Raw genomic sequence first — 172,808 nt, 5'->3', positions numbered from 1 at the left:
AATTTCTTCAATCCAATAAGGATTACAGGAAAAAAACATGAAGAATAATTTAGTCTTGTTTTAAAATCATAGTTTAGGATTAGACCAATCGGAACTCCCAGACTGACTGCAGATATATTCGAGGAAAAACGAGTTTGCCTGCAGTTTTTTTATTAAAAAAAGTACCAGTTGATTTCAGAAATCCGCTCCTTTTCCGCCGACTGCTTGCTAAGCCTCCTCGCCTAGCGGCTGCGGTGTCTCGGCTAGCCAGTAATTCGGCAGGAGTGTCGCAAATTTCTTCAATCCAATAAGGATTACAGGAAAAAAACATGAAGAATAATTTAGTCTTGTTTTAAAATCATAGTTTAGGATTAGACCAATCGGAACTTCCTTTATTAGACAAAAGGGCTTCTGTCTGAATTTTTCAAACGAAGTTGATTGGAACGGAAGGCACGAGACTCCTGCGGGAAAAGCGAGTCCAGGGGAGACCCCACAGGCGCAGAAATCGCCGAGGAGGCTCCCGGACCGCCCGCGGAAAGAGAGTGTCTGGAGTGGAAATCAAAGTGCAAATTTTACAGTAAAATTATTACCTACAGTCAACCGCTTTGTTTTAAGATTTAGGTAGACCCCATTTTGTCGTCAAACTAAAACCGCTTTATAGCGGTTTTTTTGTTGTGCAAATAAGTTAATTTAACTAGATAAAAAGGTTAGTAAATCCAAATCAGACGGTATACAATCTAGTTAGGAATAATAGTAGAATTGGTTCATGATATAACCTCACCGTTAGCTATTCTTAATCATATTTTTTGGAGTGATTGTATGCACAAACTTATTCAGGCCATATTGCCGGTATTATTACTGTTTATGATTCTGCCAATCTACCAGCCAGATTCTGCTTCTGCAGAAGAAACGCCGCAATCTGATGGTGTCATCGTCAAGTATAAAGAGGAAAACGATGAGCCGATCAACGAGTTGATAGAAAAGGTGGAGGTTCCTAAAGGGGAAACAACCGACAACCTGATCGAGGAACTTGAAGAGCAGAAGAATGTGGAATATGCAGAACCAAACTATCTTTTCAAGAAGATGGAAAGTCCGAACGATCCAGCCTACATAGACCAGTGGCATCATAAAAAGCTTGGTACGAATGCAGCGTGGACAAAATCAATGGGATCAAATGAATTGATCGTGGCCATCATTGACGACGGTATCGATCGCAACCACGAAGATTTAAAAGGGAGAATCGTAAATGCCTATGATACGATACGCAATCGGAAGCATATCGTACCAAAAGGGGCGCATGGAACGCATATCGCAGGCATCATTGCCGGTTCTGCGAACAACGGCATAGGCGGAACGGGTGTTGCCCCGAACGTTAAACTAATGCCGATCAATGTCTTTGATGGGGAGTATGCCGATACTGCCGATATCATTGAGGCGATACATTATGCCGTTCAGCAAAAGGCAAACATCATCAATATGAGTTTAGGAGACACCAGTTATTCGGAGGCCTTGAATAAGGCTGTCCAGGAAGCCTATAAAAAAGGCGTACTGATCGTCGCTGCTGCCGGGAATGAAGGGGATATGGGGAAAAGTGTACAGCGTGTGTACCCAGCCGCATTCAGCCACGTCATTTCCGTTGCTGCCACTGACTCAAGTGACAAGCGTCCCAGTTATTCAAACTACCATTCAACAGTCGATATTGCAGCCCCTGGAGATGATATCCTTTCAACCTTGCCATATGGTAAATACGGCTGGATGAGCGGAACATCGATGGCCACACCGATGGTGGCGGGTGTAGCGGCACTGATTTGGTCCAATGAGCCTAAACTCAATACAAGGGAAGTTGAATACCGCCTTTATGATTCAGCCGTGGACCTAGGTGTAAAAGGGAAAGACATCTACTATGGAAACGGGCGGGTCAATGCCAAAAAAGCACTGGAAATGAAGACGCTGACCAAACCGGCCGTGACCGCAATCTCAGATAAGGACACCAAGATCAATGGGAAAATCCCGACTGATTTTAAAACGGGGACCGTCTCCATTTATACCGATAAAGAACAACTCGCCACAGTGAAGATCAACGGCGAAAAAACGTTTACAGCGACTATCGCAAAACAAACAGCCGGAACGATCATCTCTACAAGGCTCATCGATAAAGCGGGAAATAAAAGTGTACCCGTTTCGTTTAAAGTGGCAGATAAAACGGCTCCTGCAAGACCGTCGGTGAATACGGTAGGTGACAATACCGTCAAAGTTACCGGCAAAGCGGAAGCACGCTCTTCCGTCACTGTCAAAACTGGCAGTACGGTTCTAGGCAAAGCAAATTCAAGCAGTGCAGGGAATTTCACCGTAACGATGTCAAAAAAACAAAAAGCCGGAAAAGTCCTATCCGTTACAGCAACCGATAAAGCAGGAAATATCAGCTCGGTCAAAACCGTGACCGTCGCAGACAAAACTGCACCAAGTAAACCGACGGTCAACACTGTAACTACAAAAACGACCATAGTAACCGGCAAAGCAGAAGCCAACTCCACAGTGTACATCAAAGCATCAGGAAAAGTGATCGGCTCTGCCACAGCAACAACTAAAGGCACATTCTCGGTTAAAATCCCCAAGCAAAAAGCCGGGAAGAACCTATATACCTATGCCAAAGACAAAGCGAAAAACGTAAGCGAATCAAGAAAAGTAACGGTTAAAAAGTGATAGAATTACAAGGACAGCCCCCAATACTCAATTTTGGGGGCTGTTCTTGTCTCAATCTTTATTACCATACATCAATTCCGTGCTTCGGCTGTAAAGCTCAATGATATTGCCGAAAGGATCTTCACAATATATTAAATAATAGAACTTGTTCTCCCATGTATTCCAAAAATTGCTTCGCCTTTTTCCTCCAGAAGCAGCAATATCATCAGCCAGCTTTTCGATATCATCCGATACTAAGCAAATATGAAAAAAGCCCTCATAACCGCGACTCTCACCTTTAGGCATTCTCGGTTCCTCAAACTTAAAAAGCTCAATCCCCACTCCATTATCCGCCATCATATGAGCATTTCGCATCTTTTTAACTTCATCACCAAAAAGATCATTCGTCATATAATGTTCATTTTCCTCGCTTGCATCAAACGAATAGGGACCCGCCAATAACCTGAACCCCAACACTTTCTAATACCACTTAATCGCCGCATCCAAATCAGGTACAGCCAATCCAACATGAGTAATTGCTGTCATATGTATCCCCCCTGATCATTACAAACGGTACCGTTTTTGGACAAAAAAAAGAAGCAATAGCCAATACTGCTTCTTTGATTACATATATCGACTCATGAAATTCATTAAATCTCACCCTCTTCAAGCCTCCTATTATACTCAACTTTACTTATTAACCCTTTTGCATTACAGGTAAGACAATCTGTATAAATATCGTAGGCACCTGTACCTGCACAAACATGGCATTTAACATGAGTTTCCGGTATATCCTTATGCATGAATGAAAAAACTTTTCCAATATACTGTAGAATAATCATTCCCAAAACTCCTTTTTTTTCTATCATACAACGAAAAAGAGAGAAGGAAACTGGAAATACAATAACATTACTTAAAACAAATAAAACCATAACATAGTTTACATGGGGTTAAAAAAAGTGCTGTAACAAATGCGATAAACTGTTAAATACTTCTGTTTTCAGAAAAAAAGAACATCCATAAAGATGTCCTTTAATGTGTAATTACTTCATTTTTCTTAAAATCCATAGGTAAGCCACTATTGAAATCCCCACAGAGACTGCTGCCATTATGTAAATGCTTATATACCCGAAAAGATAGCCGATTTGCCCGAAGAAGATGGCACCGAAACCGATTCCAAGATCAAAGAAGGAATAGAAAGTGGCATTGGCCATGCCTTTTCGATTTCGGGCAGCATGTTCAAGAGACCACGCTTGAAGAGCTGGTTGGACAGCACCGAATCCAATGCCATAAAAAATAGCTGCCATATACAGAATCATGTTACTTGGCATCCAGGCTAGCAACAGCATCGCCGCTACGATAAAAAGAGTAGATGGAATGAAGACAGCTTGATGTCCTTTTTGATCATAGATTTTTCCAGCGAACATACGTGTGAAAATAAGAGCTAAAGCGTAAAGAAAAAAGTATCCTTGAATACCTGTCAGACCTTTTTCGATTGTATAAAGCGGTAAGAAGGTAGCAGTCCCGCCAAAAGTTACCGTAATGAAAAAAACAAGAACGGACGGGGCGACAGCGCTTTTTTCATAAATGTCAAACCTATTAGTTTTAGCTGGGGCAGGAGCATGATCCACTTTTTTATACGTAATGGTTGAAGCCATGATCCAAGCTGCAAGAATTAATAATCCGCAAAATAAAAACAAATGTTGAAAGGTTAAAACATCCGCTAAGAAAAGCCCGAATGAAGGACCAAAAGCCATCGCCAAATTACCCGATAAAGTGAAGTATCCCATTCCCTCACCCCGACGCTTTGCCGGGATAAGATCGGAGGCAATCGTACCTGATGCCGTGGTCGCATATCCCCAGCCAATCCCTTGTACAATCCTTATAGCGCATAGAAGGAAAATACTCATCATAAATCCAAACGAACCAATCGATACAGCCAAAAGGGCTAGACCGAACAAGAAAACAAAACGCCTGCCTTTTGTTTCCAAGGCCTGTCCAGCAAAAGGTCGGACAATCAGGGCAGAAAATAAAAACATCCCAGCAACTAACCCAATATACCGTTCATTGCCGCCAAGCTCCTTTACAAAAAGCGGAAGGGTAGGGGAAGTCATCTGAAAGGATAAAAAAACAAAAAAGTTAGCCAAGAAAATCATAATAAAATCACGCGTCCAGATTTTATTAACAACCGGAAGTTCTTCTTTTAACAAAGGTACACCCATAACAGCCATTCTCCTTAATTGATAGTAATTATCATTCTCATTTTACTAAAGTTATGGAGAACAATCTATAAAAATTAAGTGGTCATCTTAAATCTAAGTAATATTGACTAATAGTTAGCCCGTTTTTAGAAACAAAAATTCGGTATGGAGGTCGCTTTATATCCAGGAAACACAACACACAGGGTCTTATAGCGGATTTACCATTAAATTATGTTCCTGCCTATACAGAAACTTTCTGTAGAGTGGAATTAACTTTGAGTGAAACAACTGTGCAGTTCCAATGGAAATCAGTCAATCAACAAGGGAATTATGGAAAAACTGTCGGATATTTGGGGGAGTTGTTAAGAAATCGTGTCATTATTATGAAATTTTAATTAAAGACCTTTTATTTACCATTTATAAGGTATATTATTTGGGAAATGAGAGATTAAAGGAGTTAATTATGGGTAGATTTACAGAGACTGTAATGGAGAGAGTAGAAGATTCTCTACATAGTAGTAGAAAGAAACCTATGGTTGTTAAACTAAATTCCGAACAACTTGATGATTTTATACAAAAATTCCCTGATGACGGAGAATTTTTTGGTTTAAGTTATCACATTCATGATGATAAGACGGTCACTTTTAACTATAATTCAGATGGTAGACTTCTAGAAGTATTGAATTTGGTTAAATGATTGATACTTTGGTGTATCCAGCAGAAATGCTGGATTTTTTGAATTTAAATAATCTTAATTAGATCTAGTACGTCGAATGATATAGAAGATAAAACAGCCTCTGTGAAACCGACATTAAATGGAGGCGGTACAAAACGACAAAAGTAAATGGCAAAGCGGAATAATCGCGGCTTTTATTCCAGAAACTCAAAAAGCTCAATCCCCACTCCATTATCCGCCATCATATGAGCTTACGCATCTTTTTAACTTCATCACCAAGAAGATCATTCGTCATATTAGGTTCATTCTCCTCACTCGCATCAAACGAATAGGGACCTGCCAATAACCTGAATCCCAACATCTGCTCATACCACTTAATCGCCGCATCCAAATCAGGTACAGCTAATCCAATATGAGTAATTGCTGTCATATGTACCCCCCCTGATCATTAAAATACCCGTTTAAGGTGAGGGACAAACGGTACCGTTTTTGGACAAAAAAAGAAGCAATAGCCAATACTGCTTCTTTGATTACATATATCGACTCATGAAATTCATTAAATCTCACCCTCTTCAAGCCTCCTATTATACTCAACTTTACTTATTAATCCTTTTGCATTACAGGTAAGACAATCTGTATAAATATCGTAGGCACCTGTACCTGCACAAACATGGCATTTAACATGAGTTTCCGGTATATCCTTATGCATGAATGAAAAAACATTTCCAATATACTGCAGAATAATCATTCCCAAAACTCCTTTTTTTTTTATCATACAACGAAAAAGAGAAAAGGAAACTGGAAATACAATAACAATACTTAAAACAAATAAAACCATAACATAGTTTACATGGGGTTAAAAAATTGCAGGGATTCTTGTCTAGTATTAGGATAGTACATTATAGCTTTTCATACTCGCAGAGAAAGCAAAATAAATAGAGCCCTAGGGCTCTAAAATAAACTATTAATGATTAATTTTATCCACCCAATAAAAGAAATCCATAACGGTATGCTCAAAGATGTACCAAACAAAAGTCCTTTAACGAAATTCCCTTCATTTTCACCTACCATATTGAACACACCTCTCGGCTTGGTTTTCTTGTGATAATTATAAATGAAAACGCTTTCTTTGTATATGAGTCATTTGAAGCAATTACTTTTCAATCTAATCCTTAAGGGTAAGAAGAAAGTTTAATTCTTAAGGATTTCTCATGAAAACAATATAATCATAAATAATCTTACCTGATTCTGATGTAATGCTGGACTTTATAGCTTATTTCGAAGTGCGACCAACTGTACCATCTCAACATCTGCTCATACCACTTAATCCAGTATCCAAATCAGGTAGAGCTATCCAATGTGAGTAATTGCACCCAGATAATAAAATACCCCTTTAAAGGCGAAGACGGTATTACAACAATATCGAGAGTTGTCGGAGTTAATTGGAAAAATATTCTTTATTGCTGAAAATCTGATAGTTATAATTAATGAGAGAAAAATAATTGAAAAAAGTGAAGTAGAGTTTATGTAACAGTACTCAAATAAGATTTTACTCTATTTTATATGACTTCCATATCAGTCATTAATGCTCAAATATGGGAGGTAAAGATGAGGAAATATGGATTAATCATTATCGCTGGAATTTGCTTAGCAGTACTGGTTTTTGGCCATCTGCATTGGAAAAACATAAGCCAGGCAGCAGGGGTAGAGGCTAGGGAAGCTGCAGCAAAAGTAAAAGAAAAGGAAAAAGAAGAAAGGGAAGCTTTGATAGAAAGTTTAAAACCAGAAAATAATAAGCAGCAGCCGTTAATAGATTACCTGCATTATAAGTCGCTTACGCAAGAAAGGGTTATTGTTTCCCTTGGGAAGTAACGGTACCTCAGGAACCGGGGCAAGTAAGACTTCCAATAGTTGGGCTGGACGCTTAGAGAAGATTCTGCGAGCAGATCGTGATGATTTAGAAACACTAAGTTTCATTAATCATGGACATGAGGGGTATTCAACAGAGGATTTGATAAAAGGAAAGAATATTGAAGCGGTCATACAAGATGATCCCGATCTGATTATTTTTGAAAATTCGCTGATAAATAATCATTATCAATCATTAAGCTTGGAACAGACGGAAAAAGATTTGGAAAGCATCATGGCAAAGTTACAGAAAGAGCTGCCAAATGCAAAAATTCTAATACTTTCACCAAACCCAATCGCAAATGATAAAACGGAGAATAGTTTAGGGTTGAATTATTTAGAATATATTAAAGCTTCCGAGCAGGTCATCAAAACAAATAAATGGTCTTATTTGAATAGCAAAGAAGAGATAGAAAAGAAACTAAGTAAAAAGAATCTGAGATTGGCTGATATCCTGACTAATGATAACATCCATCCCAATGACCAAGGGCATTACATATGGTTCGAAGTTTTGCAGGAATATTTTTGTAAAAGGGGAAAAAATGGAAATAACCACTTTTTCCTCTTTTTTTGGCTTCTTCAAAAGAAAACGTTATCATAGTTTCTCAATCCTTAAAGACATTACTTTCTATCTAGAATGAATTTGCGTATTTCCTCTTTCGATATTCCTGATCCCATAACATCTTGCATTATTTCAAGCCACTCTTCATCCATGACCTTGTCTGCTTGTTCATTCAACAACAGAGCATCCACTTTAATACAAAGGATTCTAGCGATTTTTTCCAAAACTAAAATAGTAGGGTTTGTTTGAAGGTTTCTTTCTAGTGAGCTTATATAGGATTTGGCAACGCCGGATTTTGCGGAGAGTTCACTTATTGACATTTTCCTTTCTTCCCTAAGCGACTTAACTCGGTAACCTATCATATAGACCACACCTAACCATTAATATGAAAATAAAATATACTAATTTGAACTATCACTTAAGTTTACACATTTTCCTTTCATTTTTAATGATAACTAGGCACTAAAATACTTGTCATTATTATATGTATAAATGGATTTTTCTGTTTTGGTAGGCATTTAGATAGGTTATTTCAAGAAAACACTGTGAATATGATAAATCTTATAAGAAAAATTGGGATTTGGTGTATACTTAGATTTATTAAAATTTAAGTCACAAATATTCTGGAAAATGGGTTATATATATGATTAATGCAATATTTGAAAAATTAGAAACTATTCCCTCTGTATTGCTGTTTTCTTTTTTGTAAAATTACTTTTGCATTTGAAAAGTATTCTTTCATTGTAATTTTCATGTAAATTTCCTTGAAAATACATAATAATAGGTAATATTATGGTATAATGCAATAGGTCATTTTTAATATATCAGGAGGATGAAATGGAAGAAACTATTAGTATTAAAGATATTTTTAAAACATTAAAGAAACGTTGGAAGCTAATCATGCTGCTGACATTAATTGCCGCTTTGATTAGTGGCACGATTTCTTATTTCTTATTAACACCCGTTTACCAATCTTCAACACAGATTCTCGTTAATCAGAAACAATCGGAGAACCAATTGGATTCGATTCAAATACGCTCTAATATCGATATGATCAATACATACAGTGTGATCGTAAAAAGCCCTGCCATTTTGGAGAAGGTCATTGATGAGCTTGAACTAGAGCAAAGCGTTGATCAACTTAGTGAAAAAATCACAATTAACAGCCAAGAAAATTCACAAGTCTTCTCATTAACGGTTCAGGATAGTAATCCGTCAAAGGCAGTAGAAATAGCAAACACGGTTTCTGAAACTTTCCAAAAGGAAATCAAGAATATCATGAACGTCGACAATGTAAGCGTACTAGCTAAGGCAGAAATTAAGGAGAATCCTACACCTGTAAAACCTAATCCACTATTGAATATCGCAATTGCGGTAGTAGTTGGATTGATGGCTGGAATAGGTCTGGCATTCCTACTAGAGTATATGGATAATACAATCAAGGACGAGGATGATATTGAGAGACTCCTAGAATTACCTATACTTGGATCGATTCAAAAGATTACACAAGTACATAATAAAGGATAATTCGGATAAGAAGCAGCATGAAAGGAAGCGGGATTTTTGAGAGGTAAAGATAAAAAACAGGTGAATTTGATTGCACAGACTAATCCTAAGTCACCTATCACTGAACAATATCGATTGATTAGAACGAATATACAATTTTCCTCAGTGGATAAAGACATCCAAACCATTGTGGTAACTTCAGCGGAGCCTAATGATGGGAAATCGACCACAGCTGCAAACCTTGCTATCGTTTTGGCACAGGAGGATAAAAAAGTTGTGCTTGTGGATGCAGACTTAAGGAAACCTTCGGTTCATTATGCTTTTAGTCTTAGTAATATAGAGGGACTTACGAGTGTGCTAACGAAGAAAATGAGTATAGAAAAAGCACTCGTGAAAACGAATGTGCCTAATCTGGAAATTTTGACGAGTGGACCAATACCGCCTAACCCTTCGGAATTATTAAATTCGAAAGCGATAGAAGCAACAATTAATGAATTAAAAGAAATGTATGATTATATCATTTTTGATACACCGCCCGTTCTGGTAGTGCCGGATTCCCAGATTGTAGCTAATAAATGTGATGGTGTGATCATGGTAGTATCGAGCGGAAAGACAAACAAACAAAGCGCAATAAAAGCAAAAGAGCTTTTAGTGAAAGCTAATACATCCCTGCTTGGAGTCGTTTTAAATGGCGTTGAAACGGATAACAGCAATTATTATTACTATCAATCTTAATGAAATAAAACAATTTTCGACAAAATAACACCCTGTTTGATGGCGTTTTTATATGCTATATTAAACAGGGTAATAATTCCTATTTTTAAGGGTTGGGCCTTTTTCCCTATTCGCTTTATAAAGGAAGTGTATGAAATTTGATCGACATACATTGTCACATTCTTCCAGGGGTTGATGATGGATCTGCGGACATGATGGAAAGCATGAATATGGCAAGAAAAGCGGTAGAAGCAGGAATTACCCACATTTTTGCCACGCCACATCACTTAAATGAGAAATATGTAAATATTAAAAGTGACATCATTGACCGTGCAGTTAGGTTAAATGAGAGTTTTCAACTAGAAAATATTCCACTTACCATTCATCTCGGGCAAGAAGTAAGAATACACCGTGACTTATTTTCTTCACTTGAAAAGGAAGAAATTCTAACACTGGACGATAACGGTACGTATTTACTGTTAGAGCTTCCATCGGGAAGGGTTCCTACATACACACAAGAAGTAATATATGAGCTGCTGCTGAAAGGAATAACACCAATTATCGTACATCCGGAGAGAAATAAGGAATTAATAGGGAATCATAAACTATTATTTGAATTGGTACAGGAGGGCGCGTTAACTCAAATTACCTCTGGCAGTATCATCGGGAACTTCGGTAAAAGTATTCAATCATTTTCAAAAAAGATAATCGAACATAATCTGGCCCATTTTATTGCAACAGATGCACATAATATAGGCTCTAGAGGGTTCACGTTACAACTAGCCTATGAAACAATTACAAAAGTATATGGGATAGAACGTACATTTTATTTCAAAGAAAACGCTGAACAGCTTATAAAGGATCAAAGTCCTTCAGTTGAAAAGCCTGTACCGTTTAAAAAGAAAATATTAGGAATCTTTTAGAATGATAGATATTTAGGAAACGCTTTCATCATTATAATATAATTTTTGCCCATGTAAAACTATATATCGTTTTTTTTTTTTGAATAAAAGAGCTAGAAAGGGCTGATATCTAATGAAAAAAATACGTAAAGCGATTATACCAGCAGCAGGGTTAGGAACAAGATTTTTACCAGCTACTAAAGCTATGCCAAAGGAAATGCTTCCTATAGTAGATAAACCGACAATTCAATATATTATTGAAGAGGCTGTAGCATCTGGAATCGAGGATATTATTATTGTAACCGGAAAAGGTAAGCGGGCAATTGAAGATCATTTCGATAACGCGTTTGAGCTGGAAAATAATTTAATGGAAAAAAATAAATTCGAATTACTAGAAAAGGTTCAAGCTCCTTCCAAAGTGGACATTCATTACATAAGACAAAAGGAACCAAAAGGTTTAGGCCACGCAGTTTGGTGTGCAAGGAAATTCATTGGAAATGAACCATTCGCTGTTTTATTAGGTGATGATATCGTCCAAGCGGAAACACCATGCTTAAAACAATTAATAAATGAGTATGATAAAACCTTATCTTCAGTCATTGGTGTACAAACAGTTCCAAAGGAAGAAACCTATCGTTACGGAATTGTTGATCCAAGTAACCAAAATGGGCGACGCTATGAAGTAAATAACTTTGTCGAAAAGCCAGAAAAAGGAACAGCCCCATCCAACTTGGCAATCATGGGTCGATACATTTTTACACCTGAAATATTTATGTTCTTGGAAAAACAAGAACTAGGAGCAGGCGGAGAGATTCAGCTGACAGATGCCATCCAAAAATTGAACGAAATACAACGAGTTTTTGCTTATGATTTTGAAGGGAAACGATACGATGTCGGGGAGAAATTAGGATTTATTCAAACGACGATTGAATTTGCTCTTCAAAATGAGGATCTAAAAGATGAGCTAGTAAAATATTTGAGTGGCATTTTAATTTTAGAAAAATCTTCTTCGGAGGTAATTAAATGAAATCACAGGTAAATAGCGAACTAGTTGAAGTGAAAATTCAAAGTAGCAATAATCAGCTTTATACGTTTAGTAAAAGGTTTTTAGATATTATTGGAGCTTTAGTAGGAATTGTTATTACACTTCCTGTTATTTTAATCTTTTTTTTATTATACAAAATAGGTGATAATAAAGGACCACTGTTTTTTAAGCAAAAAAGAATTGGGAAAAATGGTAAAATTTTTTATATATATAAGTTTAGGTCAATGGTAATTGATGCTGAGAGAAAGCTTAGAGAAAACAAGAAGTTATATCAAAAATATGTTAATAATAATTTTAAATTAGAACAAGATGAAGATCCTAGAATAACTAAGTTTGGTCGGTTTATAAGAAAAACAAGTTTAGATGAGTTACCTCAATTTATTAATGTCTTGAAAGGCGAGATGAGCTTAGTGGGACCACGACCTATAGTGCAAGAGGAGTTAGGCGAGTATAAGAATAATAAAGATGTATTTCTTTCAGTAAAACCAGGCATTACAGGGTATTGGCAAGCAAGTGGAAGAAGTGAAGTAGGGTATCCTGAACGTGTAGATATTGAATTGTATTATGTGTACAATAAGAGTTTCATCTTAGATATATATATTCTTATTAAAACTATAATACAAGTTATTTTTAGAAAAGGAGCATATTAACAAGAGTATAAAAAGTTTAATCAAATCGGTAAACAATAAGGTAAACTGAATTTTGGGGTTGAAATATGGTTGGCGATAATAGAAACAAATTATTGAGTAATTATTAGTAGAAATTCTTTCATTAGAATATCACTTGTTTTCCATCTAACTGGAAATGATTTATAGACAAAACATTAAAAGAATATAATAAGATACTATTTTTAGTACACTAAAAAGTAAGGATAGTTGAAAAGGAGAGAAAAATGGTTACTGATAATAATATCAGAATAGACATTTTATTAGCCACATATAATGGACAAGATTACATTGATGAACAAATTAAATCTTTATTCTTACAAACATATGATAATTGGAGATTAATAATTAGGGATGATGGTTCTACTGATAGCACAATTAATATAATTAATGAATATGTTAAAGAATATCCTGAAAAAATAAGTGTTATTAGAGATCAAGATAGGAATTTAGGACCCGCTCGGAATTTTTCACGATTACTAAATAATTCATTAGCAGACTATATAATGTTTTGTGATCAAGATGATTTCTGGAAACCGAAAAAAATAGAGATGTCATTAGAAAAAATGGGATACCTAGAAAAAAAATATTCGAAAAAGGTACCTATACTTGTTCACACAGATTTAGAAGTAGTTGATGGTAATTTAAATCAATTATCAGAATCAATGTTTAAGTATCAACAATTAAACTCGGAGAATAAAAAGCTTAATCAACTTTTAACTCAAAATAATGTAACTGGGTGCACTTTAATGATAAATAAATCTTTAGCAAATATATGCAAACCTATGCCTGAGGATATTATCATGCATGATTGGTGGTTAGCTCTGAATGCTTCGGCTTTTGGGGAAATTGGTTTTGTAAATTACTCAACCATAAAGTATCGTCAGCATGGAAAAAATGAAGTTGGTGCAAAAGGATATTCAGTAAGTTACTTTGCAAATAAGTTAAAAGATTTAAATAAAGTATGTAAAAGTGTAACAAAAGGTATAAATCAAGCAGAAATCTTTTATAAACTAAATAAAGATAATCTGTCAAATGATCAATTGCATCTCTTAGAAAAATTTATTGAATTACCTCAAAAAAACCGTTTGAGAAGACTTGTTTCTGTTTATAAAAATAAAATTACTAAACAAGGGATAATTAGAAATTTGGGATTCTATTTTATATTAATTGTATTGAAAAGAACAATATAAAAAGTGAAGATTGTCCCACCTAATTATTGAATACAATTATTTTAGAAGTATATTCGATAATATATATTTGATGTTAGCCTTTTAAAATTACAACTTTTTCAACGTGTTTCTTTGCATATGAAAAATTAAATATGCTAATAATTCTTTCAAAATCTAAACTTACAAAAAGGGATAGTGATGATTTATTTTAAAGGAAAGAATAAAAGCATGATTTTAAGAAAGTGGTAGAAATGAAAAAAAATTTTATTTGGATGAGTATAAATTTAATATCTAAATTATTAGCAAATTTATTTGTATTTATGATTATTGCAAGAGCATTATCAATAAACGATTTTGGTAAATTAATGTATTTTTATACTATCTCGATAATAGTTAATATTTTTGTTGATTATGGTTTCAACTTATATACTGTAAAAGAAATGGCGAAAAATAAGCAAAATTGGCAAAAAGTTTTTACTGAATCTTTAAATGCAAAGATATTTTTAACAATAATTTGTACAATATTATTTATTCCCCTATTTTTAATATATAAAGAGGATATATTAATTTTATTCTTCTTTTTCGGAACTGGGATATTTACATCTTATATTAATTATATATTGTTACCATTTAGAATATTAGATAAATATAAATTTGAAACCAACTTCTCAATTTTATCTAATGTTTTATTATTTATTATAGTTTTAATTTTATCATTGGTTTCTCATAATGTGATATTTGTTTCATTCTCTTTCTTTTTTTCTCGAATATTGGTTTTAATTTTATTAATAATCGTGATAAAAAAAGAAATAAACTTATCATTTGCTATAAAGATAAATTTTGCTATTTCGTATAAAGTTTTAAAAAGAAATATATCATATGGGATACATTTAATTGTAGGAACTTTGTATTTTCAAGTAGATACTATTATCCTTAATTATTTTTCAGATTTCATTAATGTGGCAAACTATCAATCTGCATTTAGAATTATAATGGCAGGGCTAATTTTTACAGATGTTCTCTCAAATATTTTATTACCTAAAATAGCAACAATTCAAAGTTATGAAATATTAATTGCTTATGTGAAAAAATTCAAAAACCTCTTAATGGTTTTTGGATTATTAATAGGGTTAGTTCTATTTCTCAGTAGTGAAATGATTATTAAAATAATATATGGTGATGGTTTTGAGGATTCAGTACTTATTATGAAGGTTTTATGTCTAATGCTGTTGTTCAGATACTTAATTACGATTGATGGCATGATATTAACTGTATTAGATAAACAAAAAGTAAGATCTACCATCGCTATTATTGGATTACTATTAAATATAATTTTTTCAGTTATTTTTGTAAATGGATATGGTGCTATAGGAGCTGCATTTGCAAGTGTTTTAACATCTTTTATATTGTTAATAATATATAAAATACAAACAAAAGCATTATTAGGAACCAGACGGGAAGGTTTATTTTATGAATATTAATTTGGTTGGAGCATTCGATAGAAACAATTATGGAGATTTACTTTTTCCAATAATTACTCAAAGTATATTGGAGAAAATTGCGAAAGAAAATAAATCAAATAATAATTTTGAATTTAATTATATAGGAGTTAAAGAATCAGATATGCGTGAGTACGGTGGGAGCGTTACTAAGCCGTTATCATATTTAAATGGGCAGGAAAATTCCATAACAATATTAGTAGGTGGCGAGATTTTAGGAACTAATTTTATGGGAATGGATTTATGCTTTGATAATAATCCGTTGTATGTTTTTGGTATGAAGGCTTTTAATAAAGTTGGAGGGGGGGGAATAATTAATAAATATTTAAAAGTAAAATATAATACCAAACAAAATCATCCATGGATTCCTACTATAGATTTTATGTTGAAAAATAAAGTAATATTTAACTCTGTTGGAGGTAGTAAATTAAATTTTAATAATAGAAACTTAATAAACTCTATAAATAGTTCTTTGGAATATTCTAATTATTTTTCTGTGAGAGATGAAAAAACGTATCGTTTACTGGAGACTATTAATCCAAAAACTAAAGATAAAGTTGTTATTAGTCCCGATTCAGCAGTGATTATGTCAGATATTTTCCCTAAAGAAAAACTTGAAAAATTAACTACCAGTGAATCACAAAATTATATTGATAAAAATAGGGATTATATTGTTTTTCAAGTTAGTCAAAAAATAGCTAGAGGTAGAGAGAGAGAGATAGCTAAACAACTAGATTTACTTGGAACTCTATTAAAGGTAGGAATTGTATTGTTACCAATTGGAAGAGCACCTGAACATGATGACCATAAAGCGCTAATTGAAATTTCGGAAAATATGACGTCTTCAAACTTCTTACCACGACATAATACTATATATGACACTATGTCATTAATTGGTAACTCAAAGTTATATATAGGTACGAGTCTTCATGGGGCTATTACTGCAATATCTTATAATTTACCTCATGTTGCTTTTACCAATCAAGTTACAAAATTAAATGAATTTCTTAAAACTTGGGAAACTACCAAAATTTACAGTACAGATACTAATTCTTTAATAAAAGATGCTGAAAGGTTAATTTCACAGCCTTATGATATTTCTAAAATAAATGAAAAAATGAAAATGCAAGTCAAAAATAATTTTAATAACATTTATGAGTATATTTGTTCTTAAGTTATGAACTAAATAACTTTTTTAAAAAAATGTTTTGTTTTTTACTAATTATTTATTAAAAAGAAAATAAATAGACCTTACTAGGTTTTAATAAAAAGATGGAGGAATCACCAATGAAAGGCATAATATTAGCAGGTGGTAGCGGTACAAGACTTTACCCAATAACGAAATCAATTTCAAAACAGTTAATACCTATTTACGATAAGCCAATGATCTACTATCCACTATCAGTTTTGATGTTAGCGGGTATTAAAGATATCTTAATTATTTCTACACCTGAAGATACATCACGTTTTGAGCAATTACTTGGGGATGGGAATAATATAGGAATTAATTTAAGTTATGCTATCCAGCCTTCTCCTGATGGCTTAGCTCAGGCCTTCATAATTGGCGAAGATTTTATTGGTGGGGATTCTGTTGCTCTTATTTTAGGTGACAATATATTTTTTGGTCATGGCTTTACTAATACATTAGAGAGCGCTGCTAGTCGCCCTGAAGGTGCAACTGTGTTTGGGTATAATGTGAAAGATCCAGAACGATTTGGTGTAGTCGAGTTTGATGATAAAGGAAAGGCGATCTCAATAGAAGAAAAGCCACTCCTGCCAAAGTCAACCTATGCTGTAACTGGTCTTTATTTCTATGATAACAATGTTGTTGAGATTGCCAAATCGATTAAACCTTCTGCCCGGGGTGAATTAGAAATTACATCAGTAAATGAAGAATATTTACGTCGTGGTAAATTACAAGTTGAACTGTTGGGCCGTGGTTTTGCATGGCTAGATACTGGGACACATGAATCATTATTAGAGGCGTCAACATTCATTGAAACAGTGGAAAAACGTCAAAGTTTAAAAGTAGCTTGTTTAGAAGAGATTGCTTATCGTAAGGGATATATTAATAAAGAGCAATTAATAAAATTGGCTGAACCACTTAGCAAAAATGAGTATGGACAATATTTATTACGTTTGGTAAATCAAGTTGGGCTAGTAGAAACAACAGTAGGTGGTAATGTATGAACATTATTAAAACAAAATTTGATGGTGTAGTTGTAATTGAGCCAAAAGTGTTTGGTGATCATAGAGGCTGGTTCATGGAGACATATTCAAGTGAAATTTTAACATCAGCAGGTGTTGATTATTATTTTATTCAGGATAATCATTCCTTTTCAGCAACAAAAGGTACTTTACGTGGATTGCATTATCAATTAAATTCTAAAGCCCAAACAAAGCTTGTGAGATGTACAAGAGGTTCAATCTTTGATGTGGCTGTTGATATTCGAAAAGAAAGTCCTACTTATGGTGAATGGTTTGGAATTGAGTTAAGTGCGGAGAATAAAAAACAATTACTAATTCCTAAAGGATTTGCTCATGGGTTTATGACTTTGACAGACAATGTTGAAGTTCAGTATAAGGTAGACGAACTTTATTCACCTGAGCATGATCGAGGGATTATTTGGAGTGACCCTGAAATCGGGATTGAATGGCCGATGGATATTAAACCTGTGTTATCTGCTAAAGATGAAAATGCTCCATTACTAAAGGATGCTGAAAATAATTTTGTGAGTGGAGAATAAGCCATGAAAGTTTTAGTAACTGGTTATAGTGGTCAGCTTGGCTATGATGTGGTCAAGGAAGGTAATTATAGAGGGCTAGAGATGTATGGTACCAGTTCTCGTGATTTAGATATCACTAATAAAGATTGCGTATCTAAATATGTTAAAGAATTAAAACCAGAAGCAATTATTCACTGTGCTGCTTACACAGCTGTTGATAAAGCGGAAGATGATAAAGAAAAATGTTATGATGTGAATGTAAATGGCACCAAGTTCTTGGCAGAAGCCGCAAAAGAGACAGGGGCTAAATTTGTATATATTAGCACCGATTATGTGTTGGATGGGCAGGGAGATAAACCATTTAAAGAAACTGATCCTCCGAATCCTATTGGTTATTATGGATTAACCAAATTAGAAGGAGAGAAAATTGTACAATCTCTATTGGAAAAATATTTTATTGTACGAATTTCTTGGGTTTTTGGTGCTAATGGAAATAATTTTATCAAAACAATGCTTAGATTATCTGACTCGCGGGATGAATTAAATGTAGTAGGTGATCAATTTGGTTCTCCTACCTATACTTATGATTTGTCTCGTCTGATATTGGATATGATTCAAACAAAACGTTTTGGAATCTATCATGCTTCAAATGATGGTTTTTGTAGCTGGGCAGAATTTGCTCGAGAAATCTTTAGATACGCAAATAAAAGAGTAAAGGTAAACTCGATTACTTCTGAAGAATATCCAACTAGGGCAGTGCGGCCAAAAAATTCAAGAATGTCAAAACAAAAGTTAACAGACTACGGATTTGAAACTTTACCTAAATGGGAAGACGCTTTAGATCGTTATATAACAGAATTAAAACAAGAGGTGGACTGACATGAGAAAACAAAAAATACTTGTAACGGGCGGAGCAGGTTTCATTGGTGGGAATTTTGTTCAATTTATGGTGAATAAGTATCCTGATTATGATATTTACAACTTAGATTTATTGACTTATGCAGGGGATTTAACGAAGCATCGGGAGATAGAAAATAAACCAAACTATCATTTCGTAAAAGCAGACATTGCGGATCGAAAGTCAATCATGTCTTTGTTTGAGCGAGAGAAATTTGATTATGTAGTTCATTTTGCAGCTGAAAGCCATGTGGATCGATCGATAACGAATCCGGAGATTTTTGTATTGACGAATGTACTAGGCACACAAGTATTATTAGATGCCGCAAAGGAAAATAAGATTACTAAATTTGTTCATGTATCGACAGATGAAGTATACGGGGAATTAGATTTTAACCCTACAACTTTCTTTACAGAGGAAACTCCCCTTCAACCGAATAGCCCTTATAGTGCTAGTAAGGCATCTTCTGATTTATTGGTACGGGCTTATTACGAAACATTCCAATTGCCGGTTAATATTACTCGCTGCTCGAATAACTATGGTCCATATCATTTTCCAGAAAAATTAATACCATTGACTATCTCCAGAGTAGTCAATGACCAAAAGGTGCCTGTTTACGGTGATGGAAAAAACATAAGAGACTGGTTGCATGTTATTGATCATTGTGCTGCAATTGATCTAGTCCTACATAAGGGTGAAAACGGTGAAGTATATAATGTGGGCGGGCATAACGAACGAACGAACTTAGAAGTGGTTAAAGCTATTATTAATACTCTTGGTAAATCAAAAGAATTAATTGAATTCGTAGAGGATCGCCTTGGTCATGATAAGCGATATGCAATCGATCCTACTAAATTGGAAAAATTGGGGTGGAAACCTTCCTACAATTTTGAGACAGGTATTGCTCAAACCATTCAATGGTATCTTGATAATAAAGACTGGTGGGAGCAAATCATTAGCGGTGAGTATAAAACATATTTTGAATATCAGTACAGTTATATTAAATAGATATGTATTCGATTTAAAAGAGTTTATCTCTTAAAGAAAGCTAGTATTTAATTTAAAAGGAGATAAAATGAAAAAGGTATCAATTATTCTACCAGTTTATAACGGTGAAGAGTATTTAAATAATCTTATACCAAAGATCAGAAATCAACAATTAGATATGGAAATAGAAATTATAGCTGCAGTTAGTAAATCTAAAGATAATAGTTTATTAGTTGCTGATAATTTATGTGATATTACGTATTCTGTTGGAAATTTTAATCATGCAAAAACAAGACACGAAGCAGTGTTAAAATCTTCAGGTGAATATTTGGTATTTATAACTCAGGATATAACGCCCTTTAATGAATATTGGTTGCATAATCTAATTACACCGCTTTTAGAGGGTAAAGAAATTGTAGCTACTTATTCTAGACAAATTGCTTATAATGAATCCAGTTATACGGAAGAATTAGTAAGGAAGTTTAATTATCCTAATTATGATAGAGTTTGTAATAAGAATACAAAAGTAAAATGGGGAAGAAAAAATATCTTTTATTCAGATGCTTCTTCTGCAACAACTAGAGCTGTTTTTTTGAATTTGGGTGGTTATGACTTTGAAATAGAAACAAATGAGGATGTTATTTTTGCATTAAATGTTATAGAAAGTGGAAAGAGTATTCTATACAATTCAAATAGTAAAATTTACCATAGTCATGATTTTCGTATTCGTGAGGTTTTTGAAAGGTATAAATTGATAGGAAGTTTTGAGCAAAAGTATAAGGATCAATTAAAAGATTATTCTTCATTAGGAGAAGGTAAAAAGTTGCTTTTTTATCTAACAACAGCTTTAATTAAGAAATTTAAAATAAAAGAGTTGTTTTTGCTTGGTATCGATATGCCCACTAGGTATATAGGTTATAAAATCGGCTATAAAAAAGCTATTCAAAGGAACTATAAATAAAACATGACATTGGAAAATTAATACCAGACTGACTTAATCATTGATTTGAGTATTCTAGTAATGTGGTTATATTGAGTATTTATCGACCAACAATCGATGGGCTTGGGTAACGTCCTTTTTGATTGAGGATGTCCAAGGTAACTTTGTTAAATTCAAAATGGAACGATAATTAGCAGGTTAGTGTTGTAAATCGAAGACAAGATGCTCAAGCTCAGCTCATTAAAAGGTATATATAATAAGTTCGGGTGGAAAGCATAAAATTAAAAGTTCTTGGAAATTGCACAACATGAATTTTAGTTATAAAAGGCATCCGTTACTAGAATGGTTGCCTTTTTGATTTTAATTCCTTATATTTGAACCATCGTATCTATGTTAAAAGCCTGTGAGTTAAATAATCAGCTAATCATGTCATTACGAAGCATATCTTTTCATGTATAGTGCCATTTCTTTACAAGAATTAAGTGAACAAACTTAATCGTATGGAATCTGTTCATATATATATGACAGAACCATAGATTTGTGTTCTATTAAATGGAGTATAAAAAAATAAATCTTATTATGGAGGGATAGTCTTTGAAACGCAGGAGTTTCTTGATGACTACAATTATAGGTATACTGGCTTTTTTATTTGGTTATACAGTCAAAAAAGAAGGAGAAACGGTAGTATTAGAAAAAGTAAATCAGAGTAGGAATAGAGAGAGTGAAGTTGAGTCTGTTAAGCAGGATGTGGAAAAATTATGGAAAAGGGATGTCTTTAGCAAAAATACTTATGGAACTTTTGAAACAGCAACTGTTTTAGCTGCTATAGCGAATGAAGACAAACCAAGACCACAAGTGTTAGGTCTAACGTCTACTAAGCAAGCATCTCAATATAAAGAAAGGGATTCTGTAGCTTTTTACTGTTCAAATAGAAGTGTTTCGCCAACAGTATTTGTTAATTCAGGAATTATAACCTATAATCAAAAATATGTAAAAGTTAAAGGTGTTGTAATAAATAACATTGAGAAAATTATTCCGGGAATGCTCATAGATACACACCACACTCCAAATAGTTGGACTTCAATTGTTGAAAGTGTAGATGTTAATACACAAACTATATATGTAAAAGATGGTTGGTATAAAGTAAAGTCAGAGGGAAGTTCGCATCCAACAGTTCCAACAAGTGGAATTGGATTTGAAGTGAATCGTATTTCTAAAATTTGGGGTGTTAACAACAATGTGTTTTTACATGAAGGGGACACAACAGAGAAAGCAGTAGCTGAAGAGATTGGGTTATTTAAGTATATAAATGAAGGATCCATAGGTGGTATTGACCTTGTTAATTTCCAAAAGAAAGCTACTTATGGTATTCAAGTCCGTAAGTCAGGATTAACTGAAAATGCCGAGGGATTTGGTCATTGTTTTGTAGCTAAAGATTCAGAAGCTGCTTTTGTGTTTCACTCTTTAATTTCAAATAATTATGCTTTACTTTCATTTCTAAATGGAAATTCTACAAATGATGGTTTTATGATAAAAGCGGATGGGGAGTTAAATAAATTAAAATTACTTGTATCTACTTTTGAAAATAATCAAACAAAATATAGTGCTAGCGATCAAAAAATATTTTTATTGAAAAAATCATTACCTGAGACATTCACTATACAGAGTCCCGAAGGTAAAGCTGGTGAATTCATTTTTATACTAAATGTTGGAACTGAAATTATTACTTTAAAAAGTGAAGGAGGTAAAAACTTTGTTTATGGAGATGTAACAAAAAACTCCATGCAATTACCAAATAAAACATCTGTAATATTTGTAAGTGACGGATTAAGCTGGTTTGCAGTAGCTGGTAACTATAATCAAGTAAATATAACGAAAAAAGGTTTTCCTACTATAAATGCTACTCATATAGGTCAGACATATGTAGATTCCACAAATCGTGTAGCCTATATAGCAGTTCAAACTGGAAATGGCTCAAGTGATTGGGAACTAATTACTGCAAAATCATAATTTATTAATAAATGGAAGGGACGGTAAAAAAATCACTGGTAGTGGAAAATGTCAAAATAAAATTAAGCCTTTTTATAACAACGGAGATACATTCTGAATCGAAGAGGGTAAAGTCTGTTTCTGTTACGAATAAAGTACAACCTTTAATTTAAAATTATTAATAATACATTTATTGGACCCAAACTAAATTAAAGAGTCCAATTTATTTTTATTTTATTGGATCAATTTATTGGGGATGGGAATATATTTCCATTAAAAATACATGCCCCCTCTTAATAATGTGGTTACCAATAAAATTTTAGCGGAATAAGAGGGGGCATGTGAAATTGTGGGCATTAATACGATATCAATGGGTTCTTTTAAAATTTGAAAAAATTATTACGTTATTAAATATTAATATTAGGTTGATTAATCTCACTTTAAAAATGATAATTGGAAAGTACATCAGCAAAGAATGGAGAATGAAATGAGCCAAAAAAGTTTAATTAGTGTAATAACCTTTATAGTTATAGTTGCAATAAGTGTTTTTGCATACTTTGATTTACTAATAATTCTTCCATTTTTACTTATAGCCCCTATTTTCTTATTCTTATTATTAAAAAATGATTCTTTCTTAGTTGCGTCCTTTATTTACGTTTTTGTAATTGATTCAGGAAATGGTCTTTCGCCTGTACCGCTAAGAGAACTTCTATTCTTAATTTTACTTATTAAGTTGGTAATTAACTTTATAAAATATGAATTTAGAGATAATAAGGCTTATCTTTTTTTATTAATTTCAGTTTTGATTCCTACAACAAGTGTTATGATTTCAACATTTCGCGGCAATCTGCTCACTCATGCGATTGATGATGCTCAGGGTTACATATTTTTACTTTCAGGACTAGCATTATATAGTATTATTTATTTCAACCCTAATCTGAAGAAAGTCGTTCTCAAGCATTTTATTTTTGCTTCATCTATTATCGCGGTAGTTACAATCTGTTTATACATTTTAGATATAACAGGAATCTTTACATTAAATGAAAGTAGACAATTTTTGAGCTCAAATAACTTAGGATTCGCTGGAATAGAAGTAAATGGAAATGTGAGGATTTTCTTTAGAAGCCATATTTACGTAATGGTTTCATTATTGATCGTGTTTTCTTTAATTTTATATAGTAACACTAAAAAAATATTATTAGTTACGATAGGTTTAATTTTGGGCGCATCTATCTTAATCTCAAATACACGTGGCCTATGGTTAGGTACTACCTTTGGACTGGTATTTATTGCTCTATATGGTTCTTTAACATTCAAAAAAGTGGTTTTCTATTATGTCGCTATCATTGGACTAGTGAGTTCACTCTTTATTGCAAATGAGTTTTGGGAATCGGCAATTTATAGAATTAGTACAATTTTTAACTTTTCAACTGACCAGTCAAATCAGATACGAGGTCAACAAGCCACAGAACTTCTAAATGAATTTTATAATTACCCTATAATTGGTAAAGGTTTTGGTGCTTCTTTAAATAGTGGTTTTTACAGAATTGCTGATATTCCTTACACTTTTGAATTATCGTATTTTGAGCTTCTTTACAAATTGGGTCTTTTAGGATTTATAATTTTTGCAATATCAATAATTTCTATCTTTTTTGTCATTCGTTCTCAAAAAGAAAATAAACCAATGAAAATAGCGTTAACCGCTAGCTTTTTAGCCTTTTTATTGTTGAGTGGCACTAACCCCTACATTGTATCAAGCTTAGGAATGTTTTTATTATCTGTAATTTATGCTTTATCTCGGGAGACATACCATAATAATTATGAAAGTAGACCTAGCTAATCCAGAGTTTTTCAGTGTCTCTTTCTAATAACCTGTTATTCTCTATACTAGGCTAAAAAACTAACGGTTTCATTTTTTGAACTTCTTACTCTGCAGATTATAATAAAACGCACTTGCTTAGTTTTTTTACTTGCTTCTTTGTAACTATTAGGAAACATATTTTGGATATACCTCAATAAAGTTATTAGGAATGTAAATTGGTATTGGAGCGCTTTGGAAAAGGTTGAATGGAGATTTGCATTGAAGTTCCTACTTAACTAATAGTTATATCTGAAAGATTTTTTAAGAACTAGATAGAGAGATATATGTTACTAAATAGCATCCATCTTGAAGGTGGATGCCTTATTTTCTATGTCTCATCTTTTAATCTGTATCAAAAAGATTTATTTTTGTTCTAAAATTCATAAATAATATAAATAACTTTAATTATTCTACCAATAAGTCCATATAGGAATACTCTCATCAAGTGAATCCTTTTGGAAATTACTCATGTCTAGGTTAATGTAAATGCCCTTAGAATATTTACCTTAGATAAGTTAAATAGAGTGTTATCATTAAGATTTTTTTCCCTCATTTACTTTTGTAATTAATTGACCTTCTACTCAGCCCATCATACTGCGGAAGAGCCGTAAGTATATAAAATAAATAAACTTAAAAAAGGATGAATTTCATGAAAAAAATAATCGGTTTAACCTTCTGTTTTTTGCTGATTGTTTTTTTCATTTTTCAGCAGAAACATTCTCTATCAAATCACAAAGAAAAGATATACGTTGAAGATTTTAAAGGGGCTAATGATTCTGCGAAGATTCAGGCTGCCATTGATTATGCAAAGGCCAATAAGTTAAAGACGGTTATGCTGGATGATAGGGAGTATTCGATTTCATCACCGATCAAAGTTAGGAAAGGTGTTAAGCTGCTATTTGGATACGGAACGAAGTTCATTGTTGAAGGAAACTTCAGGGTGCTTGAGCTTGAGCAGAATGCTTCCATTGAAGGTGCTTATGTAGTGATAAATGATGCTGAATTTAATTCAGAGGTCATTTACTTAGATGGTAAGTATAAATATTATAATACCTGGAACAAAACGCATGTGAAGGATGTAAATATCATTAACTGGTCCGAAAGTAATCAGGGTACAGGGATATCTCTATATGCTGGCGGTAAGGAACATGAGATTTCTTTCGTGAACTTTGAAAATGTCAAGGTTGCAGGAATGGAGACTGGAGTAAAGCTAATAGCTGAAAAACCGTCTTCTGGTAAGGCCTGGATCAATGCTAATCGTTTTTTGAATCTATCATTAGAAGATTGTGTGAATATGATTTACATAGATAGTAACTCTACCGTACCGAACGAGGTTAGTGGTAATCAATTTACCAACTTACAGATACAGCCTTCAGGCAAAACAAAGAGCATTTTGAAGGTAAATGGGCAATACAATAAGTTTGAGGGAATGGCTTGGGATTTGGACAAAATCACACTTCAAAACGATGTTATTGAACTTAAGGACAATAGCATGGGCACTATCATTGATATCCCATCTCTGCCTATGAGTCGAATTGCTGACAGAGGTCAAGCCAATATCTTGAATCAATAATAAAAGAGAAAAGGGTGATTAGCTAGTAGATAGGCACACACCCTGTAATATAATTTGAGATAACATTAATGACTATTAATTAACTGGTACTATTGATCCTTATCCATGGGGAATAATCCTTTCCTCTTTGGATAACGAGTTTATATGTCAGTTTTTTTATTTAATAGTCATAGCTTTGTAGTGATAATTTGGCCTTGATCATTAATACTCACTTTCCACTTTGTTCCGTTTGGAGAAGCCATTGTCACAGCTTTCCCTTTTTGAAGTTCTAAATCTCCATATAATGTGCCGCCTGTAGTAGGCAACCAAGCTGCACCTTGCTGTAACGATGATCGTGCGAAGATCCGATTAATCCGGAATCGTTTGTGCTCTTGTGTATACCCGCTTAACGTCAGTCTAATTTTATAGAGCGTTTCCGCTCTTGTTTCTGAGATAACCGTGTTACCGGCATTAAATGGGAGATTTTTTGCAACTGTCCAAGGTCCATTTAAGCTTTGTTGATATTCAATCAATACGCGGCTGGGACTTTCATTCCATCCAAAATAAATACCAAAGCAATTTAGCATTTTAATAGGCTGTTTGGTAAAATCCAATTCAATCACAACCGGTAGGGAACTAGGGACATCGAGGTAATTTACACTTTGCTCATCGAGTAAATTGAAGCAGTTATTGATATTTCCTCCATAAGGTGCCTTTCCAGAAAGCTGACGTACAGCGTAGCGGACGTTTGCATTTACTAGGATATCGTCTTGATTCCCGACCAGATGGGCTTTTCCTAAGGCAAGAGGTGGATATACTTGGAGCGATTCTTCATGAGGAGATGTGCATCGATTGTATTGGCCGCGATCAAGGATGGATGTGGATACCTGATTCGAGCTTAGGTAGTTGTGATGGGATGCGGAGGAGAATTCAATGACGAGCGGAGGATCGTCCATTCGGTAGGTATCCCATATGATGCCTTCAAATATATTATAAGCACCTGAACATCGAATGACTTTTTTAGTTTGTTTTCGGCTTTGAACTTGAATTCCAGTAAAGGTGTTTCCGGAAATTTCGTAAGGTAGATCACTGCTTCCGACAATCTCGATTCCGTACTGGCAGCCATCTATAAAGATGGACTCGAAGGAGTTGGCATTAATCCAACAAGGGGTATCTACATTTACTAGTTTTTCGGTTTTTAAATAGAGTGCTGTATGGAAGTTTGTGATTTGGAGGGAGCTTGCCTTAAAGAAACTGATGAAGTCCCATGCTTTGTTGCAGTATAGATGGATGGCTATACCTTGATACGTTGTTGTACGGTTAATAATATTGATATTCGATATAGCTGTATGATTATGGATTTCAATTTGCTGTGCCCCGGAAAGAAAAATGACGGATGAATTGAAGCTAGTATCGACTACTTCAATCGTCCCGCCGGAGAGGGAAGCATCCTTTTGTAGTTCAAAAACCTGGAAATTACCTTTAACTATTAATGTTATCGTCGGATCAATTTCAAGATGGACATTTTGCTTAATGACAATGGGGGAGGAAAGGGTATATTGTTTCTTCCCTGTAATGACAACTTTAGAGTAGTTATTATTTACACAATAATCAATCGCTGCTTGAATGGCTGGAGAATTATCCGCTAGATTCGGATCGGCGCCAAAACAATCAATATTAGCAATATTTCTGTTCTGGCAATCCTCAGGGAGGTTGAGTGGGTCTGCCATATATAACACTCCTTTTATGGTGATGTTATATAGCATATGCTTGTCCAAAAAAATATGTATAGGTATAAAAAACAAAAACAAACGAGGTTTTCGTTTGTTTTTGTTTCATTGATAGGTTTTCAGTGTAGAATGAATCATATTCGAGAGGGAGAAGGATTCTTCTACTTTTTGTCTTGCTTTGCTTCCCAAGCGTTCTCTTAAATCCACATTATCTTGAAGCGTTTTAATTTGTTTGGCAAATTCCTGTTCTGAATGTTGTGAAATGAGAATCCCGGTTTCATGGTCCACAATCGCTTCTTTAATGCCTCCTACATCGACTGACATGATTGGAGTTCCTGCGGCCATCGCTTCCAGGACGACCATTGGAAAAACTTCTCTAAGAGATGTTAAAAGAAGTAAGTCCATATTGCATATAAATTCATACGGATTGGAGGCATTGCCCAGGAGCTTCACTTTATGGCGTAACTTTAAGTCTTTAATCATCTTTTCTACAAATTCCCGCTCTGGTCCATCTCCAGCAATATAAAACATCACATTAGGTACGTCTTTTAACTCATTAACGATTTTTAAGAAAAGTTCATGATTTTTCTCTTTTGATAAGCGGGCTAAAATTCCCACATTGAAGGTTTCTTTAGGCTGTAATTGTTTAAAAGAAAAGTGTTCAACATCCACGCCGTTGTAAATCGTCCTAATAAGATTCTTACTTACCCCCAGCTGAAGTAAGTTATCTTTTTCAAAATTACTGACCGCAATGATTTGCTCAACATGCTTATTCAGCATTCTTTTAAATAGAAAGGGCATCTTTTTTTCTAGGATGGTTACATTATGCTTGGTATACACCAGCTTGATATTTCTTCTGGTCAGTTTCTTGATGGCGATCGAATATAGCAGCATTCTTAAACTATTGGCATGAATGACATCGATGTGTTTTAAGCGGACTTCTTTAGTCAGTATGTTAAGATTGGCAAGGTGATTCTTTAAGCTTAAAGGGATGAATTGTTGTTTGTTATGAATTTGCTTGTACAATTCCCCAGTCGCAGCGGCAGAGTAGAACGTCATGTTTTCATCCTGGAGATGGTTTTCCAATTTGCAAAAATACATTTCAGCTCCGCCTGTTATGAGTTTATCTGTAAGTAGCAGGACATTGTTCATATACCTTATTTCCCTCCATTTAGTAAAGAGGCAGGCTGTGAACCTCTGTTTTTGTTGTATGCGTTATAGGCGTATTTGCTAAAATAGAAGTTAGCTTTTACGATATTTAATTTTTCCTGGCTTCGTAACAGCTTCCAATATCGGTAAGCAGCCTTAAATTTATTTCTTGAAGTGGAGTTACTTACAATCCGATATTTGGATAAGACTTTTGGTAGGCCATGCGCTTTATATCCTTGTCGTAACAGTAACAGCCATAATGCAGTATCCTCAGGCTGAATATCAGGCATTTCGATATGCTTGATTTGCAGCCTATCCAGCATCACGGTTAAACAGCCAATTGTTGTATTTCCGATCAGATGCTTATAATCCACCTCTTTAGGTGCCTTTACTTCAACATCAAGAGACTTACCTTCTTCATCTATTAAAGAATAGGAGGTGAAAGAGAAAGCTAGATTTCCCTTTTGCATAAATGCAACTTGTTCTTCCATTTTAGTTGGAAGCCACAAATCATCACTATCAAGAAACGCGATATATTTTCCATGGGCTTCTTTAATGGCTATATTTCTTGCGCGGGCAGCTCCGACATTCTTGGATAAAGGAATAAGTCTGATCCGTGAATCATTCTCTGCATAGGATTTAATGATAGAAACAGAATCATCCTTTGATTGATCATCTACAATGATCATCTCCCAGTTAAAATAGGTTTGATCTTGGACAGTTTTTATCGTTTCAGGTATAAAGGACGAGCAGTTATACGAGGGAGTTATCACGGAAACTAAAGGTCTGTCATCCTTTTTGCTGTAGGTCATTACATTCCACCTCTTTTTTCTCATATACCGAAATATATTTTAAAGTTAGTGCTAAAAAGGAAAAAAATGCTTCATTAATCATGAGTGAAAGGGACATCATCTGTATTAAGAAAGCAAAAAGAGTAAGCACAATGAACGGTTTTTCTTTATGTAACTTAGTCTTGAATAAAGTGATGATAAGCATTAATAAAAAGGAAAGGTAAAAAAGAAAACCAATGATTCCTGACTCTACTAAAACCTCAAGATACGTATTGTGAACATATAGCTGTTCATTATGCTCAAAAGCGTAATAATCGGAAAAATTAAAAGCTCCAATGCCCAAAAGAGGATTTGACATAAAGTAGTTAATCGCCTGCCCCCATAATTCAAACCTTCCGCTGCCCCCGTCCGTTGAAAAGTCAGAAATGCGGCTCGTGACGATTTCATTGAGATCTATATTGATAAAAGATCCAACAACATATATTACCGCTAAAAATAATAAGGAAACAGCTAACATTTTGATTTTTTTTGAGAAATTAGCTAACAGCATGTACAAAAAGACCACCAATACAAGCGCTAAAACACCGCCTCTAGAAAATGTAAGAAGGGAAGTAATCATACATAGGAGGAATCCAATTGAACGCTTGAATCCCTTTAAATTGGTTAAATAATAGGAAAAAAAGATTGTGTTAAAAAAAATGAAGATGTTGGGGTCATCCAGCAAACCGATTAATCTTGGATAATCCCGGTCCAATAATAATCCATATGATGTAATCTCAACACCTGTCGGAAATCTTCCTGTCACCTTTATGCCGATGACGTACAATAATAGGCTAATGACGTTAAAGATGATACCGACATTTGCAATTGATTTCTCAATCGCACTTAGCGAAGTTAGCTCCAGTACATATCTCATGATGAAATAACAGCCAAGTACGAGTATCACTCCTAGGATGACCCGAATGCTCGATTCAGGATACTGAGAAAACGCGCCGCTCAGACAATAGGTGAAATAAAATAAAAGCAAAAGGATTTCATAATGATAAAGGGTATGGAAATAAAAATCCCGAAAATGAATGCAAAAGAAAATGGCTAGAAAAATCATGTAAATTTTTAAAGAAAAACCGATGGAGATATTATATTTACTGAGCGTAATAAAAAATAACAAGAGAAAGACTGACCAGATAGAGGTGTTTTTATTAATTAGCAATCTTTCCATTCTCTTTTTGTCTCCCATCTTGTAAATGTTTGGTCTCATGTTTCTTTTTAATAAAGCCAACGATTAATTGCTTGATGCTCTTGTCGAGCAGTAAAATTAGAGCAGTGACGAAAGTGATGGTTGACACCATGGCCAGAAAAGGATACTTGGATAATAAGTTGAGCATCAAGATGAAACTAATGAAAAAGAAGGTACCATACGGCAGGATGACCTTGGAGAGTACCGTTCTTTTTTCTGGGTTGGCAGCGACATAGCCAAAGAATGAGACGATTTCCATGGTAAGGACGGCAAAAGCTGAGCCGGCCACTGCATAGTTGATGCTCAGAAAATAGAAGGAAACCACTCCGACGGTGATGGTTATAAACTGGACAATTGTACGCCGGTTCTGTAATCCCCTTGTTGTGAGACCGTCAGCAATGGCAATGTTAAAGCCTTGCAGAACGATTATAAAAGCCAATATTTTTAAAGGCTGAACCGCAGATCCCCACTCGGCTCCGAATAAAATGGTGACAAGGTAAGTGGCCAAGTAGAATAAGGTTATAGTCATGCACATGCCGATATAGGACATGATTTTCATTTGCAGGATATTCAATCTTGTGTGTTCTGCAAGCTCCCCTTGGTTGTATCGCTTAAATAAAAGCGGAAAAAAAGCGCCTGCGATGACCCCTGGTATTTGGTATAAAGCAGAAGGAATGCGATAGGCTACTGCAAAAAGACCGACAAGCGCTAAAGGCAGTGTTTTTTCCAGTACCAATGGACCCAATTGTGGGGTTAGCATAATAAATAACCCACTGATTAAAAACGGACTAAGATTCGTTAATAATTGTTTTTCAAAAGGAGATTTCCATTTTATTTCCGCTTTTTTCAGCAGTAAATAAAGGCTGTAAAATCCGCCGGCTAAATAAGAGAATCCATATAAAAAGGCTGCTAGATGAACATCCACTTTTAAGCCCATACTCACCGTGGTGGAAAGTATTAACGCAAAAGATGAGAAGATTTTTATCGACGCGATGAATTGCATTCTTTCAGTTAATTGAAAGTAGGTTATACCAATACTTTGCATCGGCAGGCCAATGACCATCGGGATCATTAGACTATAGATCATATAAAGAATTTGTTGTTCTTGATAAAGAATCCTTATGCCGGCAAAAAAAACAAAAAAGGTCAAAAGGGAGCAAACAATCCGAATCTTAATATAGGAAGAAAACGTTCTTCCTAAGTTTTCCTTTTTTGACCCTTCCCTTAAAAAAGTATTACTTGTCCCGAGGTCCGTAAAAAAATTCATGACCATGGCAAGAGCCAATGCCACACTGAAAATCCCGTAGTTCTTTGAGTTAAAATAATTTGCTAATAGAATGAGCGTGGCCGCATTTAGAACATTGGATAGAATGGTACTGTAAAATAAATGGACAATATTTTTTAAAATAGAGTTTTTCTTTGTATTCACTTTATTCGCTCCCGATTTTATGACGATAAAGTCGTTGGCTTGAGTAGTGGTGCAGGTGATTGAATTGTCTTTCTGGTTAAAGAAGGCTGATTTTGGTTTAAATAATATTCATATGTGCTCGCAAGACCCTGTTCAAGTGAATGAGCGGGGTGCCAACCCAATTTTTGAAGTGTCGTTTTATTACAGAGTAAGCTTTCTTTGATATCCCCATTTTTCGCTGGCTGATAAATAGGAGATAAATCATGGCTGCCAAAGGATTGAATAATCGAGAATAATTGATTGATGCTTGTACTGGTGGTTGATGAGACATTGAAGGTGCCGCTTTCTTCATATTCCAACGCCTTCAGATTGGCATCGGCTACATCCTTTACATAGATGAAATCCCTTGTTTGAGTGCCGTCTCCATAAATGACGGGCCGTTCATTTTTTATCACAAGATTAGTGAAGATCGATATAACACCGCCTTCGCCGCTAGCTGTCTGTCTTGGCCCATATACATTGCTGTATCGAAGATTCACATAATTTAAATCGTATAATTCTTTAGCAAGCTTTAGATAATCCTCTGCCGTTTTTTTTGAAGCACCATAGGGTGATAATGGAGAGGTAAGATGTGATAATGTGATTGGCATGACATCAGCATCTCCATATACAGCTGCTGATGAGGCAAACACGATTTTTTTAACGGCATACTTGTGAGAGAGCTTAGCGATGTTTATCGTTCCCATGATATTAATTCGTGCATCATTCGTAATATCCGAAATGGATTGTTGTACACTTACTTGTGCAGCTTGATGAATGACATAGTCAGGCCTAAATGTCTCCATGGCATTTTCAAGCAGGACCTCATCTTCAACATTTCCAAAGAAGGGTGTGACTTTGGCTTGGACATTCCCGATAGATCCGCTGGAGAGGTTATCATATATAGCCACTTCATAATTATTACGGATTAATGTATCGACAATATGAGAGCCAATAAATCCAAAGCCCCCAGTTACTAGTACTTTATTCATTTTTCACTACTCCTTTTTTAGCTTATCTAGCTCCATTACCAGTAAAGACTATGGTCAATGTTCGGAACAAAATCTTTATTTCCATAGCAAATGAGCGGTGTTGAATATAATATAGGTCGAAATACAGCTTTTCTTTTGGTGTTAAATCATAACCCCCATTTACTTGTGCCCACCCTGTTATTCCTGGTTTCACATATAAACGGTTTTTAAAGCCAGGCAAAAACTTTTCGAATTCTTTATAGAAATATTCTCTTTCAGGTCTTGGCCCGATGAGCGACATATCTCCTTTTAAAACATTAATAAGCTGAGGGATTTCATCAATCCGTGTTTTTCGTATAAAGGCTCCTATTCTAGTCACCCTGGAATCATTTGTACTTGCCCACTTAGGCCCATTTTTTTCGGCATCGATGCCCATGGAACGCAGTTTAATCATATTGAAGGGCTTCCCATCCAGGCCAAGTCTTTGCTGATAAAAAAAAGGGGAGCCAGTTGAATCAATAGGGATAAGAATGCAGAATAAAAGTAAAATAGGTGCTGTAAGTATCAGCATAAAAAACGAGATGATTAAATCCATAGTGCGCTTTATATTAAAATTAGATGATGTCGATAGTGCTTTTGTCAGGATTTCTTCCTGCCTATCGACTCTGACTTTCGAATCCACTGGTTATCCTCCCTGAATTAAGAAATGATCATTGTTCCTGAAATTTCGAGATTTGCCCGTTCAAATTGCATTTTCACACCGGCAATTTTCTCTAACTTGTCTCTGCCTTCTTGTATCGCTAATATTATGCCATCACAATATTTAGCAACGATATTTGCATCAGGTTTATTTAAACTGTCAGATGTATGAAATAAAATGAGGTCAAAATCCTTCTTCCACTCTTCAATCAGAGTTGGAAGGGTCTCTAATGTTAATAATGTTGCTGGTTCATAAATGGCTTCGCTTGTAGGTATACAAAATAGATGACCCTTTATATGTATAGCATGTTCGTTAATATTGGGCTTCTCGTTTAAAAGCAAGTTGGTCAAACCGAATGAATTATCGATATTAAACACTTGATGCAGCGAGGGTTGACGCAGATTAGCATCCACTACAAGCACTCGTTTACGCTGCTCCGAAAAGGCAAGTGCTAAGCACGCTGCTGCATTTGCAATATTCTGTGATTGTGAAAGAGATGTAATCATTAATATTGAATCGTCTTTATGAAGGTTAGACTCGATATTGTTACATATCGAATAAAATTGCTCTTTATTGATTTCATTTAGGTAAAAGGATTGTTTCCTTGTGAATTTAATACTCACTATATTCACCCCGTTTGGTGGAAGGTAAGGTTTTATATGTTGTTTTACGTTTTCTGCTAATTCTTTTGGTATTCAAATCCAGTCTCCCTAATAATGGAATTCCAAGAAGTTCAAGCTCCCTATCGGAGTAGGTTGAATCATCAAAGTGCTCTCTAAGAAGTGCTAAGCCTATTCCAGCAAAAAAGCCTATTACTATTGAAATGGCTATAATGAATTTCGGCTTTGGGAAAAGCAGTTCTGCTTGTCCCATTTCATTATCATTGAGAATACTAATCTGTTTTACGTTTGTAATGTCTTTAAAATTAGATATCGAATGCCTCGCGACAGTCTGGGCGATGTCTTTAGCGGATTCCGGGTTTGAATCCTTGACGGTAATCGTGATGATTTGTGAATTATCTCTATTTGTAATGGAAACTTGCTTAAGTAAGTCATAGCTTGAAGTCTTAAGGTTCAATTCTTCTTTAACTCCTATCATGATTTGCGGACTTTTAATGATGTCCATATACGAAAGGGCAAGCTGTCTGTTCTCTTGAACTTTGTTAATGGAAGCTTCCTTTTCATCCATACTTAAAGATCCTGCCAGAACTTGAGTGGAATACTGATAGGTTGGTTTCATAAGGTACATGGACGAAAAAATAATAAAACCAGTAATACAAAGGGTAGATAGAATAATGATTAATATTCGCTTTTTTAAGATTCGTATAAAATCTTTAATTTTTACTTTTTCATTCATCGATTTCACCACTTTTTTAGAGATAGTTAGAATACGTTCACAACTTGCAAAGAATTTTTATATAATAGTAAGCAATTATCCTATTTTGCGTTTTAAAGCTATGTGGTCTTTGGAAATTATTTTTTCGTTTCTTGTGAAATACGATCCGAGCCTCATGCATGGTTTTTCCACGAGTAGATAGGACGCTGAAGAGAGTAAAAAAGATAAGAAAAAGGAAAATATCAATATTAAACCGGTAGGAAGCATGTTATAGAATAGGTACATCAATGAGAATAAGGATGTAAGATGGTACAAATACAAACTATATGAAATTTTCCCGAGAAGAGTTAGCAATCTAGACCTTAAGACCGCCGAAATTTTTTGGGAACATACGCTCATGATGATAAAAATGCAAACACCGAATGAGACCACATAATCCCTAAAAATATAATTATTTAAAAAATCCACTTCGCCAATGATGCCTTCGTACATAAAACAGGTAATTGCCCCCAACAACAATGCAATTTTTACAGGTTTTTTCTTTTTCAAGGTATAGGAAAAAAGTTCATGTCGATATTTCGCTAATATTGCTCCCATCAAAAAAAGGGTACTGTAGTGGAAACTTAGAAGAATGCTGGTTATATCCCCACCAGAACCAAACAAATACAAAAAAATAGTCGACGAAAAAATTAAAACAAAAAGCCATAATAAAGAGTATGTAAGCTTTTTTCGTACAAATAAAAAAATCAGAACAGGAAATATAATCGAAATTCTCATTTCGTGGACAAGGGACCATATAACATTGTTATAGGCGTCTGTATTGTACTGCCCTATAAACAAAAGATGTTCTATTAATAAGGTAGGAGTATCCGGGCCTGTCCAAGATTTACTAAACCAGTTAGTGATAAAGGGCAAATCAATATGGCTTAAAAGCATTTTCGCCAATATAGCCATGCCTATTGCTACTAGATATGGTATATAAATTCGAAACACTCGTTTTATTAAGTATGTAGAATAGTGGAATTTAGCACTATTAACTGATAAATACAAAACAAAACCACTCAATACAAAGAATAGAATGACAGACTCATTTCCACTGCTGAAAAAAAGGCGTAAAGGAGTTTCCTTGAACAAATAAATCATGTAGGAGCTGCTTGAATCATACTGATAATTAGCATATGAAGGGTATACCATCAAATAATGCCCGATTAACACAATGAGAGCGGCTAAACCCCTTAAAGAGTCGAATTCCTCATATCTAGTCATATCCTCCTCCATATGAACCGTTTTTTTTATAATATAGCACTTGTTCTTAATAAAGTATAGTTAGTTCTTTAAAACAGACAAAAATAGACAAAAAATATAAAGTTTACCATCATATCCTAATTTTTAGGATCAATTATGAAATTCTAATGGGCAAATAAAAACTTTCTGAGAATAGTTGAAAGACGGAACACATCATGCTAAATTTCTGAACATTGGCTGAAAAATCCGCATAAGGTTTGAGGATCAACTAGTATGATCAGAGAGGGAAACATACAAGTAGAAGATGAAGGGTACAAATTACTAGAATAGATTAATAACGAAACTGATTGACATAATAATGTAAAGGTGGTAAGTTCAATTTGAATATTCGTTATAGAGAACAAGTTGTTCGTTGAAAGAATTTAGCCTGTGGATTCTAACGAAAAATATTAAATAAAGTAACAAAAAAATGTAATACTTGTACTTTTATAAAAAGAAAAGCTCAATTAATAAGTTAATAGAAGAAAGGATGATTTTTAATGCCTTTATACCAAATGAGAGAAGTATGGACACCTTTAAAATTAGTTGGAGTTAAGTTTTTTAAAACAGAAGAAGGAAGTATTTTTATGAAAGTATTTAATAAACGTCGAAGAAAGTTAAAGTAATGCATTATTTAAAATTATTGCACGTTAAGCTTATTTGTAATGAAATAAAAATTCCCAATACTTAGTTGTTTTTTTAAGAATATTGTAGAATGATGGCGGAAAATAACGAAAAGTATTTTAGTTAATCATCAGCTTTTTAAGTATAATTAACATGAATATATGGGTATGTCGACTTAATAAAAGTTAGACTTACATATTTTGCGCATGAAACTAAATTGGAAAATCATCATAATGTTAAATATTCTTGAGAAAAGCAAACCTATTGAAAAATAGGGACGCAAAATTACAGGTCTAAGGCTTTGCTAAGACGGCTGTGTTACCACAAATTAGGCGGAATTTGTCATGGAAGCAAACAATGAATTGGAAGAATGGGTTTATTTAATGTTAGAGGCGAAAAATTCAGGCTTGTCCATTGAAGATGTGAATGATTTTATCGGAGAAAATGGATCAAGAGAAAAACATTGCATCATTGGATAAGCAATATGTACCTTAGGGAGGGCTGTTATACAGTCTTCTTTTTTTGTTTTCATTACCATAAAAGGTATCCAGAATAAAGCACATGGCGATAATAATAAAAATGCAACCTATTGAGGGAGATTTTTATTATGGATGTGCCTATTGCCTTTTTGAAGGGATTAATGTGGGGAACTTTATTAAGTGTACCGTTATGGTTATCATTTTTAGGTTGGATAAAAATAATAATGAATGTTTTAGAATAAAACCCTTAATTTATTTAAATGAATAAAGAAGGATTTAACATATTGATAATTGAATTTATTTTATATACATAATGTGTTTTAAGTTGTCTAACCCTTCTACGGATTTTGGACTATAGCAAAAAAATTGTTAATAAAAACTTAAATATTTTTAGCTGTATGTCGATACTACATATAGAGATCAAGCAAAGGGACTTCGCAAAAGGCGAAGTCAGATAGCTGCCATCAAAATATAAGGAGATCATTTGATGACAAAAAACAAATTCATTACGTTCGAGGAAGTTTATGAAAAGAAACAAAGAAGCAAGAAAATTTTTATTGGGACTTATATTACCATTACATTAGTTTTGATTTCATTAATGACTTATTTTATGGGGCAAGCATAATTTGTAGTATCGTAGGGGGCTGAGGAATCGGTACTTTTTTGTTTTTATCCACACATGTTGACTAGTAGTATTCCTTCCTACTTTGAATATTAATAAAATGTTAATTTTCAGTTGTTTTTCTCTATTATAGTAGATTCCACTTGCCGATCCCTACTATAATAAAAGAGTTATATTCCTTATTTTTGAAAAAGAATTGGGACAACTTATGAAATGGTGGAGTTGAGATTTCAAATGGATTTTTTGATATTTTAAAAGACACTTTTGCAAAAGGCGAGTTTGGGCAGGATGTTACTGTAAATGAACTTGTGGAGGAAATTAAGGAGAAATTAAGCGGAATCATCGAACAACCTGATAGTATATGATCCGTAGATACTTCGACCTAGCTTATTGATTGACGTTGGGTGCTTGGCGTAGAATACTATGCTTTCGTTTTCAGGCGCTCTTATGTGTCCTTTTTTATGCTAGTGCTGATGAACTTCATCTAAAACTAAGGTGGCAAACTCACTTATGGCAGAATGTCATGCTGGACACGTTTGGTAGTTTGCTTGGAATCTTCTATTCATTTTTCTTGTATCAGTGGAAAGGCGTCATCGAATTTGAAAAACTATTTCAATACATATAATAAAGGAGCATATCTACAACATGCTTCTTTTTTGTCGTTTATGAATGCTACGGCTATGAGGGTGAGGACTGGTGCAGGAGCTTGTACCATTTCTCATTGGCAACACGATTGAAAAAGCGTTTCAAAGTTGCGATTTAATTTATGTGCAACACCGGTGCCAGGTATTGTTGTATGGATGTGCAGACCTTTCAGTATGATGTAAGCCGATACTAAGAAAGTGAAGAGCTGGATTCTGGATAAGGTTGGAGGGCAGCATAAAACGGCCTATGAAATTCCAGTTACACAGGTCTTCAATTCTCGCATTAGGGTGTTTATCTTCAACAAGATAGCTATGTTATCAAAGAAAAAGGCGAATGCTGTTTGTTATGGGATTATCGGTTTAAATAGATTCCTCTCCTTTTTCAGGCTCGAGTTCGTTTTATTGAAAAGGGAGAGGCGATGCTCTCATGTATTGCCGAAAAGAGCTACTTCTCATGAAACATATTTCATTCTTGATCGATCACTGATGGCTTTCAGAATAAACATTTTGTCCTGTTTGCTTAGCATCGCCCAGCTGCCTGCTTTGATTTTCATACAAATCCACTCCTTTTGTTTAGGATTATTTATTAAAGTTGATGAATGACGGTTGATGGAATTCTGGGTCCAGTGAATGATAGTGTCAAGTGATTATAGGGGCAAGGGGAAGATGGAATTGTCAGCTCATATTAGATTATACCGTCTTTTAGTGCCTAATAAACAACAAAAATTCCAACAAATCTCTACAATTGGTGTTCGTTTTTTGTCAGAATATTGGACGGGGAAAATGAAAAAGCTGTCGGGATGCGGGTCCGGACAGCTCTTTCTTTTTTTCTTATTTGATGGATAATTGTTCTTTTAATTCGGATTGAACCTTTTCTTTTTCTTCATCCGACACAATATTATAGTAGACTCCTTCGATTTTCGTTCCATTGCCTGGAATGGTTGCTTGTGTTATGCTTTTGCTTGCGTCCCTGTAGTTCTTTTGGATGTCCATCATGTCATCAAACGTCAAATTCGTCTGGATATTTTTACTTAATGCATCGAAGACATCATCGTATTTCGTAAGTGATGAAAGGCTAGCACCTTCTTTTATGACAGCCTCGATTATGGAACGTTGTCTGGATTGACGGCCATAATCACCATTCGGATCATCATATCTCATTCGCGAATATTTAAGCGCATCTTCTCCATTGAGATTAATGCTCCCTTTTGCGAAATGGACACCTTCATAAGTGAAATCCAAATCGTTTTGCACTGTCACACCGCCGACTGCGTCAACGATATCCTTAAAGCCTTCCATATTGATCTTCATATAATAGTCGATTGGGATATCAAGGAAGTTTTCAACTGTATCCATGGACATTTTTGCGCCGCCGAAGGCAAATGCATGGTTGATTTTATCCTGTGTTCCATGACCGACGATTTCGGTCCGTGTATCACGCGGAATGCTTAGCATTTTGACCGATTTCTTTTGTGGATTGACTGTCAAGACGATCATTGTATCTGAGCGGCCTTTGTCGCCATCACGTTCATCGACACCGAGCATGAGCATTGAGAATGGCTCCTGATCGGATAGTGCAAGGTCCTTAGCTCGTTTATCGGTGGTGCGGTCTATTGGTGTATGCATCGTGTCAACGGTTTTTGTCAGTGAATTCCAAACGGAGTAGGCAAAGGCTCCCCCAGCTAATATGAATAGTAGGACAATTACCCCGACTACCTTCAGCCATGTCCGCTTCTTTTTCTTCTTTTTTTCATGTCTCATATTTTACTTCCTTCCTCTTTTTGTAACCACTTCATCTATTATATTTAATTTCATAATAAAAGAATAGTATATTTTGCTACTTTATAATACCTTTGACATATTTGGAAGCCAATAAAAGGTTTTGTAATGACTTGAAAGTTTAATAGTTTCATATTATTAGTTTAAAGATTTTTGAATTGAATGCTGATATAGCAGGGGTTTAATAAGCTATGATTTTGTAGGAGCACGCTTATAAAGTCTAGATTTCATCTAGGTAAATAGTCGTGAAATTTTTCAAGGGGAAGGCCGTATTGAAAACGGTGCTTTCAAGCTGCCTTTGCAATTCCTGGTGACAAACAAAGGAGAAGGACGGTATCCGCTGATCGCGATGTGTTTTCATTTGCCGTTCCGGAAAATGTTTCAGCTGAGCAAGTATGCCAGCGATAGGCCAAACTAAAACATCGTTTACATCCTGAACCGTGACAAAATCCGGGCAAAGGAAAGCTCCTGTGTAGCCATTTCATTCTATATAGAAATATGTTGAAGTAACTCCGGAAAAAATTCCGGAGTTTTTTTATTAAAAAGTAAGGCCCTTTTTTAAAAGTTGAATAGAATGGAAAAAGTGATTTTTCAAAAGGGGATTTCTAGGCGTACGACGATTTCCTACAAAATGGGTGATAAGCAGAGTCCGTATTAGAAAGCAGGCGCATATATATGCAGTACGGATATCATTAAAGTATAAATAACTATTGGAGGCTAAAGGAAAAATGGCAGAGACTGTTGGTTTACCGTACCTTGATGCTTTAACAGGAAAATCGGTGAGGGTGTTTAAAGGCGGGCCAGATTCTAGAGAAGGCCAGCTTATAGGAGTGCTAAGCGATTATATCGTTTTACAAACAGGGAAAAATGAACAAAGTCAACTTGTGTATTACGCAATCGATCATTTAAAAATAGTTGTGGCGAATGCGAGAAAGTCACAAGTCGATTTATTAGCCGACAACGAAGAAGAAACAGTATTTCCGACCAGTTTTTTAGGATTGCTGGCATCTCTTCAAACTAGCTGCATTCAAGTTAATGGCGGCGGTCCGGCATCTAAAGTTGGCCGGGTTGTAGATGTGAAGGATGAATTTTTAGTTTTATCCACGGTGAAAGATGGGCTTGTTTTATACCCGATTTCCCATATTAAAAGTGTAACAGTGATGGAACTTTCAGACGATCAGTTATTTCCTGAATTTGTATATAACGGAACTGATACGCTCAATGGCATACTAACTCGCTTAGTCCACAACTGGGTATCCGTTTTTGCTGGTGGACCTGAGAGGGTTGAGGGCATCCTGATGGAAGTGGCTGATACGTACCTTATCGTTGTGCATAATCAAGAATTATTTTATGTGACAACCGATCATGTCCAATTCGTGGCCTTAACTGTGCAGGTAGAGGAAGAAGCTGAAGAGGAATCAGGTGAAAAATCCGAAGATGGAGGTTCGTCAGACGGAGGTGCATCAAACGCAAATTCAGCAAATGGAAATTCAGCAAACGGAAGTAAAAAAGATGAAAGCAGTTCATCAGAAGAAAGCTCTTCATCAGAAGAAAGCTCTTCATCAGACGAAAGCAGTTCTTCATATGAAAGCTCTTCAAGCTCAAGCTCAGATGAAAGATCAGGAAGACGCAGAAGTCCTCGTGCAAATGCATTCAAGCAAATTTGGATTGAGAACTTAATCAAAGCTTCAAATCAAAATATCCGGTAAAGAAATACCAAACAGGTACAGCAACCAAAATCGAGTTGTTGTGCCTTCTTATGGAAGGTGGACATGCCGTTGTTTCCCAAGATGGATTCATTGGGATTCGTTACACCATTTTGATTTATTTTTTGATTTTCAAAAGTTTATGTTCAAATGCTTTTAAAATGGCCAAGCAACCATTCTGTTTGGTTGATTTTAATAGAAAGGGGGAAGCGTCGCTTGTTAGCAAAACATATAGGCCAGTATATGGAACTGGAGCTCTCGGGGAATATACATGTAGCGGGGATTTTAATTGAAGTAAGTTCGGACATCATCGTTTTGTATACTGGCAAAGTCTACCGTTACGTTCCATTCCGGCACATTAAGAATTTTTCCTTTCCTATGATAGATGAGGAGATTGGTTCGGGAGGAGAGCCGGAGATTGACGAGACATCGTTCCGAAAATTACTGATGAATGCGAAGGGGATGTTTGTTGAAATTCTGCTCACGAAAAAAAACTCGGTTCATGGTTATATCGTGGGCATCATGAATAACTATTTCGTCTTTTATTCGCCAGTATTTAAAACGATGTTCATTTCGATGGATCATTTAAAGTGGCTTTCGGTTTGTGATGATGAAAAGGGACCATACGGCTTGAATAAAGGGGAACAATTGGCACAGGTTTCATCTTTAAGCTGGGCCAGGACATTGGAGGAACAGGTGAAAAAGTTAACCAATAAACTGGTGGTGCTCGACTTGGGGATGCATCCGCAGAATATCGGGATGATCAGTGCGGTGAAAGATGGCATCATTGAGATGGTGAATGCTCAAGGGGAGGCGATTTTTGTCAACATGAGGCATGTTAAAAGTTTTCATTTCCCACAATAAAGAAACTCCGGGTCTAGAAGTGACCCGGAGTTATTTCTTTTTATCGATATTTTCATAGACCGAGGCAAGGGCTTGTTCAAATTTCCCGCTCTTTTTCGGTATGTAGTATTTTTTTCTGCGCAGTTTGTCCGGTAAGTATTGCTGCTTCACCCAGCCATTCTCGTAATCATGCGGATAAAGGTAGCCGATGCCGCGTCCGAGTTCAGTGGCCCCTTTGTAATGGGCATCCTTAAGATGATCCGGTACATCTCCACTATGGCCGCTGCGAATGTCGGAAAGAGCCGCATCAATTGCGGAAATGGCCGTATTCGATTTAGGTGATAGGCATAACTCGATCACGGAGTTGGCAAGTGGAATCCGGGCTTCAGGAAAACCGAGCCGTTCAGCGGCTTCGACTGCAGCGAGGGCCCTGGGACCAGCCTGCGGATTGGCAAGACCTATGTCTTCGTAGGCAATGACCACCATGCGGCGGGCAATGCTGACAAGATCGCCGGCTTCGACCAAGCGCCCCAAATAATGAAGGGCTGCATTCACATCACTGCCGCGAATTGATTTTTGGAAAGCCGACAGAACATCGTAATGGGCATCTCCATCCTTGTCATGTGAGAAGCTTTTTTTCTGCATGCATTCCTCGGCAATTTGCAGATCTATATGAATCGTTCCGGAGTCATCAGGTTCGGTGGAAATGACGGCGAGCTCAAGAGCGTTAAGCGCACTGCGGACATCTCCGTTCGAAGCCGTCGCGAAATGGGTAAGGGCATCAAGGCTGACATCCGTTTTATATGCACCAAGCCCGCGCTCTTCATCATGAAGTGCCCGTTCCAGAGCTTTGGTTATATCATTGGTTTCCAATGATTTGAGCTCGAAAATCTGGCACCGGCTTCGGATGGCTGGATTGATTGCATGATAGGGATTGCTGGTCGTTGCACCGATCAAGGTGATCATCCCGTTTTCAAGATATGGCAATAGGAAATCCTGCTTCGCCTTATCGAGCCGGTGAACCTCATCAAGCAGCAGAATCACTTTCCCGGACATCTTAGCCTCGGCAGCCACGATTTCCATATCCTTTTTATTATTGGTCACCGCGTTCAGTGTCCTGAAAGCAAACTTCGTGCTTCCGGCAATCGCACTTGCAATCGAAGTCTTGCCAATTCCCGGCGGACCATACAGTATCATGGAAGAAAGCTGCTTGGCTTTCACCATCCTTGCGATAATTTTCCCTTCACCGACCAGATGCTCCTGCCCGATGATCTCATCTATCGACCGAGGCCGCATCCGGAAAGCAAGCGGTTTAATATTCATTGCGCACCTCTCCTTTTTATATAAGGTATCACAACTGATGGGGGAAATGCGCTGATTATGCTGTAAAAGAGGGTGAATTCCTATTATAGTAGTCGGTTTCGGGATTTAATTTGTGCTGTGAGATCGATAATTCAATCAAGCGGGGGACTAATTCGACCTACCGGGGGACTAATTCGACCTACCAGCGGAAAAATCCGACCTATCCTTATATGAGAGAATTTAATAGATAAACTCTGCCTCTAGTATGGCCGGAATGATTCAGTTTTAGTGAAAGTAATAGTTTTTTTGCACTGGATGGGGATTGGATTTGTAGGAAGTTTCGAAATTCCCTGTTGGTAATGGTAGGTTTGACGAGGTATAGATAATCATAAAGTGCCGAAATGTGAGCATCGAGGGAAATATCCAAACAGGTACGGCAAATCCACTTTCTTGATTTCCGCTCCATGGAAAATGCATGACACTTATCGCAGAATACTCCGGTTTGGAGGGCGGTAATCGGAATTCTATAATTGTCTAGCGGTTTAGGAATATAAGGGATGTGACCATCAAGCAATAGATCCGATAATCGTTTCATTGCTCTAGTAGAAAGGACATCTTCGTTATACTTGTTTTTTAATTCCTCAATTTTAAGTAGAATCCGATCCTTACGTATCACTTTTCTATTAATATCCGTATTCCCGGCCCGAATGATCGTTGAAGAATTGGCACTGACTACGAGAGTTTCAACTGGAAGGTTGTTCGTTCTTTTTGTTTTTAACCAGTCTAACAAGTGCTGGCGCTGCCGGCTCACTTGCAATATGGGATCATCAAAAGCTTTGGTTTTCCCATCTGGGTTTGTACGGATAAGTTGATTGAATGCATTATCGAAAAAGATTTCACCAGCCATGTTTTTGACTTCAAGGATTAAAAGGAAAGAGGATGTGAGAATGAGGATGTCCATTTGGAAGGGAAAAGATGATCCAATAAGTCGGAGGTCATGAAAGAGTAGATACTCTTTTTCAGGAAGGAATTTAAGAGATTGGAAGACTCTGTTTTCACCGTTGTATCCGGCCTTGATTTTTTTGATATCATCAATTATTGCCGGGTGCTTCGCATGCCCAGGAGGTAAGCGTCTCATCAGAGCTTCGAGCATGTCTATTTTTAAAGGCCTCTTGCAGTTTTTAATGATCATGATAACCACTCCTTATAGATTTAAGTGAAGTATTCTCGGTTAATTAAGTGATTTCCTGTATTTTAGTGAAATTAAATGTGGCATGTAACGTACTTTTGTATTAATTCGACCTATCCTTCCAATAATCCGACCGTCCGAGCGAAAAATCCGACCTATCCCCACAATAATCCGACCGTCCGAGCGAAAAATCCGACCTAGCGTAAATAATCCAGCTTCCAAGCGAAAAATCCGTTCTAGCACCCAATAATCCGACCTAGCGTAAATAATCCAGCTTCCAAGCGAAAAATTCGACCTATCCCTGCAATAATCCGACCGTCCGAGCGAAAAATCCGACCTAGCGTAAATAATCCAGCTTCCAAGCGAAAAATCCGTTCTGGCACCCAATAATCCGACCGTCCAAGCGAAAGATTCGACCTATCCCCGCAATAATCCGGCCGTCCAAGCGAAAGATTCAATCTATCCCCGCAATAATCCGACCTAACCCAAAATCCTGTCCCATACCCGATAAAAATTCGTCAGCCGATCTATTACATTCCATTCTTTATTTTCATTTTTCCTACCTCTCCAATTAGGATAATTTGACAAATGAAGGGCGGGTGAATGCATTTCCGGCGGGAATATGCTATAATTTCAAAAGAATTTAGAAACGGATAAATAATTTGAGGTGTATATGTATGAAGATATCTACTAAAGGCCGTTATGGTTTGACGATTATGATCGAGCTTGCTAAACATTATGGAGAAGGCCCGAAGAGTTTGAAATCGATTGCCCAGACGCATAATCTGTCGGAGCATTATTTGGAGCAGTTGATTGCGCCGCTTCGTAATGCGGGGTTGGTGAAGAGTGTCCGCGGTGCGTATGGCGGGTATATCCTGTCTAAAGATCCTCAGGAAATTACTTCGGGTGATGTCATTCGTGTATTGGAAGGGCCGATTACCCCTGTTGAAGGAATTGAGGATGAGGAGCCGGTAAAGCGCCAGCTTTGGATCCGGATTCGCGATGCTGTGAAGGATGTATTGGATAATACGACGCTTATGGATTTGGCGAGCTACAAGGATACGGGTGAAATCGATTCTTATATGTACTATATTTAAGTGATTAGCAATGCGCCTATTATGTAGGCGCTTGCGTTTTTTAATGGAGGCGACAAAAAAGTGGACAGAATATATTTAGATCATGCTGCGACTTCACCGATGCATCCGAATGTGATCGATAGGATGATGACGGTCATGAGCCATGACTTCGGGAATCCGTCGAGCATTCATGCGTTCGGGCGGGAGGCGCGCCATGTTTTGGATGAGGCGCGTTCGAGTATTGCAGCTAGCATCGGTGCGGGGCGGAATGAAATCATTTTCACGAGCGGCGGAACCGAGGCGGATAATACGGCGATCATTGGTATTGCGAATGCTTATAAAGAACAAGGAAAGCACATCATTACGACGGAGATTGAGCATCATGCGGTTTTGCATACATGCCAATACCTTGAGAAGTCTGGCTTTGAGGTCACATATTTACCTGTGAATGAAGCGGGGCTTATTTCAATTGCCGATTTAAAGGCGGCATTGCGGGATGACACGATTTTGGTTTCGGTCATGTTCGGCAATAATGAGGTTGGAACGATCCAGCCGATTGCTGAAATTGGGCAGCTGCTAAAGGGTCATCAAGCCATTTTCCATACGGATGCGGTTCAGGCATATGGTTTGATCTCCATCGACGTCCGTGAGTTGGGTGTGGAATTGCTTAGCGTATCCGCACATAAAATCAACGGTCCAAAAGGAATCGGCTTTCTTTATATACGTGAAGGCTTGAAGCTGAATCCTCATTTATATGGCGGGGAACAAGAACGCAAGCGCCGTGCTGGTACGGAGAGCGTGCCTGCAATTGCCGGTTTTGCAGAAGCTGTTTTAATTGCACAAAGCACGATGGAAAAGAAAAAGGAGCAATACAAGCGTTTTAAAGACGTATTGCTTGCCGTCTTTGATGAGGCGGATGTACAATATGAAATTAACGGATCTATGGAACAGTCGCTGCCGCATTTGCTGAATGTTAGTTTTCCGGGTACGAATGTGGAATCGATGCTCGTCAATATGGACTTGGCAGGTGTTGCTGTATCGAGCGGATCCGCTTGTACTGCTGGGTCAATCGATCCGTCGCATGTTCTTGTGGCGATGTTCGGGAAAGATTCGGAGCGGACGAAGAATTCGATTCGTTACAGCTTCGGTCTGAACAACACGGAAGAGGAAGTAAGGCAGGCGGCTGAAACCACCGTTAAAATCGTTAATAGATTAGTGAGAAGATAATTCTTACTTTAAATAAATGAGGTGACAGAATGAGAAAAGCACCACAGGACACCCGCGTCGTCGTGGGTATGTCAGGAGGCGTGGATTCTTCTGTGTCAGCCCTGCTATTGAAGAATCAAGGCTATGATGTGGTCGGGATTTTCATGAAGAACTGGGATGATACAGATGAAAACGGAGTCTGTACGGCAACGGAAGATTACAATGATGTAATTGCCGTTTGTAATCAAATCGGCATCCCTTATTATGCGGTCAATTTTGAAAAGCAGTATTGGGATAAAGTTTTCACTTATTTCTTGGATGAGTATAAAGCGGGCCGTACCCCGAATCCGGATGTAATGTGCAATAAGGAAATCAAGTTCAAGGCATTTCTTGAACATGCAGTCAGCCTTGGTGCCGATTATGTGGCTACAGGTCATTACGCACAGGTTGAATACCGGGATGGCGAATACAAAATGCTTCGCGGTGTCGATAATAATAAAGATCAAACGTACTTCTTGAACCAGCTTACTCAAGAACAGTTGGAAAAAGTCATGTTTCCGCTTGGACACATTGATAAGAAGGAAGTCCGTGAAATTGCGAAAGAAGCGGGTCTTGCCACGGCAACGAAGAAAGATTCTACTGGCATCTGTTTTATCGGTGAACGCAATTTCAAAGAGTTTTTAAGCAATTACCTCCCAGCTCAGCCCGGTGATATGGTCACGATGGATGGCAAGGTCATGGGCAAGCATGACGGATTGATGTATTACACCATCGGTCAGCGTCATGGTCTAGGGATTGGCGGCAGCGGCGAACCTTGGTTTGTTGCGGGAAAAGACTTGAAGCGCAATGTTTTATATGTGTGCCAAGGCTTTGATAATGATGTGCTGTATTCCAATTCCCTTCGTGCAGTGAATGTCAGCTGGGTAGCGGAACATATACCTGCGGGTGAATTTACATGTACGGCAAAGTTCAGGTACCGTCAAGAGGATAGCGGTGTTAAGGTGAAGGTCTTGGACAATGGTGACGTCGAAGTCATCTTTGACGAGCCAGTCCGCGCGATCACACCTGGACAAGCAGTCGTATTCTATGAAGGTGAAGTGTGCCTTGGCGGCGGTACGATTGATGAAGTATTTAAAAAAGGTGAAAAACTGACTTACGTAGGGTAAAATAAGCATGTCCCCAGCTGTGTTTGCGGTTGGGGACTTCTTTTGGATTGCGGGTATACCGCCTGAATTCGACCACTGGCTTATGCTATACTTTTTATAATAAAAATGGAGTGTGAATGGATATGGATAAGAATCAACAAGGAATTGAATTTATGCAGCAAGGGAAATACGAAGAAGCGGCGAAAGTTTTTAATGAGGCGATCGAGGAAAATCCGAATGAGCCTGTTGCTTACATAAACTTTGGGAATGTATTGACTGCCGTGGGTGAAACGGATAAAGCGGTCAAGTTTTACAAAAAGGCGATCGAGCTGGATGAAAATGCAGCAGCGGCTTACTATTCATTAGGAAACTTATATTATGAATCAGATTCTAAACTAGTGGAAGCGAAGGATATGTTCGAAAAGGCAATCCGTTTAGGACTGGATAACAGCGATGCTTACTTCATGCTTGGATTGACATTGATGGCATTGGATCAGCCGAAATTGGCGATGCCTTATTTACAGAGAACGGTGGAGCTGAGCCCTGAGGACGTTGATGCAAGATTCCAATATGCGTTATGTCTTGCTAATGCGGAATTATATGATGAATTGATCAATCAGCTGAATTTAGTTGTGGAACAGGATCCGGGCCATGCGGATGCTTATTATAATTTAGGTGTTGCGTTTGCAGGGTATCGTGAGGATGCTAAGGCTGCGATGGCTTATTTTGACAAGGCTTTGGAAGCACAGCCTGACCATATGCTTGCTGCGCACGGTAAGAAACTGTTGGAAGAAATGAATGCTGAGTAAATAAAAAGCATATGCATGGAAAGGTGGGGAGAAGCGTTGAGCCAGCAAGATTCGTTGGATTTGTTTTCAGAAGAGAAAATGTTCATGAAAGGAAGTCATTTAGTGACGATCTTTCATAATGAAGAAAATATGTACTCGGTTGTAAGAATTCGTGTGCATGAAACGAATCTGAATTATGAAGAGAAGGAAGCGGTCGTAACAGGTTATTTTCAAAGGATGCATGAGGATGAGATTTATATTTTTTATGGGGCCATGAAGGAACATCCCCGTTTTGGCCTTCAATTTCATGTAGAGCATTTTCGCAAGGATCTGCCTCAATCCAAGGAAGGCATCGTCAGTTATTTATCAGGTGACCTTTTCAAGGGCATTGGGAAAAAAACAGCTGAAAGCATTGTTGAGACACTGGGTGAAAAGGCAATTTCAAAAATTCTGGCTCAGCCCTCGCTACTTGATGATATCCCGAAGCTATCCGGGGAAAAGGCAAAGGGCCTCTATGATACATTGGTCGAGCATCAAGGTCTGGAGCAGGTGATGATCGCCCTGAATCAATATGGCTTCGGTCCGCAGCTGTCGATGAAGATTTATCAAATGTATAAACAGGATACGATCACGATGGTTCAGGGAAATCCGTATAAGCTCGTTGAGGATATTGAAGGGATTGGTTTTGGACGGGCGGATGAGCTTGGGCATCAGCTCGGCATTTCCGGCAGCCATCCTGACCGAATCAAGGCTGCGTGCTTGTATACGCTTGAATCACAATGCCTGCAGGACGGAAATATCTACATAGAAGCCGAGCAGCTTTTGGAAGCGGTCAAACGGCTGCTGGAGGAAAATAAACGGGATCGCATTGAATTCACGAACATTTCCTCGGAAATAATCGAATTGACGCAAGAGGGGAAAATAGTTGTCGAGGATCAACGAATTTATCCTCCTTCGCTATTCTATTCGGAAAAGGGAATCGTAATGAACATCAAGCGGCTGCTTGCTCAAACCGAGTATGAGGACCAGTTCCCGGAATCGGAGTTCTTGCTTGCACTTGGGAAGCTGGAAGAACGTCTGGATGTTTCCTATGCCCCGGCCCAAAAGGAAGCGATCCAAACGGCCCTGCAATCACCCATGTTAATCTTGACGGGCGGACCGGGTACCGGTAAGACGACAGTCATCAAAGGAATCGTTGAGCTATATGCAGAGCTGCATGGCGTATCCATGGACATTAACGATTATAAAAAAGAAGGAAGCGATCCATTTCCATTCGTACTTGCAGCCCCTACTGGCCGTGCAGCGAAGCGCATGGCCGAATCGACTGGGCTTCCCGCTGTTACGATCCACCGGTTGCTCGGGTGGAACGGGAGTGAAGGTTTTTCCCATGATGAGGATAATCAGCTGGATGGCCGTATCGTAATCATCGATGAGGTTTCCATGGTGGATACGTGGCTGGCCCATCAATTGTTTAAAGCTCTGCCGGAAAATGTCCAAGTGATATTGGTTGGTGATGAAGATCAGCTGCCTTCTGTTGGACCTGGGCAGGTTTTAAAGGATTTGCTTGCATCGAATTGTGTACCGACTGTCAGTCTTGAACATATTTATCGTCAAGCCGATGGCTCGTCGATCATTGAATTGGCCCATGAAATCAAAAAAGGAAGGCTTCCGGCTGATGTCACGAAACAGCAAGAAGATCGATCGTTCATTCGCTGCCAAACAGGTCAAATCGCCCAAGTAATCGAGAAAGTCGTTACCAATGCCAGGACGAAAGGCTTCACGGCCAAGGATATACAGGTGCTGGCTCCCATGTATAGAGGACCTGCCGGGATTGATGCACTGAATAAAATGCTTCAGGAAGTGTTCAATAGCAATGCGGATGAAAAGCGGCGGGAAATAAAATTCGGAGACGTAATATACAGAACGGGAGATAAGGTGCTTCAACTGGTGAACCAGCCAGAGGAGGGTGTCTTTAATGGCGATATGGGAGAAATCGTGTCCATATTGTTCGCTAAAGAAAATACCGATCATGTCGATAAAGTAATCATATCGTTCGAAGGCATCGAAGTGACATACACGAAGCAGGACTTGAACCAGATCACACATGCATATTGCTGCTCGATCCATAAATCGCAGGGAAGCGAATTCCCCATTGTCATTTTACCTGTAGTGAAAAGCTATTATCGAATGCTCCGACGTAATTTATTGTATACGGCGATTACGCGCAGTAAAAATTTCTTGATCCTTTGTGGTGAAGAAGATGCATTCCGTTTAGGGATCGAGCGTAATGATGAGATGCGCCGCAAAACGACTTTGCGTGAAAAGCTGCGGGAAATTTTGAGTGAAGAAGAAATGCCGGCAGAAAAGGGAGAGATACCTCAACAATCAAGTTATCTTGATATTCTCATGCATGCTGACCCGATGATCGGGATGGAGAATGTCACGCCTTATGATTTTATGTAGCGGGTTCTTTTGGATGAATTTTGTTTAAAATTCATAGTTTTGGTGGAACTATAACTAATATGTGAAAGAATAGGGGGGATTTGATGAAAAAAGGTTGGATAATAGGAATAGTCGTTGTCGTTTTACTCGTTATTTATGGAGCAACTTCATACAACGGCCTTGTAAGTGCCAGTGAAGACGTCGACAATAAATGGTCACAGGTGGATAATCAATTAAAACGAAGAGCGGATTTGATTCCAAATCTTGTCGAAACGGTGAAGGGTTATGCTTCGCATGAAACGGAAGCCATTAAAGCGGTGAGTGATGCACGATCGAAGCTGGCCGGTGCCAATTCGACTGAAGAAGCGATTGATGCCGATCAAGAATTGAGTGGGGCCTTGAGCCGACTTTTGGTGGTTGTCGAAAACTATCCGGATTTAAAGGCCAATGAGAACTTTAAGGGTCTCATGGATAGTTTGGAAGGAACGGAAAATCGGCTGACGGTAGCACGAAAAGACTATAATGATGAAGTTACCAACTATAATAAAATGATTAAACGCTTTCCGAAGAATATGATGGCAGGAGTGTTCGGGTTCGATGCCAAACCATATTTTGAAGTGACCGATCAAGAAAAAGAAACGCCAAAGGTTGATTTCGGGAGCGATAAATAATGAAAAGACTCGCTGTGTTTGCGCTATTCTTCATTCTCACGTTCGGTTTAGCAAACGTAGCCGCAGCACAACCTAACATCCCTGAACCAGTTGGGGATATATATGTTCAGGACTTTGCTGGAGTTCTGGATGATCAGGAAAAATCCGAACTCATCGAACTTGGGAAACGCTTGGATGATGCCACAAAAGCACAAATTTCCGTTTTGACGGTTGATTCGATGGAAGGATCCGAGATCGAGGAGTACTCGGTCGAGGCATTTAGATCATTCAAGCTTGGTGATGCCGAATTGAACAATGGAGTCCTCATTGTGCTGGCCATGGAAGAACAGAAAATCCGCATTGAAGTGGGGTACGGTTTGGAAGGGGCCATTACCGATATAAGATCTGGACAGATTTTGGATGAAGTGGCTATCCCTGCGCTGAAAGAGGGTAAATATGATGTTGCCCTGACGGAGACCTATAAGGCTGTATATAACGATGTCACGAAAGAATACGACCTAGGTGACGAGTTTTATCAAGATCTCTCCGTTCAGTCCGAGTCAGAAACCTTTCAGCCATCAGGTTTACAGATTTTCCTCATTATCATCGTAGTCATCATCGTATTCATCCTCGATGCCAAGTTCTTTAAAGGATTTTTCCTTCAAACGCTAATCAATATCCTTTTGATATTCATCAGTCGCGGAGGTGGCGGCGGCCGTGGAGGCGGCGGCGGTCCACGGGGCGGCGGCGGAGGAAGTTCCGGTGGCGGAGGTGCCAGCAGAGGATGGTAAGGTAAGTGTATTAGACCGGGAAACCGGTCTTTTTTTGTGGCCTGGTTTCTGTATTACGGAAGAGGGTCCAACAATGGAAAACCTTTCAGCACATCTATTTACATTAGTAAAGAGATAATAAAAATGTTCGGAAAGGCGGGATGACCTTGCGGACGTTTTCTTTATTGAAAGGGATGCCGGTTTTTACAATCAAAGGAGAAAGAATCGGCACGGTCCACGATTTATCAATTTCTGAAATGGGACAGGTAACAGGCTTGGTCGTTCATCAACAAGCATTGTTCAAAAGGGCTTTTCATTTGAAACTCGACGATATTTCTTCATTCGGTCCAGATGGGATCGTCATCATGCAACAGGATTCAACCTTAAGGAAGGTGCCTGCGGACTCTATCTGCCTTTCGAAGGACGAATTATTGGGACGCATGCTTTTTTCAGAAATGGGCGAAGAGCTTGGTTTACTGCAGGATGTATATTTCAAGGAAAAAATGGGCACGATTATAGCGTATGAAACAACGGATGGGTTTTTCTCGGAGTCGACAGTGATAGAATCAAAACAGCCGCCTGCATTAGGGAAGGATACCATCATTGTTTCAGTTTATGAACAGTGAGGTGTCCATTTTGGAAATTAAATGTCCGAATTGCCGCAGTAAAGATGTTGGGAAGATTGGCGTAAATCAATATTATTGTTGGAATTGCTTTATTGAAATGACTCTATCCGAAGGGCTCATAAATACGCACCAAGTCGAGGAAGATGGAAGTTTAAGCTCATTGGACGATTTGTTTGAGGAAAATGACCGCCGCTTCGGTATGTAAATAACGGAAGAGGTGTTTGCAATGGCTAGACGTTCACGCAATACTCTAATGAATATGGGTTCGGACTTGATGAACTCGAAGATGTTTAAACGGAACATGAAGAAAATACGCAAAAGATTAAAGTCATTATTATAGCAGGAATGGGTGTCCTGATAATGAGGGCACTCTTTTTTATGTATGAAAACCTTCCACCTTTCGAAGAATAAATGAGCGGGAGGTGTTTATTGTGAGTATTCGTCTAAAGTGGTTTTATCGCCTGGGTTTTTTATTGCTCTTATTTTTCGTTATCTATATCTTTATGAAACTTAAGCCCATGTGGGGACCTGTCGTTGCTGTATGTGTGACGGTACTGCTGCCTTTTTTGATTGGTGCGTTCATCAGTTACTTGCTGCACCCTGTAGTGGAATATTTAAACGAGAAAGGGATGCGACGCTGGCTTTCGATTACGATCATCTATTTGTTGTTTTTCGGAGGGATCGGCTTTGCTGTCTATAAAGGCATTCCAGTGATCGTCAGTCAAGTTCGCGAGCTGTCGGAAAGCGTGCCGGAACTGGTTGAACAGTACCGGGGCAGCATTGATAAACTCAACCATCAAACGGCGGCCTGGCCGTTCGGAATTCATGAAAGATTCGAAGAAGGTGTCACCCTTTTCGAAGATTGGCTGAAGCGTATACCTGAAAAGGCGATGGAGTATGCAATGAAGATGATTGATTTCATCGTCCTGATTGCGTTGATTCCATTCATCGCATTTTATATCCTGAAAGATTTCACTGTTTTAAAAAAAATGGCATGGTATATGACGCCGAAAAAATGGCGCAAGCAGGGACGTGCATTCATTCGTGATGTGGATGCGTCGCTTGGCGGCTATATCCGCGGACAAATCATCGTCTGTGTCGTGATCGGTTTGATTTCCTCGCTGCTCTTCTGGATAGTCGGAATGCAATATCCGCTTCTATTGGGGGCGATAATCGGGATAACGAATGTCATTCCGTATTTTGGACCGATTATTGGAGCGATTCCTGCACTGGTCATTGCCGCGACAATGTCAGTTAAAATGGTGTTGATCATCGCGGTCATCGTGCTTGTACTTCAATTTCTTGAGGGAAATATCCTTTCGCCGCTTATAGTCGGTAAAAGCCTCCATATGCATCCGCTGTTCATCATGCTCGCATTATTGGCCGGGGGTGAAATAGGAGGTATCATGGGCATGGTCCTTTCGATTCCCATATTGGCTGTATTGAAAGTTTTTGTACTTCATGCCCGCGTTCATTTTAGAAAGAAGCCGCCCCTTATTGACAAATAAAAGTCTTGTGAATATAATCCATTACATAAGATAATTCGTTGAAGGATGAAGTATGCTGAAGTCCATCTAAAAGAGAGTGGTCCCCCAGGCTGAAAGGGGCTGCAAGGTGAAGAGCAGCAGAAAGCTAGTCCTGAGAGCAGCTAATACCTGCCGTCATGCCGCGTTAAGGCTTTTATGAAGGTGATGGGCCTGGGATGAATTCCTGCGTCCATAATCAGGGTGGTACCGCGAGTCAACTCTCGTCCCTGTTTTTGGGATGGGGGTTTTTTGTGTGCTCAAAATTACATAATTTAAAAGGAGGATATATATATGAAGTATTTATCTGGTGCTCAAATCCGCCAAATGTATTTAGATTTTTTTAGTGAAAAAGGCCATAACATCGAACCAAGTGCGTCATTGGTTCCTCATGAAGATCCATCATTGCTTTGGATCAATTCCGGGGTGGCGACGTTAAAGAAATATTTTGATGGACGGGTTATTCCTGAAAATCCAAGGATTACAAATGCTCAAAAGGCCATCCGTACAAACGATATTGAAAACGTGGGGAAAACGGCACGTCATCATACGTTCTTCGAAATGCTCGGAAACTTCTCCATTGGTGAATATTTCAAAGAAGAAGCCATCACATGGGCATGGGAGTTTTTGACGGATGAAAAATGGATTGGGTTCGACAAAGACAAATTGGCTGTGACAATCCATCCTGAAGATGATGAAGCATTCGAACTCTGGAATAAGAAAATCGGTGTTCCTGCTGAAAGGATCATTCGCTTGGAAGAGAACTTCTGGGATATCGGTGAAGGTCCAAGCGGCCCGAATACAGAGATTTTCTATGACCGCGGACCAGCATATGGCGATGATCCGAATGATCCGGAACTATATCCAGGCGGGGAAAATGAACGGCATCTAGAAGTCTGGAATCTTGTGTTTTCCCAATTCAACCATAATCCGGACGGTTCTTACACACCGCTTCCAAAGAAAAATATCGATACAGGCATGGGCCTTGAACGTATGGCTTCCGTCGTTCAAGATGTTGCGACGAACTATGATACAGATTTATTCATGCCAATCATCCGGGCAGTCGAAGAGATTTCCGATGTGAAGTATGGTATTGATTCAGAAAAAGATGTTGCATTCAAGGTCATTGCCGATCATATTCGTACGGTAGCCTTTGCAGTAGGTGACGGGGCTCTTCCATCCAACGAAGGCCGCGGTTATGTATTGCGCCGTTTACTCCGCAGAGCGGTTCGGTATGCTAAGCAAATCAACATCAATCGACCATTCATGTTCGAGCTTGTGACGGTCGTCGGCGAAATCATGAAAGACTTCTACCCTGAAGTCCTTAAGAATAAAGAGTTCATTGCAAAAGTGATCAAGAATGAAGAGGAACGCTTCCATGAAACTCTAAATGATGGGCTCGCCATCCTTTCTGAAGTCATTAAAAAGGAAAAGGAAAAAGGCGGTACAACCATTCCTGGCAGTGATGCATTCCGTTTATATGACACATATGGCTTCCCGATTGAGTTAACGGAAGAATATGCAGAAGAAGAAGGCATGACGGTCGATCAGGCTGGATTTGAAAAGGAAATGGATGCACAGCGTGAACGTGCCCGTTCAGCGCGTCAAGATGTGGATTCCATGCAAATCCAAGGCGGGGTATTGGGAGATATTAAAGTTGAAAGTGAATTTGTCGGCTATGATCAAGTCGCTGTCGAAGCCAAAGTTGCTGCCATAGTAAAAAATGGCGAGCTTGTAACGGAGGCACAAGAAGGTGAAGAAGTTCAAGTCATACTGAACAAGACTCCTTTCTACGCGGAAAGCGGCGGACAAATAGCCGATATAGGAACGATGGCCAGTGAAACCGTTAATGTTGATGTCCATGATGTCCAAAAGGCTCCTAATGGCCAAAATCTGCACCGTGTAACAGTTACTGCCGGCACATTAACAGCAGATTCCGATATCGTTGCTACGGTAAATCAAGAAAATCGGATCCATATCACGAAAAACCATACAGCGACGCATCTTTTGCATCAGGCTTTGAAAGATGTGCTTGGTACACATGTCAATCAAGCAGGTTCACTCGTGCAGGCTGAACGCCTACGCTTCGATTTCTCTCATTTTGGCCAGATAACGGCGGAAGAGATTGAACAAATCGAAACGATTGTAAATGAAAAGATTTGGCAAAGCTTACAAGTGAATACGGACTATAAAAACATCGAGGAAGCAAAGGCTATGGGCGCAATGGCGTTGTTCGGCGAAAAATACGGCAAGATTGTCCGTGTCGTTCAAATCGGCGATTACAGCCTTGAGCTTTGCGGGGGTGTCCACGTTCCGAATACAGCGGTAATCGGCTTGTTCAAAATCGTATCCGAGAGCGGCATCGGTGCAGGTACTCGCCGTATTGAAGCGGTAACGGGTGCAGGGGCATACAAATTGATGACTGATCAAATCGGTGTCTTGAAAGAATCGGCTGCCAAATTGAAAACGAACTTGAAAGATGTACCTTCAAGAATTGAAACGGTACTAGCTGAAGTGAAGGATCTTCATCGTGAGAATGAAAGCCTTACTGCAAAATTAAGTAATATTGAAGCAAGCAGCCTTGTTTCTAACGTAAAAGACGTAAATGGCGTTCAAGTATTGGTGGCAAAGGTTCAAGCTACCGACATGAATAATCTGCGTGCCATGGCAGATGATTTGAAACAAAAGCTCGATTCTGTCATTATCGTATTAGGTTCGGCCCAAGGTGATAAAGTCAATTTGATTGCCGGAGTGACTAAGGATTACATCGACCGCGGCTTCCATGCTGGTAAATTGGTCAAAGAAGTTGCTTCCCGTTGCGGCGGCGGCGGTGGCGGACGTCCAGATATGGCCCAAGCCGGCGGAAAAGACCCTGAAAAATTGGATGCAGCGCTTAATTTTGTTGAAGAATGGGTCTTATCGATTTCATAATCAATGGAAAGTGTTGTACAATGTAGGTAATAGTGGATTCTGGACGCTGAGGAGAGGTGCATGTTTATGAGTTCCTTTGATAAAACGATGAAATTTAATTTTCCCGAAGAACCATTCGAAAGAGATGTACAAGAAGTATTGTCTCAAGTTTATGTTGCACTTCAGGAAAAAGGTTATAATCCGATAAACCAGATTGTCGGTTATCTATTATCTGGTGACCCGGCCTACATCCCGCGCCATATGGATGCTCGAAACATTATTCGTAAGCTTGAACGCGATGAAATCATCGAAGAATTGGTTAAGTCGTATCTTAAGAACCATCGAGAGGAATACTAATGCGCACAATGGGACTTGATTTAGGTTCAAAAACCATCGGCGTTGCCCTGAGTGACGCGATGGGTTGGACTGCACAAGGATTGGAAACGATCAAAATTAACGAAGCTGGAAATGACTTCGGCTTTAAACGCCTCAATGAAATCATAAAAGAGCATGATGTTTCTAAAATTGTCCTCGGTTTACCTAAAAACATGAATGGGACCGTTGGACCGCGAGGCGAGATCAGCCAAGATTTCGCTAAACGATTAGAAAACAAATTCAAGCTGCCGGTGTTTCTCTGGGATGAACGGTTGACAACTATGGCGGCTGAACGTGTCCTTCTTGAGGCGGACGTGAGCCGAAGCAAACGCAAGAAAGTCATTGATAAAATGGCAGCTGTCATGATTCTGCAAGGATTCTTGGACAGACAAACAAATTCAATATGAGGTGAATACAAATGGAACACGGCGAAAACAACATTACAGTAGTAGATGAAAACGGAAACGAGCAGCTTTGCGAAATCCTTTTCACATTCGACTCAGATAAATTCAACAAATCTTATGTACTTTACTATCCGATGTCTGCGGAAGATGATGAGGAAGAAATCGAAATCCACGCTTCATCATTCGTACCGAGCGAAGATAATAAAGATGGTGAACTTACACCGATCGAAACAGAAGAAGAGTGGGATCTAGTCGAAGAAATGTTAAATACATTCCTTGACCAAGAAGAAGCAGAAGAAGAATAAGATTAGAAAAAAACCGGCCTCATAAAGGTCGGTTCTTTTTTTTGACAAAAGGGGCTAAAAATTTTAAAACTAAGTTGATTGGAACGGGTGTGCTAGACTCCTGCGGGAAAAGCGTGTCTAATAGACCCCGCAGGCGGAAGCCGAGGAGACTCCCGAGACCGCCCGCGGAAAGCGAGTACCTGGAGTGGAAATCAAGTCCACCACCATTTCATGGTTCGGTTTTTCATTTATGTACCAGTAACACCTTATCTTTTCTCTGCGAATAAAAGCATAAAAGTGGCAAGCGGGCCCAAAAATAATGATAGCAAGAACCAATTCAACGCCGTTCTATTTTTACCTTGAGCAAGTCCGGCGTTTATGAGTGCCAATGTCCCCCAACCTACAAAATAAGAATGATCCAACTCCTTCACACCTTTCTATATCATTAATTAATAATACCATTCCTGTATGGATATTCCTGTAATTTCCTGAAATGCCTAATACATGCAGGAAACGAATTTTAAGCTGAGTAAAATTAAAACAAAGTTGATTGGAGAGCAAGGTACGAGACTCCTGCGGGGAAAGCGCGTCTAGGGGAGACTCCGCAGGCGTAAGCCGAGGAGGCTCCCGGACCGCCCGGGAAAGCGAGTGCCTGGAGCGGAAATCAACGTCTAAATTGTACAAGTTATAATAAGACTGTAGGCAATGCGAGACTCCTGCGGGAAAACGCGTCAAAGGGAGACCCCCGCAGGCGTATAGACCGCCCGCGAAAGGGAGTGCCTGGAGTGAAAAAAACTGTAGACAAAGGTATCACTATTTTCCTATAAAATAACACCTGTATATTGACAAAACTAGTGCGTTTTTGCCATAAATAGAGTATTGATGAATGTAGTTTTGCAAAAAACATGTATTTATTTGTTGATTTTAGTATAATGTTCGAAGCAAAGATTAATTAGAGAAAGCATCATCTAGAAACCATTCTGTAGTTGGTGTGAGTTTGCAGGGGGAATGAAAATGGATGAAAAAGATAAAAATTTATCTAAAAAGGAACATATCCGAATGAAATTGTTAGAACAGCAAGGAGAAGCCAAGCTGGTTCGTAAAATCATCATGATTACGATAGCTTCGCTTATTGTACTAATTGGGATAGTTGGTCTTGTGGGCTTTTTATATATCAACTCAGCCATGAAACCAGTCGATCCCGAAGATGACACCATCAAGAAAGTGAAAATCCCAATTGGTTCTTCGGTTAACGGAATTTCAACACTGCTTGAAGAGCAGGGGATAATCAAGGACGCACGCGTATTCAAATATTATATTAAATTCCGCAATGAATCCGGTTTTCAGGCGGGTGAGTATAAATTATCACCTTCCATGCCAATTGAAGATATTGTCACAAGCATCAAAACCGGAAAACTCATGAAGGAAGCTGCAATGAAGATAACGATTCCTGAAGGAAAGCAGCTTGTCCAAATTGCCGATATCATCGCAGTGAAGACGGGTGAAGATCCGAAAAAGGTCTTTAAGGAATTGAATGATAAGAAATTCGTTGATTCCATGCAAAAGAAATTTCCGCAGCTCTTGACCTCGGAAATTGAAAATGAAAAGGTTTTATATCCGCTTGAAGGATACCTTTTCCCAGCTACTTATGACTTTTATGAGGAAAAGCCGACACTGGAATCGATCGTCATCGAGATGCTGAAGAAAACTGAAGAGACATTGCAGGCATACGAGACCCAGATGGACAAAAACGATTATTCCGTACACGAGATGCTGACCTTCGCTTCGCTTGTTGAAGAAGAGGCGACGGCACAGGTCGATCGCGGAAAAATAGCTTCCGTTTTTTACAATCGTATCGAGGAAGAGATGCCGCTTCAAACGGATCCGACCGTTTTGTATGCAAAAGGTTCACATAAGAGCAGGGTGTATTATAAAGACCTTGAGGTGAAATCGCCTTATAATACGTATAAGAATAAGGGGCTGCCTCCAGGGCCGATTGCAAATGCCGGAACGACATCGATCGATGCGGTACTGAAACCTGAGAAAACGGATTACCTATACTTTTTGGCAACACCTGAAGGGGAAGTCCTTTACTCGAAGACCTTGGATGACCACAATATCAAAAAGGCAGAGCATATTTCCAATAAATAAATAAAAAAATGCAATGTGACTGAGGGGGGAGAGATATTACTTTCCCCTTGTTTTTATGATAGAATAGTACAAGTGAATTTTAGATCCGATTCCTATCGGTGACGTAACTCGGCGAATGCCGGGTTTTATTTTGAAAGATAAGGAAATGTAGATCGTCAAGCATACTTGTTTCAGCTGCTCCTTGTGAGGAAATTGACCTATCAATTTCTTCATGTTACTGACCAAGCGCTTTTGTTTTCCTTATAATTGGAGGAAACGTTTTGAACGGAAAAATAGAACAATATCTTCATTCCTTAATTCCGGAGCGTACGGGTTTGCTTAAGGAGTTGGAAGATTTTGCGATGGAAAATAATGTGCCGATCATGGAGCCCGAAGGCATCGAGGTGCTGCTTCAAATTTTAAGGCTTCATCAGCCTAAGGCGATATTGGAGGTAGGTTCGGCGATTGGCTATTCGGCCATAAGGATGGCAGAGACCCTTCCGGAAGCTCAAATCGTCACACTTGAACGGAATGAAGCCCGTATTGAGCAGGCAAGAGCTAACTTCAAGAAGGCGGGACTGTCGGAAAGGATCACCCTCATTGAAGGGGATGCCCTTGAAGCGGGACCGAAAGTCATGGAACATGGTCCGTTTGACATCATCTTCGTTGATGCTGCTAAAGGGCAGTACAAGCGATTCTTTGAACTGTTTGAACCATTCCTGGCTAATGCTGGCATTATTATTACTGATAATGTTTTATTCAAAGGCCTGGTTGCCGAAAACATTGAAGAAATGGAAATGACGAGAAGAAAGCGAGCTCTCATCAAAAAAATCAGAGACTTTAACATCTGGTTACATGACCATCCCAATTTCGATACCGTAATTTTGCCGATTGGTGATGGTGTGGCCATAAGTAAACATAGAGGTGACAAAAATGAAAAAGCCTGAATTACTCGTGACTCCGACAAGTGTCGATCATATAACAGAACTCATCGATGCCGGCGCTGACGCCTTCGTCATTGGCGAACAACGTTATGCACTAAGGCTGGCAGGGGAGTTCAAACGTGAAGATGTCGAGAAGGCGATTGAACTTGCACATGCCGCGGGCAAGAAAGTGTACGTATCCATGAACGCCATATTTCATAATGAAAAAGTTGACGAGCTTGAAGGGTATGTCACATTCCTTAAAGAGGCTGGTGCCGACCGGATCATATTCGGTGATCCCGCAGTCTTGATGGCTGTCCGTGCCGTGGCACCTGATATGCCCCTGCACTGGAATACAGAGATGACGGTAACGAACTGGTACACATGTAATTATTGGGGGAAACGCGGTGCTGTCCGTGCCGTTGCTGCCCGTGAGATAAGTCTGGACGAGATAGTGGAAATGAAGGAAAATGCCGAAGTGGAGATTGAAGTCCAAGTGCATGGCATGACATGCATGTTCCAATCGAAGCGTACGCTCCTTGGTAATTACTTTGAATACCAAGGCAAGGCATTGGAAGTGGAAAATCGGAAGGAACATAGAAATATGTTCTTGCATGATAAGGAACGTGAAAATAAATATCCGATTTATGAAGATGAAAATGGTACACATATCATGAGTCCGAATGATATGTGCATGATTGATGAACTTCAGGAATTGATTGAAGCGGAAATCGATTCACTGAAAATTGAAGGGTTATTGCAAACACCGGAATATATCATTGAAATGACAAAGCTATATCGGGAAGCGATTGACGTATGTGCTGAAGACCCTGACCGCTATGATGATATGAAATCTGAGCTCTTTGAAAAAGTCAAAGCGGTTCAGCCGGATAACCGTGAGTTGGATACAGGGTTCTTCTTTAAAGAATCGGTTTATTAAAGAAAAGGGTAAGAGAAAGAGGAGGAATAGCCTTGAATGCTATTGCTGATAAAATTTCCAAGATCGTTGATGGAAAGAGAGTCATTGTAAAAAAACCGGAATTGCTGGCTCCGGCCGGCAACCTTGAAAAATTAAAAATTGCCGTCCATTACGGCGCGGATGCCGTATTCATTGGCGGTCAGGAATATGGTCTTCGTTCCAATGCCGGCAACTTCACGTTTGAGGAAATGAAGGAAGGCGTCGAATTCGCTAAAAAGTATGGCGCTAAAGTATATGTAACGACAAATATCTTCGCGCATAATGAAAATATAGATGGTTTGGATGAATACCTGGAAGGACTTCAGGAGGCTGGGGTTCATGGTATCATCGTAGCCGATCCATTAATCATCGAAACCTGTAAACGGGTCGCTCCGAACGTCGAGATCCATTTAAGCACACAGCAATCGCTATCAAACTGGAAGGCTGTTCAGTATTGGAAAGAGGAAGGCTTGGAGCGGGTTGTTTTGGCACGTGAGACGAGTGCTGATGAAATACGTGAAATGAAGGAGAAGGTCGATATCGAGATCGAGGCTTTCGTTCATGGAGCCATGTGCATTGCCTATTCTGGACGATGCACCCTTTCGAACCATATGACGGCGCGTGATTCGAACCGCGGCGGCTGCTGTCAGTCTTGCCGTTGGGATTATGATTTATATGAGTTGGATCAAGACGGGGAAAAGGCTTTATTCGATAAAGAAGATGCTCCATTCGCAATGAGTCCAAAAGACTTGAAGCTGATTGAATCTCTGCCAGGCATGATTGAAATTGGCATAGACAGCTTAAAAGTCGAAGGAAGAATGAAGTCCATTCATTATATTGCAACAGTTGTCAGTGTCTATCGTAAAGTGATTGATGCGTATTGTGCCGATCCGGACAATTTCAAGATTAAACAAGAATGGCTGGAAGAGCTTGATAAGTGTGCGAATCGTGAGACGGCATCATCGTTCATGGAAGGGGAAATTCCTGGGTATAAACAGCAAATGTTCGGGAATCATACCGTAAAGACTCGCTTCGACTTCGCAGGGTTGGTGCTTGATTACAACGAGGAAACTAAAATCGTTACCATGCAGCAACGTAATTTCTTCAAGCCTGGAGATGAAGTGGAGTTTTTTGGACCTGAAATCGAAAACTTCACTCAAAAAATCGGTACGATCTGGGATGAGTCAGGTAAGGAGCTGGAGGCAGCCCGCCATCCGCTTCAAATTGTCCGCATTCAAGTAGATAATAGAGTTTATGTGAACAATATGATGCGGAAGGAGAATTGACATGACAAGAAAGAAACCAGTGGTCATCGGAGTTACCGGAGGGTCCGGATCAGGTAAAACAAGTGTTACCCGTTCCATTTTTGAATTCTTTCAAGGACATTCCATATTGATGATCGAACAAGATTATTACTATAAAGATCAAAGTCATCTGCCTTTTGAAGAGCGCTTGAAAACGAACTATGATCATCCGCTTGCCTTTGATAATGATTTGCTAATCGATCACATTAACGCATTGCTGCGCTATGAAACGATAGAAAAACCTGTGTATGATTATTCGATCCATACTCGTTCAGAAGAAGTCATCACAGTTGAGCCCCAGGATGTCATCATCCTTGAAGGGATTCTTGTGCTGGAGGACGAGCGCCTCCGAGACTTGATGGATATGAAACTATATGTTGATACGGACGCAGACTTGCGGATCCTTCGTCGGATGACCCGTGATATTAAAGAACGCGGCCGTTCCATAGATTCCGTCATCGAACAATACATCAGTGTCGTCCGCCCGATGCATAATCAATTCATAGAACCGACGAAGCGTTATGCCGACATCATCATTCCAGAAGGCGGTCAAAACCATGTGGCAATTGACCTCATGGTGACAAAAATTCAAACAATCCTTGAACAAAAGTCTTTTTTGTAATAACATAGCATAAATAATGATAGGTGCCATTTTCCTCCGTTTATTTAAATAATCCCAACTATTTATTGGGAAAGACTGGACAAATGTTGGAAAACGCAATACTCTATTCTTGATACAGAACGAACCGGCTGCACACCGCAGTCGGTTTATATACTAAGGAACGGATGTTTCTTAGTATCGAAGCGCGTACTTTTTAAGTCGCGCAATTATATATTCTGACTCGATTTCAGGGTTAAGCACTATATAGTACATAAACTTGTCACAGCGAATGCTTGCTGTAAAGAATTTGAAGGAGTGAAGGGTTTTGGCAATTGAAAAAGAATATCCAATGACTATTGAAGGTAAGTTAAAGCTTGAACAGGAACTGGAACAGTTAAAAACGGTCAAACGTAAAGAAGTGGTGGAAAGAATCAAAATCGCCCGCAGTTTTGGGGACCTTTCCGAGAACTCAGAGTACGATTCCGCAAAAGAAGAGCAGGCTTTCGTTGAAGGACGTATTACAACAATCGAAAACATGATCCGTAATGCAAAAATCATTGAAGGCAATGATTCGAATACAGACACAGTTTCACTTGGAAAGTCGGTAACATTCGTTGAACTTCCAAATGGTGATGAAGAAACATATTCCATCGTAGGAAGCGTTGAAGCGGATCCATTCGAAGGGAAAATCTCCAATGATTCCCCGATCGCGAAAAGCCTGATAGGGAAAAGGGTCGGCGACAAGGTATCTATCATGACACCTGGCGGCGAAATGAGCGTCAAGATTGTTTCCATCGACTAATTAAATGCAAAAGGGGATGTCCATGGGGCATCCTTTTTTTATCGGAAAAATGCCGCGTTAAATTTGTTCATAATTGTTTAAAAATTCGCACCTCGTCAACAATGGTTACGAGGTGTATTTTATGAAAAAGAAACGAATGAGGTTGCTGGCTCTTTTTTTGACCGCTTTCATGCTGATGCTCATAGGCAGGCTTGCCTACATCCAACTTGTATCGACAGAATCTTTTTCAAAGCATAATGTGAACCTGTTAGAGGCAAGCGTGAATCAGCGTTCACAGATATTAAAGATTGATGATGGACGCGGAAAGTTTTATGACAGAAATGGAGAACCGCTTGCACATGAAGAAATCCCGACGCTCGTCCTATTTCCATTTTTAAAAAAAATGACATGGCCTATAGATGAAGTGGCCTCGATAATAGGCAAATCGGAAGCGGAGTTAAAACGGGCAATAGAACAAGCGGAAGAACCATTCGTATTTGGCGGGGATGAACCGATAGAGTTGACATCCAGCCAATCGAAGGCAATCAATGAACTGAAGATTCCCGGGGTCTTTGCCGTGAACGAGAAATTATATCATGATCAAACCCCTGCAGCGCAATTGATCGGCACGACGAATATATCAGATGCCGAAAAGAAAAAACGTTATCCGGACATGAATTTATCTCCTGAAACGAAAATAGGCAATACGGGGCTGCAAAGGACCTTCGATGAGTTCTTGCTTTCCGCTGGGGAATCGAAGCTCGTTTTTCACGTGGACGCCAGCGGAGGGCCAATGTTCGGTGTCGATGTTAAATATGTGGAACCTGCAAATCCGCTTTACCCGGTGAAGGTCGTGACGACGATCGATAAAGAAATTCAGGAAAAAGCGGAGAAGCTCGTCGATGAACGCGGGATAAAAAAAGGCGGTCTTGTACTGATCGATATTGAAAAAAGTGAAATCGTCGCCATGGTATCACGTCCGGCGCTTAATATAAAAGATCCGAATGGCGAAGGGGCAGTCAATATGATGCTGACTCAAAAAACACCGGGCTCCGTCTTTAAAACGGTCACGGCAGCAGCTGCCATCGATTATGAAGCCGCTAGTCACACCCGGACATTTAATTGTAATTTGACGATAGACGGGAAAACGGATAAACAGAGAGAACTGGGCATTCTTAATTTTGAAAATAGCTTTGCCCAAAGCTGCAACAGGACGTTTGCCGAATTGTCACAGGAAATAGCTGAGAAGGATCCGGATTTTTTGGATAAATATGCTAAAATGTTAGGGCTGGTTGGTGAAACAGGCTGGCAAGGGGACGTGTATCACACCGAAGTCACTCAGTTGCATCATGAACAAGCCGGTAAGGTCTGGCATGATGACGATTTAAAAAAAGATCCGAAAATGATTGCCAAAACGGCAATTGGCCAGCAGGATGTCCAAACGACACCGCTCGCGATAGCGAATATGATGGCTACGATTGCACGCGGCGGCAAGAAGGAACAGGTCAAAGCCGTTTCAAAGGTCGAATTTAACAACAGTACGACCGTAGTCGATTTTCCCAATCAAAGTATTGGCGGTGAGACACTGTCTCCATATACGGCGATGAAGATGCAGCATCTTCTTAGGAAGGTCGTGACGGAAGAGAAAGGGACGGGCGCTGCCTTGAGAGATTTGCCTGTTGAGGTCGCCGGCAAGTCAGGAACAGCTCAGACCAATATCGAAAAAGGGGAGCTCAATAAATGGTTTGCGGGCTACTTTCCATATAAAGATCCCAAATATGCTCTTGTTACCGTAAGTTTTGAAACGAAGGAAAATAGTTCCAGCATGACGCCTCTTTTTTCAGATATTGTAAAAGTCCTGTACTCCAAGGACCAGGACAATAGCGAGAATTGACGAAAAGTGTAGGAAACCCTTCCCTTCTATCTCTAGCTAAATCATGTTAAAATGAGGCAGTAAGAAAAGGTAAGGGAGGAATGGACCTTGGGCTCACGTTTTAATCAGAGAGATCAAAAAAGAAAAGTAAATAAAATATATAATATTGCTATCACCATCGTTTCCATTTTAATCGTCATTGTCGCAGTCACGATTTTCTTAAGTGACGATGGCACCGAAACAAAAAAAGCCACGACTGAACCAAAGCAAATCGCCGATACAGAATCGGGGAAAGTAGCGGACAAGCCTGCTGGCAAAAAGGAAGAAACGGATTCAGAGAAGGAAGACGCAGTAGGAGATAAAGCAACAGAAGAAGATGCAACAGAAGAAGATGCAACAGAAGAAGATAGTAAAGCAACAGAGGAAGATTCAGAAGAGAAGGCAGAAGATGGTGCAGATCCAGAAAAAGCAGGGGATGCCGAACTTGTGGAAGTGGAAGGCAGCGGCGATGGCAATGTTGCGGCTACATATACGAGTGAGGGCTGGGAACCAGTAGGAACTGAGCAATCCGGGGAGCACACTACAAGCTTCGAAAAGGGCTCGGTCGATTGGAATGAAATGAGTAAAGCCATAGCAAGCGGAGCTGGAATCGATGAAGGCAGCATGAAGCTATGGTGGCTGCAAAACGGCGGTTCGCCAAGCACCGCTATCGGAACCGTTTCTGAAGGAGATAATCCTAAAACCTACCGTGTTTATATTGAATGGGTGGACGGATCAGGTTGGAAACCTGTAAAAGTCGAAGAACTGAAGACAAACGACAAAAGGTAATGTTCAAATCATAAACATAAAACCCCCGAAAGGAATTCCGCTTTTCGGGGGTTTTTCATCGTGATCATTTTTTTGCTTTAAAGTGGACGACAGCACTATAAAAACGTCTGCCTTCCTCACTTACATACATTTGGTGTGACACGGATTCCACCTGGAGCATGATCGCTTTATTGATTTCAATTTGTGATTGGATTTTTTCTTCAAGATTCTTGATGCTTTCTGCCTCGAAAAATTCTATTTTATCTTCAAATAAGTTTAAGTCAAGTTGAAAACTCATGACTGTTCCCCTCCAACATTTAGATACTGTTAGTTTAACACCATTTTCGCCGAATCTGAACCGATTGATGGATTTGCCTAAAAAATAAGAACTGTTTCTGAGTTTATTTCATATTATGCTTATAGGTTTTATTATCTTATCATAAAAAGGTGATTAAAAATGGGCAGAGAATTTATCGATTTATTTGAAGAATGGTCGAAATCGTATGATGATACGGTTAGTGGACACGATATTGAGTATCAAGAGGTTTTTAAACATTATGATAGGATATTGGATAGCGTCACGGACAGGGCTCATGGTCATGTGCTGGAGTTCGGCGTAGGTACCGGGAATTTGACGGAAAGGCTTTTGAGGAAAGGCCTAAAGGTATCGGGTATTGAACCCTCACCTGCGATGAGGGAAATAGCGGTAAGCAAGCTGCGTGGAAAAACAGAAATTGCAGATGGGGATTTTATCGATTTTCCTAAGCCGGAACAGGTTGATTCGATCGTGAGCACGTATGCGTTTCATCATTTAACCGATGAAGAAAAAGAAAAAGCGATAGCCAACTATGGAAAGTTACTGAATACTGGTGGTAAAATAGTGTTTGCGGATACGATGTATCAATCAAGGGAAGCTCATGAACGAGCGATTCAAGATGCAAGGCAGGCCGGCTTTCATAATTTGGCGAACGATTTGCAAACGGAATATTATACTACGATTCCTTTTTTGGAAAAAGTACTTGAAGCAAATGGATACAAAGTGAACTTCGAGCGCTGCAATCAATTTGTCTGGATTATGGAGGCGGAAAAATTATAGGAAGAGGTTTTTACTAATGAAGGTAGCCATAATCGGAGCAATGGAAGAAGAAGTTACGATTTTACGTGATAAATTGGAAGGTTTGGAGCGGGTGACCATTGCCGGTTCCGAGTTCAATACAGGAACACTGAATGGTGTCGAGGTCATTTTGCTTAAATCGGGAATCGGTAAAGTGAATGCGGCAATGTCAACAACGATCCTGTTAGAAAAATTCAAACCGGATGCAGTCATCAATACTGGCTCTGCAGGCGGATATCATCCAGCACTTAATGTAGGGGATGTGGTCATATCCACGGAAGTTCGCCACCATGATGTCGATGTGACGATTTTTGGATATGAGTACGGTCAAGTCCCTCAGCTTCCGGCAGCTTTCATCCCGGATGAAAAGCTACTAGCAATCGCAGAAGAAGCAGCAAAAGAAATCGAGGATATTCAAGTGGCGAAAGGGTTGATCGTTACGGGGGATTCTTTCATGAATGATCCTGTCAGGGTTGAATTCGTCAGAGGGAAATTCTCTGATTTATACGCGGTGGAAATGGAAGCTGCAGCTATTGCACAGGTAGCCTTCCAATTCAAAACACCGTTTGTCATCATTCGTTCCCTTTCGGATATCGCAGGTAAGGAGTCCAATATCTCCTTTGATAAATTCCTGGAAACTGCGGCTCTTCATTCAGCGGCACTGATTTTGAAAATGGTTGAAAAAATGAAATGAATGGTAAGTGATCAGCGGAAGCCTTTTCGCTGATCATTCTTTATTGCATAATTCTTATTAAATTGGTAGGATAACTATGAAAGGATGTCCGAATATGAAAGTCTTTCAAAACATTCATGAGCTGATAGGTGAAACACCGATGATGGAAATTACCCATTTCCCGCTTCCGGATGAAGTCCGCATCTTTGCCAAACTGGAATACTTTAATCCGGGAGGCAGTGTGAAGGATCGGCTTGGTCAAGAATTATTAGCCCAAGCGTTACAGACAGGGAAGGTGAAAAAGGGCGGGACGATCATCGAACCGACTGCCGGAAATACTGGAATTGGCTTGGCGTTGGCTGCGATAAACAGTGGTGTGGACGTGATTTTTTGCGTTCCGGAGAAATTCAGTGCCGAGAAACAGGAATTGATGCGTGCTCTTGGAGCGAATGTGATCCAGACCCCGACAGAGGATGGAATGACAGGAGCGATTGCCAAGGCTAAGGCGCTGCTGGCTGAAATTCCGGGATCTTATTGTCCTCAGCAGTTCGCCAACCCATCCAATCCTGATGCATATTATAAAACGCTGGGACCTGAAATATGGGAACAGATGGAAGGCGATGTAGATGTGTTTGTTGCCGGCGCCGGGACGGGCGGGACATTCATGGGAACATCGCGATATATAAAAGAAAAGAACGCTGCTGTCAAAACGGTCATTGTCGAACCAGAAGGATCGATTTTAAACGGCGGCAAAGCAGGGCCCCATAAAACAGAGGGCATCGGGATGGAATTTTTGCCAACCTATATGGATGAAACGTATTTTGATCAAATCCATACGATAAGCGATCATGACGCTTTCCATATGGTAAAGGAATTGGCACTTAAAGAAGGCCTCCTTGTCGGCAGTTCCTCGGGCGCGGCATTTGCAGCTGCCATGAAAGAAGCAGCCAAGGCTTCCCGTGGGTCGAATATCGTCGTCATATTTCCGGATTCCAGTGAACGATACTTAAGCAAAAAAATTTATCAGGGAGGTATGTAAAATGAGAAAAAAAACACAATTGATCCATGGCGGCATTGTTGGTGATGAAAAAACAGGAGCGGTTTCGGTGCCGATTTATCAAGTGAGCACCTATAAACAGGATGGACCGGGTAATCACCGGGGGTATGAATATTCCCGTACAGGCAACCCAACCCGCCATGCCCTCGAAGAGTTGATCAAGGATCTCGAAGAAGGAAAAAGAGGCTTTGCCTTCGGATCAGGAATGGCAGCGATGACCGCGGTTATGATGCTGTTCAATCAAGGTGATCATGTATTGATGACCGATGACGTTTATGGAGGGTCATTCCGGGTCATCACTAAAGTGCTTAACCGCTTCGGGGTGGAGGCTACGTTCATTAATACGAGTGACATGCACTCGATTGAAAAAGAGATAAAGGATAATACGAAGGCACTGTTCATTGAAACTCCTACGAATCCATTATTGAAAATCACCGATCTGGAGGAAGTATCAAAAATAGCTAAAGAAAACGGCATCCTGACCATTGTGGATAATACCTTCAGTACGCCATACTGGCAAAATCCACTTACACTTGGAGCCGATGTCGTGCTTCATAGCGCTACGAAGTACCTGGGGGGACACAGCGATGTTGTAGCGGGTCTTGTCGTGGTGAATGATGAAAAACTTGGCAATGACCTTCATTTCATCCAAAACTCTACAGGAGGCGTGCTAGGGCCCCAGGATTCATGGCTGCTGATGCGAGGCATTAAAACGCTGGGTATCCGGATGGAAGAACATGAAAAAAATACATCCGAAATCGTCCGTTTCCTATCCGGGCATAAAGACGTTTCGAAAATCTATTACCCAGGTCTTGAAAGCCACCCGAATCATGATATTGCCAAAAAACAATCGCGTGGATTCGGCGGTATGGTTTCGTTTGATGTCGGCAGTGCCGAAAAAGCCGCATCCGTTTTGAATAAAGTGAGATTCTTTACACTTGCGGAAAGTCTGGGAGCAGTGGAAAGCTTAATTTCGATTCCAGCCTTGATGACACATGCCTCCATTCCGGCTGAGCGACGTGCAGAGCTTGGGATAACCGATGGGTTGATTCGCATTTCAGTTGGTCTGGAAGATGTTGAAGACCTGTTGGAAGACTTGGAACAAGCGCTACAAGGATAATCGGAGAGGGAACGCTTCCAAGCTAACTGCCATTATTTACACCCTGGAATTTGGAATAAATATGGTAGAATGAGATATCGATATCTTATTAGCTTGAAAGAAGGTGGAATGGCATGAAAAACCGCAAAAAACAAACGGCGGCAATGCTGCGTTCGAAAATGGTCGATTTTAAACAATTTGCGATCACTTTGTTATGTGTGGGTTCGTTCTTCTATATAGGAACCATCCTTCCCTCTGGCGACAAAGCGATGATTGACACATATGTCTATATGGGAGCGACAATAATGTTCCTGGGCATATCCATAGTATTTTTCTCCTTATCCAAAAAATATAAAAAGATCTTGGCCGAAATGGATGACCAGGACTCTTTAAAACAATAAAAGCAAACCTGATTCCTTAAAGGAATCAGGTTTTTTGTTTTTATAACATTGTTGCCCATAAAGGGGTAGATTTATCATACTGCTTCCCTCCTTTAGCTAATAATTGCTCTTGAAAATGGGTAAAAAGATCGAAATTTTCAAAAAAGTAGGCAAAAGCCGTTTACAAAAATTGAATTTATGGATATACTTACCAGGTAATAAAAAATATTCCAAAGGAGGTCGAAGAAAATGACATTGTATCTATATGGAGTCGTCGCAATCAGCCGGTCCGTTTCAAATGACAATCACATAACATTCGACCTGTGCCAAGCGGAATATTTCTAAAGCAATTTGGCTTTATTAATCATTCAGACATAGCGGCCGCAGGGAGAAGTGTTTTATCCTGCGGCCTTTTTATATTTTCAAAAAGAACCCGCAGGAGGACTTAACTTTCTGCGGCCTTTTTATGCCTTTTTGTTGGGCCGCCCCTTTAAAGGAGGTGATATTATGACACTGAATATGCTTTTTTTCACAATCACGATTAAAATGAAAAAAATGACTGCCGAGGAATGTTTGCAGCAGGAGAGAATCCACAAGATTCGAGAAGAACATCTAGATAAAGCGATGAAGCACCGTCCTTTTTTCTAAAAACATACGAGGTTGGTATCCCGTTCATTAAAATATAATTTTAAGAAAGGTGGAGGTTAATATGTTGAACTTGTTTTACGTAAAAGGAGAGAAGCGTTGCTATTGGCAGGAGAAGGATACCGGCTAAGGGATCTGCCGGTGTATTGCCAGCATTGTCATGGTTTGTATGTATATATGTACAGCGGAAGAGGCCATTGGAAACATGATAAAATTGAAGGTATGTTGTTATGACGATAACTCGGAACTGCAACGGTAGAAATGAATATGTAAAAGGGGAAACTCGGCACTAGGGCCGAGTTTTTTCTTTGCCTGAATCAGCAGCAAGGACCTGATCCTCCATAACCGAATCCACATCCCGGCAACCACCAAAACCCGAAAATGAGCAATAAAATCAAGAGGACAATAAACAGGCCATAACCAAAGCCGTAACCGGACCCTGCGTAGCAAGGCGCAGGAGCCGGATAACCATAGGTGCATCCGTATGGTCCATAGTTATATCCCATCGTAAAACCCCCTTTCCCTAAAAAATTCCCTATCATTATATGAACAATTGCCTTCGTTCGTTTGGGATATTCCTCCAGGCTGGTTTGAACATTTAACACTTTCCTGATTTCTTTTAGTGGGACAGACACGAACAAGCCCACTGCTGCATAGGTATGAATAGGGAAACCAAAGAAACGGGGGATGAAACCAATGCCCGGAATACTTACAGTTGTCGGTTATATTATCAAAGAATTTTACTTATTCGTTTCCTATGTGAAAAACAACGCTTTTCCCCAGCCTCTGTCATCTCAGGATGAAAAGAAATATCTGAAGCTTATGAGTGAGGGTGATGGTGATGCCCGTAACATCCTGATCGAGCATAATCTCAGGCTTGTTGCCCATATCGTCAAGAAATTCGAGAATACGGGCGAAGATACAGAGGATTTGATTTCGATTGGGACAATTGGATTGATAAAGGCCATTGAGAGTTATTCGGATGGGAAGGGTACGAAGCTGGCCACATATGCGGCGCGATGCATTGAGAATGAGATCCTGATGCATTTACGAGCGACAAAGAAAACGAAGAAAGATATCTCCCTGCATGATCCGATCGGTCAGGATAAAGAAGGAAATGAAATCAGTTTAATCGATGTACTGAAATCGGAATCGGAGGATGTCATCGATACGATTCAGCTCAATATGGAAATTGAAAAAGTGAAAAAGTATATTGATATTTTGGATGAACGCGAAAAGGAAGTCATTGTAGGCAGGTTCGGACTGGATTTGAAAAAGGAAAAAACCCAGAGGGAAATCGCTAAGGAGCTTGGCATTTCCCGCAGTTATGTATCAAGGATCGAAAAACGTGCCTTGATGAAGATGTTCCACGAATTTTACAGAGCAGAAAAAGAGAAGGAAAAGAAAGCTAAAGGATAGGAATGATAAAGTCAAAGAGAGTGCGGGGAAATTTCCCCGCACTCTTTTTCTTAATATTTATTACGGATCAAATCCGTAAATGCATGATAAATCTCAATTCCTTGAAAAAGGAACAGACGTGAAGCGGTTAAAGAAAAGACCCCTATCATAATTAATCGAAACCACATATGAATCACTCCTCCATTTTATTTTTTTATAAAATGTCAGAGCGTAAGGCTACGTAATTCGCCTGAAAAAAAACCGGACTGAGATATCGCAGGCGAAGATTTGAGTGAAAATAAAGAAAACTCAAAATGGAAAATTCGAAAATGAGAACAATGATAAGTGACTGCCAGGAATTGAAGGAAGGCACGAAAGGCTGTTTCTTGTCGGCCTTATCCCAATGGTGAACATCGGTATGTTCTTCAATGGTCAGCTGCTGTGCATGTTGATGGAACTGTATGGGCAGCGTCCAAAGGAGCAGGATGATGGCAGACATGTGAATAAAGAATTTCATATGAATCAACCACCCCTTTCCCAAGAATATATTCATCATAACATGCTTTTAATCTGGGATATAGAAAAATGTTCTGACAAATATACTGAAAATTCCTTTTAATTAGAAAAATTTTGAATTAACCTCTATAATGGGATTAGTGATAAAAAGGGGGCAATTTAGTATGGGATATTCTTTGACGTGGGATTTGGATATTTTTTTTAAAGGAGGAAGCTCTTCTAAGGAGTTCTTGATTTTTTTAGATGAAATTAACGAAGAGGTAAAAGAATTAGACCGACTTGTAAGCAATATCAATCCAAAAGGAAATGATGAAATCAGTTTAATCGAGGCATTTGATCTTTTTAAAAATACAAATATGAAATCCACGCAAGCCAATGCTTTCATTGGATGCCTGGAAGCTCAAAATGCGCAGGATAAAAAGGCTGGTCAGCTGCGGATCAAACAAATGAAGATAGTCGCTTCACTAAAAATGGTGTTAAGCAGGCTGGATGAAAAGTTGATACAGCTTGATGATGCGTTTTTTAAAAAAATCCTCGAAAAAGAACCATTGAATGAATTGAAATTCGTATTGAATGAACGCCGGGAAAAGGCAAAGGAAAAGCTTTCGGTGAAGGAAGAATCATTAATCACCCAATTGGCCATGGACGGTTTCGAAGGTTGGGGCCAAATGTATAATACGATCGTCGGTTCAATGACCATCCCTTATAAGGGTGAAAAGCTTTCTGTAGGCCAAGCGGCGAATAAATTTTCTGATCCTGATGAAGGGGCCCGGAAAGAATTATTTACCGCATGGGAACAGGCTTGGGAGGAAAAGAGTGACCTTTTTGCCCGGACGCTGAACCACTTGGCTGGATTCCGTCTCAGTGTGAATGAAAAAAGGGGCTGGGATGATATTTTGAAAGAGCCTCTTGAAATAGGGAGGATGAAAAAAGAAACCCTCGAAAGCATGTGGAATGTCATTGCCGATCATAAGGAGCCGCTTGTGAGGTTTTTAAAAAGGAAAGCGGAGTTATTGGATTTGGATAAATTAAGTTGGGCGGATTTGGATGCACCGCTTGCTGTTACAGCACAGTCCAAAGTTATGGATTATGAAGAAGGTGCAGACTTTATCATACAGCAATTCTCTAAGTTCGGTTCTCAATTAGGAAGCTTCACCCAAAAAGCTTTTGAAGACAGCTGGATTGAAGCGGAGGACAGACCAGGTAAAAGACCAGGCGGTTTTTGCACCGGCTTCCCATTAAATAAGCAGTCAAGGATTTTCATGACGTATTCGGGCACCCCATCCAATGTATCGACATTGGCTCATGAATTGGGACATGCATTCCATTCTTATGCAATGAGGGATATCCATCCATTGAATCGGTCATATGCCATGAATGTGGCTGAAACCGCCTCTACCTTTGCTGAATTGGTCGTAGCGGATGCGGCTGTGAAGGAAGCGGCCAGTGAGGAAGAAAAGCTTGTGCTTTTAGAAGATAAAATTCAGCGTTCCGTGGCATTACTCATGAATATCCATGCCCGCTACTTATTCGAGACAAGGTTTTATGACGAGAGGAAACAAGGGTATGTCAGTGCCGAACGGTTGAATGAACTGATGGTCGATGCACAAAAAGAAGCTTATGGCGATGCTTTAAGTGATTATAATCCAACGTTCTGGGCTTCAAAGCTCCATTTCTATATTACGGGTGTACCATTTTATAATTTTCCGTACACATTCGGTTACTTATTCTCATTAGGCATATACGCGAATGCCCTGAAAGAACCTGCAGGATTCGAAGAAAAATATATCGCTCTATTAAAGGATACCGGTTCCATGAAGGTCGAGGATCTGGCGGAGAAACATTTAGGCGTCGATTTGGAGACCCGGGATTTTTGGGAAGAAGCGGTCAATGCCTGTATGGAGGATGTTGAAGAATTCATGCGTTTGACCGACCCATTAGTCCGAAAAGCATAAGATGGGTTTTAGGCTGAATATGAACGAAAAAAAGCGGATGTCCGGTTTAGGACATCCGCTTTCTTATTTAAACTTTCTTCAGTTTAAATGGACTGACCATAAGCAATGATAATATAATCATGAGGGATAAGAAAAAGACCGGATGGAAATACGGGATGGCGAGATAACTTAAAGTAGCGATGCAGCCCGCAACCGTAATTGGCACTCCTGTAAAATATCCATTGCTTTCACTTATATTGAAGCGGGCGAGGCGAAATGCGCCACAGCCAATATAGAAAACCGTGAAGAGTGTGCCGGGTGCTCCGAATTCTATCAATATTCCTTGGTATAATAATAGAGCTGGTGCGACGCCAAAAGATATGATGTCACACATGGAATCAAGCTGCTTACCCAATTCCGATTCAATGTTGAACTTCCGTGCAACCATACCGTCAAAGCGATCTGCAAGGGCAGCCAGGAAGATTAAAAGCAGGCTTAAATTCAATTGGCCGTGCATCACGGCAATTATTGCAAATCCACCAAGGGATAAATTCATTAAAGTAAGTATATTTGCTGTTTGTGCTTTCACTTTTTTAATGGTTTGATCGAGGGCGTGTAATAAAAACATCTTTTCACTCCTTTCAAATGAAACAAATTAAAACAAAATATAGTAAACATAAGTATTTATTATATAATAATATTTTACTTAACACAATTTATGCAAGGGAATTTTAGAATAATTTTACAATTTGGAGTGGTTTTATTTGTTTCAGTCTTTATATCGCATTCTTATTGAACTGACGAATGGTCAGTATTCATCAGGATTATTAAAGCATTTTAGCCAATCTCGTTGGAGCAGGCCCTTAATTTTACTGTATGTAAAAACATTCAACCTTAATCAACAAGAATTTGGTAAGGAGTTAAAAGCTTATAGCAATCTGCACGAGCTATTTACAAGGCAGTTAAAAGCGGACGCCAGGCCAATTACGGCAGATCCTTCTGCGGTGGCTTGTCCTGTTGACGGTGTTCTTGAGGATTCAGGGGAGATACGGGCTGATAAAAAGATCGTCGTTAAGGGAAAGATATATTCAATGGAGGAAATGCTCGGGGATGAGCTTTTTTTGGAAAAGTACTTAGGCGGCAAATATCTCGTGTTATACTTAAGCCCGAGTCATTACCATAGGATCCATGCACCAATCAAGGGTTCCGTAGTCAAACGCTGGACCCTTGGAAGGAAATCGTACCCCGTCAATAAATGGGGGATGAAATATGGAAAAGAGCCGTTATCAAAAAATTATCGGACAGTAACTGAATTGCAAAATGAAGCGGGAAGTTTGGCGATGGTGAAAGTCGGGGCCATGTTCATAAATTCGATCGTCATTACTGATGAATCGGATGAATTGGAAAAAGGGCAGGAATTTTCTTATTTCAGCTTTGGGTCAACAGTGGTGCTTCTTTTTGAAAAAGGCAGTTTTGAACTTGAAGGAAACATATCCATTCCCGCAGATGTCCGTGTAGGTGAAACGATCGGTTTCATGAGGGCCGTCTAACTTCAATTGAAAATAAGAGGCTGACATTTGATGTCAGCCTATGTATTCCATATTAAAATATTGATCGGATTTTATGCGTTAAGGATCTTCGATGAATTTCCGTTTCTATGAGGCGGATGAAATCGGTACTCAACTTTAAATTCTGTGCTTTAAAATAGGATTCAAGCAACAGGTCATCAGATAGTTTTTGCATCAGAACGCCATATACGGCTGCTCACCTCCAGTAGGGATTGCGAGGAATAATTTGGTATTTACTTGCATATATTGATAAGTCTTCCTTGATGTACCCCTACTGTATCAGAAATAAACGTGGAGAACAATCGTTCTGTTATCCACAGTTGAAAGTGGATAACCTGTGGTTAAGTTGTTTACAAGGTGAACGAAATGGTGCACATCAGTATGGAAAATGTTAGTAAAGTTATCCACAGGTTGAACAAATGAAATTTTTGTCGAAATCTTTTATGAATAATTAGTTCTTTGGTTCTGGTCTGCCTGCAAATTTCCCATTATTTAATAAAAAATGCCTTTCCATATCTGAAAACATCCATTATGATGTTTCTTTACCGTCAGCCCTTCTTTCCTAATTTTTTTTGAAAGTGAGCTAAAAATTCGATATGATGGAAACGGTAAATTTTAATGAAAATATAGAGGTGTCAATATGCTTAAATTATTTTTGCCGAGTGAACATGTTAAAAGCATTTTTAATATAGATCCTCAAGAATTGAAAAAAAGAGGGATCAAGGGAGTCATTACCGATTTGGATAATACTCTCGTTGAATGGGACAGGCCAACTGCCACCCCCGATTTAATCAAATGGTTCGACAATTTGCGGGATCATGGGATTTTAGTGACGATCGTGTCCAATAATAATGAAAATCGGGTTCGAGCTTTTTCCGATCCGCTTCACATTCCGTTTATCTTCCAGGCCAGAAAACCGATGGTAAGAGCTTTCAATAAAGCCCGTAAGTCAATGGGATTGAAATTGGAAGAAACGGTGGTAATCGGCGATCAGTTATTGACGGATGTATTGGGAGGGAACAGAGGCGGGTTTCATACGATCTTAGTGCTCCCTGTTGCACAAACCGACGAATTCAGAACAAGGATCAATCGTTATTTTGAAAGAAAGATCATGGCGTTTTTTAAACGAAAAGGAATGATAGAATGGGAGGATCACAATTGAACAATCATCAAGAATTAGTGTGCATCGGCTGCGGTGTTAAGGTCCAGACTGAAGATCCGAAGGAGTTGGGCTATGCCCCTAAATCAGCCCTGGAAAAAGAGACGATCGTTTGTCAGCGCTGCTTTAAATTGAAACATTATAACGAAGTTCAGGATGTATCCTTAACAGACGATGACTTCTTGAAAATCTTGAATAAAGTAGGCGAAACCGACTCTTTAATCGTCAAAATCGTCGATATTTTTGATTTCAATGGAAGCTGGCTGCCTGGCCTTCATCGATTTGTAGGAAGGAATGATGTTCTTCTGATCGGAAATAAGGTCGATTTATTGCCTAAATCCGTAAAAACGAACAAGTTGATCAATTGGATGAAGCAATCGTCAAAGGAATTGGGTCTTAACCCGGTTGATGTCCTGCTTGTCAGTGCGGAAAAGGGAAAGCACATACTGGAAGCGGCTGATGCGATTGAGCGGTACCGCAAAGGTAAAGATGTCTATGTGGTGGGCTGTACGAATGTAGGTAAATCCACTTTCATCAACCGTCTTATAAAAGAATTGAGCGGTGATGAAGGCGATATCATCACGACTTCCCACTTCCCTGGGACTACCTTGGATATGATCGAAATTCCTTTGGATGATGAACAGGCATTGATCGATACACCGGGAATCATTAATCATCATCAAATGGCTCACTATGTGGACAAACGGGACTTCAAGGTGATTATGCCGAAAAAGGAAATCAAGCCGAGAGTTTACCAACTGAATGAAGGACAGACGCTATTTTTCGGAGGGTTGGCCCGACTGGACTATGTCTCAGGCGGAAGGCGTTCACTGACTTGCTACCTTTCGAATGAATTGAATATTCACCGTACGAAACTGGAAAATGCCGATGAATTGTATAAAAACCATGCCGGGGAATTATTGACGCCCCCACGGCCTGAACAAATCGAGGAGTTTCCGAAGCTGATTCCACATGAATTCTCCTTGAAAGATGGTAAAATGGATATTGTGTTTTCTGGTCTTGGCTGGGTGACGGTCAATGAGCCAGGAGCGAAAATCGTTGCACATGTTCCAAAGGGCGTCAATGTGATCGTTCGCAAATCATTAATCTAAATATAGGGGTCGTCTAGTCTATGAAAAAGATATATGGGGTAATGGGAGATCCAATTGCACATTCGATGTCACCGGACATTCATAATGATGCATTTGAAAAAGAAAATATAGAAGCGGTTTATCATCATTTTCATGTGACACCTGAGCGTTTGAACGATGCCGTAAAAGGCATGAAAGCCCTTGGTATAGAAGGGTTTAACATCACGATTCCTCATAAGACTTCAATCATCCCTTTCCTTGATGAAGTGGATGAACTGGCCCTTGCAATCGGGGCTGTAAATACGGTTGTTAACAAAAATGGTCGGTTTATAGGGTATAATACAGACGGAAAAGGATTTTTCAAATCTTTATGCGATGAAATATCAGGTGACATCAAGGCTAAAAAAACGTTAGTGATCGGAGCGGGCGGTGCTGCGCGTGCGATTTATTTTACCCTCGTGAAAGAAGGGGTAAAGCAAGTTGATATTGCAAACCGGACAAAGGAAAGGGCGGCCCAGCTTGTTTCTGATTGCCCATATGATAAAGTATCGAAGGCACTCTCGATTATCGAAGCGGAAGAAAGCTTATCACAATATGATTTAATCATCCAAACGACTTCTTCTGGAATGAGTCCTGAATTGGATCATTCACCGTTAAAGGTCGACCAGCTTAAAACCGGTGCCATTGTCAGTGATATCATCTATAACCCTCTGCAAACCAAACTGCTGCGTGAAGCGGGGGAAAAAGGGGCGGAAACGCAAAATGGGCTGGGGATGTTCATCAACCAGGCCGCACTCGCTTTTGAGATATGGACAGGCATTATGCCGGATACAGCAAGAATGACAGATATTGTCTTGAACAAACTAGGAGGTAACACATGTTAACAGGTAAACAAAAAAGATTTTTACGATCAAAGGCCCACCACCTCAACCCAATTTTTCAAGTTGGTAAGGGCGGCGTCAATGATAATCTCATCAAGCAAATTGGTGAGGCGCTTGAAGTACGTGAATTAATCAAGGTCAGCATCCTGCAAAACTGTGAAGAGGACCGCGATGATGTGGGACTTTCTTTATCAAAGGGTGCACGGGCGGAATTGGTTCAGATTATCGGCAACACAATTGTGCTGTATAAAGAATCAAAAGAAAACAAACAACTTAAATTACCTTAAGGAACCTATCTATGAAAAAAATTGGAATTCTTGGCGGTACATTCAATCCTCCGCATATCGGGCATTTGATTATAGCGAATGAAGTGCTGGATGCCCTTGAGCTAGATGAAATCAGGTTCATGCCAAATCACGTTCCTCCACATAAGGAAAAATCGGAGGAAGTAACCGATATGGACAGGCTGGCTATGTTGGAAAACGCGATAGCCGGAAACCCATCTTTTTATATTGAGGGTATTGAAATAGAAAGAAAAGGCACATCTTATACGTATGACACGATAAAATTGCTGAAAGAGCTTGAGCCAACCAATGAGTTCTATTTCATAATTGGCGCAGACATGATTGAGTACTTACCGAATTGGCACCGTATCGACGAGCTGGTGCATATGGTCAATTTCGTCGGTGTGAAGCGCCCTGGATATGATGAAAAGACCGTATACCCAATCACGATGGTCAAAGTCCCCCAGATGTTCATTTCGTCCTCCATGATAAGAAGGAAGTTAAGAACGGGGAAAACCGTGAAATATTTAATAGCAGATCCAGTGGTGAAGTATATTAAAGGGAATGGTTTATATGAATCGTGAGGAAGCATTGGCACTGGTCAAAGAACAAATCACTGAGCGAAGGTACATTCATACCTTGGGTGTGGTCGAGTCAGCGATTGAACTTGCTGAACGGTATGGTGCCGACGTCAAAAAAGCGGAACTGGCAGCAATTTTCCATGATTATGCAAAATTCCGTCCAAAAGAGGAAATGGAGCAAATTATAATCGCTGAAAAAATGGACCCGGCTTTACTTGAATACAATATGGAGCTGTGGCACGCTCCTGTCGGGGCTTATCTGGTGAAAAAGGAAGCTGGCATTCAGGACGCTGAAATCTTGGATGCGATTGCCTATCACACGTCTGGCAGGGTTGGCATGAGCCTTTTGGATAAAGTCGTATACCTTGCCGACTATATTGAGCCGGGACGTTCTTTTCCCGGTGTCGACGAAGTCAGGCAGACAGCAAAGCAAAATTTGGATCATGCTGTCATTCAGGCTTTAAGGAATACAGTTGTTTTTTTAATGAAAAGAAATCAGGCAATTTACCCTGACACATTTAAGACATATAATGATTTGATCATGAATTTGAAGGAGAAGATGTAATGACTGAACGTGAACTTCTTGTAATTGCAGCAAAAGCGGCGGATGATAAAAGAGCGGAGGATATCGTGGCATTGAACATGCAAGGTATTTCCCTTGTAGCGGATTACTTTTTGATCTGCCACGGTAATTCTGAAAAACAAGTACAAGCAATAGCTCGTGAAATGAAGAGCAAAGCTGATGAATCAGGAATCAATGTAAAACGTCTTGAAGGTTTTGACGAGGCGAAATGGGTGCTTGTGGATCTTGGCGATGTAGTGGCCCATATTTTCCATAAAGATGAAAGAAACTACTATAATCTTGAACGTTTATGGGGAGATGCACCTTTTGAAGATCTAGAGAGTGAACTGACTACATGACTTATGAACGCTTTGCCTATGTATACGATGAATTGATGAAGGACGCACCTTATGAAAAATGGCTGATGATCCTTACGGCGAAGCTGGAACAGTATGGAATTGGTGGAAGGAAAGTCCTTGATTTAGCGTGTGGAACCGGGGAAATGACCGTTGAATTGGCGCAACACGGATTCGAAGTCACCGGCGTGGATTTATCTGATGAAATGCTTCTTGTTGCCAATGAAAAGGCGGTTAAGCTTGGATTATCAATTCCGCTTTTCCAGCAGAATATGGCAGAACTCGAGGGACTTGGCCAATTTGATTGTGTCACGATTTTTTGTGATTCGCTGAACTACCTTCGCGATGAGGAGGATATAGTCAAGACGTTCAGCCGGGTTCATGAGCATTTGAAGGATGGCGGATTATTCTTGTTTGATATCCATTCCATTTATAAAATGGAAGAAATCTTTCGCGATAATACGTTTGCTGTCAACGGTGAAGAAGTATCCTATATATGGGACTGCTTCCCGGGTGAAGAACCTTACAGTGTTGAGCATGATTTAAGTTTTTTCGTAAGGGACGATGAAAGCGGACTGTATGACCGTTTTGATGAGTTGCATTATCAACGGACCTATCCGGTTGATCAATATAAAAAGTGGTTGGAGCAAGCAGGTTTTACGGTTTCTGAAATTCTGGCGGATCTTGAAGAAGCACCGCTCGTAGCGGAAACCGAAAGAATCTTGTTTGTAGCCAGTAAATAATAAAGAGGTCAAGAATCCCCGTTCGTACATCATCCTGTACGAGTGGAGGTCTGACCTCTTCTTTTTTTATTTTAAGAAGGAATTGAGATATAAATTACGAATATTAATAAGGATGGCCGAACTGCTTTTCAACTTCGTGAAGGTCCTCTGCAAACTTTTCATGTGTCGCTTGAAAAAGATGATGGAACATTTCCCCTGTTTCAGCTTCTAAAACCTTGATCCCCTCACCCGTTATTCCACCCTTTACACAAACCTTTTCCTGCAAGGTCGGCAATGTATAAACCCCTTTACCAAGCAGTTCCCCTAAGCCAACCAGCATATTCTCAGTCAAAGTCGTAGCCGTTTCTTTATCTATCTTCGTCGTTTGGCAGGCCGCGTCAATAAAAGCTTGTGCTAAATAGCTGAAGAAGGCAGGTCCGCAGCTGACGATATCGGAAGCTACCCGGGTGATATCATTTTCAATGATGACCGGTGCCGATATGGCGGAGGCCAAATCATATAAAGCTGACACTTTCTCCTTACTGCAGCTCTTGCTGAAACTCAGTAACGATACCCCTGAACCGACACGGTTCGTTATGCTCGGTATAAAACGGGCACAGGGGGCATTCACTGCCGATTCAAGCTGGGAGACTGAAAGCGGGCTTGTGATGGAAATGACCAGCTGATCCCTTTTTATATGATGTTTGATGCCTTGTAATAGGCTGTTAATTTGTAATGGTTTTACACAGAGAAAGATAAAGTCGGCTTGTTGGACGATTTCGGCTGCGCTTTCCGCAACCTTGATGCCAGGGTGTTTTTCTTTCAGCTCCAATGCTTTGGAAAGTGTGCGATTTGTAATGACTAGATCTGCCGGATTCAATATTTTTGCCTCCAGCCATGCCTCGATTAAAATGGTACCCATATTTCCGGTTCCGATAACACCGATTTTCTTCAATTCCGATCAACTCCTCTCACTTAAAGCGATTGATTCTCCTAAAAACACTATGTATTTTTAATCTGTCCTATGACAATGTATCGTGCGAAATCCAAATAGGAGGCAAAGAAATGGATGAAATTTTAAAAAGGAAAATGACGAAGATTACCGTTGCGGTGGCATTTGTTGCAGCTGGCATTTACTTTTTTTTGCAACAAGGGGAGGATCCGTCGGATACGGCAGATATATTTTCCATTTCTGAGAAAGAAGCTGAAATCGAACAAAGTGAAAATGAAACGGCTGCCGAACCTGTGATCATTAAAGTGGACGTTAAAGGAGCGGTCAATTCCCCAGGCATTTTTACTGCACAGGCGGGTGACCGGGTGATTGATTTAATTTCGGCTGCAGGCAGTTTTACGGACAAGGCGGATAAAAATAAAGTGAATTTTGCCCAAATCGTCGAAGACCAAATGGTCATTTATGTTCCGGAAATAGGTGAAGAAGTCACGGGGAACTTGGAGAATATACAAGTCGGGTCGTCTGGTGATGCCGCCACTAAGGGGGCGTCAGGAGAACTGGTGAACTTGAATACAGCTACACAGGAAGATTTGGAAACCTTGACGGGAATTGGACCATCCAAAGCGAATGCGATCCTGGAATACAGGGAAACCATAGGGAAATTCAAGGACGTCGATGAATTGAAGAAGGTAACGGGAATCGGCGTTAAAACGTTTGAAAGGTTACGGGATTCCATTTCGGTGAAATGAATGATTGAATATGCTACACAAATGGACAAGAAGAGGGTAAAATTGAAGAAAATCATTCTAGTGGTAAGGGGATACAACATGAACAGAATTAGTTGGGATCAATATTTCATGGCGCAAAGCCATTTATTAGCCTTAAGAAGCACATGTACACGTCTCACTGTAGGGGCGACCATCGTCAGGGACAACAGAATCATTGCGGGGGGATATAATGGGTCCATTGCGGGAGGGACGCATTGTATTGATGACGGCTGTTATGTAATTGATAATCATTGTGTCAGAACGATACATGCAGAAATGAATGCACTTTTACAATGTGCTAAATTTGGGGTGCCTACTGATGGGGCGGAAATATATGTGACGCATTTTCCGTGTCTTCAGTGCTGTAAATCACTCATCCAAGCTGGCATCAAGGCTGTTTATTATGCGGAAGATTACAAAAATCATCCATATGCCCTGGAATTATTTAAACAGGCTGGCGTCAAGACCGAGAAGGTTGAAGCAAAAGGGGCCATCGATGTTAATGGAAAACAAAAAAAGGACTTTGTATTCTCATTGTTAGCTCAACTTGAACGAACAGGCCTGGGAAAAGAAGCTGTATCCGAGCTGGAAAAGCAGGCCAATCAGATTTTTGAAAATTAAATAGGACGGGGGGCAGGCATGGCTCGACACCTTATCTTATTAGCCGTTTCGGCCACATTTGGTGTTACGGCCCATTCTTTTTTTAATGTAAGGCTGCTGATCATCATCCTTACTTTTCTCTGTTTTCTTTATTTTTCGGGTGGGTTAAGTGTGAAGGCCCTTAGTTTTCATTTGGTGATCATGGGGATGTTTTTAGGGGCCGCCTCCTTCACCGATTACCGCAACAAAACTGCCTATCACGGAACGGAAAGCCAATTTAGCATTACATTTACCGATCAACCGAATATAGATGGAAATTCTTTAAAAGGATTCGTTGCCAGTGAGAAAGGCGAACGGTTAATGCTTCGTTATAAAATCACCACTGAACTGGAACAGGAAAAGCTGGGTCAGTTTCTGCGAATCGGTTTATCATGTCCGGCCGAAGGGACATTGCAAATTCCCGACAAAAACAGAAATGAAAACAGTTTCGATTATCAGCGTTATCTTTTCCGTCAAGGCACCCATTGGATTTTCAAAGCGGGTTCCATTTCATTTCAAGAATGTAAAGTGGCTGGAAACCCGATTCTTGTTTCAATACGTAATTTGCGCCTGAAGGGGATTACGTATATTAGAGAACACTTTCCAGAAGAATCGAGCGGTTTTGTCACTGCCCTCATATTCGGCGACCAGACATATATAGATGAAGGCGACCTTACTAATTATCAGCGGCTCGGTCTGGTTCATTTACTGGCTATTTCCGGTCTTCATGTCAGTTTTTTAACGGGGCTGTTATTTTACTTCGGCATCAGGGTCGGCATTACAAGGGAAAGAATGATGATGGCCATCTTAATCTTCCTTCCGGTTTACATGTTACTTTCAGGTGCCAGTCCATCAGTGGTGAGATCCTGTTTAATGGCTATGCTTTTCTTTCTACTCCTGCTATTCAAGAAGCGGATCTCGGCGGGTGCCGCAATCGGATCGGCTTATATGGCACTTTTGTTTTTTCGGCCTAATATGCTCTATGATATAGGTTTTCAGCTTTCATTCGCGGTCACGTTCTCCATTATCATGTCTTCAAGCATTTTCTTGCAATACCCGAAGAAAACAACGCAGCTATTCATCGTCAGTTCCATCTGCCAATTGGCAGCCCTTCCGATTTTGCTTTTTCACTTTTTTGAAGCATCCATTCTTGGGGTGTTTCTGAACGTATTGTATGTTCCGCTATATTCCATCATATTGCTGCCATTTTCACTGATTTCCCTCTTCATTCATATATTACTGCCTTCCTTGGGGCAACCCCTCATTTCATTATTGAATTATACCTTCATACTCTGCAATAAAGCTGCGGATAGTGCATCGCATTTGCCGCTTGCCTCCATTCCGTTTGGAAAACCACCTTTCATCACAATGCTATTACTTGTTATTTCGCTTTTAGGATTATACCTTACTTGGGAAGTATCCTTTGAAAAAAGTAAAATCTGGTGCGGAATAATAATTGTGCTTTTACTTTTGCAATATAACTTACAAAGGTTCTCGCCTTTTGGCGAAGTGCAGATCATCGACGTTGGGCAAGGTGACTCCATTTTAATTATCCTGCCTTTCAATCGCGGTAACTATTTGATTGATACGGGTGGGCAAATTACATTTCCAATCGACACGTGGGCAAAAAAGCGAAAGAAGTTCAACACCGCGGATGATATCATTATTCCATTATTGAAAAGTAAGGGAATCCACCAATTGGACAAACTGATTTTAACCCATCCGGACGCAGATCATATGGGAAGTGCAAAAGAATTAATAGAAAATTTTAATGTTGGGGAGATCATCATTGGAGGCTGGAGTGAAGAGCAATACAGGGATACGGATTTTGTGTCCGTGGCAAGAGATAAAAAAATGAAAATGACTGTCCTGAAAAGGGGGGACCATTGGGTGGCGGGCGGAGCGCCCTTTGCTGTAATAAGTCCATATGAGAAAGAAGAAAATAAGAATGATTCATCCATAGTTCTATTCACGGAGCTTGGGGGATTGTCATGGTTATTGACCGGCGACATGGGAGAAGAAGGGGAAAGTGAACTTTTGAGAACATTTCCGCAGTTGCAGGCGGATATCTTGAAGGTCGGTCACCATGGCAGCAAAACTTCTTCTTCCACGCCCTTCCTTGAACAGCTGCAGCCGAAAGCGGCGCTTATTTCAGTTGGAAAAGATAATGGCTACGGTCACCCTCATCGAGACGTAATTGGGAATCTGGAGAGAAATGGCATAAAGGTGTTCAGGACGGACGAGGATGGTTCTATTATTTACAAGTATTACAAAAGCAGTGGAACCTTTCGGAAGACTCTCCCATAGTATGTAGAAAATCAAAAAGAAAGAGACTGCAACGGCAGCCTCCATCAGGAAAAATAAGTGCATGTAGTAAATGAAATCAGGATCCGACAGCTTTAATGACGACAGCTATGGTGAACATGGCAGCGAAAAATACAAAAGAACCGATGAATCCTATAGCGGAATCAGCGACGTCATCTGTCTTTGATTGAACATTCTTTTCGAATTCGTTCATTGTTTACCCCTCCTATTTCTGCTAATAGTATAAAACATTACCAAAAAAAAATCTACAGGCTTCATTCCTTCATTTCCTTTACTGACAAGAGTTGTCACAAATAGTTTGGGATTTTGAGGTCAAAATAACAGTACAAACAAAGCAAGCGAAAAAGAAAAGCTCAATTTTTGTTCTACATGAATACTCTACCCGCTTTCAAGGGAGATTACCCGGGCCTTTCTTGAAAGTGTTCATATAGATCCGGAATTAGCCCTTTTAAAGGGCTAGTTCCCTTTATAGCTTGTCAAATGGTCCATCCACCTATACCATTAGAGAAGAATACATAGTAAAGAGGCGGATTCTATTGGTATTAGACGTTTGGAAAAGTATAAAAAAAGGGCAATTCGCGCCGGTATACTTGTTATATGGGTCGGAAGCCTATCTAATTAATGAAACGAAGCAGCTATTGATCGAGAATGTCCTTCACGAAGATGAGATGGATTTTAACTTTTCTCAATTTGATTTAGAAGAGACGCCTGTTGAAACTGCACTTGAAGATGTCGAAACCCTCCCGTTTATCGGGGAAAGGCGCCTTGTTTTCATGCAAAACCCATTTTTTTTGACAGCTGAAAAAACGAAATCAAGAGTTGAACATAATGTGAAAAGACTGGAAGCGTATTTGGCTGACCCGGTTCCTTATTCAATTGTCGTATTGACCGCACCTTATGAGAAACTGGATGAACGGAAAAAAATCACCAAGGAACTGAAGCGTAAGGCGGTTCTCGTTGAAGCGAAAAAGCTTGGTGATCATGAGTTAAAAGGGTGGGTGAAGGAGAGGGTCGAAGCTTCTTCAGTCCAAATAGATGAGCAGGCTACAGAGCTTTTACTTGAACTTGCAGGAACGAATCTGATGATGCTTACGAATGAATTGGATAAAATGGTGCTTTATGTAGAAGCTGATAAACACATTACGGTCGAGGTAGTGGAAAAGCTGGTTGCTAAATCCCTTGAACAGAATATCTTCACGCTTGTTGATCATGTGTTACAGCGAAAGATGGAGAGTGCGATGACGATACTGCACGATCTTCTCAGGCAGAATGAAGAGCCGATCAAAATCTTGAGCGTCATGGCAGGTCAGGTCAGGCTCATGTATCAAGTGAAGGAGCTTTCCCGCCAGGGCTATAGCCAGCAAAAAATTGCAGGTCAACTGAAGGTGCACCCTTACAGGGTAAAGCTGGCACTTGAAAAGACAGGGAGATTCCAGGAACGCGAGCTATTGAGCATCATCAACGACTTAGCGGAAGCGGATTATAAAATGAAGACGGGCCAAGCCGATAAGGCAATCACGCTTGAGCTGCTGCTTTTAAAAATTAGATGATAAAAAGGCGGCAGATATCCTGCCGCCTTTTTTATGCAAAAAACGGCACAAAAAAAACGATCCGGTTGGATCGTTTAATTTTTTGTCATTATGCGTTAAGAGCGTTAAGTCTTTTCGCTAAACGAGATTTTTTACGGGCTGCCGCATTTTTATGGATTAATCCTTTAGATGCAGCTTTGTCTAATTTCACAGCAGCTGTTAAAAGAGCTTCTTTAGCAGCTTCAACGTTTTCACCAGCTAATGCAACTTCAGCGTTTTTCACTGTAGTACGCATAGTTGATCTAACAGTAATGTTATGAACGCGTTTTTTGTCGTTGATTTTTACACGTTTAATAGCAGATTTAATGTTTGGCATTCCGTTCACCTCCTACAAAGAAATCGAGATTATATGAACTCGACTTTTCAAATCCATATCAAATAGCACAAGTGATATTCTATCAGACTGCTCATAAATATGCAATACTTCAGATTGAGAATCGAAAAGGAATTATAATTTCGGGAATAAATTCATCTCGTCATCACTCATTGTACCAAAAAAATGAATAATAAAAAAGCAAAAACGACAGAATGTTTAAGAGAGACTATTGAAAATACTAGATTAGATTCAATTCAAACATCAGGAGGCCGTTATGGAAAATAATTTGGACCTTAGTGAATACGGAATTCGTACAGATTTGGCGATTGAAGCAAAGGAAATTGCCCTTGAACATAAAGGTGTTGTAGAGGAAGTGGATGTATCCCGCATTGAAGGGGTCATTATTAAGGAAAAAGAAGTGGATGATCTGAAGGTATCCTTAGTCGAGGTCACGGCTGAGGGTGAAAAAGAAATCGGGAAGAAGCAGGGCAGCTATTTGACCATCGAAGTGCAGGGGATCCGCCAGCAGGATACGGATACGCAGCAACGGGTGGAAAAGGTGTTCGCCAACGAACTGGCTTCCTTTTTGAAACGGAATAAAATCACCAAGGAAAGCAGTTGTTTGGTTGTCGGTCTTGGTAATTGGAATGTTACTCCCGATGCTCTTGGGCCTGCAGTCGTTGAGAACCTTGTGGTCACAAGACATTTGTTCGAATTGCAGCCAGAGTCCGTCAAGGAAGGTTATCGGCCGGTCAGTGCGATTTCCCCCGGAGTGATGGGGATTACGGGAATTGAGACGAGTGACATCATAAAAGGAGTCATCGAGAAAAGTAATCCTGATTTCCTGATCGTCGTTGACGCATTGGCTGCCCGTTCGATCGAACGAGTGAATTCGACGATTCAAATAACGGATACAGGCATCCATCCTGGGTCTGGTGTTGGGAATAAACGGAAAGAATTGAGCCAGGATACACTGGGAGTTCCTGTTATAGCGATTGGTATACCTACCGTCGTGGATGCCGTATCAATTGCCAGCGATACGATAGATTATATCTTGAAGCACTTTGGCAAGGAACTGAATGAAGGGGACAGACCATCACGTTCGTTGGCGCCCGCTGGATTCAGTTTTGGAAAGCGCACAAAGCTGACAGAAGAGGATATGCCAGGTGAAAAGGAGCGCCAAACCTTCTTGGGAATGATAGGTGTCCTTCCTGATGAAGAGAAACGGAAATTGATTTATGAGGTACTGTCACCGCTTGGTCAAAATTTAATGGTTACACCGAAAGAAGTCGATGTTTTCATTGAGGATATGGCCAATTTAATAGCCAATGGGTTAAATGCAGCCTTGCATCATTCAATAAATCAAGATAATACCGGCTACTACACCCGTTAAATCATTTTTAGTGCCCAAAAATGGTGTTCTACCCTTTCTAGCAAAGTCATAGGTATTAATAGACAAGCTATAGAGAGGGTGGAAGGATGAAAAGAAGAAATTCCCCAGGAATCATAACAGCCGTTCACGGATCAACAATAATAAAAACTTTTCTAGGTATTCTCGCCTTGCTTCTTTTTGTTTTTTCAGTCAGTGGGGTCATGACTTCCCTAAGACCGGAGTATCGGATATCTTCTAATTCCGTACATACTGTAGCCAACCAATTCTCGGGAAAAATGCTGTTCTCGATGCTGGCCAATGAAAACCATTATCTTTTTAATGCCCTGCCGGAAGGTAAGCAGGAATCGATGATCACGAATCAATTGATAAAAGTCTCGACTAACATTTCACTCGAAGACCCGCGAAGTTTACTTGGCAGGGAACTTCCTGGCTTTTCGATTTTTGATAATGAGATCCTCGTTGCTGGGGAAGGAACGAATTATACGAATATGCCGTATGAATCCTCGCCGCCAGTAGACGTCCTGAATGAAGAAAGGGATGCATCCCTGCAAAACCTGGATGAGATTGAAGAACCGGATAAAGGTGTGGCCGATCAGCCGAAACAAACGACAAATGGAAGGAAAGTGGTAGAAATATACCATAGCCATAACCGGGAGTCATATCTTCCATATTTAAAAGGAGTGACCAACCCGGACCTAGCCTATCATTCGAAAATCAATATTACGAAACTCGGGGAACGGATGGTTGAAGATATGGCTGATAAGGGGATCGGCTCCACGCTCGATAAAACGGATATCATGGGAAATCTGAATAATAAAGGATTGAATTATGCCAAATCCTATCAAGAATCACGAAAATCCGTCCAGACGGCATTGGCCAATAACAAAGATTTAGAATATATCATTGATATCCATCGTGATTCTAAACGAAAAAAACATACGACCATTAACATTAACGGTGAAGATTATGCCAAGATTGCCTTCGTGGTTGGGGGCAATAACCCGAACTTCGAAAAAAATGCGGCGCTTGCCAATAAGCTTCATAAAGCTTTGGAGAAAAAATACCCTGGCATTTCACGAGGGGTTATGAAACAAGGCGGAGCGGGACAGAATGGAGTATACAATCAGGATTTATCAGGCAATGCCATGCTTATTGAAATTGGCGGTGTTGATAATACTTTCGAGGAAATGTACTTGACCGTTGATGCCTTTACCGATGTTTTCAGTGAATTTTACTGGGATGCCAAAGCAGTGGATAACCCGACCGGAGATTCGGAAGCGCAGTAATTTGAAAGGAGTTCTCTTATCATGGTTCGATTTTGGTTGAAATGTACAGGGATTGTGCTCGTATTATTTTTAGGTGTTCTAATCGGGATGCAGCAAGCGAACGACGGGATGAAAAAAATGAAGGGGTATGAAGATCCCTCTTTGAATAGTGCATTCATTATTAACCAATCGGACCAAGGGGAGATGGAAGCGGATATCCTTGGCGAAAAAGTAACGAGTCATGATTTGGAGACGAAAAAAGAAAAGCTTGAAGAAATGAAGGCCTTCAACTTTTTCTCATCGATAGGCAAAACGCTAGGAGAGACCATATCAGGGGCCTTTCAAGCACTAATTGATATGATTTAGGTATGAAGTAAGTTGAGTATGCCCTGCCAAAAGGCTGCATCCGAATCCGGAATGCAGCCTTTTTTTATCCGTTGCCCTGCAATGAGGCTTCTTTTGTAACTATTCTGTTGAATCTTGCATTTTCTATTGATATAATAAAAAATAGTGTATTGTGTCGACAAGTGGGAGTGAACGTCATGAATAGAGAAGAAAAATTAAAAAGACAATCAAAAATTCGTAACTTTTCCATCATCGCTCATATTGATCATGGTAAATCTACATTGGCGGATCGTATCATTGAAAAAACGAACGCCATGACTCAGCGTGAAATGAAGAGTCAGCTGTTGGATTCCATGGATTTAGAGCGTGAGCGTGGAATTACGATTAAATTGAATGCGATTCAATTGAAATATAACGCGAAAGATGGAGAAGAATATATCTTCCATCTTATTGATACACCGGGACATGTCGATTTTACGTATGAAGTGTCACGAAGCCTTGCAGCTTGTGAAGGAGCTGTCCTTGTTGTCGATGCGGCACAGGGTATTGAGGCCCAAACGCTTGCAAACGTTTATTTAGCATTGGACAACAACCTGGAAATCATTCCGGTCATCAATAAAATTGATTTGCCGAGTGCAGATCCGGAACGGGTACGTGGAGAAATCGAGGAAGTGATCGGGTTGGATGCTTCCGATGCAGTCTTGGCTTCGGCTAAAGCGGGAATCGGAATCGAGGAGATTCTGGAACAGGTCGTTGAATTGGTTCCAGCTCCACAAGGTGATCCAGAGGCTCCTTTCAAGGCGCTTATTTTCGATTCACTGTTTGATGCGTACCGCGGTGTAGTTGCCTATATCCGTGTTGTTGAGGGTTCCGTTAAAGTGGGCGACAAAATCAAAATGATGTCCACTGGCAAGGAATTCGATGTTACCGAATTGGGTGTCTTCAACCCTAAAACCCAGCTGTTGGATGAACTGAACGTCGGTGATGTAGGTTTCCTTACGGCATCGATTAAAAACGTTGGTGATACGACTGTTGGTGACACGATTACAAGTGCGGTGAATAGTGCGACAGAACCATTGCCGGGTTACCGGAAGATGAATCCGATGGTATATTGCGGTCTATACCCAATTGACGCATCGAAATTCAATGATTTACGGGATGCGTTGGAGAAATTGGAATTGAACGATTCAGCGCTGCAGTTCGAGGCGGAATCATCGCAAGCATTGGGCTTCGGTTTCCGTTGCGGATTCCTTGGACTCCTTCATATGGAGATTATCCAGGAACGGATTGAACGTGAATTCAAGATCGACCTGATCACCACAGCCCCGAGTGTTATTTATGATGTGGTCCAAACGGACGGAACTGTCCTGAAAGTGGATAACCCGTCTAATATGCCTGATGCTCAAAAGATCGAACGGGTCGAGGAGCCATATGTCAAAGCAACGATGATGGCACCGACGGAGTTTGTCGGGGCAATCATGGAAATTTGTCAAAATAAACGCGGAAACTTCATTGATATGGAATATATCGATGAGACCCGTGTAAGCATTCATTACGAAATACCATTATCTGAAATCGTGTATGATTTCTTCGATCAATTGAAATCCAATACAAGAGGCTATGCTTCATTCGATTATGAGCTGATCGGCTATAAACCGTCCAAGCTTGTGAAAATGGATATCTTGCTGAATGCTGAAACTGTCGATGCTTTAAGTTTCATCGTTCATAAGGACTTTGCATATGAGCGCGGTAAAGTCATCGTTGAAAAATTGAAGAAATTGATTCCAAGACAACAATTTGAAGTGCCGATCCAAGCAGCAATCGGGCAAAAAATCATCGCCCGTTCTTCAATTAGTGCAATGCGCAAAAACGTATTGGCTAAATGTTACGGCGGCGATATTTCCCGTAAACGTAAGTTGCTCGAAAAACAGAAAGAAGGTAAAAAGCGGATGAAACAGGTAGGTTCCGTTGAAGTTCCGCAAGAAGCTTTCATGGCTGTTTTGAAAATGGATGATACGACACCAAAGAAATAAATAAAATAAACGATAGATAGTAAAAAGAGGGTAGAGGAAATCTAGCCTCTTTTTCTATCGACTCATTCGATTAAAAGGTTGTGAACACAATGATCAAAAGCGCCTACCTCCATATACCATTTTGTGAACATATTTGTCACTATTGTGATTTCAATAAAGTATTTTTGCAGGGACAGCCGGTCGACGAATATTTACAGATGATGAAAAGGGAAATGGAGATGCAGCTTTCCAAATACCCGACTGCCGGTTTGGATACGGTTTTTGTCGGTGGGGGGACACCGACCTCTCTGGATGAAAAGCAGCTTGCATTCTTATGTGAAGCAATCATTGAAACCCTGCCCTTTGATCCTAAAAAGGCTGAATATACATTCGAAGCCAATCCAGGGGATCTTTCGAGGGAAAAACTGGAGATACTTTATGACTCAGGGGTCAATAGACTTAGCTTTGGAGTGCAAAGCTTCAATGATGAATTGTTAAAACGAATCGGCCGGACTCACCGGGCTTCTGAAGTTTATGAAACGATTCATTTGGCTCAAGAGGTTGGCTTTACGAATATCAGCATCGACTTGATATATGGATTGCCGGGCCAGACGATGGAAGATTTCAAGGATACGCTGGATAAAGCGATTGCCCTTCAATTGCCGCACTATTCCAGCTACTCATTGATCGTTGAGCCGAAGACGGTTTTTTATAATCAGATGAGAAGGGGTAAATTGAACCTGCCGCCGCAGGAGCTCGAGGCTTCGATGTATGAGAGGCTAATGGAAGAGATGGAGAAGCATGGTCTGCATCAATATGAAATCAGTAATTTTGCCCGAGCTGGGTTTGAAAGCAGGCACAACCTGACATATTGGGATAATGTGGAGTATTATGGGATTGGTGCCGGTGCACATGGCTATACTGGAGGAAAAAGGGTGGCCAATCATGGTCCTGTGAAGAAATATATCACGCCATTGCTCGCGAACGAGCTGCCTGTATTGGAAGAACACCCAGTACCGCTTCATGAACGGATGGAAGAGGAGATGTTTTTGGGGCTCCGGAAAACGGAAGGTGTATCATTGGAAATCTTCAAGAATAAATTTTTTGTTGAAATGACGGAGATTTTCAGGAAACCGCTCGAAGAAGGATCGGCAAAGGGTCTGCTTGAAGTGGAAGGCGGGTTCGTGCGCTTGACTGATCGGGGCAAACTGCTTGGAAATGAAGTGTTCCAATCATTTTTGGGCGTTATTGATTCCGACTGAAGGAAACTCAAGTTATTTTAACGCTGAATTAGGGGTTTCATTGTTGACATCATAAGCTTCATTTGATAATTTATTAGTATATTAGCACTCGATGAGACAGAGTGCTAACAGAGGTGATCATACATGCTAACTGATCGTCAATTATTGATTCTACAAGTGATAATCGAGGATTTCATCCATTCTGCCCAGCCAGTCGGGTCACGAAGCTTGTCGAAGAAAGATGAAATTACGTTCAGCTCTGCCACAATTCGCAACGAAATGTCCGATCTTGAAGAAATGGGATTTTTAGAAAAAACCCATACCTCTTCCGGTAGGATCCCTTCTGAAAAAGGGTATAGATATTATGTGGATCATTTACTTTCTCCTCAAGCTCCGAAAAAGAATGAAATGAAGATATTAAAATCCGTTTTTGTAGAACGAATTTATGAATTGGAAAAGATCGTTCAGAAGTCAGCGAAAATACTTTCGGAACTGACGAATTATACGGCGATTGTACTGGGGCCAAAAGTGAATGAGCATAAGCTGAAAAAAATCCAAATCATTCCTTTAAGTCCTGAAACGGCAATAGCCATCATCATTACCGATACAGGTCATGTGGAAAATCGAATGATTTCCTTACCGCCTTCTTTTGATATAAACGAAATTGAAAAGATGGTGAACATATTGAATTCCCGTTTGGTCGATGTTCCGCTAGTTGATCTTAAGGATAAGATTTATAAGGAAGTGGCAGTTCTATTGAGCCGCCACATTCATAACTATGGATCGATGGTCTCGATCCTTGCGGAGACCCTGACGGACACAAAGCCCGAAAAAATATTTTTTGGCGGGAAAACGAATATGCTGAGGCAGCCGGAGTTCCATGATATTGCTAAAGTAAGTACGCTTTTATCTATGATTGAGCAGGAACAGGGATTTTATGAACTAATTACTCAAAATCCATCGGGCATCCACGTCAAGATCGGCCGTGAAAATCAAAACACAGTGCTCGATGACTGCAGTTTGATTACGGCGACCTACTCAATCGGGCAGGAGCAAGTTGGCACATTGGCCATATTGGGTCCAACGAGAATGGAATATTCGAGAGTGATCAGTCTGCTTTCGTTTTTCTCGAAAGATTTAACGGCCCTGATGACAAAACTGTATCAAAAATAGTAGCAAAGGTAATATTGTTAAGGTGGCGGAGGAGCATATTCCGCGGCCTGGCATATTACTTTAGCATAAATTGTATAACCCTTTTAGGGAGGTGAGATTGTGACAGAAAATAAAAACGAAGAACAAACATTGGAAAATGAAACAATCGAGGAAAGTGCTGCAGAAGCAGTTTTCGCTGAAGAAGAAACTCCAGCGGAAGAAAACCAAGGTCCGGTTGAAAAAGATGAACTTCAATTGGCTCATGAAAAGATTGCTGAACTTGAGGCGAAAATCGAGGAAATGGATAACCGTTATCTTCGTCTGCAGGCCGATTTTGATAATTCAAGACGCCGTGCCAAGCTTGATATGGAGGCGGCTCAAAAATATAGAGTTCAAAGCATTGCTAGTGATTTAGTGGAGGCTCTTGATAATTTTGAAAGAGCTACAAAAATCGAAGCGGAAAATGAACAGACGAAATCCTTGCTATCCGGCATGGAAATGGTCTATAAAGCGATTACTGATGCATTGTCTAAAGAAGGCATCGAACCGATCAGTTCGGTTGGTGAAGAGTTCGATCCGCGTTTGCATCAAGCGGTCATGCAAGTTCAAGATGAAAACTTCGGTTCGAACATCGTCGTCGAGGAATTCCAAAAAGGATACCTTCTTAAAGACCGTGTGATTCGACCTGCAATGGTAAAAGTGAACGAATAGGATTTTTACATATAAATAATTGGGAGGTAGTGAAACTATGAGCAAGATCATTGGTATTGACTTAGGTACAACAAACTCTTGTGTATCTGTACTTGAAGGCGGGGAACCAAAAGTAATCCCGAATCCGGAAGGAAACCGTACAACTCCATCCGTAGTGGCATTCAAAAATGGAGAAAGGCAAGTAGGGGAAGTGGCAAAACGCCAAGCGATTACAAACCCTAATACGATCATTTCCATTAAACGCCATATGGGTACTAACCATAAAGAAGTAATTGAAGGAAAAGAATACTCACCTCAAGAAGTTTCTGCAATCATCCTTCAATACTTGAAATCATACGCTGAAGAGTATCTTGGCGAAAAAGTCACTAAAGCGGTTATCACTGTACCTGCTTACTTCAATGATGCAGAACGCCAAGCAACTAAGGATGCTGGTCAAATTGCCGGCCTTGAAGTGGAACGTATCATCAACGAACCGACAGCTGCAGCACTTGCATACGGTTTGGATAAAACGGAAGAAGATCAAACGATCCTTGTATTCGACCTTGGCGGCGGTACATTTGACGTGTCGATCATGGAACTTGGAGACGGCGTTTTCGAAGTTAAGTCCACAGCTGGTGACAACCGTTTAGGTGGGGATGATTTCGACCAAGTCATTATTGATTACCTAGTTGAAGCATTCAAGAAAGAAAACGGAATCGACCTTTCAAAAGATAAAATGGCGGTTCAACGTTTGAAAGATGCAGCTGAAAAAGCGAAAAAAGATCTTTCCGGCGTAACGTCAACTCAAATTTCTTTACCATTCATCACTGCTGGAGAAGCTGGCCCGCTTCACTTGGATGTAACGATGACTAGAGCTAAATTCGATGAGCTTTCTACAGGTCTTGTGGAACGCACTATGGGACCAACTCGTCAAGCATTGAAAGATGCTGGTCTTTCAGCATCTGAAATCGACAAAGTAATCCTTGTTGGTGGATCTACACGTATTCCTGCGGTTGTTGAAGCGATCAAAAAGGAAATCGGTCAAGAACCAAGCAAAGGTGTAAACCCTGATGAAGTGGTGGCTATGGGTGCTGCAATTCAAGGTGGCGTATTAACAGGGGATGTTAAAGACGTTGTCCTTCTTGATGTAACACCACTTTCACTTGGAATTGAAACGATGGGCGGAGTATTCACGAAACTGATTGACCGTAATACTACGATTCCAACAAGTAAATCACAAGTATTCTCGACAGCAGCTGATAATCAAACTGCAGTTGATATCCATGTCCTTCAAGGTGAGCGTCCAATGTCAGCGGATAACAAAACTCTTGGCCGTTTCCAATTGAGTGACATTCCACCGGCACCTCGTGGAGTTCCGCAAGTTGAAGTGACATTCGATATCGATAAAAACGGTATCGTGAACGTTCGTGCGAAAGATCTTGGCACAAACAAAGAACAAGCGATCACCATCAAATCATCTTCAGGACTTTCTGATGAAGAAATCGAACGCATGGTTCGTGAAGCGGAAGAAAATGCCGATAGCGATAAACAGCGTAAAGAAGAAGTTGAACTTCGTAACGAAGCTGATCAATTAGTTTTCCAAACGGAAAAAACGCTTAAAGATCTAGAAGGTAAAGTGGACGAAGCGGAAGTAACAAAAGCGAATGAAGCGAAGGATGAACTGAAAGCTGCAATCGAGAAAAATGAGCTTGAAGAAATCCGCGAGAAAAAAGATGCGCTTAACGAAATCGTTCAAGCTTTGACAATGAAGCTTTATGAAGAAGCGGCAAAAGCTCAGCAAGCTGGAGAAGCCGGTGCTGGCGAATCAGCTCAAGACGATAATGTGGTTGATGCTGAATACACTGAAGTTAACGAAGAAGAGAAAAAATAAAAAGTGGCCCAATCGGGGCACTGAAATATTGGGCAGTTAGTTTCTGCCTGCCATTGTAAAAAAGTCAAAGTCAGGTTATCTTGACTTTGGCTTTTTTTACAATGGATGGAATCATTGTCAGGAAGTGTTACAATCGCTGGTGGGGAATCATGGGATTTTAGAGAAAAAGATGTGCAAATCGGGGCTGGCAGTACCAATTACAAAAATGTGTTAAAGCCGTTTGTACTTTTCTAGTTGATTATTATCTTCGTTCAGTGATAATATTACCTTTATGTGAATCGAATCGGGAGTGGATTTTAGATATGAGTAAACGCGATTATTATGAGGTGTTAGGCCTTTCGAAAAGTGCTTCGAAGGATGAAATCAAAAAAGCGTATCGAAAGCTCTCCAAACAATATCACCCTGATATTAATAAAGCGGACGATGCTGCGGATAAATTCAAGGAAATCAAGGAAGCTTACGAAGTATTGAGTGACGAACAGAAAAAGGCCCATTATGACCAATTCGGACATACAGATCCCAATCAGGGCTTTGGCGGTCAGGACTTTGGCGGTTTCGGCGGTTTTGAAGATATTTTCAGTAGCTTCTTTGGTGGCGGCGGTCGCAGGAGAGATCCTAATGCACCGCGTCAAGGGGCGGATTTACAGTATACGATGACGCTTTCTTTTGAAGAGGCTGCATTCGGAAAAGAAACTGAGATTGAAATTCCGCGTGAAGAGAATTGTGATACATGTAAAGGATCCGGTGCCAAACCTGGTACAAAAGTGGAAAACTGTTCACATTGTCATGGAACCGGTCAATTGAATGTTGAACAAAACACAGCGTTCGGAAGGATTGTGAACCGGAGAGCATGTCACCATTGTCAAGGTACGGGAAAAATCATTCCTAATAAATGTTCAACATGCGGCGGCGACGGAAAAGTCCAAAAACGTAAAAAGATCCAAGTCAAGGTGCCAGCAGGAATTGATGATGGCCAGCAGTTGCGTGTAACCGGCCAAGGAGAGCCAGGAATCAATGGCGGTCCGGCAGGAGACCTGTATGTAGTCTTCCATGTACGCAGCCATGAATTCTTTGAGCGGGATGGCGATGATATTTATTGTGAAATGCCGGTTACGTTTGCCCAGGCAGCATTGGGCGATGAAATAGAAGTTCCGACGCTGCATGGAAAAGTGAAGCTGAAGATTCCTGCAGGTACACAAACAAGCACTCGTTTCCGTTTAAAAGGCAAAGGTGTTCCGAATGTAAGAGGATATGGCCAAGGAGATCAGCATGTGGTCGTATTAGTGGTCACCCCTAAGAAATTAACGGAAAAACAAAAGGACTTGCTTCGTGAGTTCAGTGATATCAGCGGACAAGGCGTAGATGAACAAGATGATGGCTTTTTCTCAAAAGTAAAGCGTGCTTTTAAAGATAGGTGAATAAAAGTAAAAGAACAAATTGGGAGTTGGTAGATTATGAAGTGGTCTGAATTTGCAATCCAAACAACGAATGAAGCGGTTGAACCTGTTTCGAATATTCTTCATGAGGCAGGTGCGAGCGGTGTTGTCATTGAGGATCCTCTAGAATTAGTCAAGGAACGTGAAAATGTTTTTGGCGAAATCTACCACTTAAACCCAGATGATTATCCGGATGAAGGTGTAGTCATCAAGGCTTATCTGCCCGTTAACAGCTTCCTTAACGATACCGTTGATGCTATTAAGGAATCAATCAATAATCTCCTTCTTTTTGATATAGACCTTGGGAAAAATGTTGTTTCAATTAGTGAAGTGAATGAGGAAGAGTGGGCGACGGCTTGGAAAAAATATTATAACCCCGTCAAGATATCCGAACGTTTTACCATCGTGCCAACATGGGAAGACTACACTCCAGTAAGCAGTGATGAATTGATCATTGAACTTGATCCAGGTATGGCTTTCGGAACGGGTACACACCCGACTACGGTCATGTGCATCCAAGCGTTGGAGCGTACAGTACGGCCTGGGGATTTAGTCGTAGATGTAGGAACGGGTTCTGGTGTTCTAAGCATTGCAGCTGCATTATTGGACGCAAAACGAATCCAGTCCCTTGATTTGGATGAAGTGGCAGTACAGTCAGCCATACAAAACGTGGAAATAAATAACGTGCAGGATAAAGTGTCCGTTTCACAAGGCAATTTGCTGGATGGTGTGAATGAACAAGCGGATATCGTCGTGGCTAATATTCTTGCCGAGGTGATCATGCGTTTTACGGATGATGTAGCGAAAGTCGTTAAACCTGGCGGACATTTCATCGCTTCCGGAATCATTCAAACTAAGAAACAAGATGTGAAGGATGCGATTATAGCATCTGGTTTCACCATTGAGGAAACGATCTTGATGGAAGATTGGGTGGCAATAATAGCGAAAAGAAATGATTAATTGAAAAAGTTACTCTGATTATCGGGTATTTTGATAGTCAGAGTACCTTTTTTTAGCTTGAATCTTTGCATGGCTTGCATTCTGGATTCCTGACTGTTAGCCTGTGTTTTTTTTAGACTAGACGAAGTGGGTGGCAGTGTGCAACGGTATTTTCTTAACGATGTAGACATCAATGGAAACACGGTGACGATATCAGGCGATGATTTTCACCATATCGCCAGGGTGATGAGGATGGGACCAGGGGAGCGGATCATTACGGTAAAAGGTAATGGTATGACAGCTGTCGCGGAAATTTCGGAAATTACTGATGACGCTGTTATAGGGACCGTTTCCGAATGGAAGAATGAAGAAAAGGAACTTCCTGTAAGGGTTGTGATAGCGAGCGGTCTGCCTAAAGGGGATAAGTTGGAATATATCGTTCAAAAGGGTACTGAACTGGGTGCCGTTGAATTTATCCCTTTTATTGCTGCTCGTTCGGTGGTAAAATGGGACCACAAAAAGGTAGGTAAGAAATTGGAGAGGCTCCAGAAGATTTCAAAAGAGGCGGCTGAGCAATCTCACCGCACGGTTATCCCTGCCATCAAGGAACCGATGACGGCAGATCAGCTAGCTGGTTATGCTTCCGGTTTCGATCATAAATTAATCGCTTTTGAAGAAGTGGCAAAACGGGGGGAAACTTCTGTACTCGCTTCTGTCTTGAAAGATATCACCGCTGGGCAATCCATCCTATTCGTTTTTGGGCCTGAAGGTGGTTTAGCAGATAAGGAAATTGAAAAACTGACTGATGCCGGTTTTATGGCTTGCGGTCTTGGACCAAGAATATTAAGAACTGAAACAGCACCTTTATATGCACTTTCCGCTGTTTCTTATCATGTAGAACTTTTGAGGTGATGAAAAATGGCAACGGTCGCTTTCCATACATTAGGCTGTAAAGTGAATCATTATGAAACAGAGGCCATATGGCAATTATTCAAAACTGGAGGATATGATCGTGTTGAGTTTGAAAATACATCTGATGTATATGTCATCAACACATGCACGGTGACAAACACTGGCGATAAGAAGAGCCGTCAGGTCATCCGTCGTGCCATTCGTAAAAATCCGAATGCCGTCATAGCGGTAACGGGATGTTACGCACAGACATCACCGGCAGAAATCATGGCCATACCAGGTGTGGATATTGTTGTAGGAACACAGGACAGGGTTAAACTCCTTGATTACATCGAGCAATTCAAGGTTGAGCGTGAGCCAATCAATGCCGTAGGAAATATCATGAAAAACCGTGTCTACGAAGAGTTGGATGTACCTGCTTTTACAGACCGTACACGAGCTTCACTTAAGATTCAGGAAGGTTGCAATAATTTCTGCACTTTCTGCATCATCCCTTGGGCCCGTGGCTTGATGCGTTCCCGCGATCCAAAGGAAGTCGTTCACCAAGCTGAACAGCTTGTCGAGGCAGGCTATAAAGAGCTAGTCCTCACCGGAATTCATACTGGCGGCTACGGAGACGATTTGAAAGACTATAATTTGGCGATGCTGCTGCGTGACTTGGAAAAAGTCGATGGATTGAAGCGTATCCGTATATCATCCATCGAAGCCAGCCAGATTACAGATGAAATCATTGAAGTGCTGACGAATTCGAAAAAAGTGGTACGTCATTTGCATATACCAATCCAATCGGGTTCCGATACAGTTCTAAAACGGATGAGACGTAAATATACGATGGATTTCTTCGGGGATCGGATCGAGAAGTTGAAAATTGCGCTTCCGGGTCTTGCGGTTACCTCTGATGTCATCGTAGGTTTCCCAGGTGAAACAGAAGAAGAATTCATGGAGACATATAACTTTATAGAAAAATATAAATTCTCCGAACTTCATGTTTTCCCTTATTCAAAACGGACAGGGACTCCGGCTGCCCGTATGGAAGATCAAGTGGATGAAGATGTCAAGAATGAACGCGTACATCGCCTTATCACGTTGTCGGATCAGCTGGCAAAAGAGTATGCCTCCCGATTCGAAGGGGAAGTTCTTGAAGTCATTCCTGAAACGAAGTTGGAAAATGGCCTTTATGAGGGCTATTCCGATAATTACATGAAAGTCGTCTTCCCGGCTTCGGAAGAAATGGTCGGTGAAATCGTCAAAGTGAAGATTACAAAGTCTGGCTATCCATTTAGTGAAGGTCAGTTCGTGACGGTCGTGAAGGATTTTCCGTTGCAACAAGCATCCAATATCTAATCTAAGACAGCGGTAAATCGCTGTCTTTTTTTATCCTCTCTTTTAGATGTGTTATCTTGGCACTTTCGGGTAAAGACTATATATATCGTCAAAGTGGATAAACTATGGTATTATGAGAGGTACGTACAACTAGGTATAGATTGTTTTTGAGGAGGATTTATTAATGTCACAAAATGTAGCAGGTTTAATCGACCACACGTTATTAAAAGCAGATGCGACCAAAGAGCAAATAAAGGTATTATGCGAAGAAGCGAGAGAGTATAACTTTGCTTCCGTATGCGTGAACCCAACTTGGGTGAAATATGCAAGCGAACTTTTGGAAGGTTCAGAAGTGAAAGTTTGTACCGTTATCGGCTTCCCTCTAGGTGCAACCACACCGGAAACCAAAGCTTTTGAAACGAAAGACGCCATCTCCAATGGCGCTCACGAAGTCGATATGGTGATCAATATCGGCGCATTGAAGGACAAGGATGATGAGATGGTAGAGCGGGATATTCGTGCTGTTGTAGCGGCATCCACTGGTAAGGCTCTGTCAAAAGTGATCATTGAAACTTCTTTATTGACTGATGAAGAAAAAGTCCGTGCATGTGAATTGGCCGTAAAAGCCGGAGCGGATTATGTGAAAACATCAACTGGTTTTTCGACCGGCGGAGCGACTGTTGAAGATATCACGCTTATGAGAAAAACAGTTGGCCCGGATATCGGAGTCAAAGCTTCAGGCGGAGTCCGCAACACAAGCGATGCCCAGAAAGTGATTGAAGCTGGTGCAACAAGAATTGGTGCGAGTGCAGGTGTCTCAATCGTAAAGGGCTTAACGGCTGATTCCGATTATTGATTTTGTAAGGGACCCGTATAATAAGTCCTTAAAATAAAACAGGCGGAGAAAAATGAATTATTTTTCTCCGCCTGTTTTTTATTACTTCCATAAAACGGATTATAAGTCGAGTGCCAAGTGCTGTGCATTGCGCTTATTTCCTTGAAAAAGAGGAAACGTTTCAACTTTGGACTTTTACTTGTCATTTTTGGAACCTATAAATTTTAAAAAAAGTTTATTGTGGATTCAATGGATATTAGGGGTACCAAACAGGGAGTAAACATACTGGGGGAGGAAAATGAAAAAATCGGGTATTTAACTTTCTTTTATCATTAACACTACTTACAAAGAGTGATGAAATTTTGGGTGTATAACACATTAATAACCGTTTTATATATAATGGCAGTAATCGTTTTTTATCTAACATCTTTCTCTAATAAAAGTTTGTGGATTTTGATATTAGCTGCTGTTATATTGAGTGGTTTGCGCTTATTAAACTATAAAGTTAATTATAAAAAGATTAGCTAAAACCTCCCCGTAATCATTTATCCTTTTATATCTGTTACAGCTACATATTATGTCTATCTTCCCCTGAAGCTGCCCATAAGAAAGTCTCTAATGAATTTTGGACAGCACCTTATTTCTTTAAGTGTTGCCGATGCACCAAAAGAATGAGGTTGGAGAATTGCCGTGCGCATGGCAATACGGCCAAAGAAGTCAAGATATTGAAAATGACACTGGCATGTGCGAGCTGTGTCCCCTTGTTTTCGGTGAAAAAGGCAGCAGTGCTCTCAAGGATGTCCACAAAAGGCAGGAATGCGGCAACCCCGATGACGTTTAGCCAAATATGTGCATACGCTGTGAAGGCAGCTTGTCTGCCGGAACCGATGCTGGCCATGTATCCGGTGATGCAAGTGCCTATATTCGATCCGAGCATGATGATGATTGCGGAAGAGACGGATAACTCCCCATTCATTAAAAAGCTCATGGCTATCCCGATGGTTGCCGAACTGGAGTGAATGAGTGCTGTCAATAATATCCCGGCTAATAGGGCATAGCTCATATGGCCCTCTATGTAATGGATGAGCGTTTGTATGGATGGATAGGCTGCAATCGGTGTAGAAAGCGTTTTAAAACCACTCATCGCCGCGAAGATGGCCGAGATTCCGATCAGTGACATCCCTATGCTTCTCGGTAATGCTTTTGGCATGAAGCAAAGGAAAGCGCCGCTTACGACACCGGGAATGATCCAACGATCCAAGGAAAAGGTCATGAACTCTGCTGTAAAGGTGGATCCGATATTCGTTCCAAGAATAATCCCGATTGTTTGCGGGAACGTTAAGCTTCCTGCGGAAACGAGGCCGACCGTCATGACCATGACCGCCGAGCTGCTCTGAAGGATCCCCGTAAAGATGGTTCCGGCCATGAAGCCTTTCCATGGCTTATCCGTAACCTTTGAGAGAAAAGTTTTTAATGCTGCACCGGACATATTGAACAGTCCGATACGTAAAACCGACATACCTGCCAAAAATATCGCAATGAATAAAAGGAATAAAAATAGCTCATGCATGACTGTCACCTCAAAGTAAGCTTATGGCCCAATGACGGGAGACATGCTATAAATTGGATTTTCATGCAAGTTGAATTATCGTTTAGTGAAAAATTATGATAATAACATGATGATATTCAAAATAAGTTTGATTTTATTGGTTGACCTGCTAAAGATGATATATTATAATTGTTTAGTACATGTATAACATGTTGACAACTTGAGTTAGTGTGTTGTTTTCGGAGGGAGGGAAAGAGATGTCTAAAACCGTCGTTCGTAAAAACGAATCGCTTGAAGATGCTCTTCGTCGTTTCAAACGTACTGTATCTAAAGCAGGATCGCTTCAGGAAGCTAGGAAGCGTGAATTTTATGAAAAACCAAGCGTAAAACGTAAGAAAAAGTCTGAAGCTGCAAGAAAACGTAAATTCTAAGAGAGGGTGGAAAGATGAGTCTTCTCGAGCGTTTAAATAATGATATGAAACAAGCGATGAAGAACAAGGAAAAGGACAAACTATCTGTTATTCGGATGCTGAAAGCTTCCATTCAAAACGAAGCCTTGAAGCAGAGACAAGATTTAACAGATGATGAAGAATTGACAGTGCTCTCTCGCGAATTAAAACAACGCAAAGACTCCCTCCAGGAGTTTGAAAACGCAGGTCGTTCAGATCTCGTGGATAAAGTCCGCACCGAACTAGTATACGTAGAGGCATATATGCCTGAGCAACTTTCAGAAGAAGACATTTCTAAAATCGTTCAACAAACGATTGAAGAAGTCAATGCAACATCCAAAGCAGATATGGGCCGAGTTATGGGAGCTTTAATGCCTAAAGTTAAAGGTAAAGCGGATGGTTCTCTAGTAAACAAATTAGTACAACAACATCTATCTTAAACTCTAAACTTAAAACTCGAAACCTAACCGCAGGCAAATTGCCTGTGGTTTTTGTGTTTTTCATGAATTTTATGCGTATATTATTGAAACGAAGCCCAAGATAATAGGGGTGCTTTTAATTTTATTTGCTTTTTTTGAAACCTTTTTCATATACATACGTAATAACTAAAGAACAGAGTAAAGGGTTGCTCTTTTGCTCCTTATTCGAATTTAGTTGAGTGCTGAATTTACTGGTAGGTTTTCCTCCTGAATATTGGAGGCACTTACCGCGTTTAATACGGGAAAGGGGACGTTCCGTTGAAAATTTGGCGTTATTTATCTGTACTCTTATTTGGATTGCTGTTCACCATGTCTTCTTTTGGGGGATCGACGGTATCTGCAAACCAGAAGATCGTTTACCATGTACCAATAGAAGAAACGGTGGAAAAGGGACTCTCGGCCTTTTTGGAACGCGCGCTTACCACTGCTGAAGCAGATGATGCAGATCTTGTCGTTTTCGAGGTGAATACCCCTGGAGGTGCTGTGGATGCAGCAGGGGAAATTGCAAAGTTACTGTCCGATTCACCAATCAAGACAGTTGCCTACGTCAATAACAGGGCTTTATCTGCAGGGGCATACATTTCTCTAAGTGCAGATGAGATTTATATGGTTCCGAGTGCCACCATGGGATCTGCCGCTGTAATTGATTCAACAGGGAACGCTGCAGGTAAGAAAGCGCAATCTTATTGGTTAGCTGCCATGAAGACTGCTGCAGAACAAAATGGACGTGATCCCATATACGCCCAGGCGATGGCGGATGTTGACATCGATCTACCCGAATATGGAGCGGAAAAAGGAAAGTTGCTGACATTTACAGCCGAACAGGCAAAAAAGGCTGGATATAGTGAAGGCACCGTCTCTGGGAAAGCGGAGCTGTATAGTATACTTGGAGTTGAGGATGCTGATATTCGGTCAATCGAAGAAAGCTTTCCTGAGAAACTTGCCCGCTTTTTGACCAACCCGATCGTCGTTCCCATTTTATTAACGATAGCGGGAATCGGGATTGTGATGGAATTGTTTTCACCCGGTTTTGGAATTCCGGGGGTCATTGGAATCACCAGTCTTGTCTTATTCTTCTATGGTCATCTTGTCGCCGGTATCACCGGATACGAATCGTTAGCGATGTTCATCATTGGGGTCATTCTCGTACTCATTGAATTTTTTATCCCAGGGGGGATTATCGGGCTGCTCGGATTTACAGCGATAGTGGGGAGTCTGTTCCTCGCGACTGGAGATCCGGTCCATATGACGATATCCTTGCTAATTGCGGTCACCGTATCCATTTTGGTATTCATCCTACTTGTAAAGGTGTTTGGAAAACAGATGAAATTTTTCAGGAAAATGATATTAACTGATGCAACAAAAACGGAACAAGGGTATGTCAGCAATCCGAATCGTTTGGATTTATTAGGTGTTGAAGGGAAGGCCCTTACAGATTTGAGGCCTTCAGGAACAGCTTTGGTCAAAGAAGAAAGAGTGGATGTCGTGACCGAAGGAAGCTTTATTTCCAAAGGTTCGTCAATCGTTATCGTTAAAGTTGAAGGATCAAGGGTAGTCGTCCGGGAAATTCCGGATTCAAATTAAAATTAAAAGATACAGGAAGGATGAATCATTAAGTGATAACTTCAGGAACGATATTTATTGTACTGGCAGTGATTGCTGCTATCATCGTATTGGCAGTATTTTTCACATTCGTACCAGTAATGCTATGGATTTCCGCTTTAGCGGCAGGAGTCAAAATCAGTATATTTACATTAGTTGGGATGAGGCTTCGCCGTGTTATACCAAGCAGGGTCGTCAATCCTCTTATCAAGGCCCATAAGGCTGGAATCAATGTTTCAACGAATCAATTGGAGAGCCATTACCTTGCAGGCGGTAATGTCGATCGAGTGGTGAATGCATTAATTGCTGCAGAACGAGCCAATATCACGTTACCTTTCGAACGGGGTGCAGCTATTGACCTAGCCGGCCGTGATGTACTGGAAGCCGTTCAAATGAGCGTTAACCCGAAAGTGATTGAAACCCCGTTCATCTCTGGTGTGGCGATGAATGGTATTGAAGTGAAAGCGAAGGCAAGGATCACGGTCCGAGCCAATATTGAACGCTTGGTCGGTGGTGCCGGTGAAGAGACGATCATTGCCCGTGTAGGGGAAGGGATCGTATCCACGATCGGTGCTTCGAAAATGCATACGGATGTACTGGAACATCCCGATTTGATTTCACGAACGGTTTTATCAAAAGGGTTGGATTCAGGAACGGCATTCGAGATTCTTTCCATTGATATCGCTGAAGTGGATATCGGTAAAAATATCGGGGCCATATTACAAACTGACCAAGCCGAAGCCGATAAGAAGATAGCCCAGGCAAAGGCCGAGGAACGCCGTGCGATGGCTGTTGCACTTGAACAGGAAATGGTTGCCCGTGTTCAGGAAATGAGAGCGAAGGTTGTTCAATCCGAAGCCGAAGTTCCGTTGGCCATGGCTGATGCACTTAAAAGCGGAAACCTTGGAGTGATGGATTATATGAATATCCAAAATATCACGGCTGATACGGATATGCGCGATTCCATCAGTAAAATATCCGAAAATCCAAAAGATAACAACAATAACCATAATAATAATTAGGTCTGGGAAGGAAGGTCTTTAAATGGGAGAATTTATTGATTTCTTTCTCGAGAACCCGTTCCTTATCATTGTCTTGATCGGTGTTTTAACGTCCATGTTAGGAAAGAAAAAGCAGATTCAAGATCCTGACACGCCTCCGAAAAAGAAATGGCAGGAGGTCATGCGGGAGCTTCAAGGTGAAGTGCCGCAAGGGAATCAGCAGCAAAAGCATGCACCTCCTCCCGTAAGGAAAGTCGAACAGCAGGCAGCACAGGCTGTTGAAGTGATCGATGAGACGAAGAACGAAGCGAACAAAAGGATTGCGGAGCTTAGACGGCTTCAACAGAAGTACGATCAAGAGCGTTTATATCAAAAGGCGAAAGCAGATCAACTTACATCAACGATTTCTGATAATAACAGTCCGGTCTATAGCAAAGGACCGTCTTTTGGCAAAAAACAGCTGATTGATGGCATCATCATGTCTGAAGTGCTGGGACCGCCAAGGGCGAAGAGAAGTCTTCACAGATCCAGAAGGTGATTCGGAGCCGGGGCTTTTTTAAGCCCGTCATTAAAAGCCTGAAAAAATAGACTTTCATTCCCTTATAATTTTGTGCTAGAACCCTCTTTCATTTCATACATTGAGATGAAAGGGGGTTCTTTTTTATGGCACGCAATTGGGGAAAAAAAGTGAAACAGCTTATGACCAAAACAATGGACCTTCCGCAAGATGTCATGATGGACCTGCCGCGAATTACAATGATTGGACAATTACATATTTATATTGAAAACCATCGTGGCTTATTGGCTTTTACAGACAGCGAAGTGCGATTGATGCTGAAAAATGGGCAGTTGCTGATAAAGGGAAATGCCTTTGTCATAAAGACGATTTTGCCGGAAGAAATCATGCTCGAAGGCAAAATTGATAAGGTTTATTTTATCAATGAATGATCCCGGGAGGTCTCCATGAAAAACCAATGGACAAACTATTATACAGGCTATGTAAAGGTGAAGGCTTATGGCAAAGGTGCAGAACGGCTGATCAATATGCTGACGAGAAGGGGGCTTCATATCTGGGAAGTGAAGCGTGTCGGAAGTGAATCCCTGATTTTCCATATGGATATCAGGGATATCCCAAAACTCCGTCAGGTCATGCGTAAGAGCGATTGTAAAGTAAAGTTCATGCAGGGAAAGGGTTTCCCTTTCCTATTGAAGAGAGTCATGAAAAACAGCGGGTTTTTAGCGGGGATGATCGCTTTCCTGCTTTGCATATTCGTACTTTCCAATATGGTATGGGGCATCGAGGTTCAAGATGCCAAACCGGCAACCGAGCATGCCATCCGGAAAGAATTGGACAAGATGGGCGTGAAGATCGGTAAAGTGCAATTCTTTGTTGATGATGTGGATACGATTCAGCGTAAGCTGTCGGACCGGATCGGTGCATTGACATGGGTAGGGGTGGAGCTGAAGGGAACGACATACCATTTTCGGGTTGTAGAAAAACGGCAGCCTAAGGAGGTCGAGAAAACATCTCCACAGAATTTGGTAGCTTCCAAAAAAGCGATCATCACTGATATGTTCGTTGAAAAAGGACAATCTATTGTTAATGTGAATGATTATGTAGGAAAGGGACAGCTTCTTGTTTCAGGATTGATTGGAAAAGAGGATAAACAGGAAATTGTATCCGCACAGGGAGTAATAAAAGGGAAAACATGGTATAAAGCGAAAGTGGAAGTTCCGTTAAAAACCAAGTTTTCTGTTTTTAACGGAGATGAAACGAGCAGGCACTTTTTAAAAATGGGGGGCTTTTCCCTTCCGGTATGGGGTTTCAAGGATCCGGGATATGAAAAACAGGAAAAAGAAACGACAATGAGGCCGTTTCACTTTCTTCAATGGGAACTGCCCATTTCCTATAAACAAGTGACCTTTAGGAGCAAGGAAGATATTGTACGAAGTTATACGGAGAAAGAAGCGGTGGAGGAAGGCAGGAAAATGGCTAAAGCTGAATTGAAAAAGCATTTAGACGAGGAAGATGAAATCGTCGAAGAAAAAATTTTGCACGAAAGCATGGAGAATGGTAAAGTAAAATTATCTATACATTACCAAGTTATTGAAGATATAGCGATTGGACAACCAATCATTCAAGGAGACTAACGAATGGCAGATGATGTGAAAGTAATTAAGCTAGAAATAGAATCACCTAATGAAGCGATCGCTTTATTGGGCAATGGAGATTCAAATGTAAAAGTGCTCGAAGAGGAGCTAGGCATTTCCGTCATAACCCGAGGTGAAGCGGTGAGTGTTGCCGGGGATATCGAGCGGGTAACGATGGGGGAGGAAATCCTCAAGGCATTATTGACAGTGGTCAGAAAAGGAATTGCAATCAGTTCCAGAGATGTGCTTTATGCAATTGAATTGGCAAGAAAAGGCACATTGGAGTATTTCGGTGAATTATATGATGAGGAAATCGCAAAAACGGCTAAGGGGAAATCCATTAAAGTCAAAACAATCGGGCAGAGATACTATATCCAGGCAATAAAGAAACAGGACCTTGTATTTGGAATTGGGCCTGCCGGAACCGGGAAGACCTATCTTGCTGTAGTGATGGCCATCAATGCGTTGAAAAATGGACATGTTAAACGGATCATCCTGACACGGCCTGCCGTCGAAGCAGGGGAAAGCCTTGGTTTTCTTCCTGGTGACCTGAAGGAAAAGGTAGATCCTTATCTACGTCCGCTGTATGACGCTCTCCATGACCTTCTAGGGATGGAACAGACACAAAGGATGATAGAACGCGGAACGATCGAAATAGCTCCTCTGGCTTATATGAGGGGCCGTACGCTTGAAGATGCCTTTGTCATTTTGGATGAAGCCCAGAATACGACGGAAGCGCAAATGAAGATGTTCTTGACCAGGCTTGGTTTCGGATCGAAAATGGTCATTACGGGAGATCGGACCCAAATTGACCTTCCAAAAGGCATGAAGTCAGGTCTTGTCCGGGTAGAAGAGATCTTGAAGAATGTTAAAGGCCTTTCCTTTGTTTATTTTGAACAAAGTGATGTTGTAAGACATCCGCTTGTCGCCAAAATCATTACTGCTTACGAGCAGGCGAAGTCATAAGAAGAAATCCGCCATTTCAATCGGCGGATTTTTCGTGATGTGTCTAAATTACAAACTTTATGGTAAAAAAGTGGATATGGAATGAAAGAAGCTTTACATTTATCAATACGAAGGTGAAAATTCACATAAAAACTGTTATGATTTTACATATCTAGAATAATAAACATCATTTTTATTAGGAGGACCTTCCTTGAATCGTATCCAGAAATTTTTCACTCAAATAAAAGGGCTGTTGGTCCATCGCTTTTTTCAAGTGCTATTGTTCATCATACTTGGTTTGTTTGCTTATGTGTTAATGTTCTCCAATGTTAAGCCGGAAAGGGTCCAGGTAGAGCTGTTTAAGCCTGCAGAACAAACGATCCGTTCAACCAAGACTGTGGAAGATACCTATAAGACGGAACAGGAAAAAGAAGAGATTTCAAAACAGGTGGCGGATGTTTATTCTTTAAAAAAAGAATATGCCAAAAATAAAGTCGATCTGATTTCATCCATTTTCGATTCAGCGATAGAGGTGAATAAAGAAACGCAACCCGATGAAGACCATGAGGAAAACGAGGATAAAAAAGAGACCGTAAAGACGGATGCTCAAAAAGTTTCCATATTAAAAGAAAAATTGACTGATGAAGTGAATAAAGATATCGAGGAATCCGTTTTCCTTGCATTAGTGCAGGCTGATGAAGATGAGTTGAAAATAGCGAAGGATTCAACCATTACAGCCGTGAATAATGTGATGAGCTCCCGAATCGCTGCAAGTGACGTGGAAAATGCCAAGAAAAAGGTTGTAGAGGAATTGGGTTATATGAGCATTAGCGGCGATATGAAAAAAGCCTCCACTTCCCTTGCGCGTACGGCAATCATTCAGAATGTATTTTTCGATAAGGACAAAACCGAGGAACAGCGTAGGAAAGCCGTTGAAAGCGTGGAGCCGATCAGGATCCTTCAAGGTCAGATCATCGTTGAAGAAAATCAATTAGTGGACAGGGATGTATATAGGCAGCTTGAACTGGCGGGCTTCTTAAATACGGAGTCTACCATATACCCGTATATCGGCCTGCTGTTATTCATAGTCCTGACTTTTGCCGCTTTTTATTACTTTTTCTACTATTCCATTTCCAAAAAGGATAACAAGTACAATCAGTTATTGATCTTCAGCCTTGTCTTCATCCTTTCAATGGCTACCATGAAAACAGTCAGCATTCTCGCAGACCTGAAAAACTCGAACTTGGAATACATTTTCCCGGGTGCCATGGCGGCGATGCTCATCAAAATATTATTGAATGATAAGCTAGCGGTAGCAATGATCATATTGTTAGGTTCGTATGGTACGATTATATTCAATGGTGATACACCTGGAAATCTGGATTTCTCGATGGGGCTTTATATCATTTTCGGGGGATTGACGGCAATCATCATTCTATCCAGGCCAAATTTCAAATCAAAGGTGCTGGTAGCAGGGCTGCTATTGGCTTTAATCAATATGGCATTTGTTTTTTCGCTCATCTTTATTATGGACAGCCATTATACTAGAATGGAGTACTTATATTATGCTGCTGCTGCGATGGGTTCTGGAGTGGGTGCAGCTGTTTTGACAATGGGCCTGTTGCCGTTTTTCGAGGCTGGTTTCGGGATCTTATCATCGATTAAGCTAATTGAGCTAGCGAATCCCAATCATCCATTACTGCGAAGGATCTTGATAGAGGCTCCGGGGACATATCATCATAGCGTGATGGTCGCCAATTTGGCGGAATCGGCTTGTGAAGCCATCGGGTCGAATGGATTGCTGGCAAGGGTCGGCAGTTATTATCATGATATCGGTAAAACGAAGCGGCCGCATTTCTTCATCGAAAACCAGATGAATGAAGAGAATCCGCATGATCGGCTGCCGCCGGAAACGAGCAGGGATATCATCATTGCTCATGCCGTAGACGGCGGGGAGATGCTTCGCAGTCACAAATTCCCGAAAGAGATTGTGGATATTGCAGAGCAGCATCATGGGACCACTTTATTGAAATTTTTCTACCATAAGGCAAAAAAACAAGATGAGTCCACACTCGAAGCGGACTACCGATATCCCGGTCCGAGAGCGGTAATGAAGGAAGTAGCCGTCATCGGCATAGCCGATAGTGTGGAAGCTGCAGTGAGATCGATGAAGCATCCAACTCCTGAGAAGATTGAAGAACTGGTAAGTTTCATCATTCAGGACAGGATTTCTGATGGTCAATTTGATGAATGTGACATTACTATGAGAGAATTGAGTATCGTGAAGCATTCCTTATATGAATCGCTTAATGGTATCTTCCACTCCAGGATTGAATATCCGGAGTCGGATAAATTAGGACAGAAGGTGAAAGAATGATTTTAGCTATCGATTTTATGGATGAAACGAATGAAGTAACGGAGGAAGCCCAGCACCTTGTTGAAAGCATTCTGCAATTTGCGGCAAGAAAAGAAAACATTGAAAAAGACACCGAGCTGTCTGTTACATTTGTTGACAATGATAGGATTCGGGAAATCAATAAAGAATATCGTAATAAAGATTCAGCTACAGATGTCATTTCATTTGCACTTGAAGAAATGGGAGAAGATGAAGTGGAAATTGTCGGGGCCGAAATGCCCCGCATGTTAGGGGATATCATCATTTCCATTGAACGCACGAAAGAACAGGCTGAAGAATATGGTCATTCATTTGACCGGGAACTTGGATTTTTAGCACTGCATGGTTTTCTTCACTTATTAGGATTTGACCACATGAATGAAGAAGATGAAAAAGTGATGTTCACAAAACAAAAGGAGATCTTGGAAGAATATGGACTTTCAAGAGAAGGGTAAAAAAAGGTATCCTTTATTAAAAAGTTTCTCTTTTGCCTGTCAGGGAATTTTGGAGGCTGTTCGGACTGAACGCAATATCAAGATTCACTTCGCGTTAACGGCAATCGTCGTATTCTTTGGTTGGTACTTCTCATTGAATGGGATGGAGTGGCTTTTCATTTTGGCGGCCATAGCCGGTACGATTACGTTGGAGCTCGTTAATTCAGCGATTGAAAGGGTAGTGGACCTGGTAACGGATCAAATCCATCCGCTTGCCAAGCAGGCAAAAGATATTGCAGCCGGAGCTGTATTCATATATGCTATATTTTCTATAATAGTTGGATTGATTATCTTTTTGCCCAAGTTTGGCCTGTAGATTGCCGAAATGGTACTCAATTTGAAAGGAAGATGTGAATTGAATACAAAAGAATTGATTGAGGAAGCTAAAAAAGCAAGGGATAAAGCTTATGTGCCTTACTCCAAATTTAAGGTGGGGGCGGCCCTTTTAACCGCTGATGGAAAGGTCTATCATGGTTGTAATATAGAAAATGCAGCATACAGCATGTGTAATTGCGCCGAAAGGACAGCTTTATTCAGCGCTTATGCCCATGACGATAAAAAATTCACTAAACTTGCAGTCGTGGCAGATACCGATGGTCCCGTTGCTCCATGCGGGGCATGCAGGCAGGTTATTTCAGAGCTGTGCGAAAAGGATATGCCGGTTGTTTTGACCAACTTAAATGGGGATATAAAAGAACTAACAGTACAGGAATTGCTTCCAGGAGCTTTTTCACCGGAGGATTTGAATGGATAAATTATTTAATGATACACAAGTAAAAGATTACAAATCAGGCTTCATTTCGATTATTGGACGACCTAATGTTGGAAAGAGTACATTTCTGAATCGGGTCATCGGTCAAAAGATCGCCATTATGAGCGATAAACCGCAAACTACAAGAAATAAGGTCCAAGGTGTACTTACGCAAAACGATTCACAAATGATTTTCATCGATACACCCGGCATTCATAAACCAAAGCATAAGCTTGGTGATTTCATGATGAAAGTGGCCACGAATACATTGAAGGAAGTCGATTTGATTCTCTTCATGATCAATGCGACTGAAGGATACGGACGCGGTGACGAGTTTATCATTGAAAAACTTCAATCCGTAAAAACGCCTGTTTTCCTGGTTGTAAACAAAATCGATGCGATGCATCCAGATGATTTACTTCCGATCATTGAAAAATACCAACAGCTTTACCCTTTTGCGGCAGTCGTTCCGATTTCTGCGCTTGAAGGAAATAACGTCGAGACATTGCTTGAACAAATCAAGGAACACTTGCCTGAAGGTCCCCAGTTTTACCCTGCTGACCAAGTGACCGACCACCCGGAACGTTTTATCATTTCCGAATTGGTCCGCGAGAAGGTGCTGCACCTGACACGGGAAGAAATTCCGCATTCAGTGGCTGTTGTCATCGATTCAATTAAAAAAATGGACAACAGCGACACCATTAATGTCATGGCGACGATCGTTGTCGAACGTGATTCACAAAAAGGCATTGTCATCGGAAAGCAAGGGAAAATGCTTAAAGAAGTCGGTAGTCGTGCCAGAGTGGATATCGAAAACTTATTGGGCTCGAAAGTTTTCCTGGAACTGTGGGTAAAGGTGCAGAAGGATTGGCGTAACAAAGCAAGCCAGCTTCGCGATTATGGCTTCAATGAGAGCGAGTATTAATTAACAAAATTTACGCATCATGAAAGTTTGGAAAACGGTCAAGCTAATCATATGGTCGGATATTCATATTGCTAGTTAAAAATGAAAGGTGGGCTTTATATGTTGGATTTTACCTGGGAATTATTCACTGAAACAGGTAATGTGGACACCTATTTGCTGTTTAAGGAGATAGAAGTCGAAAGACAGGAAAGACACTTGGGATTAAATGATGAGCTAGCAGAAATTGATTTTCCTGTTTCATAGGTTAGCCTTGGCGAGCATGGGTGGTGTCTTGGTATGCTCCAAAAATGTGAGGGCATTGTCATAAGGCGAACTGCATATGGGGAAAATAACAAAATCATTACTATATATACCCGTGAGCTAGGAAAAATTGGCGTTATGGCTAGAGGAGCCAGTAAACCTAACAGCAGGCTTTCTGCCGTCACACAGCTTTTTTGCTCCGGGTATTTTCTTGTAACCACATCAACCGGACTCGGAAGTCTTCAGCAAGGCGAAATGGTCGATTCACTCCGTTTCATAAGGGAGGATCTTTTTGCCACTGCTTATGCTTCTTATATTGTTGAATTGCTTGATAAAAGCGTCGAGGATAAGAAACCGAATCCATATTTGTATGAGTTGCTTTCGCAAACCTTGCATTACATAAACGAAGAATATGACGCAGAGGTATTGAAATTCATTTTTGAAATGAAGATGCTGCCCGTCAATGGGATTAACCCAGTGCTGAATCAATGTTCTGTATGTGGTGAAACGGAAGGGGAATTCTCCTTCTCGCTTCGGGAAGCGGGCTTTATCTGTCACCGCTGCCTGGGGAAGGACCCATATCATTTTAAAATTTCACCTGCAGCCGTCAAATTGCTGCGGATCTTTTATTATTTCGATTTATCAAGGCTAGGAAACATTTCCGTCAAGCCTGAAACGAAAAAAGAACTGCGGAAGATCATCGATGCTTATTATGAGGAATATTCTGGTCTGAACTTGAAATCAAAAAAGTTCCTGAAACAGATTGATACGATGAAAGATATGTTTTAAGATCTGACCTATTGACATTCCATGTTAGTTTGTATAAAATTCTAATCATCAAAATAAGAAGATTGCGTTGATGGAAAAGAGTATCTGTCATTCTCCATAAAAAGCGAACCCGGGACGGTGAAAGCCGGGATATGGATTTACAGGGAAGGGCGTTTCCGGAGCATGTTGCTTTGAAAAGAGGCCGTTTTATAAACGGCAATTAGGGTGGAACCGCGGGTATACTCTCGTCCCTATGCATTTCGCATAGGGACGGGAGTTTTTTGTTTGCCTAAATGTGATGGGTTCCGACCTATTTTTAAAAAGAGCCGTTTTAAATAACCTGGAGGTGTACGATGAATATTCAAAATATGATTTTAACGTTACAAAAGCATTGGTCTGAACAAGGCTGCATATTGATGAATGCTTATGATGTCGAGAAAGGGGCAGGAACGATGAGCCCATACACGTTCCTGAGAGCCATTGGACCGGAGCCTTGGAGCGTTGCTTACGTGGAGCCTTCACGCCGTCCTGCTGACGGTCGTTATGGTGAGAACCCTAACCGACTGTATCAGCACCATCAGTTCCAAGTGATCATGAAGCCGTCGCCTGACAATATCCAAGAGTTATATTTGGATTCTTTACGCGCTTTAGGGATAAATCCGCTTGAGCATGATATTCGCTTTGTGGAGGACAACTGGGAAAATCCATCACTAGGGTGTGCCGGTCTCGGTTGGGAAGTGTGGCTTGATGGAATGGAAATCACGCAATTTACATATTTCCAACAAGTGGGCGGCCTTGAGTGTAAGCCGGTTTCCGTGGAAATAACATACGGGATCGAACGTCTCGCCTCATACATTCAAGATAAGGAAAACGTATTTGACCTGGAATGGACAGATGGATTCACAGTTCGGGATATATTTGGACAGCCGGAATACGAACATTCGAAATATACGTTCGAAACCTCCGACCTTGATATGCTGTTTCAGCTTTTCACGATGTATGAAAAAGAAGCGCATCGCCAAATGGAAGAAGGACTTGTACATCCCGCATATGATTATGTTTTGAAATGTTCACATACATTTAACCTTTTGGATGCCAAAGGTGCCATCTCGGTGACGGAAAGAACGGGTTATATTGCCCGGTGCCGTAACCTTGCGCGCAAGGTTGCCAAAACCTTCTATGAAGAGCGGGAAAAATTAGGCTTCCCGATTCTGAAAGTGAAAGGGGAGAATACAAATGAGCAAGCGTGATTTGTTATTGGAAATTGGATTGGAAGAGCTGCCTGCCCGTTTTGTGACAGCATCAATGAAACAGTTGTCAGATAAGGTGCAGCAATGGCTAACGGAAAAAGCGATAGAATTCGGAACGGTTGAAGCTTTTTCCACACCAAGACGTTTGGCCGTACTGGTGAAAGACGTGGAAGAATCCCAAAAGGATATCGAAGAAGAAGCAAAAGGCCCGGCTAAGAAAATCGCTCTGGACAGCGAAGGCAACTGGTCTAAAGCCGCATTGGGATTCGTCAGGGGTCAAGGGATGACTTCAGAGGACATTTATTTTAAAGAACTCAAGGGTGTGGAATATGTCCATGTGAATAAATTCATAAAAGGACAGCAGACCGTTCAGCTTTTATCTGAGCTTGCTGAAATCATCAGCGGCATGACGTTCCCGAAAAATATGCGTTGGGCCAATCAGGAGCTCCGCTTCGTCCGTCCGATTAAATGGCTGATTGCCTTATTCGGCAATGACATTGTGCCATTCAGCATTGCTGATGTGGAAACGGGCCGTGAAACAAAAGGACACCGTTTCTTGGGCGATAGCGCTAGCATCGAACTGCCGGAACTGTACGAAGATACGCTAAAAGAACAATTTGTTATGGCGAATCCAGATAAACGCCGGCAAGTTATATTGGATCAGATTAAAGAGCTTGAGCAGGAGAAAGGCTGGATCATCCCAGTCGATGAAGATCTGCTTGAAGAAGTCAATAATTTGGTAGAGTATCCAACGGTGTTATTTGGAAATTTTGAAGAAGAATTCCTTGAGCTTCCAGCTGAGGTGCTTATTACATCGATGAAGGAACATCAACGTTATTTCCCTGTTAAAGATCAGGACGGGAAACTGCTTGCTCACTTTGTAACCGTACGTAACGGCGATGACCGCCATTTGGATAAGGTTTCTAAAGGTAATGAAAAAGTATTGCGTGCCCGCCTATCTGATGCAGCATTCTTCTATAAAGAAGATCAGAAAAAAGAGATTTCGGATGCTTTGAAAAAGCTTGACAGCATTGTTTATCATGAAGAAATCGGTACATTAGCCGAGAAAACTGCCCGGGTAACTGCTCTGACGGGTGACCTTGCGGATGCTTTGAATTTAAAGGCGGAAAAAGAAATGGCGCTTCGGACAGCGGCAATTGCCAAGTTCGATTTGGTTAGTCAAATGGTTTATGAATTCCCTGAATTGCAAGGGTATATGGGTGAAAAATATGCGCTCTTAAAAGGTGAAGCAAAAGAAGTGGCCGCGGCTATCAATGAACATTATATGCCAAGACATGCGGATGACAATGTACCGCCTTCAGTCATTGGTGCGGTTGTTAGTTTAGCTGAAAAAATTGATACTTTGTCTTCATTCTTCGCTATTGGCGTCATTCCGACAGGTTCCCAGGATCCTTACGCATTAAGAAGGCAGGCGAGCGGTGTCGTCCAAATCCTAGCGGAGAAGAAATGGAATATTTCTCTAGAGGAGCTTATTGTTTTAGGCCTTAAAGGACTGGAATCAAAAGGCATCTTAAAACGTGATCTTGAAGAAGTTAAAGCGGATATGTTCACATTCTTTAAAGCACGTGTCAAACACCTGCTTCAAGAACAGCAAATCCGTTACGATTTGATTGATGCAATTCTGTTCAATGATATTGGTTATATCCACTCAATCGTGGAACGTGCACATGTCTTGGATGCTAAAAAGGACGAAGCAGGATTTAAAGAAAGCCTGGAAGCATTAAGTCGGGTCATGAACATTGCCGTTAAATGTGACAATAAGGTGACAGTTGATCCGTCTGCCTTTGAAAATGATCAAGAAAATGAGTTATATGTAAAATATCAAAAAGTGGCAATCCGTTATATGGAATCTAAAGATGAGAATGAGCGGTTTGAACAGCTTGTTTCGCTTCAATCGGAAATAGAGTCATATTTCGAGAATACAATGGTCATGGCAGATGATGAAGCAATCCGTAATAACCGTTTATCCTTAATGAAGGAAATCAGTGATTTGGTTGCAGGTTTTGCTGCCATGAATAAAATCATCCTTACATGATCGAAAGGATGTATGGAAATCGGAAACACTTTAAATAGGGTTTCCGATTTCTTAAAAAGATAATGGTCAATAAATAGGACAAAAATGCCCTTATTAAATAATTTAGTATATAATTATTAAATGAATAACTTTTGTTACTTTACTCTGCGAAAGCAGTGGGGTGGTGATTATAATCCAATTGAATAAGCGTCAGGAGCAAATTTTACAAATTGTAAAAGAAAACGGACCGATTACTGGAGAACATATTGCGGATAGATTGAACCTTACCAGGGCGACACTTCGTCCAGATCTAGCCATTTTAACGATGGCAGGTTTTCTTGATGCCAGGCCGCGAGTGGGGTATTTTTATACAGGCAGGTCAGGGACACAGCTTTTGACCGACAGCCTTAACCATCTTTATGTACGAGACTACCAATCGATACCCGTCGTTGTTGACGAGGGCATTTCCGTATATGATGCAATCGTCATGATGTTTTTGGAAGATGTCGGAACAATGTTCGTGGTCGATAAGCATGCATTGCTTGTTGGTGTCTTATCAAGGAAAGACTTGTTGCGTGCGAGTATTGGGAAACAAGAGCTTAACTCCATTCCAGTCAATATCATCATGACTAGGATGCCCAATATTACAATGTGTTCAAAAGAAGACCTTTTGATTGATGTTGCCAAAAAATTGATTGATAAACAAATCGACTCATTACCGGTCGTCAAAGACACAGAAAAAGGCTATGAAGTAATTGGAAGAATTACAAAAACCAATATTACGAAAGCATTCGTAGCTTTGGCTGATGAAGGCTATTAGGGGGCTTGCAAAAGGAATGACGGAGAATATGAACGGTTCTATTATATATGTTGTATCGGATTCGGTAGGGGAAACAGCGGAATTGGTTACAAAAGCCGCTGCAAGCCAGTTCTCGGGATCTGCATTTTCCATAAAGAGAATTCCGTATATTGAAGATGAACAAAACGTGGATGAAGTGATATCACTGGCTAAGTTGGATGGGGCAATCATTGCTTATACTCTTGTGAAGCCAGCTATTAGAGCGTATATGAAAGCACAGGTCGAGAAAGAAAACCTGTCTGCTTATGACATTTTAGGGCCGCTCATGGACATCCTTGAGGAAAGGGCGCCAAAAGGGCCGCTTAATGAACCTGGTCTTGTAAGAAAGCTGGATGATGACTATTTCAAGCGTGTGGAAGCCATTGAATTTGCTGTAAAATATGATGATGGACGTGACCCTCGGGGCATATTACGTGCAGATATCGTCCTTGTCGGTGTTTCACGCACTTCCAAAACGCCGTTATCACAGTATTTAGCCCACAAACGCTATAAGGTGGCGAACGTACCTTTAGTGCCTGAAGTGGAACCTCCAGAAGAGCTGTTCCTGGTACCTCCTGAAAAATGCATTGGTTTAAAGATCAGCCCGGAAAAGCTGAACCATATTCGTAAAGAACGATTAAAGTCGCTTGGGCTTAATGATCATGCGATTTATGCAAATGTGGAGCGCATAAAAGAAGAATTGACATACTTTGATACAATCATATCAAGGTTGAACTGTCCTATCATTGATGTAACCAATAAAGCTGTTGAAGAAACAGCCAATTTGATAATCAATATCCTTCAAAACAAAAACCGTTGATCCTGATAATTAAGGCAAATCAAAATGTGAGCTAGGCACTTTATGTGTCAGCTCACATTTTAATGCCAAGGTTCAATAGGGAATAAAAAGAATAAGTTCAAAATAATTACATAAAACCCCTCTTTGTTTCCAACTGTAAATCCTTTGGTTTACATGAAAACAAATTCGGAATTTAAATGTTGGCATCTTCTAAACAAATAGACTATAATAAAAAATTGTGAGAAAAAAGTAATCTTAAGGTTTAGACTTAATTAATAAGGAATAAACTAAAGGTTAATGAGATGTCAAGGTTTTTATCATGAAAATAATTCGACATGTTCCGTATAATTCAGGAGGGGCTGGTCTTTTTCAAGGCAAAAGATGCGCTTTCACTTAAATGAGCAGGTATTCCTTGAAGAATAATGTGTGCTCTTTTAGAGGAAACCCTCTGGATCAATGCTGAAAATTCACCATATCTTCATAAATTTTAGGGGAGAAAAAGGATTATGCAGAAAGATGTAGAATTAGAAGGTATGAATAATAAACCTACGATACACGTCGATGCCGATGCATGCCCGGTGAAAGACGAAATCCTTCATTGTGCAAGTTTGCACGATGTTGAAGTCTGTTTTGTTGCATCATATAAAAATATGATGAATAACCCTGAAGGTAAATGGGTATATGTCGATGCAGACAAAGAAGCGGCAGATCTTTATATAGTAAACTCAGTAAAAAAGGGTGATATTGTCGTTACTGCAGATATTGGTTTGGCTGGGACCCTGCTTCCTAAAAACGTTTATGTCCTTTCGCCAAGGGGAAAAGAATACACTGACGAGAATATTTTCATGCTCTTGGATATGCGCTATCAGTCGGCGAAACTCCGCAGGCAGGGTAAGCATACAAAAGGGCCGAAAGCATTCACGAAGGAAGATCGTGCATGTTTTACAAATAAACTTTTGAAAACATTGTCGAACTTTGCAGGGAATTAGGAAACAGTATCGAATTAAAAACTATCACCAATATTGCAAGGTGGAAAAATGATAAATGGCCGTATAGAAGATGAGAAAATTAATCAAATTCGTGAAGCTGTTGACATTGTTGATTTAATTGGGGAGTATGTCCAGTTAAAGAAGCAGGGGCGCAATTACTTTGGCCTATGTCCTTTTCATGGTGAAAACTCGCCCTCGTTTTCCGTTTCGACGGAAAAACAAATCTTTCACTGTTTTGGATGCGGGGCAGGGGGAAATATTTTTACCTTCTTAATGGATATAGAAGGCTACAGCTTTGTGGAATCTGCAAAAGTTTTAGCCGAAAAAGGAAATGTTCCTTTGGATGTTGAAATCAATAAGGATTCCAAGCGTTCTAACATGCCGGCAGGCTCGCAGCAAATGGTTGAGGCACATGACCTGCTGAGGAAGTTTTATCACCATCTCCTCGTTAATACGAAAGAGGGGCAGGATGCCCTCGAATATTTACTTAAACGCGGGTTTACTGAAGAGACGATAGAAAAGTTCCAAATTGGCTACTCTTTGGATTCATGGGATTTCGTGTCCAAGTTTCTTTTAAAACGCGGGTTTCCAGCGGAATACATGGAGCAGGCAGGGCTTATTATTTACAGGGAAAAAGACGAGTCATATTTTGACCGTTTCAGAAATAGAGTCATGTTTCCAATTATGGATCATCAAGGAAATACGATTGCATTTTCAGGAAGAGCGATGGGGGACGATGAGCCCAAATATTTGAATAGTCCTGAAACGCCAATCTTTAATAAAAGTAAAACTTTATATAATTTCCATCATGCAAGACCACACATAAGAAAGAAAGAACAAGCAGTCATTTTTGAAGGCTTTGCCGATTGCATTTCAGCTGTTGGCGCAGGTGTGGAGAATGCGGTCGCTACAATGGGTACTGCCCTGACGGACCAGCATATCCAGCTTTTAAAAAGAAATACTGACCAGATACTTATATGCTACGATTCGGACTCAGCGGGATTAAACGCTGCCAATCGTGCAGTTAATATGCTACAGGACCATGAGTTTTCCGTGAAAGTCGCTCTCATGCCTGATAACTTGGACCCCGATGACTACATAAAGGAATTCGGTGAAAAAAGCTTTGTTTCTGAAGTAATAGGGGCCAGTTTAACCTACATGGCATTCAAAATGCATTATTTGCGTCGAGGGAAAAATGTAAATAATGAAGGAGATCGAATTCAATATATCGAAGAAGTCCTTAAAGAAATTTCACGATTGCCCAATGCCGTGGAGAGGGATCATTATCTTCGGCAGCTATCCTCTGAATTTTCCCTATCATTGGATGCGCTGGAACAGCAGCAGCGTCAGGTGTTCTTTACGGAACGCAAGAAGGGGACACTGCCGCAGCCAGCAGCCCAAAAGAAAATGTCCCTGCAATATGAGCATAAGTTAAAGCCTGCTCACCATAATGCTGAAATGAAGTTGATCGCCCATATGCTAAAAAGCAGGGATACGACTTTCAAAATTCAGCAGTTGCTTGGACAAACGGTTTTTCATGTAGATGAACATCAGGCAATCATCACCTATTTATATGCGTTCTATGAAGATGGACACGAACCGGATACAAGCTTTTTCCTTACTTATTTACCGGATCCAAACTTGAGAAGGATCGTTTCGGAAATAGAAATGATGTCAGTGAATGAGGAAGTTACCGATAAAGAACTGACCGATTGTATAAATCAAGTGTTGAAATATGAAAAGTTGTTAATGATAAAAGAAAAACAAGTTGAAGAAAAAGATGCAGTTAGACGAAGTGATTATGTCACTGCTGCACAAATTGCCATGGAAATCATTAAATTGCGTAAAATGTTGTAGTCGTTTAGGTGTAAGTCCTGGAAGGAGGGGAACTAATGGCTGAAAAACCAGCACGTTCCAAACAAGTTGATAATGAATTTAGCCTTGAACAGGTGAAAGAAAAATTACTAGAGCTAGGTAAAAAACGAGGCTCTTTGACTTTAGAAAAAATCGCTGAAATGATTGGCGGTTTTGAATTGGATTCCGATCAAATGGATGAGTTCTATGAGGTGTTAGCAGAAAACGGCGTCGAAATACTCACTGATGGTGAGGAAGACGAGGATGAAGATGATCCGGATGAGAAGAAGCTTGCAAAAGAAGAAGAGTTTGACTTAAATGATTTAAGTGTTCCTCCTGGCGTTAAAATCAATGACCCAGTACGCATGTACTTAAAGGAAATTGGTAGGGTCGACCTTTTATCGGCAGAAGAGGAAATCTCTCTGGCGACGAGAATCGAAGATGGAGATGAAGAAGCGAAACGCCGTTTGGCAGAAGCTAACCTTCGTCTTGTTGTCAGTATCGCCAAACGATATGTCGGACGCGGGATGCTTTTCCTTGATTTGATTCAGGAAGGTAATATGGGACTTATCAAGGCTGTGGAAAAATTTGATTACCGCAAGGGATTCAAATTCAGTACGTATGCAACATGGTGGATTCGCCAAGCGATAACCCGTGCCATTGCCGACCAAGCAAGAACGATCCGGATACCGGTGCATATGGTGGAAACCATCAATAAATTGATCCGTGTCCAAAGACAGCTTCTTCAGGATTTAGGACGTGAACCTTCTCCGGAAGAAATTGCGGAGGATATGGACTTAACACCTGAAAAAGTTCGTGAAATCTTGAAAATAGCTCAGGAACCGGTTTCATTGGAAACGCCAATAGGTGAAGAAGACGATTCACATTTAGGTGATTTCATTGAAGATCAGGATGCAACTTCTCCATCGGAGCATGCAGCATATGAACTATTGAAAGAACAGCTTGAAGATGTATTGGATACTCTTACTGACCGTGAAGAGAACGTCTTGAGACTCCGCTTTGGACTTGATGATGGCCGCACCCGTACTCTTGAAGAGGTAGGGAAAGTATTTGGGGTCACCCGCGAGCGTATCCGTCAAATCGAAGCGAAGGCGCTGCGTAAACTGAGACATCCAAGCCGCAGCAAACGCTTGAAAGATTTCCTGGAATAGAATATATGCCCTTCACAGAGCCCTCTTTGAATGCCCAGCGTTCGGGAGCGGCTCTTTTTTTCAATTCCAATGTAAAAATATCCTCTAAGAACAATAATTACCAATGTAAAAAATTTAAAAAGCAAAGCCGTTAAAAGGAAATGATCATCATGAGGATGTGAGATTCATGGATGAGATGAGAAAGAAAATCATCATTCAAGAAATAAACTCCTGGAAGGAAAGTCGTATGCTTCCGGAGCAATATTGTAATTATCTGCTTGCATTATACTGTCAAGGCGAACAGCCGCCATCCAATTCGGCTAAAACCGGAAGCGTAAAAAACGACATCTTTTCCGGGTTGTTGATTGGGGCCCTTTTTGCATTTATTGTATTTTTGAATTATTTTACTGAAATACCCATCAGAATGCAAATGCTTGTGACAACAATTTCAATTCTTGTCTTTGGGCAGGCGGTCCGCCGCTTTACCGGCAGGAAAATCATTTTTCAAATGGCCTTGATGGGAATGGCGCTATCTTTGCTTTTATTAACAGTCAGTTTTGCCGAATTCATGGCACCCGGCCAAGTGAGTATCCTTTATATTTTCTTGTTCATTAATTGCGGACTCTGGATTTTAATGGGCAAAAAACTGAAGCTGCTCCATTTTTCCATAGCGGGAGGCCTGGGAGCAATGGTCACTCTTTACTTTTTTTTTAGGGCATTCTAGCGGTTTTAATTAGTGATTTTAGGGTATTATGAAATATATGTAAGAAAAAGTAAAACTGTTTGGAAATATACATAAGTTTTTGACAATTTTAAGAAATTATATAATATCTTCTATTTTTGGGCTTTTACTTGAAACTCTTTTCAAGTAAAATAATATATAGCTGTTTGTATATAATATTAAATATGGTAAGTTTAGGTTCTACATAGGGGAGGAAATACTATGAATCGCAATCCAGTAATGCCTTTTATTATTATCATGGTTTTTGGTATTGGACTTATGTTTTTACTTTCGTTTAAAGGTTTGGGTGATGCCAAAGATCTTGCTAAGGAAAAAGAGGGCGGCGAAAAGACAGAAGAAACAGAAAGTGCCTCAGCATCACCTGAGGACATCTATAAGCAAAACTGTATCTCTTGTCATGGTGACGCCTATCAAGGCGGCGTCGGGCCTGCCCTAAAAGGAGTTGGCGATCGTCTGTCGGTGGACGAGGTCAAAGACGTAATCACTAATGGACGAGGTGCAATGCCACCAGGTTTAGTCGAAGAACAGAACATTGACGCCATGGCCGAATATATTCATGGACTGAAATAATTCATGAAACTGACTCAAGAAATCGTTGGAAAGCGAACTTTTTGAGTCAGTTTTTCATTTATTCAGTAAAGGAAGATTCCAGATGGTAAGTTTCTTCTGCCCACTGATAGAAAGAGTCCTTTTTCTCCTTTCTGTAATTTTTCGATTGAACTTGGTATAATCGAATGGGAAACTAATTATAGTAAGAAATTATTTGAATTAAGAGAGTTGATAAATATGAATCATGAAAAACTATCGATGAGATTAGAACGTGTTGCCATACATATACCAAAAGGAAGCATCCTTGCAGATATAGGTTCCGACCATGCTTATTTGCCGTGCTATGCTGTGACTAACGGCTTGTGTGACAGCGCAATAGCAGGTGAGGTTGTAGAAGGGCCATATCAGTCAGCACGCAAGCAAGTTGCAATGACGGGGCTTGGGGACAAGATAGGGGTCCGTAAAGGAGACGGGCTTGAAGTATTGAAGCCCGATGAAGCGACTTGCATTACGATTGCAGGCATGGGAGGAACTTTAATATCAAGTATATTGGAAAGCGGAAAAGGGAAACTCGGCAAGGCAGAAAGGCTTATCCTTCAGCCTAATGTCGGTGCAGCGAATGTTCGCAGCTGGCTAATGGAAAACGGCTGGGAACTTATTGGAGAGGAAATCCTTGAGGAAGATGGGAAAATCTATGAAATCTTAATTGCCGAAAAAGGGGACCCGCTCCGCCCTTATCGGGTAAACAAGCAAGCAGGCCTCACGTTCGGTCCATACTTAAGAGAGCAATTCAGTGACATTTTCATAAAAAAATGGCAGCTCGAGAAAAAACATTTGGAGAGAATCATCGAACAATTGGATGAAAGCGGAAGAAGCGGACTGGAAACGAAGCGCAATGAATTAAAATCCCAAATTTCCGTAATTGAGGAGGTGCTTAAAGGGTGAAGACAGTGAATGGTCACAAAATCATTGAAACGTTTGAACAATTCTCCCCAAAGCATTATGCAATGGAGGGAGATCCGATCGGGCTGCATGTCGGTCAGCTCAATAAGCCGGTTACTAAAGTGCTGATTGCCCTTGATGTGCTGGAAGAGGTTGTAGACGAAGCGATAGAACATGGCGCCGAATTGATCATCGCCCATCATCCGCTTATTTACCGACCATTGAAAAGGATCGATACAAACACTGCTGGAGGACGCATCATCGAAAAGCTGATCAAACATGATATCGCTGTTTATGCTGCGCATACCAATTTGGATGTCGCTAAGGGCGGAGTAAATGATTTACTTGCCGAAGCGCTGCAATTGCAGGACACAGAAGTATTGATTCCAACCACCGAAATAGCTCTAAAGAAATTGGTCGTATATGTTCCAAAGACCGACGCACAAAAGGTGAGGGAAGCCCTAGGGAAGGCAGGGGCCGGAGCGATCGGGAATTACAGCAATTGTTCGTTTTCTGGGGAAGGTACCGGCCGCTTCTTGCCAGGTGATGGCAGTGAGCCGGTAATTGGTTCCCAAGGAAAGCTTGAAGAAGTAGCTGAAATGCGGGTCGAAACGATATTCCCGGAAAATATCGAGAAGAAAGTGCTATCTGCGATGATCAAAGCCCATCCATATGAAGTAGTTGCTCACGATATATATAAACTGGAGAATAAAGGGGAGTCTCTTGGCTTAGGGAAGATTGGTGTACTTCCTGAAGAAATGACACTTGAACAATTTTCCGAACATGTGAAGCGGACACTTGATGTTGAAAAGGTGCGTGTCGTTGGAGATTTGCAAAGCCCGATTAAAAAAGTGGCCGTGTTGGGCGGAGACGGCAATAAATACTTTACGACAGCGAAGTTCAAGGGAGCTGATGTGTACGTTACAGGTGACATGTATTACCATACAGCCCATGACGCGATGATGCTTGGATTGAATATCGTGGATCCAGGCCACAATGTTGAAAAGGTGATGAAAAAAGGGGTGGCACGAATCCTTGAAAAAATGTGCCGTGAAAAGAGCTACGATGTGGAATTCATTCCATCCCGGCTGAATACAGACCCTTTCCGTTTCATTTAAATAACACGAAAAAGGCAGCCATTAGTGGCTGCCTTTCTTTTTTGTGAAATCATTTCTTCACTTTAATCTTTGGTAAAATTTTATGCAATGGCGTTTTCTTTTCGGTATTCCAAGTCGATTCATCATTTGCTTCATATTGCTCCAGAAATGCGATAACTTCCTTCGTGATCGGAGTTGGTGTTGAAGCCCCTGAAGTGACGGCAACCGTTTCTGCATCTTTTAGCCATTCAAGGTTCAGCTCGGAAATGTCAGCGATCCGATAAGCTCTCGTGCCGGCAATCTCTTGGGAAACTTGTGCAAGGCGGTTTGAATTATTACTCTTGGGGTCTCCGACAACGATTAAAACATCAGCTTCGCCAGCTTGCTCGGCAACCGCTTCTTGGCGAACCTGTGTCGCTAAACAAATTTCCTTATGGACTTCGGCATGTGGAAACTTTTCCTTGACCTTATCCATGATATCCAATACATCCCATTGGCTCATCGTTGTTTGATTGGTAACAATGATCTTATCACTATTCAAAGTCAAGGCTTCCACATCTTCATCCTTTTGAACCAGGTGAACGACATCGGGAGCAACTCCGACAGCACCCTCTGGTTCCGGATGGCCTTTTTTCCCAATATAAATGATTTGATAGCCTTCCGCTTGTTTTTCCCGAATTAAGTCATGTGTTGCGGTAACATCGGGACATGTAGCATCGAGCGTGACAAGACCTTTTTTCTCGGCGATCTTCCTGATCTCAGGTGAAACGCCGTGAGCAGTAAAGATGACGGTTCCGCTGTCCACCTGTTCGATGATATCGTTGCGGTTGCTCCCGTCCAACGTGATGATGCCTTCTTCTTCAAACGCATCCGTCACATGTTTGTTATGCACAATCATTCCTAAAATGTAAATGGGACGTGGCAAGGTTTTATCTAAAGCCGCATTACGAGCGATGACCATGGCATCGACAACGCCATAACAATAGCCGCGCGGGGAAATTTTAATCACTTTCATCTATGTGTCCTCCTTCAAGGCAAGAAACTCTCACTTTTTATACCTTTCTATTATATAAGACCATAGATGATATTACAAAACATCATATTTACATAAAATCAGTTATTGGTAAATTTTTTGCAGCCTTTATATATAAAGCTTCGGACCGGATGTCCTTTCCCTTTTGGTTTCGGTACGGACTTGGGCGATGGGGTTGGCTTCTTTAGCTTTTTCTTTTTTCTTCGAATCCGTTTTTACCTCAATGTTTTTTTGTACCTCAACATTTGGCTCGCTTTCAACGGAAGCTCCCTGATCCTCGATATCACCGGCTGATGAAATGCTCCGGAAAACTTTCCACATGGAAGGCAGGTTTTTAATCACTGGTCCGTACTGTTCCACCATAGGCGTGAATTGTTCCGCCGCTTGCAACACTTTTTGCGTGTTGGAAAGCATGTTATTAAGGGACTCGGGGTTTTTTAATGTTTCTAAGATACCACCTCCGCTGCTTCTTGAAGAACTTTGGTTAGAGGAAGCGGCTGGCGCAAACAAATTTGGAGAAGCTGCTTTTTGTTTCGACTTACCGAGTATTTTTGACAATAACCCTTCTTTCTTTGCTGGCGGCATCTCCTGCCGCTGCGGTTGGTTGAAAGGGCCGCGGAAACCTTGAGGTCCCTGTGGCACTTGCCGTCTGTTTTGTACCATCGGCCGCTGTATCTGCTGATAAGGGTGGGGGATTTGCGGTGACTGTCTGAATGGAGCAGGGTGCTGCTGCATCCTTCGGCCGTTGGGTGGCTGAAAACCGGGTACGGTTTGACGATTTCTATTTGGGAACATAGGTTTCACCTCCTCAGATATTATATGCTGGTGTAATCTTCTATATAAATTATGCAACTCGACAAAAAAGGTTTGAGGAAAGAGTGTCTGGGCAGTTGTGAAGTATCCGGAAAGAAGGTAAGATGGTAACGGTAGTCTTTTAGCTCCATGTCTGCGGGGGATACGCTATGACCAGGACAGGGGCTTTTCGTTTGCAAGAGTCCATTTTAAGAGAAAACCTCAGCGCTTTCGCTTTTGTTAAGTAAATGGGTCACATTGAAAAAAGTAGATAGCCTGCCCCATTATGGGACAATCGCTATTTTCTTCACGAGCAACCCAGGCGCTTGCGCTTTTTGTGTAAAATTTATTATAATAACAGGACATGTCTAATGACTGACAGGATAAAGGAGTTTTTTGATGAAACAAAATCAATTTGAACGATTTAATTTGAAAAGCTACATTCTAGATGCGGTTCGTACTTTAGGGTTCGATAAGCCGACGGAAATTCAAGAGCGCGTGCTTCCGTCGCTTTTAAAGGGAAGTAGCTTAATTGGACAGTCGCAGACAGGAACAGGAAAGACACATTCCTATTTGCTGCCGATCATGAACAGGCTTGATGCCGGTAAGAATGAGGTTCAAGCGATTATTTCCGCACCAACCCGTGAGTTAGCGAACCAAATCTACAAAGAAGCTTTGAAAATTGCTGACCATTTCCCTGAGGATGAGCAGATTCAAGTCCGTTGTTTCATCGGTGGTACTGATAAACAGCGAATGATAGATAAATTGAAGACACAGCCGCAACTGGTAATCGGTACGCCGGGCCGGATCAAGGACTTGGTTGAAGCTCAGGCATTACAGGTGTATACAGCAAAAATGCTTGTAGTCGATGAAGCGGACCTTATGCTAGACATGGGCTTCATTGAAGATGTCGATTTATTTGCATCACGTATGGCTGAAAAAATTCAAATGCTTGTCTTTTCGGCAACCATCCCAGAAAAATTGAAGCCGTTTTTGAATAAATATATGGAGAATCCAAAGTATGTTCAAGTGAATCCCAAGCAGGCGACCGCTTCGAAAATTGAACATGTTCTTGTACCGCTTCGCCACCGAAACAGAGAGCAATTACTTCATGATATCATCGTTCGTTATAATCCATATTTGGCGATTGTTTTCACGAACACAAAGAAAATGGCGGATCATGTGGCTAACTCCTTGATTGAAAAAGGGTTGAATGTCGGCCGTATTCATGGTGATTTATCGCCTCGTGAGCGTAAAAAAATGATGAAGCAAATCAATGATTTGGAGTATCAATTCATCGTTGCGACAGATCTGGCTTCCCGTGGAATCGATATTGAAGGTGTAAGTCATATCATTAACTATGAATTGCCTTCAGATTTGGATTTTTATATCCATAGGACGGGAAGGACGGCTCGTGCCGGATATTCAGGCATTGCCGCTACCATTTACGATACATCCGATGAAGATTCATTGAACCGCCTTGAAAAAATGGGCATTGAATTCCGTGATGCGGATATCCAAAATGGTGATTGGGTTGATATCGATGAACGTAATAAACGGAAAAACCGTAAAAAACAAAAATCTGATATCGATGTTAAAGCGAGCAGGCACGTCAAGAAGCCGACAAAAGTCAAGCCAGGATACAAGAAGAAAATTCAACGAGATGTGGAAAACTTTAAAAAACGCGAACGTCGTATACAGAGAAAGAAATAGGGGAGAAATCAGATGCTGAAGATTGGATCGCATGTTTCAATGAGCGGGAAAGGTATGCTTCTGGCTGCGAGTCAAGAAGCGGCTTCGTATGGCTCCAACACATTCATGATCTATACAGGGGCCCCTCAAAACACAAGACGTAAAAAAATCGAGGATTTAAATATCGAAGCCGGAAGACTGCATATGGAGGAAAATGGAATCAGCGATATTGTTGTCCATGCCCCGTATATTATTAATATAGGAAATACCACGAATCCAGCCACATATGAGCTTGGAGTCAACTTCTTACGCAGCGAAATCGATCGGACCGAAGCCATTGGCGCAAGGCAGATCGTACTTCATCCAGGTGCGCATGTCGGTGCAGGCAGTGAACTGGGAATCAAGAGAATCATCGAAGGTTTGAATGAGGTGCTGACTGCCGACGATAAAGTTCAGATTGCCCTTGAAACGATGGCGGGTAAAGGGTCTGAATGTGGCAGGTCTTTCGAAGAGCTGGCGATGATCATTGATGGTGTGACCCATAATGAAAAACTATCGGTTTGCTTCGATACTTGCCATACTCACGATGCCGGATATAATATCATCGAGGATTTTGATGGCGTACTGAATGAATTTGATAAATTGGTCGGTGTTGACCGCATCAAGGTCCTTCACATAAACGATAGCAAAAACGAACTCGGTACGCGCAAGGACCGCCATGAAAACATTGGATTTGGTCATATTGGTTTTAAGGCGTTGAATGCTATTGTACACCATCCGCAATTAAGCAGTGTTCCGAAAATCCTGGAAACACCTTATGTAGGGGAAGACAAAAAAGACAAAAAGGCACCATATAAATTTGAAATTGATATGTTCAAGAATAATCAATTTGATGAAGATCTATTGGATAAGATCATATTTCAACAATAATCATAATAGGGACGATTCATCGAAAAAGATGAATCGTCCTTTCATTTGCATTAAGTATGCTCAAATAAAGCTGCAGCTGGCTTACGATCTTTAAAAAGTGGAAGTAAGGTTGTTGAAGAGGGATTCTATTTCCCTGGCTGTGCTTGCTCCGGCAACTTTTGTAATTTGACCAAGCACGTTCTGTCTTTGACGTATATCAAAGATGTTAATATTTTTACCTGCTAGAAGTGCAGTGATATCCTGTGCTTGTTTTTGAGTGAGTGCAACCTTATGCTGTTTAGCAAGGGAAAGCAGTTCATCGGGGCGAATACTGTTGATTTTGTGATTGACCATCATTTCAAATAATTTCAAACGATCTCCTCCTTTGTTAAAACATATGAAGGAGGAAGACGTATGTGAACATGAAACTTTGTTTGATTACGGTAAGTTTGGTTCAGCTCACATTTTTTTGTGGTTCAGGGCGTACCGGCACTTGTTCAGAGGACCGGTTTCTTTACATCTTGGCTTCTTTGATTTATACTAACGATTGTTAATCGTAATGATTCTTAAAAAAATAGGTGATCTCTTTGGATAATGTAGTAAACCCCATAGTTAAATTTGAAGATATATCTTACAAATATACAAAAGATCTAGTGCTGGAACATGTTTCGCTTGAAATCCCTAAAGGGGCCTTCTTAGCAATCGTTGGGCCGAATGGGTCCGGTAAGTCAACGCTTTTGAAGTTGCTGCTTGGTCTGTTCAAGCTCCAAAAGGGAAAAATTGAAATATTCGGGGAAGACATACGACGGTTTAAAGATTGGCAAAAGGTCGGTTTCGTTTCCCAAAAGGCGAACTCCTTCAACTCTGGGTTTCCTGCCACAGTTTTTGAAGTGGTCCAGAGCGGTTTGACCAAAAAAATCGGCTTGCTTAAGTTTGCAGGCAAAGAGGATAAGCAAAAGGTGAAGAAGGCTCTGGAATCCGTGGATATGCTTGAATATCAGAACCGCAATATCGGGGAATTGTCCGGAGGCCAGCAGCAGCGGGTGTTCATTGCCCGTTCACTGGTCAGCGAACCGGAATTGATGATATTGGATGAGCCTACGGTTGGCGTTGATTCAAAACACGTCCACCAATTTTATGAAATGCTTGAGATGTTGAATAAAAAATTAGGAATAACCCTGATTTTAGTAACTCATGATGTTGGTACTGTGACCGATAAAGTCACACATGTCGCCTGTTTAAATAAAAAGCTTCATTTTCACGGGGATGCCTGTGAATATAATGAGTTGGATGAAGGTGAGCTCTCGTCCATTTATGGACATGGGGTCCAATTATTAAATCATGATCATTAATATGTTTTGGAGGATAGCCCAATGATATCGGGGATATTGCAATTTGAATTTTTGCAGAACGCATTTTTGACCGGAATCATCATCGGAGCGATTGCGCCATTAGTGGGCGTTTTTGTCGTGGTAAGGCGGATGTCGATGATTTCCGATGCGCTAAGTCATGTAGCGCTTGCTGGGATAGCGTTTAGTTTATTGCTGCAGAAGAGCTTTCTATCTTTAGCTGGATTGAATCCACTTTATATAGGAATGGCGTTTTCTGTAGGTGGTTCATTATTCATTGAAAAATTAAGAGGGGTGTACAAGCATTATCAAGAGCTTGCAATCCCGATCATAATGTCAGGCGGCATGGGTCTCAGTGTCATTTTCATATCCATTGCAGATGGTTTCAATACGGATTTATACGGTTATTTATTTGGCAGTGTCAGTGCCGTCAGCCGGGCGGACTTATATGTCATTTTGGCAGTGGGGATAGTCGTAGCCTTGATTCTCACTCTATTGTATAAAGAATTATTTCTGTTATCTTTTGATGAAGAGCATGCGAAAGCGTCTGGAATACCTTATAAAGCGATTCATTTTATTTTTATTGTAATGGTCGCATTGGTCATTGCCGCTTCCATGAAAATCATTGGCATATTACTTGTTTCTTCGCTCATGACGCTCCCGGTAGCTGCTAGTCTCCGCTTTGCAAAGGGTTTTAAGCAGATGATTGGATATTCGGTCTTATTCGGTGAAGTTTCTGTCATAGGCGGATTATTCTTATCATACAACCTTGACCTTGCTCCTGGCGGGACCATTGTAATAATAGCTGTACTAATTCTCATCTTGTCAATTTTGTTTGATAAGTGGAAAAATCGATAGATGGGGTGATGTATTATGAACGTAACTACTGCCATGCAACTATTAAAAGATAAAGGTTTTAAGCATACAGGAAAGAGGGAAGAAATGCTTCAGCTTTTCTCTTCCAGTGATAAATATTTAACGGCCAGAGATGTATTGGAGAATATGAAGCAGGATTATCCAGGTTTGAGCTTCGATACGATTTACAGAAATCTTTCCTTATTCGTAGAACTGGGCATCTTTGAAGCGACCGAGTTGGAAGGGGAAAAGCGTTTTCGTTTTACATGCGGTCATTCTTCCCACCATCACCACTTCATCTGTTTGAATTGTGGAAAAACGAAAGAAATCGAATTGTGCCCGATGCAGGAACTTCAGGAAAGCTTAAAGGACTACGATGTTTCGGGACATAAATTTGAAATTTACGGACGCTGTCCCTCATGTAGCGTATCTTTGGATGCATAAAAACCATTGACCTCCAGTCAATGGTTTTTTCTTGTCTCATTTTATAGTTGCCGGTTGCCCTGACATCCAATTATTCACCCAGGCAGAGGCTTCTTGCCAATTGTTGACCCGAATCACCCTTTCAGGCACGGGATCTTGGTTGTAAGGAGTATTAAATAAAATCACGGGTATTTTACACTCTTCCGAAATCGCCACTGCATTATCGTGCTTGTCCTCTAAAAAGAGGTCGACTTCGAATTTTTTGGCTGCAGCCACTTTATCGTGTGAGCCTACAAGCTCAATATGATCATATAGGACTTCATTCGACGTGAACCAATTTTTGGTTACATCCAATAAACGGTTGCTTCTGGCACTTATGAAATAAAGGTTAGCTTGTTCTGTCCATTTTTCCAATACATCTTTTGCACCTTCAGCCAATAATGATTCTGAATAGATGAGTGGCTCGCTCTCAATGAACCATTTAGTGAAATCCTCTTTTGGAACATTCACGAAAGGGAATAAGTCATATTCGGTAATGTCTTCATAAGCTAAATTAAGCTGAAAAGCTTTATTTAAAAAGGGGACCATGGAATCAGGTCTTGTAACAGTCCCGTCTATATCGATGCCAAAACGTTTTTTCATGATGAATCTCTCCCTCATTTTCAATACTTGTAATAGTGTAACATATCCCAACATAGCTTTGGTAAATACCCGTATTTATTTCCAAGATATGAAACCATTTTCACGATGGGTTCCGCGATTTTTACATACACTATAAATGCTTCACAAATGAAAGTGAGGGATGCACGAATGGAAAAAGATCAATACTCCAGTATTGACGATGAAATGCAATTGGCGAAAGAGGGCAGTGAACCAACCGTTGTGGATGATCAGCATCATGAGCGGTATTATAATGAAGATACACCTGAAGAGGACAGACGATATGAAAGTCGTGGGACCATAACCAATATGGATAACCGGTATCAGGAAGAAACGTCTGCAGAAATTTCAACACCGCCTCAGCGAATCAGGTCATATAATAATGATGGGCCTGCAGAGGATAATGGTTCTGGGGATGTGGCATCAAGAGGTAAAGCGATTGGTGTCATAGCTTTGATCATCTCCATTTTATCTTTATTCATGATGCCTTTCATTTTAGGGATTGTGGGTATCATTGTAGGGATAGTGGCCAGAAGCCGGGGATCGAACTTGGGTACTTGGGCCATCGTCATTGGTGCAATCTCCATCATCGTTGGCATATTCATCCTGCCGTTCTTTTAACATCATTAAACCCTTTGATGTCATTTTCCAAAATGCATCAAAGGGTTTTTCAAATGGTATAAAACAAAAAATCCCGATAATGAAAATTCGGGATTCTTTGTTTTATTTATTTAGTAAAGCTGCAGCAGCAGCTTCGGCTCTTTGTTTTTCATAGTACTCTTCAGCGATTTTGTCAATTTCTTTTTTAAGTTCCTCGACCATCGTCTCTTCAGGCACTTTACGAACAATTTGACCTTTTCTAAACAGTAAACCTTCACCACGAGCCCCGGCAATGCCGATATCAGCCTCACGGGCTTCTCCAGGGCCGTTTACCGCACAACCAAGCACTGATACCTTGATTGGCGCTTTGACCGTCTGGATGTACTCTTCAACTTCATTGGCGATGGAAATCAAATCAATCTCGATTCGACCGCAAGTAGGGCAGGAAATTAAAGTGGCCATGTTGGAAGCAAGGCCAAATACTTTTAGAAGCTCCCTTGCCACCTTCACCTCTTCGACAGGATCGGCACTTAAGGAAACACGCATCGTGCTTCCGATGCCCTGACTTAGGATGGCACCTAGTCCGGCAGCGCTTTTTACGGTTCCTGAAAACAGTGTACCTGATTCCGTGATTCCAAGATGTAAAGGATAATCGAATGCTTTTGAAGCTTTTTCATATGCCTCGATGGCTAAATTCACATCGGAAGCCTTCATGGAAACGATAATGTCATGAAAATCCAGATCTTCCAGGATCTTAATGTGGTGTAAAGCACTTTCTACCATTCCATCAGCAGTCGGGAAGCCATATTTCTCGATGATTTTCTTCTCTAGAGAACCAGCATTGACCCCGATGCGAATTGGTATTCCTTTAGCCTTCGCAGCTTTTACTACTGCTTCAACCTTTTCACGGCGACCGATGTTACCAGGATTAATCCTGATTTTATCAGCTCCGCCCTCAATTGCCTTCAGAGCAAGTTTATAATCGAAATGAATATCGACTACAAGAGGGATGTTTATCCGTTTTTTTATCTCAGAGATTGCATCAGCTGCCCTTTCATCCGGACAGGCGACACGTACGATTTGACATCCAGCTTCTTCAAGGCGAAGAATCTCTGCAACCGTTGCTTCAACATCATGTGTTTTTGTCGTTGTCATGCTTTGTACAATAACTTCATTATTGCCGCCAATCGTTAAGTTTCCGACTTTAATTGGCCGCGTCTTGGTTCGATGTATGATTTCACTCAAGTGGAATTCTCTCCTTTAGGAAAAAATCAGTTTTGATTTTTAATTTGTTTCTCTGAAATATTGTATCAATGTACATACCGCTTGACAAGGAAATAGGACGCATAATGTTTTTTCATCATAAGACATTCCCTAATTTCTGGATACACTCAGTGCTTGGGAAATCCCCTTAATGGTTCTTGTGAAGGGGCAGATTCCTATTTTGGGGTTATTTGTAAACGGGAATCTTATATGTTTTGCCAATCTGCATATCCTCGGGCTTCAATCCTTCATTCAAACTTTGAAAGTCAGTGATGATCGTTTCGATTGGCTGATTGGATCCGCCTTTTTCCGTTTCGACGATGGAAAGTAAGGTATCACCCGGTTTCATGGTAATTTCTTTATAAGCGGCAGATGGTGCGGATGCAGGCTGGCTGGCCGGGACGGCCGGTTCGCCTGTAGAGGCCGGTGGATGGGAAGCCGGCAGGGTACCCGTAGTCAAATCAAAATAAATAATAAATAAAGTGAAACAGAATGAGATAAAAAGCAGTAGCCGTTTCAATTTTCCATCCTCCCAAGCTTGTCTTTAATTCATCTATACTTGGAGGGGTCAAAAAATATGCCTAAAAATGGGCGGTTTTTCAAATGGAATATGAGAGTGACCATTCAAATTTTTCTATTTCAATTGAGTAACATCCTTATTATTTGAATGAGTGTTAAGAAAGGAGCGAATTTCCTTTGGGGTCAGACCACTCTTTTTTGCCTCCATTATGAGTAACAACCACTGTACATCAATATGACTCTCCTTCACGTCTATCACCTCTTAAATACTATTTCAACCATAAGTATAGGAATAACTTAGTGAGTATTTTGTCGAATTAAGTAATATAAAAAAATGATGACTGTAGTCATATGCTGCAAAAAGCATGGATTACCCGATTTTATGCTTAAGCAAAAAGAGCCGGACCAGGTGGTCGAATCTCAGTTTGTAGACAAATGGGGTTCTATCTGAATTTTAAACAAGTTGATTGGGACAGGTGTGCGAGACCCCTGTGGGGAAAACGTGTCTTAGGGAGACTCCGCAGGCGCAAAGACCGCCCGGGTTCCAATCAACGTCCGAATTTTACAAAGCCTTAAAAGACTGTAGGCAAACTCGATTCTCATCGAGTTTGCCTACAGTCTGAGTCCAATCTTGTTAATGTCAATTTCCGATCTTATTGGCTGATGTTTCTTTAATGGATAAATATAACATCATCAATGTCACAAACCAGCTAATGATGGAAGCGAACGGTACCATTGCTTGAAAAACATCCATGATGGTGAAGAATACGGTGGCAAGCGTTATGCTGTAAGCACCGATTCTCCATAGATGCCTATAGGAAAGAGGACGGCCAAGAGCATTTTTGAAAAAAAGACCGAAAGCGGCAAGGATTGTCACTTTAATGAAGATTCCGCTAGCAGTAAACAGGTATAATATAAGCAGAAGCAATGGAAGGATGATAGGCAGCACAGATTCAACTGAATCAAGCCAAGTGGATATTTCCTGATTATCTCCCTCCAGAACCGAATATGGAGAGGATTGCACGTTGCCTCCGGATACGAAAACCAGATCTGACTTTAAAAGCGCGACAGCTTCATCAGCTTTTGCGGCTACTTCTTCCGGGGTCAATGCTCCCGTACCATCTACAAAAATTTGATATCCGTTTTTATTCAGGCTAAATGGCTCATCTTGTTCAGTTGTCAACGTGCCATTTTTGATTTCAAATGCCGGTAAATCTTCGGATACTGTTTCGTGCATGGCATCTATCCCGTCAACTATCATTGTCCCGAAATAAAAAGCTGAAGGGAGAAAGGCGATGAGACTTATAAAGAAAACGAATAATATCGTTTTCCCGATACCTTGGTTTTGAAAGGAAGCGATATCTTTAGGAGAATACAAGCTTACCCATAGTTGTTTGAATATGTTCAATGTTTTCAGCACCTAACTATATAAGATTCCTAACCAATTTTAACTATATGGGAAAAATAAAACAACCTGTATTCTGCTTCATTGGTTTCAACCATCAGTAATGAGGTAATTATGGAGAGATAAAGTCAAATTATATATCAAATGAGAAAGGGGCGTTTTAGTAATGGATACACTATTTTGGATAATAATTACCCTCATGTTCATAATGGGGTTTGTCGGTCTGATTTTTCCAATCATCCCAAGTGTTTTATTCATTTTCGGCGGAATATTGCTCTATGGATTATTTTATTCTTTTGAACCATTTGGCTGGTTTTTCTGGACGGTCCAAATTTTATTCGTCATCCTTTTATTCGCAGCTGATTATATTGCGAACATGGTCGGGGTCAAAAAGTATGGAGGCACGAAAGCGGGAATTTGGGGCAGTACGATTGGGCTTCTGGTCGGGCCATTCGTGATTCCGTTCCTCGGAATACTAATAGGACCATTCATCGGGGCATTCCTGGCAGAAATCCTAGTACATAAAAAAGACCCGGTTACTGCTTCGAAAATCGGCCTTGGTTCCGTTGTAGGCTTTATAAGCAGCGTCATTACAAAAGGCATCATCCAACTTCTGATGATTGGATATTTTCTATTCGTGGTATTCTCATAGGAAATATAATCGAAAAATGAAAAATTGAGGCATAAGGTTTGAAACGGTTACAAAAATTTGATACTCTATTTCTAGCGAGCTTTAGGTATCTTTCGAGAACTGAAGCCCTCAAAAAATAAAAGCTTACATAGGGAGGAATTTTATTATGGCTTTTGAACTTCCACAATTACCGTATGCATATGATGCATTAGAACCACACATCGACAAAGAAACAATGAACATTCACCACACTAAACATCACAACACATATGTGACAAACCTGAACAATGCCCTAGAAGGTAACCAAGAACTTCTAAGCAAAAGCGTTGAAGAAATCGTCGCTAACCTTGACGCAGTACCTGAAGCAGTTCGTACAGCTGTACGCAACAATGGTGGCGGACATGCTAACCACACTTTATTCTGGGAAATCCTTTCACCTAACGGCGGCGGACAACCGACTGGTGAATTAGCGGATGCTATCACTTCAAAATTCGGAAGCTTTGACAGCTTTAAAGAAGAGTTCGCTAAAGCGGCTACTACTCGTTTTGGATCTGGCTGGGCTTGGCTTGCAGTCAACAATGGCGAGTTGGAAGTAACAAGTACACCAAACCAAGACAATCCATTATCAGAAGGTAAAACACCGCTTCTTGGATTGGACGTTTGGGAACATGCATACTACCTAAACTACCAAAACCGTCGTCCTGAATACATCAATTCTTTCTGGAATGTTGTAAACTGGGATGAGGTTGCAAAACGTTACAGCGCTGCAAAATAATTTGTAAATAAAAAAGACAGGATTCCTTTTGTGAAAAGGAATCCTGTCTTTTTTTTGTTTCTTTAATCCGAACGGGAACAAAAATATAAAGGCAACTCGTATTGCTGTTTCGCCAAAAGAAGTGAAAGAAATTCACGAGCAAAAGCTGCGAATTTACGGGAAACGCACAAATTCACGAGTAAACTCTTCAATTTCACGAGTAAAAGCTCAAAACTCACGAGTAAAAGCCCGAAATTCACGAGTAAAAGCATCGAATTCACGAGTAACGCACAAATTCACGAGTAAACACTCCAATTCCTGAGTGAAATCTCGAAACTCACGAGTAAAATCCTAAAACTTACGAGTAAAAGCATCGAATTCACGAGTAAAAGCCCGAATTCACGAGTAAACACTCCAAATTCATGAACATCCCCTTCATCTTCGCCAATCGAAGAGTTTTCTTTATACTGTTCTTTTTCAAATTCAAAAGGAAAACAGTATAAGTGCAACTACTTCTCTGTCTCGCCAATCGAAGAGTTTTCTTTACACTGTTATTTGTCCAAGTTCAAAATGAAAACAGTATAAGGGCAACTACTTCTCTGCCTTCGCCAATCGAAGAGTTTTCTTTACCTTTTTTTACATAAATTCTTTTGTTTTTTCAAACACTAGAGTGGAATTTAAAGGAGAGTTAAAACAATGGGTATTTTAGAGAGATGGTTGGGTGAAGCGGGGGGAAAGAAGGATCTGCACCTCCTTTTGTTTATTGGCGGGCTGTACAGCCTAAGTATTGCTTTATCCAATACATTCGTTAATGTGTACTTGTGGAAACAATCCGGTCAAATTGTTGATATTGCCGTATATAATCTAACCGTGGTGCTTTTTCAACCGCTTACCTTTGTCTTTGCTGGCAGGCTGGCGAAAAAGGTTGATCGAATCATTGTTTTGCGTCTGGGTGTTATCTTTTTGGCCCTATTTTATTTATCAGTCCTATTGGTCGGTACACGGGCAACGGATTTCCTTTGGTTGCTTGGTGGACTGTTAGGAATCGGTTATGGGTTTTATTGGCTTGCCTATAATGTTTTGACTTTTGAGATAACTGAACCGGAAACAAGGGATTTCTTCAATGGTTTTTTAGGGATTTTATCATCCCTTGGGGGAATGGTCGGTCCGATTCTTTCAGGGTTCATCATTTCGAGGCTTGAAAAATTCACGGGATATTCCATTGTATTCGGATTGTCTTTGCTATTGTTTTCCGTTGCGGTGTTTCTTAGCTTTTCGTTAAAAAGACGTCCAGCACATGGCAGATACTGTTTCCTTCGGATCTTGCAGGAACGGAAAAATAATCGGAATTGGCTTTTGATCACACGTGCTCACTTTTTCCAAGGGATACGAGAGGGCACCTTCATGTTCATCATTTCGATTAACGTTTTCATTCAGACGGATAGTGAACTTGCCTTAGGGAGCTATGGTCTGTTGAATTCTGCCATTTCATTCGTTGCGTATTTTTTTGCTTCACGATATATAAAACAGCCGATGCGAAAAAAGGCCATTCTTATTGGAGGAATCCTGTTGTATGCAGGGGTCTTATTGATTGCATTTGATATCACATTCGGGAAGCTTCTCATTTATGGGGCAATTGTCGCCACCGCTTATCCTATTCTTTTGGTCCCTTATATATCGTTGACGTATGACATTATAGGCCGTGCTTGGAAAGCAGCGGAAATGAGGATTGAATATATCGTTGTCCGGGAACTGTTCGTTCATATTGGAAGGATAGTATCGATATCAGGATTCATACTTTCCGTCATGTTATTCGACCTAAAGGAAGTACTGCCGATCTATCTGTTAATCGTCGGGGCAGGGCATACCGTGATATATTGGTTTATACGGAAAATCGATATCATTGACCAAGATTGAAAAAGAGGCCTTAGAGGCCTCTTTTCCAATATCGGGACTTACGGTTTTAGGATCTATGAGCCGTAAGTCACTTTTTATGTAAAGTTCGTTAGATGTTTAATATTTCTAGAACACTAAGGTAGAAAAAAATATAAATGTTCTATAGAATAGTATAGGACTATTATGACTATGTAAGAAGGATGTGTGGCTTAGTGTGAATAAAAAGAAAAAGAAAAAGACGCATGTGCCTTTCAGATTGAATATTCTTTTCTTTTTAGTATTTGTTTTGTTTTCCGCTTTAATTTTACGCTTGGGTGTTGTACAGATTGTTTATGGTGATGATTACCGGCGTGAGATTGAAAGAACAGAGGAAGTGACCGTGAATAATTCGGTGCCCCGTGGGAAAATGTATGACCGGAATTTGAAACTGATGGTCGATAACCAACCACTGGATGCAATTACATATACACGAAAACAAGGTACGAAACAAACAGAAATGGTGGAAACGGCTGAGAAACTCGCGAAGTTGATCGAAAAGGAAACAGACAAAGTGACTGAACGCGATAAAAAGGATTTTTGGATTTTGAAGAATCCAAAGCTGGCCGAGAAAAAGATAACCGATAAAGAGCGGAAAAAAGTGGAAGAAGGCGAGATGGAAGAAAGTGATTTGTATAAGCTTCAGCTTGATCGGATTACTGCAGAAGAAACAAAGCTTTCGGAAAAGGAACTTGAAGTTCTTGCCATCTATAGGGAATTTGCAAGCGGATATGCCCTTACCCCGCAAATTGTGAAAAACAAGAAAGTAACAAAAGAAGAATTCGCCAAGGTGAGTGAAAACCTTGATTCGCTCCCAGGGGTCGATATATCTACAGATTGGGATCGTTTTTATACATATAATAAAACACTTAAATCTGTATTGGGTAAAGTTTCCTCATCTGAAGAAGGGTTGCCTAGTGAAAGCCTGGACTACTACCTCGCACGTGATTACAGCCGGAATGACCGTGTAGGTAAGAGTTATATTGAGGCGCAATATGAAGAAATCCTCCAAGGTCAGAAAGCGAAAGTAAGGAATGTGACCGATAAATCAGGAAATGTCGTTGATTCCGAAGTGATTACTGAAGGTTCGCGAGGAAAAGATCTTATATTGACAGTTGATATGGATTTACAGCTTGCAACTGAGGAAATCATTGAAAAGCAATTGATTGCCAAGAAAAAAATGGGTAATACCAAATTCCTGGACAGGGCGTTTGTCGTCATGATGGATCCCGATACTGGGGAAGTATTAACGATGGCTGGCAAGAAATATGAGAAGGACCCAAAAACGGGGAAATCCTCCATTGAGGATTTTGCATTAGGAAATATCACGACTTCCTATACGATGGGTTCTGCGGTTAAAGGTGCTACGGTTTTAACCGGTTATCAGCAAGGTGCGATCCAGCCGGGTACGTACTTTTACGATACGAAGTTGAAAATCAAAGGTACACCTGCCAAAGGCTCATATAGTGACTTCGGGAACATTAATGATCTGACCGCATTGAAAGTATCTTCGAATGTTTATATGTTCAGAACGGCAATTAATATTGCAGGTGCGAATTATGTGCCGAATGAACCTTTGAACATTAGTTCAAGCGCGTTTTCAACCATGCGGAATTCATTTGCCCAGTTTGGCTTGGGTGTCCGCACGGGTATTGATCTCCCGAATGAAATGAGCGGATTCAAAGGTTCCGAAACATCTCCAGGTAAGCTGCTTGACCTTGCTATCGGACAGTATGATACGTACACACCAATGCAGCTCGTGCAATATGTTTCAGCCATTGCGAATGGCGGTAACCGCATGAAGCCGCATATGGTTAAGGAAATCCGCGATCCGGTTGATAATAATGAGGAATTGGGACCTGTTGCCGAAGACGTTTCACCGACTGTCCTTAATCGTCTTGATATGAAGGAGGAATGGGTTGAACGTGTTCAGAGCGGTTTCGAGAAAGTTGCGATGGAACAAGGCGGAACGGCTTATACCTATTTTGGGAAAAAATCGTATACAGTGGCAGCTAAAACCGGGACGGCGGAAGCATTCTATGACGGCCCGAACCGGATGAATTATAGCGAGCCCCAAGAAACGATGAACATTACGCTTGTTGGCTATGCCCCAGCTAAAAATCCTGAGGTCGCTTTTGCGGTCGTTGTGCCGTGGGCATACCAAGGACATACGGGCCACAGCATGAGTAAAGAAATAGGTGAAGAAATCATGGATACTTATTTCGAACTGAAAAAAGAACGGGCTAAGAAGGAAAATACCGAAACCTCGACTGATTTGAAAGTGGAGAATGGTAAAGACGTTCAAAAGGACCAAGCTGAAGTTAGAAAAAGCCAGGAAAATGAATAAAAGGTTAAAACACGTTTTTGGGTAAAACCGGAAACGTGTTTTTTTTGCATTTGAAGATCTAGGTCGTACAGCTCTCATCTTTACAATTAGTACACAATTATTTACTGAATGTTTACATTTGCTTCAAACGGAGTTTACAGTCTAAAAGTATGATGTGAGAGTAGGACAAAATATTCATATAAAATTCTTAGGGGGATTTACAAATGAGACGTTTCAAAGGTATGGCAATGACTGTAATGATGGGTGGAGTAATTGCAGTAGCGGCGGGTTGTGGATCCGATGACACTAAGACAAGCAGCGGTGAAGGAAAAGGATCTGGCCAACTGCAGGGAGAAGTAATTACGGATGGTTCTTCAACGGTCTTTCCGATCATGGAGGCAGTTGCAGAAGAATATATGGCTACACAGCCTGATGTGAAGGTTTCAGTGGGATCGTCAGGAACAGGTGGGGGATTCAAGAAATTCATCGCTGGTGATACGGACCTAGCCAATGCATCCCGCCCGGTCAAAGAAGAAGAAACTGCCTTACTTGATGAAAAGGGAGTTAAATATACAGAGTTGAAACTGGCATTTGACGGTATTTCAATCGTCGCCAATAAAGATAATGAATTCATCGATTCACTAACAGTTGAAGAACTTCAAAAACTGTGGATTGATAATGGAAAGGTGAAGAAATGGTCTGATATACGTCCTGAATGGCCGAAGGAAGAAATTAAATTCTACTCTCCGGGGACAGATTCAGGCACATATGATTATTTCAATGAAGTGATCCTAGAAGAAAAACCGATGGTGGAAAATGCTACGCTTTCAGAAGATGATAATGTCCTTGTACAAGGTGTAGAAGGTGATAAAAATGCGATTGGTTTCTTCGGTTATGCCTACTACTCTGAAAATAAAGATAAGTTAAAGATCATTTCCATCGACAACGGCAAAGGTGCTGTAGAGCCAACACATGAAACGATTAAAAGTGGGGAGTATGCACCATTGTCACGTCCACTCTACACATATGTAGCTAATAAGTCGGTAGCTGAAAAAGAACAAGTTGCTGATTATACTCAATTCGTCATTGAAAATGCAGGAGAGCTTGCTGAAGAAGTGGGTTATATCAGCCTGCCGGAAGAAGAGTACCAGAAAGATCTTGATAAATTAAAAGAACTGGAAAAATAAACGATTTACAGGCTACTGAAATCCCGCCTTGACTCGATTAAGGCGGGGGTAACAGCTTGTAAATCCAAATATTGTGTGTCTGAAATGGAGGATGCAAGTTGGAACTTAGAAAAACAGAAACCTATTCTGTACAGCAAATGATCCTGGAAAAGAAAAGTAAGAAAAAAATGAATATGGAAAAAGTCATCCCTAAGCTTTTGTTCCTTACGGCGGCAATTTCCGTTTTTACTACAATCGGGATCATCCTGACGCTTATATTTGAAACATTTATCTTTTTTGACAGAGTATCTATCGTCGAATTTTTTACAGAAGCTAAATGGCTGCCATTTGCATCTACACCGTCCTATGGGATTATGCCGCTTATCGTGGGAACGTTGAAGATAACAGTCATAGCAGCGGTGGTTGCAGTTCCAGTAGGGCTTGCAACAGCCATTTTCTTGAGTGAATATGCATCAGAGAAAACACGCAGAATCATCAAGCCGATTTTAGAAGTTTTAGCTGGAATTCCTACTATCGTTTACGGCTTCTTTGCCTTAACTTTTGTAACACCGGTTTTACGGGATTTATTTCCTTCCCTTGACATGTTCAATGCTCTAAGTCCTGGAATCGTTGTAGGAATCATGATCATGCCGATGATAGCCTCTTTGTCGGAAGATGCCCTTGTATCAGTACCGAAGTCGATTCGCGAAGGTGCGTATGCCTTAGGAGCAACGAAACTCGAAACGACAATTAAAGTGGTATTGCCAGCAGCCGTTTCAGGAATTGTGGCATCCATCGTTCTTGCTCTATCCAGAGCGATCGGGGAAACCATGATTGTGAGTGTTGCCGGTGGCTCGACCCCAAATATGAGCATGGATATCACTTCATCGATTCAGACGATGACCGCTTATATTGTACAGGTAAGTTCGGGGGATGCAGGATATGGGACAACGATTTACTACAGCATTTATGCGGTTGGAATGACACTGTTCGTCTTTACGCTTATCATGAATTTACTGGCGCAGTTCATCTCTCGCAAGTTCAGGGAGGAATACTAAGACATGAAACTGATAAACAAAAGTCATGTTGCAAAAAAAATGCCTGCTAGGCTGGCTGTTAACACGATTTGTAAAGGATTATTCTTCTTGGCAACATTGGTTGGCCTCCTCGTATTGGCCATCTTATTTTATCGGATATTCACTCAAGGAATTGGCAGTCTGAATGGGGATTTTCTTCAGAATTTCGCTTCCAGGAAACCTGAAGAGGCTGGTATAAAGGCAGCGTTGATCGGTTCAATTTGGTTGATGGTAGTGGTGGCCCCGTTTTCCCTGCTGCTTGGAGTTGGAACGGCCATTTATTTAGAGGAATATGCCCGGAAGAATTGGATCACCACTTTTATCAAAGTGAATATTTCCAATCTGGCGGGTGTCCCGTCAATAGTATTTGGGCTTTTGGGTTTAACGGTTTTCGTTCGTGCTCTAGCTTTGGACCGGTCCATATTGGCAGCGGGCTTGACGATGAGCCTACTTGTTCTTCCTGTCATCATAGTAGCTGCCCAAGAGGCCATACGTGCCGTACCTCGTGATTTAAGGGAAGCTTCATTTGGAATGGGTGCAACAAAGTGGCAAACGATATTGAAAGTGGTCCTGCCTGCTGCGATACCTGGCATTTTAACTGGGGGGATACTTGCCTTATCACGTGCAATCGGTGAAACGGCTCCATTGGTGGTGGTTGGCATACCAATGTTCATCGCCTTTTTACCTCAAACGGTCATGGATACTTTCACAGTGCTGCCGATGCAAATCTATAATTGGACATCCCGTCCGCAGGAGGAATTCCAGCAGGTTGCTGCCGCGGGAATCATCGTTTTACTCATCCTGTTAATATTCATGAATTCAATAGCGGTTATAATTCGAAATAAATTCCAGAAAAGATACTGATAGGAGGAAGGAAGCATGAATATGACCTTAACGAGAGAAAAAGAGTCACCGGCAATCGGAATCGAAAAAGTCGGATCAGCTGCCTTGACGGAAAAGGTGTATGAAACATCCAATCTCAATTTATGGTATGGAGATAACCATGCTTTGAAAAATATTAATCTGGATATGCACCAAAATGAAGTGACCGCCATCATTGGGCCTTCAGGATGTGGGAAATCCACCTACATCAAAACATTGAACCGAATGATAGAGCTAGTCCCGGATGTGAAAACGACTGGCCAGATTAAATATAGAAACAGGAATATCCTCGATCAGTCCTATAAGGTGGAAGATTTAAGGACACAGGTGGGAATGGTTTTCCAAAAGCCTAATCCCTTTCCTAAATCAATTTATGAAAATGTTGTATACGGACCAAAAATCCATGGAATTAAAAATAAAAAAATTCTTGATGCGATCGTCGAAAAGAGTTTAAAAGGGGCAGCCATCTGGGATGAAGTCAAAGACCGACTGCATGAAAATGCATATGGACTTTCAGGTGGACAGCAACAGCGCCTTTGTATTGCCAGATGTTTGGCAATTGAACCTGATGTCATATTAATGGATGAACCGACTTCTGCCCTTGATCCGATATCCACTTTGAAAATAGAAGAATTGGTCCAAGAACTGAAAAAGGATTTCAGCATCATCATCGTTACCCATAACATGCAGCAGGCAGCACGTATCTCTGATAGAACAGCCTTCTTCTTAAATGGGGAAGTCATCGAATATTCTGATACAAACACCATCTTCTCTAATCCGAATGATAAAAGAACAGAAGATTACATTACCGGACGCTTCGGTTAAAGAGAAAGGGAGATGCGATAATGATCGTTCGTGAAAATTTCGAGCTTCAATTGAAAGAGTTACAGGAGAAAATCATTAAGTTGGCTAATTTAGCTTCAAGTGCCATATCAAAATCATATGCCGCACTGGAAAACAATAATGTAGAAGAGGCTCTTGAAGTTATTGATGATGATACAATCGCTGATTTACTGGAAGAGGAAATTAATGATTTTGCGATTTTACTGATTGCTAAGCAGCAGCCGGTTGCGATTGATTTAAGGCGTATCATTGCTGCCATAAAAATCGCCTCTGATATTGAAAGGATGGCGGACTTTGGTGTGAATATCGCTAAATCAGCCATCCGAATCGGTGACCAGCCATTTATTCTGCCTTTAACACCATTAAAGCAGATGCATGATATTACATTAAATATGATTCAACTTTCAATAGAAGCATTTGAGAAGGAAGATGTTGTTCTTTCAAGAGAAATAATTGAAATGGATGACGAGGTTGATCGCTTTTATGGAGATATGATTAGGAGTCTCCTTCGCCTTTCAGATGAAAAAAACCTTCAGCAGGTTACACAGCTTTCCTTAATTGCTCGATATTTGGAAAGAACAGCGGACCATACAACGAATATCGCAGAGAATATTTACTTCCTGGTAAGAGGGAGATATATCAGCAGGAATGAATGAACCCATCCTGATTGAAAAAAAGAGAGGCTTTTTCTCGGACATCGTCCATTTAAAAGTCTCTCTTATTCATTAATGGGTCAAAGTATTGGCCAATTGTCTATATGTCATATTATTCGTAACAACAAACTTACCGATTTGTATTTTTTTTGAGAAATCATGGTCATTCATGTAAGCTTCAAATTCAGCAGCATCATCGATGATTTTTTCATTGGCAAGGCTATTGGCAATTTCGGTAGTGGTCATATTCGTTTTCACTTTAATTGTATAGGTGACGATGGAGGGATCTTTTTTTGAAGCCCCTTTCTCCATTGAATCCTTATCCGGATCCTTTGGTTGGACGGTCTTTTCAGTTTCCTCCATAGGAAGTGTAACGACGTATCCTTTCTTCACGAGCAATTCCTTAGCTTCCTCCGCAGTGGGATTGGTGCCTTCGAATAATCCGGTGCCATAATAAAAGCCAGCAAAGATTGTTGTTGTAAAAATGATACCGGCGGAAAGACCTTGCATTCTCGCTTTGTTCATTCTCATTCACCCCGCAATCTTTGCTGCTCGATCACTGCAATGGTTTGTTCCTTCGTTAATGAGGATTGTCTGGCGATCTGGTCCAAAGAAAGACCTTGACTATATAAAGATAGAACCTGGCTTTTTAAAATTTCATGTATGGGTTCGCTATCATTGGAATTGATAGTTGATTTAACCTTTACAGGGGGAACAGGATCGTCCTGGATAACGAATTCCTCTTCAAGAATCTTCACCTTCTTCTTTAATTGGTAGATATCCTGCATATACGTTAGTGTCATCTGCTCCAAATCTTCCTCTAATTTGGCAACTTTATCTTTACCGAAAAAGGAAATGATGAGAAGGACGATCGCTAATGAAAAAAGAAGGATGATAAGTGTTTCCATGTTTTCACCTCAGAAGCTAATTTTCGACAATATATTTATATTTTACACATATTTTTAAAAAAATGGAGATTTTCATATTTTTATATTCTCGGAAGTGGGCCGTAAACTTCATTTATTGTCAACTTTGTTTCAAATATTGTCGAAAAGCTTTATGACCGTCGTTGAATAAAAAAAATCAAGCATTAAAATGGGAAAAAAACCTTTAAGAGATAACATACATAAAATTCGACAAAATGTGTTTATTGTCCATCAGCCAATTCAGTGCTAACATAAAGATAGAATAAATCGAAAAAACAAAATATTTTGAATAGTTAAAAATCAGTAAACCTATAAGAAAATGGTGTGCAGTTTCTAAAGTGGATAGTCTCACTGTCAGCGCCTAACGATAAGCTATATAAGGATAAAGAAGGGGAAGGGATGATTATATGAATTCGCTATTCGCGTATATGCCGCAGGATAACCAGGATATATTTCGTAAGGGATTAAAAGCTGGGTTATGGATGGATGAGAGTTTTGATTGGTATCCTGAGGAAGATATGATGAGTCATCCTAATGGAGAGATCCGGACACTTTCACAAACATATACCCAAGGGCAGGTGACCTTTTCGAAGTTCACGATTAGAAATACCTCATTCGAGACGAAGCGCCCAAAAGTGTTTTTTCACTATGAAAACGCTTTCGAAAGGCAGGCGGTGGCTTTTTACAGCCCGAATGAACGGGCGATTTTACATGTAGCCCCTCAATCGATTGCCTTATTGGGTGGATTGGTGAAAGGAAAAAGCATCTCTCAATATTGCATCCAAGGAAAGGGAAGCCTATATCAAGAGGGATGCTTCAAATCATTGAAAGAGGGGCTCCTGGCTTATTCACCGCTCGCCAAAGGGGAAGTTACCAGCGTGTTTACGCTAGAGACTGAAATCTTGCCGAAGGAATGTGTGGAAGCTGTGGCCTGGGTCATTCATGCTGAAACGAAAGAAGAAGCGAAAGTCATAAATAATCAGCTCCTCCTGACGATGCAAAACGTAAACAATTAAGAATTCAAAAAAGTTAAAGTTGGATTTCCCAAAAAACATACTAGCAATTCGCATTGAATAATGGTATTATAGAAAAGTCCTATGTGAAAAAGTCAATATGTTTGGAGGGAAATACACAATGCGCGTAAATATTACATTAGCTTGCACTGAATGTGGAGACCGTAACTATATTTCTAAAAAAAATAAACGTAACAATCCAGACCGTCTTGAGCTTAAAAAATACTGCTCAAGAGAAAAACGCAGCACGACTCACCGTGAAACAAAGTAAGCAACAGGATTTTTCCTGTTGTTTTTTTTATGTATTTTTTTAATTCCTTCTTCCTCTTTTTCCTTTAGTGGATATTTTCATGATGCATTAATGATTAGGCGATTTCCGACACCGTATTTTCGTAAATGAACAAATATTATGAGATAATGATAGAAGTAGACTAAAGGAGTCGGAAGAGATGAAAGAAAACAAAAAAAAGCTCCGCCAAGAAGTTAGGTCCCGTTTAATGGAGCTGACTAAAGAGGAACATGAGGAACTATCGAACCGAATCGCTGAAAACTTATTTTCGCTGGAGGAATGGAAAAAGGCAAAAACCATTGGCATCACCATCTCCATACCGCCCGAAGTTCCAACGGTACGGATCATTGAACAAGCATGGAGTGAAGGAAAAGAAGTGGCAGTACCAAAATGTGATCCTGAAAAAAAGACAATGGAATTCAAGAAAATCTCGTCCTTCAATCAGCTGGAGTCTGTTTATTTCGGGTTGCTTGAACCAGTGGCTGAAACAGCCAAGGCTCGGAAAGAGGAATTGGATGCATTGATCGTACCCGGTCTTGCTTTTACCAAGGAAGGGTATCGCCTAGGCTTTGGAGGCGGCTATTATGACCGTTTCCTATCTTATTACCGCGGAGATACATTGGCCCTTACATACGAGCTTCAATTAATGGATGAACTCCCGATAGAGGTTCATGATATAGCGGTAGGCAAACTCATTACCCCATCCAGGGTAATACGTACGTACACCCATTAGAAGAAGTTTATTAATTATCACTTTTAGCTCATAAAAATCCTGTCCTGTATCACACTATTGATAGGAGGGATTGTTATGCTTCGATTAATTATTCAAATCTTCTTGGTTGGTTTAGCTGTTTATGCAGGTTACAAAAACCGGTACCGCCTGATAAACGTTGCGCTGTCCAACGGCATTTTAAGAAGATTTCTAGTGACTAAATCCTTGGATATGCCAATGTTCAGGGATAAAATGATGCAAAGCATGTTCAGTCAGACCAAATGAGAATGCCGGCATCTTAAAAAGGAACCTGATCAGGGGTTCCTTTTTTTATTTTTAAGGACCGGGAAAGCAGTCTCCTTTTTTACTTTTTTCATGATTTCGTCTATAGTTTTAATTAAGAAACAGGAATTTTAAAAGCTTAAGTTTCATTGGAAAGTGGGGAAGGCATTGGGATTTAAAGAGGATTATTTGTTTTGGGAAACCATAAGGGAGTTGTCTGCCCATTATGATTATCGAATGATCACTGTCACGGAAAACCATCAGGAGATTTGGCTTGAGAGCGATAAGAATAAAGAATTTCCAGTCATAAGACTCATTCGACATGATTTGGATTGGGCTAATTGGCTGAAACGTGATATCGACCGAACTTTGCAGAATGGGGAAAGGATCAGAAGGAAATTATACAAAAAGCCCATTAACATATTAAGTATCTATGTTAGTAAATTTGCCCCGGTGGATGATCATGACTTTAGCTCACGCGTGGCTTCCTTTAAAAAAACGAATGTTAACACGTTTCTTCTAACTTGTGAAAACTTTCATGATTCGTTGCAAAACCTTGAACATGTTTTGAAAAAACCACTTTCAATTCAAGTTCTTGAAGATAATGAAATAGATGAGGAAAAGATTCTCGCAGTAAAGAAAGACGCCATCTCGGAGTCAGTCAAAAAGGCTAAGGCTGAGCAGAAGGTATTTCAAAATGCCAATAAGCCATTCTTTACATATATATTCATGGCGTTACAAATAGCTGTGTTCATCTTGATGGAGTTTAATGGGGGCAGCACCAATTCCAAAACTTTGATTGAGTTTGGCGCTAAATTTTCCCCTTATATCATACAAGGGGAATGGTGGCGGTTCTTTACACCGATGATCGTCCATATTGGGTTCATTCATTTATTGATGAATACATTTTCATTGTATTTGATCGGAGCTGAAGTTGAAAGGATTTACGGTAATGCCAGGTTCCTTTTCATCTATATATTCGCTGGTTTCGCTGGAACTCTAGGCAGCTTCATCATGACCCCGAATCTTTCCGCAGGGGCGAGCGGAGCCATTTTTGGCTGCTTTGGGGCACTTCTGTACTTCGGCATCGTCTATCCGAAATTATTCATGCGCTCGATGGGCTCATCGGTGATTGTGTTGATCATCATTAACTTAATATATGGTTTCACGGTTTCGGGAATTGATAATGCAGGGCATATCGGAGGTTTGATCGGAGGGTTCTTGGCTGCTGGAGTGGTGCATCTGCCAAAATCCAGGAATATCTTTCGGCAGCTGGCTTTTCTGATCGGGTCGGCAATACTGACCTATGCCCTGCTTCACTTTGGATTCAATCATCAGGAAAGTGCAGCTATAGATGATAATACGATGGCCATGCTGGCCCAAAAGTATATTGATGATGATGAAGAGGATAAAGCGGAAGAGATGTTAAACAATTATGTTGATGCAAATCCTGATGCACCGCTATCGCTTTTTATGCTGGGAAATTTATCTTTTGATAAAAAGGACATATATAAAGCCAGGGATTATTATGAAAAAGCGATTGAAAACACTCCGGATTTGCATGAAGCCCATTACAATCTTGCCTTAGTCTACATGAATCTCGAATCATTCGATCAAGCTAAGGAGCAAGCTGTTCAGGCCATTGAGCTTGCCCCGGATAATAAATCATATACTAAACTGCTGGAAGAAATTGAAAACCGGCTATAACTTTTGACGCAGCATGATTGGGGAACCGTCTTTCAAGGTAAACAAGACAAGTATTTCACTTTGATTGTTCGCCATAAGCAATAGGGGGATGGTGCTGCCTTGTGGACTCACAGTGGAACCATCCTCCTTTTTTATTCCCAACACGTAATTTTTGTAAAGTCCTTCCCACAGTTTCCCCACAATTTCTTCCCGTTTGAATTGGGGGAAGTCAGCAAGCCATTGATTTTTCTTTGACGGCAGATCTGTTAAAGAGATGATTTTGTACTGATCCAGATTAACCTGAAATGCTTGACCGGCTTTTTCCAAACCATTTCGAACCGTTTGATCTGTCAAGCCGTCCAGCGTTTTTTTCCACTGAACCTGTTCTTCTGAAAGAGGACGGTGGAAATATTGAAAAACCGGTGTCGTTACTGTATAGAGTTTATCTTTACTGAGCTGCTGGGCACTGGTGAAAATTGTGTCACTCGGATGAACCTCGGCATAATGAAACGTTACCGCTTCATAACGACCACTCTCGGTTTCTTTAGTTTTCGTTTTTTGAGAGAGTTCTTGTTTATTTTGGCGCCAATTTTTTAAGGTTCCTGCCAATTTTCCATTTTTGTATAAAAGCGATACGTCCTGACGCAAGTAAGCTGTCTGGTCCAATGAAGAATCCACCCTCCAAGTGATGGTATAGGTTGAATCCCCGGTAGCCTCCGGTTTCAGGTGGGTGGAAGCATGTTCAAAATGGAGCGAGGAATCGATGGGAAAAAAAATGATGGTTTCCTCTGCCCTTTTATGATTTGATAAATATAGGATGACAAAAATGGTGGTCAAGACCAAAAAGACGGTATACTTCAATTGTACTTTCATTTTTCCCCTCCGTTTTCGCGCGTGATGAGTGGTTAAAAACATTAATCTGTTGAATCAAATCGAAAGAGTCCCACATTCTTGATATTTCATCATATGAATACAGTTGGACATGTATGAGGGGGATGGGGGAAATTATCAAAAGGGGAATTGGTCGCTTGTTACAAAAAGGCTGATTCGATATACTTTCCTAAAGAAAAGAGTAAAGAGGTTTACTATGAAAACTTATTATGATCTTCAACAATACTTGAAAAGATTCGGTACATTTATCTATATTGGTGATCGCTTAGCCGAGCTTGAAATGATGGAAGCCGAAATAAGGGAAATCCACCGTATGCAGATGATGGATACGAAAGATTATCAAATGGCGATCCTTTTAATTAGGCAGCAATTGTCTCTTGAAAGGGAAAAACAGAAAAAAAATTGATAAAAAAGGTGATTATGATGGAAAAGTGGCTGATGGGTGTGGATTTAGGCGGTACAACTACCAAACTGGCTCTGATCAATTTATACGGAGAGATTATTCATAAATGGGAAATCAGCACGGACATCTCCGAAAAGGGAAAATTCATCACGATTAATATAGCCAAAGCAATTGATGCGAAGCTCGTGGAACTTAATGAACCGAAGAGTAAGATTGTAGGGATAGGAATGGGTGCTCCAGGCCCTGTGAAATTTGTTAACGGTTCCATATATGAAGCCGTCAATTTAGGCTGGAAGGACTATCCTTTAAAAGATTTATTGGAAGTGGAGACATCTCTTCCAGCTGTGATCGATAATGATGCCAATATGGCAGCTTTGGGAGAAATGTGGAAAGGTGCCGGTAATGGTGCCAAAGATCTTGTTTGTGTCACTCTGGGAACGGGTGTAGGCGGCGGGATCATCCATAATGGGCAAATCGTCCATGGTACCAGTGGGGCTGCTGGAGAAATAGGGCATATAACGGTCGTAACGGACGGAGGGGCACCATGCAATTGCGGCAAGACTGGTTGTCTGGAAACGGTTGCTTCGGCAACGGGAATCGTCCGTATGGCTTTAGAAGCCTTGAATACCGCTGATGAAAAGTCATTGCTTCAGCAGAAAGTCGACGAGGGAAATACGGTTACTTCCAAACTGTTATTCCAATGCGCTGCAGCAGGTGATCCTTTGTCCAAAGCTGTGGTGGATAAGGTAGGCAATTACTTGGGGCTGGCACTATCACATGTTGGGAATGTCATGAATCCAGATAAAATCGTAATTGGCGGGGGAGTTTCACAAGCGGGGGACATTTTGCTTGATCCTGTCCGTGCTGCCTTCGGAAAGTATGCATTCAAACGGGTTAGTAAATCAACGAAAATCAGCCTGGCCACACTAGGCAATGATGCAGGGGTGATAGGTGGAGCCTGGCTCATTAAATGCCAACTGAATACGTGATCCCTTGCTGCCCTGTATTAACGGTATAAGAAAAAAGATGGAATCTTGAAAAAGTTCCCCGTTTTGAGGGGTGGGGCAATCGTTCCTGCATTTAAACAGAGGGGAGAACCATGACCCATGATTGAGGCGCTCTGGACCATGGCTCCGGCGCTTCTTCGATGAGGAGGGACCAAGATTGAAAAGGGTCTTCATAAAACAGGGATATTCATTGTTTTCGGTCGTATTCATTTCACTTTGGCTTAAAACATATATTGCTTATAAAACAAGTTTTGAGATAGATATTGATAATTGGCTCCAGGAGTTCATACTATTCATCAATCCTGTCAGTTTCCTTTTGCTTACTCTTGGCGTGCATATATTTTTAAAGGAAAATAGAAGGACAGCATATTTATTGATCATGAGTTTTTCCATCACCTTCGTCCTCTTTGCCAACCTTGTTTTTTTTCGCTTTTTCAATGACTTTTTAACCATTCCCGTTCTTTTTCAAACGAGCAATATGAACGACCTTGGAAGCAGTGTACATGAATTGATCAATCCGAGTGACCTATTGTATTTTGTCGATATCCTTTTCTTGATGCTGCTGCTGAAATACAAACCAAAAACATTCCATGAATGTCGATACAATCCAGAGGATCGTAAATTCTTTATGTTAATCGCTTTAGGAGTGACATTTTTTAACTTAGCTTTAGCTGAAGCAACGCGTCCTGAACTACTGACAAGAACGTTTGACCGCGAAATCCTCGTTAAGAATATCGGTACGTACCATTATCACCTCTATGATGCAATATTACAGACGAAATCATCAGCTCAACGTGCCCTTGCGGACGGCAGTGAATTGTCGGAAATTGAAAATTATGTCCGTGCCAATCAAAAAGAGGCTAATGATGATCTTTATGGTCTGGCAAAAGGCAAAAATGTGATACTTGTATCATTGGAATCCACTCAAAGCTTTGTCATCAATAAAACTGTAAACGGTGAAGAAATCACTCCTTTTCTGAACGACTTCATTAAAGAGAGCTATTATTTCAATAACTTTTATCACCAAACTGGCCAGGGGAAAACCTCCGATTCAGAATTCATTATTGAGAATTCCCTCTATCCTTTAGGCAGAGGTGCAGTATTTTTCACTCATGCCCAAAATGAATTCAAAGCCACCCCCGAAATCTTAACGGAAGAAGGTTACTATACGGCTTCCTTGCATGCCAATAATAAAAGCTTTTGGAATCGTGACATAATGTACGATTCTCTTGGGTACCAGCAGTTTTACGATAGCGATGAATACAAAGTCTCTGAAGGGAATTCCATCAATTGGGGTTTGAATGATAAATCGTTCTTCAAACAATCAATCTCTCACTTGAAGAGGATGCCTGAGCCTTTTTATGCCAAGTTCATAACGTTAACCAATCATTTTCCATTCACTTTGAATGAGGAAGACCGGACATTGGAGCCGTACGATTCAAATTCCAAAACATTGAATCAATATTTTCCGACCGTACGTTATACGGACGAAGCCTTGGAACGATTTATCGGCGATTTGAAACGTGATGGATTATATGAGGATTCCATAATTGTGCTATATGGGGACCATTATGGAATTTCGGAAAATCACAACTCTGCCATGAGCCAGTTCCTTGGGAAGGAAATCACGCCTTTCGAATCCATCCAACTTCAGCGTGTCCCGCTCATCATACATATCCCCGGTCAGAAGGGAAAAACGATTTCCACCGTTTCCGGCCAAATAGATGTAAGGCCGACACTCCTTCATTTATTGGGGATTGAAAATGATGATTATATCGAATTCGGCAAAGATCTATTTTCTGAAGAGAAATTAGAATTCACCGTTCTTCGCGATAGCAGTTTCATCACGAAGGATTATCTCTATACAATGGATACCTGCTATGATAAAAAGACTGAAGCGGTGACTGAAAAGGGTTCATGTGAGAAGTATTTGGAAAAGGCGAAACAGGAGCTTGATTACTCCGACAAAATCATTTACGGGGATTTGCTCCGATTTTATGAGCAACGTTGAAAAAAGAAACCTGGCGCAATCCAGGTTTCAATTTGTACATAAAAAGGTTTCGAGATGGTTTCATTCCGAAACCTTTTGATTCTTTATTGGAATTGATAGAAGCAGGTTTAGAGAAACAGTTGACCTCTCGTGATTCTTCCACTTATTCTTGCTTTAATTTTGACATGTAACTACTTTTTGATGATCTTTTCTTTCCGTATATTGTGCTAAAAAAGAACTCGTTGCGCAATTATGTTTCGGTGATTGCTACTCACGATAATAAGTATCACGTAATCGCAGGTGTTTTATAAGCTGCACCTGCGACAACAGCTTTCGGTTTTCTAACTCTTCCAATCAACTTTTCCGCTATAGAATTTTAGGATATTCCTATCATATCTCGTGTTACAATCGTGCCGACTACAAAATCGTTTCGATGGCATCAATTGATCTAAAGTAATCATTTCAAGCCGATATCACTGAATAGAATCATGTTTTGAAAGTATCTTTTGTACATCAAGTTTTAATACTAAAACAAAAAAGACTGTAGACAATAGTGTCCTATCTAAAAGTTAAAACAAAGTTGATTGGAACGTAAAGTGCGAGACTCCTGCGGGAAAAACGCGTCCAGGGGAGACCCCGCAGGCGCAAAGGCGCCGAGGAGGCTCCCGGACCGCCCGCGGAAAGCGAGTGCCTGAAGTGGAAATCGACGTTCAAATTGCAATAAACCCTTAAAAAACTGTAGGTGATTTTCATCGAGTTTGTCTACTCATACCTGGCGCAATCCAGGTTTTTTTGTTTCTTCAGGAAAATCAGTACCCATTACAATTATGAAACACGTGAGACTTCCTGAACATCTTTCTGTCTTTCGCTTCATAAAGATAAAACAATGAAAGGGGCGGAGGCTGAATGAAAGTCGTGAGCAGAAGCGGGGATGATTTGGCATATTACAGTCAATTGTTCCAAATTCCCCGAGTTTTGATAGAGGATGCCAATCCCGCCATTACTGGCGGGGTTTTGCCAAATGGCATGGAAGTACAGATACCTGGATACATTGTTCAGGAAGAGTCCCGGTTAGATATCGATTTTGCCGAAATTGCTTTGCAATATCACCTGCCCATCGATGGGGTATCATTGTTGAATCAAGGTGGACAAAAACCTTTTTCCGTACCCGTCCGGGTCATGAAACCGATGATTGTCACCGACAAGCCCTATGATTATCAATCACTTCTTGACGATCTTGATACTCTTTCTTTTCATTACCCCTTTATTAAGGTTGAATCGATCGGGAGGAGTGTGTTGGGAAAAGAACTCCTTGAGGTAAGGATCGGTCAAGGCGATAAGATCATACATTATAACGGTTCATTCCATGCTAATGAATGGATCACTTCGGCGGTTTTGATGAAATGGCTGAATGATTTTCTGCTGGCAGTAACGAATGATCGTACACTTTGCGGAATGGATTGTATGCCCTTCTATCGGGATATGACCATTTCGATGGTTCCAATGGTGAATCCGGATGGAGTCGAGCTTGTCTTAAAGGGGGAGGAGGCGGCAGAGGGGAAGGTCGATGTTTTAAAAATAAACAATGGCAATCCTGCCTTTTATGCTTGGAAAGCTAATATCCGCGGTGTAGACCTGAATAATCAATATCCTGCCAATTGGGAGATTGAAAAGCGTAGAAAGATTCCAAAAGCCCCTGCGCCAAGAGATTTTCCAGGAGAGACCGCGTTATCAGAACCAGAAGCATTGGCCATGAAGGAGCTGGCAATGAGGCGGAATTTTGAAAGAGTGCTTGCACTTCACACCCAGGGAAAAGAATTCTATTGGGGATATGAGGGACATGAACCTGAAGAGGCAGCGAATGTTGCAAGGGAGTTTGAGGAACGCAGCGGATATCGGGCCGTACAATACGTTGACAGCCATGCCGGGTATAAAGATTGGTTCATTCATGAATTCAAACGCGGCGGTTTCACAATCGAATTGGGAAAGGGCATCAATCCGCTTCCGCTATCCCATTTGCCTGGTATATATGAAGATACCGTCAAGATATTGGTGGCAGGCCTTTATATGTGATACATTTCCCACTAAGGGTTATACTTCCAAAAAAATATAAGATAATTATTCGCCACATTTTCTCTTTTTTACTTTATAATGAAAGTCGTAAGGATTCGATTGGTTAATCCTTACTCTCTTTCTAATGTCTCGCTCACATATGCCAGGCGTTTTAGTTTTGAAGTGGGAGGTGTGTGGAGATTAAAGTATCCAAAGCAGCACTTTGTATGCGGCTTACCATTTGTAAGATGTTGTGTTTCATCCCATTATTTATCTCCACTATCCTTCTTATCTCGGCTTGTGAGCCTTCCAAGGACCTTAGTAAACCCGTAAATGATACGGAAAAAGAACACTCCCAATCAAACCTGGAAACTTCAGTAAGCAAATTAAAGGTCCCGACTGCAGAAACGGATAAAATCGAAGCCATTGTTGGATGGCTGGATTCTAAAACCATTTTATATTCTGTGAAGCGGGATGGTAATGAATTATCCCAGCTGATGGCATGGAATTTGGAAACGAATGCTACTTCCGTTTTCTATCAGCCGGCTTTGGAGTTTTCTGAAGTATCGATCAGTCCGTCTGGTACGCATATTTTGTTATCGTCCTTCACCTCTTCGGGTAAAGCATCAATCACAATACTCGATAAAACGGGAAATCCACTGTATTCCGTGGCGATCCCAGCCTATGAATTAGCTTATGAGTGGAATTCATTTAAAGATGGCCGGTTGTTTTTATCGAGTTTTTATGAAGATTGGACATACAACAGTTATGTGTTGAATCCAGATGAACAAACAATGGAAACTCTGGACTTTCCACAGCCCTTTGCTCAATGGGCAAGTGAAAAAGATTTGATGTTTCTCGATTGGGACAGGGAAGAACCTGCTTTGACGGCACCCCTAGAAAGTAAAGCGCTTAATGGGGATGGAACGGACAGCCTTATGCTCGATGTCATTCACTTTAAAAAAATGAAACAAGCGCTGATGACGATTCAAGTGGAGACAGAAAAACAAGATCGGGGTACATATGCATTTTATGATCCAACAAACAAGCCGATCCACTCTTTTTCCGTACCACTATTGAAAAGCTTTTCAGATTGGGTGATTCCATCCTATGATTTCATTGAAAAAGACAAGGAATTGATAACATTTATTCCTAATGAATCAAAAGATGCGGACCAATATGAGGGAAGGTTTACCTTAACTAAATTAAATTGGGAAAAAGGCACACAAGAAGAATTGATGAAGGACATGGAAAATGAACCATTAAGCTGTTCGCTTGATGGCAACTTCTGCTTATATGGATATCAATTTGAGAAAATCATTGATATGAAAACCCATCAAATACAAAGATTGTTCAAACAAACATGATGACCTAAAACAAAAGCTCGCCGGATGGCGAGCTTTTTTCTTCAATGGGCCACTGGAAAACCGCTGTTGATGACAGTCATGACAGTGAACCAGCCAAACACGACTGCACTGCCGGCAGCAAAAATGAATCCTAAGAAGTTTCTCTTTTTTAATGAGGTAAACACAGCTACTACTCCTAATATAGCCACAAGTCCGAAAACTACCATTAATATCATGTCAAAACCCCCTTTTTTCGTAATGAATACTTAATCCCTAATAATATACCCAGAGAATAAAGCAACTACCAAAAATATGTAGAAAAGATTGCATTTGTTAATATCTTAATATTTTTTCAATTATTTGTCGAGGTTTAATAGGTGACACTTCTATGACTTGAGTAAACTGGATTAACATTAGCAGCTTAATTAGTGTAAGATGAAGATAGAAAATCATATTGGAGTTGATGAAAATGAAATGGACACAAATACCTCTAGGCCCGCTGCAAACGAATTGTTATGTAGTTTCCGATGGAAAGGATTGCATCATTTTCGATCCGGGTGAAGAGCCGCAGAAAATCATACAGTACATACAAACAAAAAATTTAAAGCCTTTGGCGATTTTATTGACACATGCACATTTTGACCATATCGGTGCTCTTGATGCTATTCGGGATCATTATGGGATACCTGCATATATTCATGAAAAAGAGGCCAAGTGGCTACTTGATCCCGCATTGAATGGTTCTCAAAACTGGTTCCCGGAAAATCCAATGCGCATGAAGCCTGCCGATCACTTCCTGGCAAATGAGCAAGAACTTACTATTGGGGGATTCACTTTCGAAGTATTCGAAACCCCCGGACACTCACCAGGGAGCGTTTCGTATTATGCCAAGGAGCAGCGGCTCCTATTTTCAGGGGACGTCTTGTTCCAAGGAAGCGTAGGCAGAACCGATTTAATAGGCGGAAGCGAGGCAGTGCTGTTAAATAGCATTGAAACGAAGCTGCTGACACTTTCTGATGATACGATCGTTTTTCCTGGTCATGGGCCTGTCACGACCATTCTGGATGAAAAGAATACTAATCCCTTTTTGAGATAATGACTTTTGCAGGTGCCGAATGGCACCTGTTTTTTAAGTTCTTAATTATGTAAAAATATTGAAATGGGTCATTTCCAGAACTATACTGAATATAAAAACCGGGGCCTTGCCTTGTGTGCATGATTTTGGTTCAGCTCTGAACTAAGATTTGTCGAAAACATTCATTTTGTAATGATGTCACGCTTATGACTGCGAGATGAAAAAATTGGACATTTTGTGAACTTTAAATTTTAGTTTTGAGTAATTGTCGATAAAAAACTTATTTATGTGTTTTGAAAAGGAACATTTAATTTTCATATGATGGAAGATCATGGAGACGGAGGCATTGTGTTGAAAAATCACTTAAAGGAATTGATTGCAGGAAGCCCCCAAAAAAGAATTTCCTATCATGACTATATGGAAGCTGTTTTATATTCGCCAAATATAGGCTACTATGTACGCGCAAAAAAGAAGATTGGCTCCAGAGGGGATTTTTATACGTCTGGCAATGTTGGGGATGCATTTGGGAGATCTCTGGCCAGATGGTTCGTTTATTTAATAAAAAGCTGCGGAGTTTCACCAAAAATCATCGAGGTCGGCGCAGGGGACGGTAAGCTCGCTTATGATATCCTCGTTTCCATGAAGGAAATAGAACCGCAGATATTGGACTCTTTGACTTATATCCTTGTGGATGAAAGTCCATTTCATAGAAGGCTTCAGCAAGAACGTATAGGGATGTTCAAACAGGCAGTTTCTGCTGCCAGTTTGGAAAAATGGACGAAGGTAAATGGTATCCTCTTTTCAAATGAACTTTTCGACGCGTTGCCTGTACATGTGATTGAAAAGTATAAGGGAGTCCTCGTAGAGGTATTCGTCACTGAAAAGGAAGGCGATTTGGTAGAGGTGAGGGAACCTTTGGACAACCCTGACATTTTATCTTACCTTACAGAACGAGCTATCACCTTAAATGAAAAACAGCGATACGAAGTTCCGCTAAAAATGGTCCGTGAATATGAGAAGATCGTTTCCTGTATGGAATCGGGTATACTCCTTACAATTGATTATGGCTATACCGAAAGGGAATGGAAGGAGCCAGCTCATCTTCAAGGGAGCTTGAGGGGCTATTATGAGCACCAAATGATTAAAGATCCACTTTTGTATCCTGGTGATATGGATCTGACGACACATATCCATTTTGACACATTAATCGAGATTGGAAAAAGAAAGGATCTTTCCAATCAGGGGCTTTTTCTTCAAAATGAATTCTTGCTTAAAGCAGGGATATTAGAGGAATTGCGGGACCATCAAGGAACTGATCCATTCTCGAAAGCGGCGAAGCGTAATCGTGCAATTCGCGGGCTAATCGTTCCAGGGGGATTTAGTGAACATTTCAAAGTGTTGCTTCAATCGAAGAATTTAGCAGATGATGTAGGGATCTTTCCTGAATGGTGACAAGTAAAAACCCATGAATCAAAATTCATGGGTTATGTAATATTGCTTGTTCTTAATGCGCAGTACCCGGAGTCATCATAAATACGCTCCAGTAGGAAAATCCTGCAAAGAAAACGGTAAGATAGGCGCCGAAAACATAAATATACATGCGCTCAGATAATTTCAAATAACTTAAAAGTACAAAAAAGATCGTTTGTGCAAAGAAAAGCAAAGACGTTTGATGCATATGGCCAAGATAAAAGAAAATTGCCATAATTCCTGTCCAAAATCCACATACTCTGAACATGCGTTCCATCCGAATCCCTCCTTATGTCTAGTCGTGTACATTCTAAATAATTATAAATGAAATTGTAAGGTAATGTAAAGGATGCCTTTTGTTTCTATGTGAGAACCGAAGCCTGGTATGAGCATGCTGCACAATTGGACATCATATTTTCTAATTCCACAATATTGACATTATCAAACAAGGCTTCGAACATACCTTCTAAAAATGAATTGTGCATGGAGCAGATTGTCCCTGGCTCCACTTCAGTAACTTCCTTAAACGGGCAATTGAAGATACGAAAGTATATTTTATTTTCTTCTTCGCTTGCTTGTATTTCAGGAGATAACCCTGCGATGGTAGCCGCATTTTTAAGCATGCTGACTTTTTCCGCAAAAGCAATTCGATCGATTGGCTTCGAGTTCAGGGCTAGTTGCTGCTTGATCAGTTCCTCCCCGAAAGCTTTTCCCGTTTCATAAAGAGCCTGTTTTCCTTGTTCCCCTAATGTCATCATCGTCTGGATTGCAATCCTGGAAAGCAGCTGATAGTTCCTATATGGAAAATGAAGCTGAATGACTTTATCAGATAATCGATAAAGCCGGCTTGGGCGACCGCCTTTACCGGTCTTTCGGGCATCCGAGGTCAACATATCGATATCTTCAAGTTTTGACAAATGTAGACGGGCAACATTTGGATGGATGTTAAAAGAATCGGCAATTTGCTGTACCGATACATCGCCATGGTTGTTCACAATATGCTGATATATATAATATCTGGTGGGATCTGCTAACACGTTTGTTATTTTTAACGTTTGTTCCATTACATCCTCCTGTATTCCATAGTTTACCTATGTTCATTATAATGCAGGCAGAAAAAAATGGAATAATAGAAAGCGCTAACTCCCTTTAGTTTAAAAAAAGTTCACAATTTAAACTGTTTTATAATGCAAAAAATTATACTTTGATTGTACAAATATTATACAATCATTATATATATTATAATTGTATACAAAATGTGAACGGGGAGTGATTAGTATGGCACAGTTAACTTTCTTTTCGTACCCAAGTTGTACATCTTGCCGTAAAACAAAAAAATGGTTAAGGGCCAATCATGTTTCCTTCGATGAACGACATTTATTCAGAGAAACTCCAACTGCAGCAGAGTTATAAAGAATACTTGAATTGACAACGGAAGGACTTGATGAAGTCTTAGCAACAAGAAGTGAAGCTTACAAAGACTTACAAGTTAATATTGACGAAATGGTGCTTTCTGATGTCATCCAATTATTAACAAAAGAACCGAAGTTATTAAGAAGGCCCATCCTCATAGACGGGGAAAAACTGGTGATAGGTCATAATGTAGACGCTTTAAGAAATTTGGTTTCCCAAAGGCTTGAATTGAAAGTGAGCATGTAAGATGATTCTCGAAGTTCTTTTCGGGAATTTTTTTTATTCTGGTGCAGGAATTTGTCGTGGATTGTCGAATCCTTACAACAAGAAATATAGGAGGTGATGAATGAATTGATATCGATTGAAAAGACCGCAGAAAAAATATTAACCCGTGCCATACAGGAATCTGCATCGGATATCCACATTTTTTTTCGGGGGGAGGGACCTCTCATCCAATTCAGGATAGACAATAAGCTTGTACCCCAGGAAACATTATCATTCTTTGAAGCTGAAAGGCTGATCGCTCATTTGAAGTTCCTTGCTTCGATGGATATAGGGGAGAAAAGGAGACCCCAGAGTGG

Annotated in this window: 179 protein-coding genes, 1 pseudogene, 1 riboswitch and 1 other annotated feature (1 of these 182 cut by a window edge); of the genes and pseudogenes, 136 read left to right on the top strand and 44 right to left on the bottom strand. The window is 40.3% G+C overall.

Annotated elements, in window-relative coordinates; all coding sequences use genetic code 11:
- Nucleotides 1–798 precede the first annotated feature (798 nt).
- Nucleotides 799–2,682 carry a S8 family serine peptidase gene (locus ACIQZD_RS02905; RefSeq protein WP_402897977.1) on the top strand — a complete coding sequence of 628 codons (1,884 nt, stop codon included), beginning with the start codon at nt 799–801 and terminating at the stop codon, nt 2,680–2,682.
- 51 nt (nt 2,683–2,733) lie between these two features.
- Here ACIQZD_RS02905 and ACIQZD_RS02900 read toward each other — a convergent pair whose 3' ends face one another.
- The 4 genes from ACIQZD_RS02900 to ACIQZD_RS02885 all read right to left on the bottom strand — a co-directional run bounded on the left by ACIQZD_RS02900 (nt 2,734) and on the right by ACIQZD_RS02885 (nt 4,883).
- Entirely contained in the window at nt 2,734–3,138 is a 405-nt protein-coding gene (locus tag ACIQZD_RS02900) for a VOC family protein (RefSeq protein ID WP_402897974.1), read from the bottom strand.
- A 31-nt stretch (nt 3,139–3,169) separates the two neighbouring features.
- Complete coding sequence (locus tag ACIQZD_RS02895) at nt 3,170–3,322, bottom strand: hypothetical protein (RefSeq protein ID WP_402897971.1); 153 nt, start codon at nt 3,320–3,322, stop codon at nt 3,170–3,172.
- Nucleotides 3,312–3,503: a hypothetical protein gene (locus ACIQZD_RS02890; protein ID WP_048681418.1), complete on the bottom strand. Its 192-nt coding sequence runs from the start codon at nt 3,501–3,503 to the stop codon at nt 3,312–3,314. The genes ACIQZD_RS02895 and ACIQZD_RS02890 overlap by 11 nt, the downstream gene beginning before the upstream one ends.
- 201 nt (nt 3,504–3,704) lie before the next feature.
- Complete coding sequence (locus ACIQZD_RS02885) at nt 3,705–4,883, bottom strand: MFS transporter (RefSeq protein WP_402897968.1); 1,179 nt, start codon at nt 4,881–4,883, stop codon at nt 3,705–3,707.
- 442 nt (nt 4,884–5,325) lie between these two features.
- On the opposite strand from ACIQZD_RS02885, the gene ACIQZD_RS02880 reads away from it, so the two are divergent.
- Nucleotides 5,326–5,559 carry a hypothetical protein gene (locus tag ACIQZD_RS02880; RefSeq protein WP_402897965.1) on the top strand — a complete coding sequence of 78 codons (234 nt, stop codon included), beginning with the start codon at nt 5,326–5,328 and terminating at the stop codon, nt 5,557–5,559.
- A 220-nt stretch (nt 5,560–5,779) separates the two neighbouring features.
- On the opposite strand, the gene ACIQZD_RS02875 is transcribed toward ACIQZD_RS02880, so the two are convergent.
- Nucleotides 5,780–5,968 (bottom strand): VOC family protein, encoded by a 189-nt coding sequence (locus ACIQZD_RS02875; RefSeq protein ID WP_402897962.1) that lies wholly within the window; start codon nt 5,966–5,968, stop codon nt 5,780–5,782.
- Between the two features lie 126 nt (nt 5,969–6,094).
- Nucleotides 6,095–6,286 (bottom strand): hypothetical protein, encoded by a 192-nt coding sequence (locus ACIQZD_RS02870; protein WP_402897959.1) that lies wholly within the window; start codon nt 6,284–6,286, stop codon nt 6,095–6,097.
- An 860-nt stretch (nt 6,287–7,146) separates the two neighbouring features.
- Here ACIQZD_RS02870 and ACIQZD_RS02865 point away from each other — a divergent pair.
- Together ACIQZD_RS02865 and ACIQZD_RS02860 are read left to right on the top strand one after the other, a co-directional pair.
- Nucleotides 7,147–7,410 (top strand): hypothetical protein, encoded by a 264-nt coding sequence (locus tag ACIQZD_RS02865; RefSeq protein WP_402897956.1) that lies wholly within the window; start codon nt 7,147–7,149, stop codon nt 7,408–7,410.
- Complete coding sequence (locus tag ACIQZD_RS02860; protein WP_402897953.1) at nt 7,400–8,047, top strand: SGNH/GDSL hydrolase family protein; 648 nt, start codon at nt 7,400–7,402, stop codon at nt 8,045–8,047. Before ACIQZD_RS02865 ends, ACIQZD_RS02860 begins: the two co-directional genes overlap by 11 nt.
- Before the next feature lie 20 nt (nt 8,048–8,067).
- Here ACIQZD_RS02860 and ACIQZD_RS02855 read toward each other — a convergent pair whose 3' ends face one another.
- Nucleotides 8,068–8,370 (bottom strand): helix-turn-helix domain-containing protein, encoded by a 303-nt coding sequence (locus ACIQZD_RS02855; protein ID WP_402897950.1) that lies wholly within the window; start codon nt 8,368–8,370, stop codon nt 8,068–8,070.
- Nucleotides 8,371–8,845: 475 nt separating this feature from the next.
- Here ACIQZD_RS02855 and ACIQZD_RS02850 point away from each other — a divergent pair, with 475 nt between their 5' ends.
- From ACIQZD_RS02850 to ACIQZD_RS02775, 16 genes are all read left to right on the top strand, one after another.
- Nucleotides 8,846–9,535, top strand: coding sequence for a YveK family protein (locus ACIQZD_RS02850; RefSeq protein WP_402897947.1), 690 nt, complete (start codon nt 8,846–8,848; stop codon nt 9,533–9,535).
- 36 nt (nt 9,536–9,571) lie between these two features.
- Complete coding sequence (locus tag ACIQZD_RS02845; protein ID WP_402897944.1) at nt 9,572–10,249, top strand: CpsD/CapB family tyrosine-protein kinase; 678 nt, start codon at nt 9,572–9,574, stop codon at nt 10,247–10,249.
- Between the two features lie 137 nt (nt 10,250–10,386).
- Nucleotides 10,387–11,151 carry a tyrosine-protein phosphatase gene (locus ACIQZD_RS02840; protein ID WP_402897941.1) on the top strand — a complete coding sequence of 255 codons (765 nt, stop codon included), beginning with the start codon at nt 10,387–10,389 and terminating at the stop codon, nt 11,149–11,151.
- 112 nt (nt 11,152–11,263) lie between these two features.
- Nucleotides 11,264–12,157 (top strand): UTP--glucose-1-phosphate uridylyltransferase GalU, encoded by an 894-nt coding sequence (galU, locus tag ACIQZD_RS02835; protein ID WP_402897938.1) that lies wholly within the window; start codon nt 11,264–11,266, stop codon nt 12,155–12,157.
- Complete coding sequence (locus ACIQZD_RS02830; protein WP_402897935.1) at nt 12,154–12,825, top strand: sugar transferase; 672 nt, start codon at nt 12,154–12,156, stop codon at nt 12,823–12,825. The genes galU and ACIQZD_RS02830 overlap by 4 nt, the downstream gene beginning before the upstream one ends.
- Before the next feature lie 242 nt (nt 12,826–13,067).
- Nucleotides 13,068–14,033 (top strand): glycosyltransferase family 2 protein, encoded by a 966-nt coding sequence (locus ACIQZD_RS02825; protein ID WP_402897932.1) that lies wholly within the window; start codon nt 13,068–13,070, stop codon nt 14,031–14,033.
- Nucleotides 14,034–14,263: 230 nt separating this feature from the next.
- Complete coding sequence (locus tag ACIQZD_RS02820; RefSeq protein ID WP_402897929.1) at nt 14,264–15,493, top strand: oligosaccharide flippase family protein; 1,230 nt, start codon at nt 14,264–14,266, stop codon at nt 15,491–15,493.
- Entirely contained in the window at nt 15,483–16,685 is a 1,203-nt protein-coding gene (locus ACIQZD_RS02815; RefSeq protein WP_402897926.1) for a polysaccharide pyruvyl transferase family protein, read from the top strand. Before ACIQZD_RS02820 ends, ACIQZD_RS02815 begins: the two co-directional genes overlap by 11 nt.
- 113 nt (nt 16,686–16,798) lie before the next feature.
- The gene (gene rfbA / locus ACIQZD_RS02810) at nt 16,799–17,701 is read left to right on the top strand and encodes a glucose-1-phosphate thymidylyltransferase RfbA (protein WP_402897923.1); all 903 of its coding nucleotides are present in this window, start codon (nt 16,799–16,801) and stop codon (nt 17,699–17,701) included.
- Nucleotides 17,698–18,258 (top strand): dTDP-4-dehydrorhamnose 3,5-epimerase, encoded by a 561-nt coding sequence (rfbC, locus tag ACIQZD_RS02805; RefSeq protein WP_402897920.1) that lies wholly within the window; start codon nt 17,698–17,700, stop codon nt 18,256–18,258. The genes rfbA and rfbC overlap by 4 nt, the downstream gene beginning before the upstream one ends.
- Before the next feature lie 3 nt (nt 18,259–18,261).
- Nucleotides 18,262–19,116 carry a dTDP-4-dehydrorhamnose reductase gene (gene rfbD, locus ACIQZD_RS02800; RefSeq protein WP_402897917.1) on the top strand — a complete coding sequence of 285 codons (855 nt, stop codon included), beginning with the start codon at nt 18,262–18,264 and terminating at the stop codon, nt 19,114–19,116.
- A 1-nt stretch (nt 19,117) separates the two neighbouring features.
- On the top strand, nt 19,118–20,143 hold the full coding sequence (rfbB, locus tag ACIQZD_RS02795; protein WP_402897914.1) for a dTDP-glucose 4,6-dehydratase: 1,026 nt from the start codon (nt 19,118–19,120) through the stop codon (nt 20,141–20,143).
- Nucleotides 20,144–20,210: 67 nt separating this feature from the next.
- The gene (locus ACIQZD_RS02790; protein ID WP_402897911.1) at nt 20,211–21,083 is read left to right on the top strand and encodes a glycosyltransferase family 2 protein; all 873 of its coding nucleotides are present in this window, start codon (nt 20,211–20,213) and stop codon (nt 21,081–21,083) included.
- Between the two features lie 594 nt (nt 21,084–21,677).
- A complete protein-coding gene (locus ACIQZD_RS02785; protein WP_402897908.1) occupies nt 21,678–23,072 on the top strand; it encodes a hypothetical protein in 1,395 nt (464 codons plus the stop codon).
- A gap of 466 nt (nt 23,073–23,538) precedes the next feature.
- Entirely contained in the window at nt 23,539–24,891 is a 1,353-nt protein-coding gene (locus ACIQZD_RS02780) for an O-antigen ligase family protein (protein ID WP_402897905.1), read from the top strand.
- Between the two features lie 661 nt (nt 24,892–25,552).
- On the top strand, nt 25,553–26,485 hold the full coding sequence (locus ACIQZD_RS02775; protein ID WP_402897902.1) for a hypothetical protein: 933 nt from the start codon (nt 25,553–25,555) through the stop codon (nt 26,483–26,485).
- A 167-nt stretch (nt 26,486–26,652) separates the two neighbouring features.
- Here the strand turns inward: ACIQZD_RS02775 and ACIQZD_RS02770 are convergent, their stop codons facing one another.
- The 10 genes from ACIQZD_RS02770 to ACIQZD_RS02725 all read right to left on the bottom strand — a co-directional run bounded on the left by ACIQZD_RS02770 (nt 26,653) and on the right by ACIQZD_RS02725 (nt 37,090).
- Complete coding sequence (locus ACIQZD_RS02770; protein WP_402897899.1) at nt 26,653–28,194, bottom strand: glycoside hydrolase family protein; 1,542 nt, start codon at nt 28,192–28,194, stop codon at nt 26,653–26,655.
- Between the two features lie 105 nt (nt 28,195–28,299).
- Nucleotides 28,300–29,346, bottom strand: coding sequence for a glycosyltransferase family 4 protein (locus tag ACIQZD_RS02765; protein ID WP_402897896.1), 1,047 nt, complete (start codon nt 29,344–29,346; stop codon nt 28,300–28,302).
- A gap of 5 nt (nt 29,347–29,351) precedes the next feature.
- Nucleotides 29,352–30,155, bottom strand: a complete 804-nt coding sequence (locus tag ACIQZD_RS02760; RefSeq protein WP_402897893.1) for a glycosyltransferase family 2 protein — start codon at nt 30,153–30,155, stop codon at nt 29,352–29,354.
- Nucleotides 30,133–31,353: an O-antigen ligase family protein gene (locus ACIQZD_RS02755; protein WP_402897890.1), complete on the bottom strand. Its 1,221-nt coding sequence runs from the start codon at nt 31,351–31,353 to the stop codon at nt 30,133–30,135. The genes ACIQZD_RS02760 and ACIQZD_RS02755 overlap by 23 nt, the downstream gene beginning before the upstream one ends.
- A complete protein-coding gene (locus ACIQZD_RS02750) occupies nt 31,334–32,800 on the bottom strand; it encodes an oligosaccharide flippase family protein (protein WP_402897886.1) in 1,467 nt (488 codons plus the stop codon). Before ACIQZD_RS02750 ends, ACIQZD_RS02755 begins: the two co-directional genes overlap by 20 nt.
- Nucleotides 32,801–32,817: 17 nt before the next feature.
- A complete protein-coding gene (locus ACIQZD_RS02745; protein ID WP_402897882.1) occupies nt 32,818–33,810 on the bottom strand; it encodes an NAD-dependent epimerase/dehydratase family protein in 993 nt (330 codons plus the stop codon).
- A 22-nt stretch (nt 33,811–33,832) separates the two neighbouring features.
- A complete protein-coding gene (locus ACIQZD_RS02740) occupies nt 33,833–34,384 on the bottom strand; it encodes a sugar transferase (RefSeq protein WP_402899865.1) in 552 nt (183 codons plus the stop codon).
- 104 nt (nt 34,385–34,488) lie between these two features.
- The gene (locus ACIQZD_RS02735; protein WP_402897879.1) at nt 34,489–35,112 is read right to left on the bottom strand and encodes a P-loop NTPase family protein; all 624 of its coding nucleotides are present in this window, start codon (nt 35,110–35,112) and stop codon (nt 34,489–34,491) included.
- Nucleotides 35,102–35,845: a YveK family protein gene (locus ACIQZD_RS02730; protein WP_402897876.1), complete on the bottom strand. Its 744-nt coding sequence runs from the start codon at nt 35,843–35,845 to the stop codon at nt 35,102–35,104. Before ACIQZD_RS02730 ends, ACIQZD_RS02735 begins: the two co-directional genes overlap by 11 nt.
- A gap of 75 nt (nt 35,846–35,920) precedes the next feature.
- A complete protein-coding gene (locus ACIQZD_RS02725; RefSeq protein ID WP_402897874.1) occupies nt 35,921–37,090 on the bottom strand; it encodes an acyltransferase family protein in 1,170 nt (389 codons plus the stop codon).
- A gap of 886 nt (nt 37,091–37,976) precedes the next feature.
- Nucleotides 37,977–38,058, top strand: a riboswitch (cyclic di-GMP riboswitch).
- Between the two features lie 18 nt (nt 38,059–38,076).
- On the opposite strand from ACIQZD_RS02725, the gene ACIQZD_RS02720 reads away from it, so the two are divergent.
- From ACIQZD_RS02720 to ACIQZD_RS26195, 3 genes are all read left to right on the top strand, one after another.
- Nucleotides 38,077–38,211, top strand: coding sequence for an anti-repressor SinI family protein (locus ACIQZD_RS02720; RefSeq protein WP_402897871.1), 135 nt, complete (start codon nt 38,077–38,079; stop codon nt 38,209–38,211).
- Between the two features lie 487 nt (nt 38,212–38,698).
- On the top strand, nt 38,699–38,836 hold the full coding sequence (locus ACIQZD_RS02715; RefSeq protein WP_170974034.1) for a hypothetical protein: 138 nt from the start codon (nt 38,699–38,701) through the stop codon (nt 38,834–38,836).
- A gap of 224 nt (nt 38,837–39,060) precedes the next feature.
- A complete protein-coding gene (locus ACIQZD_RS26195) occupies nt 39,061–39,198 on the top strand; it encodes a YwzD family small protein (RefSeq protein ID WP_483878400.1) in 138 nt (45 codons plus the stop codon).
- Between the two features lie 1,110 nt (nt 39,199–40,308).
- Here the strand turns inward: ACIQZD_RS26195 and tagU are convergent.
- A complete protein-coding gene (tagU, locus tag ACIQZD_RS02710; protein WP_402897867.1) occupies nt 40,309–41,238 on the bottom strand; it encodes a polyisoprenyl-teichoic acid--peptidoglycan teichoic acid transferase TagU in 930 nt (309 codons plus the stop codon).
- Between the two features lie 746 nt (nt 41,239–41,984).
- Between tagU and ACIQZD_RS02705 the strand changes: the two genes are divergently transcribed.
- Both ACIQZD_RS02705 and ACIQZD_RS02700 read left to right on the top strand, forming a co-directional pair.
- Nucleotides 41,985–42,965, top strand: coding sequence for a hypothetical protein (locus ACIQZD_RS02705; protein ID WP_402897864.1), 981 nt, complete (start codon nt 41,985–41,987; stop codon nt 42,963–42,965).
- Between the two features lie 213 nt (nt 42,966–43,178).
- Nucleotides 43,179–43,826, top strand: coding sequence for a DUF2642 domain-containing protein (locus tag ACIQZD_RS02700; RefSeq protein WP_402897862.1), 648 nt, complete (start codon nt 43,179–43,181; stop codon nt 43,824–43,826).
- Nucleotides 43,827–43,856: 30 nt separating this feature from the next.
- Here ACIQZD_RS02700 and ACIQZD_RS02695 read toward each other — a convergent pair whose 3' ends face one another.
- Both ACIQZD_RS02695 and ACIQZD_RS02690 read right to left on the bottom strand, forming a co-directional pair.
- Nucleotides 43,857–45,128, bottom strand: coding sequence for a replication-associated recombination protein A (locus ACIQZD_RS02695; protein WP_402897859.1), 1,272 nt, complete (start codon nt 45,126–45,128; stop codon nt 43,857–43,859).
- A 205-nt stretch (nt 45,129–45,333) separates the two neighbouring features.
- On the bottom strand, nt 45,334–46,299 hold the full coding sequence (locus ACIQZD_RS02690; RefSeq protein ID WP_402897856.1) for a nuclease-related domain-containing protein: 966 nt from the start codon (nt 46,297–46,299) through the stop codon (nt 45,334–45,336).
- 674 nt (nt 46,300–46,973) lie between these two features.
- Between ACIQZD_RS02690 and cymR the strand changes: the two genes are divergently transcribed.
- The 14 genes from cymR (at nt 46,974) to ACIQZD_RS02620 (ending at nt 60,516) form a co-directional block, all read left to right on the top strand.
- Complete coding sequence (cymR, locus tag ACIQZD_RS02685; protein ID WP_076365115.1) at nt 46,974–47,393, top strand: cysteine metabolism transcriptional regulator CymR; 420 nt, start codon at nt 46,974–46,976, stop codon at nt 47,391–47,393.
- A gap of 60 nt (nt 47,394–47,453) precedes the next feature.
- Complete coding sequence (locus ACIQZD_RS02680) at nt 47,454–48,599, top strand: cysteine desulfurase family protein (protein WP_402897851.1); 1,146 nt, start codon at nt 47,454–47,456, stop codon at nt 48,597–48,599.
- Between the two features lie 29 nt (nt 48,600–48,628).
- Entirely contained in the window at nt 48,629–49,744 is a 1,116-nt protein-coding gene (gene mnmA / locus ACIQZD_RS02675; protein WP_101222649.1) for a tRNA 2-thiouridine(34) synthase MnmA, read from the top strand.
- Nucleotides 49,745–49,866: 122 nt separating this feature from the next.
- Nucleotides 49,867–50,532 (top strand): tetratricopeptide repeat protein, encoded by a 666-nt coding sequence (locus tag ACIQZD_RS02670; protein ID WP_402897849.1) that lies wholly within the window; start codon nt 49,867–49,869, stop codon nt 50,530–50,532.
- 36 nt (nt 50,533–50,568) lie between these two features.
- Nucleotides 50,569–52,974, top strand: a complete 2,406-nt coding sequence (recD2, locus tag ACIQZD_RS02665) for an SF1B family DNA helicase RecD2 (RefSeq protein ID WP_402897846.1) — start codon at nt 50,569–50,571, stop codon at nt 52,972–52,974.
- Nucleotides 52,975–53,054: 80 nt separating this feature from the next.
- Complete coding sequence (locus tag ACIQZD_RS02660; RefSeq protein WP_402897843.1) at nt 53,055–53,624, top strand: LemA family protein; 570 nt, start codon at nt 53,055–53,057, stop codon at nt 53,622–53,624.
- Nucleotides 53,624–54,394 (top strand): TPM domain-containing protein, encoded by a 771-nt coding sequence (locus ACIQZD_RS02655; protein WP_402897841.1) that lies wholly within the window; start codon nt 53,624–53,626, stop codon nt 54,392–54,394. The genes ACIQZD_RS02660 and ACIQZD_RS02655 overlap by 1 nt, the downstream gene beginning before the upstream one ends.
- Nucleotides 54,395–54,540: 146 nt before the next feature.
- Entirely contained in the window at nt 54,541–54,999 is a 459-nt protein-coding gene (locus ACIQZD_RS02650; RefSeq protein ID WP_137019040.1) for a PRC-barrel domain-containing protein, read from the top strand.
- Entirely contained in the window at nt 54,989–55,204 is a 216-nt protein-coding gene (locus ACIQZD_RS02645) for a hypothetical protein (protein WP_034311361.1), read from the top strand. Before ACIQZD_RS02650 ends, ACIQZD_RS02645 begins: the two co-directional genes overlap by 11 nt.
- 226 nt (nt 55,205–55,430) lie before the next feature.
- A complete protein-coding gene (locus ACIQZD_RS02640; protein WP_230177052.1) occupies nt 55,431–56,507 on the top strand; it encodes an AI-2E family transporter in 1,077 nt (358 codons plus the stop codon).
- Nucleotides 56,508–56,816: 309 nt separating this feature from the next.
- Nucleotides 56,817–59,453 carry an alanine--tRNA ligase gene (alaS, locus tag ACIQZD_RS02635; RefSeq protein WP_402897836.1) on the top strand — a complete coding sequence of 879 codons (2,637 nt, stop codon included), beginning with the start codon at nt 56,817–56,819 and terminating at the stop codon, nt 59,451–59,453.
- A gap of 66 nt (nt 59,454–59,519) precedes the next feature.
- Nucleotides 59,520–59,789, top strand: a complete 270-nt coding sequence (locus ACIQZD_RS02630; RefSeq protein ID WP_034311358.1) for an IreB family regulatory phosphoprotein — start codon at nt 59,520–59,522, stop codon at nt 59,787–59,789.
- A complete protein-coding gene (ruvX, locus tag ACIQZD_RS02625; RefSeq protein ID WP_034308633.1) occupies nt 59,789–60,214 on the top strand; it encodes a Holliday junction resolvase RuvX in 426 nt (141 codons plus the stop codon). Before ACIQZD_RS02630 ends, ruvX begins: the two co-directional genes overlap by 1 nt.
- Nucleotides 60,215–60,225: 11 nt before the next feature.
- Entirely contained in the window at nt 60,226–60,516 is a 291-nt protein-coding gene (locus tag ACIQZD_RS02620) for a DUF1292 domain-containing protein (RefSeq protein ID WP_063232962.1), read from the top strand.
- 245 nt (nt 60,517–60,761) lie between these two features.
- On the opposite strand, the gene ACIQZD_RS02615 is transcribed toward ACIQZD_RS02620, so the two are convergent.
- Nucleotides 60,762–60,917 carry a hypothetical protein gene (locus ACIQZD_RS02615; protein ID WP_241589877.1) on the bottom strand — a complete coding sequence of 52 codons (156 nt, stop codon included), beginning with the start codon at nt 60,915–60,917 and terminating at the stop codon, nt 60,762–60,764.
- A 592-nt stretch (nt 60,918–61,509) separates the two neighbouring features.
- Here ACIQZD_RS02615 and mltG point away from each other — a divergent pair.
- The 8 genes from mltG (at nt 61,510) to ACIQZD_RS02575 (ending at nt 69,893) form a co-directional block, all read left to right on the top strand.
- Entirely contained in the window at nt 61,510–62,646 is a 1,137-nt protein-coding gene (mltG, locus tag ACIQZD_RS02610; RefSeq protein ID WP_402897832.1) for an endolytic transglycosylase MltG, read from the top strand.
- Nucleotides 62,647–62,906: 260 nt separating this feature from the next.
- Entirely contained in the window at nt 62,907–63,572 is a 666-nt protein-coding gene (locus tag ACIQZD_RS02605) for an O-methyltransferase (protein WP_402897830.1), read from the top strand.
- Nucleotides 63,559–64,488: a peptidase U32 family protein gene (locus tag ACIQZD_RS02600; protein WP_402897827.1), complete on the top strand. Its 930-nt coding sequence runs from the start codon at nt 63,559–63,561 to the stop codon at nt 64,486–64,488. The genes ACIQZD_RS02605 and ACIQZD_RS02600 overlap by 14 nt, the downstream gene beginning before the upstream one ends.
- 32 nt (nt 64,489–64,520) lie before the next feature.
- Nucleotides 64,521–65,792 (top strand): peptidase U32 family protein, encoded by a 1,272-nt coding sequence (locus tag ACIQZD_RS02595; protein WP_402897824.1) that lies wholly within the window; start codon nt 64,521–64,523, stop codon nt 65,790–65,792.
- Between the two features lies 1 nt (nt 65,793).
- Entirely contained in the window at nt 65,794–66,432 is a 639-nt protein-coding gene (gene udk / locus ACIQZD_RS02590; protein ID WP_034308619.1) for a uridine kinase, read from the top strand.
- A gap of 304 nt (nt 66,433–66,736) precedes the next feature.
- Entirely contained in the window at nt 66,737–67,213 is a 477-nt protein-coding gene (gene greA / locus ACIQZD_RS02585; protein ID WP_101222638.1) for a transcription elongation factor GreA, read from the top strand.
- A gap of 121 nt (nt 67,214–67,334) precedes the next feature.
- A complete protein-coding gene (locus ACIQZD_RS02580) occupies nt 67,335–69,086 on the top strand; it encodes a peptidoglycan D,D-transpeptidase FtsI family protein (RefSeq protein ID WP_402897820.1) in 1,752 nt (583 codons plus the stop codon).
- 87 nt (nt 69,087–69,173) lie between these two features.
- Nucleotides 69,174–69,893, top strand: a complete 720-nt coding sequence (locus ACIQZD_RS02575) for a DUF1510 family protein (protein WP_402897817.1) — start codon at nt 69,174–69,176, stop codon at nt 69,891–69,893.
- 64 nt (nt 69,894–69,957) lie between these two features.
- Here the strand turns inward: ACIQZD_RS02575 and ACIQZD_RS02570 are convergent, their stop codons facing one another.
- Entirely contained in the window at nt 69,958–70,170 is a 213-nt protein-coding gene (locus ACIQZD_RS02570) for a DUF2536 family protein (RefSeq protein WP_048682770.1), read from the bottom strand.
- Between the two features lie 159 nt (nt 70,171–70,329).
- Between ACIQZD_RS02570 and ACIQZD_RS02565 the strand changes: the two genes are divergently transcribed.
- The 6 genes from ACIQZD_RS02565 to ACIQZD_RS02540 all read left to right on the top strand — a co-directional run bounded on the left by ACIQZD_RS02565 (nt 70,330) and on the right by ACIQZD_RS02540 (nt 74,843).
- Entirely contained in the window at nt 70,330–70,968 is a 639-nt protein-coding gene (locus tag ACIQZD_RS02565; protein WP_402897812.1) for a class I SAM-dependent DNA methyltransferase, read from the top strand.
- Between the two features lie 16 nt (nt 70,969–70,984).
- Nucleotides 70,985–71,680 (top strand): 5'-methylthioadenosine/S-adenosylhomocysteine nucleosidase, encoded by a 696-nt coding sequence (gene mtnN / locus ACIQZD_RS02560; protein WP_101222634.1) that lies wholly within the window; start codon nt 70,985–70,987, stop codon nt 71,678–71,680.
- Nucleotides 71,681–71,774: 94 nt separating this feature from the next.
- Entirely contained in the window at nt 71,775–72,698 is a 924-nt protein-coding gene (locus ACIQZD_RS02555) for a PLP-dependent cysteine synthase family protein (protein ID WP_402897808.1), read from the top strand.
- A 1-nt stretch (nt 72,699) separates the two neighbouring features.
- A complete protein-coding gene (locus ACIQZD_RS02550) occupies nt 72,700–73,836 on the top strand; it encodes a bifunctional cystathionine gamma-lyase/homocysteine desulfhydrase (protein WP_402897806.1) in 1,137 nt (378 codons plus the stop codon).
- 113 nt (nt 73,837–73,949) lie between these two features.
- Complete coding sequence (locus ACIQZD_RS02545) at nt 73,950–74,216, top strand: YrhC family protein (RefSeq protein WP_402897803.1); 267 nt, start codon at nt 73,950–73,952, stop codon at nt 74,214–74,216.
- Between the two features lie 486 nt (nt 74,217–74,702).
- Nucleotides 74,703–74,843 (top strand): YrzI family small protein, encoded by a 141-nt coding sequence (locus tag ACIQZD_RS02540; RefSeq protein ID WP_072273247.1) that lies wholly within the window; start codon nt 74,703–74,705, stop codon nt 74,841–74,843.
- Between the two features lie 314 nt (nt 74,844–75,157).
- On the opposite strand, the gene ACIQZD_RS02535 is transcribed toward ACIQZD_RS02540, so the two are convergent.
- Nucleotides 75,158–75,346, bottom strand: coding sequence for a sporulation protein YjcZ (locus ACIQZD_RS02535; protein ID WP_402897800.1), 189 nt, complete (start codon nt 75,344–75,346; stop codon nt 75,158–75,160).
- Between the two features lie 190 nt (nt 75,347–75,536).
- Between ACIQZD_RS02535 and sigK the strand changes: the two genes are divergently transcribed.
- Nucleotides 75,537–76,259 (top strand): RNA polymerase sporulation sigma factor SigK, encoded by a 723-nt coding sequence (gene sigK, locus ACIQZD_RS02530; protein WP_034308596.1) that lies wholly within the window; start codon nt 75,537–75,539, stop codon nt 76,257–76,259.
- 193 nt (nt 76,260–76,452) lie between these two features.
- On the opposite strand, the gene ACIQZD_RS02525 is transcribed toward sigK, so the two are convergent.
- Nucleotides 76,453–76,755 (bottom strand): hypothetical protein, encoded by a 303-nt coding sequence (locus tag ACIQZD_RS02525; RefSeq protein ID WP_402897796.1) that lies wholly within the window; start codon nt 76,753–76,755, stop codon nt 76,453–76,455.
- Nucleotides 76,756–76,918: 163 nt separating this feature from the next.
- Here ACIQZD_RS02525 and ACIQZD_RS02520 point away from each other — a divergent pair, with 163 nt between their 5' ends.
- On the top strand, nt 76,919–78,709 hold the full coding sequence (locus ACIQZD_RS02520; protein WP_402897793.1) for a M3 family oligoendopeptidase: 1,791 nt from the start codon (nt 76,919–76,921) through the stop codon (nt 78,707–78,709).
- 67 nt (nt 78,710–78,776) lie between these two features.
- Here the strand turns inward: ACIQZD_RS02520 and pssA are convergent, their stop codons facing one another.
- Nucleotides 78,777–79,316 carry a CDP-diacylglycerol--serine O-phosphatidyltransferase gene (gene pssA, locus ACIQZD_RS02515; RefSeq protein ID WP_207437093.1) on the bottom strand — a complete coding sequence of 180 codons (540 nt, stop codon included), beginning with the start codon at nt 79,314–79,316 and terminating at the stop codon, nt 78,777–78,779.
- A 136-nt stretch (nt 79,317–79,452) separates the two neighbouring features.
- On the opposite strand from pssA, the gene ACIQZD_RS02510 reads away from it, so the two are divergent.
- Nucleotides 79,453–80,238: a phosphatidylserine decarboxylase gene (locus ACIQZD_RS02510; protein ID WP_402897790.1), complete on the top strand. Its 786-nt coding sequence runs from the start codon at nt 79,453–79,455 to the stop codon at nt 80,236–80,238.
- A 52-nt stretch (nt 80,239–80,290) separates the two neighbouring features.
- Here the strand turns inward: ACIQZD_RS02510 and ACIQZD_RS02505 are convergent, their stop codons facing one another.
- Nucleotides 80,291–80,431, bottom strand: coding sequence for a sporulation histidine kinase inhibitor Sda (locus tag ACIQZD_RS02505; protein ID WP_034311351.1), 141 nt, complete (start codon nt 80,429–80,431; stop codon nt 80,291–80,293).
- Nucleotides 80,432–80,896: 465 nt separating this feature from the next.
- On the opposite strand from ACIQZD_RS02505, the gene ACIQZD_RS02500 reads away from it, so the two are divergent.
- Genes ACIQZD_RS02500 through ACIQZD_RS02465 form a run of 8 tightly spaced genes read left to right on the top strand, consistent with a single transcriptional unit; the run spans nt 80,897 to nt 85,913 of the window.
- A complete protein-coding gene (locus ACIQZD_RS02500; RefSeq protein WP_101222627.1) occupies nt 80,897–81,418 on the top strand; it encodes a YqeG family HAD IIIA-type phosphatase in 522 nt (173 codons plus the stop codon).
- A complete protein-coding gene (gene yqeH / locus ACIQZD_RS02495) occupies nt 81,415–82,527 on the top strand; it encodes a ribosome biogenesis GTPase YqeH (RefSeq protein ID WP_402897786.1) in 1,113 nt (370 codons plus the stop codon). Before ACIQZD_RS02500 ends, yqeH begins: the two co-directional genes overlap by 4 nt.
- Nucleotides 82,528–82,547: 20 nt before the next feature.
- Nucleotides 82,548–83,390, top strand: coding sequence for a shikimate dehydrogenase (gene aroE, locus ACIQZD_RS02490; RefSeq protein WP_350299527.1), 843 nt, complete (start codon nt 82,548–82,550; stop codon nt 83,388–83,390).
- Nucleotides 83,384–83,674, top strand: coding sequence for a ribosome assembly RNA-binding protein YhbY (gene yhbY / locus ACIQZD_RS02485; RefSeq protein ID WP_076365174.1), 291 nt, complete (start codon nt 83,384–83,386; stop codon nt 83,672–83,674). Before aroE ends, yhbY begins: the two co-directional genes overlap by 7 nt.
- Before the next feature lie 11 nt (nt 83,675–83,685).
- The gene (locus tag ACIQZD_RS02480; protein ID WP_101222624.1) at nt 83,686–84,255 is read left to right on the top strand and encodes a nicotinate-nucleotide adenylyltransferase; all 570 of its coding nucleotides are present in this window, start codon (nt 83,686–83,688) and stop codon (nt 84,253–84,255) included.
- Complete coding sequence (gene yqeK, locus ACIQZD_RS02475) at nt 84,245–84,817, top strand: bis(5'-nucleosyl)-tetraphosphatase (symmetrical) YqeK (RefSeq protein ID WP_214743896.1); 573 nt, start codon at nt 84,245–84,247, stop codon at nt 84,815–84,817. Before ACIQZD_RS02480 ends, yqeK begins: the two co-directional genes overlap by 11 nt.
- Entirely contained in the window at nt 84,817–85,173 is a 357-nt protein-coding gene (gene rsfS, locus ACIQZD_RS02470; RefSeq protein WP_101222622.1) for a ribosome silencing factor, read from the top strand. Before yqeK ends, rsfS begins: the two co-directional genes overlap by 1 nt.
- Nucleotides 85,170–85,913 carry a class I SAM-dependent DNA methyltransferase gene (locus ACIQZD_RS02465; protein WP_402897776.1) on the top strand — a complete coding sequence of 248 codons (744 nt, stop codon included), beginning with the start codon at nt 85,170–85,172 and terminating at the stop codon, nt 85,911–85,913. The genes rsfS and ACIQZD_RS02465 overlap by 4 nt, the downstream gene beginning before the upstream one ends.
- Nucleotides 85,914–86,016: 103 nt before the next feature.
- Here ACIQZD_RS02465 and comER read toward each other — a convergent pair whose 3' ends face one another.
- Nucleotides 86,017–86,847 carry a late competence protein ComER gene (gene comER, locus ACIQZD_RS02460; protein WP_402897773.1) on the bottom strand — a complete coding sequence of 277 codons (831 nt, stop codon included), beginning with the start codon at nt 86,845–86,847 and terminating at the stop codon, nt 86,017–86,019.
- A gap of 110 nt (nt 86,848–86,957) precedes the next feature.
- Here comER and ACIQZD_RS02455 point away from each other — a divergent pair, with 110 nt between their 5' ends.
- The 3 genes from ACIQZD_RS02455 to ACIQZD_RS02445 all read left to right on the top strand — a co-directional run bounded on the left by ACIQZD_RS02455 (nt 86,958) and on the right by ACIQZD_RS02445 (nt 90,557).
- Complete coding sequence (locus ACIQZD_RS02455; protein ID WP_402897770.1) at nt 86,958–87,593, top strand: helix-hairpin-helix domain-containing protein; 636 nt, start codon at nt 86,958–86,960, stop codon at nt 87,591–87,593.
- 78 nt (nt 87,594–87,671) lie between these two features.
- The gene (locus ACIQZD_RS02450; protein WP_402897767.1) at nt 87,672–88,232 is read left to right on the top strand and encodes a ComE operon protein 2; all 561 of its coding nucleotides are present in this window, start codon (nt 87,672–87,674) and stop codon (nt 88,230–88,232) included.
- Nucleotides 88,233–88,250: 18 nt separating this feature from the next.
- Nucleotides 88,251–90,557: a DNA internalization-related competence protein ComEC/Rec2 gene (locus tag ACIQZD_RS02445; protein ID WP_402897762.1), complete on the top strand. Its 2,307-nt coding sequence runs from the start codon at nt 88,251–88,253 to the stop codon at nt 90,555–90,557.
- Nucleotides 90,558–90,633: 76 nt separating this feature from the next.
- On the opposite strand, the gene ACIQZD_RS02440 is transcribed toward ACIQZD_RS02445, so the two are convergent.
- Entirely contained in the window at nt 90,634–90,768 is a 135-nt protein-coding gene (locus ACIQZD_RS02440) for a YqzM family protein (RefSeq protein ID WP_034308559.1), read from the bottom strand.
- Between the two features lie 343 nt (nt 90,769–91,111).
- On the opposite strand from ACIQZD_RS02440, the gene holA reads away from it, so the two are divergent.
- Nucleotides 91,112–92,125 (top strand): DNA polymerase III subunit delta, encoded by a 1,014-nt coding sequence (holA, locus tag ACIQZD_RS02435; protein ID WP_137019080.1) that lies wholly within the window; start codon nt 91,112–91,114, stop codon nt 92,123–92,125.
- Between the two features lie 88 nt (nt 92,126–92,213).
- Here the strand turns inward: holA and rpsT are convergent, their stop codons facing one another.
- Entirely contained in the window at nt 92,214–92,480 is a 267-nt protein-coding gene (gene rpsT / locus ACIQZD_RS02430; RefSeq protein ID WP_034308554.1) for a 30S ribosomal protein S20, read from the bottom strand.
- Nucleotides 92,481–92,754: 274 nt separating this feature from the next.
- On the opposite strand from rpsT, the gene gpr reads away from it, so the two are divergent.
- The 13 genes from gpr (at nt 92,755) to deoC (ending at nt 107,935) form a co-directional block, all read left to right on the top strand.
- Nucleotides 92,755–93,873: a GPR endopeptidase gene (gene gpr / locus ACIQZD_RS02425; protein ID WP_402897756.1), complete on the top strand. Its 1,119-nt coding sequence runs from the start codon at nt 92,755–92,757 to the stop codon at nt 93,871–93,873.
- 86 nt (nt 93,874–93,959) lie between these two features.
- Nucleotides 93,960–95,159: a stage II sporulation protein P gene (gene spoIIP / locus ACIQZD_RS02420; protein WP_402897753.1), complete on the top strand. Its 1,200-nt coding sequence runs from the start codon at nt 93,960–93,962 to the stop codon at nt 95,157–95,159.
- A gap of 21 nt (nt 95,160–95,180) precedes the next feature.
- The gene (locus ACIQZD_RS02415) at nt 95,181–95,504 is read left to right on the top strand and encodes a YqxA family protein (RefSeq protein WP_053535740.1); all 324 of its coding nucleotides are present in this window, start codon (nt 95,181–95,183) and stop codon (nt 95,502–95,504) included.
- Between the two features lie 176 nt (nt 95,505–95,680).
- A complete protein-coding gene (gene lepA, locus ACIQZD_RS02410) occupies nt 95,681–97,516 on the top strand; it encodes a translation elongation factor 4 (protein ID WP_402897750.1) in 1,836 nt (611 codons plus the stop codon).
- 89 nt (nt 97,517–97,605) lie between these two features.
- Nucleotides 97,606–98,757, top strand: a complete 1,152-nt coding sequence (gene hemW, locus ACIQZD_RS02405; RefSeq protein WP_402897747.1) for a radical SAM family heme chaperone HemW — start codon at nt 97,606–97,608, stop codon at nt 98,755–98,757.
- A gap of 123 nt (nt 98,758–98,880) precedes the next feature.
- On the top strand, nt 98,881–99,909 hold the full coding sequence (gene hrcA / locus ACIQZD_RS02400; protein ID WP_076365204.1) for a heat-inducible transcriptional repressor HrcA: 1,029 nt from the start codon (nt 98,881–98,883) through the stop codon (nt 99,907–99,909).
- A 99-nt stretch (nt 99,910–100,008) separates the two neighbouring features.
- Nucleotides 100,009–100,599, top strand: a complete 591-nt coding sequence (gene grpE / locus ACIQZD_RS02395) for a nucleotide exchange factor GrpE (RefSeq protein WP_402897744.1) — start codon at nt 100,009–100,011, stop codon at nt 100,597–100,599.
- 37 nt (nt 100,600–100,636) lie between these two features.
- Complete coding sequence (gene dnaK, locus ACIQZD_RS02390) at nt 100,637–102,469, top strand: molecular chaperone DnaK (RefSeq protein WP_402897741.1); 1,833 nt, start codon at nt 100,637–100,639, stop codon at nt 102,467–102,469.
- Between the two features lie 302 nt (nt 102,470–102,771).
- On the top strand, nt 102,772–103,887 hold the full coding sequence (gene dnaJ, locus ACIQZD_RS02385; protein ID WP_101222611.1) for a molecular chaperone DnaJ: 1,116 nt from the start codon (nt 102,772–102,774) through the stop codon (nt 103,885–103,887).
- A gap of 36 nt (nt 103,888–103,923) precedes the next feature.
- Entirely contained in the window at nt 103,924–104,865 is a 942-nt protein-coding gene (prmA, locus tag ACIQZD_RS02380; protein WP_402897737.1) for a 50S ribosomal protein L11 methyltransferase, read from the top strand.
- A gap of 138 nt (nt 104,866–105,003) precedes the next feature.
- Entirely contained in the window at nt 105,004–105,756 is a 753-nt protein-coding gene (locus ACIQZD_RS02375; protein WP_402897734.1) for a 16S rRNA (uracil(1498)-N(3))-methyltransferase, read from the top strand.
- Nucleotides 105,757–105,762: 6 nt separating this feature from the next.
- Nucleotides 105,763–107,100: a tRNA (N(6)-L-threonylcarbamoyladenosine(37)-C(2))-methylthiotransferase MtaB gene (mtaB, locus tag ACIQZD_RS02370; protein ID WP_137019096.1), complete on the top strand. Its 1,338-nt coding sequence runs from the start codon at nt 105,763–105,765 to the stop codon at nt 107,098–107,100.
- A gap of 163 nt (nt 107,101–107,263) precedes the next feature.
- Nucleotides 107,264–107,935 (top strand): deoxyribose-phosphate aldolase, encoded by a 672-nt coding sequence (gene deoC, locus ACIQZD_RS02365; RefSeq protein ID WP_402897730.1) that lies wholly within the window; start codon nt 107,264–107,266, stop codon nt 107,933–107,935.
- Nucleotides 107,936–108,551: 616 nt separating this feature from the next.
- On the opposite strand, the gene ACIQZD_RS02360 is transcribed toward deoC, so the two are convergent.
- On the bottom strand, nt 108,552–109,484 hold the full coding sequence (locus tag ACIQZD_RS02360; RefSeq protein ID WP_402897727.1) for a Na/Pi symporter: 933 nt from the start codon (nt 109,482–109,484) through the stop codon (nt 108,552–108,554).
- Between the two features lie 236 nt (nt 109,485–109,720).
- Here ACIQZD_RS02360 and rpsU point away from each other — a divergent pair, with 236 nt between their 5' ends.
- The 26 genes from rpsU (at nt 109,721) to ACIQZD_RS02230 (ending at nt 133,930) form a co-directional block, all read left to right on the top strand.
- Nucleotides 109,721–109,894 (top strand): 30S ribosomal protein S21, encoded by a 174-nt coding sequence (gene rpsU, locus ACIQZD_RS02355; protein WP_028391853.1) that lies wholly within the window; start codon nt 109,721–109,723, stop codon nt 109,892–109,894.
- Nucleotides 109,895–109,908: 14 nt separating this feature from the next.
- On the top strand, nt 109,909–110,352 hold the full coding sequence (locus ACIQZD_RS02350) for a GatB/YqeY domain-containing protein (protein ID WP_377391329.1): 444 nt from the start codon (nt 109,909–109,911) through the stop codon (nt 110,350–110,352).
- A 303-nt stretch (nt 110,353–110,655) separates the two neighbouring features.
- Nucleotides 110,656–111,975, top strand: a complete 1,320-nt coding sequence (locus ACIQZD_RS02345) for an NfeD family protein (RefSeq protein WP_402899862.1) — start codon at nt 110,656–110,658, stop codon at nt 111,973–111,975.
- A 50-nt stretch (nt 111,976–112,025) separates the two neighbouring features.
- Nucleotides 112,026–113,015: a flotillin-like protein FloA gene (floA, locus tag ACIQZD_RS02340; protein ID WP_402899859.1), complete on the top strand. Its 990-nt coding sequence runs from the start codon at nt 112,026–112,028 to the stop codon at nt 113,013–113,015.
- A gap of 22 nt (nt 113,016–113,037) precedes the next feature.
- On the top strand, nt 113,038–113,532 hold the full coding sequence (locus ACIQZD_RS02335; RefSeq protein ID WP_402897721.1) for a hypothetical protein: 495 nt from the start codon (nt 113,038–113,040) through the stop codon (nt 113,530–113,532).
- 125 nt (nt 113,533–113,657) lie between these two features.
- Complete coding sequence (gene yqfC / locus ACIQZD_RS02330; protein WP_034308511.1) at nt 113,658–113,942, top strand: sporulation protein YqfC; 285 nt, start codon at nt 113,658–113,660, stop codon at nt 113,940–113,942.
- Between the two features lie 15 nt (nt 113,943–113,957).
- Nucleotides 113,958–115,145: a sporulation protein YqfD gene (gene yqfD / locus ACIQZD_RS02325; protein WP_402897718.1), complete on the top strand. Its 1,188-nt coding sequence runs from the start codon at nt 113,958–113,960 to the stop codon at nt 115,143–115,145.
- A 3-nt stretch (nt 115,146–115,148) separates the two neighbouring features.
- Nucleotides 115,149–116,111 (top strand): PhoH family protein, encoded by a 963-nt coding sequence (locus ACIQZD_RS02320; protein WP_034308506.1) that lies wholly within the window; start codon nt 115,149–115,151, stop codon nt 116,109–116,111.
- Between the two features lie 190 nt (nt 116,112–116,301).
- Nucleotides 116,302–118,467 (top strand): HD family phosphohydrolase, encoded by a 2,166-nt coding sequence (locus ACIQZD_RS02315; protein ID WP_402897715.1) that lies wholly within the window; start codon nt 116,302–116,304, stop codon nt 118,465–118,467.
- Entirely contained in the window at nt 118,464–118,940 is a 477-nt protein-coding gene (ybeY, locus tag ACIQZD_RS02310) for an rRNA maturation RNase YbeY (RefSeq protein ID WP_241589831.1), read from the top strand. The genes ACIQZD_RS02315 and ybeY overlap by 4 nt, the downstream gene beginning before the upstream one ends.
- Nucleotides 118,918–119,295 carry a diacylglycerol kinase family protein gene (locus tag ACIQZD_RS02305; RefSeq protein ID WP_089361538.1) on the top strand — a complete coding sequence of 126 codons (378 nt, stop codon included), beginning with the start codon at nt 118,918–118,920 and terminating at the stop codon, nt 119,293–119,295. Before ybeY ends, ACIQZD_RS02305 begins: the two co-directional genes overlap by 23 nt.
- 39 nt (nt 119,296–119,334) lie before the next feature.
- Nucleotides 119,335–119,733 carry a cytidine deaminase gene (locus tag ACIQZD_RS02300; protein ID WP_137019116.1) on the top strand — a complete coding sequence of 133 codons (399 nt, stop codon included), beginning with the start codon at nt 119,335–119,337 and terminating at the stop codon, nt 119,731–119,733.
- Nucleotides 119,726–120,655: a GTPase Era gene (gene era / locus ACIQZD_RS02295; protein WP_241589830.1), complete on the top strand. Its 930-nt coding sequence runs from the start codon at nt 119,726–119,728 to the stop codon at nt 120,653–120,655. Before ACIQZD_RS02300 ends, era begins: the two co-directional genes overlap by 8 nt.
- Before the next feature lie 99 nt (nt 120,656–120,754).
- Nucleotides 120,755–120,898, top strand: coding sequence for a YqzL family protein (locus ACIQZD_RS02290; RefSeq protein WP_065310843.1), 144 nt, complete (start codon nt 120,755–120,757; stop codon nt 120,896–120,898).
- 33 nt (nt 120,899–120,931) lie between these two features.
- Nucleotides 120,932–121,684 (top strand): DNA repair protein RecO, encoded by a 753-nt coding sequence (recO, locus tag ACIQZD_RS02285; RefSeq protein WP_402897708.1) that lies wholly within the window; start codon nt 120,932–120,934, stop codon nt 121,682–121,684.
- 58 nt (nt 121,685–121,742) lie between these two features.
- Nucleotides 121,743–121,919 (top strand) — a binding site (T-box leader).
- Between the two features lie 97 nt (nt 121,920–122,016).
- Nucleotides 122,017–122,913 (top strand): glycine--tRNA ligase subunit alpha, encoded by an 897-nt coding sequence (gene glyQ, locus ACIQZD_RS02280; protein WP_034308488.1) that lies wholly within the window; start codon nt 122,017–122,019, stop codon nt 122,911–122,913.
- Nucleotides 122,900–124,969 carry a glycine--tRNA ligase subunit beta gene (glyS, locus tag ACIQZD_RS02275; RefSeq protein WP_402897705.1) on the top strand — a complete coding sequence of 690 codons (2,070 nt, stop codon included), beginning with the start codon at nt 122,900–122,902 and terminating at the stop codon, nt 124,967–124,969. The genes glyQ and glyS overlap by 14 nt, the downstream gene beginning before the upstream one ends.
- 160 nt (nt 124,970–125,129) lie before the next feature.
- Nucleotides 125,130–125,768: a transcriptional regulator CcpN gene (gene ccpN / locus ACIQZD_RS02270; protein ID WP_034308483.1), complete on the top strand. Its 639-nt coding sequence runs from the start codon at nt 125,130–125,132 to the stop codon at nt 125,766–125,768.
- A 28-nt stretch (nt 125,769–125,796) separates the two neighbouring features.
- On the top strand, nt 125,797–126,606 hold the full coding sequence (locus tag ACIQZD_RS02265) for a pyruvate, water dikinase regulatory protein (protein WP_101223470.1): 810 nt from the start codon (nt 125,797–125,799) through the stop codon (nt 126,604–126,606).
- 512 nt (nt 126,607–127,118) lie between these two features.
- Nucleotides 127,119–127,574 (top strand): YaiI/YqxD family protein, encoded by a 456-nt coding sequence (locus ACIQZD_RS02260; RefSeq protein WP_101223469.1) that lies wholly within the window; start codon nt 127,119–127,121, stop codon nt 127,572–127,574.
- Nucleotides 127,575–127,625: 51 nt separating this feature from the next.
- Nucleotides 127,626–129,431, top strand: coding sequence for a DNA primase (gene dnaG / locus ACIQZD_RS02255; protein ID WP_402899855.1), 1,806 nt, complete (start codon nt 127,626–127,628; stop codon nt 129,429–129,431).
- A gap of 35 nt (nt 129,432–129,466) precedes the next feature.
- Nucleotides 129,467–130,600, top strand: a complete 1,134-nt coding sequence (rpoD, locus tag ACIQZD_RS02250) for an RNA polymerase sigma factor RpoD (RefSeq protein ID WP_034308477.1) — start codon at nt 129,467–129,469, stop codon at nt 130,598–130,600.
- Between the two features lie 166 nt (nt 130,601–130,766).
- The gene (locus ACIQZD_RS02245; protein WP_402897702.1) at nt 130,767–131,303 is read left to right on the top strand and encodes a hypothetical protein; all 537 of its coding nucleotides are present in this window, start codon (nt 130,767–130,769) and stop codon (nt 131,301–131,303) included.
- A gap of 219 nt (nt 131,304–131,522) precedes the next feature.
- On the top strand, nt 131,523–131,891 hold the full coding sequence (gene cccA, locus ACIQZD_RS02240; RefSeq protein ID WP_034308472.1) for a cytochrome c550: 369 nt from the start codon (nt 131,523–131,525) through the stop codon (nt 131,889–131,891).
- Between the two features lie 216 nt (nt 131,892–132,107).
- Nucleotides 132,108–132,815, top strand: a complete 708-nt coding sequence (locus ACIQZD_RS02235) for a tRNA (adenine(22)-N(1))-methyltransferase (protein WP_402897700.1) — start codon at nt 132,108–132,110, stop codon at nt 132,813–132,815.
- Nucleotides 132,812–133,930 (top strand): Nif3-like dinuclear metal center hexameric protein, encoded by a 1,119-nt coding sequence (locus ACIQZD_RS02230; protein ID WP_402897698.1) that lies wholly within the window; start codon nt 132,812–132,814, stop codon nt 133,928–133,930. The genes ACIQZD_RS02235 and ACIQZD_RS02230 overlap by 4 nt, the downstream gene beginning before the upstream one ends.
- Before the next feature lie 49 nt (nt 133,931–133,979).
- Here the strand turns inward: ACIQZD_RS02230 and ACIQZD_RS02225 are convergent, their stop codons facing one another.
- A complete protein-coding gene (locus ACIQZD_RS02225; RefSeq protein ID WP_048685698.1) occupies nt 133,980–134,924 on the bottom strand; it encodes a 4-hydroxy-3-methylbut-2-enyl diphosphate reductase in 945 nt (314 codons plus the stop codon).
- A 126-nt stretch (nt 134,925–135,050) separates the two neighbouring features.
- Nucleotides 135,051–135,737: a VrrA/YqfQ family protein gene (gene vrrA, locus ACIQZD_RS02220; RefSeq protein ID WP_402897695.1), complete on the bottom strand. Its 687-nt coding sequence runs from the start codon at nt 135,735–135,737 to the stop codon at nt 135,051–135,053.
- A 396-nt stretch (nt 135,738–136,133) separates the two neighbouring features.
- Between vrrA and ACIQZD_RS02215 the strand changes: the two genes are divergently transcribed.
- Entirely contained in the window at nt 136,134–137,447 is a 1,314-nt protein-coding gene (locus tag ACIQZD_RS02215) for a DEAD/DEAH box helicase (protein ID WP_402897693.1), read from the top strand.
- A 12-nt stretch (nt 137,448–137,459) separates the two neighbouring features.
- Nucleotides 137,460–138,356 (top strand): deoxyribonuclease IV, encoded by an 897-nt coding sequence (locus ACIQZD_RS02210; RefSeq protein ID WP_402897691.1) that lies wholly within the window; start codon nt 137,460–137,462, stop codon nt 138,354–138,356.
- Nucleotides 138,357–138,446: 90 nt separating this feature from the next.
- On the opposite strand, the gene ACIQZD_RS02205 is transcribed toward ACIQZD_RS02210, so the two are convergent.
- Nucleotides 138,447–138,707 (bottom strand): DUF2624 family protein, encoded by a 261-nt coding sequence (locus tag ACIQZD_RS02205; RefSeq protein ID WP_063233031.1) that lies wholly within the window; start codon nt 138,705–138,707, stop codon nt 138,447–138,449.
- Nucleotides 138,708–138,922: 215 nt separating this feature from the next.
- Between ACIQZD_RS02205 and ACIQZD_RS02200 the strand changes: the two genes are divergently transcribed.
- The 3 genes from ACIQZD_RS02200 to ACIQZD_RS02190 are packed head-to-tail and all read left to right on the top strand — an operon-like array spanning nt 138,923 to nt 140,983.
- The gene (locus tag ACIQZD_RS02200; RefSeq protein WP_402897689.1) at nt 138,923–139,687 is read left to right on the top strand and encodes a metal ABC transporter ATP-binding protein; all 765 of its coding nucleotides are present in this window, start codon (nt 138,923–138,925) and stop codon (nt 139,685–139,687) included.
- Between the two features lie 21 nt (nt 139,688–139,708).
- Nucleotides 139,709–140,542, top strand: coding sequence for a metal ABC transporter permease (locus ACIQZD_RS02195; protein WP_402897687.1), 834 nt, complete (start codon nt 139,709–139,711; stop codon nt 140,540–140,542).
- A 15-nt stretch (nt 140,543–140,557) separates the two neighbouring features.
- The gene (locus ACIQZD_RS02190; RefSeq protein WP_402897684.1) at nt 140,558–140,983 is read left to right on the top strand and encodes a Fur family transcriptional regulator; all 426 of its coding nucleotides are present in this window, start codon (nt 140,558–140,560) and stop codon (nt 140,981–140,983) included.
- 36 nt (nt 140,984–141,019) lie between these two features.
- Here ACIQZD_RS02190 and ACIQZD_RS02185 read toward each other — a convergent pair whose 3' ends face one another.
- On the bottom strand, nt 141,020–141,604 hold the full coding sequence (locus ACIQZD_RS02185; protein ID WP_350299489.1) for a 5' nucleotidase, NT5C type: 585 nt from the start codon (nt 141,602–141,604) through the stop codon (nt 141,020–141,022).
- A gap of 168 nt (nt 141,605–141,772) precedes the next feature.
- Here ACIQZD_RS02185 and ACIQZD_RS02180 point away from each other — a divergent pair, with 168 nt between their 5' ends.
- Nucleotides 141,773–142,243 (top strand): DUF4190 domain-containing protein, encoded by a 471-nt coding sequence (locus ACIQZD_RS02180; RefSeq protein ID WP_402897682.1) that lies wholly within the window; start codon nt 141,773–141,775, stop codon nt 142,241–142,243.
- 102 nt (nt 142,244–142,345) lie between these two features.
- On the opposite strand, the gene ispG is transcribed toward ACIQZD_RS02180, so the two are convergent.
- From ispG to ACIQZD_RS02160, 4 genes are all read right to left on the bottom strand, one after another.
- Nucleotides 142,346–143,458 (bottom strand): flavodoxin-dependent (E)-4-hydroxy-3-methylbut-2-enyl-diphosphate synthase, encoded by a 1,113-nt coding sequence (ispG, locus tag ACIQZD_RS02175; RefSeq protein WP_185116202.1) that lies wholly within the window; start codon nt 143,456–143,458, stop codon nt 142,346–142,348.
- Nucleotides 143,459–143,672: 214 nt separating this feature from the next.
- Nucleotides 143,673–144,005: a hypothetical protein gene (locus ACIQZD_RS02170; protein WP_350299487.1), complete on the bottom strand. Its 333-nt coding sequence runs from the start codon at nt 144,003–144,005 to the stop codon at nt 143,673–143,675.
- Between the two features lie 114 nt (nt 144,006–144,119).
- The gene (locus tag ACIQZD_RS02165; RefSeq protein WP_284702854.1) at nt 144,120–144,254 is read right to left on the bottom strand and encodes an anti-repressor SinI family protein; all 135 of its coding nucleotides are present in this window, start codon (nt 144,252–144,254) and stop codon (nt 144,120–144,122) included.
- Between the two features lie 390 nt (nt 144,255–144,644).
- Nucleotides 144,645–145,412, bottom strand: coding sequence for a DUF1189 domain-containing protein (locus tag ACIQZD_RS02160; RefSeq protein WP_402897678.1), 768 nt, complete (start codon nt 145,410–145,412; stop codon nt 144,645–144,647).
- A gap of 163 nt (nt 145,413–145,575) precedes the next feature.
- Between ACIQZD_RS02160 and ACIQZD_RS02155 the strand changes: the two genes are divergently transcribed.
- The 9 genes from ACIQZD_RS02155 to phoU all read left to right on the top strand — a co-directional run bounded on the left by ACIQZD_RS02155 (nt 145,576) and on the right by phoU (nt 155,675).
- A complete protein-coding gene (locus tag ACIQZD_RS02155) occupies nt 145,576–146,061 on the top strand; it encodes a DUF456 domain-containing protein (RefSeq protein WP_402897676.1) in 486 nt (161 codons plus the stop codon).
- A 145-nt stretch (nt 146,062–146,206) separates the two neighbouring features.
- Nucleotides 146,207–146,815: a superoxide dismutase SodA gene (sodA, locus tag ACIQZD_RS02150; protein ID WP_034308436.1), complete on the top strand. Its 609-nt coding sequence runs from the start codon at nt 146,207–146,209 to the stop codon at nt 146,813–146,815.
- 675 nt (nt 146,816–147,490) lie between these two features.
- Entirely contained in the window at nt 147,491–148,711 is a 1,221-nt protein-coding gene (locus ACIQZD_RS02145) for an MFS transporter (RefSeq protein WP_402897674.1), read from the top strand.
- Between the two features lie 193 nt (nt 148,712–148,904).
- Nucleotides 148,905–151,073: a peptidoglycan D,D-transpeptidase FtsI family protein gene (locus ACIQZD_RS02140; protein WP_402897672.1), complete on the top strand. Its 2,169-nt coding sequence runs from the start codon at nt 148,905–148,907 to the stop codon at nt 151,071–151,073.
- Nucleotides 151,074–151,276: 203 nt separating this feature from the next.
- Nucleotides 151,277–152,239, top strand: coding sequence for a PstS family phosphate ABC transporter substrate-binding protein (locus tag ACIQZD_RS02135; protein ID WP_137016284.1), 963 nt, complete (start codon nt 151,277–151,279; stop codon nt 152,237–152,239).
- Between the two features lie 137 nt (nt 152,240–152,376).
- Nucleotides 152,377–153,276 carry a phosphate ABC transporter permease subunit PstC gene (gene pstC, locus ACIQZD_RS02130; protein WP_402899850.1) on the top strand — a complete coding sequence of 300 codons (900 nt, stop codon included), beginning with the start codon at nt 152,377–152,379 and terminating at the stop codon, nt 153,274–153,276.
- Nucleotides 153,277–153,279: 3 nt separating this feature from the next.
- On the top strand, nt 153,280–154,158 hold the full coding sequence (gene pstA / locus ACIQZD_RS02125; RefSeq protein WP_402897670.1) for a phosphate ABC transporter permease PstA: 879 nt from the start codon (nt 153,280–153,282) through the stop codon (nt 154,156–154,158).
- 21 nt (nt 154,159–154,179) lie between these two features.
- Complete coding sequence (gene pstB / locus ACIQZD_RS02120; RefSeq protein ID WP_402899847.1) at nt 154,180–155,001, top strand: phosphate ABC transporter ATP-binding protein PstB; 822 nt, start codon at nt 154,180–154,182, stop codon at nt 154,999–155,001.
- Nucleotides 155,002–155,021: 20 nt separating this feature from the next.
- Nucleotides 155,022–155,675: a phosphate signaling complex protein PhoU gene (phoU, locus tag ACIQZD_RS02115; protein WP_402897668.1), complete on the top strand. Its 654-nt coding sequence runs from the start codon at nt 155,022–155,024 to the stop codon at nt 155,673–155,675.
- Between the two features lie 69 nt (nt 155,676–155,744).
- On the opposite strand, the gene ACIQZD_RS02110 is transcribed toward phoU, so the two are convergent.
- The gene (locus ACIQZD_RS02110; RefSeq protein ID WP_402897666.1) at nt 155,745–156,197 is read right to left on the bottom strand and encodes a hypothetical protein; all 453 of its coding nucleotides are present in this window, start codon (nt 156,195–156,197) and stop codon (nt 155,745–155,747) included.
- Nucleotides 156,198–156,199: 2 nt separating this feature from the next.
- The gene (locus tag ACIQZD_RS02105) at nt 156,200–156,580 is read right to left on the bottom strand and encodes a hypothetical protein (RefSeq protein WP_402897664.1); all 381 of its coding nucleotides are present in this window, start codon (nt 156,578–156,580) and stop codon (nt 156,200–156,202) included.
- Between the two features lie 425 nt (nt 156,581–157,005).
- Here ACIQZD_RS02105 and ACIQZD_RS02100 point away from each other — a divergent pair, with 425 nt between their 5' ends.
- The 5 genes from ACIQZD_RS02100 to ACIQZD_RS02080 all read left to right on the top strand — a co-directional run bounded on the left by ACIQZD_RS02100 (nt 157,006) and on the right by ACIQZD_RS02080 (nt 160,601).
- Nucleotides 157,006–157,614, top strand: coding sequence for a hypothetical protein (locus ACIQZD_RS02100; RefSeq protein ID WP_101222570.1), 609 nt, complete (start codon nt 157,006–157,008; stop codon nt 157,612–157,614).
- 118 nt (nt 157,615–157,732) lie between these two features.
- A complete protein-coding gene (rpmG, locus tag ACIQZD_RS02095; RefSeq protein ID WP_028391797.1) occupies nt 157,733–157,882 on the top strand; it encodes a 50S ribosomal protein L33 in 150 nt (49 codons plus the stop codon).
- Nucleotides 157,883–158,060: 178 nt separating this feature from the next.
- On the top strand, nt 158,061–158,633 hold the full coding sequence (locus tag ACIQZD_RS02090; protein WP_402897662.1) for a 5-formyltetrahydrofolate cyclo-ligase: 573 nt from the start codon (nt 158,061–158,063) through the stop codon (nt 158,631–158,633).
- A gap of 75 nt (nt 158,634–158,708) precedes the next feature.
- Entirely contained in the window at nt 158,709–158,897 is a 189-nt protein-coding gene (locus tag ACIQZD_RS02085; RefSeq protein ID WP_101222568.1) for a hypothetical protein, read from the top strand.
- A gap of 165 nt (nt 158,898–159,062) precedes the next feature.
- The gene (locus tag ACIQZD_RS02080) at nt 159,063–160,601 is read left to right on the top strand and encodes a rhomboid family intramembrane serine protease (protein WP_402897659.1); all 1,539 of its coding nucleotides are present in this window, start codon (nt 159,063–159,065) and stop codon (nt 160,599–160,601) included.
- On the opposite strand, the gene ACIQZD_RS02075 is transcribed toward ACIQZD_RS02080, so the two are convergent.
- On the bottom strand, nt 160,596–161,453 hold the full coding sequence (locus ACIQZD_RS02075) for a hypothetical protein (protein WP_402897657.1): 858 nt from the start codon (nt 161,451–161,453) through the stop codon (nt 160,596–160,598). The genes ACIQZD_RS02080 and ACIQZD_RS02075 overlap by 6 nt on opposite strands.
- A 214-nt stretch (nt 161,454–161,667) precedes the next feature.
- Here ACIQZD_RS02075 and ACIQZD_RS02070 point away from each other — a divergent pair, with 214 nt between their 5' ends.
- The 5 genes from ACIQZD_RS02070 to ACIQZD_RS02050 all read left to right on the top strand — a co-directional run bounded on the left by ACIQZD_RS02070 (nt 161,668) and on the right by ACIQZD_RS02050 (nt 168,290).
- Entirely contained in the window at nt 161,668–161,877 is a 210-nt protein-coding gene (locus tag ACIQZD_RS02070) for a YqgQ family protein (protein ID WP_101222565.1), read from the top strand.
- A 14-nt stretch (nt 161,878–161,891) separates the two neighbouring features.
- Entirely contained in the window at nt 161,892–162,863 is a 972-nt protein-coding gene (locus tag ACIQZD_RS02065; RefSeq protein WP_402897654.1) for an ROK family glucokinase, read from the top strand.
- Nucleotides 162,864–163,038: 175 nt separating this feature from the next.
- Entirely contained in the window at nt 163,039–164,892 is a 1,854-nt protein-coding gene (locus tag ACIQZD_RS02060) for an LTA synthase family protein (RefSeq protein WP_402897652.1), read from the top strand.
- Between the two features lie 885 nt (nt 164,893–165,777).
- The gene (locus tag ACIQZD_RS02055; RefSeq protein ID WP_402897650.1) at nt 165,778–166,944 is read left to right on the top strand and encodes a M14 family metallopeptidase; all 1,167 of its coding nucleotides are present in this window, start codon (nt 165,778–165,780) and stop codon (nt 166,942–166,944) included.
- Nucleotides 166,945–167,117: 173 nt separating this feature from the next.
- Nucleotides 167,118–168,290, top strand: a complete 1,173-nt coding sequence (locus tag ACIQZD_RS02050; RefSeq protein ID WP_402897648.1) for a YqgU-like beta propeller domain-containing protein — start codon at nt 167,118–167,120, stop codon at nt 168,288–168,290.
- Nucleotides 168,291–168,331: 41 nt separating this feature from the next.
- Here ACIQZD_RS02050 and ACIQZD_RS02045 read toward each other — a convergent pair whose 3' ends face one another.
- Nucleotides 168,332–168,505, bottom strand: coding sequence for a DUF2759 domain-containing protein (locus tag ACIQZD_RS02045; protein ID WP_101222560.1), 174 nt, complete (start codon nt 168,503–168,505; stop codon nt 168,332–168,334).
- A gap of 233 nt (nt 168,506–168,738) precedes the next feature.
- On the opposite strand from ACIQZD_RS02045, the gene ACIQZD_RS02040 reads away from it, so the two are divergent.
- Nucleotides 168,739–169,365, top strand: a complete 627-nt coding sequence (locus tag ACIQZD_RS02040) for an MBL fold metallo-hydrolase (protein ID WP_402897645.1) — start codon at nt 168,739–168,741, stop codon at nt 169,363–169,365.
- 330 nt (nt 169,366–169,695) lie between these two features.
- Nucleotides 169,696–170,796: a class I SAM-dependent methyltransferase gene (locus ACIQZD_RS02035; protein ID WP_402897643.1), complete on the top strand. Its 1,101-nt coding sequence runs from the start codon at nt 169,696–169,698 to the stop codon at nt 170,794–170,796.
- A gap of 52 nt (nt 170,797–170,848) precedes the next feature.
- Here the strand turns inward: ACIQZD_RS02035 and ACIQZD_RS02030 are convergent, their stop codons facing one another.
- Nucleotides 170,849–171,091: a DUF2626 domain-containing protein gene (locus tag ACIQZD_RS02030; RefSeq protein WP_076365317.1), complete on the bottom strand. Its 243-nt coding sequence runs from the start codon at nt 171,089–171,091 to the stop codon at nt 170,849–170,851.
- 85 nt (nt 171,092–171,176) lie between these two features.
- A complete protein-coding gene (locus ACIQZD_RS02025) occupies nt 171,177–171,878 on the bottom strand; it encodes a helix-turn-helix transcriptional regulator (protein WP_402897641.1) in 702 nt (233 codons plus the stop codon).
- Nucleotides 171,879–172,092: 214 nt separating this feature from the next.
- Here ACIQZD_RS02025 and ACIQZD_RS02020 point away from each other — a divergent pair.
- Together ACIQZD_RS02020 and comGA are read left to right on the top strand one after the other, a co-directional pair.
- A pseudogene (locus tag ACIQZD_RS02020) lies at nt 172,093–172,473 on the top strand (Spx/MgsR family RNA polymerase-binding regulatory protein).
- 96 nt (nt 172,474–172,569) lie between these two features.
- Nucleotides 172,570–172,808: the beginning of a competence type IV pilus ATPase ComGA gene (gene comGA / locus ACIQZD_RS02015; protein WP_402897639.1), read on the top strand. 847 nt of this gene lie beyond the right edge of the window; 239 of the gene's 1,086 nt are visible here — the first part of the coding sequence; it begins with the start codon at nt 172,570–172,572; the stop codon falls past the right edge of the window.

Source organism: Peribacillus sp. NPDC096447 (assembly GCF_044762725.1).
GTDB lineage: Bacteria > Bacillota > Bacilli > Bacillales > DSM-1321 > Peribacillus.
This window is presented reverse-complemented; position numbering and strand designations above follow the sequence as displayed.

Excerpts from the sequence above, each read along its gene's own strand:
- ACIQZD_RS02905 (WP_402897977.1), top strand. The coding sequence starts at position 799 with ATGCACAAACTTATTCAGGCCATATTGCCGGTATTATTACTGTTTATG.
- ACIQZD_RS02890 (WP_048681418.1), bottom strand. The coding sequence starts at position 3,503 with ATGATTATTCTACAGTATATTGGAAAAGTTTTTTCATTCATGCATAAG.
- ACIQZD_RS02885 (WP_402897968.1), bottom strand. The coding sequence starts at position 4,883 with ATGGGTGTACCTTTGTTAAAAGAAGAACTTCCGGTTGTTAATAAAATC.
- ACIQZD_RS02880 (WP_402897965.1), top strand. The coding sequence starts at position 5,326 with ATGGGTAGATTTACAGAGACTGTAATGGAGAGAGTAGAAGATTCTCTA.
- ACIQZD_RS02875 (WP_402897962.1), bottom strand. The coding sequence starts at position 5,968 with ATGACAGCAATTACTCATATTGGATTAGCTGTACCTGATTTGGATGCG.
- ACIQZD_RS02870 (WP_402897959.1), bottom strand. The coding sequence starts at position 6,286 with ATGATTATTCTGCAGTATATTGGAAATGTTTTTTCATTCATGCATAAG.
- ACIQZD_RS02865 (WP_402897956.1), top strand. The coding sequence starts at position 7,147 with ATGAGGAAATATGGATTAATCATTATCGCTGGAATTTGCTTAGCAGTA.
- ACIQZD_RS02855 (WP_402897950.1), bottom strand. The coding sequence starts at position 8,370 with ATGATAGGTTACCGAGTTAAGTCGCTTAGGGAAGAAAGGAAAATGTCA.
- ACIQZD_RS02850 (WP_402897947.1), top strand. The coding sequence starts at position 8,846 with ATGGAAGAAACTATTAGTATTAAAGATATTTTTAAAACATTAAAGAAA.
- galU (WP_402897938.1), top strand. The coding sequence starts at position 11,264 with ATGAAAAAAATACGTAAAGCGATTATACCAGCAGCAGGGTTAGGAACA.
- ACIQZD_RS02830 (WP_402897935.1), top strand. The coding sequence starts at position 12,154 with ATGAAATCACAGGTAAATAGCGAACTAGTTGAAGTGAAAATTCAAAGT.
- ACIQZD_RS02825 (WP_402897932.1), top strand. The coding sequence starts at position 13,068 with ATGGTTACTGATAATAATATCAGAATAGACATTTTATTAGCCACATAT.
- ACIQZD_RS02820 (WP_402897929.1), top strand. The coding sequence starts at position 14,264 with ATGAAAAAAAATTTTATTTGGATGAGTATAAATTTAATATCTAAATTA.
- ACIQZD_RS02815 (WP_402897926.1), top strand. The coding sequence starts at position 15,483 with ATGAATATTAATTTGGTTGGAGCATTCGATAGAAACAATTATGGAGAT.
- rfbA (WP_402897923.1), top strand. The coding sequence starts at position 16,799 with ATGAAAGGCATAATATTAGCAGGTGGTAGCGGTACAAGACTTTACCCA.
- rfbC (WP_402897920.1), top strand. The coding sequence starts at position 17,698 with ATGAACATTATTAAAACAAAATTTGATGGTGTAGTTGTAATTGAGCCA.
- rfbD (WP_402897917.1), top strand. The coding sequence starts at position 18,262 with ATGAAAGTTTTAGTAACTGGTTATAGTGGTCAGCTTGGCTATGATGTG.
- rfbB (WP_402897914.1), top strand. The coding sequence starts at position 19,118 with ATGAGAAAACAAAAAATACTTGTAACGGGCGGAGCAGGTTTCATTGGT.
- ACIQZD_RS02790 (WP_402897911.1), top strand. The coding sequence starts at position 20,211 with ATGAAAAAGGTATCAATTATTCTACCAGTTTATAACGGTGAAGAGTAT.
- ACIQZD_RS02785 (WP_402897908.1), top strand. The coding sequence starts at position 21,678 with ATGACTACAATTATAGGTATACTGGCTTTTTTATTTGGTTATACAGTC.
- ACIQZD_RS02780 (WP_402897905.1), top strand. The coding sequence starts at position 23,539 with ATGAGCCAAAAAAGTTTAATTAGTGTAATAACCTTTATAGTTATAGTT.
- ACIQZD_RS02775 (WP_402897902.1), top strand. The coding sequence starts at position 25,553 with ATGAATTTCATGAAAAAAATAATCGGTTTAACCTTCTGTTTTTTGCTG.
- ACIQZD_RS02770 (WP_402897899.1), bottom strand. The coding sequence starts at position 28,194 with ATGGCAGACCCACTCAACCTCCCTGAGGATTGCCAGAACAGAAATATT.
- ACIQZD_RS02765 (WP_402897896.1), bottom strand. The coding sequence starts at position 29,346 with ATGAACAATGTCCTGCTACTTACAGATAAACTCATAACAGGCGGAGCT.
- ACIQZD_RS02760 (WP_402897893.1), bottom strand. The coding sequence starts at position 30,155 with ATGACCTACAGCAAAAAGGATGACAGACCTTTAGTTTCCGTGATAACT.
- ACIQZD_RS02755 (WP_402897890.1), bottom strand. The coding sequence starts at position 31,353 with ATGGAAAGATTGCTAATTAATAAAAACACCTCTATCTGGTCAGTCTTT.
- ACIQZD_RS02745 (WP_402897882.1), bottom strand. The coding sequence starts at position 33,810 with ATGAATAAAGTACTAGTAACTGGGGGCTTTGGATTTATTGGCTCTCAT.
- ACIQZD_RS02740 (WP_402899865.1), bottom strand. The coding sequence starts at position 34,384 with ATGGATTTAATCATCTCGTTTTTTATGCTGATACTTACAGCACCTATT.
- ACIQZD_RS02730 (WP_402897876.1), bottom strand. The coding sequence starts at position 35,845 with ATGAATGAAAAAGTAAAAATTAAAGATTTTATACGAATCTTAAAAAAG.
- ACIQZD_RS02725 (WP_402897874.1), bottom strand. The coding sequence starts at position 37,090 with ATGACTAGATATGAGGAATTCGACTCTTTAAGGGGTTTAGCCGCTCTC.
- ACIQZD_RS02720 (WP_402897871.1), top strand. The coding sequence starts at position 38,077 with ATGGAAGCAAACAATGAATTGGAAGAATGGGTTTATTTAATGTTAGAG.
- ACIQZD_RS02715 (WP_170974034.1), top strand. The coding sequence starts at position 38,699 with ATGACAAAAAACAAATTCATTACGTTCGAGGAAGTTTATGAAAAGAAA.
- tagU (WP_402897867.1), bottom strand. The coding sequence starts at position 41,238 with ATGAGACATGAAAAAAAGAAGAAAAAGAAGCGGACATGGCTGAAGGTA.
- ACIQZD_RS02705 (WP_402897864.1), top strand. The coding sequence starts at position 41,985 with ATGGCAGAGACTGTTGGTTTACCGTACCTTGATGCTTTAACAGGAAAA.
- ACIQZD_RS02695 (WP_402897859.1), bottom strand. The coding sequence starts at position 45,128 with ATGAATATTAAACCGCTTGCTTTCCGGATGCGGCCTCGGTCGATAGAT.
- ACIQZD_RS02690 (WP_402897856.1), bottom strand. The coding sequence starts at position 46,299 with ATGATCATTAAAAACTGCAAGAGGCCTTTAAAAATAGACATGCTCGAA.
- cymR (WP_076365115.1), top strand. The coding sequence starts at position 46,974 with ATGAAGATATCTACTAAAGGCCGTTATGGTTTGACGATTATGATCGAG.
- mnmA (WP_101222649.1), top strand. The coding sequence starts at position 48,629 with ATGAGAAAAGCACCACAGGACACCCGCGTCGTCGTGGGTATGTCAGGA.
- ACIQZD_RS02670 (WP_402897849.1), top strand. The coding sequence starts at position 49,867 with ATGGATAAGAATCAACAAGGAATTGAATTTATGCAGCAAGGGAAATAC.
- ACIQZD_RS02655 (WP_402897841.1), top strand. The coding sequence starts at position 53,624 with ATGAAAAGACTCGCTGTGTTTGCGCTATTCTTCATTCTCACGTTCGGT.
- ACIQZD_RS02645 (WP_034311361.1), top strand. The coding sequence starts at position 54,989 with ATGAACAGTGAGGTGTCCATTTTGGAAATTAAATGTCCGAATTGCCGC.
- alaS (WP_402897836.1), top strand. The coding sequence starts at position 56,817 with ATGAAGTATTTATCTGGTGCTCAAATCCGCCAAATGTATTTAGATTTT.
- ACIQZD_RS02630 (WP_034311358.1), top strand. The coding sequence starts at position 59,520 with ATGAGTTCCTTTGATAAAACGATGAAATTTAATTTTCCCGAAGAACCA.
- ruvX (WP_034308633.1), top strand. The coding sequence starts at position 59,789 with ATGCGCACAATGGGACTTGATTTAGGTTCAAAAACCATCGGCGTTGCC.
- ACIQZD_RS02620 (WP_063232962.1), top strand. The coding sequence starts at position 60,226 with ATGGAACACGGCGAAAACAACATTACAGTAGTAGATGAAAACGGAAAC.
- mltG (WP_402897832.1), top strand. The coding sequence starts at position 61,510 with ATGGATGAAAAAGATAAAAATTTATCTAAAAAGGAACATATCCGAATG.
- ACIQZD_RS02600 (WP_402897827.1), top strand. The coding sequence starts at position 63,559 with ATGAAAAAGCCTGAATTACTCGTGACTCCGACAAGTGTCGATCATATA.
- udk (WP_034308619.1), top strand. The coding sequence starts at position 65,794 with ATGACAAGAAAGAAACCAGTGGTCATCGGAGTTACCGGAGGGTCCGGA.
- ACIQZD_RS02580 (WP_402897820.1), top strand. The coding sequence starts at position 67,335 with ATGAAAAAGAAACGAATGAGGTTGCTGGCTCTTTTTTTGACCGCTTTC.
- ACIQZD_RS02570 (WP_048682770.1), bottom strand. The coding sequence starts at position 70,170 with ATGAGTTTTCAACTTGACTTAAACTTATTTGAAGATAAAATAGAATTT.
- ACIQZD_RS02565 (WP_402897812.1), top strand. The coding sequence starts at position 70,330 with ATGGGCAGAGAATTTATCGATTTATTTGAAGAATGGTCGAAATCGTAT.
- mtnN (WP_101222634.1), top strand. The coding sequence starts at position 70,985 with ATGAAGGTAGCCATAATCGGAGCAATGGAAGAAGAAGTTACGATTTTA.
- ACIQZD_RS02555 (WP_402897808.1), top strand. The coding sequence starts at position 71,775 with ATGAAAGTCTTTCAAAACATTCATGAGCTGATAGGTGAAACACCGATG.
- ACIQZD_RS02550 (WP_402897806.1), top strand. The coding sequence starts at position 72,700 with ATGAGAAAAAAAACACAATTGATCCATGGCGGCATTGTTGGTGATGAA.
- ACIQZD_RS02545 (WP_402897803.1), top strand. The coding sequence starts at position 73,950 with ATGAAAAACCGCAAAAAACAAACGGCGGCAATGCTGCGTTCGAAAATG.
- ACIQZD_RS02540 (WP_072273247.1), top strand. The coding sequence starts at position 74,703 with ATGACACTGAATATGCTTTTTTTCACAATCACGATTAAAATGAAAAAA.
- ACIQZD_RS02535 (WP_402897800.1), bottom strand. The coding sequence starts at position 75,346 with ATGGGATATAACTATGGACCATACGGATGCACCTATGGTTATCCGGCT.
- sigK (WP_034308596.1), top strand. The coding sequence starts at position 75,537 with ATGCCCGGAATACTTACAGTTGTCGGTTATATTATCAAAGAATTTTAC.
- ACIQZD_RS02525 (WP_402897796.1), bottom strand. The coding sequence starts at position 76,755 with ATGAAATTCTTTATTCACATGTCTGCCATCATCCTGCTCCTTTGGACG.
- ACIQZD_RS02520 (WP_402897793.1), top strand. The coding sequence starts at position 76,919 with ATGGGATATTCTTTGACGTGGGATTTGGATATTTTTTTTAAAGGAGGA.
- pssA (WP_207437093.1), bottom strand. The coding sequence starts at position 79,316 with ATGTTTTTATTACACGCCCTCGATCAAACCATTAAAAAAGTGAAAGCA.
- ACIQZD_RS02505 (WP_034311351.1), bottom strand. The coding sequence starts at position 80,431 with ATGCAAAAACTATCTGATGACCTGTTGCTTGAATCCTATTTTAAAGCA.
- ACIQZD_RS02500 (WP_101222627.1), top strand. The coding sequence starts at position 80,897 with ATGCTTAAATTATTTTTGCCGAGTGAACATGTTAAAAGCATTTTTAAT.
- aroE (WP_350299527.1), top strand. The coding sequence starts at position 82,548 with ATGAAAAAGATATATGGGGTAATGGGAGATCCAATTGCACATTCGATG.
- yhbY (WP_076365174.1), top strand. The coding sequence starts at position 83,384 with ATGTTAACAGGTAAACAAAAAAGATTTTTACGATCAAAGGCCCACCAC.
- ACIQZD_RS02480 (WP_101222624.1), top strand. The coding sequence starts at position 83,686 with ATGAAAAAAATTGGAATTCTTGGCGGTACATTCAATCCTCCGCATATC.
- yqeK (WP_214743896.1), top strand. The coding sequence starts at position 84,245 with ATGAATCGTGAGGAAGCATTGGCACTGGTCAAAGAACAAATCACTGAG.
- rsfS (WP_101222622.1), top strand. The coding sequence starts at position 84,817 with ATGACTGAACGTGAACTTCTTGTAATTGCAGCAAAAGCGGCGGATGAT.
- ACIQZD_RS02465 (WP_402897776.1), top strand. The coding sequence starts at position 85,170 with ATGACTTATGAACGCTTTGCCTATGTATACGATGAATTGATGAAGGAC.
- ACIQZD_RS02455 (WP_402897770.1), top strand. The coding sequence starts at position 86,958 with ATGGATGAAATTTTAAAAAGGAAAATGACGAAGATTACCGTTGCGGTG.
- ACIQZD_RS02450 (WP_402897767.1), top strand. The coding sequence starts at position 87,672 with ATGAACAGAATTAGTTGGGATCAATATTTCATGGCGCAAAGCCATTTA.
- ACIQZD_RS02445 (WP_402897762.1), top strand. The coding sequence starts at position 88,251 with ATGGCTCGACACCTTATCTTATTAGCCGTTTCGGCCACATTTGGTGTT.
- ACIQZD_RS02440 (WP_034308559.1), bottom strand. The coding sequence starts at position 90,768 with ATGAACGAATTCGAAAAGAATGTTCAATCAAAGACAGATGACGTCGCT.
- rpsT (WP_034308554.1), bottom strand. The coding sequence starts at position 92,480 with ATGCCAAACATTAAATCTGCTATTAAACGTGTAAAAATCAACGACAAA.
- gpr (WP_402897756.1), top strand. The coding sequence starts at position 92,755 with ATGGAAAATAATTTGGACCTTAGTGAATACGGAATTCGTACAGATTTG.
- spoIIP (WP_402897753.1), top strand. The coding sequence starts at position 93,960 with ATGAAAAGAAGAAATTCCCCAGGAATCATAACAGCCGTTCACGGATCA.
- ACIQZD_RS02415 (WP_053535740.1), top strand. The coding sequence starts at position 95,181 with ATGGTTCGATTTTGGTTGAAATGTACAGGGATTGTGCTCGTATTATTT.
- lepA (WP_402897750.1), top strand. The coding sequence starts at position 95,681 with ATGAATAGAGAAGAAAAATTAAAAAGACAATCAAAAATTCGTAACTTT.
- hemW (WP_402897747.1), top strand. The coding sequence starts at position 97,606 with ATGATCAAAAGCGCCTACCTCCATATACCATTTTGTGAACATATTTGT.
- hrcA (WP_076365204.1), top strand. The coding sequence starts at position 98,881 with ATGCTAACTGATCGTCAATTATTGATTCTACAAGTGATAATCGAGGAT.
- dnaK (WP_402897741.1), top strand. The coding sequence starts at position 100,637 with ATGAGCAAGATCATTGGTATTGACTTAGGTACAACAAACTCTTGTGTA.
- dnaJ (WP_101222611.1), top strand. The coding sequence starts at position 102,772 with ATGAGTAAACGCGATTATTATGAGGTGTTAGGCCTTTCGAAAAGTGCT.
- prmA (WP_402897737.1), top strand. The coding sequence starts at position 103,924 with ATGAAGTGGTCTGAATTTGCAATCCAAACAACGAATGAAGCGGTTGAA.
- mtaB (WP_137019096.1), top strand. The coding sequence starts at position 105,763 with ATGGCAACGGTCGCTTTCCATACATTAGGCTGTAAAGTGAATCATTAT.
- deoC (WP_402897730.1), top strand. The coding sequence starts at position 107,264 with ATGTCACAAAATGTAGCAGGTTTAATCGACCACACGTTATTAAAAGCA.
- ACIQZD_RS02360 (WP_402897727.1), bottom strand. The coding sequence starts at position 109,484 with ATGCATGAGCTATTTTTATTCCTTTTATTCATTGCGATATTTTTGGCA.
- rpsU (WP_028391853.1), top strand. The coding sequence starts at position 109,721 with ATGTCTAAAACCGTCGTTCGTAAAAACGAATCGCTTGAAGATGCTCTT.
- ACIQZD_RS02350 (WP_377391329.1), top strand. The coding sequence starts at position 109,909 with ATGAGTCTTCTCGAGCGTTTAAATAATGATATGAAACAAGCGATGAAG.
- ACIQZD_RS02335 (WP_402897721.1), top strand. The coding sequence starts at position 113,038 with ATGGGAGAATTTATTGATTTCTTTCTCGAGAACCCGTTCCTTATCATT.
- yqfC (WP_034308511.1), top strand. The coding sequence starts at position 113,658 with ATGGCACGCAATTGGGGAAAAAAAGTGAAACAGCTTATGACCAAAACA.
- yqfD (WP_402897718.1), top strand. The coding sequence starts at position 113,958 with ATGAAAAACCAATGGACAAACTATTATACAGGCTATGTAAAGGTGAAG.
- ACIQZD_RS02320 (WP_034308506.1), top strand. The coding sequence starts at position 115,149 with ATGGCAGATGATGTGAAAGTAATTAAGCTAGAAATAGAATCACCTAAT.
- ybeY (WP_241589831.1), top strand. The coding sequence starts at position 118,464 with ATGATTTTAGCTATCGATTTTATGGATGAAACGAATGAAGTAACGGAG.
- ACIQZD_RS02305 (WP_089361538.1), top strand. The coding sequence starts at position 118,918 with ATGGACTTTCAAGAGAAGGGTAAAAAAAGGTATCCTTTATTAAAAAGT.
- era (WP_241589830.1), top strand. The coding sequence starts at position 119,726 with ATGGATAAATTATTTAATGATACACAAGTAAAAGATTACAAATCAGGC.
- ACIQZD_RS02290 (WP_065310843.1), top strand. The coding sequence starts at position 120,755 with ATGTTGGATTTTACCTGGGAATTATTCACTGAAACAGGTAATGTGGAC.
- recO (WP_402897708.1), top strand. The coding sequence starts at position 120,932 with ATGCTCCAAAAATGTGAGGGCATTGTCATAAGGCGAACTGCATATGGG.
- glyQ (WP_034308488.1), top strand. The coding sequence starts at position 122,017 with ATGAATATTCAAAATATGATTTTAACGTTACAAAAGCATTGGTCTGAA.
- glyS (WP_402897705.1), top strand. The coding sequence starts at position 122,900 with ATGAGCAAGCGTGATTTGTTATTGGAAATTGGATTGGAAGAGCTGCCT.
- ACIQZD_RS02265 (WP_101223470.1), top strand. The coding sequence starts at position 125,797 with ATGAACGGTTCTATTATATATGTTGTATCGGATTCGGTAGGGGAAACA.
- ACIQZD_RS02260 (WP_101223469.1), top strand. The coding sequence starts at position 127,119 with ATGAATAATAAACCTACGATACACGTCGATGCCGATGCATGCCCGGTG.
- rpoD (WP_034308477.1), top strand. The coding sequence starts at position 129,467 with ATGGCTGAAAAACCAGCACGTTCCAAACAAGTTGATAATGAATTTAGC.
- ACIQZD_RS02245 (WP_402897702.1), top strand. The coding sequence starts at position 130,767 with ATGGATGAGATGAGAAAGAAAATCATCATTCAAGAAATAAACTCCTGG.
- cccA (WP_034308472.1), top strand. The coding sequence starts at position 131,523 with ATGAATCGCAATCCAGTAATGCCTTTTATTATTATCATGGTTTTTGGT.
- ACIQZD_RS02235 (WP_402897700.1), top strand. The coding sequence starts at position 132,108 with ATGAATCATGAAAAACTATCGATGAGATTAGAACGTGTTGCCATACAT.
- ACIQZD_RS02225 (WP_048685698.1), bottom strand. The coding sequence starts at position 134,924 with ATGAAAGTGATTAAAATTTCCCCGCGCGGCTATTGTTATGGCGTTGTC.
- vrrA (WP_402897695.1), bottom strand. The coding sequence starts at position 135,737 with ATGTTCCCAAATAGAAATCGTCAAACCGTACCCGGTTTTCAGCCACCC.
- ACIQZD_RS02215 (WP_402897693.1), top strand. The coding sequence starts at position 136,134 with ATGAAACAAAATCAATTTGAACGATTTAATTTGAAAAGCTACATTCTA.
- ACIQZD_RS02210 (WP_402897691.1), top strand. The coding sequence starts at position 137,460 with ATGCTGAAGATTGGATCGCATGTTTCAATGAGCGGGAAAGGTATGCTT.
- ACIQZD_RS02195 (WP_402897687.1), top strand. The coding sequence starts at position 139,709 with ATGATATCGGGGATATTGCAATTTGAATTTTTGCAGAACGCATTTTTG.
- ACIQZD_RS02190 (WP_402897684.1), top strand. The coding sequence starts at position 140,558 with ATGAACGTAACTACTGCCATGCAACTATTAAAAGATAAAGGTTTTAAG.
- ACIQZD_RS02185 (WP_350299489.1), bottom strand. The coding sequence starts at position 141,604 with ATGAAAAAACGTTTTGGCATCGATATAGACGGGACTGTTACAAGACCT.
- ACIQZD_RS02180 (WP_402897682.1), top strand. The coding sequence starts at position 141,773 with ATGGAAAAAGATCAATACTCCAGTATTGACGATGAAATGCAATTGGCG.
- ACIQZD_RS02155 (WP_402897676.1), top strand. The coding sequence starts at position 145,576 with ATGGATACACTATTTTGGATAATAATTACCCTCATGTTCATAATGGGG.
- sodA (WP_034308436.1), top strand. The coding sequence starts at position 146,207 with ATGGCTTTTGAACTTCCACAATTACCGTATGCATATGATGCATTAGAA.
- ACIQZD_RS02145 (WP_402897674.1), top strand. The coding sequence starts at position 147,491 with ATGGGTATTTTAGAGAGATGGTTGGGTGAAGCGGGGGGAAAGAAGGAT.
- ACIQZD_RS02135 (WP_137016284.1), top strand. The coding sequence starts at position 151,277 with ATGAGACGTTTCAAAGGTATGGCAATGACTGTAATGATGGGTGGAGTA.
- pstC (WP_402899850.1), top strand. The coding sequence starts at position 152,377 with ATGATCCTGGAAAAGAAAAGTAAGAAAAAAATGAATATGGAAAAAGTC.
- pstA (WP_402897670.1), top strand. The coding sequence starts at position 153,280 with ATGAAACTGATAAACAAAAGTCATGTTGCAAAAAAAATGCCTGCTAGG.
- pstB (WP_402899847.1), top strand. The coding sequence starts at position 154,180 with ATGACCTTAACGAGAGAAAAAGAGTCACCGGCAATCGGAATCGAAAAA.
- phoU (WP_402897668.1), top strand. The coding sequence starts at position 155,022 with ATGATCGTTCGTGAAAATTTCGAGCTTCAATTGAAAGAGTTACAGGAG.
- ACIQZD_RS02110 (WP_402897666.1), bottom strand. The coding sequence starts at position 156,197 with ATGAACAAAGCGAGAATGCAAGGTCTTTCCGCCGGTATCATTTTTACA.
- ACIQZD_RS02105 (WP_402897664.1), bottom strand. The coding sequence starts at position 156,580 with ATGGAAACACTTATCATCCTTCTTTTTTCATTAGCGATCGTCCTTCTC.
- ACIQZD_RS02100 (WP_101222570.1), top strand. The coding sequence starts at position 157,006 with ATGAATTCGCTATTCGCGTATATGCCGCAGGATAACCAGGATATATTT.
- rpmG (WP_028391797.1), top strand. The coding sequence starts at position 157,733 with ATGCGCGTAAATATTACATTAGCTTGCACTGAATGTGGAGACCGTAAC.
- ACIQZD_RS02090 (WP_402897662.1), top strand. The coding sequence starts at position 158,061 with ATGAAAGAAAACAAAAAAAAGCTCCGCCAAGAAGTTAGGTCCCGTTTA.
- ACIQZD_RS02085 (WP_101222568.1), top strand. The coding sequence starts at position 158,709 with ATGCTTCGATTAATTATTCAAATCTTCTTGGTTGGTTTAGCTGTTTAT.
- ACIQZD_RS02075 (WP_402897657.1), bottom strand. The coding sequence starts at position 161,453 with ATGAAAGTACAATTGAAGTATACCGTCTTTTTGGTCTTGACCACCATT.
- ACIQZD_RS02070 (WP_101222565.1), top strand. The coding sequence starts at position 161,668 with ATGAAAACTTATTATGATCTTCAACAATACTTGAAAAGATTCGGTACA.
- ACIQZD_RS02065 (WP_402897654.1), top strand. The coding sequence starts at position 161,892 with ATGATGGAAAAGTGGCTGATGGGTGTGGATTTAGGCGGTACAACTACC.
- ACIQZD_RS02055 (WP_402897650.1), top strand. The coding sequence starts at position 165,778 with ATGAAAGTCGTGAGCAGAAGCGGGGATGATTTGGCATATTACAGTCAA.
- ACIQZD_RS02045 (WP_101222560.1), bottom strand. The coding sequence starts at position 168,505 with ATGATATTAATGGTAGTTTTCGGACTTGTGGCTATATTAGGAGTAGTA.
- ACIQZD_RS02040 (WP_402897645.1), top strand. The coding sequence starts at position 168,739 with ATGAAATGGACACAAATACCTCTAGGCCCGCTGCAAACGAATTGTTAT.
- ACIQZD_RS02030 (WP_076365317.1), bottom strand. The coding sequence starts at position 171,091 with ATGGAACGCATGTTCAGAGTATGTGGATTTTGGACAGGAATTATGGCA.
- ACIQZD_RS02025 (WP_402897641.1), bottom strand. The coding sequence starts at position 171,878 with ATGGAACAAACGTTAAAAATAACAAACGTGTTAGCAGATCCCACCAGA.